Below are 229,318 nucleotides of genomic sequence, written 5' to 3' on the forward strand. Positions count from 1 at the left end.
GTGAGGATGATGGTGATGCCTTTCTGGTTGAGCTCGGTGAGAAAGCTCCACATGGAACGGCGCAGCTCGATATCGACCCCGGCGGTAGGTTCGTCAAGGATCAACAGGCGCGGTTCATGCACTAGCGCGCGGGCGATCATCAGGCGCCGCTTCATGCCACCGGACAGGGAACGCGAAGGCACATCGCGCTTGTCCCACAGGCCGAGCTGGGTCAGGTACTGCTCGGCGCGCTGCTTGGCGATCTTCGCCGGAATGCCGTAGTAGCCAGCCTGGGTCACGACGATGTCGAAGGTTTTCTCGAACTGGTTGAAGTTGAATTCCTGCGGCACCACGCCGATGCAACGCTTGAGCGCCGCCGGCTCACGATCCAGGTCGTGGCCAAAGACGCTCACCGTACCGCTGGTCTTGTTCACCAGGGTTGAGAGAATGCCGATGGTGGTGGATTTGCCGGCCCCGTTAGGGCCGAGCAGGGCGAAAAAGTCACCTTCGGCGACATCCAGATCGATACCACTCAGGGCCTGGAAACCGTTGCCGTAGGTTTTGGTTAGCTGCCGGATGGACAGAGCGGAACTCATATCGGATTCATGCACCAAGAAGGGGGAATTTTATAAGTAAGGGCGGCCCGAGCCGATTGCAACGACGCCGGACGCCCGCCATGTTGCGTGCCTGCGTCGTGCAAGTACAGTCACCCGTATCGATAGTGGGTATTAAGTCAACGCGGTCATCACGGCCTGGCGATAGGCCGGGCGCTGTTTCAAGCGCTCATACCAGGCTTGCAGATGGGGCATGGAAGGACGCTCGATGGGCATCTCGAACCAAGCGTAGATGAAACTGCCGAGGGGAATGTCGCCCACGCCGATCTCCTGCCCGGACAGGTAAGGCTGCTCGCCCAGGGCCTGATCGACCCGCGCCAGCAGCTCGGCACACGTGGCCTTGGCGGCGTTGATCTGCGCCCAGTCCTGCTGCTCGGCCGGGGTGCGCAACACACCCCAGAACAGATGCCGGAAGGGTTCAGCGAAGGTCGAGGTGGTCCAGTCCATCCACTTCTCGGCGCTGGCCCGCAGTTGCACGTCGGCCGGGTACCAGTGGCTATCGGCGGCGTAGCGCGCAGCCAGGTAGCGCACGATGGTATTGGACTCCCAGAGCACGAAGTCGCCGTCTTCAATCAGTGGAATCCGGCCATTGGGGTTCAGCGCCCGGTACGCCGGGGTGTCCACCACCCCAAAGGCGCCGCCGGCGTCCAGGGACTCATAGGCGAGCCCCAGTTCCTGCGCGCACCAGAGTGCCTTCCTGACATTCGACGAGTTCTTGCGACCCCAGATCTTCAGCATGACCATCCCTCAGTAATGAATGCCGGGGCAGTCTACGCCTGATCAGCCGCGACTCAAATCGCCGCGCAGGTCTGCCAGCACTTGCGGCTGCTGCGCGTCGAACAGGTGCGGGTAGCATTTTTCCAGGTGGCCGAAAAACAGCTCCTGCGGCACGTCGGCAAACTGCCCGTGGTCCACCAGGTACTCCATCGACTGTTCGCCCTGGCGATTGAAAGGCTGGAAAACGCTGTCCTCCAGGCCGTCGAAATCCAGCGGCGCCACATCGAACATTTCACACAATTGCCGGTTGAACGCCGGCGTGGCCTTGACCCAACGACCCTGCAGATAGAACTCGGTGTAGCCGTGCATGGCGAACACATCGCTGCGCAGCAGCTCCAGCAGCCTGGGTGTGGACAGGTGATTGCGCACATCGGCCAGGCCGATGCGCGCCGGTATCCCACAATGCCGGGCACAACCGGCGAGCAAGGTGGCCTTGGGCACGCAATAGCTCTCGCCGGTGGCCAGGGCATGGCTGCCGCGCAAGGTCTGGGGATCACGGCTGAAACTGTAGAAGTTGTAGCGTACGGCCTCGCGCACCGCGTAATAGAGGCTGACGGCTTGCTGTCGGGGATCGCGGCTGGCACCGCGATGAGTTTCGGCGAACTCCACCACCGCCGGGTGGTCACTATCGATGAAGCGGCTGGGACGCAGGTACTCGTGCATGGGCATGACCTCCGAGAGGAAGCCTGAGTCTATCGAGGCGTCCGCCCCAGTGATAACGACGTATCGGCCAAAGATCATGGCCCCCACGATCAACCGGGCCTGGCCCGCAAGATACAGACTTGCATTGCACCCGCACTGCCCTGCTCACCCGCGCTGTCGAAGGCCGACTACGCTCTGAGGGTGATTTCACCCCTGGTTTCACGGAGGATTGAATATGCTGTTGTTGTGGATACTGGTTCTGGTGCTCGCAGTGGCCTACCTGGCCCATCGCCGTACCGCCCCCCTGCCCGCCCTGGGCGTGGTCGCCATCTACCTCTTGGCCATGGGCGCCTTTAGCCGTGCCCCCGGCTGGCTGCTGCTGATTTTCTGGGTGCTGCTGGCAGCGGTCGCCGCCCCTCTGCTGCTGCCCGATCTGCGGCGCAAGTATTTCAGTGCGCCGCTGTTCAGCTGGTTCCAGAAGGTTCTGCCGCCGATGTCCCAGACCGAGCGCGATGCCATCGATGCCGGCACCGTCTGGTGGGACGGCGAGCTGTTCAGTGGCCGCCCCGACTGGAATACCTTGCTGGCCTACCCCAAGGCCCAGTTGACCGAAGAAGAGCAGGCGTTCATCGACGGCCCGACCGAGGAGCTGTGCGCCATGGTCAGCGACTGGCAGATCGGCCAGCACATGGACCTGCCGGCCGAAGCCTGGGCCCACATCAAGGAGCACGGTTTCTTTGCCCTGATCATTCCCAAGGAGTTCGGCGGCAAGGGCTTCTCGGCCTACGCCCACTCCCAGGTGGCCATGAAGCTGGCCACCCGCAGCGGCGACCTGGCCTCCACCGTGATGGTGCCCAACTCCCTGGGCCCGGCCGAACTGCTGCTGCACTACGGCACTGACGAACAGCGCAATCACTACCTGCCGCGGCTGGCCCGGGGCGACGACATTCCCTGCTTCGCCCTCACCGGCCCCCTGGCCGGCTCCGATGCAGGGGCCATGCCCGACACCGGAATCATCTGCAAAGGCCAATGGCAGGGTGAAGAAACCCTGGGCCTGCGCCTGAACTGGGAAAAGCGCTACATCACCCTGGGCCCGGTGGCCACCCTGCTCGGCCTGGCCTTCAAGGCCCATGACCCGGACCACCTGCTGGGCGACCAGGAAGACCTGGGTATCAGCCTGGCACTGATCCCCACCGACACCCCCGGGGTGGATATCGGCCGCCGCCACCTGCCCCTGGGCGCGGCCTTCATGAACGGCCCGAACTCCGGCAAGGACGTGTTCATCCCACTGGACTTCCTCATCGGTGGCCAGGAAATGCTCGGCAAGGGCTGGATGATGCTGATGAATTGCCTGTCCGTGGGCCGTTCGATCTCCCTGCCCGCGGTGGGCACCGGCGCCGCCAAATTCACCAGCCTGGTGACCGGCCAGTACGCCCAGGTGCGGGAGCAGTTCAACGTGCCCCTCGCCGCCTTCGAGGGCATCCAGGAGGCTCTGGCCCGCCTCGGCGGCAATGCCTGGCTGATGGACAGTGCACGCATGCTCACTGCCAACGCCGTGGACCTGGGGGAAAAACCCTCGGTGCTGTCGGCGATCCTCAAGTACCACCTCACCGAGCGCGGCCGCGAGTGCATCAGCCACGCCATGGACGTGCACGGCGGCAAGGGCATCATCATGGGCCCCAACAACTACCTGGGCCGCAGCTGGCAAGGAGCGCCGATCTTCATCACCGTGGAAGGCGCCAACATCCTTTCGCGCAACCTGATGATCTTCGGCCAGGGGGCAATCCGCTGCCATCCATTCGTGCTCAAGGAAATGGCCCTGGCCGGTCGCGAAGACCACGACCAGGCACTGCAGGAGTTCGACGCCCTGCTGCTCAAGCACATAGGTTTCGCCGTGAGCAACGCCGCCAGTACCCTGGTGCTGAACCTCGGCCTGGGCCACTTCGAACACGTTCCGGGAGACAAGGTCAGCCAGGGCTATTTCCGTGCCCTGAACCGCCAGGCAGCGGCCTTCGCCTTGCTGGCGGACTTCTCGATGATGCTGCTGGGGGGCGAACTCAAACGCCGCGAGCGCCTTTCCGCCCGCCTGGGGGATGTGCTCAGCCACCTGTACCTGGCGTCGGCAGCGCTCAAGCGCTACCACGACCTGGACTCCCCGGAATACCTGCGCCCCCTGCTGGCCTGGGCCATGGAAGAGAGCCTCGGGCATTCCGAACGGGCCCTGGACGAGTTGCTCAGCAACTTCCCCAACCGGGTGTTCGGTTGCGTGCTGCGGGTGCTGGTGTTCCCCTTCGGCCGTCGCCATACCGGGCCATCGGACCAGCTGGATGCCGAAGTGGCGGCGATCATCGGTCGAGCCCAGGGCGATCCGGCCCTGGAAGCGGTGCTTGCCGGCTGCTACCGCCCGCAATCCAAGGACGACCCGGTGGGCGCCCTGCAACATGCCAGCAACCTGCTGAGCGCCGTGCACCCGTTGCACAAGAAGCTCCACGAAGCGCTGAAAAGCGGCCAGGTCAAACCGGCTGCCGGCGAATCGGCCATCGACGCGGCGCTGGAAGCCGGCGTGCTGCAGGCCGCCGAGGCCCAGAGCCTGCACGAGGCCGAGGCGGCGCGGCGCAAGGTCATCGATGTGGATGATTTTGCCAAGGAGGAGCTGACCCTAAGCGAAGGCAAGACCCGCTAGACGGCCGCCTTCGGGGCAGGTCGATTATGAAACCGGGCGCGGGAGCTATATACTCCCGCGCCCGTTTTGCTCTTGAGGACCCTGTCATGTCCAACATCGTCGCCGATCATCTCGTCCTGCTGGACCACCTGCGCAGCATCCTTGTCGCCGTAGGTGAAGCCGAACAGGTGCCCGAGGAAAGCCATGCGCTGTTCCTGGAGCGCTTCGACGAACTGCGCGCCTCGCTGCCGATCAACCCGATCGAAAGCCAATACCTGGGCCAGGACCTGCTGTGCCAGATCATGCAGCGCTACCCGCAGATCGCCCACCTGGTGCCTCGTGACCTGCTGTGGTTCTTCGCCGGTGACTGCCTGCACTACATGCCCGATGAAGAAATCGACCTGTACCAGGCCCTGGAAGAGCGCCGTTTCGAAGCCGAGCAGAACGACGAGCCCTTCGACTGGAACCAGGAAAAGCAGCTGCTGGCGCTTTCTGCCCAGGACAGCAAGCACTGATCACTGCGCCCGGCGCAACCAAGGCCCGCACGGTTCGCCCGGCGGGCCTTTTTCATGGGCGCCTTTTAGCGCCGGCTTGTCAGAGAATTCGCTGGCAAGCCAGCTCCTACAGCGGGCGTTCCGCTTTGCCCGGGCGGTTGAGGGTCGGCTCCTTGGCCAGGCACTCCACCAGGTAGTCGATGAAAACCCGCAACTTGGGCGGCAGGTAACGGGTCGGTGAATGCAGCAGCCAGGCACCGCCGTGGTAGGAGGCCAGGAAGGTCCACTCCGGCAGCACCTGGACGATCAGCCCCTGCTCCAGGGCATGGCGCGCGGTGAAGTACGGCAGGCTGCCGATCCCCAGGTGTTGCAGCACCGCATCCAGGCGCACCCCGGTGTGGTTGGCCGCATAGCGCCCGCGCACCCCCACCGTGACCGCCTTGCTGCCCTGGGTGAATTTCCAGCGCGCATCGCTGGGGGTCTCGCCCAGGTAGATGCAACTGTGCTGGCGCAGGTCCTGGGGATGGGCCGGGGTACCGTGCTCGGCCAGGTACTGCGGGGTGGCGCAGAGCAGGTGATCGATGCGCAACAGCTGGCGGCCGATCAACCCGGGCGGCGGGCGATCGGTGATGCGGATCGCCAGGTCGACGTTGTCGTCGATCAGGTCGACATCGCGGTCCTCATGCAGCAGTTCCACATCGACCAGGGGATAGCGCCGCAGAAACTCCGGCATGTGCGGGTGCACCACGAAACGCCCCACCGCCTTGGGCACGCTGACCCGCACCACGCCTTCGGCTTCGTGGGTGAACTGGCCGCTGACCTCCATCACCGAACGGGCCGCACTGACCATTTCACTGCAACGCTTGAACACCTCTTCGCCACCGTCGCTCAAGCGCAACTTGCGTGTGGTGCGCTGCAACAACCGGGTGGCCAGGACCTTTTCCAGGCGCGAGATGCTGCGGCTGACCGCCGAAGGCGAGGAGCCCAGCTGGCGTGCCGCCTCGGAGAAGCTGCCGGTCTCCACGACCCTGACGAAAATGGCCATTTCTGCCAGCAAAGGCAGGGGTAGATTTATGCTCATGACGCAATAGTCCATTGAGTTTCGAACGGATTATCACGCAATTGCCCAGGCCGCATAATAAAAAAACACTGAATTCCAGGGTTAGAGAAATGACGCGGCGCCTGTATTACGACAATGACCAGTTACTGACCTCCGTCGAGGTCCTGAGCTGCATCCCCCACGAACAGCAATTCGCGGTCACCCTCAACGCCACGCCCTTCCACCCCCAGGGTGGCGGCCAGCCCAGCGATACCGGCTGGATCGGCCAGGCCGCCGTTCTGCGGGTGGCCCAGGAAGGCGAGCAGATCGTGCATTACCTGGACCAGCCGCTGGAGCCGGGCATTTTCGACGCCCGGGTCGATGAGGCCGCGCGCCTGTTCAACAGCCGCATGCACTCCGCCGGGCACCTGATCGGCCACTTCGTGCAAAGCCAGGGCTGGATACCGATCAAGGCCCATCACTGGCCAGGTGAAGGCCGGGTGTCGTTCAAACCGGCAGAGCAGCCCCGGGAGATCGACGGCGCCAGCGTGCAGGACGCGATTGCGCAGTGGATAGAGGCCGACCTGGAACGGCATAGCACAATGGCGGACGGTTCGCGCCAGATCAGCTTTGGCCAACTGCCGGCCTATGGTTGCGGCGGCACCCACGTCAGCCACCTGCAGCAGCTGGGCGCGGTGCTCATCACCGCGGTCTCACTCAAGAAAGGCACCCTTTCGGTCAGCTATAGCCTCGACTGAAAACGGCCTGCCACTCAATCATCCTGCTTTGCGGAGTCCGCATGCTGTCCAACTATCTTGGCGAGTTCCTCGCCCTGGCCCTGGTTCACTTTCTCGCGGTGGTCGCTCCCGGGCCGGATTTTGCCGTGACCATCCGCCAGAGCGTGCGCTTTGGCCGCATGACCGGGGTCTGTACCGCCCTGGGCATCGGCGCCGGCATCTCGGTGCACGTGCTCTACACCCTGCTGGGGGTGGGCGCCCTGATGCACGCTACGCCCTGGTTGCTGAGCGCGGCCAAGCTGCTGGGCGGCGCCTACATTCTGTACTTGGGTATCAGCCTGCTGCGCAGCAAGGCCAAGACCAGCCTTCCCGGCGAGGCGCCCACCGATGAGCCCCAACAGACCTTGCTGCGAGCCTTTACCACGGGGTTTCTGACCAATGCCACCAACCCCAAGGCGACCCTGTTTTTCCTGGCGATCTTCACCACCCTGGTCAGCGCCACCACCCCACTGAGCATCCAGGCCCTATATGGCGCCTGGATGTGCCTGGTGAATGCGCTGTGGTTCGTGATCGTCGCGCTGTTCTTCTCCAGCTCTCGGGTGCGCTTGCTGTTCATGCGCCTGGGGCACTGGTTCGAGCGCTGCATGGGGCTGATCCTGCTGCTGTTCGCCGGGCGGTTGCTGCTGTCGCTGTAGGCAAGGCAAACGACAAAGGCCCGCACAGGTGTACTGGCGGGCCTTTTTTCTGGGCACTGGCTGCAGTGTTGAATCGCAGGCAAACAAAAACGCCGCTCAATGAGCGGCGTTCTTGTGAATTTGGAGCGGGAAACGAGACTCGAACTCGCGACCCCGACCTTGGCAAGGTCGTGCTCTACCAACTGAGCTATTCCCGCAAATGGCGTCCCCTAGGGGACTCGAACCCCTGTTACCGCCGTGAAAGGGCGGTGTCCTAGGCCACTAGACGAAGGGGACACGCTAACCGCAACACATGGTGTGTGTTTCGGCGCCCAGAGCCGCGTCCGAAGACTCGGGTTCTGGTTTCACTCAGCCCCGCCCGAAGGCAGTGCTGCTTAAATTGGAGCGGGAAACGAGACTCGAACTCGCGACCCCGACCTTGGCAAGGTCGTGCTCTACCAACTGAGCTATTCCCGCAAATGGCGTCCCCTAGGGGACTCGAACCCCTGTTACCGCCGTGAAAGGGCGGTGTCCTAGGCCACTAGACGAAGGGGACACGCTACCCGGAACACATGGTGTGTGTTTCGGTGTCCAGAGCCGCATCCGAAGACTTGGGTTCTGGTTTCACTCAGCCTCGCCCGAAAGCCAGACTGTTTAAAATTGGAGCGGGAAACGAGACTCGAACTCGCGACCCCGACCTTGGCAAGGTCGTGCTCTACCAACTGAGCTATTCCCGCAATGGCGTCCCCTAGGGGACTCGAACCCCTGTTACCGCCGTGAAAGGGCGGTGTCCTAGGCCACTAGACGAAGGGGACACGCTACAGCATTCACTTCCTTCAACGTTTTGCTATTTGCTTTCCGTTGAAAGTGGCGCGCATTCTATGGATGCTTTGGGAGGCCGTCAACCCCCAGATATAATTTTATTTAAATCAATGACTTCGGAGCTGTTTTAGGCCCGCTTCAGGGTTTTCTGCCGTCCGCGCTTTGACGCCTATATTCTGGCACTCGACAAGGCGTTATAGTCCTCCACAGCCGGTGATGGCAATTTGAACCCTTGGATCCCCCGAGGCAAATGCCACCTATATAAGCAGCACAATCCATGCCCGGCTCGTCGAGCGGCGCTATGCGTCTAAATGCCAAGCCACTACACTCGCACGCGAATCCCATAACGAGGTTTTAACGGTGACACCACTCATGATCACCCTGCTGGTAATAGCCGGGATCGCACTATTGATCGCCATTGGCTACATGAACCATGTGGTGGAAAACAACAAACTGGAAAAAGCCCGCACCAAGGTCGAACTCAATGATCGCCTGCGTCGTTGCGGCGAGATCACCGAAACCTTCCCCGGCCAGTTCATGTCACCGGCCCTCAAGCTGCTGCTGACGCGCCTGGAGCTGAACGTCGTTCAGCGCATGCTCAACCTCGATAAAACCGACAGCACCCTCAAGGCTCGCCTGGCTGAGCTCAATACCCTGGTGGGCCAGGGCGAGTCGATCCCGGTGAACAACCCACCGGCACCGATCCAGACCGAAGCCAAGGCCAAGGACGTGCGCTTCCTGCTGGAGGCTATGCACGGCCAGGTCACTCGCGCCGCCCACGACGGTTTCCTGCAGCCCAACGAAGCCAAGCGCTGGATCAAGGAGATCCGCCACATCCTGGTGCTGCTGCATATCGAGTTCTTCAACAACCTGGGCCAGTACGCCCTGCAGCAGAATCAGCCGGGCCAGGCCCGGCTGGCCTTCGAGCGTGGCGTGCAGTACCTGCGCAAGCAGCCGGACCCGGCGGTCTACAAGGAGCAACTGGAATACCTGGACAAACTCCTGGCCCGGGCCAATGCCATGGTGCTGTCGACCCTGGAACCTGCCCCGGACGAAGACAACCAGCTGACCCAGGGCCTCAAGACCGTGGAAGCCGACGCCGACTGGAAAAAGAAAGCCATCTACGACTGACAGAAAAAACCCTTGCCCGGAACACCCGGGCAAGGGTTTTAGAACGCTGCGCCCTCCCCGCCGCTACAAGCGGAAATGCCCCACCATCCCCTTCAGTTCCACGCCCAACTGCGCCAGCTCGATGCTCGACGCGGCGTTGCCCTGCATCGCCAGGGACGACTGATCGGCACTGGCGCGAATGCTGGTGACACTGCGGTTGATCTCTTCGGCCACCGAACTCTGCTGCTCGGCCGCAGCGGCGATCTGCTGGTTCATCTGCTGGATCAATGACACCGCCGCGGCAATGCTACCCAGGGCGCTTTCGGTCTGCAGGGCATCGCTGACCGCCAGCTTCACCAGCTCGCCACTGCTCTGGATCTGCCGCACCGAGGAGTCGGCCGCCGCGTGCAGAGCCGTCACCAACCGGGCGATCTCTTCGGTGGACTGCTGCGTGCGTTTCGCCAGGGCCCGCACTTCATCGGCCACCACCGCAAATCCCCGGCCCTGCTCCCCGGCCCTGGCGGCTTCGATAGCGGCGTTGAGGGCCAGCAGGTTGGTCTGCTCGGCCACGCTCTTGATCACATCCAGCACGCTACCGATGTTGTCGATTTCCGCGCTCAGGCTCTCGATACCACTGCTGGCACGGCTGGCGGAATCCGCCAGTTGCTCGATGCGCTGCATGCTCTGGCGCACCACTTGCTGGCCACTTTCGACCTTGTCGTCCGCCGCCTGGGCGGCTTGGGCGGCCTCCTCGGCATTGCGCGCCACATCGTGCACCGTGGCGGTCATCTGATTCATGGCCGTGGCCACTTGCTCGGTTTCTTCCTTCTGGGTGCTGACTTCCAGGTTGGTCTGCTCGGTCACCGTGGACAGCGACTGAGCCGAACTGGCCAGTTGCTCGATCCCCGCCTGCAGGCCACTGACAATGCCGCTCAGGCCGCTGCCCATCTGCTGCATGGCCTGCATCAACTGACCGATCTCGTCACGTCGGGTCACCTCCACGGTCGCGGTCAGATCACCGGCGGCAATCTGCTGAGCCACGTGCATCACACTGCGCAACGGGCGCACGATCAGGCGGGTGACGCTCAAGGCCGCCAACAGCCCCACCAACAGCGCCAGGGCCGAGGAGCCGATGATCAGCAGGGAGTTCTTGTCCAGTTCCCCCAGCATCGAATGCTCTTGCGCCCCGTACGCCTGATCAACCCGCGCCATCACCTGGGCGGCGCGCTCATGCAACTGCTGATAGACCTGCTTCTCCTGGGCCAGCAACCCGGTGTACTCGTTGAGCTTCTCGCTGAAGTTGCCGATGTGCCCCGAGACTTCGTTGAGCACCGTCTGATAGCCCGCATCCTTGACCGTGGCCTTCAACTGCTCGGCCTGGGCCAGGGCCTGATCGGCCTGCTCGATCTTGCCCTGCTCGGCGGGCTCCTGGTCGCCGCCCTTACGGTTCTGATCCAGGCGCAACCGGGCCTCATTCATGGCCTGCAGCATCAGGCGTGAAACCTGGCTGATCTGATTGGCCTGCTCGATGAATTCGGCACCATCCTTGCCCTGGGATTCCTTGAGCGTATAGGCACCGTCATCCGCCAGCCCGGCCTGCAGCACGTCCAGGTTATTGGCCACGCTGGACACCGACCAACTGGCCATTTCCAGGGCCAGGTCCTTGGCCTGGGTCAGCTCGACGAACTCGTCGAAGGCCTTGCGATAGTCCGCCAGCGCCAGCTCCACATCGCCCATCGCGGTCTGGTTGGCCGCCGACCGCACCTTGAGCTGCTGGGCCAGGGCCTGCAGGCCTTCCAGGCTTTCATGCAGGCTGTCCACGGTCTTGCTGTCGCCGTGCAGGGCGTAGTCCTGCTCCTGCAGCCGCACCTTGAGCACGCCGCTATTGAGCTGGGACATCTGCTTGAGGCCATCGAAGCGCTGGCTGATGGTCTGCAGGGACCAGACACCGATCCCCGCCACCAGAGCGGTTAGGAGCAACACCAGGGCAAACCCGATGCCCAGTTTCTTTGCCATGCCCAGGTTGGCAAAACGTCCACTTGCGGCCGAAGTCATGGTGCGCAGTCCCCTTCCAATCCCCAATGGCAATAGGGCCATCTTGTCTTGGCGAAGGGTCGCAACGGCATGCACCGGCGCACAAGTCTCTGACATCGGAATAATGGCAAAAAGCTACGCCGAGGTCGTTTTCAGGACACTGGAGGTCGATTCCATCGGGCCCCGGCCATCGGCATCAGATCGCGGTGGCCCCGCCGTCGACCGCCAGTGCATGGCCGGTGGTAAAGGCCGCGCCATCGCTGCACAGGTAGAGCACCGCACTGGCGATCTCCTCGACCTTGCCGATGCGCCCCACCGGGTGCATGGCCGCGGCGAACTCGGCCTTCTTCGGGTCCGCCTCGTAGGCACGGCGGAACATGTCGGTGTCGATCACCGCCGGGCATACCGCGTTCACGCGGATTTTCTTCTTCGCATATTCGATGGCCGCCGACTTGGTCAGGCCGATCACCGCATGCTTGGAGGCCGCATAGATGCTCATCTTCGGCGCCGCGCCCAGGCCCGCCACCGAGGCGGTGTTGACGATCGCCCCACCGCCCTGGGCCAGCAGCAGCGGCAACTGGTACTTCATGCACAGCCAGACCCCTTTGACGTTAACCCCCATGATGGCGTCGAACTCATCCATGGAGCCCTCCGCAAGGCGGCCCTTTTCGATCTCGATACCGGCATTGTTGAAGGCGTAATCCAGGCGCCCATAGGCTTCGATGGTGCGGGCCATGAGGCTTTGCACATCCGCCTCCAGGGTAACGTTGCACGGCACGAACAATGCCTCGCCACCGGCCTCGCGGATCAGCGCCACGGTGCCCTCGCCCCCCGCCGTGTCCAGGTCCGCCACCACCACCTTCAAGCCTTGTGCGGCAAATGCCTGGGCGGTGGCGCGGCCGATACCATTGGCTGCGCCGGTCACTAGGGCCACCTGGCCGGAAAACGTCATGCTCATTGCAGGAATCCTCGATCGAATGCGGGTCAGCTACCCGGCCCAATCTAGCCACAGCCGGGGCTGGTGGCGTCAGCACTATCAAAAGCCCGGTTGGATGCTCATGCATTCTGGTGATGAATCTGCCGGGGGCTTTATCAGGGCGATCGATTGGCCTCCATTCGCTGCAGCGGCAAACCTTGCGGCACCGAGGCCAAGGGGCTATCAACTAGGGGTTCATTCATCCCACGAGTGCCTGCCATGACCGCCCTGACCAATCGCCAGTTCCTGCTCGCCAAACGCCCCATCGGACCGGCCACCCGCGATACCTTCACCTACCAGCAAGTGGCAGTGGGCGAGCCCGCCGCCGGGCAGATCCTGGTGCAGAACCAATACCTGTCCCTGGACCCGGCCATGCGCGGCTGGATGAACGAGGGCAAGTCCTACATTGCCCCGGTGGCCATCGGCGAGGTCATGCGCGCCCTGGGCGTGGGCCAGGTAATCGCCTCCAGCCACCCCGGTTTCGCGGTGGGCGACTACGTCAATGGTGCACTCGGCGTGCAGGACTACTTCCTCGGCGAGCCCCGGGGCTTCTACAAGGTCGACCCCAAGCTGGCCCCGCTGCCGCTCTACCTGTCAGCCCTGGGCATGACGGGCATGACCGCCTACTTCGCCCTGCTGGACGTGGGCGCGCCCAAGGCCGGCGACACCGTGGTGCTGTCCGGGGCCGCCGGCGCGGTGGGCAGCATTGCCGGGCAGATCGCCAGGATCAAGGGCTGCCGCGTGGTGGGGATTGCCGGCGGCCAGGACAAGTGCCGGTTCCTCATCGACGAGCTGGGTTTTGACGGCGCCATCGACTACAAGAACGAAGACGTCCACGCCGGCCTCAAGCGCGAGTGCCCCAAAGGCGTCGATGTGTATTTCGACAACGTCGGCGGCGACATCCTCGATGCCGTGCTCAGCCGCCTGAACGTCAAGGCGCGGGTGGTGATCTGCGGCGCCATCAGCCAGTACAACAACAAGGAGGCGGTCAAGGGGCCGGCCAACTACCTGTCGCTGCTGGTCAACCGGGCGCGCATGGAGGGGTTCGTGGTGATGGACTATGCCGCGCAGTTCGCCGAAGCCGGGCAGGAAATGGCCGGCTGGATGGCCAAGGGGCAGCTCAAGAGCAAGGAGGATATTGTCGAGGGCCTGGAAACCTTCCCGGAAACCCTGGGCAAGCTGTTCAGCGGCGAGAACTTCGGCAAGCTGATACTGAAAGTCTGAATCCGTAGGAGCCAGCTTGTCGGCGATCCGCAACGGCGGCCGGAAAGGGCCGCCAACCGCAAAACCGCTATCGCCGGCAAGCCGGCTCCTACAAGAGGAAGCGTGTTACAGGGCCAGTTCGGCCACGACGTCGGCCAGGGCCTTGGCCGGATCTGCCGCCTGGCTGATGGGGCGACCGATCACCAGGTAATCGGAGCCGGCATCCAGGGCCTGGCGCGGGGTGAGGATCCGCCGCTGGTCGTCCTGGGCGCTGCCCGCCGGTCGAATCCCCGGGGTCACCAGTTGCAGGGACGGATGGGCGCTCTTCAGGGCCTGGGCTTCCAGGGCCGAGCACACCAGGCCGTCCATGCCGGCTTTCTGCGCCAGGGCAGCCAGGCGCAGCACCTGCTCCTGGGGCTCGATGTCCAGGCCGATACCGGCCAGGTCTTCACGCTCCATGCTGGTAAGCACGGTGACGCCGATCAGCAACGGCTTGGGGCCGCTGCGCTGGTCCAGCACTTCGCGGCAGGCAGCCATCATGCGCAGGCCGCCGGAGCAGTGCACGTTGACCATCCACACGCCCATTTCCGCGGCGGCCTTGACCGCCATGGCGGTGGTGTTGGGAATATCGTGGAACTTCAGGTCCAGGAACACTTCGAAACCCTTGTCCCGCAGGGTCCCGACAATCTCGGCGGCGCAGCTGGTGAACAGCTCCTTGCCGACCTTGACCCGGCACAGTTTGGGGTCCAGTTGATCGGCCAGTTTCAGTGCGGCGTCACGGGTGGGGAAATCCAGGGCGACGATGATAGGAGTCTGGCAGGCGGACATGAAGGGGCTCTCAGGCAAGTCGAAATCGGCGCGGATTGTAGCGCAAGCCGCGCCGCTCCGGGACCCGATCAGAGGTAAATCCTCCTCAACGGTGCGCAAGAAGGCCGATTGCCCCGGCAATCGCTCCCCCACGCCACGGCATTTGTATCAACCTCGATACACTGACGACACGTGGGCAACAATCCCCGGCGCTACCCTCGCCAGCCGCAACACCTTCGAACAGCACTTCCAGCCCCCGGGCCGGACGCCTATGCTGAAGCCACAACCCCGCCGCCGCCCTAAGGCGCCGGCAGCCTACCTGGCAGACGACCGCACCCATGCAGAACACTTCAGCCCCTCTCAACGAAGACGCCAAAGCATTGGTCAGTGGCGACGACAAACGCTGGAACACCCGGGCCCTGATCGTCGACGACGACGTGCCGATCCGCGAGTTGCTGATCGACTACCTGGCGCGTTTCAACATTCACGCCAGCGGCGTCACCGACGGCGCGGCGATGCGCCAGGCCCTGCAGGCCGAGCACTTCGACGTGGTGGTGCTGGACCTGATGCTGCCCGGCGAAGACGGCCTGTCCCTGTGCCGCTGGCTGCGTACCGAATCGGACATCCCGATCCTCATGCTCACCGCCCGCTGCGAGCCCACCGATCGCATCATCGGCCTGGAGCTGGGGGCCGACGACTACATGGCCAAGCCTTTCGAGCCACGGGAACTGGTGGCCCGGATCCAGACCATCCTGCGCCGGGTGCGCGACGATCGCAGCGAGCAGCGGGCCAATATCCGCTTCGACAACTGGCGCCTGAACAGCGTGCTGCGCCAACTGATTTCCGCCGATGGCCTGGTGGTGCCGCTGTCCAACGCCGAGTTCCGCCTGCTCTGGGTGTTCATCGAGCGCCCGCGCCGGGTACTGAGCCGCGAACAATTGCTGGACGCCGCCCGCGGCCGATCCATCGAGGCCTTTGATCGCAGCATCGACCTGCTGGTCTCGCGCCTGCGGCAAAAGCTCGGCGACGATCCGAAGTCGCCGCAACTGATCAAGACCGTGCGCGGTGAAGGCTACCTGTTCGACGCCCGGGACATCGGCTGATGCGCGGGCGGTTCGATACGCTGTTCGGCCGCCTGTTCGGCGTCCTGCTGATCGCGATCGTCCTCGCCCACCTGCTGGCGTTCTTCTGGTTTCACCACTACGGCCCGCCCCCGCCGCCGCCCCCTCCCGATTCGGCGCAGTTGATCAATGGCCAGCCGCCGCCCCCTTATTCAAGGCGCCCGCCACGGCCCTGGTTCGGCGGCCCGCTGGTGCCCCTGACGTTCCAGTTCATCTCCCTGATCATCGCTGCCTGGTACGGCGCCAAGCTGTTGTCGCGGCCGATCCAGCGCCTGAGCGCCGCCGCCGAGCGTTTGAGCGAAGACCTCGACAGCCCGCCCCTGGAAGAGGTGGGCCCAAGGGAAGCCCGGCAAGCGGCCAGCACCTTCAACCAGATGCAGAAACGCATCCGCGAGCAGGTGCAGCAACGCGGGCGCATGCTCGGTGCCGTCTCCCACGACCTGCGCACCCCGTTATCAAGGCTGAAACTGCGCCTGGAGCAGATCGAGGACAGCAAGCTGCAAGGGCAGATGCGCCAGGACCTGGACGACATGATCAAGATGCTCGACGCCACCCTCAGCTACCTGCACGAACAACGCACCAGCGAGGCCGAGCAATGGATGGACGTGCAGGCCCTGGTGGAGTCGCTGTGCGAGAACGCCCAGGACCAGGGCGCCGACGCTCAGGCCCAGGGCCATTGCGCGCCGCTGCTGGTGCAACCCATGGCGTTGCAGTCATGCCTCAACAACCTGCTGGACAACGCCCTGCGCTACGCCGGCCAGGCAACCCTGGCCCTGGAGGACGACCGCGGGCAACTGCTGATCCGGGTCATCGACCACGGCCCGGGGATTGCCGCCGACAAGCGTGAAGCGGTGTTCGAGCCATTCTTTCGCCTGGAAGGCTCGCGCAACCGCAACTCCGGCGGCGTCGGCCTGGGCATGACCATCGCCCGAGAAGCAGCGGAGCGCCTGGGCGGCCAACTGATCCTCGAAGAAACCCCCGGCGGCGGCCTGACCGCGGTATTGCGTCTACCCAGGCCTTGAGCGCCTTGTGTGGCGGCAGGTACAAACCGCCAATACCCAGGACAACTCCCCCCCCTGAGGCTGCTTGGGCCGGTGTCCCCCCACCGGTTCTATTCATCCGCAGGGAGTGAGCCCCATGATCGATAGCCTCAGCAGCAACTATTCGAGCTATTACAGCTCCAGCACCACCAACCGTGGCCAGCAATTGCACAAGGAGCTGTTCGCCAAGCTCGACAGCAACGGTGATGGCGCGGTGGATCAGGACGAGCTGAAAAACGCCCTGTCGCAGAAAAGCGACAACGGCATCCTGGTCAGCCTGAGCAAGAATTTCAACGACCTGGACAGTGACGGCAGCGGTAGCTTGAGCAGCGATGAAATGGCCGCCATGGCCCCTCCTCCGCCCAAGGACCGCGCCCCCGATACCCAACTGGCGGATGCCCTGCTCGGCGCCCTGGACAGCGATGGCGACGGAGTCATCAGCAGTGACGAACTGAGCACTGCCCTGCAAGCCTCGGGCAACAGCTCCACCAGCAGCGACACCAGCTCGGCTCTGCTGAAGATTCTCGACAGCGATAGCAGTGGCGGCATCAGTAGCGATGAGCTCAAGGCCGCGTTGCAGGCCGGAAGCAACCAGGACAGCGCCCCCCAGGACCCGCAGGCCAACCTCGCCGAAGCTCTGGGCAAGATGATCGCCAGCTTGAGCAAGCAGTATCAGTTGGACACCAGCAGCAGCCTCGGCGGCAGCGTCAACGTCGCTGCCTGACGTCCATTGCCGCTCCCGGGGGGAGCGGCAATCGGTGGTTCAACGCGGCTCCTGGGCCCGGGCCTGGCTGGCGCTCCAGTCCAGCAACAGGCTGTAGGCCACCGCCAGCAGCGTCGGGCCGATGAACAGGCCGATAAAGCCGAAGGCGATCAGGCCACCGAACACTCCCAGCAGCACGATCACCAGCGGCAGGTTGCCGCCGCGGCTGATCAGGTACGGTTTGAGCACGTTGTCCACGCCGCTGATGATGAAAGTGCCCCAGATCCCCAGGAACACCGCCATGCCATATTCGCCTTTCCAGGCCAGCCAGGCGGTAGCCGGGATCCATACCAGGGGCGGGCCCATGGGAATCAGGCTGAGCAGGAAGGTGACGATCCCCAGAACCAGCGCCCCGGGCACTCCGGCAATCAGGAAGCCGATCAGCGCCAGCAGGCCCTGGGCCGCCGCGGTGCCGATCACCCCGTTGACTACCCGTTGCACGGTGCCAGCCACCAGGTCGATGTAGTAGCCGGCGCGCTCGCCGATCAGGCGCTCCAGCAACTTGTGCACGAACAGCGCCAGGCGCGGGCCATCGCGGTAGAAGAAAAACACGAAGACGATGCTCAGGGTCAGTTCCAGAATGCCGCCGCCGATCTGCGCGCTGCGAGCCAGCAGCCAGTTGCCCACCTGCCCCAGATAGGGTTTGACCGCCAGCATCAGGGCCGCGCCCTGCTGGTCGATGCTGTTCCACAAGCCCACCAGGCGCTCGCCCACCAATGGCAGGTTGCCGAGCCACTCTGGAGCGGCGGGCAGGCCGTCGACCTGCACGTCCTTGATGAAGGCCGTGGCATCGCGCACATGGTCCGCCAGGTTGAGGCCGAGCCAGACCAGCGGCGCGGCCACCAGCACCATCCAGCCCAGGGTCAGCAGGGCCGCTGCCAGGGATTCTCGGCCATTGAGCCAGCGGGTCAGCAGGCGCATCAGCGGCCAGCTGGCAAACGCCAGCACGGCGCCCCAGAACAGCGCTGACCAGAAAGGCGCCATGACCCAGAAGCTGGCACCGAACAACACCAGGAGCAGGATCTGCACCAGCAGGCGATCGTTATTGGGCATGAAATGTCTCGCGCAAGAAGAACCAGTGAAGAGTAGGCGAACCCGCGAGCGCGGGCTGCCTGAAACAGCTTAACGCAGTAGTTCGAAATGCAGGCCTGCTGCGTCGGTGTTACCGGTTTCCATCCGCGAGGCCAGCACGCCCTGGCCAATCAGCGCCTGGCGCCAGGCTTCGGCCTGCTTGCCGGACAGGCTGATGCGCAGGGTGGTGTCCAGGTTCAGCCCGCGGGACAGCAGGTTGAGCCAGGTGGGCTGGGGCTCGGCGAGTTTCGGCAGGTCCAGCTTGCCGGTGTCCTTGAGCTGGCGCAGCAGGGTGGCCGAAGTGGGTAGCAGGTCCCCCAGCGGCGCGCTGGCGTCGAACTGCTCCACATGCAGGTAGGCCCGGCGGTTACCCCGGGTGATGCTGTACAGGGCTACCAGGGAGTTGTCCTGGGGCGCCGCCAGCCGCAGCAGCAGGTAGGCCTGCTGTTCATCGGCGCCAAACAGCTTGGCGTTGCCGAATACTTCGTTGGCCCACAGGCTGCTTTCACCGCAATCGCGGGCCTGGCACCAGAACAGCAGCTCGGCGCCCTGCTTTTGCAGCGCCTCCCTGGCCAGGGTGAAGGCTTCGTTGGATGTGCGCTCGGCGGGCAACTGGTAAGTGATGGCGGTGAGCTTGCCGCGGGCATTGACCTGGCCATCGAAACGCAACTGGCCGCTGATACGGCGGATCGAACCCAGGGGGTAGACGCGCTCCTGCTCCACTTCGGGGCGGTAGTCGACGATCTGTGCATCGGTCAGACGGGGGACCAGGGGCAGGTCGTGGCTGCCCGGCAGATCGGCGGCAAGCACCAGGGTACTTGCCAGGGACAGGCCCAGAACACTGATTGAACGCATGGAAACTCTCATCGGATAAGCATGGCCTGGGCGCCCTTGACGACGCTGGCATCGTCGCTGCGTTGTGGAACCTGCAAGCCTCGCTGCACCGCAGGACGGGCCTCCAGGGCCGCCATCCAGCGTTGCAACGCCGGCAGGCCCTGCACCGAAACCCCGGACCATTCATGGCCGCGCACCCAGGGGAAGGTGGCGATGTCGGCAATGCTGTAGTCGCCGGCCAGGTACTCGGCCTGTTGCAGGCGGCTGTCGAGCACTTCGTACAGGCGCCGGGTCTCGTGCTGATAACGGTCGATGGCGCCCTGCAGCTTCTCCGGGAAATAGCGGAAGAACACATTGGCCTGGCCCTGCATGGGCCCGACCCCGCCCATCTGGAACATCAGCCATTGCATGACCAGCGAACGGCCCTTGGGATCGGCCGGCAACAACTGGCCAGTGCGTTCGGCCAGGTACACCAGGATCGCGCCGGACTCGAACACCGGAAAATCGCCATTGTCGCGATCGACGATGGCCGGAATACGCCCATTGGGATTGATCTTCAGGAACGCTGGGGCCTTTTGCTCCTTCTTGTCGAAACTCAAGGCGTGCACCTCATAGGGCAGGCCGAGTTCCTCAAGCAGGATGGAAACCTTGTGACCATTGGGGGTCGCAGCGGTGTACAGATCTATCATGGTTGTCTCCCATTTCAACCCGCCCAGCCTCGACAGTTGATCCCGTCAAGTCAAGGAACGGCGAAAAACCGATTGAAACAGTCTGCGACAAAGGTGGCACCCGCCTCGTCGTTGAGGTGCAGGTGATGCCCGCCGGGCAACTGCTCAACGCTGAAGGGTAGACGCTGCAACAAGGCCTGGTGCTTGGCCAGCATGCCATCGGCCGCCACCACCAGTTGCGTCGGGCAGGCGACCCGCTGAACAAAGGACATGGCCTGCTCCTCTGTCAGGCGCAGCGGCGAAGCCAGGGTCAGGCGGCTGTCGCTGCGCCAGGTATAGCCCCCGGGCACCGGCATCAGGCCGCGCTGGGCCAGCAGTTCGGCCGCCTCGCGGCTGACCGCCACCAGGCCCTTCATGCGCGCCTCGATGGCCCGCTCCAGGGTGGCGTACACCGGCTTGCTCTTGTTCTGCAGATTCAGCTGTGCCTGCAACGCCATGCCCAGGCGCTCGGCGGCGTCCTCGCCATTGGCCGTCGGCGGGATCACCCCATCGATCAGGGCCAGGTGGCTGACCCGCTCCGGCATCGCCGCCGACAGCACCAGCGAGACGATCGCCCCCAGGGAATGACCGATCAGGGCAAAGCGCTTCCAGCCCAGTTGCTCGGCGGCTTGCAGCACGTCATAGACGTAGTCCCACAGGGCATAGCCGGCCCCCGCCGGGCGATGCCCGGAATGACCGTGGCCGGCCAGGTCCAGGGCAACGATGCGCAGGCCGGCGAGCTTGGGCGCCAGCCGGGCGAAGCTGTTGGCGTTATCCAGCCAGCCATGCAGGGCGATGACCGGCAGACCGTCCTCGGGCCCGAACAGATGGGCCGCCAGTTCGATGTGCGGCAGGTTCAGGCGGACTTCTTCGACGGCGTGGCTCATGCAGGGCTCCGTTGCCAGCGTGTGAACAGCTCCTTGAGCAGCGCCGCGGTGTCCTGGGGGCGCTCAAGGGGAAACATGTGGCCACCGGGCATGGTCAGCGACTCGCCCAGGGGCATGCGCCCGACGGCACTGGTGTGATGGCGCATCACCACCCGGCTCTGCTGTCCGCGCACCACCGCCAGCGGTACCTTGAGCTGGCGCGCACTGCCCGGGCTGGTATGAGGCACGCCGCGGTAGATGCTGATTTCCGTGGCCGGGTCAAAACGCAGGCGCAAGCGATCCCCCACCTGCTGCAGGCCGTGCTGCAGGTAAGCATCCAGGCAATCGGGATCGAAGGCCCGGAACAGCGTCTTGCGGGAGAAGTAACTGCGGGCGGCCTCGATGTCGGCAAACTCTTCGCGACGCCCCAGGGTGCGCCCGGCCGGAGTCAGCCGGTCGATGAAGCCCAGGCGCTTGGCGGCGCGGATCACCCATTGGTCGGCCCGGGTCAGCACCGGCGAATCGAGCATCACCACCCCCCGATACAGCTCCGGGCAGCGCAGGGCCGCGTGCAGATGCAGCACACCACCCAGCGAATGCCCCACGCCCCAGACCGGCTGGGCCTGCTGTTGCAGGTGATGGATCAGTTCATCCACCAGGCTGCGCCAGTTGTCGTCCACCGGAAAGCGCGGGTCGTGGGCATGCTGCTGCAGATGAGCCACCTCGAATTCCGGCGCCAGGGCAGCAAACAACTTGCCATACGTGCCGGAGGGAAACCCATTGGCGTGAGCGAAAAACACCTGTTGCGACATACCGACCTATCCATCCACCAAACGAACACCGATTGTCCGCAGGCCCTGGCACCAGGGCAATGACCGTAACGGACAGGAATGCTGACACCCAGGCTCAGCCTATGGCGCGTTGCCTCATTGCGCCGGCGGGTTCTGCCCGAGGGGCACTACCGCCATGGTCAGGCGCGAGACGCAACTGGCCTTGCCTTCATCACTGCTCAGGCGGATGTCCCAGACATGGGTGGTGCGCCCGATATGAATGGCCTTGGCCACCGCCGTGACCCGCCCGGTGCGCAAGCCCCGCAGGTGATTGGCATTGATCTCCAGCCCCACGCAGTAGAACTTGCTGGCGTCGATGCACAGGTAGCTGGCCATGGAGCCGACGGTTTCCGCCAGCACCACCGAGGCCCCGCCGTGCAGCAGCCCGTAGGGCTGGTGGGTGCGATGGTCGATGACCATGCTCGCGGTCAGTGACTGCTCGTCATAGGACTCGAAGCGAATATCCAGCACTTCGCCGATGGTGTTCTTCTGGATCGCGTTCAGTTGCTCGATGTTCGGAGTGGTGCGCCATAGACTCATCGCCGCTTCCCTTATGGGTGGTTATTGTCGGTCAATCCTGCCACAGCACGGCTTCGCTGCGCTCGCTCCAGGCTTGAAAACTGCCGCCATAGGTGGCTTCGATCACATTGCGCTTGATCTTCAGGGTTGGAGTGAGAAAGCCGTTTTCCACCGCCCAACTGTCCTTGACTACCACCAGCCGATGCAGCCGCTCGTGCTTGTCCAGGCTGCCATTGACCTGGGCCAGCAGGCTTTCCAGGCTGCTGTGCAAGCCTTCCCGGGCACTGCCGGCGGCGGCCTGCGCACCCGCAGCCGAAAGCACGCACAGGCCCAGGGGGGCAATCAGCCCGTCGCCCACCACGCACACCTGCTCGATATGGGCATGCACCGCCAGGCGGTTCTCGATGGGCGCCGGGGCCACGTACTTGCCCTTGCTGGTCTTGAAGATCTCCTTGAGCCGGCCGGTCAGGCGCAGGTTGCCGGCGGCATCCTGCTCCCCCTTGTCGCCGGTGCGCAGGAAACCATCCTCGGTAACGGTTTCGGCGGTCTTCTGCGGGTCCTTGAAATAGCCCAGCATAGTGGCTCCGCTGCGTACCTGAACCTCCCCCGCCTCGTCGATGCGCACCTCGACTTCCGGGCAGGGCCGGCCAATCCAGCCGGGCACATGCTCACCGGAGCGGCCGATATGGGAGTAGCCGCAGCTCTCGGTCATGCCGTACACCTCCAGCACGTCCAGCCCGAGGCGTCGATACCAGTGCAACAGGGTCTGGGGCACCGGTGCCGCTCCCGACAGCGCCACCCGCAACGCGTCCAGCCCGAGCCCGCTCAGCACCTTGTGGCCGACACGCTTGCCGATAAAGGGCAGGCCCAGGAGAAAATCCAGGCGCTTGGCCGGCACCTTGCTGTAGACCCCCATCTGGAACTTGGTCCAGATCCGCGGCACGCCAAACAGCGCGGTGGGCCGGGCTCGCTGCAGGTCGGCGAGGAAGGTGTCCAGGCTTTCGGCAAAGAACACCGTCTGCCCGGTATAGATCGCCGCCATCTCGACAAACATGCGCTCGGCCACGTGGCACAGGGGCAGGTAGGACAGCAGCCGGTCCTCGGGGCCCAGGCCGAACATCTGCACACCATGGCTGGCGGCAAAGCCCAGGTTGCCGAAACTGTGCATCACGCCCTTGGGCAGCCCAGTGGTGCCGGAGGTATAGATGATGGTGGCCAGCTGATCGGCCGCAGGGCTCGGGCTATCCTCGATCGGCGGACAGCGCTGCAGGTCCTCCCAACTGAAATCGAAAGGGCCTTCGGGGGCCAGGGGCAAGCGGATGGTGGGCAGCCCGGCCTTGATCCCGAGCGCCATTTGCGGCCAGTCGTCCAGCTTGCCGATAAAGGCCAGGGCCGACTCGGAATGCTCCAGCACCTGGGCTACCGACTCGGCCGTGAGATTGGGATACAACGGCACCGAGACATGCCCGGCGATCCAGATCGCCAGGTCGGCAATGACCCAGTGCGCGGAGTTCTTGCCAATGATTGCAATGTGGCTGCCGGAAGGCAGCTGGCGCTCGCGCAGCCATTGGGCGGCACGCCGGGCCTGCTGGCCCACGTCGAACCAGTTCAGCTCCTGCACCTGCCCGCCGGCACTGGGCTGGACCAGAAAGCGCTGCTGGGGATGACGAGCCTCGCGCTCGTAGAACACTTGCAGGGGCAAACGAAAAGCAGCAGACATGACTCGCTCCTTTGTTCTTATTCTGTTCGCGACACCAACCAAGCACTTGCTTGGTGGACTATTCCACGCACAAAGGAGCGCTGCAAGTTAAGAAATGTAGCGGATCGCAACCGGGGATCGGTGGGTTCGAGACAACAACGGCGGCCCGGGCATGCCCTGCCGCCGCGTCCATCAAGAGTGTGTCACGGCATTCAAGGTCATCAGCCCTGCCAGGGGCCAGTCGCCTTCGAGCTCCGCCAGGCTGGCGGTGTTCATCGGCTGCGGATCACGCAGGTGGCCGTGCTGCAACAGGCCGATCAGGTTGCCCACCAGGGGTTGATGGCTGACCAGCAGCAGGTTGTCGGCACTGTCCAGTTGCTCCAGCACCTGCAGCGGGTTGGCCTCGGGGGTGAGCCAGGGCACGGTGCGGATCTCGCCTTCGAACCCCAGGGCCTCGCGCACCAGCTGTGCAGTCTGCTGGGCACGTACATAAGGGCTGGCGAGGATCGCGGCGATGGACTGGCCGATCAGGTGCGCGGCACTGCCCAGCACTTCCTCGCGACCGTGGGCCGTGAGGTTGCGCTGGGCATCGGTCGGCGCATGGGACTCGGCCTGGCCGTGACGCAGCACCCACAGCTTCACAGCTTGGGCTCCTCGTCACGCACCGGGTGAGGCGCTGGCGGCACGCTATGGGGAGCTTCGCCTTCAGGCGCCCGGGGAGCGGGCCAATCGGTGAACGGCCAGGGTTTCTGTTCGGTATGGAAGCTGCCGAAACGGCCGATCTGCGCCAGGAACTGGCTCAGGCTATCGCCGAAGTTCATCAGGCCGGCATTCGGCGCGCCGTAGATCAGGCGATAGATCAACTGCACCAGCACCAGCGCGCCCAGGAGAAACTGCGCCACCTGCCACACCAGCACGAATATCAGCATCCACAGCACCCGCAGGAGGATGGACTCGTATTTGGCTTCGGAATTCGTATCGTTCATGTCTGGCTCCTGTGCTGCTCAGTTGAATCCGCTGGTGGAGATAAAGTCGACGTCGGTTTTCGGCTCGCCGCGCATCAAGAGCTCGATTACCTGGTTCAGCGTACGCCCTTCGAACAGGATCGCGTGCAGGCCGGCCACCAGCGGCATGTAGACCCCCAGCTCCTGAGCCTTGACCTTGAGCACCTTGAGGGTGTTGACGCCCTCCGCCACCTCACCCAGGCGGGTCACCGCCTCTTCCAGGCTCAGGCCCTGGCCCAGGGCAAAGCCCACCTGGTAGTTGCGGCTCTTGGGCGAGGAACAGGTGACGATCAGGTCGCCGACCCCGGCCAGGCCGAGGAAGGTCATGGGGTTGGCGCCCTGGCTCACGGCAAAGCGGGTCATTTCCGCCAGCGCCCGGGTAATCAGCATGCTCTTGGTGTTTTCCCCCATGCCCAGGGCCACCGCCATGCCGGCGATGATCGCGTAGACGTTCTTCAGCGCCCCGCCCAGTTCCACACCGAAGCGGTCGGCACTGGCATACACACGGAAGGTGCGGCCGTGCAGCGCGGCCTGGACCCGCTGACAGAGCTCTTCGTCTTCACTGGCGACCACGGTGGCGGTCAGGGCGTGCTCGGCCACTTCCCGAGCCAGGTTGGGGCCGGAAAGTACGCCGATGCGCGCTTGCGGGGCGATGTCCTGGAGGATCTCGCTCATCAGCTTGAAGGTCTGGGCCTCGATGCCCTTGGTCAGGCTGACCAGCAGCTTGCCGCGGAGCAGCTCGGCGTGGGGCGCCAGCACCGAGCGCAGGGCGCTGGAGGGCAAGGCGACAAAGCACAGGTCACTGTCATTGAGGGTGGCCAGCAGGTCGGTGACCGGCTCCACCGCCGGATGAATCTTGATGCCCTTGAGATAGCGCGGATTCTCGCGGTTGACCCGAATGGCCTCGGCCTGCTCGGGGTCGCGCATCCACTGCCGCACCCGATGACCGTTCTCGGCCAGCAGATTGGCCACGGCGGTACCAAAACTTCCGCCTCCCAGGACCGCAATAGGGCGCTGTTGTGTCATATGCAATCCGTTAATCCATAGCAGTGGCGATGGCGGCATTATACGGGGCGGTTTTCTCACCACCAGCCCCAGGGGCCATTCAGGCAACCTGTCGGGAACACGTGGAGTCATTCGGGGAATGTCGGGCTTATCGACTGGAAAACTCGACTATCTCGGTTAACATGCGCGCCTTCCATCAAGATTCAAGGCTGTGTCGTGTCCGCTGGCCCCTCACCTCTTCGTCTGTCGCTGCTGCTGGGCATGCTGTTCGGCCACTCGGTGCTGGCCGACGATCTGTTCCTGGACGGCACCGCCCTGCCCGAGGTCCTCACCGCCACCCGCCTGAAACAGTCACCTGCCGCGGTTCCCGGCAGCATGACGGTGCTCGACAACGAGTTGATCAAGGCCAGCGGCGCCCGGGACATCAGCGAACTGCTGCGCCTGGTGCCGGGGATGATGGTCGGCGCCATCAGCGGCAACCAGGCCACGGTCAACTACCACGGCACCAACGCCAGCGAAGCCCGGCGCATGCAAGTGCTGATCGACGGGCGTTCGGTGTATCGCGCCGGCCTGGCGACGGTGGACTGGAGCGATATCCCGGTGGCCATGGAAGACATCGAGCGCATCGAGGTGTTTCGCGGCCCCAATACCGTCAGCTACGGCGCCAATGCGCTGATGGCGGTAGTCAACATCATCACCCGCGCCCCGGCCAACAGCCATGGCACGCGGGTCAAGCTGACCCGGGGCCAGCGCGGCATCAGCGACTGGTACGCCAGCCAGGGTACCGGCTGGGAAACCGGCGACCTGCGCCTGTCGCTGTCGGGGCAGGAAGATGATGGCTTCGACAAGAATCACCTGGGGGCCGACTACCGCGACAGCAAGCGCTTGAACCGCTTCAGTCTGTCCGTGAGCCAGATGCTCAATGAACAGCAGAGCATCGACTGGCAGTTGAATGCCAAGGAAGGCACCAACCAGCGGCCCTATACCTATCAGCCGGTGTTCCACGGGGTAACCCAGCAAGGCAACAACTCCGATGTGGTGGCCAAGGATTACGCCGGGTCACTGCGCTGGAACCTGGAGCTCAATCCACAGCACAGCCTTTATATCCAGGGTTCGGCCCAGCACTGGGACCGCCAGCAGACCTGGCGTGCCTGCGACGCGGCAATTTCCTTCAGCCCCGAACTGACACGCCTGTGGCAACTCAACCCGAACTACGCCGAGCGCCTGGCGCGCCACATGCCCGATTATTTAAGCGCGGCGCCCGGTGGAACCCCGACGGAACAGGCATTGGCCAACCAGGTCATCGACCAATGGAAAACCGGCGGCAAGAATACCGTCTGCGGCAACATCGACCAGAGCTCTCGGGAAACCCGCTACGACCTGGAACTGCAGGACACCCTGAGCCTCAGCGACAACCTGCGGCTGGTCAGCGGCATGAACTATCGTTACGACCGGGCCGACTCCGAAACCTACTTCAACGGCACCCTCGACGACACCACCTGGCGCCTGTTCGGCCAGCTGGAGTGGCGGGCCAGCGAACATTGGCTGATCCAGGGCGGGGCTATGTACGAAGACACCCAGCTGACCGGCAACTCCCTGACCCCGAGGATCGCGGTCAACTACCTGATCAACCCGCGCCACGGCTTGCGGGCGGTGTATTCGGAAGCCATCCGCTCCCCGGACATGTTCGAGAACAACGTCAACTGGAGCTACCGGGTCACCGGCCTGAGTACCCCGGTCTACGGCCAGAACAGCGCCCAGTACTTCGTCAAGACCCGTGGCCCCGGCAACCTCGACCAGGAGCACATGCGTTCCCGGGAACTGGGCTACAACGGTTACTTCGTCGACCAGGCGCTGAACCTCGACATCAAGCTGTTCTATGACGAAATCACCGGGATGATCAGCGAGCCGCTGCGCAACAACCAGTACATCGCCAGCAACAGCAACGCCTCGCGCTTCGCCGGTACCGAGAGCCAGCTGGACTGGCAACTGAGCCGCGCCGACCGCCTGCGCCTGACCTACGCCTACGTCCATGCCCAGGCCAGCAACCGCCTGGACCAGCGCCTGACCGCCAGCAACAGCGGCTCCGCCGGCTGGCTGCGCAATTGGGGCCAGGGCTGGTCCAGCGCGCTCTTCTACTATGGCGACAGCGCCCTCAACGGCTACCGATTCGAACGGGTCGACACCCGCATCGCCAAGCGCCTGGCCCTGGGCAGCAAGACCAGCCTGGAACTGGCCGGCACCCTGCAGCAACGGCTCGACCACCAGCCCACCACCTTCGCCGACAATCTCTACGACTCGCGCCACGTGGTCTACTTCAGCGCGGAGCTCGAGTTCTGACATGGGCCACTGTCGGCCCTGGAAGGCCCTGCGCATACATCGTCGCCTGTGCCTGTGCCTGCTGGTACTGGGCATGCTGCTGGGCAACCCGTTGTGGGCGGCCGATGTGCTGCTCACCGCCAGCGACGACAACAGCAGCGTGCGCACCTTCACCGAAGAACTGGCCGCCCAGCGCCCCCGGGACCAGGTGCGCTTCGTCCCCCTGGCCCAACTGCCGCCGCCGGGCCAGTTGCCCGGCAGCACGCGCCTGATCCTGCTGGACCCGCAAAGCCTCGACTGGCGCCTGCAAGATCCCTTGGGCCCGCCGACCCTGGTCCTGCGCATCAGCCGCCTGCAGGCCCAACAGCGCCTGGCGCAAAGCCCTCATCCACGGTTGAGCCTGCTGTGGAGCGATCCGCCCCTGGAGCGCCAGTTACGCCTGATCCGCAGTGTTCTGCCGCAGGTGCGCCGGGTGGGGGTGCTGTACAGCGCCGACAGTCAGTTCCTGCTCAAGGAGCTGCACCTGGCCGCGCAAACCCTGAACATGGAAATCATCGCCGAACCCTGGGACAGCACCAGCGACAGCCGCCCGCTGCAGAACCTGCTGCGCAACAGCGAAGTGCTGCTGGGCCTGGATGATCCGAAGCTGTACAACCCGAAAACCGTGAAGAACCTGCTACTGAGCAGCTACGCCCGGCAACAGGCGCTGATCGGCCCCAATGCCGGCTTCGTCCGGGCCGGCAGCCTGGCCAGCACCTACAGCGACCAGCAGGACTGGCTGCAGACCCTGGACAGCCTGCTCGACCAACCGCCGGCTCGCTGGCCCCGTGCGCTATACCCGACGGCTTTCAAAGTACTGAGCAACCCACAGGTGGCACGCTCGCTGGGCATCGAGGAAATCGACCCGCAGGCCGTTGCGCGCCAGTTGAGTGAAGGAGAGAAGCACCCATGACATTGCGTCGCCGATGGGATATCCAGACCCGCACTCAGCTCATCAGCCTGGGCCCGGCCCTGCTCCTGACCCTGCTGCTGATCAGCTTCTTTACCTTCGTGCGTATCCAGGACTTGCGCCAGGAGCTCAACCACACCGGGCAACTGATCGCCAATCAACTGGCGCCAGCCACCGAGTACGGGGTGATCTCCGGCAACAACGAGGGCCTGGAGAGCCTGCTGCAGGCAACCCTGGCCACACCTCATGTGCACTTCCTGGAAGTGCAGGACAGCGCCAACAACATCCTGGTGTACGTGGAACAGCCCTCGGCCAGCCACAACCACGCGCAGCAGATCAAGGTATTCCAGGCCCCGGTACGCCTGCAGCGTATCCAGGTGCACAACGACTTTCTGCAGAACGACCCGGCCAGCGTGGCCGCCCAGGGCGATGGTTACCTGGGCCGGGTGATCGTCGGCATGTCCAACGACGCCTTCAGCCAGCGCCAGCAGGAAATCCTCCTCAAGGCCGCCATCCTCGCGCTGTTCGCCCTGCTCTTCACCTTCCTCCTGGCCCGGCGCCTGGCGGCCGGCCTGGCACAGCCGATCCGCGCCATGGGCGATGCGGTGAAGGCAATCCAGGAAGGGGATTTCAAGACCCCGCTGCCGATCGTCGACGATGGCGAGCTGGGCAACCTGGCCCGGCACATCAACAACCTCGCCGCCGGCCTGGAACTGGCCAGCCGCGAGCAGCACCAGGCCATGTCCCAGTTGATCCAGACCCGGGAAGAGGCGGAACGGGCGAACAAGGCCAAGTCGGATTTCCTGGCGATGATGAGCCACGAGCTGCGCACACCGATGAACGGTGTACTGGGCATGCTGCAACTGCTGGAAACCACCCAGATGACCCAGGAACAGAGCGAGTACGCGGCGCTGGCGTCGGAATCCACCGAACACCTGCTGAAGGTGATCAACGACATCCTCGACTTCTCCCGCATCGAACGCTCGGCCCTGGAACTGGAGCACATCCCGTTCAACCTTGCCGAACTGATCACCAGCTCGGCCCAGGCCTTCCAGCACAGCGCCCTGCAACGCGGCCTGGACTTGCAACTGCGGCTGCCGCCGGGCATGGAGTCGCTGCAGGTCAAGGGCGACCCGACGCGAATCCGGCAGATCCTGGTCAACCTGATCGGCAACGCCCTGAAATTCACCGAGCAGGGCAGCATCACCATCGAGCCCCAGTGGCAGGCCCTGGATCACGAACTGCTGTGGTTCACCTGCGCAGTGCGCGACAGCGGTATCGGCATCAGCCCGGCCAGCCTGGAGCTGATGTTCGACGCCTTCCAGCAGGCCGACAGTTCGATTTCCCGTCGCTATGGCGGCACCGGCCTGGGCCTGCCCATCGCCCGCACCCTGGCCGAGCGCATGGGTGGCACCCTGCGGGCCCAGAGCGAGGAAGGCCGAGGCTCGGTGTTCACCCTGGAAATCCCCCTGGCGCTGTTCCAGCAGAGCCTGCCGGTACTGGCCCCGCGGGTGAGCAGCAATCAGCACTCCGGTGAAGGCCGCAACGTGCTGCTGGTGGAAGACAACCCGGTGAACCAGACCGTGATCCAGGCCATGCTGCGCAGCCTGGGGTTCACCGTGAGCATCGTCACCGACGGCGCCCAGGCGGTCCGCAGTGCCGAAAGCCTGATCTTCGAGGCGATTCTGATGGATTGCCGACTGCCGCTGGTCGACGGCTATGAAGCCACCCGGCAGATCCGCCAACTGCCCGGTTGTGCCGATTTACCGATCATCGCCCTGACCGCCAACGCCTTGCAGGGCGACCGTGAAGCCTGCCTTGCAGCGGGCATGAACGACTACCTGGCCAAGCCTTTCAAGCGCGCGGATCTGCAGCAAATTCTCCAACGTTGGGTGCAATAACCGGCTATTTTCCAACAGCTACGACTGGCGTCATGGGCGAAAGTGCGGCAGTCTTAGGCACCCGACGGGGCCCTGAAAAGGCCCTCAAAAAAAATTTCAGTGCACAAGTGTACATTCATGCCCTTTGCGCTGTGACTTTCACTACAACGCAATAGTCTATGAGTAGGCTGCCGGCTCGAGGCATGAACGCTTCGATCGGCCGGGAAGATTTGCCCAACCCTGCCGCACGGGACTATTGAGGAGCTCGCATGACCAAACAAAACGCCTTTACTCGGGAAGACCTGCTGCGCTGCAGTCGCGGTGAGCTGTTCGGCCCAGGTAACGCGCAACTGCCCGCCCCCAACATGCTGATGGTGGATCGCATCACCCATATCAGCGAAGAGGGTGGCAAGTACGGTAAAGGTGAGTTGGTCGCTGAGCTGGATATCACTCCAGACCTGTGGTTCTTCGCTTGCCACTTCGAAGGCGACCCGGTGATGCCAGGCTGCCTGGGCCTGGATGCCATGTGGCAACTGGTGGGCTTCTTCCTCGGCTGGCAGGGCTTGCCGGGCCGCGGTCGCGCACTGGGTTCGGGGGAAGTGAAATTCTTCGGCCAGGTCCTGCCGACCGCCAAGAAAGTCACCTATAACATTCACATCAAGCGCGTGCTCAAGGGCAAGCTGAACATGGCCATCGCCGATGGTTCGGTCAGCGTTGACGGCCGCGAAATCTATACCGCCGAAGGCCTCCGGGTCGGCGTGTTTACTTCAACTGACAACTTCTAAGGGTTATCCGCATGCGCCGCGTCGTTATCACAGGTCTTGGCATTGTTTCGTGCCTGGGCAATGACAAAGAGACCGTCTCCGCTAACCTGCGTGCAAGTCGCCCTGGCATCCGCTTCAACCCGGAATATGCCGAAATGGGTCTGCGTAGCCAGGTTTCCGGCTCCATTGACCTGAACCTCGAAGAGCTGATCGACCGCAAGATCTATCGCTTCGTCGGCCACGCGGCGGCTTACGCCTACCTGGCCATGAAAGACGCCATCGCCGACTCCGGCCTGAGCGAAGAACAAGTGTCCAACCCGCGCACCGGCCTGATCGCCGGCTCCGGCGGCGCCTCGACCCTGAACCAGATGGAAGCGCTGGACATCCTGCGCGAGAAAGGCGTCAAGCGCGTTGGCCCATACCGCGTTACGCGGACCATGAGCAGCACCGTTTCCGCCTGCCTGGCCACCCCGTTCAAGATCAAGGGCCTGAACTACTCCATCGCTTCTGCCTGCGCCACCAGTGCTCACTGCATCGGTACCGCCATGGAACAGATCCAGATGGGCAAGCAGGACATCGTCTTCGCCGGTGGCGGTGAAGAAGAGCATTGGACCCAGTCGTTCCTGTTCGACGCCATGGGTGCCCTGTCCACCCAGTACAACGAAACCCCGGAAAAGGCCTCCCGCGCCTACGACGCCAAGCGTGACGGTTTCGTCATCGCCGGCGGTGGCGGCATGGTGGTGGTCGAGGAGCTGGAACACGCTCTGGCCCGTGGCGCCAAGATCTACGCGGAAATCGTCGGCTACGGCGCCACTTCCGATGGCTACGACATGGTGGCTCCAAGCGGCGAAGGTGCAATCCGCTGCATGGAAATGGCCATGTCCACCGTCGACACCCCTATCGACTACCTGAACACCCACGGCACTTCGACCCCGGTCGGCGACGTCGCGGAAATGAAGGGCGTGCGTGAAGTGTTCGGCGACAAGGCCCCGGCCATCAGCTCCACCAAGAGCCTGTCGGGTCACTCCCTGGGCGCTGCCGGCGTTCACGAAGCGATCTACTGCATGCTGATGATGGAAGGCAACTTCATGGCCGGTTCGGCCAACATCGACGAGCTGGATCCGGAAGTGGCCGATATGCCGATCCTGACCAAGACCCGCGAAGACGCCACCATCAACACCGTGATGAGCAACAGCTTCGGCTTCGGTGGCACCAACGCCACCCTGGTCCTGAAGCGCTGGCAGGGCAAGTAAGCCCCACCGCTTCGCCGAATGAAAAAGCCCCGACCGGTTCGGGGCTTTTTTTCGCCTGCCAGAAGGCTCAGACCGAGAAACGCGCCACCATGCTGTTCAGGTCCACCGCCAGGCGCGACAACTCCTGGCTGGCCGCACTGGTCTGATTGGCCCCGGCGGAGGTCTGCAAGGCCAGGTCGCGGATGTTCATCAGGTTGCGGTCCACCTCCCGCGCCACTGCCGCCTGCTGCTCCGAGGCGCTGGCAATGACGATGTTGCGCTCATTGATCTGGGTGAAGGCCGATGCGATTTCCTCCAGCGCCTGTCCTGCCGCCTTGGCCACCTCCAGGGTCGAATGGGCGCGGTTGTTGCTCTGCTGCATGGAACTGACGGCCTGGTCGGTGCCCTGCTGGATACCGCCGATCATCTGCTCGATTTCCTGGGTCGACTGCTGGGTCCGATGAGCCAGGGCCCGGACTTCATCGGCCACCACTGCGAACCCGCGTCCCGCATCCCCGGCCCGTGCCGCCTCGATGGCCGCGTTCAACGCCAGCAGGTTGGTCTGCTCGGCAATGGAACGGATCACCTCCAGTACCTTGCTGATGCCATAGACCTTCTGCGCCAGATCCTCCACCTGGCTGGCATTGGCCGTCACGTCCTGCGCCAGCGACTCAATCGAGAGCACCGTCTGGTGCACCTGCTCGCGCCCGTGCTGGGCGATGCGGTCGGACTCCCGCGAGGCCTCGGACGTGGCCACTGCGTTACTGGCCACCTCCTCCACCGCTGCGGTCATCTGGTTTACCGCCGTGGCCGCCTGTTCGATCTCCAGGCTCTGCTGATGCAGGCCACGGGTCGCATCCTCGGTGACACAACTGAGCTCTTCCGAGGCCGAGGCCAGCTGGCTGGATGAATCGGAGATGCGCCGGATGGTTTCCCGCAGGCTGTGCTGCATGGCCTTGAGCGCGTGCAGCAGCCGCGCCGGCTCGTCCCTGCCGGTCACCGTGATAGTGCCGGTCAGATCGCCGCCGGCCACCACTTCGGCCACATTCAACGACTGCGCCAGAGGCAGGACGATACTGCGGGTCAACAACAGGGCCAGGCCGATGGTAACCAGCGCCGCCAGGGCAATCATGCCGATCACCCATACCCGCGACTTGCTGAACACCGCCTGGGCCAGATCGGTGGCATGGGTCGCGCTTTGCTTGTTCAGCTCCACCAGCTCGTGCAGGGTCGCGGCCATCTCATCGGCCAGCTGGTTCATTTCGCCATTGACCACCTTGACCGCTTCCTCCAGCTGGTTCTGGCTGGAGAGCTGCATGACCCGTTCCTGGCGTTGCAGGTACTGTTTTTCGATGGTCTTGAAACGATCGAACAGGACCCGCTCCTGGGGCAGGAGGATCAAGGATTCGTAGCGGCTCTGGGCAACCCCCAGGACACTCTTGATCTCGTTGATCTTGTTTTCGTTCTGGGTGATCGCCTGCGGGTCGCGATTGATCAACAGCCGCAGGGTCAGGGCGCGAATGCGCAGCAGGTCCTGGTTCATTTCCCCTACGGACATCACGCTGGGCAGCCAATTGCTTTCCACTTCATCGGACTGCTGGCGCATATTGCCCATCTGCATCAAGGCGAATGCCCCCAGGGCAAACACCATCAACGCCAGCAAGCCGAAACCCAGGCTCGCCCGTAACGCAATGTTCAGACTTCTAAGACTCATTCCTCTGGCTCCTTCCTAGAGCGCTGCAAGAACTTGCAGCAGGGTGCTCTTAGACGGTATCGGGCCATTGGAAAATTGCGTAAGACAAAAACGTGATATCAAAACGCCCTAGCACTCCAATACTTGGGCGTAAAACGATTCAGCGCACAGAAAATCGCTGTTCTGCCAACAATCGGTCGCCCTGGAAGACCATGAAACGCCACTCGCCCGGGACCACCTCATGGCTTTCGGTGAACTCATAGGCCATCACATCCTGGGGAGCGTTAGGCACCAGTTTCTGAGTGATTTCGAACTTGTCATGACGTACCCCGTCCGGCGTACGGATGCCCGGCGTCAGGTAAAGAAGAGTCAGGGGCTGATCTTCGGCCACCTTGCCCAGCAACTGGTAACGCATGCCGAACTTGGTCCCCAGCCTGGCGGGCACCACAGAAGTCTGCTGGATCTTCTCGTTGCTGCGGCGCAGCACCCGCTCCCCCGATTGCAGCTCGGCCTTGGGACCTTCGAACACGCCGTATTCCACCGGCCCTTCGACACGGACTTCGGCGCTGGCCAGGCCACTGAAGATCATCAGCGCCGCCAGTGCGCTTAAACGAGTGAGGTGCATATCGCGCTCCTTGATTGAGATGGCGCGAGCTTATGAAGCAGGCATGACAGGCTGATGACAGTCTGGCGCCTGCTAGGGACGATGGTTGGCGGGAAGGATGGCGAGGAAATTGTCATGGGCCACCTTGCGTGCCACCTCCTGCGGCAAGGCGTCAAGAAAGCCATCGAACCCCCGCAGCTCGCTCCCCAGCTTGTTGAAGCGCCCGACCACGTCCGAACCCAGCATGAAGCGCTCCGGGAAGCGCTCCACCAGCTGCAGCCAGGCCGGGTCGGGGTTGCCCTGCTTATCCAGCAGATAGGGCGTGAGCAGGCTCCAGGACAGGTCGATGTAGAGGTTGGGGTAGCTCTCCAGCAGCCGCGTCAGGGTCGGCAGCAGGAACTCCAGCCGGGTCTGGTGACGATGGATCTCGGCACTGGTGCCGGCATGGGCCCAGATAAAACGCGTATGGGGGTGATTGCGCAGCGGCTCTTCGATTTCCGCCAGGTACAGCGGATTGCGCTCGCGCTTGGAGGTGATGTTGGAGTGCAGCATGACCGGCAGGTCGTTCTCGGCCGCCAGGTGATAGACCTTGGTCATCGCCTCGTTATTGGCCCGCGGCGTGTCGCCGGCGGTCAGCGCGGTGAGATCGTCGTGCCGGGTGAAGACCTCGCCGATGCCCTGCCACAGCCCCGGGTCGAGATCGAGCATGCGCTGGATATGCGCCGCGGAATTCTTGTCGTTGGGGTTGAACCCCGAAAGGAACGGATGAAAGCGCCGGCGCTGCTCGGCCGGCAGCTTTTTCACCGCGGCGGCCACCAGCACGTCGGTGGCGCTGTACCAGTAGGCCGCGGCATCGTCCCCGGCGTAGTAGCGCGGGCGCTTGGGCTCATCCTCGTGCCATTTCTTGGCCACCGGAATCCCGGCAATCATCACCTGCTCGATGCGGTTGTCATCCATGGCCTTGAGCAAGGCTTCCATGCCCGCGGTTTCCTGGAAGAAGTCCACGTAATGCAGGTGTGCGTCGCTGTACACATAGTCACGCGCCTGCGCCACCGCCAGCGGCAGCGTCAGCAGCGCCCACAAACAGCTTGCTTGAACAGGATTCCAGCGCACCGGGCCGCCTCCCATGGATCGAAGCAGGATAGACCGCGACGCCGAGCCGCAGGTTCAGAAAAAGGGGAACGCCCGCGCTTCGATATGCTCTATAACTTCAGCACCCTTACAGCCTGATCCTTATTCATCACTGCCTGAGGTTTGCCATGACCATCACCGTCAATACCGAGTCCAGCGAAGGTTTCCGCCACAGCATCCAGGTCGACGACCACCAGTTGTTCACCGACCTGCCCAAGTCCGCCGGTGGCGAAGGCACCGCCCCCGAGCCCCATGACTACTTCGATGCCGCCCTGGGCGCCTGCAAGGCCCTGACCCTCAAGCTCTACGCGCAGAAGAAGAACATCCCGCTGACCGGGGTCACCGTGGAGATCAAGCACGACAACAGCGAAGAGCAGAAAGGCAAGTACGCCCTGCATGTGAAACTGACCCTCAAGGGCGTACTCACCGACGCCCAGCGTGATGAGCTGCACCGGGTGGCCGACCGTTGCCCGATCCACAAGCTGATGACCACCAGCGAAGTCAGCATCGAGACCCACCTCTCCGAAGGTGCCTTCAGCCAGTAGCGGCAAGGCTGGCACAAGCGGGTTATGCTCCCGGGCATAACCCGATCAGCCTGGAATCCGCCATGAACTCCCCCCTCGTGATCCGTCCCCGTGCCGAGGACGTTGAAGGCCAACCCATCCTGCGCCCCCTGCCTTCGGCCCAGTGCCGCAGTGTCGGGCCTTTCGTGTTCTTCGACCACATGCTGGAAACCCGCTACCCGCCGGGCAAAGGCATGAATATCCGCCAGCATCCGCATATCGGCCTCTCCACCCTGACCTACCTGTTCGCCGGGCAGATCCAGCACAAGGACAGCCTGGGCTCCGACCAGATCGTGGGCGCCGGGGACGTCAGCTGGATGACCGCCGGCAGCGCCATCGCCCATGTCGAGCGCACGCCAGCACTCTTGCAGGCCCAGGGGTTTGCCATGCACGGCCTGCAGGTCTGGCTGGCCTCGCCCAAAGAACAGGAGCAGGGCCCGGGGCACTACAGCCATCACCCGGCCAACAGCCTGCCGGTGAGCGACAACCTGGGGGTGAGCATTCGGATGATTGCCGGCAGCGGTTTCTGCCTGCAGTCGCCGGTGCCGGTGCTCTCCCCCACCCTGTATGCCGAGCTGCGGCTGCAGACCGCCACCAGCCTGCTGATTCCCACCGAGCATCAACAGCGTGCGCTGTATGTACTGGAGGGCGAGGCACAACTGGACGGCGAGCCATTACCCGTGCACTCGCTGGTGGTATTGCCAGAGGGGGAGAACGCCACGCTGTTCGCCGAGAGCGATTGCCATGCGGTGCTGATCGGCGGCGCCGCCCTGGACGGCCCGCGGCGGATCAACTGGAACTTCGTCGCCAGCGATCCACTGTTGATCGATGAAGCTCGCAGACGCTGGGCCGCCGGGGACTGGCCGCAGGTGCCGGGAGAAAGCGAGCGCATCGAATTGCCACCCGCCCGCCACTGATCGGTAGGGACCGGTTTGCCGGCGAACAGGCCCGTGAATCTGGCGTTGCTCTCACTGACGCCTTCGCTGGCAAGCCAGCTCCTACGGGATCAGGGTCGGTGGGTCAGCCGCTAAAGACTTCGTCCAGCAGGTAATGCATGGTGGCGAAGGCCCGGGCCGAGGTCTTGGCGTCGTACATCATCTTGCCCGGCAGGTTGGCGTGGGTGTCGGTGAAGGAATGCACCGCGCCACCGTAGCTGACCAGTTGCCAGTCCACTCCCGCGGCGTCCATTTCCGCTTCGAAGGCCGGCAGTTGCTCCTTGGCCACGAACGGGTCCGCCGCGCCGTGCAGTACCAGTACCGAGCCCTTGATGTTGTTGGCATCGGCAGGGTTGGGGGTGTCCAGGGTGCCGTGGAACGACACCGCCGCCTTCACCGGCGCGCCACTGCGGGCCAGTTCCAGGGCGCAGCAGCCGCCAAAGCAGAAGCCGAAGGTGGCCAGCCTGGAGGTGTCCACCGCGGCTTCGCCCTGGCTCTGCAAGGCCGCAAAGGCCGCCTGCATGCGCTTGCGCAACAACGCCCGATCATCCTTGAGCGGCATCATCGCGGCACCGGCCTGGCTCGCATCGCCGGGGCGCAGCGACTGGCCATACAGATCGGCGATCAGCACCACATAACCCTTGGCCGCCACCGCCTCGGCGATCTTCTCCGCGCCGGCGCTGACACCCATCCAGTTCGGCGCCATCAGCAACCCCGGACGCGCAGCTTTATGGGCGGCATCGAAGGCCAGGCGGCCTTCATAGGGCTGGCCATCGATCTGATAGACCACGGAACGCACTGTGATTTGACTCATGACTCAGCTTCTCCAGTAGGGGGACACCAGAATGAAAAAACCCGCCGAAGCGGGTTTTTCTTGCAACGTGGTTAAACCGACAGCTCCACCAGCAGCTTGTTCAGCCGGCGCACATAGGCCGCCGGATCCTTCAAGCTGTCACCGGCCGCCAGGGCCGCCTGATCGAAGAGAATGTGCGACAGGTCGCCAAAGCGCTCTTCGCTCTGCTCGCCGTCGAGTTTCTCGATCAGCGGGTGAGTCGGGTTGAACTCGAAGATCGGCTTGGAATCCGGAACCTTCTGCCCGCTGGCTTCAAGGATCTGACGCATTTGCAGCCCCAGGTCCTGCTCGCCAATGGCCAGGATCGCCGGCGAGTCGGTCAGGCGGTGGGAGACCCGCACTTCGCTGACGCTCTCGCCCAGGGCGGTCTTGATCCGCTCAACCAGGCCTTCCTTGGTCTTGGCGACTTCCTCGGCAGCCTTCTTGTCCTCTTCGGAGTCGAGGTTGCCCAGGTCCAGGTCGCCGCGCGCCACGTCGACAAAGCTCTTGCCGTCGAACTCGTTGAGGTAGCTCATCAGCCACTCGTCGATACGGTCGGTGAGCAGCAGCACTTCGATGCCTTTCTTGCGGAAGACTTCCAGGTGCGGGCTGTTCTTCACCTGGGCGTAGGATTCGCCGGTGAGGAAGTAGATCTTGTCCTGGCCTTCCTTGGCGCGAGCCAGGTAGTCGGCCAAGGAGACATTCTGCTCGCCGTCGTCGCCCTGGGTGGAGGCGAAGCGCAGCAGGCCGGCGATCTTCTCCTTGTTGGCGAAGTCCTCGGCCGGGCCTTCCTTCATCACCTGGCCGAAGTTCTTCCAGAAGCCCTTGTATTGCTCGGGTTCGTTCTTCGCCAGTTTCTCCAGCATGTCGAGGACACGCTTGGTCAGCGCCGACTTCATCGAGTCGATGATCGGGTCTTTCTGCAGGATTTCCCGCGAGACGTTCAGCGACAGGTCGTTGGAGTCCACCACGCCCTTGATGAAACGCAGGTACAGCGGCAGGAACGACTCGGCCTGATCCATGACGAACACGCGCTGCACGTAGAGCTTGAGGCCCTTGGGCGCTTCACGCTGGTACAGGTCGAACGGCGCGCGAGCCGGTACGTAGAGCAGCGAGCTGTACTCCAGCTTGCCTTCGACCTTGTTGTGGCTCCAGCTCAGCGGGTTTTCGAAGTCATGGGCGATGTGCTTGTAGAACTCCTGGTATTCCTCGTCCTTGATCTCGGTACGCGGACGAGTCCACAGCGCGCTGGCGCGGTTGACGGTTTCCCACTCCAGCGCAGGTTTCTCTTCGCCTTCAGCGGCAGCGGCTTCTTTGGGCAGCTCGATCGGCAGCGCGATGTGGTCGGAGTACTTCTTGATGATGTTGCGCAGGCGCCAGCCATCGGCGAACTCGTCTTCACCGGATTTCAGGTGCAGGACGATGCGGGTACCGCGCTCGGCCTTGTCGATGGTCGCAACTTCGAACTCGCCTTCGCCCTTGGACGACCAGTGCACGCCTTCGCTGGCAGGCAGGCCGGCACGGCGGCTGAACACTTCAACCTGGTCGGCCACGATAAAGGCGGAGTAGAAGCCGACACCGAACTGACCGATCAGGTGCGAATCCTTCTTCTGGTCGCCAGTGAGGTTCTTCATGAAATCGGCGGTGCCGGATTTGGCGATGGTCCCCAGGTGGGTGATCACATCTTCTCGGCTCATGCCGATACCGTTGTCTTCGAGGGTGACGGTTTTCGCGTCCTTGTCGAAGCTCACACGGATTTTCAGTTCGGCGCCACCTTCCAGCAACTCGGGCTTGGACAGGGCTTCGAAGCGCAATTTGTCGACGGCGTCAGAGGCGTTCGAGATCAATTCGCGAAGGAAGATTTCCTTGTTGGAATACAGCGAATGGATCATGAGGTGCAGCAGTTGCTTCACCTCGGTCTGGAAGCCCAGGGTTTCCTTTTGAGTTTCCACACTCATGGTCATCAAACTCCAATCAGATGGCATTGGCCGCGTTCCGGGAGCGGAGGGCGGCGGGATGACATGAAAGTGGGGGTCGCTCGCTGGATTTCAAGGGCCGGTGCTCTCTTCGATCTTGAAATGTGCGCGAGCGGTGGCAATCGACTCCTCGGCAGTGCTCTGCCAGGCGGTGATGGCGACATTGGCCACCCTTCTGCCCTGCCGGCATACCTGGCAGCGGGCAAAGGTGTCGCGAAACTGCCCGGCGCGCAGGTAGTCGAGGGAAAAGTCGATGATTTTCGGCACCCCGGGCGAGCCGGTGAGAATCAGCAAATGCAAGGCGGCCGCCAGTTCCATGAAACCGGCGATCACTCCACCGTGCAGGGCTGGAAGCAGAGGGTTGCCGATATTGTCCTTGTTGGCCGGCAGGCGAAACAGCAGTTCATCTCCCAGTTGCGTGCACTCGATGCCAATCAGCTTCGCGTAGGGGATCTGCTCCAGCAACGCGGTGTAATCGCCCTGCTGGCGAGCCTGCTCCAGGAGTGCTCGAAGGTCCGTGCTCATGCCCGCTCCCCCTTGATTGAGCTGGCCAGCCCGCGGCTGCCCTTGAGCCCCCGGCCCATGCGCATGAAAGTGCCGACTACATGAGCCACGGGACGCTCGGGATCATCCTGATAGGCAAAGCCGCGGGTAAAGATCACATCGGTGGTGACCCGGTAACACTGGGCAAAGCCGTGCACGTCATGATGAGGGACCGCCGGATGCATATAGTCTATGCGCAGGTCCAGGGTCGGACACACTTCGAACTCCGGCAGCACGCAAAGCGTGGCCATGCCACAGGCGCTGTCCATCAGCGTGGTCAGGGCACCGCCGTGAATGATCCCGGTTTGCGGGTCGCCGACAATCTGCGGACTGTAGGGCAAGGTCAGGGTCAGGCCCTCTTCAGAGGCGCTATGTACCCGGATGCCCAGCACCTGGCAGTGGCGCAAGGCGGAAAGAAAGCGCGCCGCACGCTCAGAAATAGGGTTTTGCGCCATGGGATTTATCTCTTTTTATTGTCGGGAATGTGCGTTGAATGAAGCAGGCAAAAGTTCCATGAAATGACTACTTAATATATCTGTGAGTCTCAAGGAACTTAAATCACAAGGCCATGATCGAAAGGCCAGTAGATATCTTCACTAAGGAGAAACACCCCATGCGTAAGACTTTAGCTATTGCCCTGATGCTGACCGCTTCCCTCGGTCTGGCTGCCTGCGACAAAAAATCCGAGGACAAAGCTCAAGATGCCAATCAACATGCTGAGCAAGCCCAACAGAAAATGAACGAAGCTCAGGATAAAGTGAACGACGCGGCAAAAGAAAACGCCGAAGCAGCCAAAGATCAGGCTGAATCCAACAAGGCTGCTGCTGAAGAAAGCGCCAAGGAAGCAGCTCCTAAAACCAACTAAGTCGGTTTTAGCGCAACAAAGAACAAAGCCCGCCAAGTGCGGGCTTTTTCTTGCTCGTAAAACAGTCGCTCAATACAACAGTGCTTAGTTGCCGGGCAAGCAACTAAGCGTTGAAGATCAGCCGCCTGCCCCCAGGAACAATTCGTCCTGGCGGGGCTCTGCCTGCAACGGCTGCATTGGCACCGACTCATTGCCCGGGGACTCCAGTGCATAGTGCAAGGGGCTGGAAATGGGCAGCAACCTGATGGGAAAGTCGTAGTGGGCGGTAAAAGGCGCCAGCCATTGGCGGGACTGGTAATCCGCTGCCGCGATACTCATGAAGCAAGGGTGCGGGATGTCCTGCGGCGAACGCCCGGCCAGCAACATGACCCATTCCCAGTCAGTTGCCGCTTCGACCTTGAAGCTCCCGTCATCGGCCGTCAGGAACTGTGCGCCACACAAGGCGCCCTTGGCCCCGGCGATCGGCATGCCGCTCAATGCATCTACCACCCTGCCCCGGGCTTCGCCATTCAGATACAGGGTTTGCGCCCTGCAGCCCGACAACAGGAAGAACCCCAGGCACAGGTACTTCAGGGCACGCGAACTGCTCATTGGCCAACTCCTTTCAACCGTTCAATCGATCAGCCATCAACGCTCAGGCTGCATCTTTGGGGCTATCGACCACAGGTTGTTCTGTCGGTGTATAGACCATGACTTCAAGTACATCGGAGTGGAACTCCCGCCGATACAGGACAAACACCACACCCGCGCTCATCAGCATGAATAACCAGGGGCTGACGAACCAGGCCAGCATGGTCATGCCGAAGTAATAGGAACGCAATCCGAAGTTGAACTGGTTAGCCGCCATGGAAATTACCCGAGCCGCTCGCGATGCAAAAGCCTTGCGCTCCTGCTCGGAAACATGACGCTCGCCGATCATTGGCGCCGACCCCACCAGCACTGCGGCGAAGTTGTACTGGCGCATGCACCAGCTGAAGGTAAAGAAGGCATAGACGAACACCAGCGCCAGGCACAGCAGCTTGATTTCCGACATGCCCTGGGACGCCTGCTGGACCATGGGAATGTCCGCCAACAGCGACACTGCACGCTCCGAGGCGCCCAGCACGGTGAGAATGCCCGCCAGGATGATCAGGGTACTGGAGGCGAAGAACGAGGCATTGCGCTCCAGGTTGCCGATCACGCTGGCATCGGCGATGCGGTTGTCCCGCAGCAGCATGCGGCGCATCCAGTCCTCGCGATACAGGTGCAGGACGCTGGCCAGGCACGCGGTGTCCCTTCCCTTCCAACTGGCGTAGCGGGTATAGCCACCCCAGCAGACGACGAACCACAGGGCGGCCAGTAGGTGGATCAGGTTGGCTTGAACGAACGACATGCAAATTCCTGTAAGGCGTTGGCAGAAGACAAAAGCAAAGGGCACTGCTTCGACGCCCCGCAGGGGAAAAAGACACCGCTGTACGCCCATAAAAAATGCCCCGCATCCATCGATGCGGGGCATTTTTTAGGGGGCTCGGGGGCCGCTTGTGGCGACCCTGGGCCATCAACTTCAGGTCAGGCCAGGGCTTCGCTGCGCTTGCCCAGCAGGCGATCGCAGATCACTGCCACCACCAGCACGATCACCGACGGCACCAGCCACGCCAGGCCCTGCTCGCTCAGCGGCAAGTGCGACAGCTGCGTTGGCATCCAGCCGGCCAGGCCCGCGCCCTTGAGGGCATCGATCAGGCCGAACACGAAGGACACCAGCATCACCGGGCCGACGATACGGCGCTGGTCCTGCCAGAAGTCCTTGCAGAAGCTCAGGGCCACAAGGGCGATGCACGGCGGGTAAATCGCGGTCAGCACCGGGATCGAGAACGCGATCAGCTTGGTCAGGCCCAGGTTCGATACCAGCAGCGAGAACGCCGCGAGGATCACCACCAGCGTCTTGTAGGACAGCGGCAGGACACGGCTGAAGTACTCGGCGCAGGCGCAGGTCAGGCCCACGGCGGTCACCAGGCAGGCCAGGGAGATCAGCACCGCGAGGAAACCGCTGCCCAGGGAACCGAAGGTGTGCTGCACATAGGCGTGCAATACCGCGGCGCCGTTGCTGGCACCGGCGGCCACTTCATGGCTGCCCGAGCCCAGGCGGAACAGGCTGACGTAGACCAGCGCCAGGCCGACCCCGGCGATCAGGCCGGCGATCACGGCATAACGGGTAATGAGCCGAGGCGACTCGACCCCGCGGGAACGGATGGCATTGACGATGACGATGCCGAACACCAGCGCGCCCAGGGTATCCATGGTCAGGTAACCATTGATGAAGCCCTGGGAGAACGGTGCTGCAACGTACTCGGGAGTGGCGGTGCCGATGTCGCCGGCGGGCAAGGCAAAGGCCGCAATGCCCAGCACAGCCAGGGCGATGATCTTCAGCGGCGCCAGGAAGCGTCCGACGGTGTCCAGCAGCCGGCCCGGGTACAGGGAGATGAAGAACACCAGCAGGAAGTACACCGAACTGTAGAGGAACAGGGCCAGCGGGCTTTCGCCGGTCAACGGCGCCAGGCCCACTTCAAAGGACACGGTAGCGGTACGTGGCGTGGCGAACAGCGGGCCTACCGCCAGGTAGCAGACCGCAGCCAGCAGGCCACCGGCCAGCTTGCCGATAGGCGTGCTCAGCGCGTCCATGGCACCGCCGACCTTGGCCAGGGCAACCACGGTGATCACCGGCAGACCGACCGCGGTGATCAGGAAGCCCAGCGCCGCCATCCAGACATGGGGTCCGGACTGCAGGCCGACGATAGGCGGGAAAATGATGTTGCCGGCCCCGACGAACAGGGCAAAAGTCATAAAGCCGAGTGCCAGGATGTCCTGGCCTTTCAACACTTTCATTAAGGAAATACCACACTACTGAATCGGAATTTAGAGAGGGATTTCCCTTATGGGTGAGGGAAATGCTGTCAGTCCGTATAAGACTGACCCGTTTAGCGCGCAGCGACCTTGTGGGCAGCAGACGCAAAAAGAGGCGGCTAGATTACAGAATCGGTAAGACAAGCGCACTGTTCCAGGGCGAACTATCCGATATGCGACAGAATGATGTCGCATTTTTGAAATTATATTTCCCCCAGGCTCTGTGCAGGATGCAGGTCTCCTACGGCAGAAAGCACAAAGGCCACCCGAAGGTGGCCTTTGTGGTTGAAGCGTCAGCTAAGCGCGAGGCTTACTTGACAGCCCAACCGGTCAGCTCGGCCAGGGCCTTGCCGATGTCTGCCAGCGAACGCACGGTTTTCACGCCTGCGTCTTGCAGAGCAGCGAATTTCTCGTCTGCAGTGCCTTTGCCGCCAGAGATGATTGCGCCAGCATGGCCCATGCGCTTGCCCGGAGGAGCAGTCACACCAGCGATGTAGGAAACAACCGGCTTGGTCACGTGAGCCTTGATGTAGGCAGCAGCTTCTTCTTCAGCCGAACCGCCGATCTCGCCGATCATCACGATCGCTTCGGTCTTCGGGTCTTCCTGGAACAGCTTCAGGATGTCGATGAAGTTGGAGCCCGGGATCGGGTCACCACCGATGCCGACGCAGGTGGACTGACCGAAACCGGCGTCAGTAGTCTGCTTAACAGCTTCGTAGGTCAGGGTGCCGGAACGGGAAACGATACCGACCTTGCCTGGCAAGTGAATGTGACCTGGCATGATGCCGATCTTGCATTCGCCTGGGGTGATCACGCCTGGGCAGTTAGGGCCGATCAGGGTCACACCCAGCTCGTCGCACTTAACTTTAGCGTCCAGCATGTCCAGGGTAGGAATGCCTTCGGTGATGCAGACGATCAGCTTGATGCCGCCGAAAGCAGCTTCCAGGATCGAGTCCTTGCAGAAAGGAGCTGGAACGTAGATCACGCTGGCGGTGGCGCCAGTGGCAGCTACAGCGTCTTTCACGGTGTTGAACACTGGCAGGCCCAGGTGCTCGGTGCCGCCTTTGCCAGGAGTTACGCCGCCAACCATCTTGGTGCCGTATTCGATGGCTTGCTGGGTGTGGAAACTACCTTGCGAACCGGTAATACCCTGGCAGATAACTTTGGTGTCTTTATTGATCAGGACGCTCATTATTTGCCCTCCGCAGCTTTGACAACTTGTTGAGCAGCGTCGGTCAGGCTGGTAGCAGCGATGATGTTCAAGCCGCTTTCTGCCAGTACTTTAGCGCCCAGTTCAGCGTTGTTGCCTTCAAGGCGAACAACAACCGGGATTTTCACGCCGACTTCTTTCACGGCGCCGATGATGCCTTCGGCAATCATGTCGCAGCGAACGATGCCGCCGAAGATGTTGACCAGTACTGCAGCGACGTTGGTGTCGGACAGGATGATCTTGAAGGCTTCGGTCACGCGCTCTTTGGTAGCACCACCGCCCACGTCGAGGAAGTTGGCTGGCTTACCGCCGTGCAGGTTGACGATGTCCATGGTACCCATGGCCAGGCCGGCACCGTTGACCATGCAGCCGATGTTGCCTTCCAGAGCTACGTAGTTCAGTTCGAACTTGGCAGCGTGGGCTTCGCGCGGATCGTCCTGGGACGGATCGTGGAAGGTTTTCAGCTTAGGCTGACGGTACATGGCGTTGGCGTCGATGTTGATCTTCGCGTCCAGGCAGTGCAGATCGCCGTCGGCCTTGATCACCAGCGGGTTCACTTCCAGCAGGGCCAGATCGTGATCCTGGAACAGTTTGGCCAGACCTACGAAGATCTTGGCGAACTGGGCAACTTGCTTGCCTTCCAGACCCAGTTGGAAAGCCAGCTCGCGACCCTGGAATGGCTGAGCGCCAACCAGTGGATCGATAGTGGCCTTGAGAATTTTTTCTGGAGTGTCGTGAGCGATTTTCTCGATGTCCACGCCACCTTCGGTGGAAGCCATGAACACGATGCGACGGCTCGAACGGTCAACGACAGCGCCCAGGTACAGCTCTTTAGCGATATCAGTGCACGATTCAACCAGGATCTTGGTGACAGGCTGGCCATTGGCGTCAGTCTGATAGGTCACCAGACGCTTGCCCAACCACTGCTGAGCGAATGCCTTAGCGTCTTCTTTGCTGCGAACCAGCTTAACGCCGCCCGCTTTACCGCGACCACCGGCGTGAACCTGGGCTTTGACAACCCACTCGGAGCCGCCGATTTTGTCGCAAGCTTCTGCTGCTTCTTCCGGGGTGTCTACCGCGTAGCCTTTGGATACTGGCAGGCCGTATTCAGCGAACAGCTGCTTACCCTGATACTCGTGAAGATTCATGCTTTTTACCGTCTTCGTTAGGTACTGCGCATTCGGCGCTGCGCTCAAGATTGAGTGCCGCACCACCTGTGACCGCTACTCTCAAAACCAGCGCCACACCTGAACCCGGAGCCTGGGCCCCGGTCCAGTGTGTGGCGCTACCTCGAGAGGTCGAGTCCAGCGGATATTCCGCGGTGAGTCTTGCGCACAAGGCTCACGACGGGCCAACCGCCGTGGTTTCTTATTATTGCTTAGCGTTTCTTGCGGTTGGCAATGTGGATGGCAGTGCCATTCACAGCCAGAGCTGCTTCGTGCAGGGCTTCGGACAGGGTCGGATGGGAGAAAACCATCATGCCCAGGTCTTCGGCGCTGGTGCCGAATTCCATGCCGATCGCACCTTGCTGAACCAGTTCCGCAGCGCTTGGGCCAATCACGTGGACGCCCAATACGCGGTCAGTCTTGGCATCGGCGATGACTTTGACGAAACCACCGGTGTCGTTGGCTGCCATGGCACGGCCGCTGGCGGCAAACGGAAAGGTGCCGACGTTAACTTCAACGCCTTCAGCTTTCAAGGCCTGCTCGGTTTTACCGACCCATGCAATTTCCGGGTGAGTATAGATAACCGAAGGGATCAGGTCATAGTTCATCTGGGCTTTGTGGCCCTTGATGCGCTCGGCAACCATGATGCCCTCTTCCGAGGCCTTGTGAGCCAGCATCATGCCGCGCACCACGTCACCGATGGCGTAGACGCCCGGTACGGTGGTAGCGCAATGATCGTCAACGTGCACGAAACCGCGCTCGTCGAGGGTCACGCCGCAATCGGCGGCCAGCAGGTCGGTGGTCACCGGGCGGCGACCAACGGCAACGATCAGCTTGTCGAAAGTGATGGTCTGCTCGCCATTGGCATCGGTGTAGGTGACCACGACCTCTTCGCCGTTGACCTTGGAGCCGGTCACGCGAGCGCCCAGCTTGATGTCCAGGCCTTGCTTGGTCAGGGTTTTCAGCGCTTCCTTGGAAACAGCGGTGTCGGCTGCCATCAGGAAGGTGTCCAGGGCTTCCAGGACAGTCACTTGCGCACCCAGGCGCGACCATACCGAACCCAGTTCCAGGCCGATGACGCCAGCGCCGATCACGCCCAGGCGTTTTGGTACGGATTGGAATTCCAGAGCGCCGGTGGAATCGACGATCACATTCTGGTCGACCGGAGCCGGTGGAATGTCGATCGGACGCGAGCCTGGAGCCAGGATCACGTTTTCGGCTTCGATCACTTCAACCGAACCGTCAGGCTTGGTGACTTCGACTTTCTTGCCGGCCAGCAGTTTGCCGTGGCCCTGGATCGAAGTGACGCCATTGGCCTTGAACAGGGTGGCAACACCGCTGGTCAGGCCTTTGACGATGTTGGCCTTGCGACCCACCATGGCTGGTACGTCCATGGTCACGCCAGCGTGGTTGATACCGTGGATGGCAAAACCGTCCTGGGCTTCGTGGAATTTCCAGGAGCTGTCCAGCAGCGCCTTGGAAGGAATGCAACCGACGTTCAGGCAAGTACCACCGAGGGCCAGCTTGCCCTCTTTATCGGTGTACTTCTCGATGCAAGCGGTGGTGAAACCGAGTTGTGCGGCCTTGATTGCGGCGACATAACCGCCTGGGCCCGCGCCAATCACTACCACGTCGAATTTCTGAGTCATAAAAGGTTCCTTTTAACGGCAAGCTAGAAGCTGCAGCCGCAAGCTTGAAGCCTCTTGCCCTGGGGCGCGAAGCTTCCCGCTTGCAGCATGCAGCTGCTTTTTAGATGTCCAGGAGCAGACGAGCCGGGTCTTCCAGCAGGTTCTTGATGGTCACCAGGAACGTCACGGCTTCTTTACCGTCGATCAGGCGGTGATCGTAGGACAGCGCCAGGTACATCATCGGACGGATGACCACTTGACCGTTGATCGCCATAGGACGCTGCAGAATGTTGTGCATGCCCAGGATCGCGGCTTGTGGCGGGTTGACGATCGGGGTCGACATCATCGAACCGAAAGTACCACCGTTGGTGATGGTGAAAGTACCACCGGTCATCTCTTCCATCGACAGCTTGCCGTCACGGGCCTTCTTGCCGAAGGTGGCGATGCCGCCTTCGATTTCGGCCAGGCTCATCAGTTCGGCGTTACGCAGAACCGGAACCACCAGGCCACGGTCGCTGGAGACCGCAACACCGATGTCGGCATAGCCGTGGTAGACGATGTCGGAACCGTCGATCGAGGCGTTGACAGCCGGGAAGCGCTTCAGGGCTTCGGTGGCGGCCTTGACGAAGAACGACATGAAGCCCAGGCGTACGCCATTGTGGGACTTCTCGAACAGATCCTTGTACTTCGAACGCAGGGCCATGACTTCAGTCATGTCGACTTCGTTGAAGGTGGTCAGCATCGCCATGTTCGACTGGGCTTCAACCAGACGCTCGGCAACCTTGGCACGCAGGCGGGTCATAGGCACGCGCTTCTCGACGCGATCACCGGCAGCGAAGACCGGAGCAGCAGCGGCAGGAGCCGGAGCCTTGGCAGGCGCGGCAGCCGGAGCGGCTTTCTTCGCGGCAACAGCAGCGACCACGTCTTCCTTGGTCACACGGCCGCCTTTGCCGGTACCGGCAACGGAAGCGATGTTGATACCGTTTTCTTCAGCCAGCTTGCGCGCGGCAGGAGCAGCGATTGGATCGTCTTCGCCATCGGCAGCAGCCGGGGCAGCAGCGGCGGCGGCCGGAGCGGCGGCGGCAGCAGGAGCAGCGGCAGCAGCGCCGCCTTCAACGATGGAGCCCAGGACTTCGTCGGACAGAACGGTGTCGCCTTCGTTCTTGACGATAGCGCCCAGCACGCCGTCAGCGGTGGCCAGAACTTCCAGCACGACCTTGTCGGTCTCGATGTCAACGATCAGCTCGTCACGCTTGACGGCGTCGCCCGGTTGCTTGTGCCAGGTGGCAACGGTGCCATCGGCAACCGATTCCGGGAAAGTGGGGGCTTTGATCTCGATAGCCATTATCTGTGGTTCCTTAAATTCGGTTTCAGGTGCGCGAAGGCGTTAAACAGTAAAGGCATCTTGCAGCAGTTTTTCCTGCTGCTCAGCGTGCATCGATGCATAACCACAAGCTGGAGCAGCAGAAGCGTCACGGCCCGCGTACTCGAGTACGAGCGACTTGTTGTGACCGCTGATGATGCGACGCATGTGATGCTGGCTGCAGTACCAGGCACCCTGGTTCATCGGCTCTTCCTGACACCAAACGATGTGTTTGACGTTTTTGTACGGAGCCAGGACTTCGATCAGGTCGTCCTCAGGGAATGGGTACAGCTGCTCGATACGCACGATGGCGATGTCGTCACGACCTTCGGCACGGCGTTTTTCCAACAGGTCGTAGTAGACCTTGCCGCTACACAGAATGATGCGACCCACGTCTTTTGGATCCTGGGCATCGATTTCCGGGATAACGGTCTGGAACGAACCTTCCGCCAGATCTTCCAGGGTCGAGATGGCCAGTTTATGACGCAGCAGGGATTTCGGTGTCAGCACGACCAGCGGCTTGCGCAGCGGACGAATCACCTGGCGACGCAGCAAGTGGTAGATCTGAGCCGGCGTGGTCGGTACGCATACCTGGATGTTGTGCTCGGCGCACAGCTGCAGGTAACGCTCCAGACGAGCCGAGGAGTGCTCGGGACCCTGACCTTCATAACCGTGTGGCAGCAGCATGGTCAGACCGCAGAGACGGCCCCACTTGTGCTCGCCGCTGGTGATGAACTGGTCGATCACTACTTGTGCACCGTTGGCGAAGTCGCCGAACTGGGCTTCCCAGATCACCAGCGCGTTAGGCGTGGTGGTGGAGTAGCCGTATTCGAACGCCAGTACGGCTTCTTCGGACAGGAACGAATCGTACAGGTCGAAACGTGGCTGGCCTTCGTACAGGTGCTGCAACGGGATGTAGGTACCGGCGTCCTTCTGGTTGTGCAACACCGCATGGCGGTGCGAGAAGGTGCCGCGGCCGATGTCCTGGCCGGTCATGCGAATCGGGTGACCTTCGAACGCCAGGGTCGCGTACGCCATGGTTTCAGCGTAACCCCAGTTGATCGGCAGGCCGCCGGCTTGCATCTTCTGACGGTCTTCGTAGATCTTCGCGACCTGACGCTGAACCACGAAGCCTTCCGGCAGCTCCAGCAGCTTGGCGGACAGTTCCTGAAGAGTCTTGAGGTCGAAGGTGGTGTCGTGACGCGCGGTCCAGGTATGGCCCAGGTACGGACGCCAGTCCACGAACAGCTCTTTGTTCGGCTCCTTGACCAGGCTCTTGACCACGTGCAGACCGTTGTCCAGCGCGTTGCGGTATTCGTCGACTTTCGCCTGAACACGCTCTGCGTCGAGCACACCGCCCTGGGTCAGGCGATCGGCATACAGTTCACGGGTGGTGCGCTGCTTGGCGATCTGCTGATACATCAGTGGCTGGGTGCCGCTTGGCTCGTCGGCCTCGTTGTGGCCGCGACGACGGTAGCAGACCAGGTCGATCACCACGTCGCGCTTGTACTGCATGCGGTAGTCGATGGCCAGCTGGGTCACGAACAACACGGCTTCCGGATCATCACCATTCACATGGAGGATCGGGGCCTGGATCATCTTCGCAACGTCGGTGGCGTACTCGGTGGAGCGCGAGTCCAGCGGGTTGCTGATGGTGAAACCGACCTGGTTGTTGATCACGATGTGCACAGTGCCGCCGGTACGGAAACCGCGGGTCTGGGACATCTGGAAGGTTTCCATCACCACGCCCTGGCCGGCGAACGCCGCGTCACCGTGGATCGAGATCGGCAGAACCTTGTCGCCGGTCTGGTCGTTGCGACGGTCCTGACGAGCGCGCACCGAACCCTCGACCACTGGAGAAACGATTTCCAGGTGGGACGGGTTGAACGCCATCGCCAGGTGAACTTCGCCACCGGTGGTCATGACGTTGGACGAGAAGCCCTGGTGGTATTTAACGTCACCGGAACCCAGCTCGACCTTCTTCTTGCCTTCGAACTCGTCGAATAGCTCGCGCGGGTTCTTGCCGAAGGTGTTGACCAGCACGTTCAGACGGCCACGGTGGGCCATGCCGATTACCACTTCCTTGGTGCCGTAGGAACCGGAACGCTGGATCAGCTCGTCGAGCATCGGAATCAGGCTCTCGCCGCCTTCCAGACCGAAACGCTTGGTGCCCGGGTATTTGGTACCCAGGTATTTTTCCAGGCCTTCAGCCGCAGTGACGCGCTCGAGCAGGTGGCTCTTGATGTCGGCGGAATAGGTCGGACGGCCGCGCACGCTTTCCAGACGCTGCTGGAACCACTGACGCTGCTCGGAATCGGTGATGTGCGTGAATTCAGCGCCAATGGTGCGGCAATATGTCTGCTGCAACGCTTCGTGAATTTCGCGTAGGCTCGCTTCCTCTTTGCCGATGAACAGGTCGCCGGCACGGAAGGTCGTATCAAGATCGGCATTGGTCAAGCCGTAATGATTGATCGACAGGTCTGCAGGTGCAGGACGCTGCCACAGCCCCAGCGGGTCCAGCTGGGCTGCCTGGTGGCCACGCATCCGATAGGCCTGGATCAATCGCAGCACTTCAACTTGCTTCTTCTCGTGCTCACTGCTCACGCTACCGGCGGATACCGGTTGGGCGCGGCGCTGGTTCTTTGCCAGCAAGACGAAATGATCGCGGATTGTCGAGTGCGAAACATCGATGGCAGTGCTGCCGTCGGTAGGCAACTTCTGAAAGTAAGTGCGCCACTCTTCTGGCACAGCGTTAGGGTCGTGCAGGTAGAGCTCGTAGAGCTCTTCCACATAGGCAGCGTTACTACCGGATAGGTAGGCGCTGTTCCACATGCGCTGCATCACGCTTTCTTGCATGCTTGGTCACCCTCGGTTAGGGGAACACCACCGGCGACGACACCGAGCAAGCTTGCAGAAGTCCGAATGCAGCGACCAAAACAAGCCACTTAGGATCACGCTGATAGTCCGGGTACCAGCCCGGATGCCCCTGCTTGTCTCATTTCTTCAAAATATAGAGCAGCCACTTTGTGAGCTGCTGCTCAGGTTAGAGCCATGACGCGGGTTGAAGCCCGCGCCGTGGCTTTTACGGGTACAGCGGTCCTACGGGTACAACAGCTGAATCACACGCCACTCTGCAGCAGCATGTTACGAATGTGACCGATGGCCTTAGTCGGGTTCAGGCCCTTCGGACAAACGTTGACGCAGTTCATGATGCCCCGGCAGCGGAATACGCTGAACGGGTCGTCCAGGGAAGCCAGACGCTCGGACGTCTTGGTGTCACGGCTGTCTGCCAGGAAGCGGTAGGCTTGCAGCAGGGCAGCTGGACCCAGGAACTTGTCCGGGTTCCACCAGAAGGACGGGCAAGAGGTCGAGCAGCAAGCGCACAGGATGCACTCGTACAGACCGTCGAGCTTCTCGCGCTCTTCCGGGGACTGCAGACGTTCGATGGCCGGAGCCGGCGTATCGTTCTGCAGGAATGGCTTCACCTTCTCGTATTGCTTGTAGAAGATGCTCATATCGACGACCAGGTCACGGATAACCGGCAGACCTGGCAGCGGGCGAACAACCAGCTTGTTCTTCTTGACCACGGCAGACAGCGGCGTGATGCACGCCAGACCGTTCTTGCCGTTGATGTTCATGCCATCGGAACCGCAAACGCCTTCACGGCAGGAACGACGGTAGGAAAAACCTTCGTCCTGCTCTTTGATCAGGGCCAGCACGTCCAGCACCATCAAGTCCTTGCCACCGGTGTCTACCTGGAAAACCTGGGTTTTCGGAGCCGAGTCGGTGTCAGGGTTGTAACGATAAACTTCAACTTGCAACATATCGATCACCCTTTAGTAAGTCCGGACTTTTGGTTCGAAAGTCGGAACAGTCTTCGGCGAGAAGTTGACCGCACGCTTGGCAACGCGCTTCTCACCCGGGAAGTACAGGGTGTGGCACAGCCAGTTTTCGTCGTCACGGTCTTCGAAGTCTTCACGGGCGTGAGCGCCGCGGGACTCTTTGCGCACTTCGGCAGCGATGGCAGTGGCTTCGGCCACTTCCAGCAGGTTCTGCAGCTCAAGTGCTTCGATACGCGCAGTGTTGAAAGCTTGAGACTTGTCGTTGATCTTGACGTTGGCGATACGCTCGCGCAGGTCAGCCAGCTGGGCGATACCCTTCTGCATGTATTCGCCGGTACGGAATACACCGAAGTAGTTCTGCATGCAGTTCTGCAGCTCGCGACGCAGGGTTGCAACGTCTTCACCGGTGGTGCGCTCGTTGAGCTTGGCCAGGCGGTTCAGGGCAACGTCGACGTCGGTGTCGCTGGCGTCGCGGTATTCGATACCGTCGGTCAGCGCTTTTTCCAGGTGCAGACCGGCTGCACGGCCGAACACCACCAGGTCCAGCAGCGAGTTGCCGCCCAGACGGTTGGCGCCGTGTACCGATACGCAAGCCACTTCACCCACTGCGAACAGGCCAGGGATGATGGTGTCTTCGCCAGCGGCGTTCTGTGTGATGGCCTGGCCATGAATGTTGGTGGCAACGCCACCCATCATGTAGTGGCAGGTTGGAACGACCGGAACCGGAGCAACCACCGGGTCAACGTGCGCAAACGTCTTGGACAGCTCGCAGATACCTGGCAGGCGGCTGTGCAGCACTTCCTCGCCCAGGTGGTCGAGCTTGAGCATCACGTGGTCGCCGTTCGGGCCACAGCCGTTGCCGGCGATGATTTCCTTGACCATGGAGCGCGCAACAACGTCGCGGCCAGCCAGGTCTTTGGCGTTCGGAGCATAACGCTCCATGAAACGCTCGCCATGCTTGTTGATCAGGTAACCACCCTCACCACGGCAACCTTCGGTTACCAGTACACCGGCGCCGGCAATGCCGGTCGGGTGGAACTGCCACATTTCGATGTCTTGCACCGGAACGCCAGCACGCAGCGCCATACCAACGCCGTCACCGGTGTTGATCAGGGCGTTGGTGGTGGAGGCGTAGATACGACCTGCACCGCCGGTGGCCAGAACGGTGGCCTTGGAGCGGATGTAGGTGGTTTCGCCGGTTTCGATGCAGATAGCGATCACGCCGACAAAGGCGCCGTCCTGGTTCTTCACCAGATCGACCGCGTACCACTCGTTGAGGAAGGTGGTGCCGGCTTTCAGGTTGCCCTGATAAAGGGTGTGCAGCAGTGCGTGACCGGTACGGTCGGACGCTGCGCAGGTACGAGCAGCCTGGCCGCCCTTGCCGTAGTCCTTGGACTGACCGCCGAAAGGACGCTGGTAGATACGACCGGTTTCGGTACGGGAGAACGGCAGACCCATGTGGTCCAGTTCGAAGACCGCAGCCGGGCCTTCCTGACACATGTATTCGATAGCGTCCTGGTCACCGATGTAGTCGGAACCCTTGACGGTATCGTACATGTGCCAGCGCCAGTCATCGTTCGGGTCCGCCGAGGCGATCGCGCAAGTGATGCCGCCCTGGGCAGACACAGTGTGCGAACGGGTCGGGAACACCTTGGTGATCACCGCAGTCTTGTGGCCGCCCTGGGCCAGCTGCAGTGCGGCACGCATGCCGGCGCCGCCGCCGCCAATGATGATGGCGTCGAATGAAATGGTTGGAATGTTAGCCATGAATCAGATACCCCAGAGAATCTGCACACCCCAGACGAAGTAAGCGAACATCGCGACGCCGCATACTGCCTGGAAAAGGAAACGTACTGCTGTGGCCGACTTGCCCAGCGCCATCGGCGTCAGGTAGTCAGTCGAGATGGTCCACATGCCGACCCAGGCGTGAGCGCCCAGGGCCACCATGGCCAGCAGACTGAAGATACGCATCCAGTTGTTTGCGAACAGGCCATGCCACTGGGTGTAGTCAATGCCCGGATTCGCTACGAGGTATCCGATCAGGAAAATGAAATAAGCCGCGAGAACGACCGCAGACACACGCTGTGCCATCCAGTCATAAAGGCCCGAACGCGACAGGTTCGTAACGCTGGTTACCATATCCAAACTCCCGCCAGAACGATTACCACCACGGATACGGCGATAACGATTTTCGAGCCCAGCTTGCCGCCTTCCAGCGTCTCACCGATGCCCATGTCCATAATCAGATGGCGTACACCGGCCACCAAGTGATACAGCAAGGCGGACAGGAGGCCCCATGCAACGAATTTGGCCAGCGGACTGGTCAAGCACGCCTTCACCTCGGCATAGCCTTCCTCGGAGCCCAGGGATTTGCTCAATGCATAAAGCATGATGCCGATGCCCAGGAAGAGGATGATGCCGGAAACACGGTGGAGAAACGACGTAACGCCGGTGATGGGGAGTTTGATGGTCCTTAGGTCTAGGTTTACAGGTCGTTGGCTATTCACGGCTTTTTTCACACTGAAGAGCCCCTAACAATCAGGGCAAAGTTGTTGGGGAGTGCACTGGTCAGGCAACCACTACCCAGGGAGTGCGACCCCCAGCAAAGCGGGCCCAGAAGCCTACGGAGGTCGGTGGCCGAGTATAGACAGTTAGGCTACTAATGACAACGCAAAGACCTTCCCCTAATAGCTGATTGCGTTAGCGTTATAAAAGGCGTAAATGGCGCTGAATTTCGCGAAAAAATCCCTCCCAAAGCCTTCTGGGACAAGACTTTAGGCAAATTGACATTCGGATTTATCTCACTATAGTGGTGCGGGCCCTGCGTGGGGGGTCTGTCTGATGATTTCAAGCATAAATAGGAGGCCACATGGCTGACAAAAAAGCGCAGTTGATCATCGAGGGCGCAGCCCCCGTCGAGCTGCCCATTTTAACCGGCACCGTTGGTCCCGATGTAATCGATGTTCGGGGTCTGACGGCCACGGGCCGCTTCACTTTTGACCCGGGTTTCATGTCGACCGCCTCCTGCGAGTCGAAAATCACCTACATCGACGGCGACAACGGCATTCTGCTGCATCGCGGCTACCCGATCGAACAGCTGGCCGAGAAATCGGACTATCTGGAAACCTGCTACCTGCTGCTCAACGGTGAATTGCCCACCGCCGAACAGAAGGCCCAGTTCGTCAGCACCGTGAAGAACCACACCATGGTTCACGAACAGCTCAAGAGCTTCTTCAACGGTTTCCGTCGCGACGCCCACCCGATGGCGGTGATGTGCGGCGTAGTCGGTGCCCTGTCGGCGTTCTACCACGACTCCCTGGACATCAATAACCCGCAGCACCGCGAAATCTCCGCCGTGCGCCTGGTGGCCAAGATGCCGACCCTGGCAGCGATGGTCTACAAGTACTCCATGGGCCAGCCGATGATGTACCCGCGCAACGACCTGTCGTACGCGGAAAACTTCCTGCACATGATGTTCAACACCCCGTGCGAGATCAAACCGATCAGCCCGGTACTGGCCAAGGCAATGGACCGGATCTTCATCCTCCATGCCGACCACGAACAGAACGCCTCGACGTCCACCGTGCGCCTGGCGGGCTCCTCGGGCGCCAACCCATTCGCCTGTATCGCTGCCGGTATCGCTGCACTCTGGGGCCCGGCCCACGGCGGTGCCAACGAAGCGGTACTGACCATGCTCGACGAAATTGGCGATGTCTCGAACATCGACAAGTTCATCGCCAAGGCCAAGGACAAGAACGATCCGTTCAAGCTCATGGGCTTCGGTCACCGCGTGTACAAGAACCGCGACCCGCGCGCCACCGTGATGAAACAGACCTGCGACGAAGTACTCAAGGAACTGGGCATCAACAACGATCCGCAACTCGAACTGGCCATGCGCCTGGAAGAGATCGCCCTGACCGACCCATACTTCATCGAGCGCTCGCTGTACCCGAACGTCGACTTCTACTCGGGGATCATCCTCAAGGCGATCGGCATTCCAACCAGCATGTTCACCGTGATCTTCGCCCTGGCGCGGACCGTCGGCTGGATCTCGCACTGGAAGGAAATGCTCTCCAGCCCGTACAAGATCGGCCGTCCACGCCAGCTGTACACCGGCTACGAGTCGCGTGACATCACCAAACTGGAAGACCGCAAATAAGACCTGCCTTGCGCAAACGTCTTAGCTGCACCGGATACGGCCTCTAACAGAGGTCGTATTTGTTTCTGCCCTCCCCTCGCCCCCCCCAACCCGCAGGATCCGGCCTGCCGGAGAAGAGCCCTGCTCCTCACATACGCTTGCGCTGGCAAGCCAGCTCCTATGCTCCTGCACCTGCAGTCGGGGGGCTCCGGGCAGGGCGAGCGGACAGAAAAATGCCCCGGTCTCTCGATCGGGGCATTTCGCCATTACGCAGCTTCTATATAGAAGCCGATACATTCATCTCGCTTAGTGCGACACCGCCCCACTGGCACCCAGGCCGGTCTGCGAACGCACGAACTGCGGGAAGAACAGCGCCCGCTCGTTGACCGCCGCGGTCGACTTGTCGGTGATGGAGAAGAACCAGATACCGATGAAGGCGATGATCATCGAGAACAGCGCCGGGTACTCGTACGGGAAGATCGCCTTCTCGTGATGCAGGATCTGCACCCAGATGGTCGGGCCGAGGATCATCAGCGCCACGGCACTCACCAGGCCCATCCAGCCGCCAATCATGGCGCCACGGGTGGTGAGCTTCTTCCAGTACATGGAAAGCAGCAGTACCGGGAAGTTGCAGCTGGCGGCAATGGAGAACGCCAGGCCGACCATGAACGCGATGTTCTGGCTTTCAAAGAGAATGCCCAGGCCGATGGCCAGTACGCCCAATGCCACGGTGGTGATCTTGGAAACGCGGATCTCGTCCTTCTCGTTGGCCTTGCCCTTCTTGATCACGCTGGCATACAGGTCATGGGACACCGCCGAGGCGCCAGCCAGGGTCAGGCCTGCAACGACCGCCAGGATGGTGGCGAAGGCCACGGCCGAAATGAAGCCGAGGAACACGCTGCCGCCCACTGCGTTGGCCAGGTGCACCGCCGCCATGTTGTTGCCGCCCAGCAAGGCGCCTGCGGCATCCTTGAAGTCCGGGTTGGTGCTTACCAGCAGGATCGCGCCGAAGCCGATGATGAAGGTCAGGATGTAGAAGTAGCCGATGAAGCCAGTGGCATAGAGCACGCTCTTGCGAGCTTCCTTGGCATCGCTGACGGTGAAGAAGCGCATCAGGATGTGGGGCAGGCCAGCGGTACCGAACATCAGCGCGAGACCTAAGGAGAACGCCGAGATCGGGTCTTTCACCAGGCCGCCGGGGCTCATGATCGCTTCACCCTTGGGGTGAACCTTGATCGCTTCGGAGAACAGGGTGTTGAAGTCGAAGTTGACGTGCTTCATCACCATCAGTGCCATGAAGGACGCGCCGGAGAGCAACAGCACCGCCTTGATGATCTGCACCCAGGTCGTGGCCAGCATGCCGCCGAACAGCACGTACAGGCACATCAGGATGCCCACCAGGATCACCGCCACATGGTAGTCGAGGCCGAACAGCAGCTGGATCAGCTTGCCGGCACCCACCATCTGCGCGATCAGGTAGAACGCCACCACCACCAGCGAGCCACAGGCCGACAGGGTGCGGATCTGGGTCTGTCCGAGGCGGTAGGACGCCACGTCGGCAAAGGTGTACTTGCCCAGGTTGCGCAGGCGCTCGGCGATCAGGAACAGAATGATCGGCCAGCCCACCAGGAAGCCGATGGAGTAGATCAGGCCGTCATAGCCAGAAGTGAACACCAGGGCGGAAATCCCCAGGAAGGACGCCGCGGACATGTAGTCGCCAGCGATCGCCAGGCCGTTCTGGAAGCCGGTGATCTTGCCGCCCGCCGCGTAATAGTCGGCAGCCGACTTGTTGCGCTTGGAGGCCCAGTAGGTGATGCACAGGGTGGCACCGACGAAGACCACGAACATCACGATCGCCGATACGTTGAGTGGTTGCTTGTGGACTTCGCCCGTCAAGGCGTCTGCAGCCCAGAGGGCGGGAGCGAAGGCGGCAAGACCGAGTGCTGCGAATAGACGTCGGATCATTGCTGAGCCTCCTTCAGGATCGCATTGTTCAACTCGTCGAATTCGCCGTTGGCGCGTCGCACATAGATGGCCGTCAGGATGAAGGCCGAGAGAATCAAGCCGACACCGATGGGAATGCCCCAGGTGATGGATGAGGTAGGACTGAGTTTGGCTCCCAGGATCTGGGGACCATAGGCGATCAACAGGATGAAAGCCGAGTAAAGCCCAAGCATGATCGCCGAGAGAATCCAGGCGAACCGCTCTCGTTTGCTGACCAGCTCCTTGAAACGCGGGCTGTTTTGAATCGAGAGGTAAATGCTGTCGTTCATTGTTTTTATCCTCGCAGCACAGATTTTAGGTGGAACCTAATCCACTCTATGCGGCTATGGAGCAGGTTCCAGACGACCTTAGTATTAGAACGACATTAGCGTTGGCGCCGGTTTTTTCTTCAATAAATGACAAGGCCGCCCACTGTTTCCAGTGCGCGGCCTCAAGACCCCTGATCTAGACGCGTTGTGCTTATTTAGCAGTCCACTCGGCAACCCTTTCCGGGTGCTTGCTCACCCAATCCTTGGCCGCCACATCGGGTTTTGCACCCTCTTGAATGGCCAGCATGACCTCACCGATTTCATCTTTCGAGGCCCACTGGAATTTCTTCAGGAAGGCCGCCACTTCCGGCGCCTTCTTCTCCAGGCCCTTGCTGCCGATGCTGTTGACGGTTTCAGCAGCGCCGTACACGCCCTTCGGGTCTTCGAGGAAGCGCAGTTTCCACTTGGCGAACATCCAGTGCGGCACCCAGCCGGTCACGGCGATGGAATCCTGTTTTTCTTCGGCGCGGGTCAGCTCGGCGATCATTGCCGCCCCGGAACTGGCCTGCAGCTTGTAGTCCAGGCCGTAGTCCTTGATCGCCTGGTCGGTCTTGAGCATCACCCCCGAGCCGGCGTCGATGCCGACGATCTTGTTCTTGAACGTGGTATCGGTCTTGAGGTCCTCGATGGACTTGGCCTTGACGTACTCCGGCACGATCAGGCCGATCTTGGCGTCCTTGAAGTTGGGGCCGTAGTCCACCACCTTGTCCTTGTTCTTGGCCCAGTACTCGCCATGGGTCACCGGCAGCCAGGCCGAAAGCATGGCGTCGAGCTTGCCGGTGGCTACGCCCTGCCACATGATCCCGGTCGCCACCGCTTGCAGCTTGACGTCATAACCGAGCTTCTGCTTGATCACTTCCGCCGCCACATGGGTCGTCGCCACGCTGTCGGACCAGCCGTCGACATAGCCGATGCTCAGGGTCTTGCTGTCGGCACTGGCCAGAGTGGAGCTGATGGCAAGTACCAGTGCGGCACCTGCGCCTAAGAGTCGTCGCATCTTCATCGTTACTTCCCCGAAAAGTGCAGTGCCGGGCGGCTGCCAGGCACGTCAACGTATGGTTATGGTGCTCAGCGCCCCCATCACGCCTCACCGCGAACGCGTTCGATCATCAGCGGAGTACTGATGCCTGGATCATCAACCCGCCCTGTTCCGCGACCTGCTCTGTCTACGACCTCAAGACAGCCAGCAGCGACATCAGATAGCCAGTAACCAACGGCCGGCCTCACCCGGGCAGTGGGTCCGCCCGAACTTTGCATGTCAAAATCATGCAGCCCACCAAGCTGCGGACAAATGCGGGTAAGATGCCCGGCTTTGTTCCACGACGGCCCGATCATGCCCGCCACCCCTCGTTTCCCCGCCCTGCCCTATCTGTTCGCCTGCCTGCTCGGGCTGCTGGCCCTCTGCGGTTATTGGTACGGCCTTGGCCGGCCGGTGCACCTGCCGGATGTCGCCAGCGCCAGCCACAAGCTGCAGTGCGCTTCCTACACTCCGTTCGACAAGGACCAGTCGCCCTTCGACCAGCCGTTCAAGCTGCGCCCGCAGCGCATGGACGCCGACCTGGCCCTGCTGGCGACCCGTTTCGAATGCATCCGTACCTATTCCATGACCGGCCTGGAAGCCCTGCCGGACCTGGCGCGCAAGCACGGCCTGAAGCTGATGATCGGCGCCTGGGTCAACAGCAACCCGGTGGACACCGAGAAGGAGGTCGACCTACTGATCGCCTCGGCCAACGCCAACCCGGACGTGGTCAGCGCGGTGATCGTCGGTAACGAAGCACTGCTGCGCAAGGAGGTCACCGGCGCGCAATTGGCGCGGCTGATCCTCAAGGTCAAGGCCGGGGTCAAGCAGCCGGTGACCTACGCCGATGTCTGGGAGTTCTGGCTCAAGCACCCGGAAATCGCCCCGGCGGTGGATTTCCTCACCATCCACCTGCTGCCGTACTGGGAAGACGATCCGTCGAACATCGACGCCGCCTTGAACCACGTGGCCGAGGTGCGCCAGGTGTTCGGCAACCGCTTCGCCCCCAAGGACGTACTGATTGGCGAGACCGGCTGGCCCAGTGAAGGCCGGCAGCGAGAAACCGCGCTGCCCAGCCGGGTCAACGAGGCCAAGTTCATCCGCGGCTTCGTCGCCCTGGCGGAACACAATGGCTGGCACTACAACCTGATCGAAGCCTTCGACCAGCCCTGGAAGCGCGCCAGCGAAGGTGCCGTCGGTGGCTACTGGGGGCTGTTCGATGCTGATCGCCAGGACAAGGGCATCCTCGCCGGCCCGGTGTCCAACCTGCCGTACTGGCCGCTGTGGCTGGGCGTCGGCGGCCTGATACTGCTCGGCACCCTGGTGCTCGGCGGCCGGCCCCGCGACAACCGCGCCGCCCTGCTGCTGCCCCTGTTGGGCGCAGTGGCCGCTTGCAGCATCGGAACCTGGGGAGAACTGGCGCGCGTAACCAGCCGTTTCGCCGGTGAATGGTGCTGGGCCGCGTTGCTGCTGGGGCTCAACCTGCTGGTGCTGGCCCACGCCGCCCTGGCCCTGAGCCCTCGCCAGGGCTGGCGCCTGAAAGCCTTCGATGCACTGGAGAAACGGGCCGGCTGGCTGCTGACGGCCGCAGGCTTCGCCGCGGCGGTGATGATGCTGGAGCTGGTGTTCGACCCGCGCTACCGCAGCTTCCCCAGCGCGGCCCTGCTACTGCCGGCACTGGTCTACCTGTGCCGCCCGGTGCGAGTGCCGCGCCGGGAGATTGCCCTGCTGACCTTTATCGTCGGTGCCGGCATTGCCCCGCAGTTGTATCAGGAAGGTCTGGCCAACCAGCAGGCCTGGGGCTGGGCCCTGGTCAGCCTGCTGATGGTAGCGGCGCTTTGGCGCAACCTGCGGGCCCGCAGGGCCTGAGGCCATAGGCCATGGCCGCTGCTGCGGCTATGGCTTGCTGGCGCGCACCAGGCGCAAGCCGGCAATCACCACGGCAAATACCGCCAGGGTGGTGTTGTACAGGGCCAGGGCCGGGATGCCGATCAGCAACGCCAGTACGCCCAGCCCCCAACCGGCACGCCCGGGCATGACAAAACCCAGGAGCGCCACGGCCACCGCGCTCCAGCCCAGCACCTTAAAGTGAATCATCCAACCCAGGCTGGAGCGCAGCCCGCACTCCCAGCGGCTGGCAGCCTCGACACAGGCACCCACCCAGCGAGCATCCTCCATGAAGCCGTAGCGCAGGCCATAACTGGCGGCCAGCCACAGCGGCAGGACCACGAGCAGCAGAATCAGGGGAAGGCGGCGGGACATGAAACACTCCGAACAGTCAAAACGGCGCCCAGCATAATCCCCCGCGAACGCTTGGCAAGCGCCAGGCGCAGATATCTGTCATGCAAATGGCGGCAAAGTGTATCGTCCGGCTACTATCACTTCCCAATAAGCCTGTCGCAGGCGTTATTTGTGCCCAACCATGGCACTTCGGCAGCAGCGCGGTGGTCATAGCCTGCGAACCTCATTCGGTACCTTCTTCTAGGGATACAGTCATGCTTCGTTCCTTGCGCTTCGCTGCCCTGTTTGGCGGCCTTATCCTGAGTGCGTCCGCGCTGGCGGTCGACGTCGACCCGGCCACCTATGGCTACCCGTTGACCAACCCCTTCGAAGCCACCATCGCCACCACGCCTCCGGAGTTGCGCCCGGAACTGCCCGCAAGCGATGACATCCGCCAGTCTGACCACAGCCTGACGCTGCGTCCGGAACGGGAATTCATCCTCCCGGACAACTTCTGGGCGGTGAAGAAACTCACCTACCGCATTGCCACCCAGGACCACGCCGCACCGCTGATCTTCCTGATCGCCGGCACCGGGGCGCGCTATGACAGCAGCCTCAACGAGTACCTGAAGAAGCTCTACTACAAAGCCGGCTACCACGTGGTGCAGCTGTCCTCGCCCACCAGCTTCGACTTCATCAGCGCCGCTTCGCGCTTTGCCACCCCGGGCGTGACCCAAGAAGACGCCGAGGACATGTACCGGGTGATGCAGGCCGTACGGGCGCAGAATCCCAAGCTGCCGATCACCGAGTTCTACCTCACCGGCTACAGTCTTGGCGCGCTGGATGCGGCCTTCGTCAGCAAGCTGGATGAAACCCGGCGCAGCTTCAATTTCAAGAAGGTCCTGCTGCTCAACCCGCCGGTCAATCTCTATACCTCGATCACCAACCTCGACAAGCTGGTGCAGACCGAGGTCAAGGGCATCAACAACAGCACTACCTTCTACGAACTGGTGCTGGGCAAGCTGACCCGCTACTTCCAGCAGAAGGGCTATATCGACCTCAACGACGCCCTGCTCTACGACTTCCAGCAATCCAAGCAGCACCTGACCAACGAGCAGATGGCGATGCTGATCGGCACCTCCTTCCGTTTCTCGGCGGCGGACATTGCCTTCACCTCGGACCTGATCAACCGCCGTGGCCTGATCACCCCGCCCAAATACCCGATCCGCGAAGGCACCAGCCTCACGCCGTTTCTCAAGCGTGCCCTGCAATGCGACTTCGACTGCTACCTGACCGAGCAGGTGATCCCCATGTGGCGCGCCCGCACCGATGGCGGCAGCCTGCTGCAACTGATCGACCAGGTCAGCCTCTACGCCCTGCAGGACTACCTCAAGGCCAGCCCGAAGATCGCCGTGATGCACAACGCCGACGACGTGATCCTCGGCCCCGGCGACCTGGGTTTCCTGCGTAAAACCTTTGGTGACCGCCTGACCGTCTACCCCCATGGCGGCCACTGCGGCAACCTCAACTACCGCGTCAACAGCGACGCCATGCTGGAGTTCTTCCGTGGCTAAACATCTCCTGCTTATCGCTGCGTTGCTCTGTGCAGGCTATGCCCAAGCCGACAACAGCAAGGCCAACATTCCCGTCACCCCCGACCCCGATGGCTTCACCGAGCCGTTGAAGAAGCTCAAGTTCAACCCGGGGCTGGACCAGCGCGAGTTCGAGCGCTCGACCTTGAACGCCCTGAATATCTACGACCCGCTGGAGTCGTGGAACCGCCGGGTCTACCACTTCAACTACCGCTTCGACCAATGGGTGTTCCTGCCGGTGGTGGACGGGTACCGCTACGTGACGCCGAGCTTCCTGCGCACCGGGGTCAGCAACTTCTTCAACAACCTGGGCGATGTGCCCAACCTGTTCAACAGCCTGCTGCAGTTCAAGGGCCAGCGCTCCATGGAAACCACCGCGCGCCTGCTGCTCAACACCACCATCGGCGTGGCCGGCCTGTGGGACCCGGCCACCAAGATGGGCCTGCCGCGCCAGAGCGAAGACTTCGGCCAGACCCTGGGCTTCTACGGCGTACCCGGCGGCGCCTACCTGGTGCTGCCGATCCTCGGCCCGTCGAACCTGCGTGATACCGCCGGGCTGGCGGTGGACTACACCGCCGAATCGGCGATCAACTTCCTCAATGTTTCGGAAGCCAGCAGCAACCACCCGGAAATCTGGGTCCTGCGCGGGGTCGACAAGCGCTACCAGACCAGCTTCCGCTATGGCCAGCTGAACTCGCCGTTCGAATACGAGAAAGTGCGCTACGTCTACACCGAGTCGCGCAAGCTGCAGATCGCCGAGTAACCCTGCCTCGCCCCGCCATCCGGCGGGGCGTCCGCGCCCGTCAAAGCCCCTTCCTCCCCCGCTCGTTGAAAAGCCGATTGGCACACCCTGGAAAAATCGATACGATGCTAATCATTAGCTAGCTATCTATGTGTCTGAAAGATGAAACTGCCGACCTTTTTCCGCGCCGATATCTGGCAAGCCCTCTTCGCCCCTGCCCCTGCCGACCTGCTGTTCGCCGCGCGCAACCTGATTGCCGGGGGCCTGGCCCTGTACCTGGCGTTCCGCCTGGATTTCGAACAACCGCAATGGGCCCTGACCACGGTGTTCATCGTCAGCCAGTCCAGCAGCGGCATGGTCCTGGCCAAGGGCGCCTACCGCCTGCTGGGCACCCTGGTGGGGGCCGTGGTGTCGATATTGCTGATCGCTACCCTGGGCCAGGCGCCCCTGCTGTTCCTGCTGGCCATGGCCCTGTGGCTGGCCTTCTGCACCACCGGCGCCTCGCTGCTGCGCAACCACGCTGCCTACGGTTTCGTACTGGCGGGCTACACCACTGCCATCATCGCCCTGCCCGCCACCGCAGCGCCCTTGCAGGTGTTCGACCAGGCAGTGGCGCGCTGTTCGGAAATCGGCCTGGGGATCATCTGCGCCGCCGTGGCCAGCCAACTGCTCTGGCCGCGCCGGGTGGAACAGGCGCTGGCGGTCCAGGGCCGCGCCGCCTGGCTGGCCGGGCGCCAGGCCGCAGCCTCGGAGCTGCTGGGGGAAGACCAGCGCAAGGGGCTGCTGGAAGCCCTGGGGCGTATCGTCACCGTGGATGCCCAACGCGATCACGCCTGGTTCGAAGGCCCGCAGGGGCGCCGTCGCTCCCAGGCGCTGCGGGTGCTGAGCCGCGACCTGCTGGGCTTGCTCCGGTCCGCCCGCGGCGTGGCGCGGCAACGGCAGATGCTCGACGCCGCCACCGCGCAGCAACTCCAACCCTTGCTCGGCGAGACCATCCAGGCCCTGCAGGCCGAACATGACGCCGCCCTGCCGCCCTTGCTCCAGCGCCTGCAACAGGCACTGCAGGACCCTTCGCTGTCCGCCGAAGGCCATCTGTGCCTGGTGCAACTGGCCCAGGTACTGGAGCGGGTGGAACAGAGCGCCCTGAGTGTCAGCGCCGTGGAACAGGGCCGGGTCCCGCCCGGCGCTCCCGGCGCCCTGTCCTGGCACCGGGATATCCAGCAAGGGGTGCTGGGAGGCTTGCGCAGCGCCCTGGCCTTTCTCGCCGTCGCCGGCTTCTGGCTGCTGTCCGCCTGGCCCTCGGGGCTGGGGGCCGTCTCCATCTGTGGCGTGGTGCTGAGCCTGTTCGCCGGGCGTGAGAACCCTGCCGCGTCCTGCCTGAATTTCTTCAAGGGCATTGCCCTGTCCATTCCCGTGGCGGCCTTCGTCGGCCTTGGCCTGCTGCCGGGCTGGGACGGTTTTCCCCTGCTGTGCCTGGGGCTGGCAGTGCCGCTGTTCTGCGCTTCGCTGTGCATGAGCCGACCGAAGCTCGCGCCCGTCGCCTCGGCGTTCTGCATCTTTTTCGTCAACAACGTCGGCCCCAGCAACCTGATGAGCTACGACCTCGGGGCGTTCCTGAACAAGGCCATGGCCACCCTGATCGGTGTCGGCATCGCCGTGGTGGTGCTGCGCCTGGTCAGCCTCAACCCGGGCGAGCAGCACTACCGGCGGATGTTCAAGGCTTCGCTGTTCGATCTGGCGCAGCTCACCTCACGCCCGCCGGAGCAGGCCGAAAGCTGGTTCGGCGGGCGCATGGCCGATCGGCTGATCCGGGTGTCGCGGTATTGGCAGATGCAGCCCGAGAACCGCCGCAGTCACTGGGACAACGGCCTGCTGGGGCTGGACCTGGGAGATGAGCTGCTGCAATTGCGCAGTTGCCTGGACCCGGCCCGGGGCACCCTGGCCACGGAACGCGAGCATTATCTCGCGCACCTGGCGACGCTGCTCAGGCACGGCGGCCCCAGCGCCAACCGCAGCGAACAGCTGGATGCGGTCTCGGCGGCCCTGATCAAGGCCCTGGATGGCGAGCGCGACCTGCCCCTGCAAGCCCGGGAGATGGCCCGGGCGGCGATCCTGCAACTGCAGTTCACCTGGCGCCGCTGGTGCCGCCAGCAACAAGCGGCCGCGCTGCCGACCCCGGTGCCGGCAGCGGGCTGAGCGCCCGTCAGCCGCGCAGTGCGCGCCAGGCCTTGCCCGCCAGGGTGACCGCCAGCAGCACCACGGCACCGGCAATGATCCCGGCCACGGCATTGAGCAGGGTCGGCATCAACGCCGATACCGGGCCTATGACCCCGGCGCTGCGCTCGGCCAGCCCTTCTATCAGGTGGTGCACGGCGGGCACACCGTGGGTCAGGATGCCGCCGCCGACCATGAACATCGCCGCCGTACCGATCACCGACAGGCTCTTCATCATCAGCGGCGCTGCCCGCAGGATCGCCCCACCGATGCGTTTGGCCAGGGCAGCGGGCTTGTGCACCAGCCACAGCCCCAGGTCATCGAGCTTGACGATGCCGGCCACCAGGCCGTAGACGCCGACGGTCATGACAATGGCGATACCCGAGAGCACCACCACCTGCTGGGTCAGGGAGGCCCCGGCCACGGTGCCCAGGGTGATGGCGATGATTTCCGCGGAAAGGATGAAATCGGTGCGCACCGCCCCCTTGATCTTGTCCTTCTCGAAAGCCACCAGATCCACCTGGGGGTCGGCCAGGGCTTGCAGGGTCTGGGTATGTTCGGTCGCCACTTCGGCGTGGTGCAGGTATTTGTGCGCCAGCTTCTCGAAGCCCTCGAAACACAGGTAGGCGCCACCCAGCATCAGCAGCGGGGTAACCAGCCACGGCGCCAGGGCGCTGATGGCCAGCGCCGCCGGCACCAGGATCAGCTTGTTGCGAAACGACCCCTTGGCCACCGCCCAGACCACCGGGATTTCCCGCTCGGCGCGGACCCCGGAGACCTGCTGGGCATTGAGCGCGAGGTCGTCGCCCAGCACACCGGCGGTCTTCTTCGCCGCCATCTTGGTCATCAAGGCCACGTCATCGAGTACCGCGGCGATGTCATCGATCAACACCAGCAAACTGCTTCCGGCCATGAACCTGGCTTCCCTGCATGGAAATAAGGCGCGCAGCATACCGTGCCGCTGGCAGCACAAGCGAGATGCCAGAAGCAGGAAAACCGCAGCCGCCGGGCATTCTTGAGCCTCGCGCGACGCCGGTGCTACCATGCGCAACCGCCCGAACAGGCAAGGAATCCCCTGGTTTATGAGCACCATCCGCGAGCGCAATAAAGAACTGATCCTGCGGGCCGCCAGTGAAGAGTTTGCCGACAAGGGCTTTGCGGCGACCAAGACCAGCGACATCGCCGCCAAGGCCGGGTTGCCCAAACCCAACGTCTACTACTACTTCAAGTCCAAGGAAAACCTCTATCGCGAGGTGCTGGAAAGCATCATCGAACCCATCCTCCAGGCCTCCACCCCGTTCAATGCCGATGGCGTGCCCAGCGAAGTGCTCAGCGGCTACATCCGCTCGAAGATCCGCATCTCCCGCGACCTGCCCTTCGCTTCCAAGGTCTTTGCCAGCGAGATCATGCATGGCGCGCCGCACCTGAGCCCGGAGCAGGTGGAACAGCTCAACGCCCAGGCCAAGCACAACATCGAGTGCATCCAGACCTGGATCGATCGCGGCCTGATCGCCCCGCTCGACCCCAACCACCTGATGTTCAGCATCTGGGCCGCGACCCAGACCTACGCCGACTTCGACTGGCAGATCTCGGTGGTCACCGGCAAGACCAAGCTCGACGAAGGCGACTACGAAGCTGCGGCGCAGACCATCATCCGTCTGGTGCTCAAGGGCTGTGAACTGGATCGCTGATAGCGTTTCGGTACTTTCTGGTTTGTTTCCCGGCCCGCAAGGGCGCAATAGTTTCAATCAAGATCCTGCGCGGCTTTTCGCAGCCTCGCGGGCTCGGCAGTGGCTACAGGCCGGGCCCGCGAGGTCGAGGGCTATGCGCTGACGCCAGCGTCCGCCGCCAGGCCCTGGGCTTCGATCGCGCTGATGGCGCACTGCTCATCGATGTCCGAGGTATCGCCACTGATGCCGATCGCCCCCATCACTGCCCCCGCCTGATCCCGAATCAACACCCCGCCCGGCGCAGGCACCACGCTGCCCTGCCCCAGACCGTTCAATGCGCCGATGAAGGCCGGGCGCTGCTGCGCGTCCAGGGCCAGCAGGCGCGAGCCCTTGCCCAGGGCCACCGCCCCCCACGCCTTGCCGATGGCGATCTGCGGGCGCAGCAGGCTGGCGCCGTCCTCCCGTTGCAGGGTCACCAGGTGCCCGCCGGCATCCAGCACCGCGATGGTCAGCGGCGCCGCATTGATCTTGCGCCCCGCGTTGATGGCCTGGTTGGCCAGGTTGACTGCGACTTTCAAGGTTAAAGCGCTCATGGGTGCCGTCCTTATCTTGTTATTGAGAAAGCCTGGGGAAGCTTCTTGTAGGAGAAGTCCGATACAACAAATAGAACACAATGAATTTATTTTTTGTATACAATAATTCGCGAAAGGCAGCCCCTGCGACAAAAGGACGCCGGTTTATCGGGGCTTTGATGAAAGCCGCTGCCGCTCAAGAAAATGGATTGACCTGCGCCATCCGCCGTGAATACACTTTGCGCAAAACCACTTGTATACAATTACAAAACGCAAGAGGCACAAAACCATGAGCAAAATGAGAGCAATCGAAGCCGCCGTTCTGGTGATGCGCCGCGAAGGGGTCGATACCGCTTTTGGCATCCCGGGTGCCGCCATCAACCCGCTGTATTCCGCGCTGCAGAAGGTCGGTGGCATCGATCACGTGCTCGCTCGCCACGTCGAAGGCGCCTCGCACATGGCCGAGGGCTACACCCGCACCAAGGCCGGCAACATCGGCGTGTGCATCGGTACTTCGGGCCCCGCCGGCACCGACATGGTCACCGGCCTGTACAGCGCCTCGGCCGACTCCATCCCGATTCTCTGCATCACCGGTCAGGCCCCCCGCGCCCGCCTGCACAAGGAAGACTTCCAGGCCGTGGACATCACCAGCATCGTCAAGCCGGTGACCAAGTGGGCCACCACCGTGCTGGAACCGGGCCAGGTGCCCTACGCCTTCCAGAAAGCCTTTTATGAAATGCGCTCCGGCCGTCCCGGCCCGGTACTGATCGACCTGCCGTTCGACGTGCAGATGGCGGAAATCGAATTCGACATCGACGCCTACCAGCCCCTGCCCCTGGCCAAGCCGGCGGCGACCCGCCTGCAGGCGGAAAAGGTTCTGGCCCTGCTGGACCAGGCCGAACGTCCATTGCTGGTGGCCGGTGGCGGCGTGATCAACGCCGACGCCAGCGAGCTGCTGGTGGAGTTCGCCGAACTGACCGGCATTCCGGTGATCCCGACCCTGATGGGCTGGGGCACCATCCCTGACGATCACCCACAGATGGTGGGCATGGTCGGCCTGCAGACCTCCCATCGCTACGGCAATGCCACCCTGCTCAAGTCCGACACCGTGCTGGGCATCGGCAACCGCTGGGCCAACCGCCACACCGGTTCGGTGGACGTCTACACCGAAGGCCGCAAGTTCATCCACGTGGACATCGAACCGACCCAGATCGGCCGTGTCTTCACCCCGGACCTGGGCATCGTTTCCGATGCTGGCAGCGCCCTGACCGTATTGCTGGAGGTGGCCCGCGAATGGCAAACCGCCGGCAAGCTCAAGGATCGCAGCGCCTGGCTGCATGATTGCCAGCAGCGCAAGGCCAGCCTGCACCGCAAGACCCACTTCGACAACGTGCCGGTCAAGCCGCAACGCGTGTACGAAGAAATGAACCAGGTATTCGGCAAGGACACCTGCTACGTCAGCACCATCGGCCTGTCGCAGATTGCCGGCGCGCAGTTCCTCCACGTCTACAAGCCACGCCACTGGATCAACTGCGGCCAGGCCGGCCCGTTGGGCTGGACCATCCCCGCTGCCCTGGGCGTGGTCAAGGCCGACCCGAACCGCCAGGTGGTGGCGCTGTCCGGCGACTACGACTTCCAGTTCATGATCGAAGAACTGGCGGTAGGCGCGCAGTTCAACCTGCCGTACATCCACGTGGTGGTGAACAACTCCTACCTGGGGCTGATCCGCCAGGCCCAGCGCGGTTTCGACATGGACTACTGCGTGCAGCTGTCCTTCGACAACCTCAACGCGCCGGAACTCAACGGCTATGGCGTCGACCACGTGGCCGTTGCCGAAGGCCTGGGTTGCAAGGCCCTGCGGGTGTTCGAACCCAAGGACATCCAGCCGGCCCTGCGCCAGGCCCAGGAAATGCTCCAGACCTTCAAGGTGCCGGTGGTGGTGGAAATCATCCTGGAGCGCGTGACTAACATTTCCATGGGCACCGAAATCAACGCAGTCAACGAGTTCGAAGACCTGGCGCTGGTGGGCAACGACGCCCCTACCGCGATTTCCCTGCTCGACTGATACCCCTGGCCGCTGGCACCGGCCGGGCCCCGGGCGCCCCCTCCCGCCAGAGGTTGCGCCCGGGCCGCCCGCCCCCCTGGCGCCAGCCCCAGGCTTGACCGAACCACAGGAGACCACCATGCCGCGCTTTGCTGCCAACCTGTCCATGCTGTTCACCGAACAGGACTTCCTCGCCCGCTTCAAGGCGGCCGCCGATGCCGGCTTCAGCGGAGTCGAATATCTGTTCCCCTACGAATTCAGCTCTGCCGAAATCAAGGCGCAACTTGACGCCCACGGCCTGAGCCAGGTGCTGTTCAACCTGCCGGCCGGCGACTGGGCCAAGGGTGAACGCGGTATCGCCTGCCTGCCCGACCGGGTCGAGGAGTTCCGCGCCGGGGTCGACCTGGCCATTGCCTACGCCCAGGTCCTGGGCAATACCCAGATCAACTGCCTGGCAGGCATCCGCCCACAGGGCGCCGATGAAGCCCTGGTGGAAAAGACCTTGGTCGCCAACCTCAAGTACGCCGCCGACAAGCTCCAGGCAGTGGGCATCAAGCTGGTGATGGAAGCCATCAACACCCGCGACATTCCCGGCTTCTACCTCAACAATACCGCCCAGGCGCTGTCGATTCGCGAGCAGGTGGGCAGCGACAACCTGTACCTGCAGTACGACATCTACCACATGCAGATCATGGAGGGAGACCTGGCGCGGACCATGGCCAACCACCTGGGCCAGATCAACCACATCCAGCTGGCGGACAACCCCGGGCGCAACGAGCCGGGCACCGGCGAGATCAACTACCGCTTCCTCTTCGAGCACCTGGACCGCATCGGCTACCAGGGCTGGGTCGGTTGCGAGTACAAGCCGCTGACCACCACTGAAGCCGGCCTTGGCTGGCTGAAAACCCACAACGCAATCTGAACCTGTACCTGCGTAGGAGCCGGCTTGCCGGCGAAGAGGCCCGCAAGACCGCCTTCGCTGGCCAGCCAGCGCCCACAAGGTCCCGTTGAATAGAGGATTTTTATCATGGCTAAAATCGGATTTATCGGCACCGGCATCATGGGCCACCCAATGGCCGCCAACCTGCAGAAGGCCGGTCACAGCCTGCTGCTCTCGGAACACTACGGCAAGGCTCCGGCCGACCTGATCGCCGCCGGCGCCATCGCCCTGGCCTCGCCCCGGGACGTCGCCCAGGAAGCCGAGTTCGTCATCATCATGGTCCCCGATACTCCCCAGGTCGAAGACGTGCTGCTGCGCGCCGACGGCGTGGCCGCCGGGATCGGCAAGGGCAAGATCGTCATCGACATGAGCTCGATCTCGCCCACCGCTACCAAGGCCTTCGCCGCCAAGATCAACGAAACCGGCGCCCAGTACCTGGACGCCCCGGTGTCCGGCGGTGAAGTCGGGGCCAAGGCCGCCACCCTGAGCATCATGGTCGGTGGCGACAGCCAGGCCTTCGCACGTGCCCTGCCGCTGTTCCAGAGCATGGGCAAGAACATCACCCTGGTGGGTGGCAACGGTGACGGCCAGACTGCCAAGGTGGCCAACCAGATCATCGTCGCCCTGAACATCCAGGCCGTGGCCGAAGCCCTGCTGTTCGCCTCGAAGAACGGCGCCGACCCGGCCAAGGTGCGTGAAGCACTGATGGGTGGCTTCGCTTCCTCGAAGATCCTCGAAGTGCACGGCGAGCGGATGATCAAGGGCACCTTCGACCCGGGCTTCCGCATCAACCTGCACCAGAAGGACCTGAACCTGGCCCTGAGCGGTGCCCGCGAGCTGGGCATCAACCTGCCCAACACCGCCAACACCCAGCAAGTGTTCAGCACCTGCACCGCCATCGGTGGCGCCAACTGGGACCACTCCGCCCTGATCAAGGGCCTGGAACACATGGCCAACTTCTCGATCCGCGAGAAGAAATAAGCAGCATCCGTAGCCGCTGCCGCAGGCTGCGCCAAGGTTCGCAGGAAACGCCTCACGGCGGGCCAGGGACAGGCCCTGCTGACCTTGCCGCCGCCTGAGGTGGCGGCTACACCCGTTTCAAGCCCCCCATAACAAGAAATCCGGGAGCCCGCCATGTCGGTCGATCCGCAAAAATTCCTCCGTGAGCTGTTCGCCACAGCCATCGACGCCGCCCACCCGCAACAGGTTCTGCAAGCCCATCTCCCCAGCGACCGCAGCGGCCGCGTCATCGTCATCGGCGCCGGCAAGGCCGCCGCGGCCATGGCCCAGGTGGTCGAGCGCAGCTGGCAGGGCGAAGTCTCCGGGCTGGTGGTCACCCGCTACGGCCACGGCGCCCCCTGCACCAAGATCGAAGTGGTCGAAGCCGCCCACCCGGTACCCGACGCCGCCGGCCTGGCCGTGGCCAAGCGCGTGCTGGAACTGGTCAGCAACCTGTCGGAACAGGATCGGGTGATCTTCCTGCTGTCCGGTGGCGGTTCGGCGCTGCTGGCCCTGCCAGCCGCCGGCATCACCCTGGCGGACAAGCAGGCCATCAACAAGGCCCTGCTCAAATCCGGCGCCACCATCGGCGAGATGAACTGCGTGCGCAAGCACCTCTCGGCGATCAAGGGTGGACGCCTGGCCAAGGCCTGCTGGCCGGCCACGGTCTACACCTATGCGATTTCCGATGTACCCGGCGACCTGGCCACGGTCATCGCCTCCGGCCCCACCGTGGCCGACCCCAGCACCTCGGCCGAGGCCCTGGCGATTCTCAAGCGCTATGGCATCGACGTACCGGCCGCGGTCCGCAGTTGGCTGCAGAGCCCCGAGTCGGAAACCGTCAAGCCCGGTGACCCGTGCCTGGCGCGCAGCCACTTCCAGCTGATCGCCCGGCCCCAGCAGTCCCTTGAGGCGGCGGCCGTGAAGGCTCGCCAGGCCGGCTTCAGCCCACTGATCCTCGGCGACCTGGAGGGCGAATCCCGGGAGGTGGCCAAGGTCCACGCCGGCATCGCCCGCCAGGTCGCCCTGCACGGCCAGCCCCTGGCGGCGCCCTGCGTGATCCTCTCCGGCGGTGAAACCACGGTCACCGTGCGCGGCAATGGCCGTGGCGGACGCAACGCGGAGTTCCTCCTGAGCCTCACCGACAGCCTCAAGGGCTACCCGGGCATCTATGCCCTGGCCGGCGACACTGACGGCATCGACGGTTCCGAGGACAATGCCGGGGCCATCATGACCCCGGACAGCTACGCCCGCGCCGCGGCCCTGGGCCTGAGCGCCAGCGACGAGCTGGACAACAACAACGGCTATGGCTACTTCGCGGCGCTGGGGGACCTGATCGTCACCGAGCCGACCCGCACCAACGTCAACGACTTCCGCGCCATCCTGATTCTCGAGAACCCCAAACATGACGCCTGACAAGAAGGTCAAAATCCTCGCCACCCTGGGCCCGGCCATCGACGGCATCGAGGACATCCGTGAGCTGGTACAAGCCGGGGTGAACATCTTCCGGCTCAACTTCAGCCACGGCGCCCATGCCGACCACGCCCAGCGCTACGAGTGGATCCGCCAGGTAGAGCGCGAACTGAACTACCCCCTGGGCATCCTCATGGACCTGCAAGGGCCGAAGCTGCGGGTCGGCACCTTCGCCGAGGGCAAGGTGCAACTGGTGCGCGGCCAGGCCCTGCGCCTGGACCTCGACGCGACCCCGGGCAACGCCCAGCGGGTCAGCCTGCCGCACCCGGAGATCATCGCCGCCCTGGAGCCGGGCATGGACCTGCTGCTGGACGACGGCAAGCTGCGCCTGCGGGTGATCGCCAAGCAGGCCGATGCCATCGAGACCACCGTGCTCAATGGCGGTGAGCTGTCGGACCGCAAGGGGGTCAACGTGCCCCAGGCGGTGCTCGACCTCAGCCCGCTGACGGCCAAGGACCGTCGCGACCTGAGCTTCGGCCTGGAACTGGGGGTGGACTGGGTGGCCCTGTCCTTCGTGCAGCGCCCGGAAGACATCCGTGAAGCCCGTGCGCTGATCGGCGACAAGGCCTACCTGATGGCCAAGATCGAGAAGCCTTCGGCCGTCACCCAACTGCGGGAAATCGCCGAGCTGAGCGACGCGATCATGGTGGCCAGGGGCGACCTGGGGGTGGAAGTGCCCGCAGAAAGCGTGCCGCAGATCCAGAAAAACATCATCAGCACCTGCCGCCAGCTGGGCAAGCCGGTGGTGGTGGCCACCCAAATGCTCGAATCCATGCGCTTCTCCCCTGCGCCGACCCGGGCCGAGGTCACCGACGTCGCCAACGCTGTGGCCGAGGGTGCGGACGCCGTGATGCTGTCGGCGGAAACCGCTTCCGGCGAATACCCGCTGGAGGCCGTGCAGATGATGAGCAAGATCATCCGCCAGGTGGAAACCGGCCCGGACTACCAGGCCCAGCTGGACGTCAGCCGGCCCCAGGCCGAGGCCACGGTCTCGGACGCCATCAGCTGCGCGATCCGCCGGGTGTGCAGCATCCTGCCGGTGGCGGTGCTGGTGAACTACAGCGAATCCGGCAGTTCGACCCTGCGCGCCGCCCGCGAGCGGCCTTCGGTGCCGATCCTCAACCTGACGCCGAACCTTGCCACTGCTCGCCGCCTGACAGTGGCCTGGGGCGTGCATTCGGTGGTCAACGACCGGCTGCGCCAGGTCGACGAGGTGTGTGCCACGGCCCTGGAAATCGCCCAGGCCCAGGGCCTGGCCAAGCGCGGCGACACCGTGGTGATCACCACCGGTGTGCCGTTCGGCCAGCCGGGCACTACCAATTCGTTGCGCGTCGAAACCCTTCTCTGACCCGCAGCCCATGGCGCCGCTGACCGGCCAGAGCCTCCCGCAGAGGAGGCCTGGGCGGTCGGCGCAACCCTCGCCCAGGGGCCGCCCCACTGATTTGCATCATGCCTTCACAGTCTTTCAATGCCTTCTGCCCCGACTGGGCCACTGCCCTGCTTAACGGCTTCAGTCAGATCTTTCTCCAGCGCCATCCGCTGTGCGGCCTGCTGTGCCTGCTGGCGATCCTGGTCAGTGCCCCGGCACTGCTCGGCGCTGCCCTGCTGGGTGCTCTGGCCGGGCTGCTGACCGCGCAACGCCGGGGGTACGCCAAGGCCGACCGCCAGGCCGGGCTGTTCAGCTACAACGGCGTATTGCTGGGCCTGCTGCTGGGCCTGTACCTGCCCTGGTCGGTATTGCTGCCGCCGCTGATCATCGCCGCCGGCGGCCTCAGCGCGATCATTACCCAGCAATGGCTCAAACGTGCCCGCAACCCCGCCAGCCTGCCGGCCTACACAGCACCCTTCGTCGGCCTCGGCTGGCTGCTGCTGAGCCTGATCGAGCCGCTGCCCGCGGCCACCCAGGGCGTGCCCGGGCTGTCCCTGGCGAACCTGCTGGGTGGGCTGTTCCAGGGCCTGGGGCAGATCATGTTCCTCGGCCAGCCCCTGGCCGGCCTGCTGATTCTGCTCGGCCTGCTGCTGGCCAGCCGCCGCGCGGCAGCCTGGGCCCTGTTCGGCTCCGCCTGCGGCCTGCTCTTTGCCCTGCTGCAGCAAGAGCATGCCCAGGCCCTGCAGGGCCTGGGCGGCTACAACTGCGCCCTGGTCGCCCTGGCCCTGGGCCAGCAGGCCCGGCACCCCTGGCGGCCGCTGCTGGGGATGCTGCTGGCACTGCTGATCAGCCCGGGGCTGGTCGCCCTGGGTCTTGCGCCCCTGACCGCACCCTTTGTCCTGGCCTGCTGGCTGGTGCACACCGTCGACCGGGTGCTGGGCCGCAACGTGCGGGGCGACGCGCCTTGCGCTCCCCCGGCAAATCCCCCTAGGCTTCGCTGACTTTCGATTCAGGCGATTTCCATGGGCAACAGCGACAACTGGCGGCAGCGCCTCTACGTAATGATCTTCCAGACCGATACGGTGGCGGGGAGGCGCTTTGACAGCACCCTGCTGCTGATCATCCTCGCCAGCCTGGTGATCGTGATCCTCGACAGCATCGACGAGGTCCATCGCAACTACGCCAACGTCCTGGCCTACATCGAATGGGGTTTCACCCTGATCTTCGCCATCGAGTACGGGCTGCGCCTGTACTGCTCCCCCCGGCCGCTGCGCTATGCCTTCAGCTTCTATGGCCTGGTGGACCTGCTGGCGATCGTTCCGGGGATCCTCGCCCTGTATTACAGCGACGCCCAATACCTGCTGATCATCCGCATCATCCGCATGCTGCGGATCTTTCGCGTGCTCAAGCTGGCGCCCTACCTCAAGCAGGCCCACTACCTGCTGGACGCCCTGCGCGGCAGCAAGCAGAAGATCCTGGTGTTCCTGCTCAGCGTCTGCACCCTGGTCACGGTGTTCGGCACCCTGATGTACGTGGTCGAAGGCCCGGAGCACGGTTTCACCAGCATTCCCAAGGGCATCTACTGGGCCATCGTCACCCTGACCACCGTGGGCTACGGCGACATCGTGCCCAAGACCGTGATCGGCCAGGTGATCTCGTCCATGGTGATGATCACCGGTTACTCGATCATCGCCGTGCCCACCGGGATCTTCACCGCGGAACTGGCCAGCGCCATGCGCGGCGAGCAGCTCAAGCACGACTGCCCGGTGTGCCGCAAGAACACCCACGAACCCGCCGCGGCCTTCTGTTCCCGCTGCGGCAATGCGCTATTCAGGAAACTGGAATAAGCAAAGTACTTTTTAATCTTTAAAGAGATATAGCGCCCCGGCTATAGTCGGCGGCAAATTGCCTTCACTCTCGAACAAAAGGAATGTGCAGTGAAAAAACTCTTCAGCGCCTCGCTACTGGCCGCCAGCCTGGCCCTGGGCAGCGTCGCCCAGGCCGCACCGACCCTGCTCAACGTTTCCTACGACGTGATGCGCGACTTCTACAAGGACTACAACGCCGCCTTCCAGAAACACTGGAAAGCCGAGCACAACGAGAACATCACCCTGCAGATGTCCTTCGGCGGCTCCAGCAAACAGGCGCGCTCGGTAATCGACGGCCTGCCGGCGGATGTCATCACCATGAACATGGCCACCGACATCAACGCCCTGGCGGACAACGGCAAGCTGGTGCCGGACAACTGGGTGACCCGCCTGCCGAACAACAGCGCGCCGTTCACCTCGGCCACCGTGTTCATCGTGCGCAAGGGCAACCCCAAGGCCCTGAAGGACTGGCCGGACCTGCTCAAGGACGGCGTACAGGTGATAGTGCCCAACCCCAAGACCTCGGGTAACGGCCGCTACACCTACCTCTCGGCCTGGGGCTACGTACTGAAGAACGGCGGCGATGAGAACAAGGCCAAGGACTTCGTCGGCAAGCTGTTCAAGCAGGCGCCGGTGCTCGACACCGGTGGCCGCGCCGCCACCACCACCTTCATGACCAACCAGATCGGCGACGTGCTGGTGACCTTCGAGAACGAGGCGGAGATGATCGCCCGCGAATTCGGTCGCGACCAGTTCGAGGTGATCTACCCGAGCGTGTCCGCCGAAGCCGAGCCGCCGGTATCGGTGGTGGACAAGGTGGTAGAGAAGAAAGGCACCCGCGCCGCCGCCGAGGAGTACCTCAAGTACCTGTGGTCGCCGGAAGGCCAGGAAATCGCCGCCAACAACTACCTGCGCCCACGGGACCCGAAAGTGCTGGCCAAGTACACCGATCGCTTCCCGAAAGTCGACTTCCTCTCGGTGGAGAAGACCTTCGGCGACTGGCGCAGCGTGCAGAAGACCCACTTCAACGACGGCGGGATCTTCGACCAGATCTACACCAACGCCAAGTGACCCCTAACGGGTGAATGAAAAAAGCGACCTCCGGGGTCGCTTTTTTTATGCCCCAGGCATGGCGCTCAGAGGGCTCGCGCCGGAGTGAACAGCGCCGCTTCGGCGGCCTGATGGCGCTCCTCCAGCACCGCCTCCGCCTCGACTTCGATCAGCCACTCCGGCAGCGACAGCCCGCTGACGATGATCCACGAAGACGCCGGCGGCTGGCTGGCAAAGCGTTCGAGCAAGACTGCGCTGATGTGCTCCTGCTGGTTGCGGGCCGCTTCGGCGATGTAGATCCGCAGCATCACCACATCCGCCAGCCGGCCACCCGCCTCGGCCAGGACCCGGGCGATATTATCGAAGGCCTGCTCGGTCTGCTCCCGCAGGCCCGGGCCCACGGTGCGCTCCTGCTCATCCACACCCACCTGGCCGGAAAGCAGCAGGCGCCGCCCACCGCGCACCTCCACCGCCTGGCTGAAACCGTATTGCAGGGAATTGAACACACTGGCTGGGTTGAACGTCGACTTTTCCATAAGGCACTCCCGGCGCATTGAACGACCGGAAACCGTAAACCAAGCCTTTGCCGACTTCCACTGCAACCCGCGCGCAGCAACATTTGGCAATGCAAGCCCCCACCCGCCTGGTGGCAAACCCGTGCAGCAGCGGCCTACATCGGCGGCGCGACCCCATCCTTGCCGGCGGAGATCGACTGCGCGGTGAGTTTGCCGTCATCGCTCTGGGTAACGAACATCACCACCTTGACCCCGACCTTGAGCAGGCTGCGGTCGCCGGGAGTCAGGTTGACGATGGGCACATCGTCCGGCACCAGGATCTTCTGCTGGCCGCCCTTGTAGTTGACGGTCAGGGTGCGGCCGTTGCTCACCACCAGGTCGCCAACGCTGCCGTTGGTCATGCTGCTGCCCTTGGCCAGGTCGAAAGGCCGGTGGCCATCACCCGTACCGGCCAACTTCGGTGGAAACACATGCACTTCCAGCGCCTTGAGGGTGCCGTCGGCCATGGGCATGGCTGCCGAGCCGATATAGCTGCCGGGCTTGATGTCCTCGATATTGGCCAGGGTCACGGCACGCACCTGGGTCTGGGGCGTCAGCTCGACGCTGACATTCTCCCCACTGTTGACGTGCACCCGCACCACGTCGCCGCCGACCCCGGTGATTTCCCCGCGTACGCCAATGCGCATGCCCGGCGCATCCTGGGCCAGGGCCGTGGTGCTGCCCAGCAGGAACGCCAGGGCCAGGCATTGAAGGTTGCACAACAAACCAGGCAAAGACCGATTCATGGAACGGATTCCTCAAGGCAATGGGTGCACAGAGCCCGTCAGTCGACTGCAAGGCCCCGGGGGAGCATGAGCATGCTATCGAACAGGATGTAAGTAAATGTATCATCGCCCCTCGACAGCGACACGCCCCGGTACTCAACGGGCCTTCATCATTCGATCGCTGACCTTTGCCACCCGGCCCGCTCCATCGCTTTGCCACGGGGTCTTGCCGACCTCGCTCCTTGCGCTTGCCCCAGAGATCGCCAATGAATTCCACGACCCAGGCTCTGCCCACCGGCAGCGCGACAATGACCCGAGGCATGGTGCTGCTGTTCGCCTTCTGCTGCGGGGCCATAGTCGCCAACATCTACTACGCACAACCGATCATCGAGCTGATTGCCCCGGATCTCGGCCTGTCCAGCGCCCTGGCCAGCCTGATCGTGTCGCTGACCCAGATCGGCTACGCCCTGGGCCTGTTCTTCCTGGTGCCCCTGGGCGATTTGCTGGAAAACCGCCGGCTGATGATCTGCACCACCCTGGTGGCGATTGCCAGCCTGCTGGGCGCGGCCTTTATCCAGCAGCCCAATGCCTTTCTCCTGGTGTCGCTGTTGATCGGCTTCAGTTCGGTGTCGGTGCAGATCCTGATTCCCCTGGCCGCGCACCTGGCCCCCGAGGAAACCCGGGGCCGGGTGGTGGGCGGGATCATGGGCGGCCTGCTGCTGGGGATTCTCCTGGCCCGGCCGGTATCCAGCGTGGTGGCCGACCACTTCGGCTGGCGGGCGATGTTCATCGCCGCGGCGCTGCTGATGGCGGCCATCAGCCTGGTGCTGATGCTCACTATTCCCAAGCGCCAGCCGGCCCACAGCGCCACCTATGGCCAACTGCTGCATTCCCTGGGCAACTTGCTGCGCCAGCAACCGGTACTGCGCCAGCGCGCCTTCTACCAGGGATGCCTGTTCGCCACCTTCAGCCTGTTCTGGACTGCCGCACCGCTGGAGCTGGCGCGCCAGCACGGCCTGAGCCAAAGCCAGATCGCGATCTTTGCCCTGGTGGGCGCCATCGGCGCCATCGCCGCGCCCATCAGCGGGCGCCTGGCAGATGCCGGCCATACCCGCATCGCCTCACTGCTGGCCATGCTGCTGGCGGCCCTGAGCTTCATCCCCAGCCTGGTGCATCCGGCCTACAGCGTGATCGGCATGGCCGTGACCGGGGTGGTCCTGGATTTCTGCGTGCAGATGAATATGGTGCTCGGCCAGCGCGCCGTGTACGCCCTCGACGCCCACAGCCGCAGCCGCCTGAATGCGCTGTACATGACCAGCATCTTCATCGGCGGGGCCTTTGGCTCCTCGATTGCCAGTGCGGTGTACGAGCATGGCGGCTGGCTGGGCATCGTGCTGGTGGGCAGCGCCTTCCCGCTGCTGGCCTTGATGCGTTTCCTGCTGGTGCGGGACAACCGCCGCCCGGCCCGGGCCTGAGGAAAAGGCGCGGCGCCCTTGCCCCTGCCCGGAGTTGCCCGGGCAGGCAAGCTGAACAGGAGCGAGCGCCTCAGATGCGTTCGCGCACCAGGACTTCGATATTGGCCGCCGCCCCCCAGAGCCGCAGGCGCCCGATCAGGCCGGCATCGGTTTCCCCCACCAGGTACAGAGTGTCGATGGTCTGGGTCGCGGCCCATTCGACGAACTCGCTGCTGTCGAAGTCGGCCAGGCTGGCCAATTGGAATTCACTTTCATAGAAGCCCGGGGTGACCGGGACCGGGGTGTCCTGGGGGCCGGGCGCGCCGATGAAGTCGCAGCCCAGGTGCACCACGCCCCAACGGGCGACCCGCCAATTGCCCAGGGCCTCATCCAGCCGAGCCCGGGCGCCACGGGCAAAACCCAGGCCATCGATGACCACACGGCGGTTGATGATCAGCCACAGCTTGCGCCGCCGTGGTGCCTTGAGCAGCACTTCGCCGGTGACCTTGGAGGCGCGCAATGCCAGGGCGATCACCAGCAGCAAGGGCACGAAGTAGCTGTAGAGCCTCTCGGTAGCGCTGACCGTTACCAACCCGTACAGGCGCCGCACCTCGGCCCGCTGCTGCTCCAGTTCCTTGAGGCTTTCACTCAAGCCCTGCAGCCACTGGCGGATGGGAGCCGCCGTGTATTCGCCGCGGATATCCCCCAGCGCCTGCTGCACCTTGGCCTCTGCCAAGGCCGAAAGGCGCCCGTCCGCGGTGCGCTCCAGCGCTGCAAAACGCTCGCACAGGCTGCTGACCTGGGCCGCATCCTGGGGCTCGTAGCGAGCGATGGCCGCCTTGCAGTGCTCCGCGCCCAGCATATCCTCGATCTCCGTGGCCACGCGCCGCTGCAGCCCGGCCTGGGCCTGCTGCGCCAATTGGTAGTCGGTCTGGAACCAGTCCACGCGCACCGCCTGGGTGGCGCTGATCAGGGCCAGGGACGCCAGCAGCAGCCAGGCGTAGTCCACGCGCTTCCAGCCGATCTCGCCCAAGCGAAAGACCGAAATCAGGCTCCAGCAGAAGAAGTAGTACATGAAGACGAATGCCAGCAGCAGGCACACCGGCTCCAGCGACAGGTAGATCAGCTCCGGCACCTCGGCCGGGCCAAAGCCATACACCAGCAACAGCACACAGATCAGCGCAAGCCAGAACACCATCGGCGTGAAATAGGGTTTGTTCAGGTCATTCTTCATCGGGCGCTCAACGGCTGATACTCGGGACACCCCGCTGTATCGGCCAGGCATCCCGAGGCTTAAATAATCCAGCCCGGGCGCAGGCTCTGGCCTGCGCCTCTGCGCTTATCGGACAGGGTTACTGGAACTGGTGACCAAGCCCGGCGGGCACACCATGGATATCGGTGTCTTCCCAGGGCCCGTCAGGGCTGATGGAGCGGCTCCAGCCATTGTTCCAGCGGTAGTAGGTGCGCTGGCGGTAGAAGGTGTTGCTCTGGTCATCCAGCACATAGACCCCCAACCGCGCATCCCAATGGCTGTGCCCGCCCGGTGGCGGCGCGAAGCTGGCGGAAGTGCGTGGCAGGGGCTTGGCGGCGGGGATCGGCGCGCTGGGCGTACCCGGCGCCGTGGACGGGGCCGGGCGTGTGCTCGGCCCTGTCGGCGGGATCGGCTCGGAGCTGGTGGGCACCGGTCGATGAACCGTACATGCGCTCAACCCCAGGACCAGTGATAACAGGGTGATACGAGCGATGGCGGTCATGGCGGCTTCTCTGATTATTGATCCGGGCTGTCGATGGTCAGCTGCTGGGCAGCGGTGGTGCTGCTGGCCAGAGGCTGGCTGCGCCCGACCCACTCGCCGGCCGTCGGCTGGCCGGCGCGTGACACGCGCGCAACCAGTTGGACTTCAGGGAAGTTCGACAGTTTCAACTGCGGCATCATCGCGTCGGCATCCGCCAGCTCGACCGTGGCCGGCAAGTCGGCCACGGTCAGGCGCTTGGCCGCCAGCGGCGCGGGTGGGCCCTGGGTGGCGCGAGCGAAGATGAACACGCTGTCGCCCGGCTGGACCTTGGCCTTGAGCTCGGCCGCCAGGTCGACCCTGACCTTGAGCACCGCGCCCTTGGCCTGAGCCTTGGTCGCAGGTTCGCTGGCAACCTTGCCGCCACTGGCCACCAGCTTCTCGCTGGCGCGGTCGATACCGCCCTGCAACGCGGCGCGGGAGTTGTCGTCCGGCGGCAGTTGCGCCTGCAGGCGCTTCCAGTAGTCGATGGCTTCCTGGAAACGCCCGCCTTCGAAGGCGGCGATCCCCAGCAGCCCGAGGCTGGTGACTTCATTGGGGTCGGCTTTCAGGGCTTCGTCGGTCAGGCCCTGGACCTTGTCCGACCATTGCTTGTTGTCGGCAAAGTACTGCGCCTGGGCCCATTGCCCCAGCAGCTCGGGCTGGCGCCCGGCCAGGGCCACGGTGCGTTCGAAGATCTTCGCCGCGTCCGCCGGCCGGTCCTGGGCCATGTAGGTACGGCCGAGGAAGTACAGGCCTTCGGCGGAATCCGGCTGGGCCGCTACCGCACGCTCCAGGCGCCGGGTCATTTCCTCCATGGACTGTGGCGCCTGGGCGAACTCCCGGGTCAGCTCGACCTTGTCGCTGGCACCAAAATGCAGGTACAGGCCCAGGCCCAGTACCGGCACCAGCAGCGCCGCCAGCAACGGCAGCGGCTTGCCCAGGCGCGAAGTGCGCACGTTAGCGCTGCCTTCGGTATCGGCCAGCAGTTCGCGCGCGGCTTCGGCACGGCCACTGTCCATCTGTTCGGCACTGAGCACGCCTTCCTGCTGCTGGCTGTGCAGTTCGGCCACGCGCTCTTCATAAAGCGCCACGTTCAGCGCGGTACGATCCTCTTCACGCTGAGCGCGACGCTCACGCAATACCGGGATCAACAGGAAACTCAGGGCAATCAGGAGCAGCAGGCCTGCCGCAAGCCAGAAATCAATCATGGGTGGTTTTTATCCAGCAGTTGGTCGAGGCGCTGACGCTCTTCGACGGAAAGCGTGTTCGGGCTGTCGCTGCGCTGCACGCGCCGACGCCGGACAATCACGACAATGATCACCAGCCCGCCCAGCAGCAACCCGGCGGGGCCGAACCAGAGCAAGGCAGTCTTGCCGGTCAGGGCCGGCCGGTAGCGCACGAAGTCACCGTAGCGATCGACCATGAAGTCGATGATCTGCTGGTTGTCCTTACCCTCGCCGAGCATGCGGAAAATCTCTTTGCGCAGGTCGGCAGCAATCGGCGCGTTGGAATCGGCGATGTCCTGGTTCTGGCACTTGGGGCAGCGCAGTTCCTTGGTCAGCTCGTGGAACCGTTCGCGATCGGTGTCGTTGGCGAACTGGTAGGTGTCGATGGCGGCATGGGCCATGCCGGCGATGCCCAGGCCCAGGATGGCGGCGGCTAACCAGCGCTTCATGGCTTGGCCTCGTCGACCAGGGCCTGGTACTTGGCGGCCAGTTGCTCGCGCCACACCACTTCGTCGATCACCCCGACGTACTTGTCGCGGATGATGCCCTTGGCGTCGATGAAAAAGGTTTCCGGAGCGCCGTAGACGCCCAGGTTCAGGCCCAGGGAGCCCTCCTCATCACGCACGTCCAGCAGGTAGGGATTGTGGAATTCGGCCAGCCACTTCAGGGCATCGGCGTTGACGTCCTTGTAGTTGATGCCGTAGATCACCACGCCCTTCTCGGCCAGCTTGTTCAGTACCGGGTGCTCGACCCGGCAGGAAATGCACCAGGTGCCCCAGACGTTGACCAGCGCCGGCTTGCCCAGCAGGTCGGCGCGGGTCAGGGTCTTGTCGCCCTGCACCGACGGCAGGGAGAACTCCGGGAACGGCTTGCCGATCATCGCCGACGGCAGTTCGGCCGGGTCCAGGTACAACCCGCGATAGAGGAACACCGCCACCACCAGGAACACCGCCAGGGGCAGCATCATCATCCAGCGTCTCATGCCGTAGCTCCTGTCATGCCCAGCGCTTCGCGCACGCGGCTTTTAACCTTGACCCGGTAGCGCCGGTCCAGGGCCGCCAGCAAGCCACCGAAACCGGTGAGCAGGCCGCCGAACCAGATCCAGCGCACGAACGGCTTGACGTGTACCCGTACCGCCCAGGCGCCATCGCCCAGGGGCTCGCCAAGGGCCACATACAGGTCGCGGGTGAAGCCGGCATCGATCCCGGCCTCGGTCATCATCGAACTCTGCACGGTATACAGGCGCTTCTCCGGATGCAGCACCGCCACTTCCTTGCCGTTGCGCACCACGCGGACGGTGCCCTTGTCGGAAGTGAAGTTCGGCCCTTCGAAGTGCTTGGCGCCTTCGAAGATGAAGTGATAGCCGGCCAGTTCCATGGATTCGCCCGGCGCCAGGCGCAGATCGCGCTCGGCGCTGTTCTGGCTCGACAACACCACGCCCAGGGCGCAGACCGCGATGCCCAGGTGCGCCAGCTGCATGCCCCAGTAGCTGCGGGTCAGGCTCGGCAGGCCCTTGATCAGGCCCTTGTGCCGGGTCTTGTCGACGATGTCGCGAGCCCCGGCCAGCAGCACCCAGGCCGCCAGCAGGAAGGTCGCCAGCACGGCCCAGTTGAAGTCGCCATAGGCGATGCCCGCAACCACGGCCAGGGCCACGCTGCCCAGCAGTACCGGGCCGAGCATGCCCACCAGCCATTTCACCGGGGTGTCTTTCCAGCGCACCAGCACGCCCACCGCCATCACCACCATCAGCAGGGCCATCAGCGGAATGAACAGCGCGTTGAAGTACGGCGGGCCCACCGACAGCTTGGCGCCGGTCAGGGCGTCCAGCACCAGCGGGTACAGGGTGCCGAGGAGAATCATCGAGGCCGCCACCACCAGCACCAGGTTGTTGCCCAGCAGCAGGGTTTCCCGCGACCAGAGGTTGAAGCCCACCTGGCTCTTGACCACCGGCGCGCGCAGGGCGAACAGGGTCAGCGAACCACCCACCACGAACAGCAGGAAAATCAGGATGAACACGCCGCGCTCAGGGTCGGAGGCGAAGGCATGCACCGAAGTCAGGACGCCGGAACGCACCAGGAAAGTCCCCAGCAGGCTCAGGGAAAAGGCGGCAATCGCCAGCAGCACGGTCCAGCTCTTGAACACCCCGCGCTTTTCGGTGACCGCCAGGGAGTGGATCAGCGCCGTGCCCACCAGCCAGGGCATGAACGAGGCGTTTTCCACCGGGTCCCAGAACCACCAGCCACCCCAGCCCAACTCGTAGTAGGCCCACCAGGAGCCCAAGGTGATGCCGATGCCGAGGAAAGCCCAGGCGACAATGGTCCAGGGCCGCGACCAGCGAGCCCAGGCGGCGTCCAGGCGGCCGCCGAGCAAAGCGGCGATGGCGAAGGCGAAGGCCACCGAAAAACCCACATAGCCCATGTAGAGCATCGGCGGGTGAACGATCAGGCCAATGTCCTGCAACAGCGGGTTGAGGTCGCGACCATCGGCCGGCACCTGGGGCAGGATCCGCGAAAACGGGTTGGAGGTCATGATCAGGAACAGCAGGAAGCCGGTGCTGATCATGCCCATCACCGCCAGCACCCGGGCCAGCATCACCTGGGGCAACTGGCGCGAGAATACCGACACGGCGAAGGTCCAGCCACCGAGGATCAGTGCCCAGAGCAGCAGCGAGCCTTCGTGAGCCCCCCACACCGCGCTGAACTTGTAGTACCAGGGCAAGGCGCTGTTGGAGTTGCTGGCGACATAGGCCACCGAGAAATCGTCGCTCATGAAAGCGTAGGTCAGGCAGCCGAAGGCGAACGCCAGGAAGGCGAACTGGCCCCAGGCAGCCGGCTGGGCCAGGCTCATCCACAGGCGATCACCGCGCCAGGCCCCCAGCAGCGGCACCACGGCCTGGACCAGGGCGAAGCACAGGGCGAGGATCATCGCCAGGTGACCGAGTTCGGGAACGAACAGTGCGGAACTCATGGCTTAACCCTCTTTCGCTGGTGTCGGTGCCGATTGGCCGCTGTCTTTCAGGGCCTTGGTGACTTCCGGCGGCATGTACTTCTCGTCGTGCTTGGCCAGCACCTCATCGGCCACCACCACGCCATCGGCGTTGAGCTTGCCCAGGGCAACGATGCCCTGCCCTTCGCGGAACAGGTCCGGAAGGATGCCGCGGTAGGTGATGGTCACCGACTTGTTGAAGTCGGTGACCACGAATTTCACGTCCAGGGAGTCGGCGGAACGCTGCAGGGAACCGGCCTGGACCATGCCGCCGGCGCGGATCCGCGTGTCCAGCGGTGCTTCGCCATTGGCGATCTGGGTCGGGGTGTAGAACAGGTTGATGTTTTCCTTCAGCGCGCTGAGGGCCAGGCCGACGGCAATGCCGACACCGACCAGAATCGCCAGGATGATCAAAAGACGCTTTTTACGCAGCGGATTCACTTACCGTTCTCCCGGCGCAGACGACGCGCCTCTTGTTGCAGATAGCGCTTGCGCGCCAGGATCGGCGCCACCAGCTCACGAGCCAGGACCACCAGGCAAATGCCATAGGCCGACCAGACGTAGAGGCCGTGATGGCCCATGGCGAGAAAATCGCTGAAGGATGCAAAGCTCATCGGGCGGCCTCCAGGCTGCGTTGGACTTCGGCCTTGACCCAACTGGTCCGGGCTTCACGCTTGAGCACCTCAAGGCGCATGCGCAGCAACAGCAGCACACCAAAGAAACAGTAGAAACCCAACGAGGTCAGCAGCAGCGGCAGCCACATTTCCACCGGCATGGCAGGCTTTTCGGTCAGGGTGAAGGTCGCGCCCTGGTGGAGGGTGTTCCACCATTCCACCGAGTATTTGATGATCGGGATATTCACCACCCCGACAATCGCCAGCACCGCACAGGCCTTGGCGGCGCTGTCACGATTGCTGATGGCGGCATTGAGCGCAATCAGACCTGCGTACAGAAACAGCAGGATCAGCATCGACGTTAGTCGGGCATCCCAGACCCACCAGGAACCCCAGGTCGGCTTGCCCCAGATAGCCCCGGTCACCAGGGCCAGGAAGGTGATCGAGTGCCCGATCGGCGCCGCGCATTGCAGGGCGACATCGGCCAGTTTCATTTTCCACACCAGCCCGACCACACCGCACACGGCCAGCATGACGTAGCAGGACTGGGCCAGCATCGCCATCGGCACATGGATGTAGATGATGCGGAAACTGTTGCCTTGCTGGTAATCCGGTGGCGCAAAGGCCAGGCCCCAGACCACGCCGAGGCCGATCAGCAACACGGCGGCAACACTCAGCCAGGGCAGCAGCTTGCCACTGATGCCGTAAAACCATTTAGGCGAGCCGAGCTTATGAAACCAAGTCCAGTTCATTCACTATTTCCATCACGGGTGCTTTTCGTGGTCGAAAAGCCTGGGTCTTTTCTCAGAAAGAAGTGATCAAAAAATGATCAGACCTCATTATTATTCGCCGACGCTGATCTTCAGGCCAGCCGCTATTGCAAAGGGTGTCAAGGTTACTGCCAGGGCGGTCAGGCTCCCAAGCCAGAGCAGGTAACCGGTTGCCGGCATGCCCTGCAATGCCGCCTGCAGGGCGCCACTGCCGAGAATCAGTACCGGGATGTACAACGGCAGGATCAGCAGCGCCAGCAGCAGGCCGCCACGCTTGAGCCCCACCGTCAATGCCGCGCCTACTGCGCCCAGCAGGCTGAGCACCGGGGTCCCCAGCAGCAGGGACATCAGCAGCACCGGCAGACAGGCGGCAGGCAGCCCCAGCATCACCGCCAGCAAGGGCGCGAGCAAGACCAGTGCCAACCCGGAAAACACCCAGTGTGCCAGTACCTTGGCCAGAACCAGAAGAGCCAGGGGGTGCGGCGAAAGGACCCACTGCTCCAGGGATCCATCCTCGAAATCACTGCGAAAAAGCCCGTCCAGCGAGAGCAGGACGGACAATAGGGCCGCTACCCAGACCAGCCCCGGAGACAAGGTTTGCAACAATTGTGTCTCAGGTCCCACGGCCAGGGGGAACAGTGCGACAACGATTGCGAAAAATACCAAGGGGTTGGCCAGTTCCGCCGGGCGCCGGCACAACAGGCGCGCTTCACGGGCCACCAACAGGGCAAACACACTCATGCAGCCCACCGTCCCAGGTCAATGTCACGGTAGCCAGAAGGCATGCGGGCCAGGCTGTGGTGGGTGGTCAGGACCACCATGCCGCCGCGCTCGCAATGGCCCGCCAGGTGTTCTTCGAGCTGGGCCACGCCCTGCTTGTCGAGGGCGGTGAAGGGTTCGTCGAGTATCCACAACGGCGGGCTGTCCAGGTACAGGCGCGCCAAGGCCACGCGGCGCTGCTGGCCGGCGGAAAGGGTATGGCAAGGCACATCCTCGAAACCGCGCAGGCCGACCGCCGCCAGGGCCTGCCAGATCGCCTCGCGCCGGGCAGGCTGGTGCAGGGCACAGAGCCAGCTGAGGTTCTCCTCGGGGCTCAACAGCTCCTTGATGCCGGCGGCATGGCCGATCCACAACAGGTTGCGGGCCAGTTCCGCGCGCTGGGCGTGCAATGGCTGGCCATTGAGCAGCACCTGGCCGCTGGTGGGCTGCATCAACCCGGCCAGCAGGCGCAGCAGGCTGGTCTTGCCGCTGCCGTTGGGGCCGCTGATCTGCACCATGTCGCCGCCCGTCAGACGCAACTCGAGGTGTTCAAATAGCATCCGCCAATCGCGCTCACAGGCGAGTGCTACGGCTTCGAGAAGAGGGCTGGTCAAGGGATAGCGGGCCTTTACAGGTTCAAGTCGGCAACGGAGCGGCCGTTAAAGAGATGCAGGATAAATGCATTGGCGGCCTGTTCTAGAGAGCTGCGTCAAACAATTGCAATGTTTTCACCACTCCCCCAAAGACGGGCGGCATTATACATGCGAAGCCCTACGCTTATGAGGGCTAATTTCCACAGGTTGTGTCCGAATGACAGGCGAAATGAACATCCTGCCTGCGCCCCAGGTGCCCGCGCCCGGCGCCTCGCGCCCCCAGGCGATCAGCGGGGAACTGCTGAAGCTGGTGCCGCCCCTGGAGGGCCTGATTGCCGCCGGCCAGAGCGCCAAGGCCGAAGTGCTGTCGCTCAAGCAGACCGACCAGACGTTCCAGTTGCTGCTCAAAGTGACCCTGGACAACGGCCGGCAAACCACTTTGCAGGCCACCAGCAATCAACCCCTGCCCCAGGGCACCAGCCTGGCGGTCACCCAACCCTCGGCGGGCAACCTGGCGATCACCGTGCAACAGGCCATCGCCTCCAGTGTCGCCGCCCTGACCCGCCTGGACACCAGCCAACTGCCCCCCGGCACCCTGATCCAGGCCAAGGTGCTGACCACCCAGATGCTGCCCCAGGGCACCAGCCAGCCGGCGATCTATCGCTCCCTGGTGAGCCTGCTCAACACCGCACAGAGCGGCGCCACCCTGAGCATCGAAAGCCCGCAGCCGCTGCGCATCGGCAGCCTGCTCAGCGCCCTGGTCTCGGATGCCCAGACCCTGAATTTCGTCCCCCTGAGCAGCCGTCAGGAGCAATTGGCCATCGCCGCCCAACTGGCCAGCCAGCAAAGCCGCCAGGGTTCCCTCAGTAGCTTGATCAACGCCCTGCAGAACCTGCCCGCCGACAGTGACCCCTCGACCACCTCCACTGACCTGCGCGCCGCCGTCGAGCGTCTGCTGGCCGGCCTGCCCGACGTGCAGCAACTGAGCAACCCGCGCGGCGTGGCCCAGGCCTTGCTGGGCAGCGGCCTGTTCCTGGAAGCCCGGCTGCTGGCCGGGGCCAACCCGGGGCAGGTGCCGGACATGAAGGCCGACCTGTTGCGCCTGATCGCCCAGCTGACCCCGGGCCTGCCCTCCTCCACCAGCTTCAACGCCATCCTGGCCGCCAACACCCTGGCCCAGTCGCTGCCCAGCTTCGTGCGCAGCGCCCTGGGTACCCTCGGCCAGGTCAGCGCCAAGGCTTCGCCCACCGGCTTTCCATTGCCGGAACGGTTGCTGCAGAGCCTGGAAGGCGAAGGTGACCTGGAACAACTGCTGCGCCTGGCCGCCGCGGCCGTATCGCGTTTGCAGAGCCATCAACTGTCGAGCCTGGAGCAAAGCGGCCTGACCGACGATGGCCGGCTGTTGAGTACCTGGCAGTTGGAAATCCCCATGCGCAACCTGCAGGACATCGTGCCCTTGCAGGTCAAGCTGCAGCGCGAAGAGGCGCCGGAACCGGAGCCGGAACACAAACGCGAGGAACGTGAGCCCAAGCAGGCCCTGTGGCGGGTCGACCTGGCCTTCGACCTGGAGCCTCTGGGCCCGCTGCAAGTCCAGGCACAGCTGATCCAGGGCCGGCTGTCCAGCCAGCTCTGGGCCGAGCGCCCCTATACGGCGAGCCTGATTGAAAGCCACCTGGGCAACCTGCGCGAACGCCTGCTGGCCTCGGGACTGAATGTCGGCGACCTGGATTGCCACCTCGGCACTCCGCCCCAGGGCCCGCAAACCCGATTGGAACAACGCTGGGTGGACGAAACCGCATGAAGCACTCTCCGCCACCACGCCAGGCCATCGCCCTTAAATACGATGGCCAGCAAGCTCCGACCCTCACCGCCAAGGGCGATGACGAACTGGCCGAAGCCATCCTGAAGATTGCCCGGGACTATGAAGTACCGATCTACGAGAACGCCGAGCTGGTGAAGCTACTGGCGCGACTGGAACTGGGCGAGAGCATTCCGCCGGAGCTGTACCGGACCATCGCCGAGATCATCGCCTTCGCCTGGAACCTCAAGGGCAAGTTCCCGGCGGGGCATGATCCGCAACGGGCGGAACTGGAGAAGGACGTCACCGAACGCGGCGACGATTACTGATACAGCCCGGCCGCATGAGGGCCCCAGGGGCCTTTTTGCAGCGGGCGTTCGCGGCTACATCAGCCTTTGTGCAGCTTGCTGACCAGCTCCGCTTCGGCCTGGGTGAGGCCGCAGGACTGGGTCAGCTCGTCGACGCTGGCACCCATGCCCACCAGGCGCGCGGCCTGGGCGAACGACAGGCTGGAAGGGTCACGCTGCTCCAGCTGGGCCAGCTTGTCCGGCAAAGGCGCTACCACAGCGCGCAACTCGTGCAGGTCCTCGCCCATGCGCACCGTACCGCTCTGGTAATGGTCGACGCGCTTGGCCAGCTCCTTGATCCGCTGGTCGCGCACGGCGTCACCCTCAGCCTGCTGGGCAGCAATCTGCCGCTGGTTGCGGGTGTAGGACAGGAACAGAGCCAGAGTGGCGACCCAGAGGATCGCCAGGACAATTACCGCTACCTCGAGGATCAATCAGATACTCTCCAGTTCCGACCATTCCTCTTCGCTCATCATCTTGTCCAGCTCAACCAGAATCAGCAGTTCGCCGTTCTTGTTGCACACGCCCTGGATGAACTTGGCCGACTCTTCGTTGCCGACGTTCGGCGCGGTCTCGACTTCCGACTGGCGCAGGTAAACCACTTCGGCGACGCTGTCCACCATGATCCCGACCACTTGCTTGTCGGCTTCGATGATGACGATCCGGGTGTTGTCGTTGACTTCGGTCGGCACCAGGCCGAAGCGCTGGCGGGTATCGATCACGGTCACCACGTTGCCGCGCAGGTTGATGATCCCCAGCACGTAGCTGGGTGCGCCCGGCACCGGAGCGATCTCGGTGTAGCGCAGCACTTCCTGGACCCGCATCACGTTGATGCCGTAGGACTCGTTATCCAGCTTGAAGGTGACCCATTGCAGGATCGGATCTTCGGAACCCTGTGCAGACGACGACTTATTCATACCCTGACCCCTCAAATAACCGTTGAAAACGGCGTGTGTTCTGTGTGGCCACGCCCGACGGACGCGGCCTGTTGTTGGTTTACTTCGGCTTGTGGGCCGCTTGACTGATCGCCATCTGCTTGGCGCCACCGGTGGCGATCAATTCCGCCAGTTCGGCAACATCGAGCAAGGCGCACATATGTTCAATCACAGTGCCGGCCAGCCACGGGCGTTGGCCACGGTGACTGCGCCACTTGATTTCATTGGGGTCCAGGCGCAGCGAGCGGCTGACCTGATGCACCGCCAGCCCCCACTCATAGCCCTGGACCGAGATCACGTACTGCAGGCCCTGGCGGAAATCGTCGCGGTAGCGATCCGGCATGACCCAGCGTGCGGTATCCAGCACCTTCAGGTTGCCAGCCTGGCTCGGCAGGATACCGAGGAACCATTCCGGCTGGCCGAACAGCGGCGTCAGCTCCTGCCCGGCCAGGGAATAGATCGAGCCCAGGCACACCAGGGGCACCGCCAGGGTCAGGCCCGCGACATCGAACAACAGGCACTCGAACGGCTCTGCCGCCCAGGCGGGACGATCGCTGCCGGTGACCGGAGGCGGCGTATTGCTCGGCGGCAAGTGCACTTCCACCACGGGCGGCACCAGGGCCTGGAGCATCGGCACCACGGGCGAGAGGGTGCTTGGCATGGGCTCCGGCGCTTCCAGCACCGGGGTGGCAACGGGCTCTGGCGCAGCAACCGCAGGCGCCCAGTTCTGCTGGAGCTCGGCGTCACGGGCCTGCTCTTCCAGTACCGCGGCCTGGAATTCATCCAGCACTTCACTGGAGGCTTCGACCACTACCGGGGCGGGCACCGGGATCGGCGGCTCTGGCAGCAACTCCTCGTCGGTGGCGTCCTGCAGCAAAGCGTCCAGGTACGACTGCAGCGCCAACTGCGGCCGGCTCTTTACATCCAGAGGACGGTTCATGAGGATGCCCACGCTAAAACCCCGATACAGTGACCTGTAGGGGTTATCGGCCGGGCGGCGTGGCGACTTGAATAACGCTTCACGTCAAGCCACCTGCGCCACGAGCTGCTGGGCCAGCAAGTGCTTGAGCAAGGCCTTGTAGGCCAGTACGCCGCGGCTCTTGCCATCGAATTGCGAAGGGGTGACCCCGGCCCGGCTGGCGTCGCGCAGGCGGGTATCCACCGGAATGTAGCCTTGCCAGATCTCCTCGGGAAACTTGTCCCGCAGTACCCGCAGGGTGCCCAGGGAGGCCTGGGTACGGCGGTCGAACAGGGTCGGCACGATAGTGAACGGCAAGGGTTGCTTGCGCGAGCGATTGACCATGGCCAGGGTATTGACCATGCGCTCCAGGCCCTTGACCGCCAGGTGCTCGGTCTGCACCGGGATCACCAACTGCTGGCTGGCCGCCAGGGCGTTGACCATCAGCACCCCGAGCAACGGGGGGCTGTCGATCACCGCATAGTCGAAATCCTGCCACAGCTGCGCCAGGCTCTTGGCGATCACCAGGCCCAGGCCGCTCTGCCCCGGCGACTGGCGCTCCAGGGTGGCCAGCGCGGTGCTGGACGGCAACAGCGAAATACGCTCGTGGCTGGTGCCCAGCAACAACTGGCCCGGCAGGTCCTGGGGCACATTGCCCTTGTGCAGGAACAGGTCGTAGCTGCTGTGCTCCAGGCTGTCCGGGTCATAGCCGAAGTAGCTGGTCATGGAGCCGTGGGGGTCGAGATCGACCACGACCACACGCTTGCCCGCCTCGGCCAGCAAGCCGGCTAAAGCGATGGAACTGGTGGTTTTACCGACACCACCCTTTTGATTGGCAACTGCCCAGACTCTCATTCGGTTGGTTCCTCCCGCCCGGCCACAGCGGGGCGAGACATAGCGCTAAGTTATAAAGCAGGTGACGGAGAATTGACGGCGCTTCCCTGTACCGGCGTTTTGACCGGGGTTGGTGCAGTTTGTGTGCCAGCACGCTTGAGTGCCGCATCCGGTGTTGCATGGGCGGTGCCGGTACCGGTCAGGCTGCGGCGCACATCCAGGTTGCGCGACACCACCAGCACCACCCGGCGATTGCGCGCCCGGCCTTCGGCGGTGGCGTTGTTGGCCACTGGCTGGAACTCACCGTAGCCCACCGAGGCCATGCGCGCCGGGTTCACCCCCTGCATCGCCAGCATGCGCACGATGCTCGCCGAACGGGCCGAGGACAGTTCCCAGTTGGTCGGGTACTGCGCGGTCTGGATCGGCAGGTTGTCGGTGAAGCCCTCGACATGGATCGGGTTGTCGAAGGGTTTGAGGATCTTCGCCACCTTGTCGATGATGGTGAACGCCTGGTCGCTGGGCATGGCATCGCCACTGCCGAACAGCAGGCTGGAGTTGAGTTCGATCTCCACCCACAGTTCATTGCCGCGCACGGTCATCTGGTTGGAGCTGATCAGGTCGCCAAAGGCTGCGCTGATGTCATCGGCGATGCTTTTCAGCGGGTCACTGGCCCCGGCGATGCCGGCGTCGGTCTGGTCACTGTCCTTGACCAGGGGCTTGGCCGGGGTCACGGTCTTGGGACGCTCGTCGCCGATGGGAATCGGCTTGAGGCTACGATCGGAGTCGGTGAAGACCCCGATCAAGGCTTCGGAAATGACCTTGTACTTGCCCTCGTTGATCGAGGAAATCGAGTACATGACCACGAAAAACGCGAACAGCAAGGTAATGAAGTCGGCGTAGGAAACCAACCAGCGCTCATGGTTGACGTGTTCTTCTTGCTGGCGACGACGGGCCATAATCAGTCCATGAAGCCTTGCAGCTTCAGCTCGATGGAGCGGGGGTTTTCGCCTTCGGCGATCGACAGGATGCCTTCGAGGAGCATTTCCCGGTAACGCGACTGGCGCAAGGCAACGGATTTCAGCTTGGCGGCGATCGGCAGCAGCACCAGGTTGGCACTGGCCACCCCATAGATAGTGGCGACGAAGGCCACGGCGATGCCGCTACCCAGCTGGGATGGATCGGCCAGGTTGCCCATCACGTGGATCAGCCCCATTACCGCGCCGATGATGCCGATGGTCGGCGCATAGCCGCCCATGCTCTCGAACACCTTGGCGGCCTCGATATCACGACTTTCCTGGGTATAGAAATCCACTTCGAGAATGCTGCGGATGGCTTCGGGTTCGGCACCGTCCACCAGCAACTGCAAGCCCTTGCGCGCATAACTGTCAGGCTCGGCATCCGCCACGCCTTCCAGGCCCAGCAGGCCTTCCTTGCGCGCGGTGAGGCTCCAGTTGACCACCCGGTCGATGCCGCCCGGCAGATCGACCCGGGGCGGGAACAGGATCCAGGCAAGGATCTGCATGGCCCGTTTGAAGGCGCTCAGCGGCGACTGCAGCAGTGCCGCGCCGATGGTCCCGCCGAGCACGATCAGTGCCGCCGGACCGTTGGCCAGGGCCGACAGGTGCCCCCCCTCCAGGTAGTTGCCACCGATGATGGCGACAAACGCCATGATGATCCCGATAAGGCTGAGCACATCCATCAGAGACAGGCCTCGACCAGGTGTCGGCCGATGTCGTCCAGGCTGTACACCGCATCCGCCAGGTTGGCCTTGACGATGGCCATTGGCATGCCATAGATCACACAGCTGGCCTCGTCCTGGGCCCATACCGCACTGCCGCCCTGTTTGAGCAGACGCGCGCCTTCACGACCGTCGGCGCCCATGCCGGTGAGCACCACCGCCAGAACTTTGTCGCTGTAGGACTTGGCCGCAGAGCCGAAGGTGATATCCACGCACGGCTTGTAGTTCAAGCGCTCATCGCCCGGGAGAATCTTCACCGCACCACGACCGTCGACCATCATCTGCTTGCCGCCAGGCGCCAGCAGCGCCAGGCCCGGACGCAGGATGTCGCCATCCTCGGCTTCCTTGACGCTGATGCGGCAGAGCTTGTCCAGACGCTCGGCAAAGGCCTTGGTGAAGGCCGCCGGCATATGCTGGATCAGCACGATAGGTGCCGGGAAGTTGGCCGGCAGCTGGGTCAGGACCCGCTGCAGCGCCACCGGGCCGCCTGTGGACGTACCAATGGCCACCAGCTTGTAGGCCTTGCGCTTGGGTGCCGGCGAATTCGCACTGGCCGCCGGCGCCGCTGCGCGGGCCGGAGCCGGTGCGGGAGCTGGCGAGCGCGAACTGGCGAAGCTCGAAGGAGCAGGTGCCGGCGCACTCGCCGGCTGCGGTGCCGGAGCACTGTAGCTGCTGAAGCGCCGATTGCTGCGCGAGATACTGTGGACCTTCTCGCACAGCAACTGCTTGACCTTCTCGGGATTGCGCGAGATGTCCTCGAAGTTCTTCGGCAGAAAGTCCACCGCCCCGGCATCCAGCGCATCGAGGGTCACTCGGGCGCCTTCGTGGGTCAGGGAGGAGAACATCAGGACCGGCGTCGGGCAGCGCTGCATGATGTGCCGCACTGCGGTGATGCCATCCATCATCGGCATCTCGTAGTCCATGGTGATCACGTCCGGCTTGAGCGCCAGGGCCTGATCGATCGCCTCTTTACCATTGGTCGCCGTGCCGACGACCTGGATATTCGAATCCGCTGAAAGAATTTCCGAGACGCGGCGGCGGAAAAAACCCGAATCGTCCACCACCAGGACTTTGACTGCCATAAACACTCCGTTAGGTGGGGCGAGGCCAACCGCCCCTCCCCGCCGAATCAAATACGCCGTGCGGCGTAACGCTTGAGCATGCTCGGAACATCGAGGATCAGAGCAATGCGGCCGTCACCGGTAATGGTGGCGCCGGACATGCCCGGGGTTCCCTGAAGCATTTTGCCCAAGGGCTTGATGACCACTTCTTCCTGGCCCACCAGTTGATCGACGACGAAGCCGATCCGCTGGGTACCCACCGAAAGGATCACTACGTGGCCCTCGCGCTGCTCTTCATGAGCGGCGGAACTGACCAGCCAGCGTTTGAGGTAGAACAGGGGCAACGCCTTGTCGCGCACGATCACCACTTCCTGGCCGTCCACCACGTTGGTGCGCGACAGGTCGAGGTGGAAGATCTCGTTGACGTTGACCAGCGGGAAAGCGAATGCCTGGTTGCCGAGCATGACCATCAGGGTCGGCATGATCGCCAGGGTCAATGGCACCTTGATGACAATCTTCGAGCCCTGGCCCTTGGTCGAATAGATGTTGATCGAACCATTGAGCTGGGAAATCTTGGTCTTCACCACGTCCATGCCCACACCGCGACCGGACACATCGGAAATCTCGGTCTTGGTGGAGAAGCCCGGGGCAAAGATCAGGTTGTAGCACTCGGTATCGCTCAGGCGGTCGGCGGCGTCCTTGTCCATCACGCCGCGCTTGACGGCGATGGCGCGCAACACGTTCGGGTCCATGCCCTTGCCGTCATCGGAGATCGACAGCAGGATGTGGTCGCCTTCCTGTTCCGCCGCCAGTACCACCTTGCCGCCACGGGACTTGCCCGAGGCTTCGCGCTCTTCCGGCGATTCGATGCCGTGGTCCACCGCGTTGCGCACCAAGTGCACCAGCGGGTCGGCCAGGGCTTCTACCAGGTTCTTGTCGAGGTCGGTTTCTTCCCCCACCAGCTCCAGGTTGATCTCTTTCTTGAGCTGCCGGGCCAGGTCGCGAACCAGGCGCGGGAAGCGCCCGAAGACCTTCTTGATCGGCTGCATGCGGGTCTTCATCACCGCGGTCTGCAGGTCGGCAGTCACCACGTCGAGGTTCGACACGGCCTTGGACATGGCTTCGTCACCGCTGTTGAGGCCCAGGCGCACCAGGCGGTTACGCACCAGCACCAGCTCGCCCACCATGTTCATGATTTCGTCCAGGCGCGCGGTATCGACACGCACCGTGGTTTCCGCTTCGCTGGCAGGCTTTTCCGCCGGCGGGGCCGCAGCGGCGGCGCGAGCCGGGGCCGGGGCCGGGGCCGGGGCCGCAGCAGGAGCAGCGGCAGCTTTCGGCGCCTCGGCCTTGGGCTCGGGCTTCTTCGCCGCCGGCTTGGCGACGGCAGCAGTGGCCGCCGCAGCCGGAGCCGCAGAAGCCGCGGCTGGCTTGGCCGCACCCGGGGTTTCGGAGAATTTGCCCTTGCCGTGCAACTCATCCAGCAGGGATTCAAATTCGTGATCGGTGATCAGGTCGCTGCCGGCTGCGGCTGCGCTTGGTACGGCTGCGGCAGGAGCGGCAGGCGCCGCCGCCACGGCCGAATCCAGGGCCTCCACGGCGAAGTTGCCCTTGCCATGCAACTGGTCCAGCAATGCTTCGAATTCATCGTCGGTGATCTCATCACCTGCGCCAGCCGCACCACTGGTGGCACTGGCCGCGGCCGGTGCCACGGCATCCGGGGCGAACTGGCCCTTGCCGTGCAACTGATCGAGCAGGGATTCGAACTCCGCGTCGGTGATTTCATCGCTGGCCGGCTCGCCCTGGGCCGCAGGTGCGGCGGCAGGCGCTGCTTCGGCTTCGGCCTTGGCGGCATTCAGCGAGTCGAGCAACAGCTCGAATTCGTTATCGGTGATGTCCCCTGCCGGGCTTTCTTCAGCCACAGGCTCGGCAACCGGCTCAACCACCTCTTCCACAGCAGGTGCTGCAGGCTCGGCACCGGCAGGTTCGGCCAGGCGCGCCAGGGCCGCCAGCAACTCCGGTGTGGCAGCGGTGATTTCGGTGCGCTCACGGACCTGGCTGAACATGCCGTTCACCGCGTCCAGAGCCTCAAGCACCACGTCCATCAGTTCCGAGTCGACTCGCCGCTCACCCTTGCGCAGGATGTCGAAGACGTTCTCGGCGATGTGGCAGCACTCCACCAGCTCATTGAGCTGGAGGAAGCCGGCGCCCCCTTTAACAGTGTGAAAACCGCGAAAAATTGCATTGAGCAAATCCGCATCATCCGGCCGGCTTTCCAGCTCGACCAGTTGTTCGGACAGTTGCTCTAGAATCTCGCCGGCCTCAACCAGGAAATCCTGAAGGATCTCTTCATCGGCGCCGAAGCTCATTAATGGGTGCTCCTAGAATCCAAGGCTGGAAAGCAAATCGTCTACATCGTCCTGACCGGACATAACGTCTTCCCGTTTATCGGCATGAATCTGCGGACCTTCACCCTTGGCGAGATGTTTTTGCGGATCTTTTTCAGCGAGGATCGATTCACGGTCATGTTCGATACCGGCGAAACGATCGACCTGGCTGGCCATCAAGACGAGTTTGAGCAGATTGCTTTCGACTTCCGTGACCAACTGGGTCACACGCTTGATCACCTGACCGGTCAGGTCCTGGTAATCCTGCGCCAGCAGAATGTCGTTGAGGTGGCCGGAAACGGTACGGGTTTCCTGTTCGCTGCGCGTCAGGAAACTGTCGACCCGGCGCGCCAGCTCGCGAAACTCTTCAGCGCCGACCTCGCGCCGCATGAAGCGCCCCCAGTCTGCGCTCAAGGCCTGGGCTTCAGTGCTCAGGCCGTTGACCAGCGGGGTGCTGCTCTCCACCAGGTCCATGGTGCGGTTGGCTGCGGCTTCCGTCAGCCGGACCACATAGGACAGGCGCTCAGTGGCATCCGTGATCTGTGAAACTTCCTCGGCTTGCGGCATGTGCGGGTCAATCTGGAAATTGACGATCGCGCTATGCAGCTCGCGGGTGAGCTTGCCCACTTCCTGGTACAGGCCGCGGTCACGGGTCTGATTGAGCTCATGGATCAATTGCACCGCTTCGCCGAACCGGCCCTTTTCAAGGCTCTCGACCAGTTCCAGCGCATGTTTTTTCAGGGTCGACTCAAAGTCGCCCAGTGAAGATTCGTTATGCTCCATAGCTCCCCCGTGGCGGAATGGCTACGCGTCTCAACCGATGCGTTCGAAGATTTTTTCGATCTTCTCTTTCAACGCCTGAGCCGTGAATGGTTTGACGACATAGCCGTTTACGCCGGCCTGGGCAGCTTCGATGATCTGCTCGCGCTTGGCTTCAGCAGTCACCATCAATACCGGCAGGTGCTTGAGTTTTTCATCGGCGCGCACGTGGCGCAGCAGGTCGATACCGGTCATGCCCGGCATGTTCCAGTCCGTTACCAGAAAGTCGATGCTCCCGCTGTTGAGTACCGGAATGGCGGTAGTGCCATCGTCGGCCTCGACCGTGTTGGTGAATCCCAGATCACGCAACAGGTTCTTAATGATCCGCCGCATCGTTGAAAAGTCATCAACGATGAGGATTTTCATGTTCTTGTCCAATTCGACCTCCAAGCAGTCTTAAACGCATCCAGCACCTGAACGCGCCATTCAATCAATCCGGCATAACACACAACGACTGCATGGAGCACATACTGCAAGACCGGTGCAGCGCTTGCTTCACCGGTCCTGAACGCAGTGTCCCCACACTGCCTGTCAGCGCGCTCGCCACTCCCCCAAACGCCCCCGCAAACGGGCTGCGCACTGGCTGTGTAACTGGCTGACCCGCGATTCGCTGACCCCCAGGACCTCACCGATTTCCTTGAGGTTCAGCTCTTCGTCGTAGTACAGCGCCAACACCAGTCGCTCGCGCTCCGGCAAATTGGCAATCGCATCCGCCAACGCGGCCTGGAAGCGTTCATCCTCCAGGTCCCGTGACGGCTCGAGATGAGCACTGGCGCCATCCTCATGCAGCCCTTCATGCTCGCCGTCCTGCAACAGGTCGTCGAAACTGAACAGGCGGCTGCCCAAGGTGTCGTTCAAAATCCCGTAATAATCGTCGAGACTCAATTGAAGTTCGGCCGCAACTTCATGATCTTTAGCGTCACGACCGGTTTTAGCTTCAATTGCGCGAATCGCATCACTGACCATGCGCGTATTACGGTGCACCGAACGCGGTGCCCAGTCGCCTTTACGAACCTCGTCGAGCATCGCCCCACGGATACGGATACCCGCGTAGGTTTCGAAACTCGCCCCCTTGCTCGCGTCGTATTTGGTCGACACTTCGAGCAAACCGATCATCCCGGCCTGAATCAGGTCTTCTACCTGAACACTGGCCGGCAACCGCGCCAGCAGGTGATAGGCAATACGCTTGACCAGAGGCGCGTAGCGCTCGATCAATTCGTACTGGCTGTCACGCGCCGACTTCTTGTAGAGGTTGTAGCCACTGGCAGTCATAGCACCGGTCCCGCTGTTTGATGCACTAGCCGCTCGACAAAAAACTCCAGATGCCCGCGTGGGTTCGCCGGCAACGGCCAGGTATCGACTTTTTGCGCGATGGCCTTGAACGCCAATGCACACTTCGAACGAGGAAAGGCTTCATAGACCGCACGCTGCTTTTGCACGGCCTTGCGTACGCTTTCGTCGTAGGGAACTGCGCCGACGTATTGTAAGGCCACGTCCAGGAAGCGATCCGTGACCTTGGTCAATTTTGCAAACAGGTTGCGACCTTCCTGAGGGCTCTGAGCCATGTTGGCCAGGACCCGGAAACGGTTCATGCCGTAGTCGCGGTTGAGCAGCTTGATCAGCGCGTAGGCGTCCGTGATCGAGGTCGGCTCGTCGCACACCACCAGCAGTACTTCCTGGGCCGCGCGGACAAAGCTGACTACCGAGTCACCAATACCCGCAGCGGTGTCGATCACCAGCACATCGAGATTGTCGCCGATATCGCTGAAGGCCTGGATCAGGCCAGCGTGCTGCGCAGGGCTCAGGTGCACCATGCTCTGGGTGCCCGAGGCGGCCGGTACGATGCGGATGCCTCCAGGCCCCTGGAGCAGCACATCGCGCAGTTCGCAACGACCCTCGATGACGTCGGCCAGGGTATGTTTGGGAGTCAGGCCCAGCAGGACATCGACATTGGCCAGTCCCAGGTCGGCATCCAGCAGCAAGACCCGCCGGCCGAGCTCAGCCAGAGCCAGGGACAAGTTCACTGACACATTAGTCTTGCCGACGCCACCTTTGCCGCCGGTCACCGCAATCACCTGTACGGGATGCATGCTGCCCATGTTCTTTCTTTACCTTGTCTTACTTAGACGGGGCCACATAACTGGCTGCGCGTTCACCATTGGAACAATGCATGGCAGACCATCGATGTAGATACACTGCAATCTATTCATGATTACCTCAGCCAACCCGTTTGGACGGGCTGTGGTAAAGGTCAGCGAACATGTCGGCCATGGCTTCCTCGCTGGGTTCTTCCTGCATCTGTACGCTTACCGCGCGACTCACCAGCTGATGCCGGCGAGGCAGGTGCAGATCGTCAGGAATCCGCGGACCATCAGTGAGATAGGCAACCGGCAGTTCATGACTGATGGCCAGGCTCAGCACTTCGCCAAGACTGGCTGTTTCATCAAGTTTAGTCAGGATGCAACCGGCCAGGCCGCAGCGTTTGTAGCTGTGGTAGGCGGCGGTCAGCACCTGTTTCTGGCTGGTGGTAGCCAGTACCAGATAGTTCTTCGCACGAATGCCACGACCGGCCAGGCTCTCCAGTTGCATGCGCAACGCCGGATCGCTGGCCTGCAGGCCGGCGGTATCGATCAGCACCACGCGCTTGCGCAGCAGCGGATCCAGTGCCTGAGCCAGGGACTGGCCCGGGTCCACATGGGTCACCGACACATTGAGGATGCGCCCCAGGGTCTTGAGCTGCTCCTGGGCGCCGATGCGGTAGCTGTCCATGCTCACCAGGGCAATGTTCTGCGCCCCGTACTTGAGCACGTAGCGCGCCGCCAGCTTGGCCAGGGTGGTGGTCTTGCCCATGCCGGCCGGGCCGACCATGGCGATCACGCCGCCCTCTTCCAGAGGCTCGACTTCCGGGGTCTGGATCATTCGCGCCAGGTGCGCCAGCAACATGCGCCAGGCCTGACGGGGTTCGTTGATTTCGGTAATCAGTGCCAGCAGGTCGCGGGCCAGCGGGCCCGACAGGCCGATGCGCTGCAGGCGACGCCAGAGGTTGGCCTGCTCCGGACGGCTGCCCTGCAATTGGCTCCAGGCCAGGGAGCCGAGCTGCACTTCCAGCAGTTCGCGCAGACCGTTGAGCTCGAAACGCATCGAGTCCAGCGCCCGCGTATCGGCAGGTGGCGCTGCAGGAGCCGGCGCCGGGCGCGGACGCTCGGTCAGGGTCGGCTCGATCAGGGGCTCGGCCGCGGTCAACGGCAGGCCGGCGAACAGCTGGCGATTGGTGATCGAGGCACTGTCGCCCTCGCCCCGCAGGCTTAGTTCGGCCTGGGCGGTGACAATCCGCGACTGGGTCTTGCGCAGCTCGTCCTCGAGTTCCATGTTCGGAACCCGTGGCGACAAGGCCGACAACTTGTAATCCAGCGCAGCCGTCAGCTCGACACCGCCGGCGATCCGCCGGTTGCCGATGATGGCGGCTTCAGCGCCCAACTCATCACGAACCAGTTTCATGGCCTGACGCATATCGGCGGCGAAAAAACGCTTAACTTGCATAACCCACTACCTCAGCCGTTGGGCCCTACTGTCGCAACGATGGTCACTTGCTTGTTGTCCGGAATTTCCTGGTACGCCAGCACATGCAAACCCGGGACGGCGAGACGGCCGAACCGCGAGAGCATGGCGCGGACCGGCCCCGCTACCAACAGAATCACCGGTTGACCTTGCATCTCTTGACGCTGCGCCGCATCGATCAGCGAACGCTGCAGCTTCTCTGCCATGCTTGGCTCCAGCAGAACGCCTTCTTCCTGGCCTTGTCCTGCCTTCTGCAGACTGCTGAGCAAAATTTGTTCCAACCTTGGCTCCAAGGTGATCACAGGCAGCTCAGACTCAGTGCCTACAATGCTTTGGACGATGGCACGAGACAATCCGACGCGTACCGCGGCAACCAAAGCGGCAGTATCTTGACTCTTGGCGGCATTGTTGGCGATGGCTTCGGCAATGCTGCGGATGTCGCGTACCGGCACCTGCTCGGCCAGCAGCGCTTGCAGGACCTTGAGCAACTGCGAAAGCGACAGCACGCCCGGCACCAATTCCTCGGCCAGCTTCGGCGAACTCTTGGACAACACTTGCAGCAACTGCTGGACCTCTTCGTGGCCGATCAGTTCGCTGGAGTGCTTGTACAGAATCTGGTTCAAGTGGGTGGCGACCACGGTACTGGCGTCCACCACGGTGTAGCCCAGGGACTGCGCCTGCGGCCGTTGGCTGATTTCGATCCACACCGCTTCCAGACCAAAGGCCGGGTCCCGAGCGGAGATGCCGTTGAGCGTGCCATAGACCTGCCCCGGGTTGATCGCCAGCTCGCGATCCGGATAGATCTCCGCTTCGGCCAGGATCACCCCCATCAGGGTCAGGCGGTAGGCGCTCGGCGCCAGGTCCAGGTTGTCGCGGATATGCACCGTGGGCATGAGAAAGCCCAGGTCCTGGGAGAGCTTCTTGCGCACCCCCTTGATCCGCGCCAGCAATTGCCCGCCCTGGTTGCGATCCACCAGGGGAATCAGGCGGTAACCGACTTCCAGGCCGATCATGTCGATCGGCGTCACGTCGTCCCAACCCAACTCCTTGGTTTCCAGGGCACGGGCCGGGGAAGGCAGCAGGTCCTGTTGACGCTGGACCTCTTCCAGAGCCTTGACCTTGACCTGATTCTGCTTTTTCCAGACCAGGTAAGCGGCGCCACCGGCCACGGCCGCCAGGCTGAGGAAGGAGAAGTGCGGCATGCCCGGCACCAGCCCCATCACGGCCATCAGGCCGGCTGCCACCGCCAGCGCCTTGGGCGAAGCGAACATCTGCCGGTTGATCTGCTTGCCCATGTCTTCGGAACCCGAAGCCCGGGTCACCATGATCGCCGCCGCAGTGGACAGCAACAGTGATGGCAATTGCGCCACCAAACCGTCACCGATGGTCAGCAAGGCGTATACCCGGCCCGCATCGCCAAAGCTCATGTTGTGCTGGAAGATACCGACGGCCATGCCGCCGATCAGGTTGATGAACAGGATCAGCAAACCGGCGATGGCGTCACCGCGCACGAATTTGCTGGCACCGTCCATGGAACCGTAGAACTCGGCCTCCTGGGCCACTTCGAGACGGCGCAGCTTGGCCTGGTTCTGGTCGATCAGGCCGGCGTTCAAGTCAGCATCGATGGCCATCTGCTTGCCGGGCATGGCGTCCAGGGTGAAGCGCGCGCTCACCTCGGAAATACGGCCGGCACCCTTGGTCACCACCACGAAGTTGATGATCATGAGGATCGCAAAGACCACGATACCGACCACGTAGTTGCCGCCGATCACCACCTCACCGAAGGCCTGGATCACCTTACCGGCAGCGGCGTGGCCCTCCTGGCCATGGAGCATCACCACCCGGGTCGAGGCCACGTTGAGCGCCAGGCGCAGCAGCGTGGCCACCAGCAGAATGGTGGGGAACACGGCAAAGTCCAGCGGCCGCAGGGCGTACACGCACACCAGCAGAACCACGATCGACAAAGCGATGTTGAACGTGAAGAACACGTCCAGCAGGAACGCCGGGACCGGCAACATCATCATGGCCAGCATGACCAACAGCAGCACCGGCACACCCAGATTGCCTCGACCGAGGTCAGCCAGGTTGCTGCGAGCCGTGTTGATTAACTGAGAGCGATCCACCGATTTACCCCGTTCCGTAAAGCAAACTTTTGACGCCTGAAGCGGCACGGGGCTGCTACTGCAAGAAACCTTCCAACTTTTACCGAAAGGAAATATGGCGCCGGCATTGAGCCGAAAATGCCGGAAACCTCAGAGTGGCCGTGATTAATCCGGCAGCCAGGCAGCACGCCACGCCATCAATGCGCTGGCGTCCAGCATCCAGTCGCGCCGGACGACTTCACGCAGGGCATCCCCGGCCCGGGCATTGGCCTGTGGATCATCCAGATGCATGCGGATGGCCGCCCTCCAGTCCTGGAAGTGATTGGCAACCCGAGTCACCGGCAAATCACCGCGGAAACACGCCAGATCACTGCAGATGACCGGATAACCACAGGCGCCATACTCCAGGAGACGCAGGTTGCTCTTGCACTCGTTGAGCAGACTCTGCTGCATGGGCGCTACTGCCAGATCCAGATTCAGCCTGGCCAGCGCCGCCGGATACAGGCTGATCTCCACACCACGATGCACTTCCTTGACATAGGGCAGCAGTTCCTCGGGACAAGCCCCCATGAACACCCAGTCGACTTCCGTCGCCAGGGCTTTCACCACCTCGCCGATCACTTGAAGATTGGCCAGCTGCCAGTCCGCGCCTGCCCACCCTACCCGGGGCTTGTCGCCGGCACACCGCTGGCTGCTTGGCAACGCCCCCCAGCCCTGCTGGTCCAGACGACTGTGGATGACCCGGGTATCCGGATGCAGGCCATGCAGAGCGTCGGCCAGGGCTTCGGTGGACACCACCAGGCGATCGACGCAGGCCACGGCTTCGCGCAAATAGTAGGAAATATCCCCAGGCGTCACGCCCTGGGCAGCCTCCCCAACAGCCAGGCTTGGCAGGTGATCGTTCAGCTCAAAGACCTTGAAACTGCGCGAGAAGGCTTGCGCACGACGCATGGCGCTGAGCGACTCCTCGCCGATGTGGCGCTGGAAAACCATCGAATCCGGGGCCACTCGCGCCAGTTCGGCCGGCGATAACAGCGCCATCGACAGCACCCCGTCGATCAGGCCCGCCGAACTCTGCTCCTCCATCGGTCGAATGGCCCGATAGTGACCACTGCCATAACGATCCGAAGGATGCACCAGCACCACTGGCAACGGGCGCCAGATCAGCGGACGCCAACTTAACGACGGCTCGGCCAGTTGGAAGCCCTTTGGCTGCCCCAGGGAAAAATTCAGGTTGTAGGCCGGGTCCCGCGCCAGCACCGAAAGCCAGCGCTGGGACAAGGCATCTTCATCCCGCGGCGCAAACGCGGCCGGCGGCATACCGTGCATGACCCGCGCACGCGGCGTCCACACGGTCAGATAACCATGGCCCGCCAGGCGCAGGCACAGGTCAATATCCGCTCCCGCCTCAGGGAACAGCTCGGCATCCCAGCCACCCACCCCATCAAACAGGGCTTTACGTACCATCAGGCAGATGTCGGCGACCGCACTGCAATTGCGATCCACCTGCAAGCCATTCATGTACCCGGCAGCGTCGGCCTGCTGCCCGGCAAATGCTGCCGCCCCGCCGGCCGCCAGCCCCAGGATCAATCCGCCATGGCTCACTTCGCCATCACTGGAGAGCGCTTTGGCCCCCACTACCGCCACCTCCTGGCGCAGCGCGTGATTCAACAGCGCATCAATCCAGCCACCGTCGAAGATCGCCGTCAGCGCACGCAGGAATACCAGATATTCACCAGAAGCCTGCTGCGCCCCCAGGTTGTTGGCGGTGGAACGATCCACGGCATAAGGCAGGCTGACTACCCGGATACGCTCAGCCGACAGCTCCGCGACAGCCTGCAACCACTGCCTTGCCTCTGCGGCCTGACAGGCGTTATCGACGATCAGCAACTCGTAGAAAGGGTAACGGGTGTGCTCCAGGACACTGAAAATACAGCGCTGCGCCGCCGCCAGGTCGTCACTCACCACCACCACGATCGATACCAGGGGGCGGGCCTGGTGCCCGTAGTCGATCAGATAGTGTCCCGCAAGCGAGCTGTCGACCTGCGCGCTGGCATAGCCACGCTGCGACAGGTGCTCGACCAGCGCGCGGCGCTCATCTTCATTTTCATCCAGGGCCACGGGCGGACAACTCAGCAGCAATTCCGGGATATGCCCGAAACCGTCAATGCCACCTTGATTGATCAGGCGCAGGATCAGCTCGAACTCCAGGGCCCGCGCGTAGGCACCATCAAAACCACCCGCCTCGATCAGCACCCGACGCCTGAAGATCCAGTGACGCGCCAGCCCCCCCGGGAAACTCAGCAGGTAATCCAGGTTGAAGTCCGGGCGCAGCATGACCCCCGTGTCGCCATTGGCTTCTCGCAGCACGCCATCACAGAACACTGCACGGCAGTCGGGATCCGGCAGCAACTCCAGGCTGGCGACCAACAGGCCGCTTGGCGTGAACTCATCACCGGCGCGGACCAGCACACACCATTCGCATGCATCTTCTTGCAGCAAACGATTGACCTGCTCTGCGTAGTTCGCCTGAACCGGTGTGAAGTGCAGCTCGGCGCCGCCGGCAACCAAGCCAGGCGCCTCATGCCCCAGTACCGTCACTTTCAGTTGCACAAGCCCCTGCGGCTGCGCCGCCAGGCTATGCAGGGTGCGCGCCAGCGCCTGGGCATCCGCGGCCAGATCAAGGACGATGATGCCGATTGAAGGAGCACCGCCGCCGGACTGCAGATAGCCCTCCATCAAATGCAACTGGGTCGGGCTTGGCACCCGCTGCTCGATCCAGCTGTTGATCTGCCGGTCGGCCACGCCCTTGGCGTAACTCTGGCGCAGAGCGGCCAGGATATCCACCGGCTGGAACCTGTCGCCGCCATACAGGGAACGCACCGAAACCAGATGGTTATCCAGCCCCCCTCGATGCCAGCCCAGTTCGCGCAATGTCCGTTTGAAATCAGCGTGCCCCTGGTTACCGATACCCGGCTTGTCGCGCCCCTGCTGACTGCCCTGCTGCAGGGACACTCGGAAATCGGTCAGCGGCTGCTTCAGCAACGCCAGGTTGCCCTTTTGCAGCAGCTTCACATACATCGCCAGGTCGCCCACCCAATAGATCAGGCAACCATTGAGCGACATAAGGCCATCCCCCAGCGCCAGCAGATCCTCTCGGCGACAAAGCACGCAACTCGGCTCGCCGATGAAGTTGAGGCTATGGTCGGCCAGCAGGCTGGTCAGCTCCTTGCCATCGATAACCACATCGGTAGCGAAAGGCAGGGATGTGGCCAGGGCATCCGGCTGCGGGACCCCGTCGGAATCGATCAGGCGGCGACGCGAAGACGCCATGGCCACAGAAGGATCTGACTCCATCGCAGCCACCAGTTGCGCGACACATTCAGGGTGCAATACATCGTCGTCATGGAGGAACTTGATGTACTTTCCACTGGCGACTTTTATGCACTCAATGGCATTGAAGAGCTCGCCGCGCAGAGACTCATTGAACTCATAGCGAATCGGAAAAGAGCAGGACTCCTGGTAACGAGCCGTGCACTCACGGATGGTTCCGGTACGCGAGTCATCGCATACCACCACCTCCAGATGCTCGTAGCTCTGCGCACAGACACTGGCCAGCGCCGCTTCAAAGTAAGTTGCCTTGTAAGCAGGAATGACCACACTCACCAGTGGCTTTGCGCTCATATAAACCTTCTTGCTAGTTAATGCCGATAGCCCGCCACCTTCGCTCGAGTGGCACAGGCCCAATCAAATGGCGCGCCAATGCAGCGCGCCAGAACGCAGATCAATAGAAGTAAAGGCAGGTATCCCAGCGCTCTTCGGTGTGGTGGCGCAGGCCAATCTTGTAATCGCCACGCACACTTTCGACAAAACGGGTGATATCCAGCAAATCGCCAGACCGGTGATAAGCCGAAATGGCCATTTTCGGGCGCCCACGACTGATGTGCTCACGAGCCCCCTGCAAGGCCTGCAATTCCGCCCCTTCGATGTCCATCTTGATCAGCGTCGGGCTGTCATCAAGCAATGAATCCAGACGGCGCACATCGACATCCCGGCAGATGGCCTGGGCAGTGGCGGCAGATAACAGGTGACCGCCGTGCCCGCCCTCATGCAAGAACGGCATCTGCCCGTCTTCGTTGCTCAACGCACAACCCAGCAACTCGATGGCACCTGACTGGGCAGGCGCGAGAGTACCGTTATAACCACTGATGAACGATTGAATGGTGGCCCGATTGACTTCATCCGGCTCGATCATCCAGATCTTCTGGAAGCGGCCGTCGGTCGCATCGAGAAAGGCCTTGGCGGACTCGGCAATCGAGGCGCCACAGTCGGCGAAGCGCTCGTTCTGATCAGGCAGCCACAAGCCGGAACGGAAATACAGGGTCAAGTAGGGCTTGGCAGCGTTGAGTATCCACTCGGGGTCGCACGTCAAATGGCCGAGCAAAACGCTGAACAGGGTGAAGCGGGAATAGTCATCGTCCAGGCGCCGCCCAAGAGCGATCAACTCCTGGGCGTGAGCAACAATGTAGCTGCCCCAGTCATCAATCCGATGGTCGCTCGCCGGATTGATTGAAAGCAGCCGCAAGCCCTGCTCAAAGTTGAGCATGGGGATGTTGTTGCGCAGCGCCAGGCTTTTGAAATAACGCCGGGAGTGATCATACCGACAGCCATTGATACTGATCAGCGCAGTATCCCGGGCCAACTTCAGGAAGGCATCCGAACTGATCACCGGAACGCCATGAAAGCTTTCCATCTTGCCGGCCTTGAAGTCGTCGACCACGGCAACAATCCGCACCTTGCCGGCCGCTTCATTAATAAAGAGTTGAGAGAACTGGGTCGTTCCCAACAGCACGACTTTTGTTTCACGCCCATTTGCGTCGTAGACATGACAGGCCTCAGGCGCAATACAGAAGCGCGGATCATATTGATACGCAGAGACCGCACGCTGAAAGATGGTGACCAGGTTTTCGTAGTTACCAGCCACTTCCAGCCCTTTAACACCAGCATAATTACTCGGCATACCCACTCCAGAAACGGCCCACCCAATTGCCCGGGCAAATCCGCGAAATAATCAAGGTTCAGTTTTTCAGGACTCTGGCGCCGTCGGGCATCAGGGCATCGTAAAAGGACTTGTCAGCAAGGACTTCCGGCAACTTCCCCCCCAGCAGCCACTCACAATGGCGACCAACTTTCGTACCCGCCAGCGCAAAGCTGCCAGCGGACAGCGTGGTGCCCCTGCCGATTTCCACACCGCGCCCCAGGGTTACACCCGCCTGCAAGGTCACACAGGCCCCTAACTGCACGGAGCAGTCCAGAGTTACCTGGCGATCAAGCCAGGAGCCCAGCCCCACTACCGCACCGGAGGCCAGGTTGCAGCCCGCACCCACATAGACATTGCCTTGCAGAACGGCGCTTTCTTCAACAATGGATCGAGGCGAAACCAGATTGAACAGGCGATACCCCGCCAACCGAACCTGGGCAATCAACTTGTATCGCGAATAGTTGACCGCACGCTCATCCAGCGCCACAAACACTTCGAAGTCTTGCGCCGGATACCGGTCGATGAACTCATCCAGCTGAAAGTTGTAACGATCAGCCGAAAGCAGGTGGTGCTGCACATGGGGCAAGCCCAGCTCAGTGGCCATCTGGCAGGCATGCTCGAAGGCCCAGCCCTCCCCCAGCACGATATGACGAGTCATGGGCGCTCTCCCAAAACATGAGTTCTATACCAGAGATGCTGTTGAACGATATGCGCCTCATACTCGCCGTGCATGAAGCGCCGAGAGTGCTTACCGAACCCATCCTGCAAACGCTCGAGCACAACCGTGTCCTCGGCTATGACCTTGCGCTCGCCACGAATCAAAGTTGCCAGCAACGCAGTAAAGTCGGTACGGACATCCTTGCGTGTGGCAGTCATCATCCACAGGTGATAGTCGGTAACCCCAGGGGATACGGGATCGTACTGCTGAAGCAGAAAGTGATCACCCTTGACACTACAAAAGTTGACATTGGGGTAAATGAACCAGTTGTAGTAGGCATGTTCACTGCCATATTTTTCGCACAACGGCGCAAACCAGTTCTCGTAGGGCTTGATCAGAGCCTTGGTGCTGTAACTCAGCGAGTCAAGTTCAGGAGATTCGGCAGCAGAAATCAGCCTGATGACTTCCGAAGCCCCGTCATCGCCAACTAAAGGGATCTCCTTGACCATTTGATTCATGGCCGGCATGAAGGTTTGCGGATGAATAAAAGGAACGTGGTTATAGTCTTTCACGTTCTCCATATTCAACTTCCAGTTATACCGGACCTGATGGCAACTGTAGATAATCTGCGAATCCAGATGAGAGGATACATCCTGCAACTGCCCGATGAACTCATCCGTAAATTGCTCATTCAGTGCAATGGGACTCTGCGCAAAATTCACAAATAACAACTGGCCGACTTCCTCCAGATGAAGTTTCTTCAGGCAGATCTTTTCTCGCTCCGCGGCACTGAACTGGTAAAGCCCATGATTGGGAATACCACGCAACTCGCCCTCGGCACCAAATGACCAGGCATGGTAAGGGCAGACCATAGGGCGCTTGCCGGCACTCTCGGTCTGAATAGGCGACAGCCGATGGGGGCACTCATTGATAAAGGCCCGGATACCGGCTTCGGTTCTCTGAACCAGGATCGGCACACCCGCCACCTTGCGAGTGAAGAACTGATTGCGCTCGCGCACCATCGACGTGAACCCGACGAAGGTCCACAACGCGCCAAACAAGTGGGCACGCTCGCGAGAAAGAGTTTCCTGGGAGGTGTAATAGCTTGCATCCAACGCATGACGCGACATAAAACGTATCCACAAAAAAGACCGAGCAGCAAGATGAATACCCAGCCTTCAATCCTGCTTGGTGAAAATGACTCGAGCAGGGTTGCCCACCACCGTCGCACCGGCAGGAACATCCTTGAAGACCACGGCTCCCATGCCGATCACCGCTCCGTCACCCACAGTGACCCCGCGGGACAGCATGGCCCCGGAGTTGATCACCACACCGTTGCCCACCTTGACGTAGCCGGCCAACAAACAACGGGGAGCGATATGTACATAGTCGCCAATCACTACGTCGTGACCGATCATGCTGTCTTGATCGATAAAGCAGTAATTACCGATCTGACTATCAACGCCGCAACTTACGTCATAGCCGAAAAACGTTGGCCCCCAAGCGGTTCTAACACCAAGGAAACCAGGTCTTCCATAGTCAATGAACTTCGCGCCTTTGCCGAGAAGCAGTTTCACCTGTTTTTCTCTACTCGCAGGATCTCCGATCGCAACGATAAACAAGTCGTCAGACTGTGGTTGAAAATGCTCCGGATACCCTAACCAGGGACAATTAAGAATCTCCGCTACAACCTCAGGCCCGCGCTCATCCAGAAAACCGGCGATGATCCAATCAATTCCACAGGCTACATCAGCTTCCACTCGAGCCAGGACCTGACGCCCAAGTCCGCCAGCCCCCAATATGATCATTCGCCGCATATCGCCCCCATGGCTCGTTAAAGGGTTAACCCACCGTCCATGATAAGCGTCGAGCCAGTTATCCATCGGCTTGCATCGGAGAGCATGAAAATGCATGCATTGGCTACATCATCCGGCATACCAAAGCCCAGAAGTTGCCCTTGGCCCAGTGTATCCATGGAGATCATCTTTTCAGCATCGTCCACCAAAGGCGTATGTACCAATGCCGGCGAGAGACAATTAACCCGGATCCTATGTTTAGCCACTTCCGTTGCAAGACATCGCGCCATGGCAATCAATGCCGCCTTGGTACCGGAATAGCCGCCAACCCCTGCCACTCCAATATGCGCAGCAATGGATGCAATAAATAAAATAGCCCCATCAGCCGCAACAAGATTGCGCCTCAAAATACCTTGAGTCAGCAGAAAAGGGGCTTCGACATTGGTTCGGTGAAGCACTTGAAGATGGGACTCAGTCATCATCCGAGTTGGAGACAACCTGGAGATCCCCGCTGCATGCACCAAACCGTTTATCTTCGAATCGAGTGCTGCGATTACAGCATCTCGCTCAGCCGCAACGGTAAGATCCGCTACAACCATTTTATGATCCAGACTCGAAATGCTCTGCAACTCTTCAAACGTCTTGGTCAAGCGTTCCCGATCACGCCCAGTGGCAATAATCTCGGCGCCCATGCGAGCACAATTCAAAGCCGTTGTGAGTCCAATCCCCGAACTGGCCCCGGTCACCAAGACCCGCTTGCCCTTGAGACTGAATGGATTAAAGCTGTTATCAGCACTCACTATGCTGCCCTCCGAAGAAATTTGCGGCCAGTGGGAGGAGTGACCTCCCGGCCCTATCAGGACTCAATCAAATCAGGAAACTTCGCCCCTTGGATATCCACCAAGCAGGTTCCCCATGACAGGCCAATACCAAACCCTGACAGCACTAAACGCTTAGTTCCTTCTTCAAGCTGTTTATTGATTCGCGCAGTCATGGTGACTGGCAGCGAAGCACCGCTGGTGTTGCCAAAATCCCGCAAGGTCGAAGGAACTTTCTCGACTGGAAGTTCCAACTTTCTACGAATGGTTTCGTTGATCATGCGGTTGGCCTGGTGAAAGATGAAGTAATCGACTCCGTCTTTCGAGGCATTGGCATATTCAAGCAACTTTTCTACCGCCGGCGGAACCCGCTGAGTGGAAAAGCTCAGCACAGCAGTACCATCGAGCTGCAAGTCGATCGCTCGATGCCAGTGATCATTTTCATTCTCACGGAAAGGTACCAGATGCTGTATGCCTACCGGCTCACGATGCCCCCCAACCGGGAGGATGATCGCTTTGTGGCCGCTACCATCGCTATTCAGGTCGAAGTACATGGGCGGGGCATCCGCACAGAACTCCATCGCCGTAGCGGTGCCGGCATCCGAAAAGATCGGGTCATTGAGCTGGGCACCGCTGTCCCCAACCAGCACCAAGCCTTTCTTGATACCTCCGGCGCTGATCAGCGATCCGAGCAGATGCAGGCCGAACGGATAGCCGGAACACCCGAGGTTGACGTCGAACGCCAGGGTGGTATGGGGCAACCCCAGACGATCCTGAAGAATGATCGCAGTGGCAGGCGCCAGGTAGTCCGGGGACTGGGTAACCACGATCAGCGCGTCGATTTCCTCGAGCTTCCACTCCAGGCTTTCAATCAGCTTGGAGGCTGCATCGAAGGCCAGGTCGGAAAAACACTGCCACTCTTGCGTCAGCCTTCGCAGCTCGATACCGATATTGCGCACCAGCCTTTCGCGCTCTGGACGAATCTGCGGCTTGCAATCAGTCAGATTGGAAACAACTCGTTTAGGAACGCAAGTTGCCATACCGGCAAAGCGCACGGAATTCAACGTAACGAGTGGCATGAGGCTTATCCTACCAAGTTGTAAAGATCACCAACGGTAACAGACTTTTCAAGGTCGTCGCCCGTGATCACTTTCTTGTACTCAATATCAAACATGACAATCACACCCAATGCGGCGAGCGAATCCCACTCTGGCAAATTGCGCAACTCCGTCTCCATGGTGACTTCAACTGGCTCCTGAAAATCGGTGGCAGACAGAAAGTTTTCGATAAATGCTTCTTTGCTCATAACAGCCTCTTAATAATCAGAATCTGCGGTTTAAAATTCCGCAAAACACTCGCCTTCTTGGCGAAAGTCCCTCTCCAGTACGTTATATATTCGCCGAGTTTCCTGAGCGAATGACAGCAACGATCCGTTGCAGGTCCTCTGGCTCCAACCCTGGATAAATGGGCAGACAGATAACCTTTTCAGCCAATGCTTCGGCCACTGGCAAAGCATGGCGATGAAGTCCCTCCATACCTTCATACACCGACATCTGGGTAATCAGGGGATAGAAATAACGGCGCGCGAATATATTGTGCTCCTGCAACAACCCATAGAGTTGATCGCGGCTCAGCGCATATTCGGGCTCAATGGCAATCGGAAAGTAGGCATAGTTCGAGACAAGAGCGGCCGGTACCGGGTCCAGGTTAATACCTTTGATGGTTCGCAACTCAGAGCGATAGAAACAATCGATAGCTCTACGCTGTTCCAGGGCCGCGTCGATATGCTGCAGCTGCAAGAGCCCGAACGCAGCATTTACTTCACTCATCTTGCCGTTGATGCCACAGGTCACCACCGTGACCTCATCCACAAAACCAAAATTCCTCAATTGATCGATATGCAACTTTGTCTGTGCATCCGGGCTGATGATCGCACCGCCCTCGAAGGTATTGAAGACCTTGGTTGCATGCAGACTCAGGACACTGAGGTCGCCATGGCGCAGTACACTGCCACCGGCATCTTCCACGCCAAACGCGTGGGCGCCGTCAAAAATTACTTTCAATCCATGTTTATCGGCGATGGCCTGAATCGCCTCTACATCACAGGGATTGCCATAGCAGTGCACCGGCATGATGGCGGTCGTCTGTGGCGTAATGGCCTGTTCTATCTTTTTAGGGTCGATGTTGAAAGTCTGTGGATCGATATCGACAAACACCGGGGTCAAGCGATTCCACACCAAGGCATGGGCCGTAGCGACAAAAGAATAAGGCGTGGTAATCACTTCACCCTTCACATGCAGTGCTTGTAAAGCGGTAATCAGGGCCAATGTTCCATTGGCAAACAACGACAAATGCCCGACCCCCAAGTAACGAGCCAGTGCTTGCTCAAGTTCTTGATGGAAGGGACCGCAATTGGTCAGGCGCTTGTTTTTCCAGATCTGCTCCAGATAAGGAACAAATTCCTCTAACGGCGGCAGTAGCGGACTGGTAACTGTAATTATTTTTTCCATGACTTATCAGTTCTGAGCAGTTCGAACATCCCAAAGAACAAAGTCAATCCACCCGCTTTTTTCAGATTGATTCTGCCTAGTCAAAAAAGTAACCATTTCCATACACTGGCTACCCACAAGCAATAATCCAGCCAACAATCTGGCGGCGCTCGCCTCAGGAGTCGCGCTGCAGATCCGGCGGAATCGGCAGATCCTTGAGCGGATCCGGGCGCTTGCCCTTGCCCGCGCGGTGCTGGCGGATCTGATAGACGTAGGCCAGTACCTGGGCCACCGCCAGGTAAAGCCCGGCAGGAATCTCTTCCTCAAGCTCGGTGGAATAGAAGATCGAACGCGCCAGGGCCGGCGACTCCAGCAGCATGACTTCGTGGGCCACGGCGATCTCGCGAATCTGCAAGGCCAGGAAGTCGCTGCCCTTGGCCAGCAGCACCGGCGCCCCGCCCTTCTCGGCATCGTATTTGAGCGCCACGGCGTAGTGGGTCGGGTTGGTGATGACCACATCGGCCTCCGGGATCGCCGCCATCATCCGCCGCTGGGACATCTCGCGCTGCAACTGGCGAATCCGCTGCTTGACCTCGGGCCGCCCCTCCTGGTCCTTGTGCTCGTCGCGCACTTCCTGCTTGGTCATCAGCAACTTCTTGTGGGCCTGGTACAGCTGCACCGGCACATCCACTGCAGCAATCAGGATCAGCCCGCAGGCCATCCACAAGGTACTCCAGCCCACCACCTGGATACTGTGGATGATCGCCTTCTCCAGGGGCTCATGGGCGATACGCAAGAGGTCGTCGATATCTGCCGAGAGCACCGAGAGCGCCACAAACAGCACCAGGGCAAACTTGGCCAGGGCCTTGAGCAGCTCGATCAACGCCGTGGGGGAAAACATCCGCTTGAGGCCGTTGGCCGGGTTCATCCGGCTGAACTTGGGCGCCAGGCTCTTTCCGGCGAACAACCAGCCGCCCAGGGAAATGGGGCCGATGACCGCCGCCAGCAGCAGGGTCAGCAGTACCGGCTGCACCGCCAGGATGGCGATCTTGCCCGAATGCAACAGGTACAGGCCCATGGCCCCGGGGCTGAGCAGCACTTCACGGGGCAGGGAGAAGTTCAGGCGCATGATTTCCAGCAGGTCCAGGGCCAGGCCACCACCATAGACCAGCAGACCACCCGCCCCCGCCAGCATGATGGCCAGGGTATTGAGCTCCTTGGAGCGGGCAATCTCGCCCTTTTCCCGGGAGTCCTTTTTGCGTTTCTCCGTGGGCTCTTCTGTCTTGTCCTGACCGCTCTCGCTCTCTGCCATGGTTCAGCGTGCCCTCGCCAGTTCGCGCAAGAACTGCAGGGCCTCGGAGGCCAGCGGTTGATACTGGTTGAGAATGTCAGCCAGGCTGATCCAGACGATGCCCATGCCCAGCACCAGGGTCAGGGGAAAGCCGATGGAAAAGATGTTCAATTGCGGCGCCGCGCGAGTCATGACGCCAAAGGCGATGTTCACCACCAGCAGCGCGGTGATCGCCGGCAATACCAGCAGCAGCGCCGCCCCCAGCACCCAACCGAGCTTGCCTGCCAGCTCCCAGTAATGGTTGACCATCAGGCCGCCACCCACCGGCAGGGTGGTAAAGCTCTCCGTAAGCACCTCGAACACCACCAGGTGGCCGTTCATGGCCAGGAACAACAGGGTCACCAGCATGGTGAAGAACTGCCCGATCACCGCCACCGACACACCGTTGGTGGGGTCGACCATGGAAGCGAACCCCATGCCCATCTGGATCGCCACGATCTGTCCGGCAACCACGAAAGCCTGGAAGAACAGCTGCAGGGAAAACCCCAGTACCGCGCCGATCAGGATCTGTTCGGCGACCAGCAACAGGCCGCTGAGATCCAGGGCGTGCACTTCGGGCATGGGCGGCAGCCCCGGCGCTATCACCACGGTGATCGCCAGGGCAAAGTACAAACGCACCCGCCGCGGCACCAGGGTGGTCCCGAAGACCGGCATCACCATCAGCAGCGAGGTGACCCGGAACAGCGGCAACATGAAGCTCGCCACCCAGGTACTGATCTGGGTGTCGGTCAACGCCAGCAGGGACATGGGCTCAGCCGATCAACTGCGGAATACTGCCGTACAACTGACGGATGTATTCCATGAAGGTTTGCACCAGCCAGGGCCCGGCGACAATCAGGGTCACCAGCATCACCAGCAGGCGCGGCAGGAAGCTCAGGGTCTGTTCGTTGATCTGGGTGGCAGCCTGGAACATGGCCACCATCAGGCCCACCAACAAGCTGGGCACCACCAGCACCGCCACCATCATGGTGGTCAGCCAGAGCGCTTCGCGAAACAGGTCTACCGCGACTTCCGGAGTCATTGTCGATCACCCGCAAACAAGGTTTTAAACACCACCGAAACTGCCCGCCAGGGTACCGATGATCAACGCCCAACCGTCCACGAGGACGAACAGCATGATCTTGAACGGCAGGGAAATGATCAGGGGCGAGAGCATCATCATGCCCATGGCCATCAGCACACTGGCCACCACCAGGTCGATGATCAGGAACGGAATGAAGATCATGAAGCCGATCTGGAACGCAGTCTTGAGCTCGGAGGTGACGAAGGCCGGGACCAGGATGGTCAGCGGCGCCTGGTCAGGGCTGGCGATGTCGGTGCGCTTGGACAGGCGCATGAACAGCTCCAGGTCGCTGCTGCGGGTCTGCGCCAGCATGAAGTCCTTGATCGGCACCTGAGCCTTGGCCACGGCGTCCTGGGCGGTGAGTTTTTCCGCCAGGTAAGGCTGCAAGGCGTCCTGGTTCACCCGGTCGAACACCGGCGCCATGATGAACATGGTAAGAAACAGCGCCATGCCGGTGAGGATCTGGTTCGACGGGGTCTGCTGCAGGCCCAGGGCCTGACGCAGGATCGAGAAGACGATGATGATCCGGGTGAAGCTGGTCATCAGCATGACGAACGCTGGAATGAAGCTCAGCGCCGTCATGATCAGCAGGATCTGCAGGCTGACCGAATACTCCTGCTGGCCGCTGGCATTGGTGCCAAGGGTGATCGCCGGGATCGACAACGGGTCCGCCGCCAACGCCAGCGGCGCCGCCAGCATCAGTGCCAACGTCAAGATGATGCGCAACGGCATTACTTCTTATCCTTCTGATCCTTGCCCAACAGCTCCATCAGGCGCTGGGCGAACTCGGGCGTCGCCTGCTCGGCACTGGGCACCTGCACCGGCTCCTTGAGTACATGCAACGGGGTGATGGTGCCCGGGGTCAGGCCCAGCAGGATCTGCTCGTTGCCAACCTGCACCAGCACCAGGCGATCGCGCGGGCCCAGAGCCCGGGAGCCGATCAGTTCGATCACCTGCCCCTTGCCGGCAGGACCGGCCTGCTGCACCCGGCGCAACAGCCAGGCCAGGAAGAAGATCACGCCGATCACCAGCAGCAGGCCCAGTACCAGCTGGGTCAACTGGCCGCTGACACTGCCGGTCACGGGCGCAGCCGCAGCCACCGCGGCGGTGGCCGCCGGCTCCGCGGCCAGGGCGCTCAGGGGCAGCGCAAATGCAATGCCAAGCAGCTTGTTCACTTAGCGCAGCTTCTTGATGCGTTCGCTGGGGCTGATCACGTCAGTCAGGCGAATGCCGAACTTTTCGTTGACCACAACCACCTCGCCATGGGCGATCAGGGTGCCGTTGACCAGCACGTCCAGCGGCTCGCCGGCCAGGCGATCGAGCTCGATCACCGAGCCCTGGTTGAGCTGCAGCAGGTTGCGAATGTTGATATCGGTGCTGCCCACTTCCATGGAGATCGATACCGGGATATCCAGAATCACGTCCAGGTTAGGGCCGTCCAATGTGACCGGCTCATGGTTCTTCGGCACGCTGCCGAACTCTTCCATCTGCAAGCGCCCGGAACTTGACGCAGCGCCGGCGTCCGCCGCCAGCAGGGCATCGATATCCGCCTGACCGGCATCACCGGTTTCTTCCAGCGCAGCAGCCCACTCGTCGGCCAGCGCCTGGTCGTCCTGGGAGTTAATTTCGTCAGCCATCATGGGTCCTCGACGGGCAAAAATTCATTGAACAGCAAACAGGTTGGAGCGCCGCTCAACGGCGCTCGATCGGCTCGATCACTTGCAGCGCCAGATTGCCCTTGTGGGAACCCAGCTTGACCTTGAACGACGGCACGCCATTGGCGCGCATGATCATGTCTTCGGGCAGTTCCACCGGGATTACATCGCCAGGCTGCATGTGCAGGATGTCCCGCAGGCGCAACTGACGACGGGCGACAGTGGCGCTTAGCGGCACGGCCACATCCAGCACGTCCTCGCGCAGAGCCTTGCTCCAGCGTTCGTCCTGGTCGTCCAGGTCGGACTGGAAGCCGGCGTCGAGCATTTCGCGGATCGGCTCGATCATCGAATACGGCATGGTCACGTGCAGATCGCCGCCACCGCCATCGAGCTCGATGTGGAAGGTCGACACCACGATGGCTTCGCTGGGACCGACGATGTTGGCCATGGCCGGGTTCACTTCCGAGTTTATGTACTCGAAGTTGACCGGCATGATCGCCTGCCACGCCTCCTTGAGATCGACGAAGGCCTGCTCCAGCACCATGCGCACCACCCGCAGTTCGGTCGGGGTGAATTCGCGCCCTTCGATCTTCGCGTGGCGGCCATCGCCGCCGAAGAAGTTGTCCACCAGCTTGAACACCAGCTTGGCGTCAAGAATGAACAGCGCGGTGCCGCGCAGCGGCTTGATCTTCACCAGGTTCAGACTGGTGGGTACGTACAGCGAGTGCACATACTCGCCGAACTTCATTACCTGCACGCCACCCACTGCCACGTCAGCCGAACGGCGCAGCATGTTGAACATGCTGATACGGGTATAGCGGGCGAAACGCTCGTTGATCATTTCCAGGGTCGGCATGCGTCCACGGACGATGCGATCCTGGCTGGTCAGGTCGTAGCTTTTGACACTGCCGGGCTCGGCAGCGTGTTCGGTCTGCACCAGACCGTCGTCGACGCCATGCAACAGCGCATCGATCTCATCCTGGGACAGCAGGTCCTGCACGGCCATGTCGTGTTCCTACTGCAGTACGAAGTTAGTAAAGAGCAACTGCTCGACCACCACTTTGCCCACCTCTTTCTGCGCCACTTCCTGAACGCTGGCGGTGGCCTTCTGGCGGAGCATTTCCTGGCCGACCGGAGTGGCCAGGGTGTCGAAACTCTGCCCGGAGAAGAGCATGACCAGGTTGTTGCGGATCACCGGCATGTGCACTTTCAGCGCATCCAGGTCGGCCTGATTGCGCGCCAGCAGGGTAATGCTCACCTGCATGTAGCGCTGCCGGCCGTTCTGCGTGAAGTTGGCAACAAAGGCTGGGGCCATGGGCTCGTAGATCGCCGCAGGCTTGACGTTGCTGGCGGTCTCTGCAGCCGGGGCCGGCTTGCTCTGAGCACTGTGCATGAAGTACCAGGTGGCGCCGACCGACAGGCCGATGGCCAGCAACAACGCCAGGACAATCAAGAGGATAAGCTTGAGTTTGCTTTTCCCTGCGGTGGGTTTTTCTGCTGCTTCGCTCTTCGCCATGCCAATAATCCGTCACTAATCGGGGGTTCACAGTCGCACGGCAAGGCAAGAGCAAGTGTTATGCCAGATTTGTCAGAAAGGCAGGGATCAACAGCGAAGGGCAATGCTGCGAAGGGAAACCTGGGGTGCAAGCTGTTGCAGTTACACCGCGAGGATCAGTGCAGGGGCCGGTAGCGACCCCCGCCACAGGTCAGGCGTAGTAGTCGACGGCGCTGCTGCCGATCACGGTCTGTACCGGAGCCTGCACTTCTGCCACGGCCGGGGACGACTCATCATCGCCATTGTCCAGGCGCCCGCCGCTGGTGCTGGAACCGCTGCGGCGATTCTGCTCCTGCTGCGCCTGCTCCTGGCCCTGCCAGCCACGGGACTGATCGGAGACGTTGACGTCCACCTGCCCCAGGCCCTGCTGGTTGAACATGTCGCGCATGCGGTGCATCTGCCCTTCCAGGGCTTCGCGAACGCCAGCATGGGCACTCATGAAGGTGACCTGGGTCTGCTGGTCCGGAATCATGTGCACGCGAATGTCCAGGCGCCCCAGCTCGGCCGGCTGCAACTGGATGTCTGCCGACTTGAGGTTGGTGCTGGACAGGTACATCACCCGATTGACCACCTCTTCGGTCCAGCCATTCTGGTGCATGGCCAGCGGCTGGTTGACCGGCACCGCGTTGGCCGTCTTGGGCGTCGCGGCCTGGGTCAAGGCCGCCAGGCGATTGGCGAAATCATCCACCCGGGTATCACTGGAAGCCCCCTTGAGGTCCTTCAAGCCATCGGCGATCAACCCGCTAAAGGCCTTCTCGCCGCCCTGCTCGGTGCCGCTCTTGCCCGCCTGCTGCTCGAGCATGCCGGCCATGCCATTGGCGAAGTTCTGCACCGAGGCCAGCTGCCCTTCATTGCCGGCATTGCCTGGCGCGGCCTTCGGCTGGCTCTGGCTGGACGCCGACACATGGCCGCCCTGCTCCATGGCCAGGCGCACCGCAGGTAAGGCATCCAGAGGATCAGCCTCGGGGTCGAATTCAGGCTTGGCCGGCTCGACGGGTGGCGCCACCACTGCGGCAACGAGGGCCGGCGCAGGGGCGACGGGAGCCGCCTCGACCTGAGGCGGCGCAGGTGTCGCCGGGGCCGGTTCAGCCGGCACCACAGGCTGTGGCGGCGCGACCTGTACCAGGCTTGGATCCAGCATCGGATCGCTGGGGGGCGGGGTGTCGGTTTGTGCGGTATCAGCCGGCTTCGCAGCATCAGTGGGCGCTGTTTTGCTGTCGCTGCCGGCCGGCTTGTCGGCAGGCAAGGATTTGCCGCTATCGGCAACGGCTGGCTGCGGCGCGGCAGAAGAGTCCTTGCTGACATCCTTCTTCGGGCTACTGTCAGCCCCCTTGTCGCGCACCGGCTTGGGCGAGTTGTCGGCAAAGCTTGGAGGCTTGGCCTGCGGCTGGTTCTGGGATTCCTTAGCGTAGAGCTGCGCGAAGCTGGAAGCCTTGTCCCCAGGCTCGGCAATGCTCGCCAGGGGGCTGACAGGTGCCGCTTGAGTCTTGGACTTAGCGCTGGCCTGGGCAGTGGCCTGAAGAAGCGAATTAGGGGTAACAGCCATGGGACACTCTCCGCTGCACGGGGATCATAGGTACAGTTGGAAGACTTGACTGCAAAGGCCGGGCCAGCTTTAACAATCCGCAGATAAAAAGCTGTTTCTCAACAATGAAAGCGCTGCAGCTCCTGCTCGCACAAGCGTCGAACGATAGCGAACTCGCCGTCGATCTCCCCCACCAATTGTCGAATGCCATCCGCGGCCGACTGCCCGGCCCGCAGTTCCAGCTGATGACAGAGTTCGGCCAGGCGGGTGGCGCCCATGTTGCTGCTGCTGCCCTTGAGGCTGTGGGCGGTGGCTACCAGCAAAATCGTATCCTCGGACTTATGCAGCAACCGCACACGCTCCTCGGAATCGCAGACGAAGGTATCCAGCAGGACGGGATATTCATCCTCCATGACCTCTTGCAAAGCATTGAGCACCGTGTGGTCCAGATGAATCTCAGCCACTTGTTCACTCCTTGATCAAGAACCCGGGAATTATGCCAGAGCCTCCCAAGAAAACTCCACGCAGACACTGCGCCCATCATCCGCCCACACGGCCTGCCGGCTCATCTGCCGGATCAGACTGACGCCACGCCCCGACAGACGCTCCATATCATTGGGCCGCGCCAGGACCGCAGCCACATCGAAGCCCTCGCCACTGTCCTCGACGCGCACCACCAGGCGCCCTCCCGCTTCCAGGGGCTGCACTTGCAGATGCACCCGGACAAAACCCTCCTGCAACTGCGCAAGCCGGGTCGAGCGTTCGCGGTAATAGCGGGTGAACCCCTCGGCATCGCGCTTGAGCCGCGAGTCGAGCTTGAGCACGCCATGTTCCAGGGCATTGGAGTAGAGCTCTGCCAAAACGCTGTACAGCGCCCCGCTCTGGGAGCGCAGGCCATGCACCTCAAGCAACAGTTGCAGCAGATAGGGCAAGGGATTGAAACGCTTGAGGGTGGCAGCCCGAAACTCGAAACTCACCGACCAGTCCAGCGGGCAGGACTGGCCACTGTCGGAGTACACCAGAGCCGGCGGCGCCAACCGGGGAAACTCCGGCAACCCCACCTCGACCATGCTCACATCATCCCGGGCACTGCCGCCAAAGCGCTCCAGGGCCTGCCGGATCTCTTCGAACAGCTGATCTTCCTGGCGATTGGCGGCAAACACCTGGTGCAATCGCTCGACGCCAAACAGTTGCTCCTCGGTGTTACAGGTATCGATCACCCCATCCGACAACAGGAAGACGCGGTCTCCCGGCGCCATGGAAAACACTTCGGTGCTGTCCTCGAAGGCCTCGGCGCTCAACACACCCAAGGGCAAGTGGCGAGCCACCAGCGGCGTGCGTGCGCCGCTGGCGTGCCGATACAGATACCCTTCGGGCATGCCGCCGTTCCACACCTCCACCGCCCGCCGCTGGGAACTCAGGCACAGCAGGGTGGCACAGCAGAACATGTCCACGGGCAGGATGCGCTTGAGCTTGGCATTCATCTCCCGCAGGGTTTCCGGCAGGCCGTAGCCCTTGGCGGTCATGCCGTAGAACACCTCCGCCAGCGGCATGGCGCCTACCGCCGCAGGCAGCCCATGGCCGGTGAAATCCCCCAGCAGTACGTGCATGTCTCCGGCCGGGGTGTAGGCCGCCAACAACAGGTCGCCGTTGAACAGGGCATAGGGCGATTGCAGGTAACGGATATTCGGCGCATCCAGGCAGCCGGCATGGGCGACCTTGTCGAACACCGCCTTGGCCACCCGCTGCTCGTTGAGCAGGTAGTCGTGGTGGCGAGTGATCTGGTCACGCTGGTGCAGCACGGTCTCTTGCAGACGGCGCAGGCGGTCCATGGCGTTGATCTTGGCCCCCAGCACCACCGGGTTGTAAGGCTTGGCTAGAAAGTCGTCGCCACCCGCTTCCAGGCAGCGGGCCAGGGCCTCGCCGCCGCTCAAGGAGGTGAGAAAGATGATCGGCACCAGGGTCTCGCCAGCCAGGGCCTTGATCCGCCGGGCAGCCTCGAAACCGTCCATCACCGGCATCAATGCATCCATCAGCACGATGTGCGGGCGCTGTTGCTGAAACAGCTGCACCGCCTCGGCGCCGTTGCTTGCCGCCAGCACCTGATGCCCCTGGCGCCGGATGATGCTGGACAGCAGCATGCGGTCCGCTGCGCCATCTTCGGCGATCAGCACACACAGGGGCTCGAGCATCGACCGCATACCGGTCAACTGATGTCGAAAAGCTTGTCGAAGTTGGAGATGGCGAGGATCTTGCGCACATCCGAGTTGCTGTTGATTACCCGGACATCGGCGTTGTCGCCGCCGGCGTGGTCACGCAGCAACAGCAGCATGCCCAGGGCCGAACTGTCGAGATAGGTGGCTTCCTTGAGGTCCACCACGATGGACTCCGGTGTCCGGTTGAGTCGCTCGTAGGATTCGCGAAACTCCTGGTGGCGTCCGAAATCGAAACGGCCTCTGATGGAGATCGTGAGTTTTTGCCCGTCCGGGGATATTTCTGTAACGACCGACATGTGACTGCTTCCTTGTCATTGACGACGTCTAAAAGGTTTAGCACCCACTCGCCGGGGGGACAACCCGCACGGGGCAAATGAGCACCATCAGTATGGGCTCTGACGAGGCAAGCGTTGGGAAAGTTCATCCAGCAACTTCTGCTCACGCTTGTCCTCAAGCGCCCGCGCCTCGTCGATATAGCGCTGCACCAGCTTGCGCAGCCCCTCGACCCGGGCATAGGCCTGCTGCCAGGCTTCCCGGGCGCGATCGAGGTTGTTCTGGTGCCAGGCCAGGCTCTGTCGCTGCTGACCGACGGCGGTATCCAGCTGGCTGAGAAAGTACTGATAGTTCATCAGCCAGTGGCCACTGACCCCCAACTTGCCGCGCTCGACCCACTGTTCCTGGTAGTCGCCACGAAAACGCTCCAGGTCCCCCAGCTTGCTCTCGGCCACACGCACCTGGCCGTGAAAGTACTCCAGGCGCTGGGCGGCCGTGCGCTCGGCACTCTCTGCCATGTCCACCACCGGCGCCAGGCGCGCCGCACGGCTATCGGCCATGGCCGGTTACCCGCCCGCTGCCGGAGCGAAAAGCATTTCCAGGTGGGTCTGGCTATGGCCCAGGCTGATGTTGTCATTGAGCCCCTGGCGCAGGTACGCAACCATGGCCGGATGCAGGGAAATGGCCGTATCGGTATCCCGGTCGCCGCCGGCCACATAGGCACCGACGCTGATCAGGTCCCGGGCCTGCTGGTAACGCGACCACAGCTGTTTGAAGTACTGCGCCCGCGCCATGTTGTCAGGGCTGATCACCGCCGGCATGACCCGACTGATGGAAGCCTCGATGTCGATGGCCGGGTAGTGCCCCTCTTCCGCCAGGCGCCTGGACAGCACGATATGCCCGTCGAGCACGCCCCGCGCCGAGTCGGCGATCGGGTCCTGCTGGTCGTCGCCTTCGGACAAGACCGTGTAGAAGGCGGTGATCGAACCGCCGCCGGCCTCGGCATTGCCGGCACGCTCCACCAGTTTGGGCAGCTTGGCGAACACCGAAGGCGGATAACCCTTGGTGGCCGGCGGCTCGCCGATGGCCAGGGCGATTTCCCGCTGGGCCTGGGCGAAACGTGTCAGGGAATCCATCAGCAACAGGACGTTCTTGCCCTTGTCGCGAAAATATTCGGCGATCCGCGTGCAGTACATCGCCGCCCGCAGACGCATCAGCGGAGCATCATCCGCTGGCGAGGCCACCACCACCGAACGCTTGAGGCCTTCCTCACCCAGGATGTGCTCGATGAACTCCTTGACCTCACGTCCCCGCTCGCCGATCAGCCCGACCACAATGATGTCGGCCTCGGTGAAGCGGGTCATCATGCCCAGCAGCACACTCTTGCCCACGCCGGTACCGGCGAACAGGCCGAGACGCTGACCGCGACCTACCGTCAATAAACCGTTGATGCTGCGAATACCCACATCCAGCGGCTGGCTGATGGGGTCGCGCTTGAGCGGGTTGATGGTGGGGCCGTCCATCGGCACCCAGTCTTCGGCACGCATCGCACCCTTGCCATCCAGCGCCCTACCGGCGCCGTCCAGCACACGCCCGAGCATACTCATGCCCATGGGCAAACGGCCGGTGTCGGCCAGGGGCACCACGCGCGCGCCCGGAGCAATCCCGGCCACGCTGCCCACTGGCATCAGGAATACCTTGCTCCCGGAGAACCCCATGACCTCGGCTTCGACCTTGACCGGGTGGTAGCTGTCATCGTTGATCACCATGCACCGGGTGCCCATGGCCGCGCGCAAGCCTTCGGCTTCCAGTGTCAGGCCGACCATGCGCAGCAGGCGGCCCTCAAGGATCGGCTGGCCCGGCAGGCTGATGGCCTCGGCATAGCCCCCCAGGCGCTTGCCGAAGCTGGTGCGTTCAAGGCGCATTGCTAGGGTCCGCTGGCTCGTGCGCGGCGGCGTCAGGGTCAATAGCGGGGTCGGCGATGTCGCTCTGCGGCGCCGACGGCGTCAGTGGCCCCAGGTCCAGGCCAAGGTCCGCTGCTGCCGGATGCAGCGATTGTTCGTGCAACTGGTCGGACAGCTGGTCCATGGCCTGGGCGATCCGGGTTTCCATGCTGGCATCGATACGGCTGTGCTCGGTCTCGACCCGACAACCGCCGGGCAGCAGCGCTTCGTCCTCGACGATGCGCCAGCTTTCCTCATGGCGCTCGCGCAGGCTTTTGACCTGCTCGAAATCCTGCGGATTGACGTACAGGCGCACATTACCGACGCCCAGGGGCAGCAGCTTGAGCGCTTCGCGCATGACATGTTCGATCTGCGTGGAGTCCATCGCCAGCTCGCGCTGGATCACCTGGCGGGTGATATGCCGCACCAGCTCCACCAGGGTCTTTTCAATCTGGGTGTCCTGCTCGGCAATGGGCTCGAACAGGTTGGCCATCAGTTGCTCGAGCGCCTGCAACTTGGCGCTCAGTGCCACTTCGGCTTCCTGGCGCACTTTGAGGGTGGTGCTGTGAAAGCCCTCTTTCTCGCCAGTGGCGAACCCTTCGTTATAGGCTTCCTGGCGGATGCTCTCGAGCTCTTCAAGGGTCAGCGGCTGGACTTCCTCCAGCGGCACCTCCTCGATCTCCTCCTGCACCTCTTCCGGCTCGGGTTCAGGCTCGGGCGGCTCGGGATCGAAACTGGGCAGCGCCCAGACGTCAAAACCCTCGACGTCCCGGGCGCGAATCAGCTCGCTTTGGGACTCATCACTGCTGGACGACATAAAGCGACCTTAGATCATTTCTTCGCCGCCCTTCCCGCCGAGAACGATTTCTCCGGCTTCGGCCATACGGCGGGCAATGGTGAGGATTTCCTTCTGCGCGGTTTCCACATCGCTGACGCGAACCGGGCCCTTGGCTTCCAGGTCGTCGCGCAGCAGTTCCGCCGCACGCTTGGACATGTTCTTGAAGATCTTTTCCTTGACCCCTTCGTCCGAGCCCTTGAGAGCCAGCACCAGCACGTCGGAAGAGACTTCGCGCAGCAGCGCCTGGATGCCGCGATCGTCGACATCGGCGAGGTTGTTGAAGACGAACATCAGGTCTTCGATCTGGCCCGACAGGTCTTCGTCCACTTCGCGGATCGAATCCATCAGTTGGCCTTCGATCGAACTGTCGAGGAAGTTCATGATGTCGGCTGCACGCTTGATACCACCCAAGGTGGTCCGCGATGCGTTGGAGTTGCCGGAGAACTGCTTCTCGAGAATCTGGTTGAGTTCCTTGAGCGCCGCGGGTTGCACGGTGTTGAGCGAGGAAACCCGCAAGATGATGTCCAGGCGCGCCTTGTGGTCGAAGTTGCCGAGCACTTCGCCGGCCTGGTCAGGATCGAGGTAGGCCACCACGATGGCCTGGATCTGCGGGTGCTCGTAGCGGATCACGTCGGCAACGGCCCGCGGCTCCATCCACTTCAGGCTGTCCAGGCCGCTGGTGTTGCCACCCAGCAGAATGCGGTCGATCAGGCCGTTGGCCTTGTCTTCGCCCAGGGCCTGGGTGAGCATCTTGCGCACGTAGTCATCGGAACCGACGCCGAGGCTGGTCTGGTCGCCGACAATATCGACGAACTCGCTCATCACCTGTTCGACCTGCTCACGGTGCACGTTACCCATCTGCGCCATGGCCACGCCCACCCGCTGGACCTCTTTGGGGCCCATGTGGCGCAACACTTGCGCAGCATCGGTAGAACCCAGGGACAGCAGCAGGATCGCGGCTTTGTCGACCCGGGTCAGTTTGGCGGTAGCGGCTCGGTTATCACTCATCTGCGTTAATCCACTCTTTCACGACCTGAGCCACTCGACCCGGGTCTTCAGCCACCAGACTCTTGATTGCGTTCAACTGAGCGTCATAACCCTCGCTCGGGCTCGGCAGCAGAATGCTCTGCGGGCCGCCGAGGCTCACGCGGTCGTTGCCCAACTCACCGTCCAGGCCGCCCATGCCGCCCAGTTCGACGTCACTGCCCAGGCCTGCCAGTTCTTTGTTCTTGCCGCCGCCAGTGATGTTGTTGAGCACCGGACGCAATACGCCGAACACCAGCACCAGGATGAACAGCACGCCGAGCACTTGCTTGACGATGTCCCAGAACCAGGGCTGCGAGTAGAACGGAATATCGGCGATCACTTCCCCGCGTTCGGCGGAGAACGGCACGTTGATCACGCTGACGCTGTCGCCACGGCTGGCATCGAAGCCCACGGCGTCCTGCACCAGACGGGTGAAACGCGCCAATTCGTCGGCGCTCCACGGCGCTCGGCTGGCTTCGCCATTGGCCGGGTTGACCTTGACCTGGTCGTCCACCACTACCGCTACCGACAGACGATTCAGGCGACCCTGCTGCTGCTTGGTATGGCTGATGGAGCGATCGAGCTCGAAGTTCTTGGTGGATTGTTGACGCTTGTCCGACGGGTACGGCGCCAGCATCGGCTGGCCGGTGGCCGGGTCCATGATCTGTTGGCCGTTGGCGTCCAGCAGTGGCTGGCCCGGTTGCACCATGCCGGCGGCGGCAGTGGCGCCACCGATGGTTTGTGGCGCAGAGGCCGGCGCTGGCGGCTGGTTGCTCAGAGCACCCGGCACGCCTTGCGGGCCGTTGCTGCTGGAGCGCTGCTCATTCACCGACTGCTCGCTGCGCAGGGCCGGCTGGTCAGGGTTGAACTGTTCGGAGGTGGATTCCACGGCACTGAAGTCGACGTCCGCCGAGACTTCAGCCTTGTAGCGATCGTTGCCCAGCACCGGTTGCAGGATGTTGTGCACCCGCTGGGTCAGCATGCCTTCCAGGCGGCGGCTGTAGTCGAACTGCTTGCCAGCCATGGTCAGTGCGGAGTTTTCCGCCTGATCGGACAACAGGTTGCCCTTCTGATCGACCACGGTGACCTGGGACTTGTTCAGCTCGGGAACACTGGTCGCCACCAGGTTGACGATGGCCATGACCTGGCCGGGCTCCAGGGAACGGCCGGAGTAGAGTTCTACCAGGACCGAGGCGCTGGGCTTGCGTTCATCACGCACGAACACAGAGCTTTTAGGAATCGCCAGGTGCACCCGGGCGCCCTTGACGTTGTTCAGGCTGGAGATGGTGCGAGCCAGCTCGCCTTCCAGGCCGCGACGGTAACGGGTCGCTTCCATGAACTGACTGGTACCCAGGCCCTGCTCTTTATCGAGGATCTCGAAACCGACGTTGCCGTCACCCGGCGCTACGCCAGCCGCGGCCAGCTTCAGGCGGGCTCGGGACAGGTCATCGGCCTTGACCAGCAAGGCGCCGGAATTGGGCTCTACGGTGTAAGGAATGTCGGCAGAGGCCAGGGTATCCATGACCTGCTTGGCGTCCATACCCGCCAGGCTGCCGTACAGCGGCCGGTAATCGGGTTGCTGGGACCACAGCACCACGGCAAAACCAATCGCCACGCTGGCGGCCAGGCCCACCAACAGGCCGACCTGACGCAGCATGGTCATCTGGGACAGGTTTTCCAGGAAGGACAAACCGAACAGCGGCGGTTTACCGTCGATCGGGGCGGCCTTGGCCGGTACGTTATCGGCGACTGCTTCTGCCATGACTCAATCTCGTCCTTAAACCGGCATCTGCATGATGTCTTGATACGCTTGAACCAGCTTGTTGCGAACCTGGGTCAAAGCTTGAAAAGACACGCTGGCCTTTTGCGAGGAAATCATCACGTCCGTCAGGTCGACACCGCTCTTGCCAATTTCAAAGGCACTGGACAGCTGATTGGACGCCTGCTGAGTGTCATTGACCTTGTTCACGGCCTGGCCAAGCATGTCAGCAAAGCTGCTGCCGCTGACTTCTGCCACCGCGGCGGATTTAGGCTGCGACATTGCGTCCATCTGCATGGCACGCATATCCAGCATCAACCGATTAAATTCAACACCTTGGCTCATGGTCTACTCTCTCTGACGACCCGCAATTTTTTGACGCTCACTCAGCGGTTAGTGAGGTGTTAGCAACAAGGGTGCCAGCTCCATGGCCCTTATCGACAAAAGCCCATCCCGGGCTTGCCTCTCACAGATCAGGTCGCGAACAGATAGGCCTCGACGTCCATTCCAGCATCGCGCATCTGCGCCAACTTGTAGCGCAAGGTCCGCGGGCTGATACCCAGGCGTTCCGCGGCCTCCTTGCGTCGCCCGCGCTCGGAGCGCAGGGTATCGATGATCATCTGAAACTCCCGGCGCCGCAGGTCATCGCCCAGGCCACCGGATTCTTGAGCCGGCACCTCCACCTCGGCAGCCGTGCCACGCGCTGCCATCTGCACCACGGGCGCCAGCGCCGGCAGCGGAGCACAAGCCACAGGGCCGGCAAGACAGAAATCTTCCGGCTGGATCAAGCCCCCCTGCTGCAGGATCAATGCGCGCTGCAATGCGTTGTCCAGTTCTCTAACGTTGCCTGGCCATGGATAGGCCAGCAGGCACTCCTGGGCCTTGGCCGATAGCCTGGCCGCCGCGTGCTTCATTTTATTGACGTGCTTGGCCAGCAGGCGCTCGGCCAGCGGCAGGATATCGGCGGTACGCTCGCGCAACGGCTTCCAGGCCAGAGGAAATACCGACAAACGGTAATACAAGTCCTCACGGAAACGGCCGGCCGCTACCTCCCCCGCCAGATCGCGGTTGGTGGTGGCGACCACGCGGATATCCAGGGTGATCGGCTTGCGCGCACCCACCCGCTCCACTTCGCGCTCCTGCAAGACCCGCAGCAGCTTGGCCTGCAAGCCCAGAGGCATTTCGGAAATCTCGTCCAGCAGGATGGTGCCGCCATCGGCCTGCTCGAACTTGCCGGGCTGGGCAGCGATGGCCCCTGTGAAAGAGCCCTTTTCGTGCCCGAACAAAGTGGCTTCGAGCATGTTGTCCGGGATGGCCGCGCAGTTGATGGCGATAAACGGCTGATTGACTCGATGGGAATGCTGATGGATATAGCGCGCCAGCACCTCCTTGCCAGTGCCGGATTCACCGGAAATCAGCACCGTGGAGTCACTGCGGGCCACCCGCGCCGCCAGCTCCAGCAACTGAGCGCTGGCTGGTTCGAAGGCCACAGGCCCCTCATCCTCGCCAACACCCAGGCCGCCCAAGGCATGGCGCGCCACCAGGTCCAGCAGGGCCCGCGGCTCGAAAGGCTTGACCAGATAATCGGCCGCCCCCTGGCGCATGGCGTCCACGGCACGCTCGACGGCGCCATGGGCAGTCATCAGCAACACCGGCAGTTGTGGCTGGCGGGCTCGCAGCAGGCCAAGCAATTGATGACCGTCCATGCCCGGCATGTTGACGTCGCTGACCACCAGGCTGAAGGGCTCCGCGGCCACAGCCTCCAATGCTTCCTCAGCACTGCCGACAGCCTTGTAGTCATGACCGGCCAGCAGCAGGGTATCCGCCAGGGCCTCGCGCAATGCGCGGTCGTCTTCAACCAGTAGAACCTTGATTGCCATTACCTTCACTCCACTCCATGCACGCTGGAGAACAGAGGCAGTGTCACCAGCGCACAAGTACCGCGCCCAGGACGCGAGCGCAGCGACAATTCTCCCTGATGAGCACGGGCTACCGCCTTGACCACCGTCAGGCCCAGCCCGGTTCCATTGGCCTTGGTGGTGAAGAACGGCTCTCCCAGGCGCTCCAGGACCGCAGCGTCGATACCACTGCCACTGTCACTGATGCACAGCCGCAAGGTGTCGCCGCGGCTGTACAGGTGCACCTTGAGTCGCGCCGCGCCGGCACTGGCCTGCACCGCGTTCTCGATCAGATTGAGCAAGGCGCCCACCAGAGTGTCGCGATTGCACAGCAACTCACCGTGGTGGCTATCGCACTGCCAGCGCACGGCAACGTCCTGCACATGGGTCAGGGCCGCGGCCTGCAACGACTGCAACAGCGACTTGGGCGTCAGGCGATCGGTCAGGGGCAATTCGCCACGGGCGAACACCAGCATGTCGCGCACTTGATGTTCCAGCTCGTGCAAACGCTCCTTGAGCCGCCCGGCAAAGCGCTGATGGGTAGCTACCGGCAGTTCCTGCTCAGTGAGATGGCTGGCGTACAGCAGGGCCGCCGACAGCGGCGTGCGGATCTGGTGAGCCAGGGAGGCAACCATCTTGCCCAGGGAGGACAGACGCTCATGACGGGCCAACTGGTCTTGCAGATGACGGGTTTCAGTCAAGTCATTGAGCAGCACCAACTGCCCGGGCTCGGCATCCAGCGAGCGCGTGGCAATCGACAGGCGTCGACCGTCGCGCAGGGAAATTTCATGGCCATCATCTTCGCGAGGGGCAAAGCTGCGGGCGATGATGTTGCGCCACAACTGCCCTTCCAGCGGCAGCCCCAGCAGCTCGCAGGCTGCCGGGTTGGCCTCGGTGACGATGCCATGACCATCAATCACGATGACCCCGCCCGGCAACAGGTCCAGCAGGTTCTGCAGACGATTGGCCAGACGCTCCTTTTCCGCCAGCTCCTGCATGCGCTGGGCGCTGACCACCGCCAACTCGCCCTTGAGCTCGGTCACCCGGGCCTCAAGCATGCTGTAGGAGTCAGTAAGTTGGCTCGACATCTGGTTGAACAAGGCGAAGGCCTGCTCAAGACCTAGCCGGCTTGCCTGCTCTACGGACGACGATTGCCCCTGTGCATCAGGGGCAGGAGACATCTGGGCGGCTTGGGGCATCGTGCACTCTCGCGTGGCTGACCGTCAGTTAAACGGAACGTTGCAAGAGACTTAGCAATACCCGTGCCTAAAAAAAACCACCCAGTTTTCAAAGACTTGAAAAACCGGCGTCAATCATCCGCCTGTTCATCACCTTCACGACGGCTCATACCGTACTTGCGCATCTTCTCCACCAGGGTGGTGCGACGGATGCGCAAGCGCTCTGCGGCCCGCGCCACGATGCCATTGGCGTCGTCCAGCGCCTGCTGGATCAGCCCTTGCTCCAGGCTGCCGAGGTAGTCCTTCAGGTCCAGGCCTTCCGGCGGCAGCATGGCCGTGGCGGCGAAGTCTGGCGCGTGACCGTTGATCGCTACGCGCTCTTCCAGATCGCTGCGCAGGCTGTCCACCAACTGCTCGTCTTCGTCATCCACATAGCGGAACTTCTTCGGCAACTCGACGACGCCAATCACACCATAGGGATGCATGATCGCCATGCGCTCCACCAGGTTGGCCAGCTCACGAACGTTACCCGGCCAGCCATGCCGGCACAGCGACATGATGGCGGCAGAGTTGAAGCGGATAGAACCGCGCTTCTCGTGCTCCATTCGCGAAATCAGCTCATTCATCAGCAGCGGAATGTCTTCCACTCGCTCACGCAGCGGCGCCATTTCAATGGGGAACACGTTGAGGCGGTAGTACAGATCCTCACGGAAGCTGCCTACCTCGATCATGCTTTCCAGGTTCTTATGGGTGGCAGCGATGATTCGCACATCAACACCCTGGGTCTTGTTGCTGCCCACGCGCTCGAACGTGCGCTCCTGCAGCACCCGCAACAACTTGACCTGCATCGGCAGTGGCATATCGCCGATTTCGTCGAGGAACAGAGTGCCGCCATTAGCCAGCTCGAAACGTCCGGCACGACTGGTGATAGCACCGGTGAACGCGCCCTTTTCATGGCCAAACAGCTCACTTTCCAGCAGCTCTGCCGGAATGGCGCCGCAATTGACCGGTACGAAAGGCGCGTCGCGCCGCTTGGAGTGATAGTGCAGGTTGCGCGCTACCACTTCCTTGCCTGTTCCCGACTCGCCAAGGATCAGCACACTGGCGTCGGTATCCGCCACCTGCTGCATCATCTGCCGCACATGCTGGATGGCGCGACTGGTGCCTACCAGGCTGCGGAAAAGATTGGGTTCACGGTGACGACCGCGCTCACGGGCCTGATCGTACATTTCACGATAGACCTGGGCCCGGTGCAGGGAGTCCAGCAATTTGCTGTAGCTGGGAGGCATTTCCAGGGTGGAAAGCACACGACGACGCTGGTCTTCAGGCAGATCAATGGAAGAATTTTCGCCCATCAACAGCACCGGAAGGAACTCATCCCAGGTTGAGAGTGTCTTTAACAGGCCCAGAAGTGCACCAGGAGCATTTACGGTCCCGATGAGGACGCAAATTACTTCGCGACTTGACGACAAAGAGCCGACAGCCTGCTGCCAGTCATGGCTACCGCAGGGTAAATTTTCTTCGCCAAGAAAATTTAAAATCACCGCCAGGTCGCGGCGGCGCACGCTATCGTCATCGATCAGCAGAATTTTGGTTTCACGCCACATGCAATAGCAACTTCCCTAGTCAACTCAATGCCCAGATAAGGGGCAAGCTAGACGCGCTTGTAGGCATTTTCTGCCTTATAGACGCCTGAAATCTGAAAACAGCCACTAGTTAAGTCAAAAAAGCGTGCACAGTCAAATTTATGGCGCGCAGTGTTCGGGATTAACTCAACATCAACCGAACAAATGGTAAACCTTTGCCGCGTTCTGTGCTTGCTGGATCTGCGACATCTCGTCGACTATCGCCTGGCGCTCCCCTGTTGCCACCTCAAGCAGTTGCCGGTAGACCCCCAACAACTCTTCCAGATTGTCGCGCAGTGCCGCCTCGTCGACCTCAGCCTCGCTGAGCACGTCCTCCATGCATGAACGGCACGCCAGGTCCAGCTCGCCAATGGCTTGCCAGTTGCGTTCGGCCAGGGCGCCGACCAGCGCCTCACGGGTTTCTTCAATGCGTTGCAGGACAGCACTCATGGTGTTCCTCCTTAAAACTGCGGACCCGGTGCGGCAATGGCATCCCAGCCATCCTTGACCGTACGCAGCAGACCGGCGACCTCATCGAGAATCTTCGGATCGGTCTTGATATTGGCTTCAGCCAGGCGCTTCATCATGTAGGTATACAGACTGTCCAGATCCCCCAGGGTATCCAGGGAGTTTTCCAGGTCCAGACCTTCACGCAGACCACCAATGATGCCGATGGCCTTGCTGATGAATATGCCTTTGTTGGCGATATCCTTGCGCTCGATCGCCCCCTTGGCCTGAGCGATACGATCCAGGCCGCCTTCCATCAGCATCTGCACCAGACGGTGGGGACTGGCTTCGGAGGTCTGCGCCTGCGCACCGATCTTCTGGTACTGCCGAAGGGCTAACATCGGATTCATGTAATACCTCTTCAAAACTCAAGGGTTCGTATAAGCAATATATCGACGCAACGTCAAAAAACTTTAGGCCAAATACAAAAGCCCGGAGCGCTGAAAAACACTGCCGGGCTTTTGGCGCTGAGTGAATATCAGCCTTTTTGCTGTGCGGTCAAGGCTTCAAACATCGACGTGATATTGCTGGCAGTTGCCTTCAGCTTGCCCACCAGGGTGTCCATGTCGTTGTACTTCTTGGTCAGTACCGCTGTCAGGGTAGCCACCCGCCGATCCAGCGCATCCTGTTGATCACTGAGCTTTTTCTTGGTGATATCCAGGGTCTTGGTACGAGTGGTCAGGATCCCTTCGGTCATGCTACCCACACCCTGGGTAAACGGCTTGATCGCGTTAGTCATGCGTTCCAGCAGACCCGGGTTGGTACCATCACCGGTAAACAGCTTCTGCACTTCACCACCGAGCTTCTTGTCGGTCATGGCAGCCGTGAATTTCTTGTCGTCGAAATCCAGTGCACCGGTCTTCTGGTTGGTGGTGATCCCCAACTGCGCCAGCACAGTCAACTTGTCGCCGGCGCCCGTTTCGGACAGTGGTGCACGAATAGCCGCCAGAATCGAACGAGGCAGCGAGTCACCAGTGAGCTGTGCCGGGATGGTCGGGTTGCCACTGTCATCCAGGGAAGGCTTGGTCAGCGTAGTAATGCCGTTGGCCACGGCGTTATAGGCGTCGACAAACTTCTGGATCGAGGTCTTAAGACCCTCAGTGTTTGTGGCAACTGTCACGGTGATCGGCGTGGTGGTTGGCGCAACCAGATTGAGCTTAAGACCGGAAATGGCCTGCGTGACTGTATTGGTCTTGCTGGTCAGTTGCATGCCGTCGACGCTGAAAACCGCGTCCTTGGCCAGCCCACCGATATTGCCGGATGAGGCGGCGGAAGCCGGATTGGTATCACTCGACATCGGCTGAGTGCCATCGATCTCCAAACCGGCAATACCGCTGACAGAAATGTCGGTGCCCGCACCGGTCTTTTCGGAGCCGATCACCAGTCGCGATCCGAACGAGTCGGTCACGATGTTCGCGCTGAGCCCGGCCATGTTCATCTTCGAATCGGCGTTGATCGAGTCACGCACCGATTGCAGCGTCGCATTGGTGCCGACGGTCAACGGGTAGTTAATGCCATTTTGAGTGATGTTTAACGTACCACTCGGAATGGCACTGGTATTTCCTCCGCTAAAAGCCGCACTGGCCACTTTTGACGAAGTTGCAAGATTTTTGACGGTAACCGAGTATTTGCCGGCAACCGCATAGTTGTCTGCGGTGGCGTCTACGGTCTTGCTATCGCTGGAGGTCGCAGCGAAACCGGCAAAGGCGGGATTCACAGAGCTTCCCAGCCCAGCAACCGACAGCGTGCTCTGGAAGGTCGACAACAACGACTGCAATGTCCCGATACCAGAAATGCTGGCGCTATTGGTGGTGGTCGCGCGATCGATCTGACCTTGCTTGGCCGCCTTGTCAGCAGCTACCAACGCCTTGACGATAGCACCGGTGTCGAGGCCGGAACCCAAGCCGGTACCCGGTAGAATTGGACTTGCCATGTGTCTCTCCCTTCAGTGTGCCGCCAGTCTTTTGACCACAACAGCGCTCAAACGTAACCAGCAACAATTTTCATGCCAGCTGTCAGGCCTTGGCACTGAACAACAGACTACTCGCATCATTCAAGCTATTGGCCAGTTTCAGCACTTCTTCATTGGGGATCTGGCGAACCACTTCACCCGAATCACTGGCAATGACTTTGACCACGACCTTTCCGGAAGGCTCGTCGATCGAGAATTCTAGATTGCGCTTGACCGACTGGACGAACTTTTCAATTTCCTGAACGGCCATTTTCAACTTTTCCTGCTCGGTCCGAGCTTCTTTCTTACTGTCCTGAGCTGCGGTTTTGGCAACTGCAGGAACGACCTCTCGAGGCTTCTCCACGGGCTTGTCAGCGACAGGCGTCACCGGCTTGGCCGCTGGATAAGACAAGTTCAGCTTCACGCTCATATCCATGTCCATCACCTCTTAAAGTAAAAAAGCGAGAGAGCACGACCAGCGCACTCCCCCGCCAAAGCTTAGCCAGCTATTACTGAAGCAGCTTCAGTACAGCGGATGGCAGTTGGTTGGCCTGGGCCAGAACTGCGGTCGAAGCTTGTTGCAGAGTCTGCTGCTTGGTCAGCTGGGCAGTTTCAGCAGCGAAGTCGGTATCTTGTACGCGACCCAGTGCAGCACTGGCGTTTTCGTTGATGTTCTGCAGGTTGGAGATGGTGCTGGTCAGACGGTTCTGGGCAGCACCGAGGTCCGCACGGCTGGAGTTGATGGTAGCCAGAGCCTTGTCGATGGCGTCCATCGCGGCCTTGGTGTTGGTCTCGGCAGTGGTGCTGTCGTTACCGGTGATGTTGATGGTGCCGGAGTCAACGCCCAGGGTGGCAGCGTCGAAGCCGCTGTCCAGGGTGATGGTGATCTGGTTGGTGGAACCGGTGTTGGAACCAACCTGGAAGGTCATGGTGCCAGCGGAACCGTCGATCAGGTTCTTGCCGTTCAGGTTGGTCGACTTGGCGATACGAGTCAGCTCGTCCGACATCTGAGCAAATTCTTTGTTCAGAGCAACGCGGTCTTGGGTACCGTTGGAGTCGTTTCGCGACTGAACAGCCAGTTCACGCATACGCTGCAGGATGTTGGTGGATTCTTGCATCGCGCCTTCAGCGGTCTGGGCGATGGAGATACCGTCGTTGGCGTTTTTGATCGCCATGGTCTGACCACGGATCTGCGAAGTCATGCGGGTAGCGATCTGCAGGCCGGCGGCGTCGTCTTTTGCGCTGTTGATCTTCAGGCCGGAAGACAGGCGAGTCATCGAAGTCGACAGAGCGTCGGAAGCGCGGTTCAGGTTTTTCTGAACGTTCAACGACGTGACGTTAGTGTTTACTGTTAAAGCCATGACGAATTCCTCGTTGGTTGGGTACTGCGGCTTCCGGCCCTGGCAACCGCCGGGTAATGGCCTAGAGAACCTTCGTAATAGTTATCGTCGGTAATGCAAGTTGCTTTAGGGCTTTTTCAAAAATATTTGCCATCACCCGGCCATCCCTTGGAAAACAAGGGGTTAAGCCGACACCGAACGAAAAACTGACGCCAGAAAATACCCACCAAAAACACTCGCCCAGCCTGCCGCACCGCTCATCCACCAAACTCGGCCTGCAACCAGTCCGGCAGCTCGTATTCCAGATAGTCGGCCAACCCCAACCAGTTCTGCCCTTCCTGGCACGCCAGCATCAGGGTCAGCAATTTCGCCCAATCCTGCTGGACAGGCAGCGCAGCTCCATCCACCAACGACTGGATGGGATCGAACAGCTCAACCATGACACCCACCGCCTCGACATCACGCCCCAGACGAAACAGATCGGCGACTTCTCTGGCTCGGGAAAACACAGGCTCTAGCTGATTCATTGAGCAAAATCCGGGTGAAAGGTGGTACCGAGGATCATCGCGCCATCACGGCTGGTATTGAAAAACGCCACCTCAGGCTGACTGCTGATATAGCGCTCCAGTTCGCACAGGTAGCTGCGGAAATTAAGCTGGGTCTTGACTCGCTGCCCATGCCCATCCAGCACCCAGTGTCGGGCCGCGCCGAGTTGCGGGCCAAGATCGCCGTCATGCCAACCGGCATGGGTACGGTTCATGGGGAACGCGAAGTCCGCACCAAACAGGGTGATCCGTCGCCCTCCCATCTTCACCGCCAGATCCACGGCCGGATGAATCACGCTGCCACCGGCATGCAGCTGTGCCCGGGGTATGCGCTGGCGCAATGCCTGGAACACCGGGCTGGCGGAATAGGCCACATACCGCGGCCCGAGCCAGCCCTCGAGTACCTGCGGGTCCGCCAGCGGCATATACACCAGAGCGGTGCCGTCACTGCCTTGAGCAGGCAGGTGCCGGGTGGAAATTCGCTGGTCGACACTCACCACCAGGTCCACCCGGATGCCCTCTTTGAGCAGCGGCTGGTATGCCGTGTCGACACAGATCAGCAGCGGCCGCTGCGCCTGGCCGGACACGGCGCGCAATGCCGCGTAGTGATGCTCCAGGCTCGGCCCCGTAGCGATAACAAAGACTTCACTCCCGAGATGGCGATCAAACAGCTCGGCAATATCGCGATCCATCCCAACCCAAGGCTCAATGGCAGCCAGGCGCTCGGCGATATCCGCTGTATCTGCGGCAAACAAACGATTATTGAAGGACAGATGAGTCTCGCTGATCAACCGATCGCGGATCTTCGCGTTGTAGTCATCGGCCAGCACCAGCTCGGCCGGCAGGGCGAAAAACGGCAATGCAATCTCCGGCAGGTCGCCGGCATACAACAACTCGACCCGTGGATCAGCCAGCCAGGCCTGCTGTTCCAGCAGTTGCAGCACCAGCTTGAACAGTGCGCCATTGAGAATGTGCACATACAGACGCTCCAGCCCCGGCCGCTGCAGCAACGCCATTTGCAGGTCACCCAAGCCACAGCCGTAAAGATGCAATACCGCCGCCTCAGGCAGGCTGGCGGCCTGGACCTGAGCCTCGCGACTGCGATCATGGCGACTGGTCAGCTGGACCCCGCCAATGCTCAGGGTCGAGCCAAGGCCTTCCACCAGATCCGCCTGCAGCACAGCAGCATCCTCAGCCTGCACCCGTGCCAGCAGCGCCGGCCAGCGCTCGCCAATCACCCGGGCGTTGTGTTCAAAGCTGTCGCTCATGCCGCCTCGCTTATCACTCGTGCAAAAAAAATAGCGCTCAAGATTACACCTTGAGCGCTATCTGTGCCGCTGCGAGCTGAAACTCAGGAGCGGTAGATGATGGCCGATCCCCAGGACAGACCAACGCCGAAGCCACTGAGGGCAACGCGCTTCCAACTGGAATCGAACATGTGCTTTTCCAGCAGTAGCGGAATGCTGGAGGACACGGTATTGCCGGTCTCCACCATGTCCTTGATGAACTTGTCGGGGTTGCCTTCGAAACGCCGGGCCACCGCATCGACGATCGCCGCGCTGCCCTGGTGAATGCAGAAGGCATCGATATCGTCAGACTTCAGCCCCGACTCATCCAGCAACTCGTGCAGGTGTGCCGGCACTTTCAGCAGAGCGAAGTTGAACACCTGGCGGCCGTTCATGAAGAACACACCATCGGTGACCTTCAGGTGCGGAGCCCCCGAACCATCGGTGCCGAACTTGGCCTTGCCCAGCTGCCAGGTGGCGTCCTCGCCCAGCCAGGTGGCCGTGGCGGCGTCACCGAACAGCATGGTGGTATTGCGATCTTCGGGATCGACAATCTTCGAGTAAGGGTCAGCGGTGACCAGCAGGCCATTCTTCAGGCCAGCAGCTTCCATGAACCCCTTGATGGCATAGATGCCGTAGACGTACCCGGAGCAACCCAGGGAAATATCAAAGGCCGCGACGGTGGTGGGCAGGCCCAGTTTGTCCTGTACGATCGCCGCGGTGTGAGGCAAACCTTCTTCGTCACCGTTCTGGGTAACCACGATCAACACATCGATGGCTTCGCGCTTGAGTTCCGGGTTAGCGGCAAACAATGCATTGACTGCTTCGACACACAGATCGGAGGTTTCTTGCCCGGCGTCTTTGCGCGGCAGGAAGGCCGAACCGATCTTGCCCAGGATGAACTCTTCATCCTTGGCGAATTTTGCACCTTGTGCGTAATTGTCCACGCCGGCTACAGGCACGTAGCTCGCAATGCTTTTTATGCCAATCATTACGGCTTCCCAATAATAAACAGCTCAATACCCCCGCGCGATGACCGAGCAGGGGCTGCCGAAAAAATACAGATACTTGCGCCGAAACACGGCGCTATCGGGAAGAACCAAGGGCTATCACTGGACCTGTCACACAGGGCTGGCGCCATCTTCCCGGGCGATACAATACAGTGAAGATGCACGTTATGACTCACAGGTCACGCTATTTTGCCGAAACTGCCATACAAAGGGCTACTCGACGAATGCCCAGTCCAGCGCGGTGCCGCGCTTGAGGGCCTGGCGCGCGCGACGGCCAAGCAGGGCGTCATAGTGCTTGGGAGCGAGCCCCAGCCCGGGACGGATGGCCCGCACGTTGTCGGCGCTGAACAGCTCTCCGGCCTGCATGTCTTGGGTGACATACAGCGACCGGCGGTAAACCAGTGATTTGCTCTCGGCCTGGGTGGCGCCATAGCTGACCTGCCCCATGGCCTGCCAGGCCCGCTCGGTTTCCAGCACCAGGCTAGCCATCTCTGCAGGCTCCAGGGAGAAGCTGGCGTCGACCCCACCGGCAGCTCGATCCAGGGTGAAATGTTTCTCGATCACTGTGGCACCTAGCGCCACCGCCGCCACGGACACACCGACACCCATGCTGTGATCGGACAAGCCCACCTCACAGCCGAACAACTCCCGCAGATGAGGAATGGTCAGCAGATTGCTGTTGGTCGGTGATGCAGGATAGGTGCTGGTGCACTTGAGCAGCACCAGATCGCGGCAACCCGCCTGTCGTGCAGCCCGGACACTTTCGTCCAGCTCGGCAATGCTGGCCATGCCAGTGGAGATGATCAGCGGCTTGCCGGTAGCGGCCACCCGGCGAATCAACGGCAGGTCGGTGTTTTCAAAACTGGCGATCTTGTAGGCCGGAACGTCGAGGCTTTCCAGGAAATCCACGGCGCTCTCATCGAATGGCGTGGAGAAGGCCAGCATGCCCAGGGCCTTGGCCCGGGCAAAGATCGGCTGATGCCATTCCCAGGGTGTGTGGGCCTGTTGGTACAGCTGGTAGAGCGATGATCCGGCCCAGAGGCTGTCCGGGTCCTTGATGAAGAACTCGCCCTGAGCGAGGTCCAGCGTCATGGTGTCGGCGGTATAGGTCTGCAACTTCAGTGCATGGGCACCGGCCCTGGCCGCTGCCTCGACAATCTGCAAGGCCACATCCAGCGACTGGTTATGGTTGCCGCTCATCTCCGCAATGATCAACGGCCCATGGCCGGCGCCCACGAAGCGCGAGCCAATCTTGAAACTAGTCATCCAGATGTTCCTTCAACATACGGGTGAATTCGCAGGCGCCTTGGCGATAGCCAGCCCGGCGAAACAAACTCAGCGACACTTGGTTATTCGACAGGACCTGTGCCCGCAGGCGCTGCACATCGGGCCAATGGTGCAGCAGGCAGGCCTCCCCCTGCTCCAGTAGAACCTGCCCCCAGCCTAGGCCGAAGCGTCCGGCAAACAGGTAGATCGACACCTCGGCCTGCCCTCCCTCCCGGTCATAACGCAGCATTCCCAGAGGGCCATCTGGCAACTCGGCGATCAGCAGCAAACACTGTGGGTCGCTCAGACAGGCCTCCAGCCACTGCACATGGTTCCACCAGTCGATGGCCTCGGGCTGCTGCGACCAGCGCCTGACCAGATCACTATTGCGCCCGTCAAATAGCAACCGGGCATCGTCAAGGGTCGCCGGTCGCAGACGAACTGCCGCCGCGAACAGCGCCGCGGCCACCCGCTGCGAGCCCAGGCCATCGACCAGTTTCCGGGCACGAGCAGCCAGGCTATGGCGCAGCCCAGGGTTGCCCAGCATGAGCTTCACGGCATCGCGCAGTTGTCCGACTTCCACCTGCTCACAAGGCCCCAGGTACAAGTGGGCACCCGCTTCAGCCAACAGCCGGGCATTGGCCTGCTGATTGCCGGCCACGGTGATGCACAACGTAGGCACGCCCAGCACCGCACGCTCCCAACTGGTACCGCCCCCGGCCCCCAGGCACAGGTCTGCTTCGGCCAGCAACCCGGCGAAGTCGTTCACATAACTGTGCAAGTGCCAGTTCGGCCGGTCTGCTGCCAGCATCTGCATGGCCTGCCAATCCGGGTTGCCACTGCCAGCAACAAAATCCACCTGCAGTTCATGCAGGTCCGCCAGCGCCAGCATGGCCTTGTGGGTCTGGCCGGCAGCATCAAAACCTCCAAAGTTCACCAGCAGCCGCTGGGCCTGCGGCCGAATCAGGATCGGAGGGCGCCGGAACTCCTCACGCAGCAAGGCAAAGTGCGGCCCGAACAAGGTCCGGCACTGTGTGCCGTACAACCCGGCATACGACTCGGCCGAACCACTGAAGTTCTGGTCCAGCAACAGATCTGCGGCATGCCGGCGGTTGGCCAGATCATCGATCGCGGCGATCCGCGGCGCCCATCGGCGAGCGGCGCTTTGCCACTGATGATCAAGGCCGTAGTGATCCACCAGCACCCAGTCGAAGGCCGGCTGATCTACCAGGGCTTCCTGCAGTGCCGCGATATCGGCCTGCCAGGGCAAGGGCGCTTCGATACCCAACCGAGGGTTCTCATCGGTATAGAACTCAGGCAGTGCAACGGTCGGAAAACCTTCAGCTTGCAAGGCCGCCAAGCGATTGCCGGGCAGGCGACGGCAGGCGAATGCAACTTCGGCCCCCTGCTGGCGCAACACCTGAGCCAGGGTCAGGCAGCGGGCCACGTGGCCGCTGCCGATCGCCGGCGAGGCGTCAGCCCGGATCAGCACCCTCACTCCAGCTCTCCTGCGGCCTTGAGCGCGGCGTACAGGTATTGCGCCCGCCGCCAATCCTCTTCGGTGTCGATATCCTGAACCAGGTGACGCGGCAGGATCACCGGCAAGCTGCGAGAAGAGAACAACGCCTCCCCCTCCAGCCAGGCCTGGCTTCTACCCCAGTAGAACTGCGCCGCATCCTGATAGGCCACGGGCAAATCCTGGGAGCGGGCCTGACTGAACTCCGGATACAGCGCGCCCAGAGCGCCCTGCTCGTCGAGCGTCAGCGCCCGTTGCACCGGAAAACCAAAACTGCACACCGAAAAGGCAAACGACCTGTCCTGATGCTGCTCCAGCAACGCCAGCCCCTGGCGCAAAAAACGCAGTTGCAACAGGGGGGCGGTGGCATAGATGCAACAGGCATATTCGAATTGCTGCCCCAGCTCCCGCAACGCTTGCAAGGCATGCACGATCACCGCCGCAGTGCCGGTGAAGTCATCCGCCAGAGCCTGCGGTCGGACAAAAGGCACCTCTGCGCCACAGGCAATGGCCAGCTCGGCGATCTCGGGATCGTCGGTGCTGACCACCACGCGCTGGAACAACCCCGAACCCAGCGCCTTATCGATAGAACGGGCGAGCATCGGCACGCCATCGAAGGGCTTGAGGTTCTTCCTCGCAATTCGCTTGCTGCCACCTCGGGCGGGGATAATCGCGATCGAGCTCATGGCGCTACAGCTCCTGAATCCAATGTCGCAATTGCTGTACAACGTAGTCCTGCTGGTCATCCGTCAGCCCGGGATACATCGGCAAACTGACGGCCTGGGCGTAATAACGCTCCGCCTCGGGGAAATCACCCTCAGCAAAACCCAGATCCCGGTAGTAGGGTTGCAGGTGCACTGGGATGTAATGCAGGTTGACTCCGATCCCAGCCTTGCGCAGCCCCTCGAAGACCTCACGGTGCGAGTGTTTGATGTGCTGGAGTTGCAAGCGCACGACATACAGGTGCCAGGCCGAGTGAGCATCAGGTTGAGCCTGGGGCAGGCTCAACGGCAGGCCCTGCAACAGATGCTGATAACGCTCTGCAAGATAACGCCGGCGTTGTAAAAAGCCCGGTAGCTTATTCAACTGCGAACGCCCGAGCGCCGCCTGAAGATCGGTCATGCGGTAGTTGAAGCCCAGTTCGACCTGCTGGTAATACCATGGGCCATGGCTCTGGCCCACCATCTGCGCCGGGTCGCGGGTCATGCCATGGCTACGCAGACGACGCAGATGATCCGCCAGCTCCGGGCTATTGGTCATGACCATTCCACCTTCGGCACTGGTGATGATCTTCACCGGATGAAAGCTGAACACCGTCATCGCAGCGAATTCTCCACAGCCAACCGGACGCCCCGCATAGCTGGCGCCCACCGCGTGGGAGGCATCCTCGATCAAGGTGAAGGCATAACACTCGGCCAGTTCCGCCAGGCGTCGCATATCACAGCTCTGCCCCGAGAACGCCACCGCGATCACCACCTTGGGTAATGCCCCGCTGGCCTCGGCCGCTTGCAGCTTGAGGGCCAATGCCTCGGCGTCGAGGTTCCAGGTCCGCGGATCGATATCGACAAAGTCCACATCCGCACCACAGTAACGACCACAGTTGGCCGACGCGAGGAACGTGTTAGGAGTGGTCCATAACCTATCGCCCGGCCCCAGGCCCGCCGCCAGGCAAGCAATATGCAAGGCGGCAGTGGCGTTGCACACCGCTACGCCATAGGCTGCCTTGCAGACGGTCGCCATTGCCTGCTCGAAAGACTCGATTGTTGGCCCCTGGGTCAACCAGTCGGAGTGCAAGACCCCCAGCACGGCATCGATATCCTCCTGGTCAAGGCTTTGGCGACCATAAGGAATCATGGTGCGATCCCGGTGTGCAGTTCGGCTATCTGCCCGACCGACAGAAACTCCGGATTGGTATCGGAGCGATACTCGAAATCCTCGGCCACAGAAACGCCCCGCTCGCCCTTGCCGTCCACGGCAAAATCAACGTTGACGCTGGTAAAGCGGATGGAGGGCTGGATCGTGTAGTGATCGTCGAACTCCAGGGTCATGCGCGCATCATCCAGAGGCACCATCAACTCATGGAGCTTCTCCCCCGGACGAATCCCCACCTCTTTGTGTGGCAAGTGCGCGGCCATCCCCAAGGCCAGATCGACGATGCGGATCGACGGAATCTTCGGCACGAAAATCTCCCCGCCGTGCATCCGCGCGAAGCTGTCCAGAACAAATTGCACCCCGTGGTCCAGGGTGATCCAGAAGCGGGTCATGCGCTCATCGGTAATGGGCAGCTCCGTTGCACCCTTGGCAATCAGCTGGCTGAAGAACGGCACCACTGAACCTCGGGAACCTGCAACGTTGCCATAGCGCACCACGGCAAATCGAGTGGCCTGCTCACCCGCGATGTTGTTCGCCGCCACGAACAGCTTGTCCGACAGCAGCTTGGTGGCGCCATACAGGTTGATCGGGCTCGCAGCCTTGTCGGTGGACAAGGCAACGACCTTCTGTACCCCGTTGTCGATGGCCGCAGCAATGATGTTTTCAGCGCCATTGACGTTGGTGCGAATGCACTCCGTGGGGTTGTATTCGGCCGCCGGCACCTGTTTCAGCGCCGCGGCATGCACCACATAGTCGATACCCCGCATCGCCTGGCGCAAGCGCTCGGCATCGCGAACATCGCCGAGGAAGTAACGCATGCAGGGCGCATTGAAGGTCTGCTGCATCTCGTACTGCTTGAGCTCATCGCGAGAGAACACCACGACCCGCTTGGGCTGATACTGCTCCAGCAGGCGTCGAATGAAGTTGCGCCCGAAGGAGCCGGTGCCACCGGAAATGAAAATGGATTTGCCGTTGAACATCATTGATTCCTTATCCCAGCAACTGGTTCCAGTTCACCGCGCTCGCGGCCCCCAGCGCAAAGCCCTTGCCAGTCAACGCCAGGTTCTGGTTGTAGGCCGTATCCTGCGCAAAGCGCGCCGCCCATTTGTCTTTCAGGGCTGCCAAGGCCTGTGGATCTTGCGCCAGGGTGCCGGGATGCATGACCTGCGCTTGCGGAGTCAGGACGGTGAGATAACCGGCATCGGCCACCTTCAGGCACAGGTCGACATCGGCGAAGGCCTGGTCGAAATGCTCCTCGTCCAAACCACCTACGGCCTCGAACAACGCCTTGGCGATCATCAGGCAGACGCCGGATACCGCCGAGTAGTTCTTCTCCACCCAGAGGCTGTTCATGTAGCCCGGAGCATCCTTGGCCTCTCCGGCGAAGGCTGCGCCCAGCTGGCCATTGAGGCCGAGGATCAGGCCCGCCTGGGTGGTCATGCCGCGCTCATTCACCAGCCTGGCGCCGACAATCCCGATCTCCGGACGCTGTACCTGGTTGAGCAGGCTGTCGATCCAGTTGGCATTGACCACTTCGGCATCGGCCGAAAGCAGCAACAGGTACTCCCCCTTGGCTTCAGCGCAGGCTGCATTGTGCAGTGCCGAAGTGCTCACCCGCTGGCCGCTGCGCAACACCCGGATCCGCTCCCCCTGGCGTTCCAGGCTGGCCAGCCAGCTATCGAGTTCGGCGTTCTGGCTGTGGTTCTCGGCAATCAGCACCTCGTAACGCTGGTAGCGGGTGCGTTGCAGCACACTCACCAGACAGCGTTGCAGCTCGGCGAAGTTGTCCTGGCTCGGCAGAATGATCGAAACCAGCGGCCGCTCGGCATGTTGATAGTCGATCTGGTAGGTCCCTGGCTGGGCAGAACTGACCTGGGCCCGATAACCACGATTGGCCAGGTGACGGCTCAGTACCTGGCGCTCCTCGGCATTTTCCCCGGCTGGCGCAGCCTGGCAGATCAGCAGCGGCTCGGCGAGATGAGCCAGGCCGGCCAGACCACCGTCCTCGATCAGGCGCAGAACCAGATCCAGCTCGACGGCCCGAGCAAACTCGCGATTGAACCCACCTGCCTGCACCAGCACTTCACGGTGCAGCAGCCAATGGCGCGCCATCAGATTGGGGGCGCTTTGCAGCAGGTCCAGATTGACTCCGGGACGGAACACGTGACGCAAGGTGCCATCGGCTTGCCGCTGCACCTCATCCATCGCCACGGCCCTGATGCCTTCGGCGCCCAGCAACTCCAGGCTTGCCCGCAGCAGCCCGCTTGCGGTGAGCTGGTCACCCGCCTCCATCAGGAGTACCCAGTGCGCTGTGGACTGCGCCACCAGCTGATTCAGGCGCTCGATATAGTTGCCCTGGCTGACCTTGACGAAGTGCACAGTGTCCTGTGCCGTGGTCATCGCCGGCAGATCGCCGGTGGTCAGCACCACCAGCTTGAATGCCTTGCAGTGGTTGGCCATCAGGGAATCGAAAGTGGCTTGCAACTTGATCATGTCGGCGTCGAGGTCGAGCAGCAGAATCTGAAACTGCGGCCCACCGGCGCGCCTTCCCAGCAGATGGGCGATCGACTTGAACTGACCCGGTTTCGGGCCACGGCCTTCCAGCCAGCTGAACAACTGCCCGGACTGGGTATTGGCAAACAACGCGCTGCTATCGGTGGCCGGCAGCGCCTTGAGGCGGGCTGCCCACTCCTGCAGTTCGCGGAACACCTCCACTTCGTCGGTATCGCGCATCGACTCGGCAAGGCGCTTGACCACGGTGAAGTTGAACAGGTTCAGCGCCATGGCTTCCCACAGCCGGCTGCGAAGGGTTCGCGCCGTGTCATTCGAGTGCACCCGCAGCAATTCCTCCTGCTTGAGCAGCACCCCTTCCAGCTCATTGAGCTGCAGGCGCCCCGCAGGCATCGCATGCACAAGAAACTCGATCTGCGTCAACAGATCGAACATCGGCTGGTTGTAGAACGGCATTTCGACAAACTGCTCCGAGCCGAAAGCACGCACCGGGTCCTTGCCGACCTCGCTCCAGGTGGAGCGAAAGATCATCACACCCTTGAGCGAACGGCCACTTTCAAGGCACTCGGCCAAGGCGGCAAAGCTGTCCAGCGCCAGCTGCTTCATCTGCTGCGCATCCGGGCCTTCGCAGTTGTGCGGCAGGGTCGCAAGAAACTCGGCAAATTGCTGATGCTGGGCCAACGAGCCGGCATCCTTGCTGCTCAGCAACGCCTGAATGCGGGCGGTGCGCTCCAGGGCCTCCCTATTGGCCTCACGAACAATGAACGGAACCGGCAGGATCCGCGCCTTGGCAGTGGCCAACAGGAAGAAGGCGTAACCGATATCCAGCCACTCGGTGCTCACCGCAGGTGGCAACTGGCTGTACCACTGGCGCAGCACATCGGTGCGGGTCACGGCATTGAAGGGGCTCAGGTAATGCCCCATGAAACTCATGATCCGCTCACGCCCGTTCGCGGCGGCGAAGTCTTCGGGCCCCTTGCGATCGCGCAGGTAATAGCTGGTTTCCAGGACCCGCGCCGAATACATCAGGCCATAGCCATGGCAGACCGCGTAATCGGGGTGGGCATCAAGGAAAGCTAGCGCGGCGCTAATCCCATCGGCGATCAAAAAGTCGGTGTCGCTGGCAATCGCCAGGTAGGGCGTGTCGACCAGGCCCACACCGTAAGTCAGCTTGCCCTGCTGGTCCTGCCGGGAAAACTGTGGCACGTGGCGGTAATCCACCTTCGGGAATTGGCGAGCCAGAGACTCGTCCGCCTTTTCCGAGGAATCCAGAACCAGGATGGAACAGGCAAAGCTGCTGTAGTAGCGCAGCGCTCGCTGTGCCAGCGCCTTGGCCTCGTGGGTCAATAGCACCAGAGTGAAACGCTCACTCATTGGGGCTGCATCCTCGTTTGCTTTTGTTTGAACCCACATCTGTCCATTCCCTCATCCGGCTGATCGCCTGGAACCTCAAATCATTAATGTTGTACGAACCCGACCCGGCATGTCCCTCTCGGCTCATCCATCCCGCGAGCGCAACTGCGCCCCTGGATGCGCCAAAGAATTGGCTTGAGAACTGCTCAACACCTGGCCAACGCTACGCCTGACTCCAGGCACCGGCCACAACAGGCGAGCCGGAAGCTACCCGCACGCGTGCGCTACACCCATGAGCGCCGGAAGACACACCCGATCATCGACAGCGTTCGTTTTATGACAATTGCCAGCAAGGCTGCAGGAAACGCGCCAGTTCCATCGGTGCGTAGAGCGCAGCCCCCGCCACTGCGAGAGGCCACGCAAGAAACAAAAAAGCCACGCTTGGCAGGCGTGGCTTTTTTTGCAGCGGTTTCTTCAGTCTGCCAACCAGCCCCACATCCAGTGCTGCAGGTTGTCGGGGCCCAGCATGAAGTCGCGCCGCACCGCCTCGCGCAATTCATCTCCCATGCGGTAGCTGGCAACAGGGTCGCTGAGGTGCATGCGGATCGCCTGCAGCCACTCTTCGGTCGTGTTGCTGCGAACCCTGGTGCAAGGCAGGAAGCCACGATAGGCCTCAGTGTCGGTGCAAATGACCGGGTAGCCGCAGGCTCCGTACTCCAGCAACCGCAAGTTGCTCTTGCAGTCATTGAAAATATGGAACTCCAGAGGTGCCAGAGCCAGGTCGAGGTTCAGGCTGGCGAGCTTGAGGGGGTAAGCCTGCAAGCCGATCGCCGGATGGAACTCGTGCACATAAGGGCGCAAGGCGTCGGGGCACATGCCGAAGAACACCCATTCCACCTCAGAGGCCAGTTCACGCACGACATCGGCAATGACCTCCAGGTCCCCGGTGTGACTGGTGCCCCCACCCCAGCCGACCCGCGGCTTGCTGGAAGTACCGCGACGGCTGCTCAGCCCCGCCCAGGGCTCAGGGGCGAGCATATTGGGTACTACCCTGATATCGCTGTGCATGTCCGACAGGACATCCGCCAGCGGCTGAGTGGTGACCACCAGCCGATCGCACAGGGCAATGCCGTCGCGCAGCATCTGCTCGATGTTCGCCGGCTTGTTGCGAGCATGGCTGTTTTTCTTTGGCGCGCTGACCACGTAATCATCGAGTTCGAAGACCCGCAACGCACTGGAGTACTTCTTCATTCGCAGAATGTCGCTGGCCGCGCCGTCGCTGTAGCGCCCCTGGAGCACGATGGTATCGGGCGACAAACGCTCGATTTCCACGGTGGTCGGAGATTCGTATGCCACCCGAGCGATGACCCTGCCTGCAGCTTCCAGCTCGCGCAGTGGCCCGGTGACCCGGTAATGCCCGACCGCGCTGCTGTTGACCGGCAAGCCGAGCACCAGCGGCAAGGCTCGTGAGCAGAACGGGTTCCAGTTGTTGCGCAGGCTGGGTTCCAGGCTGAAACTGGAGAACCCCAGGCTCAGGGCCGGATTGTAGGCTGGATCGCGAGCGATCTTCGGCAGCCACTGACGGTAGAAGCGCTCCTGTTCAGCCTCCTGCATCTGCTGCTGCTCAGGCGCCTGCGGTGGCGCCAACGCCGGGGCCAGCATCAGGGTGGCGTGGGGGGTCCAGACCACCAGGTAGCCATCGCGATCGACGCGCAGGCACAGGTCGGCTTCACCCAGGTCAGCGCCGAAACTCTGTTCATCCAGCCCGCCCAGACTGTCGAACACGTCCTTGCGGATCATCAGGCAGTCGCGGCTGACCGCACTCCAGTTCTGCACCACCTGCAGACGCTGCATATAACCACGGGCACCCAGTGCCTCGCCGATGAACGGCGAGCCCACGGGCCCAGACATGCCCAGTACCTGCCCGGCATGCAGGATGGAGCCATCGGTAGCAAGGATGCGCGCCCCCACGACAGCCACCTCCGGACGCTGGGCCTGGTTGAGCAGCTCGTCCAGCCAGTCGCTGGTGCAGATCCGTGTGTCGTGGCTGAGCAACAGCAGGTAGTCGCCGCGAGCCTGGGCCGCAATGCTGTTGGTCAAGGCCGCCTGGTTGGCGGGGCCGGCATAAGGCAAGACCCGCAGCATGTTGCCCCCCAACTGCCCCATGGCCGCCAGCCAGTCAGCCATGTCCGGGTCGCGACTGCCGGCAGCCACCAGCAGGATCTCGTAATGGTTGTAGGCGGTCTGCTCGATCAGGCCTTCGACGCAACGCTGCAAGGCCGGCAGCGAATCCCCGCAGGTGATGATGATCGACACCAGCGGCCGCGCACCGTGCTGATAGTCGATGCGATTGAGCAAGGGCAAATCATCATGGCGGATCCGGCACTGCACGCCGATGCGCTGCAAGTGCGCAGCGACCAGCCCCTCACTGGCTTCGATGACCTGGGGCCGGGACAGCCACTTTGCGAACGGGAACTCGGACTCGATCTGGATATCGGCAATATGCTCGATGGTTTGCGGGCCCACATTTTCCACCAGCCGCCACAACAGATCCTGGGGCGCCAGCTCGCCACGTGCGCAATCGAAGCCTCCCTCGCTCAGGAAACGCTCGCGGGAAAAGGCCAGCGAGCGCCCGACATAAGGGTAGGCACGCATCAAATCGAGGTTGAAGTCGGGCTTGAATACCGGTTCGGTTGACTGACCATCAAGCAATGCGCCTTCGTCACTGTAGGCGCAGAGCATGGCCGGGGTGTTGGCGATCCGCTCGGCCAGCACCAGCAATGCCGTGTCACGCAGTTGGTCACCCGACTGCAACAGATAGAACCAGTCACAGGTATCCAGGCGAGGGATCAGTTCGTTGAGTTGCCCGGCCCAGTCGGCCCGCAAGGGTTGACGCAGCACAGCCTCCCCGGCTGTACCGGCAGCGGTGGACAACACCACGATCGTTTCGGCTGGGTACAACTGGCCGGCCAGGCTGCCCAGGGTCCGCTCGAGAGCGGCGCCATCACCTGCCAGGTCCATGACGATCGGCACGATCCGCACCCGCCGCGGCCAGCTTTCGATGCGCTGCGGCAGCAACCGCTGTTCCGCCGCCGACAGGCAGCGTGCCGCCAGCCATTGCTGGTAGAACTCCTCGTAGCTCTGACTTTCGCCCCCTACCCGACCGTTGACCACGGCGCTGCGATTGCCCAGCACATGGAGCACCCCCAGCTCACGCCATGGCCGTGGCTGCTCGGCGGCTCGCGCCAGTTCAACGTAACGCACCCAGCCCGCAGCGGGCGCCGACTCGCCAGAACGCTCGGAGAGCATCCGCAATAGCCATTCCCATTCGGTGGCAACGGCCTTGAGCACTTGCGGCGTGCGGCTGAAACGCCCCTGATACAGGCGCTCGCAACTCAACACGGTGGACAGGGCCGCCAGATTGCCGCGGCGCATCAGGCAGATGAACAGCGCCAGGTCCAGCAAGGCGACAAAACCGGCGCCCTTGTGGATCAGGGCTGGCAGTACCTCCAGCACGTCGGCTCGACGCATCAGTGCCGCACTGAAGTTGCCGAGGAAGTTTTTCCGCGTGCCCTCGAAGATCGCCAGCATGTCATCGCCTTTGAGCAGCACGTCGAGCGGCGCAAAGCGGCAGTTTTCAATCCGCGGCGGAAGAATGGAGTTGCCTTCGTCGTTGAACACCCGTAGTGCGAACACCAGATTGACCTCAGGGTGCTCGATCAGCACTTGCGCCTGCAGGGCGATGCTCGGCGCAAACAGCCGGTCATCGTCGCAAAGCACCTTGATCAGCTCGCCCCGGGCCTCTTTCACGCAGCGCAACAGGTTTTTCTGCAACCCCAGAGGTTGCGGGTTGCGCACGTAACGCACCGGGTGCGCGGGTTCGCTCAGCCCTTGTACAACCTGCTGGATTTCATCGCCGGGACTGTCGTCGCAAACAACGATCTCCAGTGGCTGATAGGTCTGCGCCAAGGCACTTTCCAGAGCCTGGCTGAAGAAGCGTGGGTTGAAGGCGGGAATGACGATGCTGACTAGAGGGGCTTGGCTCACGGCGGGAAACTCTCGAGCGGCGAGCCCTGGCCAGTGATGCCAGGGCTGCAAGACCGCTTAAAAAAGACGGCTGGCTGCTCGAAGATCGCGGCGTCCGGGCGCCAGCCCGAACGCCACGCACTCAGACCTTGTTGAACAGACCCAGTTGGGCAATCTTGCTGAAGGCCAGCTGCGAGGCTTGCAGCATGGTCTGTTGCAGGGTCAGGCGGGTCATCACTTCGGCCGGATCGGAGTCGCTGATGGCCGAGCGGGTCTTGGTGTTGGCAGCTGCCAGGCTTTCGTTGATTTCGGTCTGGGTGTCCAGGGCCGAACCACGACCACCCACCGAACTGATACCGATCGACAGCTGGTCGATGCCACTGGCCAGGTTGGCCATCCCCGAGGCGAGGTCGGCCAGTTGCTTCTGGGTCGCCAGGGTGTTGCCGGCGGTTGGCGTGTTCAAGGCGTTTTTCAGCTGGCTCACGGTATCCAGTATGTTCTGGGTCTCGTGAGTGTTGACCGACACACTGAACTGATCGTTGGCCGCCGGAGAAGGCGCGCCGGTCAGGGTGAAGCTCACGCCCGCCGCGGTGGCGACGTTGCCCGGCCCGACCACGCCCGAGGACACCGGCTTGCTATCAGCGGTCAGTGGCGCAGCGTACAGATCGAAATTGGTAGCGCTGGTGAACTTGAGGATCGCCGAACCACTGGGGAAGGTGGAGTTGTAGGCCACCGGATCGGTAATGCTGGTGTTCGAGACCTGAGTCATGCTCGGGTTGCCCGGAGAGCGCGCCACGTTGAAGGTGTCCGGCTTGGAGCCCAGGGTGAAGGTATGCCCCGGCAGCACGGCGTTGGCGTCGTCACCGGACTTGAGGTTGACGTTCAGGCTCAGGTCGACCCCACGGAAGCTCACGGTCTGGTTCGGCGCAGTGCCGAAAACACCGCCTTTGCTGGCCTCGGCCGTCACATCGTTGCCACTGCCGTCGACGATCTTCAGCTGGGTGCCGGACACGAAGGACACGGTGTAAGGCTCGCCGCTGCGGAATTGGCTGTTGTAGGCACCGTTGTTGGCCACCTGGCCGTTGGACAGGGAAATCCGCCCGTCATCCACGGCTGGCGCGGTCATGGTGACCTGGCTGCGGCTGGTGTTCAGTGCCTGCTGGAACACGTCCCAACCGGTGCTGTTGGCGGCCATCATCATGGTGTCGCCGACCGGCAGTTGCAGGCTGCTCTGGTCACCGTTGTAGCTGTAGGTGCCATCGGAGTTGCGGCTGAACGGCGGAACGTCATCCTTGGAGCCACCGAAGATGTACTTGCCGTTTTCGTCCTGGGAGTTCATCAGGCTCAGCAACTGCTCTTCGATCTGCCCCAGTTCCGAAGCATTGGCCTGGCGGTCGGCGTCGGTGTAACCGGCGTTGCCGGCACCGGAGGCCAGTTCCTTGGCGCGGGCCAGCACGTTGTTGATGCTGGTCATCACCGATTCGGTCTGGCCTAGGGAGGCCTTGATCGAGTTGGTGTTGGTCTTGTACTGGTCCAGCAACGAAGCCTGTTGGCCCAGCTGCAGCAGGCGCGCGGCACCTACCGGATCGTCGGCAGCGGTCTTGACGCGAACCAGGCTGCTGGCCTCTTCGCTGCTCTGGACCACTTTGGAAAAGTTCTTCTGGTAGTTGGTAGCCGAGGACTCGTAAAACTGGGAGGTGGAAATGCGCATGGGCTACGACTCCTTAAAGGCTGTTGATCAGCGTGCTGAAGGTTTCCTGCGCAGCCTTGATGATCTGCGACGACGCTGTGTAGTACTGCTGGAACTTGACCAGGTTGCCGGTCTCATCATCCAGGTTGACCCCGGACAGCGAGTCCCGGGCGCCCTTGGCGTTAGCCAGGATGGTGCCGGTAGCGGCGCTGTCGAGGCTGCCCTGACTGGCCTTGGCGCCGACGTTCTCGATCAGCTTGCCGTAGGCATCCACCAGGGTGATGCCTTTGCTGGCAGAACCTGTATCGACTGTCTGCTTGCTCTGCAAACCGGCCAGCGCCAGGCCGTTGCGGTTGTCCGAAGAGCCGGCGCCGTTCACCGAGATGTTCATGCTGTCGCCGGCGGCGGGAGCGCCGGCCACGGTCATCTGCACGCCGAACGTCTTGGTCACCGGTGGCGTGCCGCCGTCGGTGATCGGCGCACCGCTGGCATCCAGCATGTTGATCTGCAGGTTGAGGGTGTTGGTCTGCCCGGGAACGATGGAGCCGCTGCCCATCTTGTTGCCCTTGGCATCGAAATAGTCGTAGCTCTGGCTGCCGCCTGCCGGCGCATTGAACACCACTTTGACCGGGCCCGAATTCTTGATTGCGGTCTGCATCTCAAGCTTGGCTGCGGCGTCGTAGTTGTCGATCGGCACGCTCAAGGAAGGCTGCGCGGAAATGCTCAGGGAGCTCTTGAGCCCGGCAGCCAGCTCGGCCTTCAGCGGAGCCGCGAGGGCCAGGCGCTTGGGGTCGGTCATTTCGGTCTGGATGGTGGTAGCGGCATTGCGGGTCGGGGTGATCTTGAAGCTGTCACCGGCACCGACCGTACCATTGAGTTTCAGCGAGAAGCCATCGATCACCGGTGCCGGGCTGGTGGTGGTGCTGAAGCTGCCCATGTCGGTGCCATCGGAACGCTTGACGCTGTAGTCGGTGGCACTGCTGAAGGTCACGGTGTAGTCGCTGGTGCTCAGCTTGCCGGTGTCCTTGATGGTGACATCGAAGTTGCCCGAGCCTGCGCTGTTGGTGGCACTGCCAATGCTGCGCTGGCTGATCATCCGGGCACTGTTGATGTCGTTGAACAGGTTGCCGCCGAAATCACCGTTCTTGTCGATGCCTTGAGCCATCAGGCTGTTCATCTGGTCGGCGACCACGAGGGCTACGCGGCCCAGCTCGTTCATCGCCGGATCCAGCACTTCGCTGCGGTAGCGCAGCAGGCCGCCGATCTCGCCACCGGTGGTGAGGTTGGTGATGTCGATGCTGCTCGAGCCCCGGTTCAACTGCAGCGCGGAGCGGCTCGGGTCGTTCTTGCCCTGCACCACTTCCAGGGTATTGGCCGAGTTACCCATGACCAGCGGCTGGCCGCTGCCCAGGTACAGGTCGACGCTGGAGCCACGCTCCGAGACCTGCACGCCGATGAAGGTCGAAAGCTGGCGCACGGTTTCATTACGCGCATCGAGCAGATCGTTGGGCATGCCGTTGCCGTTGGTCGACAGCTCGGAAATCTTCTGGTTGAGCTGGGCCACGGTGTTGGCCAGCTTGTTGACCTGGTCCGCCATGTTCGCCAGGTTGCCGTTGATATTGGTGTTCTGCTGGTTGAGCTGGCTGGATACCGAGTTGAAACGGTTGCTCAGGGCCTGGGTGTCGCTGAGCAGCAACTGCCGGGAAGCCTCGTCGGTAGGCTTGGCGTTGAGGTTCTGCACCGAGGCGAAGAACTTGGTCAGGGCGCCGGTCATGCCGGTGCCGCTGTCCGACAGCAATTGGTCGATCGGACTGATCTGCCCCTGGAACGCCGCGGCATCGCTGTTGAGCGAGGTGGCGGTGCGCAACTGGGCATCGAGGAAGCTGTTATAGACCCGGCGCACGTCCGCCAGGGTGGTGCCGGTGCCGATGAAGACGTTGCCATTCTGGCTGGAGGCCTTGGTGCCCTGCACGGTCTGCTGACGCGAGTACCCGGCGGTGTCGGCGTTGGCAATGTTGTTACCCGTGGTCATCAACGACGTTTGGCTGGCGGCCAGCCCCGACATCCCGATATTGAGCAAACTCATGATTCAGACCTTATAAATTCGTGGAAACGCCAGCCGCAGCGTAGTTCTGGTAATTCTTCATCTGCTTGGCTATCTGCGAAATCTTGCTTGCGTAATCCGGGTCCGTTGCATACCCGGCTTTTTGCAACTCGCGAACAAACTGTTCTGGTTTATCGGCCACCTTCAGCACTTCTTGATAGCGATTGTTGCTCTGCAACAAGGTCACCAGATCGTGGAAGCTGTCCTGATAGGAATCGTAGGAACGGAACGCCGCCGTCTCCTTGACCATCTGCCCGTTGCGGAACTCGCTGGTGATCGCCCGGGCCTGTGCACCCTGCCAACTGCTGCCGGCCTTGATGCCGAACAGGTTGTGGCTGCTGCTGCCATCCTGCTGGCGCATCACCGATTTGCCCCAGCCGGTTTCCAGGGCGGCCTGGGCCACCAGGTAGCGCGGATCGATCCCGATACGCTGGGCCGCCTGCTGCGCCATCGGCAGCATGGTGGCGACGAAGTCGTCGGCGGAACTGAAGGCACGCTTGGCCGGTGCCAGCGGCGGCTGGGCCATGGCCCGGCCATAGACCCGCATCTTGCCCTGGGACGCGGCGTAGCCCTGATTGACCCGCCACTCGCCCCGCAGCACGGCATCGGCGGCCGGGCTGTTGCGGGTCGGCGCGGCGTTCTGTGCGCCGCCCTCGACGGCACCGGCCGACGGCACGATGCCGGTCAACAGGCGATCGGTGAGCTTGCTGGGCAGGGACAGACGACGCTGGTTGAGCAGCACCATGTCGTTATGCGCCACGCTCGTGCGCAAAGGATCGTGGGCCCGCGAAGCCCACATCGGGCGCTGGCCGTTGACCCGGCTCAACGGACCATCCTGGGCCGTGGTACCGGCAGCGATCGGCGTCGGAGTCGCCACCGGCGCCGCGGCCGGCAAAGTCGTGGTGGCCGCATTCGGATGAGCCGGCTTGTTCTTCATCATCTGGCGCATCAGCACATTGGCCAGGCCGATACCGCCACCCTCGCGAGACAGGGACACCGCCAACTGCTGGTCATACATGTCCTGGTACTGCTTGGCGGCCGGGGTATTGAGCGGGTTGTCCTGGCCTATGACGTCAGTGGCCTTGCGCATGGACTTGAGCATTTCATTGAGAAACAGCGACTCGAACTCCTGCGCCACTTTGCGCACGTTGGCTTCGCCGTCCTTGTCGCCGACCTTCAGTTGCTGCAGGCGGTTGAGGTCGGAGTAAGACCCGGAGTCGCCGCTGCCAATCAGTCCGCTTTTACGAATATCCATGGCGCTCACCTCAAATCACGATCAGGTCGGCCTGCAAGGCGCCGGCCTGTTTCAAGGCTTCGAGGATGGCCATCAAGTCGCCTGGCGCCGCGCCCACCTGGTTCACCGCCCGGACGATCTCATCCAGAGTGGTGCCCGGGCCGAACTTGAACATCGGCTTGGCTTCCTGCTGAGCATTGACCCGCGAGCGGGGCACCACCGCGGTCTGGCCATTGGACAGAGGGCCGGGCTGGCTGACGATCGGGTCTTCGGTAATGGTCACGGTCAGGCTGCCGTGGGTCACCGCCGCCGGCGAGACCTTGACGTTCTGGCCAATGACGATGGTGCCGGTACGGGAGTTGATGATGACCTTGGCCACCGCCTGCCCCGGATCGATCTCCAGGTTCTCCAGGATCGACAGGTAGTCCACACGCTGGCTTGGGTCCAGGGGCGCGGTCACCCGGATCGAGCCACCGTCGATGGCTTGGGCCACGCCTGGGCCGAGCATGTCGTTGATCTTGTCGACGATGCGCTTGGCGGTGGTGAAATCCGAACGGTTGAGGTTCAGGGTCAGGCTGTTGCCCTGGTTGAAACCACTGGGCACGGCACGCTCGACCGAGGCGCCACCAGGAATCCGCCCGGCCGACGGTACGTTGACGGTGATCTTCGAACCGTCGCGTCCTTCGGCATCGAAACCACCCACCACCAGGTTGCCCTGGGCGATGGCGTAGACGTTGCCGTCGATGCCCTTGAGCGGCGTCAGCAGCAAGGTGCCGCCGCGCAGGCTCTTGGAGTTACCAATGGAGGACACGGTGATATCCACCTGCTGGCCCGGCTTGGCGAACGCCGGCAGATCGGCACTCACCGACACCGCCGCGACGTTCTTCAACTGCACGTTGCCGGAGCCGGCCGGCACCTTGATGCCGAACTGCGACAGCATGTTGTTGAAGGTCTGCAAGGTGAAAGGCGTCTGGGTAGTCTGGTCGCCGGTACCGTTAAGCCCGACCACCAGGCCATAGCCGATCAATTGGTTGGAACGCACGCCGGAAATGCTGGCGATGTCCTTCAACCGCTCGGCCTGGACGCCAAGGGAAGTGGACAGCAACAACGCCGCCGCCATCAGGTGCTTGAAATTGAGCATGAGTCTTTTCATCACCTAGAAAGGGAACAGCGGGCTGAGGAAGAAACGGTCGAACCAGCCAGGCTGGTTGGCATCGGCAAACGAGCCGGTGCCCGAATAGGTAATGCGTGCATCCGCGACCCGGGTCGAGGACACGGTGTTGTCGGTGGCGATGTCGTCCGCCCGTACCAGGCCTGCAATCCGCACCAGCTCATCGCCGGTGTTGAGGGTCATCCACTTCTCGCCACGCACCGCGATGATGCCGTTGGGCAGTACGTCGGCCACGGTCACGGTGATCGAACCGGTCAGGCTATTGCTCTGGGCCGCCTTGCTGTCGCCCTTGGTGGCGCGATTGCCGCTGTAGCCGGCATTCAGGGTCAGGTCGCCGTCGCCCAGCGGGTTGTTGGTGTTGGGCACGGCACCGAACAGCGAGGTCAGGCCAATGCTGTTGGAACTGGTCTTGGTCAGCGCCGAGTTGGCACCCTTGCTGGCGTTGGTCCGCTCGTTCAGGGTGATGGTGATGATGTCACCGACCCGGAACGCCTTGCGGTCGCTGTACAGGTTCTGCTCGAAGCCGGCCTGGTAGATCGAACCGTTGTTGGACGCGGAAGGCAGCGGCGTACGCGGCAGCACCGGCGCGTAGTAAGGGTCATTGGGCTTGGGCGGCGGGGCGACACAGCCCGCGAGCACGGCACTCCCACTCAGCGCTAGAACACAAATAAACCGATTCATGACCCTTCCTCACGATGTTGCCGGTGCACCACTTCAGACCCGTGGCGACCTCAAGACTTGATTACAGCTTCTGCGTAATGAACGAGAGCATCTGGTCCGCGGTGGAGATCACCTTGGAGTTCATCTCGTAAGCGCGCTGAGTGGTGATCATGTTGACCATCTCCTCAACGGTGCTGACGTTGGAGGCTTCCAGGGTGTTCTGCAGCGTGGTGCCGAAACCGTTGAGGCCCGGGGTACCGATCTGCGGCGCGCCACTGGCGGCGGTTTCCAGGAACAGGTTGTTGCCCTGGGCCTGCAGGCCCGCCGGGTTGATGAAGTCGGCGGTTTGCAGGTTGCCGATCACCTGGGACGCCGGGTTGCCGGCAATGGTGATGGACACGGTGCCGTCCTGGCCTACGGTGAAGGTCTGCGCATCGTTGGGCACGACAACCGCAGGCTCCAGGGCAAAACCGCTGGCGGTGACGATCTGGCCGTCGGAGTTCAGGTGGAAAGTACCGTCACGGGTGTAGGCCGTGGTGCCATCGGGCTGCAGGATCTGGAAGAAACCGCGTCCGTTGATGGCCAGGTCCAGAGGTTGCTCGGTGGTCTGCAGGCTGCCGGCGGTGAAGTTCTTCTGGGTGCCGACAATGCGCACACCGGTACCGACCTGCAGGCCGGTTGGCAGCTCGCTGTCCTGGGTGGACTGGGCCCCCGGCTGACGCTTGATCTGGTACAGCAGGTCCTGGAACTCGGCGCGATCACGTTTGAAGCCCGTGGTCGAGACGTTCGCCAGGTTGTTGGAAATGACGGTCAGGTTGGTGTCCTGGGCGGACAGACCGGTTTTGGCAACCCATAGAGCCGGAAGCATTGATTTCTCCTCTCGCGCCTGTTTTACGGCGCTAGATACTGGTAATTAGCTGATCTGCAAGACCCGAGCCATGGCCTGGTCGTCTTCTTTGGCGCTGTTCATCATCTTCACGTGCAATTCGAACTGCCGGGACAGGGCCAGCACCGCGGTCATTTCCTGCACGGCGTTGACGTTGCTCGACTCAAGGAAACCCGAGACCAGCTGGACGTTGGCGTCGGCGGGTGCCGGCTGGCCGTCCTTGGTCTTGATCGAGCCGTCCAGGCCTTTGGTGAGGTTCTTGATGTCCGGGTTGACCAGCTTGATGCGGTCGACCTCGGCCATGACTCGCGGGCCCTCGCCCATGGCACGGATACTGATGGTGCCGTCCTGGCCAACTTCGATCTTCTGCTCGGGTGGCACGGCGATCGGGCCGCCATTGCCCATCACCGGCATGCCGTTGCCGGCGCGCAGCACACCCAGGGCGTCGACATTCAAACTGCCGGTACGCACATAGCTTTCGCTGCCGTCGGGGCTCTGCACGGCGATCCAGCCGTTGCCGCTGACGGCCACGTCCAGGTCACGACCGGTCTCCACCATCGAGCCGGCACTGAAATCCGTTGCCGGGCGCTCGCTCATGGCAAAGGCGCGCGCCGGAAAGCTGTCACCAAATACCGGCATCGCACGGGCCTGCTCCAGGTCGCGCTGAAAACCATTGGTAGAGATGTTCGCCAGATTGTTGGCATGAGCCTTTTGCGCCAGTGCATTCTGGCTGGCGCCGGTCATTGCCACATAAAGGTACTTGTCCACAGTCTTTCCTCTGTCTGCCGGACGTTTGCCGCCCACCGCTGTACTGCGAAGCCATAAGCAATAAGCGCACCAACTTTTTCACGCAGTGGTGATCCCCAGGCGGGGCAAGGCTTTGCCTGATTACAGAGGAAAAAACAGCGCTGACAGAAGACGGAAAAACGGCGGTCTTATGCCGCTACCGGCAAGTAACGGCCCGGATACAAGCCTAGGGATTGTCACCGGCATTCTTGCCGACCTCGTATTCGCGCAGTTTGTTGGCGATGGTGGTGTGGGAGACCCCCAGCCGCTTGCCCAACTGACGGCTACTCGGGTGTTCGGCGTACAGACTCTCGAGCACGGCCTTTTCAAAGCGCCCGACAATCTGTTCCAGGCCACCCTCCAGGGAGAAATCGCCAAGCGGCTGGCGCGCACCATAGTCCGGCAGCCGGATGTGCTCGGTCTTGACCGTACCGCCATCACACAGGGAAACCGCCTGAAACAGCACGTTCTCCAGCTGCCGCACATTGCCTGGCCAGTGGTAGTGACTGAGGCGTTCCATGGCCGCCGGCGCCAGACGCGGCAACGGGCAACCGATCTGCCGGCTGGCCTGGTCGAGAAAGTGCTCCACCAGGGGGGGCAGGCCGTCGAGGCATTCGCGCAATGGCGGAATGTGCAGGGACAGCACATTCAACCGGTGATAGAGGTCCTGACGGAACTCGCCCCTGGCGCACAACTCGGAAAGATCCACCTGGGTCGCGCAGATCACCCGCACATCCAGGTACACCTCTTCATCGCTGCCGACCCGGCGGAAGCAGCCATCCTGCAGGAAGCGCAGCAGCTTGACCTGCAAGCGCGGGCTCATCTCCCCTACCCCGTCGAGAAACAGGGTGCCACCGGCGGTCAGTTCCAGCAGCCCCAGCTTGCCCTCTGCCCGAGCCCCCTCGAAGGCGCCAGGGCCGTAGCCGAACAGCTCGGTCTCGGCCATAGACTCCGGCAACCCGGCGCAGTTCAGGGCCATCAGCGGCGACTGCCCGCGCGGGCTGGCCAGGTGACAGGCACGGGCCAGCAGCTCCTTGCCGGTCCCGGTCTCGCCCTCGATCAGCAGCGGCGCATCCAGCGGCGCCATGCGCCGCGCCTCACGCACCACCGCCGCCATGACCTTCGAACTCTGGAAGATGCTGTCGAAGCCCCGCAGCTCCTGCTTGCGCACGTTGTAGATGCGCTCGCCAACACGATCCGCCCGGTGCAAGGTCAATACCGCGCCGGCCATGGCTTCGCTGTCGTCATGTTCCGATTGCAGCGGCGCGATGTCCGCCAGGAACACATCGCCCCTGACCTTGACCCGCAACCCGTTGATCCGCGACTGGTTGGCCCGCACCAGTTCCGGCAGGTCGAAGTCTTCGGCGTAGCGCGACAGGGGAATGCCCGGCACCTCGTCCACCCGCACTCCCAGCAACTGCGCTGCGGCCCGGTTCGCCGCCACGATGGAGCCGCCCATGTCGATGGACAGCACCGGGAACTCCAGAGCCCCCAACAGCGCATTGAGCTCCATGTGCCGGCGCTCGCTGGGCATCAACCCGACTCGCTTGACGCCAAACACCCCGGCGATGGACTCGAACTTGGGGCGCAGCGCCTGGAATTGCAGGTTGATCAGGTTCGGGCAGTGCAGATAGATGGCATTGCCATGCTCGCCCCCCACCTCGCCACGGGCCACGTTGATCCCGTATTCCACCAGCAGGTTGAGAATGTCGCGCAGGATGCCGATGCGATTCTGGCAGTGAACTTTGATACGCATAGAAGGAAGGCCCTGGGACTGACAGTGAATGGCATAGGCGCCGAAAACCGACGCTTATGGCATCGGGCTTTACAAACTTTCTGCAGGATGGCGCAGATAGTCGTCAAGATTATGTGACAGCAAACCGCTTTTTCAAACCTGAAAACCCACCACAGGGTGGAGACCCCGCCAGATTCGTAACGTTTACTTTACAAATTGGTGCACGACAGCCCTCTACCCGCACCGGCCACCTGCTGCAAAGCGTCGCACCCTCGGGTATCACTGGGGTCACACATAACAAGAACGCATCCCCTGGCAGGAGAGCAGCATGAAGCAGACGCAGTACGTGGCCCGCGAGCCCGACGCGCAAGGTTTTATCGACTATCCACCCGAAGAACACGCGGTGTGGAACACCCTGATCACACGCCAGTTGAAAGTGATCGAGGGTCGTGCGTGCCAGGAGTACCTGGACGGCATCGACAAGCTCGGCTTGCCCCACGACCGTATTCCGCAACTGGGCGAAATCAACAAGGTCCTGGGTGAAACCACCGGCTGGCAAGTGGCCCGGGTACCAGCGCTGATCCCCTTCCAGACTTTCTTCGAACTGCTGGCCAGCAAGCGCTTTCCCGTGGCGACCTTCATTCGCACCCGCGAAGAACTCGACTACCTGCAAGAGCCGGACATCTTCCACGAGATCTTTGGCCACTGCCCGCTGCTGACCAACCCCTGGTTCGCCGAATTCACCCACACCTACGGCAAGCTCGGCCTGCAAGCCACCAAGGAAGAGCGGGTGTACCTGGCGCGCCTGTACTGGATGACCATCGAGTTCGGCCTGGTGGACACCCCGGCCGGGCGGCGCATCTATGGCGGCGGCATCCTGTCCTCGCCCAAGGAGACCGTGTACAGCCTGTCCGAAGAGCCGGAACACCAGGCCTTCGACCCGCTGGAAGCCATGCGCACGCCGTATCGCATCGACATCCTGCAGCCGATCTATTTCACCCTGCCCAACCTCAAGCGCCTGTTCGACCTGGCCCACGAAGACATCATGGCCCTGGTCCACCAAGGCATGCAGCTGGGCCTGCACGCCCCCAAGTTTCCGCCAAAACCCAAGGCGGCCTGAGCGGCCCGCACTCGCGAGCCGCTGCGAAAGATAGTAACTTCCAACAAGAATTGAATCCTGGGAACCCACCATGACCGCTCTGAACCAAGCCCATTGCGAAGCCTGCCGTGCCGATGCTCCTCAAGTCAGCGACGAAGAACTGCCGGTACTGATCAAGCAGATCCCTGACTGGAACATCGAAGTTCGCGATGGCGTGATGCAGCTGGAAAAAGTCTTCCTGTTCAAGAACTTCAAATTTGCCCTGGCTTTCACCAACGCCATGGGCGAGATCTCCGAGGCCGAAGGCCACCACCCGGGCCTGCTCACCGAGTGGGGCAAGGTCACCGTGACCTGGTGGAGCCACTCGATCAAGGGCCTGCACCGCAACGACTTCATCATGGCAGCCCGCACCGATGAAGTGGCCAAGACCGCAGAAGGACGCAAGTAATGCACTTCGACGCCATCGGCCGGGTTCCCGGCGACCCGATTCTCGGCCTGATGGGGGCCTACGCCAACGATCCCAACCCGCGCAAGTTCGACCTCGGCGTGGGGGTCTACAAGGACTCCCAGGGCCTGACGCCGATCCCGCGCTCGGTGAAGCTGGCCGAACAGCGCCTGGTGGACAGCCAGGACACCAAGATCTACATCGGCGGCCATGGCGACACGGCCTTCGGCAAGGTGATCAATGAACTGGTACTGGGCAGCGATTCGAAACTGATCGCCACCCAGCGTGCCGGCGCCACGCAAACCCCGGGCGGCACTGGCGCCCTGCGCCTGAGTGCCGACTTCATCGCCCACTGCCTGCCGGGCCGTGGCGTGTGGCTGAGCAACCCGACCTGGCCGATCCACGAGACCATCTTTGCCGCGGCCGGGGTCAAGGTCAGTCACTACCCCTATGTGGGCAGCGACAACCGCCTGGACGTCGAGGCCATGCTGGCGACCCTGAACCAGGTGCCCGAGGGCGACGTGGTGCTGCTGCACGCCTGCTGCCACAACCCCACCGGCTTCGACCTCGGCCACGCCGACTGGCAACGCGTGCTGGACGTGGTACGCAGCCGCAAGCTGCTGCCGCTGATCGACTTCGCCTACCAGGGCTTCGGCGATGGCCTGGAGCAGGATGCCTGGGCAGTGCGGCTGTTCGCCGCCGAACTGCCGGAAGTGCTGATCACCAGCTCCTGCTCGAAGAACTTCGGCCTGTACCGCGACCGGACCGGCGCTTTGATCGTCTGCACCCAGGACGCCGAGAAACTGCTCGATGTGCGCAGCCAACTGGCCCATATCGCCCGTAACCTGTGGTCCACGCCACCGGATCACGGCGCGGCGGTGGTCGCCACCATCCTCGGCGACCCGGAGCTGAAAAGCCTCTGGGCCGACGAAGTGGAAACCATGCGCCTGCGGATCGCGCAACTGCGCGCCGGCCTGCTGGAGGCCTTGCAGCCTTACGGCCTGGCCGAACGTTTCGCGCATATCGGCGTGCAACGGGGAATGTTCTCCTACACCGGCCTGAGCCCTGCCCAGGTCCAGGAACTGCGTGACCACCACAGCGTGTACATGGTCAGCTCCGGCCGCGCCAACGTGGCCGGGATCGACGCCAGCCGCCTGGACTTGCTGGCTGAAGCCATCGCCCGGGTCGTATAGCAACTTGCGCACCGTCACAGGCAGCCCTCTGGCTGCCTGTGACGGCAAGCCGCACCACTCGATGAAATCCCTTTCATCCCAAAAAGCGCGATAAAAATCTTTTTGTCATTTCCAGTGCTGTATCCTGCCCAAGCTTTTTAAAAGCGCGGATCTACCCAGCGATTTAAAAAACAGACTTTGCGAGGAGCAACGACATGCATGAGATCCCGAATCTCCCCTTCCCAAGCCTGCACGAAACTGAGCAGACAACTCCGCCACAAGCCAGTGCCGACAAGCCTGTAGTGCAAGAAGCCGCCGACAGCCGCAAGGCCGACAGCGAAGACTGAAAGCTGTAACCAGACCGTGTGGAAAGCGCTACTCAAGCGCTTTCCACACCGCCTGAAACCCTCCTCCCGAGCCCCGCCGCACCATGACCGAATCCTTCAGCGAAACCCAAGCCAGCGTGCTGATCGGCACTGCCGAACAGATGATCGACGTGTGGAATCGCCTCAGCGAAGAAAAACAGGCCGCTCTGCTGGCCCGCTTCGGCACCCAGGAAAATGCCCTGGCCGCCCTGGTCACCACCCGGTTGCTGGGCAACAATGACGCCTGAACCGACTCCGGCCAGGTAAAAATCTGAACAACACATCGATTTCCCCCACAACCCCTCCCTGCACATCGGTATCATAAGCAGCCTATCTATTGAGCTGTCGCAGTGGTCCGATCCCCATGCCAGATACCCAGCGCCCCTTGACGGTCACGCTGCACGTCGTCTCCATCGTCCTGTTCACCTTTATCGGCTACCTGAATATCGGCATTCCGCTGGCAGTATTGCCGGGCTACGTGCACAGCGAGCTGGGCTTTGGCGCGGTGATCGCCGGCCTGGTGATCAGCGTGCAATACCTGGCCACCCTGCTCAGCCGGCCCTATGCCGGGCGCATCATCGACAATCTGGGCAGCAAGCGCGCGGTGATGTACGGCCTGGCCGGCTGCGGCTTGAGCGGGGTGTTCATGCTGCTTTCGGCCTGGCTGCACAACCTGCCGACCCTGAGCCTGATCAGCCTGCTGATCGGCCGCCTGGTCCTGGGCAGCGCGGAAAGCCTGGTGGGCTCGGGCTCCATCGGCTGGGGCATCGGCCGGGTCGGGGCGCAGAATACCGCCAAGGTGATTTCCTGGAACGGCATCGCCAGCTACGGCGCCCTGGCCATTGGCGCGCCGCTGGGGGTGTGGCTGGTAAGCCGGCTGGGGCTGTGGAGCATGGGAGCGAGCATCATCCTGCTGGCGCTGCTCGGCCTGCTGCTGGCCTGGCCGAAACTCGCCGCGCCGATCGTTGCCGGCGAGCGCTTGCCGTTCATCCACGTGCTGGGCAAGGTGTTTCCCCACGGCTGCGGCCTGGCCCTGGGCTCCATCGGCTTTGGCACCATCGCCACCTTCATCACCCTGTACTACGCCACCCGGCACTGGGACAACGCCGTACTGTGCCTGAGCCTGTTCGGTGCCAGCTTCATCGGCGCGCGACTGCTGTTCGGCAACCTGATCAACCGCCTCGGCGGCTTTCGCGTGGCGATTGCCTGCCTGTCGGTGGAAACCCTCGGCCTGTTGCTGCTGTGGCTGGCACCGGATGCCAATTGGGCCCTGGCCGGCGCAGCCCTGAGCGGCTTCGGCTTCTCCCTGGTATTCCCGGCCCTGGGGGTGGAAGCGGTGAACCTGGTGCCAGCCTCCAGCCGCGGCGCGGCAGTGGGGGCCTACTCGCTGTTCATCGACCTGTCGCTGGGCATCACCGGCCCGCTGGCGGGGGCGATTGCTGCCGGTTTCGGCTTTGCCTCGATCTTCCTGTTCGCCGCCATCGCTGCCTGCACCGGCCTGGTGCTGAGCCTGTACCTGTACCACCAGGCGCCCAAGCTGCGCCAGGAACGCGAGGCGCGCTAGAAGTCCACTTTGCCGCGCCCGGCCTTGATGCTGCCGCGCTTGGCCTTGGTCTCCAGGCGGCGCTTCTTCGAACCCAGGGTCGGCTTGGTCGGGCGGCGCTTCTTCTCCACCTTGATGGCGCTGAGAATCAGCTCGGTGAGGCGCTCCAGGGCATCGGCGCGGTTCTGCTCCTGGGTGCGGTACTGCTGGGCCTTGAGGATGATCACGCCGTCACTGGTGATGCGGCTGTCGCGCAGCGCCAGCAGGCGCTCCTTGTAGAACGGAGGCAGGGACGAAGCCGGAATGTCGAAGCGCAGGTGCACCGCGCTGGACACCTTGTTGACGTTCTGCCCACCGGCGCCCTGGGCACGGATGGCGGTCAGCTCGATCTCGGCATCCGGCAGATGCACGTTGTTGGAAATCACCAGCATGGAACAGGAATCCGTCTTCAGGGCGCATAGGATACCCCCATTCCCCACGCTCTTGCGGGTCTCTTCGCTGGCAAGCCAGCCCCCTACAGCGGGCAGGCACACCGTAGGAGCCGGCTTGCCGGCGAAAGCGATCTCAGCCCCCGACAAAAATCACGGCCATGAAAAACCCGGCCGGAGCCGGGTTAGTCGTTGCCAGGGCCGCGCTTACTTCAGCGAAGCACTGGCTGCCTGCAGCGCGTGCTGGGCACTGCGCTTGTTCTTGATGCAGTAGCAGACCCACATGAACACCACCCACACCGGGATCGCGTACACCGAGATCTGGATGCCCGGAATCATCAGCATGATGCCCAGGATGAACACCACGAACGCCAGGCAGACGTAGTTGCCGTAGGGGTACCACAGCGCCTTGAACAGCGAGGTCTGGCCGGTACGCTCCATGTGCTGGCGGAACTTGAAGTGCGAGTAGCTGATCATCGCCCAGTTGATCACCAGGGTCGCCACCACCAGGGACATCAGCAGCTCCAGGGCGTGCTGCGGAATCAGGTAGTTGAGCACCACGGCGACGAAGGTCACCAGCGCCGAAGCGAGGATCGACATCACCGGTACGCCGCGCTTGTCGATCTTGGCCAGGGCCTTGGGCGCATCGCCCTGCTCGGCCATGCCCAGGAGCATGCGGCTGTTGCAATAGGTGCCGCTGTTGTACACCGACAGCGCCGCGGTCAGGACCACGAAGTTGAGGATGTGCGCCGCGGTGTTGCTGCCCAGCATCGAGAACACCTGGACGAACGGGCTGCCGCTGTAGGCATCGCCGGAAGCGTTCAGGGTCACCAGCAGGGTGTCCCACGGCGTCAGCGACAGCAGCACCACCAGGGCGCCGATGTAGAAAATCAGGATGCGATAGATCACCTGGTTGATCGCCTTGGGGATCACGGTCTTCGGCTTGTCGGCTTCCGCTGCAGTGAAACCGAGCATTTCCAGGCCGCCGAAGGAGAACATGATGATTGCCATGGCCATCACCAGGCCGCTGACCCCATTGGGGAAGAAGCCGCCGTGGGACCACAGGTTGCTCACCGAGGCCTGCGGGCCGCCGTGGCCGCTGACCAACAGGTAGCTGCCCAGGGCGATCATGCCGACGATGGCGACCACCTTGATGATGGCGAACCAGAACTCGGCCTCGCCGAAGACCTTGACGTTGGCCAGGTTGATGGCGTTGATCATGACGAAGAACACGGCTGCCGAGGCCCAGGTCGGGACGTCCGGCCACCAGTAGTGCACATACTTGCCGACCGCGGTCAGCTCCGACATGCCCACCAGGATATAGAGGATCCAGCAGTTCCAGCCCGAGAGGAAACCGGCAAAGCCGCCCCAGTATTTATGGGCAAAGTGGCTGAAGGAGCCGGCCACCGGCTCCTCGACGATCATCTCGCCGAGCTGGCGCATGATCATGAAAGCGATGAAACCGCAGATGGCATAACCGAGGATCATCGACGGGCCGGCGGACTTGAGCACCCCGGCCGACCCCAGGAACAAACCGGTACCAATCGCGCCGCCCAGGGCGATCAGTTGAATATGGCGATTCTTCAGGCCGCGTTTCAGCTCGCCCGAATGCGAGTTTTGTCCACTCATGAAAAGGCTCTCACGCAAGGTAATGTGTGTCAGACGTTGCCGCCCGGTAAAGGCTTAAGCGGCGCGGATCAAACCCCAGCGCAGGCACCAGAAGTTCAGCGTTCTTTTAACGGTCATGCGTCACCTGTTTGTTTTTATCTGTGACGAAATCGAACCCACCACGCTCGTGACGCGGCGGAGTGAACAAGGTGGATAACCTTGAGTTTATTGGCCTTGCAGCGAGCTCTTCAGCGCCTCGCAAGCGGTCTGGAAAGCACGTTTCAGGCGCAAAATGCGCGGGTACGCAGTTGGGTCACAGTTAAAACGCCGCGCATTGTACACCCCTGACTCCCTGCCGCCAGACACCGCTTTATCAGCGTGCCGGTAACCGGAATCCTGCGGGGCCAGCCCGATGCTCGGCATCGGCGGCGCGAAAGTGGACGGACCGAGTGGGGTCGTCGATGAATGAGCGAAGGCCATCGCCCATCGAAGGGTGTGGGTGAAAGTCGGTTACGGCGTTCATTGCGCCTCCTTCTTGTTATGCACCTGTACGCAGGCAGGTGTGCATCTCACCTGCCTTGGCGCCCCGGAACAAGCGGGCTAGAGCCTCGGCGGTGGCTTTCCCGAACAACTGCCGGCAGCTTTTCCTTACAGCACATCCATCGCCGCGAATTACAGGCGGATCACGGCGCATTTCGTAATTTTTTCTTTACGAGGCGTAACGATAAATTGCCAAACCAGATCAACTGGCGAACCGACTGCAAATTGACACCCACGCCGCCCGACAAGCGGAAAAGCCTTAGCTTTTTGTTTTCTGGGAATAAATATTTCACCTAAAAATAGAAAATAAAGTTCAGCAGAAAATAATCTAATTATTTTTTTGCACTTCAAAATGCCCTGGACTAGGTTTCCAGCCACTTGCCGGCTCAGCCAGCCGACAAGTTCCGGGAGTGGATGAGCGGCCCAGCAACCTTCCCGTTCTCCGCTGTTCAACTGCTCCGCCAATGGACTGCTTACACGCACTGTATCTAGGAGAGACACCATGCAAGCACTGGAACAAGACCTGGAAACCGAACTGCAACTGGACGACTGGTTCGAAGCCGCCACCCATGAAGCAGCAGTGGAAATGATGCAGGCCGACGCGGTGGTGCCATTCGGCACTGCCATGTGGCCGATGTAAGGCGCCCGGACCGGTGCAGGCCTGGTGCCTGCGCCGGTCACCTTTGTCCTCCAGGGAGGTTTTATGGACCAGACCCGCGCCATCCGCCATTTCCTGTACTACCTCGAGCGGCATCCGGCCTTGAGCGGCGCCCAGCCCTCCAGGGTGGTGATCGGCCACACCGCCGAGTACCAGGCCATGGTCAGCGCCATCCTCGAACAGTCGCGCCAGGCCACCCCACTGACGGTCAGCGCCCTGCGCCTGGACCAGGAGCCGGCGGCGACCCTTGCCCAGGCCATCATCGACTGTGACCTGTACATCTTCTTCTACGACTCCTCGACCCTGCCCCAGCCACACCCCGACGGCCCGGAGTTCCTGCGGCCGCTGCATGGGCTGATGGCCGAGCACTGGAAGAAGTCCCTGCTGTTCAAGGATTACGGCGAGTACTTCTACGACACCTTCAGCGTCGAGCCACAACGCATTGCCGACCTCAACGCCACTCTGATCCGCCGCCTGTCCCAGGCCACCACCCTGAGCTTCAGTGACCTTCAGGGCTCATATTTCGAAGCGCCCTTGAACAGCGTGAAGAAATGGACCGACATCAACGGCGTCGGCAACTACGACCTGGCACCGGGGGAAATCGCCACCCACAGCGATGCCATCAACGGCCATGTGAAGTTTCTCGGCACCTTCCTCAGCACCATCCCTTTCGCCCGCAAGTACGGGGTGCTGAAAGCACCGCTGGAACTGTGGATCGAGAACTCCAGCATCAGCCGGGTGGCCACCGAGGTGCCGGGGCTGGCCAATGACTTCAACAAGTACCTGGATGCCAACCCGTCCAACCGGCGCATAGAGGAACTGGGAATCGGCACCAACGAGGGCATCAGGTCTCTCTACGGGCGCAACTCCGGCTTCGAAGAGCGCCATTGCGGCCTGCACCTGGGCCTGGGGGGCGGCGCCAAAGGCAGCCATCACCTGGACCTGATCTTCAGTTCCGGAGTGCTGGCGGTGGATAACAAGCCTGTGTTCGACGGCCAGTTCGCCTTCTAGCGTAGGAGCTGGCGGGCCAGAAGGCCGCTATCAGCCTGCGCAAGCCGGGCGGCCCGGTTCGCCGGCAAGCCGGCTCCTGCGCAGTTGCAGGCAAAAAAAAACGCCAACCCGGAGGTTGGCGTTTTTGTCGGCAGGCCGGGAATCACTCCGGCTTGCGGCGACCAAAACCGGGACGCTGGCCGGAACCGGCCGGGGCGCCACGGCGCTTGCCGGACGGTGCGTCCTTGTCCAGCACCAGGCTTGGGCGCTTGGACTTGGGCGCCGGCTTGGCCGGACGCTTGGTGTCCGCGGGGCGTTCGGCCACCGGAGTGCCGCGGCCAGTAGCCGGACGCGGAGCACGGGAGCCACGCTCGCCATCCGGACGGGCAGCCGGCTTGCGGCCAGGACGCTCGCCTTCGATCTGCGGCTCGCGGGAAACACGCGGGGTGGCCGCGCTGCCATTGGCCGGACGCAGGGTGCGCACGCGCTCGCTCTTGCCCACCGGACGCGAGGATTTGCGCTGCATGCGCTCCAGCTTGTCCTTGGACTTGGCATTGAGCTGCGGCATGGCCACCGGCGTCAGGCCGACTTCGGCGCTGAGCACATCGACTTCGTACTGGCTCATTTCGCGCCAGCGGCCCATGGGCAGGTCGGAGTTGAGGAACACCGGACCGAAGCGCACGCGCTTCAGGCGGCTGACCACCAGGCCCTGGGATTCCCACAAGCGGCGCACTTCACGGTTGCGACCTTCCATCACCACGCAGTGGTACCAGTGGTTGAAACCTTCGCCACCGGGCGCCTGCTGAATGTCGGTGAACTTGGCCGGGCCGTCTTCGAGCATGACGCCGGCCTTGAGGCGCTCGATCATCTCGTCGTCGACCTCGCCACGCACACGCACCGCGTACTCACGGTCCATCTCGTAGGAAGGGTGCATCAGGCGGTTGGCCAGCTCACCGTCGGTGGTGAACATCAAAAGACCGGTGGTGTTGATGTCCAGGCGGCCAATGTTGATCCAGCGGCCTTCGCGCGGACGCGGCAGCTTGTCGAACACGGTCGGGCGGCCTTCCGGGTCGTCGCGGGTGCAGATCTCGCCGTCGGGCTTGTTGTACATGATCACGCGGCGCACCGATTCGGCGGCCTCTTCGCGCTTGATCACCTTGCCATCGATGGAAATGGCGTCATGCAGGTCGACGCGCAGGCCCAGGGTGGCCTCTTTGCCGTTGACCTTGATCCGGCCCTGGCTGATCCAGGACTCGACATCGCGGCGCGAGCCGACGCCGATGCGGGCGAGGACTTTCTGCAGTTTTTCGCCGGCTGGACGGATTTCCTGGTCGTTCTGATCGGTATCGCTCATCTGGGCACCTCCCGGTGTGTCGCTTCAGGCTTGAGCGGCCTGAAGGGTGGAAAACAGGGTCTGTGGCGAAGGGATCGCCAAAGGGTCGCGAATCATACGCTCATGGCGGCGGTTGCGCATCACAGACTAGTTGATAAGTCGCCCCTCAGGACTTTTTCCGCCGGCCGGTGGCGCGCAATTGCAGCAGGCGCATGGCGGCTTCAGCCAGCACTTGACGGCGCTCGGCCTTGTCGAGCTTCTTCCAGGCCTTGATCTCACGCTTGCTGCGCCCGCAGCCGATGCAGATGTCATCGCTGAACTTGCACACGCTGATGCAGGGATCCTTGGCAGAACTCATCCATCACCTCTGTAGGAGCCGGCTTGCCGGCGAAAAAAACCGCCAGCCATGCGCCGAGCCGGCCAGCGACTACAAGGTCAATCGTCCAGCAGGCGGCGTTCGTTTTCGATGGCTTCGGCCAGGGCCAGGGCTTCGGCCTCTTCCTCGCTCAACTGCGGCGTAGCAGGCTCCAGAGCGGCTACTGCGGCGAGCAACTTGGCCCGGGCCTCGGCCACGCCCAGCACATCATCCTCTGCTTCGACCGGCGGCCGGTCCTCGGGTTCGACCGGGAATTCATCGGGCTCATCGGCGAGGAACTCAGATTCGGTCCGGGCCTCCTCCTGCGGGAGATCCGGCACCGGCTCTTGCACTCCTCCCTGCTCCGGTTCCACCACACCATCACGGTGCAAGTCTTCGAAGTCGGTCTTGATCCCCTCCTCCATGGAATCCAGCTCCAGCAGCAGGGTATGGAAGCTGGTTTCTTCCTTGGGTTCCTCCGGCTCGGCGCTGGCATCGGCCAGTTGTTGCAGGTGCTCGGGCACCGGCGCGTCGTCGAATTCCAATACCGGCTCGGCCTCGATCTCCCGCAGTTCCGCCAAAGGCGGCAGGTCGTCGAGGTTCTTCAGGTTGAAGTGATCGAGAAACGCCTTGGTGGTGGCGAACATCGCCGGCTTGCCCGGCACGTCGCGATACCCCACCACGCGGATCCACTCACGTTCCAGCAAGGTCTTGACGATATGGCTGTTGACCGCCACGCCACGCACGTCCTCGATCTCGCCCCGGGTGATGGGTTGGCGATAGGCGATCAGGGCCATGGTTTCCAGCATGGCGCGCGAGTAACGCTGTGGGCGCTCTTCCCACAGGCGGCCGACCCAGGGCGCGAACTTCTCGCGGATCTGCAGGCGATAGCCGGAGGCCACTTCCTTGAGCTCGAAGGCCCGCCCTTCGCAGGACTTGCCGAGCAGGGCCAGGGCTTTCTTGAAGACCGCCGGGTCCGGCCGCTCGGCTTCTTCGAAGAGCTCGAACAGGCGTTCCAGGGACTGGGGTTTTCCCGAGGCCAACAGAAAGGCTTCGAGCAGGGGCGCCAGCTCGCGGGGTTCATTCAAATTCATGATTTAAGCTCGTTATTCGGCTCGCGCCCGCACGTGGATGGCCGCAAAGGGCTCATTCTGCACCAGCTCGACCAAGGATTCCTTGACCAGTTCGAGGATCGCCATGAAGGTCACCACCACCCCCAGGCGCCCTTCCTCGGCGGTGAACAGCTCGACAAAGGGCACGAAACCGCCGCCCTTGAGCCGCTCCAGCACATCGCTCATGCGCTCGCGGGTGGACAGCGCCTCGCGGCTCACCTGATGGCTTTCGAACATGTCGCCACGGCGCAGCACCTCGGCCATGGACATCAGCAACTCTTCCAGGGCCACATCCGGCAGCAGCTTGCGCGCCCGGGCCTCCGGGGCGTCGAGCTTGGGCACCAGCACATCGCGACCGACCCGGCTCAGGCCGTCGATGCCCTCGGCGGCCGCCTTGAAGCGCTCGTATTCCTGCAGGCGGCGGATCAGTTCGGCCCGCGGATCGTCCTCTTCTTCCTCGACCTCGGCTGAGCGCGGCAGGAGCATGCGCGACTTGATCTCGGCAAGCATTGCCGCCATCACCAGGTACTCGGCGGCCAGTTCCAGGCGCACCGACTGCATCAGCTCCACATAACCCATGTACTGGCGGGTGATCTCCGCCACCGGGATGTCGAGGATGTTGATGTTCTGCTTGCGGATCAGGTACAGCAGCAGGTCCAGCGGGCCTTCGAAGGCTTCGAGAAAGACTTCCAGGGCATCCGGGGGGATGTACAGGTCCAGGGGCATTTCCATGACCGCCTGGCCGTAGACCATGGCGAAGGGCAGCTCCTGCTGGGCGCCGGCCTGGTCGTCGACGGTTTCCACTGCGGACATCTAGGCCTCGGCCATGAACGGCGCGGGGTCGCCGCAACCGACGCGGATCACTTCCGGCTCGCCGTCGGCGAGATTGATCACCGTGGACGACTCGGTGCTGCCGAAACCGCCATCGATGATCAGGTCCACCTGGTGCTCCAGCAACTGGCGCATCTCGTAGGGATCGCTCAGGGCCTCGGTATCACCGGGCATGATCAGGCTGACGCTCATCAGCGGCTCGCCCAGCTCGGCCAGCAGCGCCAGGGCGATCGGGTTGCTCGGCACCCGCAGGCCGATGGTCCGGCGCTTGGGGTGCAGCAGCAGGCGCGGCACTTCCCGGGTGGCGTTGAGAATGAAGGTGTAGGGCCCCGGCACATGGGCCTTGAGCAGACGGAAAGTGCCCGTGTCGATCTTGGCGAACAGGCCCAACTGCGAAAGGTCGCTGCAGATCAGCGCGAAGTTGTGCTTGTCGTCCAGCTGGCGCAGGCGTCGAACCCGTTCGATTGCGCCCTTGTCGCCCATCTGGCAGGCGACGGCGTAGGACGAATCCGTGGGATAGATCACCACACCGCCGCTGCGAATGATCTCGACGGCCTGTTTGATCAGGCGTGGCTGGGGGTTTTCCGGGTGGATCTGGAAAAATTGACTCACTGTCTCTACCTGTTCAGGCGGCAATAATTGGCTCATGTTTGAACCGACACCAAAGGGGCGGCAGGTCTTCCGGGACCGGGCGATACTCACCAATCTCGGACCAGCCTCCAGGGCCATGAAAGTCACTGCCAGCGCTGACCAGCAGTCCGAATTCACGAGCAAGGATAGCCAAACTGCCCACTTGCTCTGCAGGTTGGTGGCCATTGACCACTTCGATAGCATGACCACCGGCTTGAATATAGTCGGCAATCAAGCGGCGACGCTTGCTGCGGGTGAAATCGTAATGCCAGGGATGGGCCAGGCTGACCCAGGCCCCCGCGGCCCGCAGTGTGCCGACGGTTTCTTCCAGGGTCGGCCAGTGCTGCTTGACGTCCCCCAGCTTGCCGGCCCCCAGCCATTTGCGAAACGCCTCGGCGCGATCCTTCACGAAACCGGCACGCACCAGGTAGTCGGCAAAGTGCGGCCGCGCCGGTGCATTGCCACTGTCCCCCAGTTCCTGCTGGATCGCCCGGGCGCCTTCCAGCGCTCCCGGCATGCCCTTGAGGGCCAGCTTGCGGCTGATCTCCTCCGAACGCAGCCAGCGGCCTTCGTGGAGCTTTTCGATGGCTTGCACCAAAGCCGGGGCCTGGGTATCGAAGCCGTAGCCCAGCACATGGATAGTGGCGCCGCCCCAGGTGCAGGAAAGCTCGACACCATTGACCAGCTGCATGCCCAGTTGCTGCGCCGCTTGGCGCGCTTCGTCCAGCCCTTCGAGGGTGTCGTGGTCGGTCAGGGACAGGATTCGCACGCCTCTCTCGTACGCACGCGCAACCAGAACCGCGGGCGCCAGGGCGCCGTCGGAGGCCGTGCTATGGCAGTGCAAATCAACATTCACAGGACGATAAAACCTCAAGTCAGCTGGCGCTTTCGCTACCAAGGATGTTTGTTATTATGCCGGGACATCCTGCTTCTGGCTGCCACTGTGAAACAATTCATCGACTTCATCCCGCTGTTCCTGTTTTTCATCGTCTATAAAATTGATCCCCGCGTCGTCGACCTTGCCGGTCACGAAGTCACCCTGGGCGGCATCTACAGCGCCACAGCGGTGCTGATCATCAGTTCCCTGGTGGTGTATGGCGCCCTGTTCATCTCCCAGCGCAAGCTGGAAAAAAGCCAGTGGCTGACCCTGATCGCCTGCCTGGTCTTCGGCAGCCTGACCCTGGCCTTCCACAGCGAAACCTTCCTTAAATGGAAAGCTCCGGTGGTCAACTGGCTGTTCGCCCTGGCCTTCATCGGCAGCCACTTCGTCGGCGACCGCCTGCTGATCAAGCGCATCATGGGCCACGCCCTGACGTTGCCAGACCCGGTATGGACCCGCTTGAACATCGCCTGGATCGCCTTCTTCCTGTTCTGCGGCGCCGCCAACCTGTTTGTCGCCTTCACCTTCCAGAGCATCTGGGTCGACTTCAAGGTCTTCGGCAGCCTGGGCATGACCGTATTGTTCCTGGTGGGCCAGGGTATCTACCTCTCGCGCCACCTGCATGACGCCGATCCCACCACCCCGAAAACCGAGGACTGACATGCTTTACGCAATCATTGCCACAGACGTCGCCAACTCCCTGGAAAAACGCCTGGCCAACCGGCCGGCGCACCTGGAGCGGCTGCAAGTGCTCAAGGATCAGGGGCGCGTGGTACTCGCCGGCCCGCACCCGGCGATCGACAGCAATGACCCGGGCGCGGCCGGTTTCAGCGGCAGCCTGATCGTCGCCGAGTTCGACTCCCTGAGCGCCGCCCAGGCCTGGGCCGACGCCGACCCGTTCGTGACCTGCGGCGTCTACGCCCATGTACTGGTCAAGCCGTTCAAGCAATCGATGCCGTAAATCCTCCCGGGTGCGATGAACCTTCGCGGTTCATCGCGCTCTCAATCGCTCATTATTCTCGTTTGACTGCCGACAACCTGCCCAACACTCGATTGGAATCAGGAGTTTCGATGCGCCAAGGTCCGCTGTGCCTGCTGTTGGTCATGTTGTCGATCGGGGCTCCAGCCCTTGCCGAGGAAACCCAGGACACCGGCCATTCCACGCCGCTGTCCCTGAGCGCCGGCAGTCAGATCACCGAGTTGCAGCAACGCTTGAAAGAAAGCGAGCGCCTGCGCGATGAACTGAGCAAACAATTGCAAAATACCGATGCCGAACGGGAAAGCCCCCAACTGACCCGCTTGCGCCAGGAGAACCAGCGCCTCAAGCTGCAACTCAAAGAGGCCCAGGCCAACCCGGCACCCCGCCTGTTGACCGATCAACAGCAGTGGTTCGTCACCGGCGGCGGCGTGGCCCTGCTGGCCCTGCTCTGCGGGATCTTCGCCAGTGGCGGGCATCGCAAGCGTCGACAATGGCTAAATTGAGAGATTCATGAGCGACCTGTTACTGATTGATGATGACCAGGAGCTGTGCGAGCTCCTGAGCAGTTGGCTGAGCCAGGAAGGTTTTCTAGTGCGGGCCTGCCACGATGGCCTGAGCGCCCGTCGCGCCCTGGCCGAAACGGCGCCGTCAGCGGTGGTACTGGACGTGATGCTGCCCGACGGCAGCGGCCTGGAGCTGCTCAAGCAACTGCGCAATGAGCACCCCGACCTGCCGGTGCTGATGCTCTCGGCCCGTGGCGAACCCCTGGACCGCATCCTCGGCCTGGAACTGGGTGCCGACGATTACCTGGCCAAGCCCTGCGACCCCCGTGAACTCACCGCCCGCCTGCGTGCCGTACTGCGCCGCAGCCATCCGGTGGCGGCCTCCAGCCAGATGGAACTGGGCGACCTGTGCTTCAGCCCGCTGCGCGGTGTGGTCAACATCGACGAGCAGGACATTACCCTGACCGTTTCCGAAAGCCGCCTGCTCGAAGCCCTGCTCAAGCAACCGGGCGAGCCCCTGGACAAGCAGGAACTGGCGCAGATCGCCCTGGGCCGCAAGCTGACCCTGTATGACCGCAGCCTGGACATGCATGTCAGCAACCTGCGCAAGAAGATCGGCCCGCACCCCGACGGCCGTCCACGGATCGTCGCCCTGCGCAGCCGCGGCTACTACTACAGCCTCTGATCCCGATGTGCCCTGGCAGATTTGTCAGGGCCGTGAAATACCTTCTTTACCCAAGCTTTACCCTCCGCTGACTGCCGCTGACCTTGATCTGGGTAACCTGAACTCATCCGGAACTTACCGGGAATGAGACAAGGAGATACACCATGCGCAAGACCCTGATCGCTCTGATGTTCGCCGCCGCCCTGCCAACCGTGGCCATGGCCATGCCGGAAGGTCACGGCCCGATGGGCCCCATGGACGGCCCTCGGCACAGCGAGCACATGCGCGGCAAAGGCCCTTTCAGCCAACTGGACCTGAGCCGCGAACAGCGCCAGCAGATCGGCAAGCTGATGGGCGAGCAAATGCAAGACCGCAAGGCCGTGGTGGAAAAGTACTTGGAGAAACTCTCGCCGGCCGACCAGAAAGCCATGAAGGATGAGCTGACCGCCAAGCACCAGAAGACCCAGGCCGATATCCGCGCCCTGCTCAAGCCAGAGCAGCAGAAAGAGTTTGACGCCATCGTCAAGAAACAAGAGGAGCGTCGCGCCGAATGGGCCGAGTTCAAGGCCTGGAAAGCGCAGCAACCGCAAAAAGCGCAATAATGCGTTAGCGTCCACCCCCAGCCCAGTGGCCTCCCCCCACTGGGCTTTCGCGTTCGAGGAGTTCCTGTGCGTTCATTGTTCTGGCGCATCCTGGCCAGCTTCTGGCTGGCCATCACCCTGGTTGCAGGGCTGTCGATCCTGCTCGGGCACATGCTCAACCAGGATGCCTGGATCCTCAGCCGTCACCCCGGCCTCAACAGCCTGACCGAGGAATGGACACAGACCTACGAGAACCAGGGCGAGGACGCTGCCCAGGACATCCTCCAGCAGCGCAAGCGCCAGTACCACATCGATGTCCAGGTGCTCAACGAGAGCGGCGACCCAGTGGTTCGCGGCACCTTCCCGCGCCGCGCCGCGGCCTTCGAAGCCCGGCAGAACAATGACGACCGGCACCTGCCCTGGCGCCGCCTGACGGCGGAATACACCAGCCCGAAAACCGGCGACACCTACCTGTTCATCTATCGCATCCCCCATCCGGAACTGGACGCCTGGCACCGCGACAGCCTGACCTGGCCCCTCAGCGCCCTGGCCATCGCCCTGGTGGTGCTGACCCTGTTCAGCCTCCTGGTCACCCTGTCCATCACTCGTCCCCTGAGCCGCCTGCGCGGCGCGGTACACGACCTGGGCCAGGCCACCTACCAGCAGAACAGCCTGGCGCGCCTGTCCAACCGCCGCGACGAATTCGGTGTACTGGCCCGGGACTTCAACCGCATGGGCTCGCGCCTGCAGAGCCTGATCGGCAGCCAGCGCCAACTGCTGCGGGACGTGTCCCACGAACTGCGCTCGCCCCTGGCCCGCCTGCGCATCGCCCTGGCATTGGCGGAACGGGCCGCCCCCGAAGAACGGGAAAAGCTCTGGCCGCGGCTGACCCGCGAATGTGACCGCCTGGAAGCGCTGATCAGCGAGATTCTGGTGTTGGCCCGGGTCGATGCGGACAACGCCAGCGCCGAAGAAGTGGACCTTAACGCCTTGCTGGTCGCCGTGCAGAAAGACGCGCAACTGGCCTGCCCGGAACAGCCGGTGCTGATAACCGCCCCGCCACAGCTGCACCTGCGCGGTTGGCCGACCATGCTGGAGCGGGCAGTGGACAACCTGCTGCGCAACGCTCAGCGCTTCAACCCCGCCGGGCAAGCGATCGAAGTCACGGCCCAACGCCAGGGCGAGAAGATCCAGATCAGCGTGCGCGATCATGGACCCGGCGTAGAAGCCGAGCACTTGAGCCAGCTGGGAGAGCCCTTCTTCCGCGCCCCGGGGCAAAGCGCTCCGGGCCATGGCCTGGGGCTGGCCATCGCCCGCCGCGCCGCAGAGCGTCACGGTGGCAGCCTGCTGCTGGCCAACCATCCTCAGGGCGGATTCATCGCCACCCTGGAACTGCCCCTGGTCCCCGGCGCCGTGGTGCAGGCCTGAACGCAACGCGGGCAAGCCGCTGCCGCCGGGTCCGGCAACAGCGGGTTTGCCCGCGAGGTACACAGCGTTAGAAGAGGAAAATCAGGCCTTGGCAGTCCAGGCGCTGACGAACTCGGCGGTATCGACCTTGGGGGCGATCCGCGGCTCATTCAGCGGCGTGCCAAGATAAAGGAAGGCAATGATCTCTTCGCCGTCCTCCAGGCCCAGGCCCTTGGCTACATGGGGCGAGTAGGACAACTCGCCAGTACGCCACACCGCGCCGATCCCCTGGGCGTAGGCCGCCAGCAGGATACCGTGGGCCGCGCAGCCCGCTGCCAGCAATTGCTCGCTCCTGGGCACCTTGAAGTGCTCCTGCAAACGGGCGACCACCACAACCACCAGTGGTGCGCGCAGGGGCATGGCGCGGGCCTTGTCCAGGGCCGCCTGGGTCACTTCGCCGCCCTGCAGCTGTACCGCCTCCACCAGCAACTCGCCCAACTGCTCGCGTGCCGCACCTTCGACGGTAAGGAACCGCCAGGGGCGCAACTGACCATGATCCGGCGCGCGCAGGGCGGCGGCGAACAAGGCTTCGCGCTGCGCGGCGCTAGGCGCGGGCTCCACCAGGCGCGGCACGGAAACACGGTTGAGCAAAGCGTCGAGAGCCTCCATCGGCCACCTCCTGAAAAAAATGTCCGGCCATTCTAGCGGGATCTGCCGGCCGGGTGCCGGTTTACATGCCCTGCCCCGCAGGTAGAATGGGCGCCCTTCATCTACCAGCCCGAGCGGAACACATGGCGTTGCCGACCTTAAGGATCATTGGTTTCATCATCGGCATCTTCCTCATCACCCTGGCGATCGCCATGGTGGTGCCGATGGCGACCCTGGTGGTCTTCGAACGTACCGGCGACCTGCCGTCCTTCCTCTGGGCCAGCATGATCACCTTTATCGCCGGCCTGGCCCTGGTGATCCCCGGGCGCCCCGAGCACGTTCACCTGCGCCCCCGCGACATGTACCTGCTGACCGTCTCCAGTTGGCTGGTGGTGTGCATCTTTGCCGCCCTGCCATTCCTGCTGACCCAGCACATCAGCTACACCGACTCGTTCTTTGAAAGCATGTCCGGCATCACCGCCACCGGCGCCACGGTGCTCAGCGGCCTGGACAGCATGTCGCCTGGGATCCTGATCTGGCGTTCGATGCTGCACTGGCTGGGGGGCATCGGCTTCATCGGCATGGCGGTGGCGATCCTGCCGTTGCTGCGTATCGGTGGTATGCGCCTGTTCCAGACCGAATCCTCGGACCGCTCGGAAAAGGTCATGCCGCGCTCGCACATGGTCGCCCGGCTGATCGTCGCCACCTACGTGGGCATTACCATCTTTGGCAGCCTGGCGTTCTGGTGGGCCGGGATGAACGTGTTCGATGCCATCAACCACGCCATGTCGGCGATCTCCACCGGCGGTTTCTCCACCTCGGACGATTCCCTGGCCCACTGGAAACAACCGGCGGTGCACTGGGTGGCGGTGGTGGTGATGATCCTCGGCAGCCTGCCCTTCACCCTCTATGTGGCCACTTTGCGTGGCAACCGCCGGGCGCTGATCAAGGATCAGCAGGTCCAGGGCCTGCTCGGGCTGCTGCTGGTGACCTGGCTGGTACTCGGCACCTGGTACTGGTGGACCACCAACCTGCACTGGCTCGAGGCCCTGCGCCACGTGGCGCTGAACGTGACGTCGGTGGTCACCACCACCGGCTTCGCCCTGGGCGACTACAGCCTGTGGGGCAATTTCTCACTGATGCTGTTCTTTTACCTGGGGTTTGTCGGCGGCTGTTCCGGCTCCACTGCCGGCGGGATCAAGATCTTCCGCTTCCAGGTCGCCTACATCCTGCTCAAGGCCAACCTCAATCAACTGATTCACCCGAGGGCGGTGATCAAGCAGAAGTACAACGGCCATCGCCTGGACGAAGAAATCGTCCGCTCGATCCTGACCTTCTCGTTCTTCTTCGCCATCACCATCTGCATGATCGCCCTGGCCCTGTCGCTGCTGGGCCTGGACTGGATGACCGCCCTCACCGGTGCCGCCAGCACCGTGTCGGGCGTGGGCCCGGGCCTGGGCGAAACCATCGGCCCGGCCGGCAACTTCTCGACCCTGCCGGACGCCGCCAAGTGGATCCTGTCCCTGGGCATGCTCCTGGGCCGGCTGGAAATCATCACGGTGTTCGTGTTGTGTATTCCGGCATTCTGGCGTCATTGACCGGGGCCGGCGCGGCCTGTAACCGCGCTCGGTACTCACCGGGCGTGGCATCGAACCAGCGGCGGAATGCACGGAAGAAGTTGCTCGGGTCGGCAAACCCCAGCAAGTAGGCAATTTCCAGCAAGGTCATGCGCGGCTGCGCCAGGTACTGCTCTGCCAGTTCCCGGCGGGTGTCATCCAGCAGCGCCTGAAAGCTGGTGCCCTCTTCCTGCAGGCGGCGCTGCAAGGTGCGCTGGGACAGGTGCAGCGTCTGCGCCACCATCTCGCGCTTGGGCTCCCCCTGGGGCAGCAGGCGACACAAGACCTGCCGCGCCTTGTGGGTCACCCGGCTTTCGGAGAAGCGCGCCAGGTATTCGCCGGCGAAACGATCGTGCAGCAGGGCCATGGCCTCGTTGGCGGTGGGCAGCGTGGCCTCCATGTCGGCACGCTCGAAGATCAGCGCATCAAAGGGCGCGGCAAACACCAGGGGCGCGTGGAACATGTCCTTGTAGGGTTGCAGGTCCCCGGGCTGCTCGCCCTGCAGCAACACCTTGCGCGGCTGCAACGCGCGCCCCGTCAGCCAGCCGCACAAGGCCAGGGCACAGGCCAGCGAAGCCTCGGCACTTTGCCGGGTGGGCGGTAAATGGTCGCCATGCACCGTCAGGATCAGTGCATAGCCCTCGGGAAGAAGGCGGAAACTCAAGTCAGCGCTTTCGGCAATGATCCGCTGATAACGCACCAGCCGCTGAAACCCCTCCGCCAGGGTACGACTCGACATCAATGCATACCCGGCCACGTGAAAAGACGCCGGACGCACCACCTTGCCCATGTTCAGGCCGATCGCCGGGTTGCCGGAAAGCTCGACGGCGCGCTGCCAGAGCCGGGTCATGGAGTCCTGGGTGAAGCGCGCGTCGGGATCTTCCAGGGCACCGTAGTCGAGCCCCAACTGCTTGAACAAGGCCCGGCAATCCAGGCCGTCCATCTCCAGGGCCTTGACGATTCCCAGGGTCCAGCTTGCAGAAGTCGTTCGTTCGCTCATGAGGGGTTCTTACATGATGAGCCGCATGCTACGGCCAATTTCCCAAGGATACTAAAGTGGCGCCTATTGTCACTGGCCTGCGCCGCCAAGGACTCTAGACTCAAATAAGCTCCCCGCCGAACATCCGCCGACAGAACAACAGACACAGAGATCGCGGCCATGGAAAACATCCGACAGTTCAACAGCTTCGCCGAGTTCTACCCCTACTACCTGAGCGAGCACAGCGACAGCACCTGCCGACGCCTGCACTTCATCGGCACCAGCCTGGTGATCTTCATCCTCGCCCTGGCCATCGGCAAAGGCGCCTGGTGGCTGCTGCTGGTGTTGCCGATAGCCGGCTATGGCTTCGCCTGGGTCGGGCATTTCTTCTTCGAGAAAAACCGCCCGGCCACCTTCCAGCATCCGCTGTACAGCCTGCTGGGGGACTTCGTCATGTACCGCGACATGATCCTCGGCAAGGTGCCCTTCTAGACCTCAGGGCCGCCAGCGGCTCCCCACAGGGCCAGGCCTTGCAGACCCGCCCCATGACAACAAGAGGATGGCCGATGAACACCCATGCGCGCTTTACCCATATGCAGGACGGTACCCAGGAGGACTGGGCGATCATCGCCGCGGATTTCAGTGCCTACGCCAAGCAGTTGCCGACACGCATCCTGGCCCACCTGCAATTGCTGGAAGGCGACTTCGGCGGCTTCCCGGTGGACCGCCTGACCCATTCGCTGCAGACCGCCAGCCGCGCCTGGCATGACGGGCGCGACGAGGAATACGTGGTCTGCGCCCTGCTCCACGACATTGGCGATACCCTGGGTTCCTATAACCATCCGGATATCGCCGCCGCCATTCTCAAGCCCTTTGTCAGCCCGGAAAACCTGTGGATGGTGGAGAAGCACGGGATCTTCCAGGGTTACTACTTCTTTCATCACCTGGGCATGGATCGCCACCTGCGCGAGCAGTTCAGTGACCACCCGCTGTACCAGTACACCGCCGAGTTCTGCGCCAAGTACGACGCCGCCGCCTTCGATCCGGCCTACGAGAGCCTGCCCCTGAGCTTCTTCAAGCCCATGCTGCAACGGCTGTTCGCCCAGCCCCGGCAGTCGCTGTACAAGGCGGCCATGGAGCAGGCCAGCCCGGCCTGAAAAACCGTGTTCGGCCCCGGGCTCAGGCCGGCTCCGCGACTTTCATCCGCTCAGCCTTGAGCTGGGCCTCACGGGCCTGGGCCTCGGCCAGGCGATAGAGTTCGATGCTGCCGTCCCAGTGCTCGATCAGGGCCGTGCAGGACTCCACCCAGTCACCGCAATTGAGGTAATCCACCTCGCCCACCTTGCGGATCTCGGCATGGTGAATATGGCCACAGACCACCCCGTGCAACTCGCGCTTGACGCATTCGTGGGCAATGGCTTCCTCGAAATCGCTGATGAAGCTCACCGCCGTCTTGACCTTGTGCTTGAGGTAGGCCGACAGCGACCAGTAGCCATAGCCATAACGCGCCCGCCAGTGGTTGAGCCAGCGGTTGAGGGTCAGAGTGAATTCGTAGGCCGAGTCGCCGAGAAAGGCCAGCCAGCGGTGATAGCGGGTAATCACATCGAACTGATCGCCGTGGATCACCAGCAGATGACGCCCGTCCGCAGTGACATGCACCGCCTCGTCCACCAGTTGGATATTGCCGAGAATCAGCCTGGAGTAGCGCCGCAGGAATTCGTCGTGGTTGCCGGTGACGTAGATCACCTCGGTACCACGCTTGCTCATGGTCAGCAGGCGCCGGATCACGTTGGTATGGGCCTGGGGCCAGTACATGCCGCCGCGCAGCTTCCAACCATCGATGATGTCGCCCACCAGATAGATGCGATCGGCGTGATAGGCCTTGAGAAAGCGTGCCAGGTGTTCGGCCTGGCAATCCCGGGTGCCCAGGTGCACATCTGAAATCCACAGGGTCCGCACCCGTTGCTTGCGGCTGGGCTTGGCGAGTTCGGCATGGGTCATGGACGCTCTCCTGGATTTTTTGCGAGCTTGCGCCCCAGCGATTAATAGCCCATGACACAAATGCGGCAGTGCGATGACAGCGCGAAACGCCCGACCGCCGGTGTAGACTGGCCGCCTGCCAAGGAGACCGTGATGGGATCTATCCTCACCCTGCGCCACTACACCCATGACCTGATCGCCCACAGCCATGAACATGCGCAACTGGTGTTCGGCCTGCGTGGCCAGCTCGATTTCGAAGTCGAAGGCCAGGGCAGCCGGGTGCAGCAGCAGAGCTTCGTGGTGGTGCCGGCCGGCGCCCGGCATGTCTGCGGCAGCCCCAGCGGCAGCCATTGCCTGGTGCTGGACATACCCGGCGAACACTGGGTGCAGCAATCGTTGGGGGAACATGCCGAGGCCAGTCGGCGTTTGCTCGATGCGCCCCGACACCAGGTCCTGGGGCCGAGCCAGAGCCGCCTGGTCAACTGGCTGGCGGACAGCCCGGTGGACGACCCCTTGATTGCCCAGCAAGGCGCGGTCTTGCTGCTGGCCAGCCTCAATCATCGCGCCGACAGCCAGCCCCGCGAGCGCCGCCTGCCCTATGCCGCCCTGAATGCCCATATCGATCATCACGCCGCCCACCCCTTGCAGGTGGCCGACCTGGCCCGTATCGCCGGGCTGTCCGCTGCCCGCCTGCATGCACGGTTCATCGCCGAGTGCGGGGCCAGCCCCATGGAATACGTGCGACGCCGGCGCTTGCACATGGCCCTGGAACTGTTGCGCGGATCGACCTTGCCCATGGGCGAAATCGCCAGCCGCGTGGGTTACAGCTCCCAGAGTGCCTTTGCCGCGGCGATACTGCGGCAGTACGGCCACTCGCCGCGCCAACTGCGCCAAGGGGCAGACGCTAGTCCCTCGACAAAAAACGCCAGGATCGCGACAGACCAACAGGCCGCCCCGCCCGTAGACTGAGCCCATTGCCGCCTAAGGCCATTACTGCCCGTCTTGTGGTTAAGGATAAAAATGACTCCGCGTACCGCCCTTGGCGCCTTGCATATCGGTGCCCTGATGTTCGGCCTGACCGGTGTATTCGGTAAGCTCGCCGCCGCTTCGCCCGCGGTCATCGTCTTCGGCCGTGCAGCCTTTGCCGTGCTCGCCCTGGGCGTCTTCGCCCGCCTGGCGAGCAACACCCCCTGGCAGAAACTGGCCGCCACCGATTGGCGGCGCCTGCTGCTCAGCGGCCTGCTGCTGGCCGGGCACTGGGTGAGTTTCTTCGTGGCGGTGAAGGTCGCGGGGGTGGCTATCGCAACCCTGGGCTTTGCCAGTTTCCCGGCATTCACCGTGATTCTCGAAGGCCTGATCTTCCGCGAGCGGATCCGCTTCAACGAAATGCTGTTGGTGCTGCTGGTCAGCATCGGCCTGGTGCTGGTGACCCCGGACTTCGACCTGGCCAGCCAGGCCACCACCGGCCTGCTCTGGGCCGTGGGCTCGGGCCTGCTGTTTGCGCTGCTGTCACTGAACAACCGTGCCAGCTCCGGGCGGATCCCCGCGGTGCAGGCGGCGCTCTGTCAAAACGTGGTGGTCGCCCTGTGCCTGTTGCCGGTGGCGGCTCCCGAGCTTGGCCAGGTGCGGGCCATGGACTGGCTGTGGATCAGCCTGCTGGGAATTTTCTGCACCGGTCTGGCCCACAGCCTGTTTGTCGCCAGCCTGGCAGTGATCAAGGCGCGTACCGCAGCGGTGGTGTTTGCCCTGGAACCGGTCTACGGAATTACCGTGGCCTGGTTGCTGTTCGGCGAAAACCCGACCCTGCGCATGTTGTTCGGTGGGGCCTTGATCATCGTTGCCATCGTGGTTTCAAGCCGCCTGTCGGCGGGTTCGGGCAGCAAGGCAGCCACGGCTGAAGCCGGCTCTCACTGAGTACGGTCGTTGTGGCCCAGGTCGCGCTCGGGGTCGATCTGGTCGCGAACCCGCTGCTTCAGCACCTTGGCCTCGGGAAAGCCACCATCGGCCTTGCGTTCCCAGATCTGCACGCCATCGCAGGTGATGCGAAAGGCCCCGCCGGTTGCCGGCTCCAGGGACACCTTGCCCAGGTCGTCGCTAAAGGTGCTCAAGAGCTCCTGGGCCAGCCACGCCGCCCGCAGTAGCCACTGGCATTGGGTGCAATAGGTGATGATCACTTCGGGTTTACGTTCAGTCATGGTACGGCCGACTCCTGGATTCAAGGGCGTCGTTATAATAGCCGGCTTTATCGCCCGCCCCGAGAACCGTAATGCGCCGCCTGCTGTCCTGCCTGTTCCTCTGCCTGCTGCCCTTGCTCGCTCAATCTGCCGAAGTGCCACGACCGAAAATCGGCCTGGTGCTGTCTGGGGGCGCCGCCCGCGGCCTGGCCCACATCGGGGTGCTCAAGGCCCTGGAGGAACAGGGCATCCGCATCGATGCCATCGCCGGCACCAGCATGGGCGCAGTGATCGGCGGGCTGTATGCCTCGGGCTACAAGATCGACGAGCTGGAAAAGCTTGCGCTGAACATCGACTGGCGACAGGCCCTGTCCGATGCCCCGCCCCGGGAAGACGTGCCGTTCCGGCGCAAGCAGGACGACCGGGATTTTCTGGTCAAGCAGAAGCTCAGCTTCCGCGACGATGGCAGCCTGGGCCTGCCGCTGGGGGTGATCCAGGGACAGAACCTGGCACTGCTGCTGGAAAGCAAGCTGGCCCACGCCAGCGATACCCGTGACTTCGACAAGCTGCCGATCCCCTTCCGGGCCGTGGCCACCGATATCGCCAGCGGCGAGAAAGTGGTGTTTCGCAAGGGCCACCTGCCCCAGGTGATCCGCGCCAGCATGTCGATCCCGGCGGTCTTCGCACCGGTGGAACTGGATGGCCGTCTGCTGGTGGACGGCGGCATGACCGATAACATTCCCCTGGATGTGGCGCGGGACATGGGAGTCGACATCGCCATCGTGGTGGACATCGGCACACCGCTGCGTTCGCGCAAGCAACTCAATACCGTGGTCGACGTGCTCAACCAGTCCATCACCCTGATGACCCGGCGCAACTCGGAGGTGCAACTGGCGGCACTGCACAAGGACGACGTGCTGATCCAGCCAGCGCTGTCGAGCTTTGGCGTTACCGACTTTGGCCGGGCCCAGGAAATGATCGACGCCGGCTACCGCGCCACCCGCATCCTCGACGCGCGCCTGGCCCGTCTGCGTCCGGCCCATGCGCTGGATGCCGAACTGACCGCTGCGCGCGAGCCCAGCCAGCGCACGCCGATCATCAGCGCGATCAAGGTGGAAAACGACTCCAAGGTCAGCGACGAAGTGATCCGCTACTACATCCGCCAGCGCATCGGCGAGCCCCTGGACCTGGGCCGCCTGGAAACCGACATGGGCACCCTGTACGGCCTGGATTTCTTCGAACAGGTGCAGTATCGCGTAGCCCACAAGGGGCAGGACAACACCCTGGTGATCAGCGCCCGGGGCAAGCGCAGTGGTACCGACTACCTGCGCCTGGGGCTGAACCTGTCCGATGACATGCGTGGCGACAGCGCGTTCAATATCGGCGCCAGCTACCGCATGAACGGCATCAACAGCCTGGGTGCAGAATGGCTGACCCGGGTGCAGATCGGTGATCAGCAGGAACTCTACAGCGAGTTCTACCAGCCACTGGATGCCGGTTCACGCTACTTCATTGCGCCCTTCATCGCCGCCGAAGCGCAGAACGTCGAGGCGGTGCTGGACAACGACCCGATCGCCGAATATCGCGTGGAACGCTACGGTTTCGGGCTCAACCTAGGACGCCAGATCGGCAACAGCGGCGAAGTGCGTTTCGGCGTCGGCGAGGCCTGGGGCAAGGCCGATGTGCGCATCGGCGACCATAACCTGCCCAGCGAAAACTTCAACGAAGGCTACTACCAGTTGCAGTACTCCTTCGACTCGCTGGACAACGTCTACTTTCCTCACTCCGGCGAAGACATCAAGCTGAGCCTGCGCCAGTTCGAACCGAGCCTGGGTTCGGACAATCGCTACCGGCAGTGGGAGTTCAAGCTGGACAAGGCGCTGAGCAGCGGCCCCAATACCTTTGTCCTGGGCGGTCGCTATGGCCGGACCCTGGACAACGCCGACGTGGTGACGTCAAGCTTCCTGCTCGGTGGAGCTCGACAACTGTCCGGTTTCCGTCAGGACGCCCTCTCCGGGCAGAACATCAGCCTGGCTCGCGCCGTGTACTTCCGTCGCCTGACACCACGCTCCTACCTGCCCCTGGACTTTCCACTGTACCTGGGAGGCTCGCTGGAGCGGGGCCGGGTGTGGAACAACGACAATGCCTTCGACAGCGGCTACATCAACGCGGCGAGCATCTTTCTCGGCTTCGACACGCCGCTGGGGCCGCTGAACTTCAGCTACGGCTTCAACGACGACAACCAGAAAGCCCTGTCACTGAATCTGGGCCAGACCTTTTGACAGGCACGCAAAAAACGCCCCTGGGCGCAGCAGGCTTGAATTCAGAATGGCAGAGGAACAAGACAAACCGGGGTCAGGCAACCCCGGTTGAAGGCGTCAGGATTTTTCCAGATTGGCCAGGATGCGTTCATGAACGCGAATGCAGACCCGCAGGTCTTCTTCGTCAACGCCAACGAACAGCTCATGACGCAGGGCGGTGGCGATGGTTTCGATCTGTTCGATCAAGGGCCGGGCGGACGGACAGAGAACGATTTTCTTCGCCCGGCGATCTTCCACCACCGACTGGCGCTGAACCAGGCCCTGGGTTTCCAGGCTGTCCAGCAGCCGGGCCAGGGTCGGCCCTTCTACGCCGACGCTTTGCGCCAGCTCGCGCTGAGTGGGCGCCTCTTCGAAGCGGGCCAAATGCAACAGCACCAGCCAGCGGGCCTGGGACAGGCCGAGCCCCGCCAGGCGGCGGTCCAGTTCGGCACGCCAGCCGCGAGACATATGCGCCAGCTGCATACCAAAACGGTGTTCATCGGTTAACGGCATAAAACACTCATGATCAGACTGAAAATAAAGAAAAACTAATTATTAGTCAGCTAAGCATGCCCCTTGCCCGGAGGCAAGGCCTGTAAGGGACTGAATCGTTACAACATTGACGCACCCCTTCACATTTCAAACTCCGACTCCAAGGCGGCACGCACGCAATACAGCACCCCTTCCGGCACCCTTCCGGCAAACACCGGGATAACCTCGGCCACTGGCGGCAACTCGCCCTCGCCATCGAGGAACGCATCCTGGATCTCTCCCAGCAGGTCTTCCGGCAAGTCCAGGGCCTGCTCCAGCGACAGCTGCTGCTTGCCGATGGCTTCGGCGAGCAGGGTGTAGACGTTCTTTTCCGTGCACTGCAACTGGCCGGCGATCTGCACCGGAGTCATCCCCGCACGAGCCAGAGTGATCAGTTCATGGCGCAGGTCGGCAACCACTTTCGGCGCCTCGACACCGCCGCCGAGGACTTCGAGGAAGGCTGCGCCATAACGCTCCAGCTTGCGCGCACCCACGCCGCTGACCTCGGCCATTTCGGCCATGGAGCCGGGCTGGCTGCGGAGCATTTCGAGCAAGGTGGAATCGGGGAAAATGACATAAGGCGGCACCCCATGTTCTTCCGCCAGCTTGCGTCGCAGGGCCCGCAGCGCCTCCCACTGCTCGCGCTCCTCGCCCCGTACCAGTTGGCTGGCCTGGCTGGTGCTGCTCTTGGGGGTGGTTTGCGGCTTGAGATCACGACGCAACTCCAGGGTCACTTCGCCCTTGAGCAGCGGGCGGCAGCTGTCGCTCAGGCGCAGGCCGCCATAACCTTCCAGATCGATGTCGGCCAGGCCGCGGGCCACCAGCTGGCGGAACAGCGAGCGCCATTCGCCTTCGCTGCGGGCCTTGCCGACACCAAATACCGACAGGTGCTGATGGCCGAAACTGCGGACCTTTTCCGTGTCCTTGCCCAGCAGCACATCCACCAGGTGACCGACGCCGTAGCGCTGGCCAGTGCGATAGATCGCCGACAGCGCCTGGCGTGCCGGCTCGGTGGCGTCCCAGGTCTGTACCCCATCGACGCAGTTGTCGCAGTGACCGCAGGGTTGCGGCATGTCTTCATCGAAATAGGCCAGCAGGGTCTGGCGCCGGCAACGAGTTTCCTCGCACAGGGCCAGCATCGCATCGAGCTTGTGCTGCTCAAGACGCTTGTGGCGCTCGTCGCCCTCGGAGTTCTGCAGCATCTGCTTGAGCATCAGCACATCCTGCAGCCCGTAAGCCATCCAGGCGTCTGCCGGCAGGCCGTCACGGCCGGCGCGACCGGTCTCCTGGTAGTAGGCTTCCAGCGACTTGGGCAAGTCCATGTGGGCCACGAAGCGCACGTTGGGCTTATCGATGCCCATGCCGAAGGCAATGGTGGCCACCATGATCAGGCCTTCTTCATTGAGGAAGCGCTTCTGGTGATAGGCCCGCAGCTCATTGGGCAACCCGGCATGGTAGGGCAGCGCGGTGAAACCCTGCTCGCAGAGAAATGCAGCCACTTCGTCGACCTTTTTGCGCGACAGGCAATAGACGATCCCGGCATCGCTGCGCCGCTCGTTGAGGAAGGCCTGCAACTGCTTGCGTGGCTGCTCCTTGGGCACGATGCGATAGAAGATGTTCGGCCGGTCGAAGCTGGAGAGAAAACGCTCGGCATCCTGCAGGTGCAGGCGATTGACGATCTCTTCCCGGGTGCGCTTGTCAGCCGTGGCGGTCAGGGCAATGCGCGGCACCTGGGGGAACATTTCCGCCAACTGCCCCAATTGCAGGTATTCGGGGCGGAAGTCGTGGCCCCACTGGGACACACAGTGGGCTTCATCAATCGCGAACAAGGCGATTTCCAAGCTCTGCAGAAACGCCAGCATGCGCGGCTGGACCAGGCGCTCGGGGGCCAGGTAGAGCATCTTCACTTCGCCGCGCCGGATGCGCGCGGCCAGGTCACGCTGCTGCTCGGCGCTGAGGGTGGAGTTCAAGGCTGCCGCCGCGACACCGAGTTCCTCCAGGGTAGCAACCTGGTCGTCCATCAGCGCGATCAGCGGCGAAACCACCACCGCCAGCCCTTCGCGAAGTAGCGCCGGGACCTGGAAACACAGCGACTTGCCACCACCGGTGGGCATCAGTACCAAGGCATCGCCGCCGCTGGCCACGCGCTCAATGATCGCACCTTGGCGACCACGGAAACTGTCGTAGCCGAAGATGTCCTTGAGGACGCGTTGAGCCTGTTCGAGCATGAAAAACTCCAAAAATCGCTGAAATCCCTGGGGGCAGACTGGACGAAAAACCGGCACGCTTCACCGACATTTGCGTTAGCGGACTTGTCCGGAACGGACGGCCAGCCTGCAGGGCATCACAAAACGCGCGAGTATACCCGACCCCTTCCCGGCAGAGGGCACCGACAATGGACCGCTGGTAACCTTTAGAACCGCTCAAATCGGCACCGCGGCTGGCTTGAGCGCGCAAGAAAGCCTAGAATTCAGCATCGTTTATTCCCCAAGGTAGCCGTCAATGTCCTTCGCTGAGCAACTAACCCGCCTGCAAGTCTTCCTCGATGCAGATGATCTGCACGACGAGGCGCTGGACTACGTGGCCGCTCACGGCTACCTGACCGCGCTGTCCATCTGCTCGGAAAGCGTTCCGGACCGTGAATGGATCGACGCCCTGTTCGCCGAAGAGCCGCACTACCGTGACGACGCCGAACGCGAAGCCATCGAGTCGACCCTGCTGGCCCTCAAGGCGCACATCGCCCGCCAACTGGCTTCCGACGAAGAATTCGAGCTGCCCTGCGAACTCGACCTGGGCGAGGACCCGGACGACTCCGACCTGCGCGGCTGGTGCATCGGCTTCATGGAAGGCGTGTTCCTGCGTGAAGCGGCCTGGTTCGAAACCGCCGAGGAAGAAGTCAGCGAGATGCTGCTGCCGATCATGGTGGGTTCCGGCCTGTTCGACGAACAGCCGGAGTTCTCCGACATCGCCAGCGATGCCAACCTGATGGACGACATGATCGTGCAGATCCCGGAAGCGCTGACCGCGCTGTACCTGCTGTGCAACGCCCCCGACGAAAAACCTGCACTGCTCAAGCCGCGCCACCACTGAGTCGTTGCCTATGGCCAAGCCCATAGGCCAACGCCCCCTGCTATGGCGTTACGTTCTGCTGGCCATCGGCTGGTCGAGCGTAGCGCTGGGGGTAGTGGGCATCTTCCTTCCTGTATTGCCTACCACGCCTTTCCTGCTGCTGGCAGCCGCCTGCTTTGCCCGTAGCTCGCCACGCTTCTACCAATGGCTGGTGCAACACCCGCGCCTGGGTCCGTGGATCCGCGACTATCTCGACGGCAACGGCATTCCGCTCAAGGGCAAGGTCTACGCCATCGGCCTGATGTGGTTGAGCATCGGCTTCTCCTGCTACCTGGTTCCATCGCCCTGGGCCCGGGGCTTCATGCTGACCAGCGCAGTGCTAGTGAGTCTCTATATCCTGCGGCAGAAGACCCTGCGGCGCTCCTGAAGGTTTGTGGGGAGGCCGGCAAGAACGGGGCCACCGCGCGCCACCGCCGCCTGCGGCTACGGCTCCAGAGTCGGGAGCGGTCAGGATTTGGCGTGGTTGCGCTGGTAGGTGTCTTCGCCCATCGCGGCAATCTGCCCTTCGATCAGGGCCTCGAAAGGCCGCAACAGCGGCTCGAACGAAGCAGGAGCTTCAAGTACCTGCAATGCCTGAACGATCGCTTCCACAGTGGACAAGGCTCCCGGCCCCGGGGCCTTGCGCAGGCGATAGCGAGACTCCACCCCAGTCGCCAGGGTCACCCTTGGCAGCGCCGCCAGCAACGGATTGAGGTGCAGCAACTTGCGCGCCTTGCGCCAGGTGCCGTCGGGCACCACCAGCAGCAGCGGTACATCCGTCTCGGCATAGGCCTGCAATGGCCGGGCATCATCCGCCGGGAACAGCAGGCATGCTCGATATCCGGGCTGGTCGAGCAACGCCGGCAGCTCCTCGAACACCTCCCCCACCACCAGTTCGGCGTTGTTCAGCCCCAGCGCCGCCAGACGTGCGGTGTTCAAGGCATGATTGACCTCACTGGGATGCTGCAACAACAGCACTCGGGTGCGGCTGGGTAGCTGGGGAATCAGCGGGCACAGACAATGGCCCGCAGGGCGCAGGCAACGCTCGCAGCGTGCTCGAGACATGGGACCTCCTTATGACTGGTTGAGCTGCGCCTTGAGCAGGTCGCGAAAGGTCTGGATCAGCGGCTCTCGACCGCGTCCGCGACGCATGATCATGGAGAACGGCGCCTGGTAGCCAAAGGTTGCCGGCAGCAGCACCCGCAAGTCGCCCTTGTCCGCCCAGGCCTGGGCGTAATGTTCCGGCAGGTAGCCGATGTAGGCGCCGGACAGCACCAGGATCAACTGCGCCTCCATGCTCTCCACCGTCGCCGCACTGTGCTTGAAGCCGTGCCGGGCCAGTTCGGCCTGGCTCCAGTAGCCGCGGCCGACCATGCGTTGCTGGGTGATCACCTGCTCGGGAATGCGCCGCTCGCTGTACAGCGGGTGACGGTTGCTGCAATACAGCCAATGCTGCTCGCGGTACAGCGGCATGTACACCAGGCCGCTCATGCGCGTGGAAAAGGCACCGATGGCCAGGTCCAGGCGATTGTCCTGCACCCCCAGTTGCAACTCGTGAGGGCTCATCACCGACAGGTGCAGGTGCACCGCCGGATGCTCCTGGCTATAGGCGCCGATGGCCTCGGCGAACGGCAGGGCCTTATCACTCACCGTGGAGTCGATCACCCCCAGGTTCAAGGTCCCGCGAAGCTCGCCCTTGAGGGCTGCGGCGTACTGTTCGAAACCTTCCAGCTCGCCCAGCAGGCGCAGGGTTTCCTGGTGGAACAGCTCGCCCTTGCTGGTCAGGCTGAAACCGCCCCGGCCACGGTGGCAGAGCACCAGGCCCAGGGATGCCTCCAGCTGGCTCATGTAGGTGCTGATGGCCGAGGTGGAAAGATTGAGTTCGTGCTGGGCGTTGGCGAACCCCTGATGCCGCACCACGCTGACGAAGATGCGCAATAGTTTCAGATCAGGTAAAGCGTTGGCCATGACAGGCTCCGATAACAGGCAAAACGACAACGTCCCTGCGGCGAGGGTGCGGGTTCTCGCCGAGCGGCAAAGCAATCCCGATGGCCTCCATGCCCGCTTTCAATCCAACCCTGCAACCCGGATAACGGCGGCTGCACCACCGGACGGGAGCAAGCTCCCTCGCCACCAAGGGCCTGGGGAGCAGCGCGGGAGTCTAGCGCGCCATCGGCCATTAGTTTAGAAAAATCTGAACTAAGTATTTGTTCGTAGCGATTCTTTCCCCGCACTACATTTCGCAGAATCGGCCCCACTCGGTTGCTCGGGCAGGATTCGCTGCGCCGTCGACCCCATAAATATAAAACAACGATGAGGCCTATCCCGTGGACAAGATTCTCCACCAACCACTGGGCGGCAACGAAATGCCGCGCTTCGGCGGCATCGCCACCATGATGCGTCTTCCCCATCTGCAATCCGCTGCCGGCCTGGATGCTGCGTTCGTCGGCGTGCCCCTGGACATCGGCACCTCGCTGCGTGCCGGCACCCGTTTCGGCCCGCGGGAAATCCGTGCCGAATCAGTCATGATCCGCCCTTACAACATGGCCACCGGCGCTGCCCCGTTCGACTCGCTGTCGGTGGCCGACATCGGCGACGTAGCGATCAACACCTTCAACCTGCTGGACGCGGTGCGCATCATCGAAGAAGCCTATGACGGCATCCTCGAACACAACGTGATTCCCCTGACCCTGGGCGGCGACCACACCATCACCCTGCCGATCCTGCGGGCCATCCACAAGAAACACGGCAAGGTCGGGCTGGTGCACATCGATGCCCACGCCGATGTCAACGACCACATGTTCGGTGAGAAGATCGCCCACGGCACCACCTTCCGCCGCGCCGTGGAAGAAGGCCTGCTGGACTGCGACCGCGTGGTGCAGATCGGCCTGCGCGCCCAGGGCTACACCGCCGAAGACTTCAACTGGAGCCGCAAGCAGGGCTTTCGCGTGGTCCAGGCCGAAGAATGCTGGCACAAATCCCTGGAGCCCTTGATGGCCGAAGTCCGCGAGAAAGTCGGCAACGGCCCGGTGTACCTGAGCTTCGACATCGACGGCATCGACCCGGCCTGGGCCCCAGGCACCGGCACCCCGGAAATCGGTGGCCTGACCACCATCCAGGCCATCGAGATTGTCCGTGGCTGCCAGGGCCTGGACCTGGTGGGCTGCGACCTGGTGGAGGTTTCGCCGCCTTATGACACCACCGGCAATACCTCGCTGCTGGGCGCCAACCTGCTGTACGAAATGCTCTGCGTGCTGCCTGGCGTCGCCCATCGCTGAGACTCAGCACATGCTGCGCGCCGCCAGACCGTTTGCGGCGCAAAGCGGTACTACCCGCTTCATCTTTACCCCGTCCTCGACTGCTGTTGCGCAATGCCTGCCAGGCATTAGCCGGCCGATGACGGGCCAAGGATGGTTCCGAGGTGCGGTGACGCATCCCGGACAACGCCGTCGTCCGCCCACAAGGGGACGGCGCCGGATTGACTCATGACGTAGCCACGAAGCTGCGCATGCAAGGGGAGCAAGACTTCAGCCAGGAACGCGAAACCATTGGGTCTCGCACAAAACAACAAGGCCTCTGGCTGGCCTGTCACAACCATTTGTCCGCTGTGCCGGAAAGGGCTGCCACCCCCTTAGCCAATGTGATCGGAGCAGATCATGAATAACAACAAAGAAAAAACCCCTAGCAACATCGCAACCAACAGGATCGGACAGATCCTCGAGCACCAGCGCGACACCAGGCCTTGCGACCTGTTTCGCCTGCCCTCCGGCCTGGCCAGCACCGCCATCGCCACTCTCGAAACTGCGCACTCCAGCATGGCCAGCCGCTGTACCAGCGGGCTGCTGGCAAGTCGCGCGCTAATGCCCGGATAACCTCCTGGAGCGGCCGGCCTCGCGATAGAGCCCCTGGGTCTTGCACAAGATTTGACCCCGCCTTCGCTGAGCAGCCAGCACCTGCATGAACCGTTTGTTTCACATAAAAAAGATAATCGGAGACACGCCACCATGGCTTTAGATCTATTTGTCGTACTCATCTATGCCGCCGGCATGCTCGTACTCGGCTACTACGGCATGCGCAAGGCCAAGACCCACGAGGACTACCTGGTGGCCGGCCGCAACCTGGGCCCGACCCTGTACATGGGCACCATGGCCGCCACGGTCCTGGGCGGTGCCTCCACCGTCGGCACCGTGCGCCTGGGCTATGTCCACGGCATTTCCGGTTTCTGGCTGTGCGCCGCCCTGGGGGCGGGGATCATTGCCCTGAACCTGCTGCTGGCCAAGCCGCTGCTCAAGCTGCGCATCTTCACCGTCACCCAGGTGCTGGAGAAGCGCTACAACCCCATGGCCCGCCAGGCCAGCGCAGTGATCATGCTGGCCTACGCGCTGATGATCGGGGTGACTTCGATCCTCGCCATCGGCACCGTTCTGCAAGTGCTGTTCGGCCTGCCGTTCTGGGTTTCGGTTTTGCTGGGCGGCGGCGTGGTGGTGGTGTACTCGGCGATCGGCGGCATGTGGTCGCTGACCCTGACCGACATCGTCCAGTTCGTGATCAAGACCGTGGGCCTGATGTTCATCCTGTTGCCGATCTGCCTGTACCGCGTAGGCGGCTGGGATGAGTTGGTGGCCAAGCTGCCAGCGTCCAGTTTCAGCTTCACCGCCATCGGCTGGGACACCATCATCACCTACTTCATGATCTACTTCTTCGGCATCCTGATCGGCCAGGACATCTGGCAACGGGTGTTCACCGCCAAGACCGAGAAAGTCGCGCAATACGCCGGCACCCTGGCGGGCTTCTACTGCATCCTCTACGGCCTGGCCTGCGCCCTGATCGGCATGGCCGCCCATGTTCTGCTGCCGGACCTGGACAACGTCAACAACGCCTTTGCCGCCATCGTCAAAGCCTCGCTGCCGGACGGCATCCGTGGCCTGGTGATCGCTGCGGCGCTGGCCGCCATGATGTCCACTGCCAGCGCCGGCCTGCTGGCCGCCTCCACCACCCTGACCGAAGACCTGCTGCCAAGGCTGCGCGGCGGCAAGCAATCGAGCCTGGGGATCAACCGCCTGTTCACCTTCCTCACCGGCATCGTGGTGCTGGGCATTGCCCTGGTGGTCAACGACGTGATCAGCGCCCTGACCCTGGCCTACAACCTGTTGGTGGGCGGCATGCTGATCCCGCTGATCGGCGCCATTTTCTGGAAACGCGCCACCACTGCAGGCGCTATCGCCAGCATGGGCCTGGGCTTCGTCACGGCTCTGGCCTTCATGTTCAAGGACGGCCTGGATGCCAACACACCGATCTACTACAGCCTGGCCGTGGGCCTGGTGAGTTTCGTGGTGGTGAGCCTGGCTTCCCGGCGCCCTGCGCCCCTGGCCAACGCAATCTGACGTGAAGCCGGAGGTCTGAAGCTTTTCTTCGACGGGTGCGGCGTCGGTGGCCGCACCCGTTTTTTTTCGCCTGGCAAAAGCCTCGCGGCACCGACGGGCAAAGCCCGCAGCCATTTTCGTCAGGACCATGAATGGACGAATGGTTACCCCGCCGGAAAAAAAACTGTGCTGTACTCAGATCCAGCGACGACTGTTCCCGCAGGAAAACAGTACAAGGATCGCTGGCCGCCTCAGTGCACGCTATCGCTTCACCCTTGGATGGGGTCATAAAACAATAAGAGCCTCTCCCTGCCCCGAGGTGTTTATGGACCGCTTCTCCATCCAGCAAAGCATCCGTCATGCCATCGATGCACAAATGGCCCAGAAGTGGCCAACCCCGCCCTGCCAGGCCCGCGAACACGACACCTATTCCCTGGACCTCAAGGCCCTGCTGCACAGCCTGGAGCGAGAGTTCAACATTCGCCTGGATCCCGACCGCGACCTGTATCGAATCAGCAGCATCAGCGAGCTGAGCCTGTTCATCCTGGAAAAGACCCGCGCCGACGCTGCCCGTCCCGCCTGACCTGCTGTCGTATCGGGAGCAACGCAGATGAATCGGGCCCAAGCGCGCGCGGCAGTGCACCTGCTCATTCGCCACTGGCTGGATGAGCCTGTGGATTTCGATGACCAGAGCGGTCTCTCTGAACTGGGGCTGGACAGGGATGATATCGAGGCGCTGCTGTGGCGCCTGGAGGACAGGTTCGACCTGGGTGTCTTGCCCCGTGAAGAGCAGCGAGCGCTCGGGCAACTGGAAAGGGTGGATGACCTGGTGCAATGGTTATTGGAAAAGGCCCGGCAAAACCAGGATTGACCCGATTGCCCCAGGCCTGTGGCCCAGCGACTGCCGGCTAGAAAACATCCGCGAGAGCCGGAGCCTGCACTCCGCTCTCGCCTCTGCTTCAGCGACGACGTTGTTGACGGCGCCGCAGCTCTTCGTCGGTAGGAATCGGCACCGGTTGCAGCGGTGGCTCGATCAGGCCCAGTGCGACGCCAAGGTCGTGCAGCCAGCTTTGCAGTTTGTCTTTCATAGTGCCCCCTCAGGGTCGTGCCGAGCGGCGATACTGCGCCGCCTCAAGCAGATAATAGCCCTATCTTTTCCAGCGCGCTGCTGCGCAATGGCAATGAACTGTTACTGGATTAAAGCCAATGGCCATCGGGTGCTCAAGCATGGGCCCGCGCCTGCTGCGCAAGCTGCACGCCAGCGCCCTGTTGCAGCTCGATCCAGGCATTGAGGTTGGCCCCGACCATGCCCTTGCGCCACATCAGCCAGGTAGTGGCACGGGCAAAAGGCTCGGCCAGGGCATGCACCGCCACGCTTTCGCGCCCCGGCAGGCTGTCGAGCATCGACTGAGCCATCAGCGCCACCCCGGAACCGGCGATCACACAGGCCAGCATGCCCTGATAGGACTCGATCTCCATGGCCCGCCCCATCGCGGCGTGGTAGTGGGCAAACCAGGATTCCAGACGCATGCGATAGGAGCAGCCCTGGCGAAAGGTGAACACCGCACGGCCCTCCACGTCCCGGGCCGTACGCACCGGCGGATGGTCGGCTTCGCTGATCAGTACCAGGGTCTCGTCGCACAGGGGCACGCCATCCAGGCCTGCCAGCTCCAGCGGCCCGTCCACCAGGGCCGCATCCAGGCGCCCGGTGAGCAAGCCTTCGAGCAACTCGCCGCTGGGCCCGGACTGCACCTGCAGGTTCACCGCCGGATAAGCCCGGTGATAACGCGCCAGCAATGCAGGCAAGTGAATCGCCGCGGTGCTGTACATGGTGCCCAGGACAAACTCCCCGGCCGGCTGACCGCCCTGCACCGCGGCATGGGCCTCGTCGTGCAAGGCGAACAGGCGCGCGGCGTAATCCAGCAGCACCTTGCCCGCCGGCGACAACTGCAGGCGCTGACGCTCGCGCAGGAACAGTTCGACCCCCAGTTGCTCCTCCAGTTGCTTGAGCCGGGTCGAGAGGTTCGACGGCACTCGGTGCAGGCGCTCGGCGGCGCGAGTGATGGAGCCTTCCTCGGCCACGGCCTGGAAGATGCGCAATTGGCTGAACTCCATGACTTTCTCCAAAACTGAACAAGTTACTCAATATTATTCATTTTTAAAGAAAGTCAATCAGTCCTAGCCTGACGGTCATTGTCCCCATCGATGGAAAGCCGACCATGTCTCCCCTGCTCCGCCTGCTCGCCAGCTTCATTGCCCTGATGATGGCCATGGGCATTGGCCGCTTCGCCCTGACCCCGCAACTGCCGCACCTGATCAGCGAAGGCCAGGTCGACCTGACCGCCGCCGGGCTGATTGCCGCCGCCAATTACCTGGGCTATTTCCTCGGAGCCCTGGACGCCATGTTCGCCCGGCGTCCGGCCCAGGTGCGCCTGCGCCTGCTGGGCGGCTTGTGGCTGTGCGTGCTGCTGACCCTGGCCTCGTTCTGGGCCCAGGGCTTCTGGCCGCACCTGCTGCTGCGCTTCGGCACCGGGGTGGCCAGCGCCTGGGTGCTGGTGATGATCACGGCGCTGAGCCAACCCCTGGCCCAGGCGGCGGGGCGGCCACGCCTCGGGGCCCTGGTGTTCGCCGGCCCGGGGCTGGGCATCATGCTCACCGGGCTACTGGCCCTGGGCTCCAATCTTCTGGGGCAAAGCTCGGCCAACCTGTGGCTGCTGTATGCCGCGGTCGCCTTGTTGATGCTGCTGGTGATCCTGCCGATCCTGCCCCCGGCCTCGGCGCGCCCCAGTGGCGAAACGCAGAGCGCCTGCGCCACTGAGCACAGCGTGGCGCGCCTGGGGCTGGTCTACGCCCTGTATGGCGTGGGCTACATCATCCCCGCGACCTTCCTTTCGCAGATGGCCAATGCGCGCTTCCAGGGCCAGTGGCAGGCCGACCTGTTCTGGCCCGGTTTCGGCCTGGCCGCGGCCGTAGGCGTGGCCCTGGCCAGCCTGCGTCGGCACACCCCGCACAGCACCCGGCAATGGCTGATGGCGACCTTGTGGCTGCAGGCCGCCGGGGTCTTTGCCTGCCTGCTGGGCAGTGGCCTGGGGCTGGTATTGGGCGTGTTGCTGTGCGGCACGCCGTTCCTGGCCTGCATGCAGTTGGTGATGCAGCGCTCCCGGGAGCTGGCACCGCAGTCGGCCCAGCGCAACGCCGGCCTGCTCACTGCCTGCTTTGCCGTGGGCCAGTTGAGCGGCCCGTTGCTGGCCGCCCTGAGCAGCCACTTCAGCGGCGACCTGCAACTGGCGCTGGTGGTGGCGGGCTGCGGCTTGCTGATCGGCGCCAGCCTGCTCTGGCAACTGCGACCAAGGGCACAGCGCTGTGCGTTCGTCTCGTGAAGCGCGGGCTACAACAAGCGCTGGATCCGCCGCCGCAGCCACTGTTCGGCGCTGACGAAGGTAATACCCAGCAGCACCAGCATTGCCCCCAGCACGAAGTTGAGGCTCAAGGGCTCGTCCAGTAACAGCACGCCGAAGGTCACGCCGAACATCGGGGTCATGAAGGAAAACACTGCCAGGTTCGCCGCCAGATAACGCCGCAGCAGCCAGAACCAGGTCAGGTAGCTGAAGAACGATACCACCAGCCCCTGGAACAACACGCTGGCCACCGCTACCGGAGTCAGGCTGACCTGGGTCACCTGGCCGCTGAGCACGGCGATCAGCAACAGGCCGACGAAACCGACGATCAACTGATAGAACAGGGTCAGGGTCGCCGGCGCCTCGGACAGCCGCGAAGCCCGCACCACCACTGTGGTCGCGCCCCAGGCCAGCCCCGCCAGCAATCCCAGAATGTCGCCCAGGAGCATGCGCCGGTCCAGGTTGTCCAGGGAGATCCCGCCGGCAAAGGCAATGCTGATGCCGATAAAGGCCAGGACGATCCCCAACCATTGCAAGGGCCGCAAGCGTTCGCTGGGCAACAGCCAATTGACCCCAAGGGCGGTGAAGATCGGTGCGGTGTAGAGAAACACCGACATGTGCGCGGCACTGGTGAGCTTCAGGCCTTCGGCGATAAACAGGAACTCCAGGCCGAACAGAGCGCCGGCCAGCAAGCCGCCGCGCCAGGTACTGGAAACCTGGGACCAGCCGCCTTTCCAGCACATCAGTACAGCCACCAGCAGCGCCGAGATCCCCGAACGGGCGGCCGCCTGCATGATGGGCGCAATGTCCGCCGCGGCCCACTTGATCATCACCTGCTGCACGCCCCAGATCAGGCACAGCCCCAACATCACCTGCAGGGCAAACCCATCGGCGTTGCGCCGTTCGATGCTCACCGCCATACCTCACATTGATTCAATGACATGACCCCTACCCGAAATAAAGAACTGCCGCCGCGCCTGACGGGTCCCCTGGAGCAGACCTAGTTTCCGCCGTTTGCGCCAGGCACCCAGCGGCAGGCACAGAAGACGCCGAAACTGCAGGCCAGGGCACTGGCCAGCATGCCCCAGGCCATGTCCAGCAGCGCCAGGGAAGCCGACCAGCCCTGCAAGGTCGCCCAGTTGCTCAGGTCATAAGTGCCGTAGGCCACCAGCCCGAGCAGCGCCCCCAGGCACGCAGCCCGGCGCCAGCCGCCCTGCTGCAGGGCGGGCCGCACTGCGAACAGCAGGCAACCGCTAACGTAGAGGAGGTAGAACAGCGCTGCCGGCAGCAGCCGTGGCTGTTCCAGCAGCAGCGTCCCCAACTGGGCCCGGTAGGTTTCGCCCATCATCAGCCCCAGCCAGAGCGCGTCGAGTAGCAGGAACGCCAGCAAGGTGGCGAGCCAGGCAACCAGCGTGGTTTTCATAAGCCTCGCCCGCAGCGTGAATTGAGTCTCAGCTTAGCTCGATACGATCCGCGTGAATGACAATCTGGCCCTGCTTGTAGAGGGCACCGATGGCCTTCTTGAAGTTGCCCTTGCTAACCCCGAACAAACTGCTGATCAAGGCCGGGTCGCTCTTGTCGCTGACCGCCAGCGAGCCATCGTTTTCCCGCAACTTGGCGAGGATCTTCGAGTTCAGGCTGGTGGCCGCCTGTTCACCGACAGGTTGCAGACTCAGGCTGATCTTGCCGTCGGCGCGCACTTCCTTGATGAAACCTTTCTCTTGCATCCCCGAGCGCAGGAACTTGAACACTTCGTTCTTGTGGATCAGGCCCCAGTGCTTGTTGTTGATGATGGCCTTGAAGCCCATGTCAGTGGACTCGGCCACCAGCAAGTCGACTTCCTGGCCGGCCTTGTAGTTGGCCGGCGTCTTGTCCAGGTAGCGGTCCAGACGGGCCGTGGCGGTGATACGGCGAGTGTGCTTGTCCAGGTAGACATGCACCACGCAGTATTCGCCGGCGTTCATCTGGCGCTTTTCCTCGGAGTACGGCAGCAGCAGATCCTTGGGCAGCCCCCAGTCCAGGAACACCCCGATACTGTTAACTTCGACGACTTTAAGACTGGCGAACTCACCAACTTGAACTTTCGGCTTTTCGGTAGTTGCGATTAACTTGTCAGCACTGTCCAAGTAAACAAAAACATTCAGCCAGTCTTCATCTTCACTGGGAATGTCCTTGGGGATATAACGATTGGGCAGCAATATTTCGCCGTCCGCCCCACCGTCCAGATACAAACCAAAGTTAGTGTGTTTAACCACTTGCAAACTGTTGTAGCGCCCGACTAAAGCCATTTCCAATACCCTCATTGCGTGGGCGGCATTCTACCTGTTTTCCAGGCCTGCGTTGACGCTCCTGAATCGCCGGCCACGAAATCCTTGATTTTTCTGGCGTTCCCGGCGCTCAACCGGCCGCTCGTCAGGCAAACAGCCGTGCATCGAGCCTGTGCGGAGCACAGCGAGAGGGCATTTTTTTCGATGGGTCCTTAGTTAAAACAGCGACTTAGGAAAATCTCCGAAAAATAAACTTAGGAAAAACAGCAGCAAGCGCCTTTCTGTTCCAGGGGATATTTACCAAGCAATTGTCAAGTATTTCTGATAAGATGCCTGGCCAAATTAATTTTCCCGAAAGGTTAAATGGCCGCCATGCGAGTAAAAGCCTCCAACAGCAAAGCAAAACCAGCTCCCGCCGTTGAAACCAGTGAATCGATCAACGAACAGATCGCAGCGTTCCTGAAATCGGGCGGCGAAATCCAGCAGATCGCCAAAGGCGTCAGCGGCCAGACTTTCGGCCCGTCCAAGCAGATCAGCCTGGGCAAGAAGTAACTCCCCCGCGCATTATCCTGGTCCCTTAGCGCTTTGCCCTCAAAGCGCTAGGACTGGCACCCTCTCTCCTCCCCACTACCAGCAAATCGACGAACGGCCTTCAGCCAATGGCATTCGCCGGTATCCTTTACCCCCTCTAGATCAATCGTTTCAGCCGCCTTTCAGGTTGTCGCTCCGCGCAGTTCAGGGAGTGCTGCATGCTCAAATCCTCGTTGCTCGCCTGCAGCCTGCTGTTGGCCTGCCCCATTGCCCATGGGCAAATCTTCCAGCGCGAGCTGGGGGATTTCGACCTCAAGCTGGGCACCAGCCCCAGCCGGAGCATGGCCCAGGGCCTGGTCAAGCCGTCCTCAAGCGGCTCGTTCCACGGCGGCCTCGACCTGAGCCACGACAGTGGCTGGTATGCCGGCCAGTGGGCCCCCAGCATGGGCCTGAGCCCCTCCAGCAAACTGGAGGTGGATTCCTACCTAGGCTTCAAGCAGCCCTTCGACCAGACCCTGGGCTACGAACTGGGAATGATCCACTACAACTACCCGCAGTTGCGGACCCAGGACAGCCAGGAATTCTACGGCGGCCTGACCCTGCTCGGCAGCCGCTTCGGCGCGGCCTTCAGCAATGACCCGGACAAACGCAACAGCACCCTGTTCGCTGACCTGGGCGGCAACGTACCGTTCGGCATTGGCGTCAGCGTCAAATACACCACCCATCAACTGAACAATGGCGTCTCGATCGCCGACGGCGGCTACGTGGCCGGCTTCAATGACTGGTCGATCAAGCTCTCGCGCCCCTGGCTGGGGATCGACCTGAACCTGATCTACAGTGACTCCAGCCTCAGCGGCAACGACTGCAGCGCCTACTCCGGGCATAACCCGCAATGCGACGGCCTGCTCACCTTCAAGGCCGAACGGGCGTTCTACTGAACGTCTGAACTGCGAGGCGCCTTCAGGGTTCAGATACAGCAACCCGCACTCGCAAGGACTCGAACATGGCGCGCCGCTGGCACCTCCTCATTCCGCTCCTGATCATCAGCCTGCTGCTGGGCGCCTGTAGCCGGGTCGGCCTGGCCTATCGCAACCTGGATGTGATCATTCCCTGGAACCTCAACGACTACCTGGACATGAACAGCGAGCAGAAGAGCTGGTTCAACCAGCGCCTGCAGCAGCACCTGAGCTGGCATTGCACCACCCAGCTCCCGGGTTACCTGGACTGGCTCGACCGCCTGCAACTGATGGTGCAGAACAACCAGGTCAGCGACCAGGGCTTGCAAGAGCGCACCCGGGAAGCCAAGCAAGCCATCGCCGAAACCGCCCAGCAGATCACCCCGTCCGCCGTGGAGCTGCTCCAGGGTCTGAACGACCAGCAAGTCAAAGAGATGAATTCCGCCTTCGCCAAGGACCTGCAGGAACACCAGGAGCAATACCTCAAGCCGCCGTTGGCGCAACAGATAGAGCAGCGCAGCCAACGCATGAGCAAGCGCCTGAACGCCTGGCTCGGCTCCCTAAGCCCGAGCCAGCAGCAACGGGTGGAACAATGGTCCAGCAGCCTGGGCGAGCAGAACCAGCAGTGGATCGCCAACCGAGCCCACTGGCAGGCGCAATTCAGCGCGGCCGTGGAGCAACGGCAAAACAGCGATTTCCCACAACGTATCGAGCAATTGCTGGTACACCGCGAGAGCGTATGGACGCCGGACTATCGCCAAGCGTACGCCCACACCGAACAGGCCGCACGCAGCCTGCTGGTGGACCTGATGGCACAAAGCACCCCGGCCCAGCGTCAGCGCCTGCTGAAGAAAATCGACGGAGTGCGCAAGGACTTCGCCGAGCTCAAATGCCTGCAGAACGCCCGCCAGGGCTAGGTGCAACCTAGGCGATCTGGGCCTTGGAGGCCACCTGATCGAAGGTCGCCGGATCCAGCGCATCGGCCTGCTCATCCAGCACCTGGCGCGGGTGATCATTGCCCGGGATGCTGCTGTCGATCAGGCACAGCAGGCTGGAACCGCGGGGCGTGAGCACGAAGTTCTCGCCATTGCCCCCCTCCTCTTCCGGCCGGCTTTCGATAAAGCCACGGTCCAGCAGTAACTTTTCGTACTCGGTGGCGGTGACTTTCAGGTCATCCAGATTGCCGGTGGGCTCGCCTTCCGCCGCCTTGGCCGCCGCATGCTGCTCGGCATAGGGCCGCGGAGTGAAGCTGTGGCCGGCGCCGTTCTGCACTTCGTGCAGCAGCCGTTCGATCAGATCCCAGTTATAAGTCGTCATCCTGATTCAACCTCCAGACAAGCGAATGAAATGCCTTCACAAGTTGTGACCGGCAGGCCATTCAGCCGTTCAGGAAATCCACCCCAGCCCGCCGCCCCCTGATCGGAAAACCGCTGGGCGGTTTGTCGATCCACTCCAGCGCCAAACGACTAGCGTGTGTAAGACCCATCGCCCCCACTGCCTTGAGGAGAGATGTCATGTCCGTTACCGAGCATCCCGTGGTCTCCCGGGAACAATGGCTGCAAGCCCGCAAACAGCACCTGATCCACGAAAAGGCCTTTACCCGCCAGCGCGACCAGCTCAGCGCCGAACGCCGGGCGCTGCCCTGGGTAAAAATCGACAAGCCCTATCAGTTTCATGGCCCCGATGGCCCGCTGGGCCTGGCCGATCTGTTTGGCGACCACAGCCAACTGCTGGTCTACCACTTCATGTTTGCCGAAGGTTGGGAGGAAGGCTGCAAGGGCTGCTCGTTCGTCGCCGACCACTTCGATGGCGCCAACCAGCACCTGGCCCACCACGATGTAGCGCTGGTGGCCATCTCCCACGCCCCTTATGCCGAGTTCCAGGCCTTTCGCCAGCGCATGGGTTGGCATTTCGATTGGTACTCCAGCGCCGGCGACGACTTCAACCAGGACTTCGGCGTCAGCCTCAGCGCCGAGCAACTGGCCCAGGGCACTGCCAGCTACAACTACGAACAGGCCAGTGGCGATGAGCAGGAGTTGCCCGGGCTCAGCGTGTTCTACCGCAACCCGCAAGGTGAGATATTCCACACCTATTCCACCTATGCCCGCGGGCTGGACCTGTTGCTGGGGGCCTACAACTTCCTCGACCTGACGCCCAAGGGGCGCAACGAAGAGCAGATCATGGGCTGGGTCCGGCACCACGATCGCTACCAGGCAACGCCCCAGGGCAAGAGCAGCAGTTGCTGTTGTGACGATTGAGAACCTGTTCGCCGGCAGAACCTGCCGCAGGAGCCAGCTTGCCGGCGAATCGCACTCACAAACGGCACAAATCTGCGGCAGACTGTGACGACCCACCCAGCCAACTAAGCTGTAGACATGAGCGCCGCCTATCACAGCCTCCACGAATACACCCTGCGCATGAGCCGGGTGCTGGAGCATATCGACCAACACCTGGACCAACCCCTGGAGCTGGCGGACCTGGCGCGGGTCGCCCATTTCTCGCCCTACCACTTCCACCGCCTGTTCAGCGCCTGGGTCGGCGAGCCCCTGGGTGCCTACCTGCGCCGCCGACGCCTGGCCTGCGGTGCCTACCTCATGGCCAGCCGCCCCTCGGCCTCAGTGCTGGAAATTGCCCTGGAAGTCGGCTTCGGCTCCGGCGAGGCATTTTCCCGGGCCTTCAAACAGCACTTCTCGGTCTCCCCCAGCACCTGGCGCGATACCGAGCCCAAACGCTGGCACCGCCGCCTGGACGACATCCGCGAACGCCGCCTGCGTGAATTGCGCAATCCTGATCAGACCCACATCCCCGCCTTCGACGATCCTGACGCCTTCATTCACCTGAAGGAAACCGCGATGAAGGTCACCCTGCAGCAACTACCCGCCACCCGCGTGGCCTACCTGCGCTACATCGGCGCCTACGGCCCGGGCATTGGTGTTTTCTGGCGCGAAACCGCAGCGCCATGGATGCTCGAACATCAACTTTTCAACCGCGTGCGCTACGGCATCGGCCACGACGACCCGGACCTCACCCCCGCCGACAAATGCCGCTACGACGCCTGCGTGGAAGTGCCCGAAGACTTCAAGGCCAGCGCCCCGGCCGTCGTCACCACCTTGCCCGGTGGTCTCTACGCCGTGGCCCACTACCGCGGCCTGGGCCCGGCTATCGCCGACGCCTGGATCGAACTGTGCCGCGACTGGCTGCCCAAGAGCGGCCTGCAATTCGACCCGCGCCCGGCCTTCGAACGCTACCCGGGGGATGCCTTCTACGACGTCAAGACCGGGGAGCTGGAGTGTGAGATCTGCATTCCGGTGAAAAAGCTATAACCCCAAAAGCACGTTGATCCCCCTGTAGGAGCGAGCTCGCTCGCGAACAACGCCAACGATAACGCGCCGCTACTGAAAGAACGCGACGCCCTGGCGCTCATCGCGAGCGAGCTCGCTCCTACAATCCCCCCACACACTCACTCAACGAGAAGGAATGGCCGTGATATCGCGAACGATGAACCTCGGCAGAGCACGAATGTAGAAGTTCTCCACATCCGAATTACCGCTGTTGGTGATCGCCCCCAACATGGTCTTCATATTGCGCAACTGGCCCATGGCCCCGGCAGGCTGCAAACCATCGCGCTCCTGGGCGAAATGCAACACCTCGGCGCCGTCGCGCTTGACCTGCACCTTGTAGCCAAAGTCGACACTGGCAAGGATCGTATTGTCATCGACGACCATCGACACCAGCCCGCCCTGGGAATCACTGAGGCGGCGCTTGTACACCGCATCTACATCCAGCAGGTAGTCGGCACTGTCCTTGGTGGCGGCGTAGCGATTGGCATTGCCCAACTGCCGGATCAACTCCATGCCCAGTTGCTGGCGCAACTTGTCCTCGGGCAGAAAACGCTCGCTCTCGCCGACCAACTGCAGGTTGAAGGTGTCGATCCAGTAAGTCGCGTTGGCGGGAATCTGCACCGGTTTGGGCGAGATGTAATAGTCCGGCGTGGAGGCGCAACCGGCGAGCAAAGCGAGGGTGAAGAGCAGAGACAACAGACGCATGACGGATCTTCCTTGAGAAGGTTTTCAACAACGCACCGCCACCTAAAAACCACCTGTGGCATGGCGATAAGCGGCGGCATTGTAAGCCAGGAAAATCGCGGCGGACCGGCTCGAAAAGGTCCTCTCGACAAATTAGGAATTGCCTTACAGCAGAAGCAGACAATCCAGTAGGAATGAGGCTTAAAGGACAGGGTGGAACGCTGGATATAGTCGAGGGAGCGTTGAAAGAACGACCGGGTTTGGCGACCTGATCTACAGAGCCCCCAGCCAAACCAAAAACGCTCAATAAATGACGCGTTATCAAGCTATAACCGGCCACGACTGCAACATCCCCTCCCAGCTGATCGATACCCAAGCTCCCATAAACGTCCTGCACGATGCAGCGGCGTATCGCATTCGCGCTGTTACTCAACTGCTGGAGAACTTCGCGATTTCTGATGACGCGCCCAGAGGTGCAGCGGTGCTGCAGGAACTATCACTGGCGTGCAGCATTTTGCTGCGCGATGGGTGTGATTTGATGGATGTGGCGGGTCGATGGATGCAAGATCAGCTATCGGCATAAACAGGTAGGGGCGGTACAAAGCCGCCCCCTTTAGCCTGAGTACAGAGTGGGGAAATATTCATTGATACGTTCGTTGTGCAGTAATCGATCAACTGTAAAGTCCAACTGATCCGAAACAGCGATGCTTCTGCGCAATGGTTCAGGAAAATCCTCGATCGATGCGAAAACTGTTGGGAGCAGATATCTGAAGTAGTCACCCATCACCGTGTTGCCATAGTACCCTGCAGGATAATCCTCACCTCCGTAGCTGCCTTCAATAGCGTGATAGACAAAAAGGCCCTTATTGACTGGCAAATTCGTTTCACTGTAATGCCCCATTTTCGCCAGCTCACTTTCAAGACCATCTACAATAGACTTCTTACATAAGTAACTTCGGTGACGACAAGCAGAATACAGATCCAAATCAAAGCCACCATTTTTCTGCATTGGATAATCACAAAACTCTTTTGACTCCTCCCATATATATTCATTCATTCGATCGAGCGTTGACTCAACCGCAGCAATCCTGAGCAACGCCTTGGGCAAATCACCGAAGCAGTTATTCACCATCACAGCAATCCGCCCAAATTTATCCATTGCAAACCAAGTGAATATTGAGCCGAATCCAGGCTGCCAATTGACATCTAGAACAGACATATTTCCTTCACCTATAGAAATTTAAAAAATCGATATATATTTCCACCAAAATTTATTGTGAGAGAATGAATTTCTTCCAACTCTGCAAGGCGCCTGCAAATTCCTCAAGAGTCATATCTGAAAAATACGTCTCTTCATATAAGGAGTAAATTCTCGCTACCTTGCCGGCAAGAGCTACACTCCAAGCATCACGGCCCCAGTCAGCCATTTCAGCCTGACCACCGCTTATCTGAGAAACCTTGTCCAGCCCCTCCAGGCGAGCTAATAGGCCAGTTCATTTTTTAGCCACCACAGCAGCAAGCCCTCTTATTCCCTCCCAGTGGACAGAGTTGTACAAAGAATTTTTAGTCCAAATCTGCGAATTAGGCTCACCACTAGTAGATAAAATCTTCTCATCTAGATTTTGAATTGCCAATAACACGTATGCTGACACCAGCTCTCTAAAAACCTCAAGACCTTCTAAGACATCCTCCCAAATTAATGCAAGCTCATCTGCAACATTAACAAAAGGTGAAAATAAACGCACCTGCTCAGATGCTGGAATAGCCAAAGCTTGAATTATCCATTTTAATTTTGACAACATCAAACTAACCTCCAGAAACAAGCTTTGCCTTTTCCCCAGGATTCGGCTTATACGTTGAAGGATCAACTATCTTTATAGCTCCCTCCGTTGTAGTAGAAACTTTCTAATAAGCTCCTTCATGCCGACCTCCACCAGAATTAACTTGAATCTGCGAAATTTGGGGATACCCTTTCACCCCCACAATTAGACTCTTACTGAAACCACGAGTGAATTTAGAATAAGGCCTGTTTAAGCCAATCATCCCTCAGACCCGTTAAAATATTCAGAACGTTGGAATAACTCAAAAATGGCACCAAAAGAGAAAATCCAAAAGACTCACACTCAATATCTATAGGAAGATAAAAATCAAAGTCCTCTCTTTCACTAGAGAAAAAACTTGCATTCAAATGACTTTTTATAGCAACAACCTCCTCAAAAAGAACCTTGCGAACCTCATCTTTTTTCGAAACAAAAAATCCATCTACACATATATCTAAAACGCCGCTCTCAAGTTTTACAGAACAAAGCATCTGCCTTTCATCTGCAACCTCATAAAAACGCCCTCGACCCGATGCATCTAGTTGCCTCATTCTTTTTTCAAGGGTACGACGTATCTTCACTTCTCAAGCCCTTTTAAGAACCCTTTTAACCCTTCTCGGGTAGCGGGGGAAACTGAAGGAAAAATTTTTCTTAACATTATCCACACTACCCGTACCCAACATCGCTCCTTCCTCAGTTGCATAGCGGCCGTTTAAAGTAATTCTCTCTGCCCCTTGAGATTGAGCATAGTCGAGCATCTGTTTCAACGGCCGACCAACTCAGCAGTACCATTTGGTCCATAACCAAAATACCTCTTTGAAGCACCTACAGAAAGTCTTTAAATATTATTTAACCATTACTCAAACTAACCTTATGAGAATAGATTTTTCCTATACCACTCGCAGCATCAAAAGAAGCAGAGCTCAAGTTTTTAGAGGTATTCTTTGAACTATCTGACTCACTATACATCACCCCCGGATTCAGCTTGTACTCCAGAATCACATAGGCACCATCCTTCTGCACCCCATCCAGTTGAGTACCGCCGGTATGTGGCGTTGTAATAACTCCGCCACCCTCAGCGTAGCCCCCACTGGCAGGATTCAGTCCTGATGCATCAACAATCGGATGGACCAGCTTTCGGTTTTCATCATCAAGCAGGTGAATTGGGAACGGCATAACAGTTAGCAATTCCCAGAGCGCCATTGAAACCCTTAGCTGACTCTGCACCTCCTCCGCTTTTACAGAAACACCCTGACTAGCACTTTTAACCATAGAGTTGGCGGCATTACGCATCCGCTCTTGATTTTCAGGTGTGGACGCTTGATAAGCCAGTGCACCAATCAGGGCAAGCATAACCCCCGAACTAGCGAGCCCCTGAGCATAGTTATTTGCGCCTGCAGGAGAATCGCCGAGGCGGCCGATGAGCGCTGTCAGTTCAACTGACTTCTCAGGGCTCTGACGGGCAATTTCCTGCATGCGAGCGACGAGAAGCTTTTCCCCGTCAGATTTTGGATCTCCGAACTTCTGCTTGAGTCGAAACTCAATAGCCTCCGCACGTCTGTTCTCATCCTTACTAAAGGCTTTTAGATAGTTTTCGGTTTCTATCAGGACCCTATTAATTTCTTCGGATGTACCCTGAAGATTGTCTGGCGACGCGATTAGAACGCCCATGCTGGCCAAGAGGAGGGTTAGCTTTACTATCGTCTCCTGGCTTTTTTCCCCATACAACTCAACACTCTTCTTCCACTGCTCATACGCCTTCTTCGGGCTCGCCACCGCTCCAAGGGAAGAACTGCTCGCATACAGATCCGTACGCGACTCCTCATCCTTGGTGATCTCATATGCCTTGCTCACATCCCGGTTCAGCCCGGCCGTTGAATCGGCCCCGGTCTCGGCATCCTTGCGCACCACGATCTCGCCCGCCCCGACGGTGGCGCGCACGATCTGCTCGCGGTTCTTCTGGTAATCCCAGCCGCTGACGCTCCAGCCGGTTTCACCTTCCTTGCCTTTACCCACTTGGCTGCTGTCTTGTGTGGTGCCACTACCGGAGCTGTAGGTGCCGCCCACGTTCAGGTAATAGCCGTGTTCCTTGTCCTGGCCGGCAATATCGCTGAAGCCCAGGGTGCCGGTGTCCAGCTTGAGGTTGCCGTTGTCGGCAAAGATCAGAGTGCCAAAGCCACTCGTTTCTCTCGCGACATATATAGAGTTAGAACTGAATCACTCATCTTTTACGCGGACACTAAGAGCAGAACTATTTAACACGAAACAACCCACTCTTCTTCCAGACAAGCAACATACAAAAAAACTTCTTAACCCCTCCTAAATATCACTCTGCAATACACCACCCACGACACATACAACCTAATAACTCACACACAAAACCACTCAACTCAAAAACTCATACCACCCACTCTAAAACACAACTAACAAATCTGAAAAAAAATTATCGTTGGACCGTAATCCTGCTCGGTATTTGAGACTTCAACAGAGAACTTCTTCTCGGGAAACTTATCTTTTAAAACCAAACGCCATGAAACTGCAAAAATATCCGCCAACTGTTCAAATATTACATCACCAACATCGCTTGCCGTTCCAGAAAAAACATCATAAAGATGAATTTGATTCATCACCCTCTCAACGGCATTGACATCACCATTCAACTGCTCGAGCCAAACATCGAATATCGCAGCGTCGTATCGACTCTCTAGAAACACCGCATCATCCCTAACAACAAAATCTGGAAACAACAATCTACAAAACAACATAACATCTTCAGGACTGCAAATTTCACTCACATAGGAAAATATATCAACTGTACTTTTTTCCGCCCACTGCGATTTCCATGATTCATATCTACTCAAGCCTACAAAAGGTTTAATTGTATTAACACTCATCATGGAACCTCGTCTGGTCTAATCGGTCTTGGGGCTAACTTCGTGGATGGTGACTGCACTCTAACAGTTCCATCAGGAAGTGTATTCCTACCATACTCTATTACATGTGGCGTCGGAACAGACAAATGAGGCTTACCTGTAACATCGACTCTTTTCAACACCATACCCACCGAATCATAAGTAGCGTAGCTAGTTATGTTCCCTTGATTATCAGCCCGATATAACACTCCATTCACGGGACCACCTTCCAATATGAAATTTCGACTAACTTGAGTCCCACCCTCAAGAGGCCCTCCAACTAAATTTCGTGCATTACGAGGAGTAATACCATTTATAGTATACATCACCCCCGGATTCAGCTTGTGCTCCGGAGTTACATAGGCACCATCCTTCTGTACTCCATCCAGCTGAGTACCACCCGTATGAGGCGTTGTGATAACTCCGCCACCTTCAGCGTAGCCCCCACTGGTAGGATTCAGTCCTGATGCATCAACAATCGGATTGACCAGCTTTCGGTTTTCATCATCAAGCAGGTGAATTGGGAACGGCATAACAGTTAGCAATTCCCAGAGCGCCATTGAAACCCTTAGCCGACTCTGCACCTCCTCCGCTTTTACAGAAACACCCTGACTAGCACTTTTAACCATAGAGTTGGCGGCATTACGCATCCGCTCTTGATTTTCAGGTGTGGACGCTTGATAAGCCAGTGCACCAATCAGGGCAAGCATAACCCCCGAACTAGCGAGCCCCTGAGCATAGTTATTTGCGCCTGCAGTAGAATCGCTGAGGCGGCCGATGAGCGCTGTCAGTTCAACTGACTTCTCAGGGCTCTGACGGGCAATTTCCTGCATGCGAGCGACGAGAAGCTTTTCCCCGTCAGATTTTGGATCTCCGAACTTCTGCTTGAGTCGAAACTCAATAGCCTCCGCACGTCTGTTCTCATCCTTACTAAAGGCTTTTAGATAGTTTTCGGTTTCTACCAGGACTCTATTAATTTCTTCGGATGTACCCTGAAGATTGTCTGGCGACGCGATTAGAACGCCCATGCTGGCCAAGAGGAGGGTTAGCTTTACCATCGTCTCCTGGCTTTTTTCCCCATACAACTCAACACTCTTCTTCCACTGCTCATACGCCTTCTTCGGGCTCGCCACCGCCCCAATGGAAGAACTGCTCGCATACAAATCCGTACGCGACTCCTCATCCTTGGTGATCTCATATGCCTTGCCCACATCCCGGTTCAGCCCGGCCGTTGAATCGGCCCCGGTCTCGGCATCCTTGCGCACCACGATCTCGCCCGCCCCGACGGTGGCGCGGACGATCTGCTCGCGGTCCTTCTGGTATTCCCAGCCGCTGACGCTCCAGCCGGTTTCACCTTCCTTGCCTTTACCCACCTGGCTGCTGTCTTGTGTGGTGCCACTACCGGAGCTGTAGGTGCCGCCCACGTTCAGGTAATAGCCGTGTTCCTTGTCCTTGCCGGCAATATCGCTGAAGCCCAGGGTGCCGGTGTCCAGCTTGAGGTTGCCGTTGTCGGCAGCGATCAGCGCGCCGTCGATTTGGGTGTGGTTTTCGGTGCGGATATCGACCTTGTTCTTGCCAGTGATGCGGGTTTGCTCTTCAACCCAGTCGGTCTTGCCGGTGGTCTGGCCATAGCCGACCGAGCCACTGAGCCCTGGAGCAGGACCAAAGGTGGCGGTGACGCTGATGTCGAATTCCTTGCCCTTGACCTTGCCGGTATCGGCGACCGAAGCGACGTTCAGGTCCCCCCCGACACGCCCGATAACTTCATCGCCACGCAGGTTGGCACCAGAAATGTTGGTGTCCTTGCCACTGGTGAAGCCCAGACGGTCCCCGGCATAGAGATAAGCCTCTTGCTGGCGCTCGCCTTCACGCTCCAGATTGCCTTTGCCCATGCTGACGCTGGCGTAGACGCCCACGCCTTCCGAGCCGAAAGTGAAGCCGACTTCCCCACCACCACTGTTGCGGTTGTTCTCGCTGCTGTGGTCGTTCTGGGCGGCGCGAATGTTCAGGTCGTTGCCGGCATCCAGGTCGATGTTGCGTCCGGCCTGGGCCTGGGTCCCGATCAGGTTCAGGTCGTTGCTGGCCTTGAGGTTGATGTCGCGCCCGGCATCCAGTTGGGTGGCAGTGGAGGAGCCTTGGCTGCTCTCGGTGCTGGCGGTGCCGAAGCTGCCGCCGACGCCGATCTTGAAGCCGCCGCTGGTGCCGCCGTGGATGCCGCCCCACATCTCGGTATTGCGGGTTTCCTCGCTGATGCTGCCTTTGGCCACATCCAGGGTGACGTCGCGCCCTTTGACGTTGATGTCGCGCCCGGCACTCAGTTGACTGCCCTTGACGGTCACGTCGTTGTTGGCCGTGAGGTTCAGGTCGTTGCCGGCCTGCAGAGTTGAAGAGCGGTTGCCCTGCTCGATGATCTCCTGGCTGCTGCTTTGCTTGCTGTTGCCAAGCTTGACGTCGGCGGTCGGCCCGGCGAGGAACTGGCTGACCGAGTCGACGGCCTTGAGGGTGCTGGAGGCTTTGCTGGTGTTGTTTTCACCGTCGCCGGCACCATTGACCGCGTCCTTGGTCTTGCCATAGTTGTGGTTAATGGTGACACCCAGGCCATTGCGCTCGCTTTCACGCTGCTGCTCGGTCACCCGCACTTCCCGGGCGGCGTCGATCTTGATATCGCGACCGGCCACCAGGTTGATGTCGTGATCGGCCCGAAGATCGGAACCCACCTGGTTGATGTCGCGCTTGGCGTTGACCGACAGGTCTGCACCGGCACTGATCTGGCTGGCGGCGGCGGTCTGGGTTTCGACGCGATTCTTTTCCTTGTTGCGCTCGGCACCGGCGAAGAGGCTGACACCGTTGTCGTCGCTGCTGACGCCCACGCCGACTTGCTTGCTCCTCTTCCAGTCCTGCTCCGCCGAGCTGTTCTGTGCCGCCAGCACATTCACATCGCGTCCGGCGTCAAGACTGACATTGCGCCCGGCGCTGATGCCGCTGCCCACCACATTGATGTCGCGCTCGGCCTTCAGGCTCGCATCGCGCTCGGCCAGCACCTGGCTGCCCACGCTGGTGCTGCTTTGCGCCTGGCGCCCGGACTCCTTGGCCGAAGCAAAGGAGACGCTGGCCCCGGAGGAGGAAAGCCCGACTTTTTTCTTGTACTGCTCGCTGCGGCTGTAGGCCGTGTCATTGGCCGAAACCAGATTGATGTCACCGCTGTCCTTGACCAGCCCGGCACGCAGTTCCACATCGTTGCCGGCCACGGCTTCACTGGCCCGCAGGCGGATATCGTTGCCTGCTGCCACCACCACATCGTTGCCAGCGCTCAGCTCGCTGCCGACCTGGGTCGCGGTGGTTTGCAACTGGCTCTTGCCGCTTTTGGACAGGCCGAGGAAACCGGACTTGGTCTTCTTGCTGTAGGAGCCGTGCTCCTCGATACCAGAGAGGATCGCCACATCACCGGTGGCACCGACCATCAGGTCTGCACCGGCCTTGAGCTGGCTGCCGATCAGCGTGACATCGCGGCCACCGTTGATGCTCATGCCGCCATCGGCTTTCTTGCTGGTGTTGAGGGTCAGGTCTTTCCCGGCCTCGACCACGGAGGCGATGTTGGTACTGTGGTAGCTCTCCTGCTGTTTGCTGCTGCTCTGACCAAAGGAGCCTTTGCCCTTCTTGGACATGAAAGAGGCAGTCTCATCCTTTGCCGACAGCACATTGAGATCGCGAGCAGCATCCAGGGCGACGTTCTGCCCCCCTTTAACCCGGCTGGCCACCAACGTCAGATCCTGGCCTGCCTTGATCGACAGATCACCACCCGCCTCTACCCGTGAAGACTGCTGGCGAACCTGATCGTCAGAACTTCTACCGTTACTGGTTTTGAACGAGCTATGACCCGCGTTGGCCGCAGACTCGATGGCCACATCTCGTGCTGCAACCATCGACAAGCTTTGCTGGGCAGCAACCTTGCTCGCCACTACTTGAATGTCTTGACCCGCTGTTGCTTTCAGACTGCCGGCTATCTGAATGTCACTGGCATTTTGTGTGGTCTGACTACGCGTCCAGAGGTCTTTCTTGAACTGGCCACTGCTGCTGTTCGCCTGTTCGGTGGACGTAATGGACAGGTCACGCCCAGCGCTGAGCACCGCATCACCGCCTGCGGTCAATGCACTGCCGGTATTTTTCAGGTCCCGGCTGGCAGTCAGGGTCAGATTGTTCGTGGCCTCGATGCGCGCTGCACTATCAACAAAATCGCGTTGCTCATTACTGGTGGAAGTGGAGCTCCGATGACGAGTCAAGGTTCGCTCGTTAACCACGTCTCCATCAGTTGCCGTCAAGGCCACATCGCGCCCAGCGATAACACCACCGGCCTTGTTCAGCAGATCCTTGCCCGCCGTCAGACTCAGGCCCTTGCCCGCCTCCGCCAACCCACTATTGACCAGGTTCGCCCCCGCCACCGCCGATAGGTCATTGGCCGCGCGCAGGGTGCCGACGTTGTTCAAGTCCTTGCCGGCAATCAGGCTCACGTCCTTGCCGGCGATCAGGGAGCCGTTGGGCGCCAGGCGGTTGTTGGCCTGGGCCAGGTACAGCACGGGTACCAGCACCTGTTCGCCGTTCACTTCATGGCTTTCCAGCCAGACTATGTCGTGGGTCAGGGCGGCGACTTGTTCGGAGGTCAGGGTTACGCCCACCGAGAGATCAAGCTGTTGCTTGCTCTGGATGGCGTTGTCCATCAGGTGCTTGAAGAGTTTTTCGTTGCTGTCCTGGCCGTCGATAAAGCGCTGGCCGGTGCGGGCCACCATGGCTTGCTGGATGAGTTTCTGTTCGTAGAAACCGTCCCCCAGGCGTTTAGCGCTTTCGTCCGGGTTGTAGCCGAGGTGGGACAGCAGGTAGTCCGAGCTCATGAACTGCTTGAGGTGGGTCAGCGCCGGGTTGGTTTCGATCAGGTACTTGTGCGGCCGGGACAGGCTCGCGGCGTCCGGCAGGCCGGCGATCTGCGCAGGCGTCGGGGCCTGGGCCAAAGTGCTGCCCTGGCCGCTGAGGCGGAACAGGCCGTTGCCGCCGGTGGGCAGGGTGAAGCCCGGCAGCTCCAGGGGGTTGACCTGTTGCTGGGCCAGTTCCGGGGGCAGTTGCGGGTTGATCCGGATCGGCGTCGAGTAGCCGTTGCCAACGCCGGTGTCGGTCAGGGTCTTGCCGGCGCCGACGTACTCGTAGAAGGAGCGGATCACGCTGTTGTCGAGGGTCTGGTCAGCCTTGAGGTTGACCTTGCCACCGGCCTGAATGGTGGCGGCGAAGGATTGGTCGCCGTCCACCACCTTGCTGCTGGAGGACAGCATCACCCCGGTCCAGGCAATGAAGGCGCTGAGGTCGGAGGCGAAGCTGCTCGAAGGCGTCGGGTTGTTGCGGGCGTTGAACGCGGCGGCTAGGGCTGCGGCGGTGCCGGTTTCGTTGACGAAGCTCCAGTAGCGCCGCAGGGTGGTGATTTCCTGGGGTTGCAGGCCCTGGTTGTGGACGGTCTCGGCCTTGATGTTGATGTCGCCGGCCGCGGTAATCAGGCTGCTGGTGTTGGTCAGGGTCTGGGTGTCGATCTGCAGGTCCGCGCCGCTGTTGAGGCTGGCGGCGGCGCTGCTGTTGGTCACCCGCAGGCGGTCGGTCTCGGCCACTTCCCACAGGCCGTTGATGCGGCCACCGCCGCGGTCGTCGCAGCCGGCGACGGGAATCAGGGTGCAGGATAGGCGGGTGATGCTGGCGGCACTCTTTTCGTGCTCGGTGTACTGCAGCACGTCCATGACGTTGTTGAAGGTGCTGGCGGCGATGGTCAGCTTGCCCAGGCTTTCGATATCCCCGGAGCGGTTGTCCAGCAGGTCGGCCCTGGCTTGCTGGTCGTCCTTGGCGATCAGCGCGGTACCCAGGCTGTACACCTGGGCATAGCGGTTGGTGAAACTGTTGGTCAGCAACTGCATATTGCCGCCGCTGGAGATCAGGCCATGGTCGTTGACCAGGGTGGCGGCGTTGAGGCTCAGGTCTTCGCCGCTGCCCAGGGTGCCGAGGTTGTGGATGCTGGCGGCATTCAGCAGCAGCTTCTGGCTGGCGGTGATACGCCCGGCGCTGTTCAGCGCACCGTCGATCTTCAGGGTGCCATTGGCGCCACCGGCGATGCTGGCGCTGTCCGCCAGGTCCAGTTGGGCGGCATGCAGGTCCAGTTGACCAATGCTGCTCAGGCGCCCCTTGCCGCTGTAGTTGCCGTTCAGGTCGAGGTTGAGCGCGGCGTCACTGCCGATCAGGCCGTCATTGCTCCAGTGGCTGCCGCTGCCGGTCAGGCCGGTGCCCGCCAGGAGCTGGCCGTCGGCGGTCTGGGTCAGGTGGTCGACCTTGACCAGTAACCGGTCGGCCTGGATCGAGCTACTGTTGGTCCAGCGCTCGGCTTCCAGGGTCAGTTGGCCGGCGGTCTTCAGGCGGCCGCCGACGTCTTCGAGGTTGGCCATGGAGATGCCGAACACGCCACTGCCGCTGTGCAGCAGGCTGCCGCCGCGGTTGTTGAAGCCGCCGGCGTCGAAGGCCAGGTCGTTGTTGGCGGTTTCCAGGGAGCCGTCGCGGTTGTCGAAGGTGCCAGCGATGCTGAACCGGGTCTTGCTGGCCAGGCCCAGGGCCCGCAGTTGCCCGCGCTGGTTGTCCAGGCTGGCAGCAGCGGTGGCCAGGGTACTGCCGCTTTCGATCAGGCCCTGGCGGTTGTTCAGGGCACCAGCGAGCTCCAGCTCGATCTGCCGGGCGCTGATCTGGCCGGCGCTGTTGTCCAGCTCCCTGGCGCTGATATGCAGAGCCTGCTGGGCGAAGAGCGCGCCGTCGCGGTTGTCGAGGCGGCCATCGGCCGCGGTTTCCAGGGTGGCGCCGCCGTTGAGGGCGGACACCTTGCCGGCCCTGTTGTCGAGGTGGCCCGCCTTGAGCGTCAGGTCGCCCTGCTGGGCAATCACTTGTCCGCCTTGGTTACCGGCGTCGGCCGCCACATCGAGGCCCAGGGTGGTCTTGGCCTGCAGCAGGCCTCTGGCGTTATCCAGTCGCTCGGCATTGAGTTGCAGGTCGGCTTCGCGGCTGAGGATCTCTCCGCCATCGCTGTTCTGCACTTCGCCACTGGCGCTGATCAACACCGACTCATTGGCCGCGACCCGGCCCTTCTGCCGGTTGTCCAAGTGTTCGGTGAACAGCCGCAGCCACTGCTGGCTGAAAAGTTCGCCGCCCTGGTTCTCAACCTTAGTGCTGCGCTTGAGCAGCAAAGGGCCAGCGGCGGACAGGGTGCCCTGGTTGTTGATCAAGTGTCCCAGCAGGTCGAGGGTGACGCCCTGCTTGCCGGTGAAGGAGCCTTGGCTGTTGTCCAGGTCGCTGCCGATGAACTCCAGGTCGCCGGCGGCGTTGACCGTGCCGCCCTGGTTGCCCAGGGTCATGGCCTGCAGGGTCAGGGTGGCGGCGCTGTCGATGGAGCCGCCCTGGCTGTTGTCCAGCCGGTCGCTGATTTTGAGGCTCTGTGCACCCGCGCTGGAGATCATGCCCTTGAGGCTGTTGTCGAGGCTGGCGGCCTTGACGTCCAGGGCCTGCTGGCTGACCAGGCCACCGCCCTGGCTGTTGTTCAAGGCGTCGCTGAGGGTGACCTCGACACCGCCCTTGAGGCTGGAGACGGTGCCCTTGTTGCTGTTGTTCAAGCCTGTGCCGTTGAGGGTCAGGCCCTGCCAGCCCGACAGCAGCCCGCCCTGGTTGTCCAGTTCTGCCGTACCGGTTATCTCCAGGGTCTGTTGCGCCAGTACCACGCCGGTGAGGTTGTCCATGCCGGCCAGTACCAGGGTGCT

General features: G+C 62.1%; 219 protein-coding genes, 6 tRNA genes and 4 pseudogenes (2 of these 229 cut by a window edge). 69 read left to right on the forward strand and 160 right to left on the reverse strand.

Annotation, left to right across the window (positions count from 1 at the left end; all coding sequences use genetic code 11):
* The 3 genes from M2395_RS12380 to M2395_RS12390 form a co-directional block, all read right to left on the reverse strand.
* Positions 1–575, reverse strand: the 5' portion of a protein-coding gene (locus tag M2395_RS12380; RefSeq protein WP_011060096.1) for an ABC transporter ATP-binding protein. Its footprint begins 358 nt before the window's first position; 575 of the gene's 933 nt are visible here — the first part of the coding sequence; the start codon lies at positions 573–575; the stop codon falls past the left edge of the window.
* Positions 576–707: 132 nt separating this feature from the next.
* The gene (locus M2395_RS12385; protein ID WP_011060095.1) at positions 708–1,331 is read right to left on the reverse strand and encodes a glutathione S-transferase family protein; all 624 of its coding nucleotides are present in this window, start codon (positions 1,329–1,331) and stop codon (positions 708–710) included.
* A 42-nt stretch (positions 1,332–1,373) separates the two neighbouring features.
* Positions 1,374–2,033, reverse strand: coding sequence for a transglutaminase family protein (locus tag M2395_RS12390; protein WP_011060094.1), 660 nt, complete (start codon positions 2,031–2,033; stop codon positions 1,374–1,376).
* A gap of 214 nt (positions 2,034–2,247) precedes the next feature.
* On the opposite strand from M2395_RS12390, the gene M2395_RS12395 reads away from it, so the two are divergent.
* On the forward strand, positions 2,248–4,695 hold the full coding sequence (locus M2395_RS12395; protein ID WP_015634693.1) for an acyl-CoA dehydrogenase: 2,448 nt from the start codon (positions 2,248–2,250) through the stop codon (positions 4,693–4,695).
* Positions 4,696–4,781: 86 nt separating this feature from the next.
* Positions 4,782–5,189 (forward strand): PA2817 family protein, encoded by a 408-nt coding sequence (locus M2395_RS12400; RefSeq protein WP_123430254.1) that lies wholly within the window; start codon positions 4,782–4,784, stop codon positions 5,187–5,189.
* 106 nt (positions 5,190–5,295) lie between these two features.
* Here M2395_RS12400 and M2395_RS12405 read toward each other — a convergent pair whose 3' ends face one another.
* Positions 5,296–6,249: a LysR family transcriptional regulator gene (locus tag M2395_RS12405; protein ID WP_123430253.1), complete on the reverse strand. Its 954-nt coding sequence runs from the start codon at positions 6,247–6,249 to the stop codon at positions 5,296–5,298.
* An 89-nt stretch (positions 6,250–6,338) separates the two neighbouring features.
* Here M2395_RS12405 and M2395_RS12410 point away from each other — a divergent pair, with 89 nt between their 5' ends.
* Entirely contained in the window at positions 6,339–6,965 is a 627-nt protein-coding gene (locus M2395_RS12410) for a serine-tRNA(Ala) deacylase AlaX (protein ID WP_053156994.1), read from the forward strand.
* 41 nt (positions 6,966–7,006) lie between these two features.
* Positions 7,007–7,639, forward strand: a complete 633-nt coding sequence (locus tag M2395_RS12415) for a LysE family translocator (RefSeq protein WP_015634690.1) — start codon at positions 7,007–7,009, stop codon at positions 7,637–7,639.
* Between the two features lie 121 nt (positions 7,640–7,760).
* On the opposite strand, the gene M2395_RS12420 is transcribed toward M2395_RS12415, so the two are convergent.
* The 6 genes from M2395_RS12420 to M2395_RS12445 all read right to left on the reverse strand — a co-directional run bounded on the left by M2395_RS12420 (position 7,761) and on the right by M2395_RS12445 (position 8,433).
* Positions 7,761–7,836, reverse strand: a tRNA-Gly gene (locus M2395_RS12420).
* A gap of 3 nt (positions 7,837–7,839) precedes the next feature.
* Positions 7,840–7,915: transfer RNA gene (locus M2395_RS12425), tRNA-Glu, on the reverse strand.
* 104 nt (positions 7,916–8,019) lie between these two features.
* Positions 8,020–8,095: transfer RNA gene (locus M2395_RS12430), tRNA-Gly, on the reverse strand.
* A gap of 3 nt (positions 8,096–8,098) precedes the next feature.
* Positions 8,099–8,174: transfer RNA gene (locus tag M2395_RS12435), tRNA-Glu, on the reverse strand.
* Between the two features lie 105 nt (positions 8,175–8,279).
* Positions 8,280–8,355: transfer RNA gene (locus M2395_RS12440), tRNA-Gly, on the reverse strand.
* 2 nt (positions 8,356–8,357) lie between these two features.
* Positions 8,358–8,433, reverse strand: a tRNA-Glu gene (locus M2395_RS12445).
* Between the two features lie 379 nt (positions 8,434–8,812).
* On the opposite strand from M2395_RS12445, the gene M2395_RS12450 reads away from it, so the two are divergent.
* Positions 8,813–9,571 (forward strand): hypothetical protein, encoded by a 759-nt coding sequence (locus tag M2395_RS12450; RefSeq protein ID WP_174394967.1) that lies wholly within the window; start codon positions 8,813–8,815, stop codon positions 9,569–9,571.
* Positions 9,572–9,634: 63 nt separating this feature from the next.
* Here M2395_RS12450 and M2395_RS31805 read toward each other — a convergent pair whose 3' ends face one another.
* The 3 genes and pseudogenes from M2395_RS31805 to M2395_RS12460 all read right to left on the reverse strand — a co-directional run bounded on the left by M2395_RS31805 (position 9,635) and on the right by M2395_RS12460 (position 12,542).
* A complete protein-coding gene (locus tag M2395_RS31805) occupies positions 9,635–10,516 on the reverse strand; it encodes a methyl-accepting chemotaxis protein (RefSeq protein ID WP_370508345.1) in 882 nt (293 codons plus the stop codon).
* Positions 10,496–11,701, reverse strand: a pseudogene (locus M2395_RS31810) (HAMP domain-containing protein); the annotation flags it as partial. The pseudogene M2395_RS31810 and the gene M2395_RS31805, both read right to left, overlap by 21 nt.
* Before the next feature lie 79 nt (positions 11,702–11,780).
* Positions 11,781–12,542, reverse strand: coding sequence for an SDR family oxidoreductase (locus M2395_RS12460; protein WP_011060086.1), 762 nt, complete (start codon positions 12,540–12,542; stop codon positions 11,781–11,783).
* Between the two features lie 237 nt (positions 12,543–12,779).
* Between M2395_RS12460 and M2395_RS12465 the strand changes: the two genes are divergently transcribed.
* A complete protein-coding gene (locus M2395_RS12465) occupies positions 12,780–13,784 on the forward strand; it encodes an NADP-dependent oxidoreductase (protein WP_019095878.1) in 1,005 nt (334 codons plus the stop codon).
* Between the two features lie 105 nt (positions 13,785–13,889).
* On the opposite strand, the gene pyrF is transcribed toward M2395_RS12465, so the two are convergent.
* Positions 13,890–14,591 carry an orotidine-5'-phosphate decarboxylase gene (pyrF, locus tag M2395_RS12470; protein ID WP_011060084.1) on the reverse strand — a complete coding sequence of 234 codons (702 nt, stop codon included), beginning with the start codon at positions 14,589–14,591 and terminating at the stop codon, positions 13,890–13,892.
* Between the two features lie 317 nt (positions 14,592–14,908).
* On the opposite strand from pyrF, the gene M2395_RS12475 reads away from it, so the two are divergent.
* The 3 genes from M2395_RS12475 to xopAW all read left to right on the forward strand — a co-directional run bounded on the left by M2395_RS12475 (position 14,909) and on the right by xopAW (position 17,455).
* Positions 14,909–15,673, forward strand: a complete 765-nt coding sequence (locus M2395_RS12475; RefSeq protein ID WP_011060083.1) for a response regulator — start codon at positions 14,909–14,911, stop codon at positions 15,671–15,673.
* On the forward strand, positions 15,673–16,713 hold the full coding sequence (locus M2395_RS12480) for a HAMP domain-containing sensor histidine kinase (protein WP_015634685.1): 1,041 nt from the start codon (positions 15,673–15,675) through the stop codon (positions 16,711–16,713). Before M2395_RS12475 ends, M2395_RS12480 begins: the two co-directional genes overlap by 1 nt.
* A gap of 115 nt (positions 16,714–16,828) precedes the next feature.
* The gene (gene xopAW, locus M2395_RS12485) at positions 16,829–17,455 is read left to right on the forward strand and encodes an EF-hand domain-containing protein (protein ID WP_077933606.1); all 627 of its coding nucleotides are present in this window, start codon (positions 16,829–16,831) and stop codon (positions 17,453–17,455) included.
* A gap of 39 nt (positions 17,456–17,494) precedes the next feature.
* On the opposite strand, the gene M2395_RS12490 is transcribed toward xopAW, so the two are convergent.
* The 10 genes from M2395_RS12490 to M2395_RS12535 form a co-directional block, all read right to left on the reverse strand.
* Positions 17,495–18,547: an AI-2E family transporter gene (locus tag M2395_RS12490; RefSeq protein WP_011060080.1), complete on the reverse strand. Its 1,053-nt coding sequence runs from the start codon at positions 18,545–18,547 to the stop codon at positions 17,495–17,497.
* Positions 18,548–18,616: 69 nt separating this feature from the next.
* Complete coding sequence (locus M2395_RS12495; protein WP_053156988.1) at positions 18,617–19,420, reverse strand: DUF4892 domain-containing protein; 804 nt, start codon at positions 19,418–19,420, stop codon at positions 18,617–18,619.
* An 8-nt stretch (positions 19,421–19,428) separates the two neighbouring features.
* Positions 19,429–20,088 (reverse strand): glutathione S-transferase family protein, encoded by a 660-nt coding sequence (locus M2395_RS12500; RefSeq protein WP_011060078.1) that lies wholly within the window; start codon positions 20,086–20,088, stop codon positions 19,429–19,431.
* A gap of 50 nt (positions 20,089–20,138) precedes the next feature.
* Positions 20,139–20,993 carry an alpha/beta hydrolase gene (locus M2395_RS12505; protein ID WP_041116759.1) on the reverse strand — a complete coding sequence of 285 codons (855 nt, stop codon included), beginning with the start codon at positions 20,991–20,993 and terminating at the stop codon, positions 20,139–20,141.
* Entirely contained in the window at positions 20,990–21,784 is a 795-nt protein-coding gene (locus M2395_RS12510) for an alpha/beta fold hydrolase (RefSeq protein WP_011060076.1), read from the reverse strand. The genes M2395_RS12505 and M2395_RS12510 overlap by 4 nt, the downstream gene beginning before the upstream one ends.
* A 114-nt stretch (positions 21,785–21,898) precedes the next feature.
* Complete coding sequence (locus M2395_RS12515) at positions 21,899–22,342, reverse strand: hotdog fold thioesterase (protein ID WP_011060075.1); 444 nt, start codon at positions 22,340–22,342, stop codon at positions 21,899–21,901.
* A 31-nt stretch (positions 22,343–22,373) separates the two neighbouring features.
* Complete coding sequence (locus M2395_RS12520; RefSeq protein ID WP_077933605.1) at positions 22,374–24,041, reverse strand: AMP-binding protein; 1,668 nt, start codon at positions 24,039–24,041, stop codon at positions 22,374–22,376.
* Between the two features lie 171 nt (positions 24,042–24,212).
* Positions 24,213–24,662, reverse strand: a complete 450-nt coding sequence (sixA, locus tag M2395_RS12525; protein WP_077933604.1) for a phosphohistidine phosphatase SixA — start codon at positions 24,660–24,662, stop codon at positions 24,213–24,215.
* Complete coding sequence (locus M2395_RS12530; protein WP_077933603.1) at positions 24,659–25,006, reverse strand: DUF4389 domain-containing protein; 348 nt, start codon at positions 25,004–25,006, stop codon at positions 24,659–24,661. Before M2395_RS12530 ends, sixA begins: the two co-directional genes overlap by 4 nt.
* Positions 25,007–25,024: 18 nt before the next feature.
* Complete coding sequence (locus M2395_RS12535; protein WP_011060071.1) at positions 25,025–26,050, reverse strand: NAD(P)H-dependent glycerol-3-phosphate dehydrogenase; 1,026 nt, start codon at positions 26,048–26,050, stop codon at positions 25,025–25,027.
* A gap of 195 nt (positions 26,051–26,245) precedes the next feature.
* Between M2395_RS12535 and M2395_RS12540 the strand changes: the two genes are divergently transcribed.
* The 5 genes from M2395_RS12540 to fabB all read left to right on the forward strand — a co-directional run bounded on the left by M2395_RS12540 (position 26,246) and on the right by fabB (position 33,194).
* On the forward strand, positions 26,246–28,369 hold the full coding sequence (locus tag M2395_RS12540; protein ID WP_123430252.1) for a TonB-dependent siderophore receptor: 2,124 nt from the start codon (positions 26,246–26,248) through the stop codon (positions 28,367–28,369).
* A gap of 1 nt (position 28,370) precedes the next feature.
* Positions 28,371–29,300, forward strand: a complete 930-nt coding sequence (locus tag M2395_RS12545; protein ID WP_123430251.1) for an ABC transporter substrate-binding protein — start codon at positions 28,371–28,373, stop codon at positions 29,298–29,300.
* Entirely contained in the window at positions 29,297–31,198 is a 1,902-nt protein-coding gene (locus tag M2395_RS12550) for an ATP-binding protein (protein ID WP_015634677.1), read from the forward strand. Before M2395_RS12545 ends, M2395_RS12550 begins: the two co-directional genes overlap by 4 nt.
* A gap of 248 nt (positions 31,199–31,446) precedes the next feature.
* A complete protein-coding gene (gene fabA / locus M2395_RS12555; RefSeq protein WP_011060067.1) occupies positions 31,447–31,962 on the forward strand; it encodes a 3-hydroxyacyl-[acyl-carrier-protein] dehydratase FabA in 516 nt (171 codons plus the stop codon).
* A gap of 11 nt (positions 31,963–31,973) precedes the next feature.
* A complete protein-coding gene (gene fabB / locus M2395_RS12560) occupies positions 31,974–33,194 on the forward strand; it encodes a beta-ketoacyl-ACP synthase I (protein ID WP_011060066.1) in 1,221 nt (406 codons plus the stop codon).
* Positions 33,195–33,261: 67 nt separating this feature from the next.
* Here the strand turns inward: fabB and M2395_RS31815 are convergent, their stop codons facing one another.
* From M2395_RS31815 to M2395_RS12575, 4 genes and pseudogenes are all read right to left on the reverse strand, one after another.
* On the reverse strand, positions 33,262–34,125 hold the full coding sequence (locus M2395_RS31815; RefSeq protein WP_404940410.1) for a methyl-accepting chemotaxis protein: 864 nt from the start codon (positions 34,123–34,125) through the stop codon (positions 33,262–33,264).
* Positions 34,117–34,887, reverse strand: a pseudogene (locus M2395_RS31820) (MCP four helix bundle domain-containing protein); the annotation flags it as partial. The gene M2395_RS31815 and the pseudogene M2395_RS31820, both read right to left, overlap by 9 nt.
* Before the next feature lie 139 nt (positions 34,888–35,026).
* Positions 35,027–35,491, reverse strand: a complete 465-nt coding sequence (locus M2395_RS12570; protein WP_015634675.1) for a DUF3859 domain-containing protein — start codon at positions 35,489–35,491, stop codon at positions 35,027–35,029.
* A gap of 72 nt (positions 35,492–35,563) precedes the next feature.
* On the reverse strand, positions 35,564–36,598 hold the full coding sequence (locus M2395_RS12575) for an amidohydrolase family protein (protein ID WP_123430250.1): 1,035 nt from the start codon (positions 36,596–36,598) through the stop codon (positions 35,564–35,566).
* Positions 36,599–36,729: 131 nt separating this feature from the next.
* Here M2395_RS12575 and M2395_RS12580 point away from each other — a divergent pair, with 131 nt between their 5' ends.
* Both M2395_RS12580 and M2395_RS12585 read left to right on the forward strand, forming a co-directional pair.
* On the forward strand, positions 36,730–37,146 hold the full coding sequence (locus M2395_RS12580) for an OsmC family protein (protein ID WP_011060062.1): 417 nt from the start codon (positions 36,730–36,732) through the stop codon (positions 37,144–37,146).
* Positions 37,147–37,208: 62 nt separating this feature from the next.
* Complete coding sequence (locus M2395_RS12585) at positions 37,209–38,081, forward strand: pirin family protein (RefSeq protein WP_015634673.1); 873 nt, start codon at positions 37,209–37,211, stop codon at positions 38,079–38,081.
* Between the two features lie 103 nt (positions 38,082–38,184).
* Here the strand turns inward: M2395_RS12585 and M2395_RS12590 are convergent, their stop codons facing one another.
* From M2395_RS12590 to M2395_RS12605, 4 genes are all read right to left on the reverse strand, one after another.
* A complete protein-coding gene (locus M2395_RS12590; RefSeq protein ID WP_015634672.1) occupies positions 38,185–38,913 on the reverse strand; it encodes a dienelactone hydrolase family protein in 729 nt (242 codons plus the stop codon).
* Between the two features lie 71 nt (positions 38,914–38,984).
* The gene (gene htpG, locus M2395_RS12595) at positions 38,985–40,889 is read right to left on the reverse strand and encodes a molecular chaperone HtpG (protein ID WP_011060059.1); all 1,905 of its coding nucleotides are present in this window, start codon (positions 40,887–40,889) and stop codon (positions 38,985–38,987) included.
* 90 nt (positions 40,890–40,979) lie between these two features.
* Positions 40,980–41,432: a PaaI family thioesterase gene (locus M2395_RS12600; protein WP_015634670.1), complete on the reverse strand. Its 453-nt coding sequence runs from the start codon at positions 41,430–41,432 to the stop codon at positions 40,980–40,982.
* Positions 41,429–41,905, reverse strand: coding sequence for a PaaI family thioesterase (locus M2395_RS12605; protein WP_015634669.1), 477 nt, complete (start codon positions 41,903–41,905; stop codon positions 41,429–41,431). The genes M2395_RS12600 and M2395_RS12605 overlap by 4 nt, the downstream gene beginning before the upstream one ends.
* A 158-nt stretch (positions 41,906–42,063) precedes the next feature.
* Between M2395_RS12605 and M2395_RS12610 the strand changes: the two genes are divergently transcribed.
* The gene (locus M2395_RS12610) at positions 42,064–42,315 is read left to right on the forward strand and encodes a hypothetical protein (RefSeq protein ID WP_011060058.1); all 252 of its coding nucleotides are present in this window, start codon (positions 42,064–42,066) and stop codon (positions 42,313–42,315) included.
* A 117-nt stretch (positions 42,316–42,432) separates the two neighbouring features.
* Here the strand turns inward: M2395_RS12610 and M2395_RS12615 are convergent, their stop codons facing one another.
* The 12 genes from M2395_RS12615 to sdhC form a co-directional block, all read right to left on the reverse strand.
* On the reverse strand, positions 42,433–42,906 hold the full coding sequence (locus tag M2395_RS12615) for a hypothetical protein (protein WP_077933599.1): 474 nt from the start codon (positions 42,904–42,906) through the stop codon (positions 42,433–42,435).
* A gap of 43 nt (positions 42,907–42,949) precedes the next feature.
* Positions 42,950–43,687, reverse strand: coding sequence for a DUF599 domain-containing protein (locus tag M2395_RS12620; RefSeq protein ID WP_011060056.1), 738 nt, complete (start codon positions 43,685–43,687; stop codon positions 42,950–42,952).
* Positions 43,688–43,863: 176 nt separating this feature from the next.
* Positions 43,864–45,177 (reverse strand): branched-chain amino acid transport system II carrier protein, encoded by a 1,314-nt coding sequence (gene brnQ / locus M2395_RS12625; protein ID WP_011060055.1) that lies wholly within the window; start codon positions 45,175–45,177, stop codon positions 43,864–43,866.
* 328 nt (positions 45,178–45,505) lie between these two features.
* Positions 45,506–46,387 carry a succinate--CoA ligase subunit alpha gene (sucD, locus tag M2395_RS12630; RefSeq protein WP_003223019.1) on the reverse strand — a complete coding sequence of 294 codons (882 nt, stop codon included), beginning with the start codon at positions 46,385–46,387 and terminating at the stop codon, positions 45,506–45,508.
* Positions 46,387–47,553, reverse strand: coding sequence for an ADP-forming succinate--CoA ligase subunit beta (gene sucC / locus M2395_RS12635; protein ID WP_009047768.1), 1,167 nt, complete (start codon positions 47,551–47,553; stop codon positions 46,387–46,389). Before sucC ends, sucD begins: the two co-directional genes overlap by 1 nt.
* Before the next feature lie 230 nt (positions 47,554–47,783).
* Entirely contained in the window at positions 47,784–49,220 is a 1,437-nt protein-coding gene (gene lpdA, locus M2395_RS12640) for a dihydrolipoyl dehydrogenase (protein WP_011060054.1), read from the reverse strand.
* 100 nt (positions 49,221–49,320) lie between these two features.
* Positions 49,321–50,544 carry a 2-oxoglutarate dehydrogenase complex dihydrolipoyllysine-residue succinyltransferase gene (gene odhB, locus M2395_RS12645; protein ID WP_025128636.1) on the reverse strand — a complete coding sequence of 408 codons (1,224 nt, stop codon included), beginning with the start codon at positions 50,542–50,544 and terminating at the stop codon, positions 49,321–49,323.
* A gap of 42 nt (positions 50,545–50,586) precedes the next feature.
* Entirely contained in the window at positions 50,587–53,418 is a 2,832-nt protein-coding gene (locus M2395_RS12650; protein ID WP_011060052.1) for a 2-oxoglutarate dehydrogenase E1 component, read from the reverse strand.
* 263 nt (positions 53,419–53,681) lie between these two features.
* Positions 53,682–54,386 (reverse strand): succinate dehydrogenase iron-sulfur subunit, encoded by a 705-nt coding sequence (locus M2395_RS12655; protein WP_011060051.1) that lies wholly within the window; start codon positions 54,384–54,386, stop codon positions 53,682–53,684.
* A 12-nt stretch (positions 54,387–54,398) separates the two neighbouring features.
* On the reverse strand, positions 54,399–56,171 hold the full coding sequence (gene sdhA / locus M2395_RS12660; protein ID WP_011060050.1) for a succinate dehydrogenase flavoprotein subunit: 1,773 nt from the start codon (positions 56,169–56,171) through the stop codon (positions 54,399–54,401).
* Positions 56,172–56,174: 3 nt separating this feature from the next.
* Entirely contained in the window at positions 56,175–56,543 is a 369-nt protein-coding gene (gene sdhD, locus M2395_RS12665) for a succinate dehydrogenase, hydrophobic membrane anchor protein (RefSeq protein ID WP_011060049.1), read from the reverse strand.
* Complete coding sequence (sdhC, locus tag M2395_RS12670) at positions 56,537–56,923, reverse strand: succinate dehydrogenase, cytochrome b556 subunit (RefSeq protein WP_015634665.1); 387 nt, start codon at positions 56,921–56,923, stop codon at positions 56,537–56,539. The genes sdhD and sdhC overlap by 7 nt, the downstream gene beginning before the upstream one ends.
* A gap of 350 nt (positions 56,924–57,273) precedes the next feature.
* Here sdhC and gltA point away from each other — a divergent pair, with 350 nt between their 5' ends.
* Entirely contained in the window at positions 57,274–58,563 is a 1,290-nt protein-coding gene (gltA, locus tag M2395_RS12675) for a citrate synthase (RefSeq protein WP_011060047.1), read from the forward strand.
* Between the two features lie 285 nt (positions 58,564–58,848).
* Here gltA and M2395_RS12680 read toward each other — a convergent pair whose 3' ends face one another.
* From M2395_RS12680 to M2395_RS12690, 3 genes are all read right to left on the reverse strand, one after another.
* A complete protein-coding gene (locus M2395_RS12680; RefSeq protein ID WP_011060046.1) occupies positions 58,849–60,507 on the reverse strand; it encodes a cation acetate symporter in 1,659 nt (552 codons plus the stop codon).
* Positions 60,504–60,815, reverse strand: a complete 312-nt coding sequence (locus M2395_RS12685; RefSeq protein WP_011060045.1) for a DUF485 domain-containing protein — start codon at positions 60,813–60,815, stop codon at positions 60,504–60,506. The genes M2395_RS12680 and M2395_RS12685 overlap by 4 nt, the downstream gene beginning before the upstream one ends.
* Positions 60,816–61,005: 190 nt before the next feature.
* Positions 61,006–61,857, reverse strand: coding sequence for a glycine betaine ABC transporter substrate-binding protein (locus tag M2395_RS12690; protein WP_011060044.1), 852 nt, complete (start codon positions 61,855–61,857; stop codon positions 61,006–61,008).
* Between the two features lie 288 nt (positions 61,858–62,145).
* Between M2395_RS12690 and M2395_RS12695 the strand changes: the two genes are divergently transcribed.
* Positions 62,146–63,741, forward strand: coding sequence for a beta (1-6) glucans synthase (locus M2395_RS12695; protein ID WP_174824052.1), 1,596 nt, complete (start codon positions 62,146–62,148; stop codon positions 63,739–63,741).
* A 27-nt stretch (positions 63,742–63,768) separates the two neighbouring features.
* On the opposite strand, the gene M2395_RS12700 is transcribed toward M2395_RS12695, so the two are convergent.
* Positions 63,769–64,134: a hypothetical protein gene (locus tag M2395_RS12700; protein WP_011060042.1), complete on the reverse strand. Its 366-nt coding sequence runs from the start codon at positions 64,132–64,134 to the stop codon at positions 63,769–63,771.
* A 233-nt stretch (positions 64,135–64,367) separates the two neighbouring features.
* Between M2395_RS12700 and M2395_RS12705 the strand changes: the two genes are divergently transcribed.
* The 3 genes from M2395_RS12705 (at position 64,368) to M2395_RS12715 (ending at position 68,622) form a co-directional block, all read left to right on the forward strand.
* Complete coding sequence (locus M2395_RS12705) at positions 64,368–65,666, forward strand: hypothetical protein (RefSeq protein ID WP_015634662.1); 1,299 nt, start codon at positions 64,368–64,370, stop codon at positions 65,664–65,666.
* Complete coding sequence (locus M2395_RS12710; RefSeq protein WP_011060040.1) at positions 65,659–66,447, forward strand: VacJ family lipoprotein; 789 nt, start codon at positions 65,659–65,661, stop codon at positions 66,445–66,447. Before M2395_RS12705 ends, M2395_RS12710 begins: the two co-directional genes overlap by 8 nt.
* Positions 66,448–66,588: 141 nt before the next feature.
* Positions 66,589–68,622 (forward strand): FUSC family protein, encoded by a 2,034-nt coding sequence (locus M2395_RS12715; RefSeq protein WP_123430248.1) that lies wholly within the window; start codon positions 66,589–66,591, stop codon positions 68,620–68,622.
* A gap of 7 nt (positions 68,623–68,629) precedes the next feature.
* Here M2395_RS12715 and M2395_RS12720 read toward each other — a convergent pair whose 3' ends face one another.
* Positions 68,630–69,553: a DUF808 domain-containing protein gene (locus M2395_RS12720; RefSeq protein WP_123430247.1), complete on the reverse strand. Its 924-nt coding sequence runs from the start codon at positions 69,551–69,553 to the stop codon at positions 68,630–68,632.
* Between the two features lie 169 nt (positions 69,554–69,722).
* Between M2395_RS12720 and M2395_RS12725 the strand changes: the two genes are divergently transcribed.
* Positions 69,723–70,331 carry a TetR/AcrR family transcriptional regulator gene (locus M2395_RS12725; protein WP_123430246.1) on the forward strand — a complete coding sequence of 203 codons (609 nt, stop codon included), beginning with the start codon at positions 69,723–69,725 and terminating at the stop codon, positions 70,329–70,331.
* 131 nt (positions 70,332–70,462) lie between these two features.
* Here the strand turns inward: M2395_RS12725 and M2395_RS12730 are convergent, their stop codons facing one another.
* A complete protein-coding gene (locus M2395_RS12730) occupies positions 70,463–70,903 on the reverse strand; it encodes a heme-binding protein (RefSeq protein WP_015634659.1) in 441 nt (146 codons plus the stop codon).
* A gap of 268 nt (positions 70,904–71,171) precedes the next feature.
* Between M2395_RS12730 and gcl the strand changes: the two genes are divergently transcribed.
* The 8 genes from gcl (at position 71,172) to M2395_RS12770 (ending at position 80,646) form a co-directional block, all read left to right on the forward strand.
* Positions 71,172–72,947: a glyoxylate carboligase gene (gcl, locus tag M2395_RS12735; RefSeq protein WP_015634658.1), complete on the forward strand. Its 1,776-nt coding sequence runs from the start codon at positions 71,172–71,174 to the stop codon at positions 72,945–72,947.
* 118 nt (positions 72,948–73,065) lie between these two features.
* Positions 73,066–73,848: a hydroxypyruvate isomerase gene (gene hyi, locus M2395_RS12740; protein WP_011060034.1), complete on the forward strand. Its 783-nt coding sequence runs from the start codon at positions 73,066–73,068 to the stop codon at positions 73,846–73,848.
* Positions 73,849–73,953: 105 nt separating this feature from the next.
* A complete protein-coding gene (locus M2395_RS12745) occupies positions 73,954–74,847 on the forward strand; it encodes a 2-hydroxy-3-oxopropionate reductase (RefSeq protein WP_053149787.1) in 894 nt (297 codons plus the stop codon).
* A gap of 153 nt (positions 74,848–75,000) precedes the next feature.
* Positions 75,001–76,281: a glycerate kinase gene (locus tag M2395_RS12750; protein ID WP_011060032.1), complete on the forward strand. Its 1,281-nt coding sequence runs from the start codon at positions 75,001–75,003 to the stop codon at positions 76,279–76,281.
* Complete coding sequence (pyk, locus tag M2395_RS12755; protein WP_011060031.1) at positions 76,271–77,686, forward strand: pyruvate kinase; 1,416 nt, start codon at positions 76,271–76,273, stop codon at positions 77,684–77,686. Before M2395_RS12750 ends, pyk begins: the two co-directional genes overlap by 11 nt.
* 101 nt (positions 77,687–77,787) lie before the next feature.
* The gene (locus M2395_RS12760) at positions 77,788–78,708 is read left to right on the forward strand and encodes an urea transporter (protein ID WP_015634656.1); all 921 of its coding nucleotides are present in this window, start codon (positions 77,788–77,790) and stop codon (positions 78,706–78,708) included.
* A gap of 21 nt (positions 78,709–78,729) precedes the next feature.
* Positions 78,730–79,554 (forward strand): ion transporter, encoded by an 825-nt coding sequence (locus tag M2395_RS12765; RefSeq protein WP_015634655.1) that lies wholly within the window; start codon positions 78,730–78,732, stop codon positions 79,552–79,554.
* A 90-nt stretch (positions 79,555–79,644) separates the two neighbouring features.
* Positions 79,645–80,646, forward strand: a complete 1,002-nt coding sequence (locus M2395_RS12770; protein WP_015634654.1) for a sulfate ABC transporter substrate-binding protein — start codon at positions 79,645–79,647, stop codon at positions 80,644–80,646.
* Between the two features lie 65 nt (positions 80,647–80,711).
* On the opposite strand, the gene M2395_RS12775 is transcribed toward M2395_RS12770, so the two are convergent.
* Together M2395_RS12775 and M2395_RS12780 are read right to left on the reverse strand one after the other, a co-directional pair.
* On the reverse strand, positions 80,712–81,161 hold the full coding sequence (locus tag M2395_RS12775) for a RidA family protein (RefSeq protein ID WP_015634653.1): 450 nt from the start codon (positions 81,159–81,161) through the stop codon (positions 80,712–80,714).
* A gap of 134 nt (positions 81,162–81,295) precedes the next feature.
* On the reverse strand, positions 81,296–81,925 hold the full coding sequence (locus tag M2395_RS12780) for a hypothetical protein (protein ID WP_123430245.1): 630 nt from the start codon (positions 81,923–81,925) through the stop codon (positions 81,296–81,298).
* 245 nt (positions 81,926–82,170) lie between these two features.
* On the opposite strand from M2395_RS12780, the gene M2395_RS12785 reads away from it, so the two are divergent.
* Positions 82,171–83,379: an MFS transporter gene (locus M2395_RS12785; protein WP_041116710.1), complete on the forward strand. Its 1,209-nt coding sequence runs from the start codon at positions 82,171–82,173 to the stop codon at positions 83,377–83,379.
* Between the two features lie 70 nt (positions 83,380–83,449).
* Here M2395_RS12785 and M2395_RS12790 read toward each other — a convergent pair whose 3' ends face one another.
* From M2395_RS12790 to ccmA, 11 genes are all read right to left on the reverse strand, one after another.
* Positions 83,450–84,592: a hypothetical protein gene (locus M2395_RS12790; RefSeq protein WP_123430244.1), complete on the reverse strand. Its 1,143-nt coding sequence runs from the start codon at positions 84,590–84,592 to the stop codon at positions 83,450–83,452.
* A 118-nt stretch (positions 84,593–84,710) separates the two neighbouring features.
* Positions 84,711–85,112: a hypothetical protein gene (locus M2395_RS12795; RefSeq protein ID WP_123430243.1), complete on the reverse strand. Its 402-nt coding sequence runs from the start codon at positions 85,110–85,112 to the stop codon at positions 84,711–84,713.
* A 14-nt stretch (positions 85,113–85,126) separates the two neighbouring features.
* Positions 85,127–86,338 (reverse strand): c-type cytochrome biogenesis protein CcmI, encoded by a 1,212-nt coding sequence (ccmI, locus tag M2395_RS12800; RefSeq protein WP_123430242.1) that lies wholly within the window; start codon positions 86,336–86,338, stop codon positions 85,127–85,129.
* On the reverse strand, positions 86,335–86,805 hold the full coding sequence (locus M2395_RS12805) for a cytochrome c-type biogenesis protein (protein WP_011060022.1): 471 nt from the start codon (positions 86,803–86,805) through the stop codon (positions 86,335–86,337). Before M2395_RS12805 ends, ccmI begins: the two co-directional genes overlap by 4 nt.
* The gene (locus tag M2395_RS12810; RefSeq protein ID WP_011060021.1) at positions 86,802–87,338 is read right to left on the reverse strand and encodes a DsbE family thiol:disulfide interchange protein; all 537 of its coding nucleotides are present in this window, start codon (positions 87,336–87,338) and stop codon (positions 86,802–86,804) included. Before M2395_RS12810 ends, M2395_RS12805 begins: the two co-directional genes overlap by 4 nt.
* Complete coding sequence (locus M2395_RS12815) at positions 87,335–89,323, reverse strand: heme lyase CcmF/NrfE family subunit (RefSeq protein ID WP_011060020.1); 1,989 nt, start codon at positions 89,321–89,323, stop codon at positions 87,335–87,337. The genes M2395_RS12810 and M2395_RS12815 overlap by 4 nt, the downstream gene beginning before the upstream one ends.
* 3 nt (positions 89,324–89,326) lie before the next feature.
* Positions 89,327–89,782, reverse strand: coding sequence for a cytochrome c maturation protein CcmE (gene ccmE / locus M2395_RS12820; RefSeq protein ID WP_011060019.1), 456 nt, complete (start codon positions 89,780–89,782; stop codon positions 89,327–89,329).
* Positions 89,779–89,955 carry a heme exporter protein CcmD gene (gene ccmD / locus M2395_RS12825; protein WP_011060018.1) on the reverse strand — a complete coding sequence of 59 codons (177 nt, stop codon included), beginning with the start codon at positions 89,953–89,955 and terminating at the stop codon, positions 89,779–89,781. The genes ccmE and ccmD overlap by 4 nt, the downstream gene beginning before the upstream one ends.
* The gene (locus tag M2395_RS12830) at positions 89,952–90,707 is read right to left on the reverse strand and encodes a heme ABC transporter permease (protein ID WP_072444213.1); all 756 of its coding nucleotides are present in this window, start codon (positions 90,705–90,707) and stop codon (positions 89,952–89,954) included. The genes ccmD and M2395_RS12830 overlap by 4 nt, the downstream gene beginning before the upstream one ends.
* Before the next feature lie 90 nt (positions 90,708–90,797).
* A complete protein-coding gene (gene ccmB / locus M2395_RS12835) occupies positions 90,798–91,466 on the reverse strand; it encodes a heme exporter protein CcmB (RefSeq protein WP_011060016.1) in 669 nt (222 codons plus the stop codon).
* Positions 91,463–92,098: a cytochrome c biogenesis heme-transporting ATPase CcmA gene (ccmA, locus tag M2395_RS12840; protein ID WP_011060015.1), complete on the reverse strand. Its 636-nt coding sequence runs from the start codon at positions 92,096–92,098 to the stop codon at positions 91,463–91,465. Before ccmA ends, ccmB begins: the two co-directional genes overlap by 4 nt.
* Positions 92,099–92,294: 196 nt before the next feature.
* Between ccmA and M2395_RS12845 the strand changes: the two genes are divergently transcribed.
* Both M2395_RS12845 and M2395_RS12850 read left to right on the forward strand, forming a co-directional pair.
* On the forward strand, positions 92,295–93,878 hold the full coding sequence (locus tag M2395_RS12845; protein ID WP_026020030.1) for a flagellar hook-length control protein FliK: 1,584 nt from the start codon (positions 92,295–92,297) through the stop codon (positions 93,876–93,878).
* Entirely contained in the window at positions 93,875–94,204 is a 330-nt protein-coding gene (locus tag M2395_RS12850; RefSeq protein WP_011060013.1) for an EscU/YscU/HrcU family type III secretion system export apparatus switch protein, read from the forward strand. Before M2395_RS12845 ends, M2395_RS12850 begins: the two co-directional genes overlap by 4 nt.
* 59 nt (positions 94,205–94,263) lie before the next feature.
* On the opposite strand, the gene M2395_RS12855 is transcribed toward M2395_RS12850, so the two are convergent.
* The 67 genes from M2395_RS12855 to M2395_RS13185 form a co-directional block, all read right to left on the reverse strand.
* A complete protein-coding gene (locus M2395_RS12855) occupies positions 94,264–94,656 on the reverse strand; it encodes a DUF2802 domain-containing protein (RefSeq protein ID WP_011060012.1) in 393 nt (130 codons plus the stop codon).
* Positions 94,657–95,139, reverse strand: coding sequence for a chemotaxis protein CheW (locus tag M2395_RS12860; protein WP_011060011.1), 483 nt, complete (start codon positions 95,137–95,139; stop codon positions 94,657–94,659).
* Between the two features lie 79 nt (positions 95,140–95,218).
* Positions 95,219–96,097, reverse strand: coding sequence for a CheW domain-containing protein (locus tag M2395_RS12865; protein WP_077933592.1), 879 nt, complete (start codon positions 96,095–96,097; stop codon positions 95,219–95,221).
* Positions 96,098–96,181: 84 nt separating this feature from the next.
* Entirely contained in the window at positions 96,182–96,970 is a 789-nt protein-coding gene (locus tag M2395_RS12870; protein WP_011060009.1) for a ParA family protein, read from the reverse strand.
* Between the two features lie 50 nt (positions 96,971–97,020).
* On the reverse strand, positions 97,021–97,905 hold the full coding sequence (motD, locus tag M2395_RS12875; protein WP_011060008.1) for a flagellar motor protein MotD: 885 nt from the start codon (positions 97,903–97,905) through the stop codon (positions 97,021–97,023).
* A gap of 2 nt (positions 97,906–97,907) precedes the next feature.
* Positions 97,908–98,648 (reverse strand): flagellar motor protein, encoded by a 741-nt coding sequence (locus M2395_RS12880; RefSeq protein ID WP_011060007.1) that lies wholly within the window; start codon positions 98,646–98,648, stop codon positions 97,908–97,910.
* Positions 98,648–99,769, reverse strand: coding sequence for a chemotaxis response regulator protein-glutamate methylesterase (locus M2395_RS12885; RefSeq protein ID WP_011060006.1), 1,122 nt, complete (start codon positions 99,767–99,769; stop codon positions 98,648–98,650). The genes M2395_RS12880 and M2395_RS12885 overlap by 1 nt, the downstream gene beginning before the upstream one ends.
* Before the next feature lie 47 nt (positions 99,770–99,816).
* Positions 99,817–102,114 (reverse strand): chemotaxis protein CheA, encoded by a 2,298-nt coding sequence (locus M2395_RS12890; protein ID WP_123430241.1) that lies wholly within the window; start codon positions 102,112–102,114, stop codon positions 99,817–99,819.
* Positions 102,115–102,126: 12 nt separating this feature from the next.
* Positions 102,127–102,915 carry a protein phosphatase CheZ gene (locus M2395_RS12895; RefSeq protein ID WP_011060004.1) on the reverse strand — a complete coding sequence of 263 codons (789 nt, stop codon included), beginning with the start codon at positions 102,913–102,915 and terminating at the stop codon, positions 102,127–102,129.
* Between the two features lie 30 nt (positions 102,916–102,945).
* Positions 102,946–103,317, reverse strand: coding sequence for a chemotaxis response regulator CheY (locus tag M2395_RS12900; protein ID WP_003183998.1), 372 nt, complete (start codon positions 103,315–103,317; stop codon positions 102,946–102,948).
* Positions 103,318–103,482: 165 nt separating this feature from the next.
* Positions 103,483–104,223 carry an RNA polymerase sigma factor FliA gene (fliA, locus tag M2395_RS12905; protein WP_011060003.1) on the reverse strand — a complete coding sequence of 247 codons (741 nt, stop codon included), beginning with the start codon at positions 104,221–104,223 and terminating at the stop codon, positions 103,483–103,485.
* On the reverse strand, positions 104,220–105,050 hold the full coding sequence (gene fleN / locus M2395_RS12910; protein WP_011060002.1) for a flagellar synthesis regulator FleN: 831 nt from the start codon (positions 105,048–105,050) through the stop codon (positions 104,220–104,222). Before fleN ends, fliA begins: the two co-directional genes overlap by 4 nt.
* Positions 105,051–105,168: 118 nt before the next feature.
* Positions 105,169–106,491, reverse strand: a complete 1,323-nt coding sequence (flhF, locus tag M2395_RS12915; protein WP_011060001.1) for a flagellar biosynthesis protein FlhF — start codon at positions 106,489–106,491, stop codon at positions 105,169–105,171.
* Positions 106,492–106,502: 11 nt separating this feature from the next.
* Positions 106,503–108,632 carry a flagellar biosynthesis protein FlhA gene (flhA, locus tag M2395_RS12920; RefSeq protein ID WP_011060000.1) on the reverse strand — a complete coding sequence of 710 codons (2,130 nt, stop codon included), beginning with the start codon at positions 108,630–108,632 and terminating at the stop codon, positions 106,503–106,505.
* 144 nt (positions 108,633–108,776) lie between these two features.
* Positions 108,777–112,295 (reverse strand): glycosyltransferase, encoded by a 3,519-nt coding sequence (locus tag M2395_RS12925; RefSeq protein ID WP_123430240.1) that lies wholly within the window; start codon positions 112,293–112,295, stop codon positions 108,777–108,779.
* Positions 112,296–112,395: 100 nt separating this feature from the next.
* Positions 112,396–113,631 (reverse strand): FkbM family methyltransferase, encoded by a 1,236-nt coding sequence (locus M2395_RS12930; protein WP_041116686.1) that lies wholly within the window; start codon positions 113,629–113,631, stop codon positions 112,396–112,398.
* Between the two features lie 58 nt (positions 113,632–113,689).
* Complete coding sequence (locus M2395_RS12935; protein WP_123430239.1) at positions 113,690–114,310, reverse strand: acetyltransferase; 621 nt, start codon at positions 114,308–114,310, stop codon at positions 113,690–113,692.
* On the reverse strand, positions 114,307–115,440 hold the full coding sequence (locus M2395_RS12940; RefSeq protein ID WP_185057762.1) for an aromatic ring-hydroxylating dioxygenase subunit alpha: 1,134 nt from the start codon (positions 115,438–115,440) through the stop codon (positions 114,307–114,309). The genes M2395_RS12935 and M2395_RS12940 overlap by 4 nt, the downstream gene beginning before the upstream one ends.
* Before the next feature lie 48 nt (positions 115,441–115,488).
* Positions 115,489–116,127 carry an acetyltransferase gene (locus M2395_RS12945; protein WP_015634641.1) on the reverse strand — a complete coding sequence of 213 codons (639 nt, stop codon included), beginning with the start codon at positions 116,125–116,127 and terminating at the stop codon, positions 115,489–115,491.
* 17 nt (positions 116,128–116,144) lie between these two features.
* On the reverse strand, positions 116,145–116,906 hold the full coding sequence (locus M2395_RS12950; protein ID WP_041752019.1) for an SDR family NAD(P)-dependent oxidoreductase: 762 nt from the start codon (positions 116,904–116,906) through the stop codon (positions 116,145–116,147).
* Between the two features lie 56 nt (positions 116,907–116,962).
* The gene (locus tag M2395_RS12955; protein WP_015634640.1) at positions 116,963–118,003 is read right to left on the reverse strand and encodes a ketoacyl-ACP synthase III; all 1,041 of its coding nucleotides are present in this window, start codon (positions 118,001–118,003) and stop codon (positions 116,963–116,965) included.
* Positions 118,004–118,008: 5 nt separating this feature from the next.
* The gene (locus M2395_RS12960) at positions 118,009–118,230 is read right to left on the reverse strand and encodes an acyl carrier protein (protein WP_015634639.1); all 222 of its coding nucleotides are present in this window, start codon (positions 118,228–118,230) and stop codon (positions 118,009–118,011) included.
* An 82-nt stretch (positions 118,231–118,312) separates the two neighbouring features.
* Positions 118,313–119,434, reverse strand: coding sequence for a DegT/DnrJ/EryC1/StrS aminotransferase family protein (locus tag M2395_RS12965; RefSeq protein WP_011059991.1), 1,122 nt, complete (start codon positions 119,432–119,434; stop codon positions 118,313–118,315).
* Between the two features lie 154 nt (positions 119,435–119,588).
* Positions 119,589–120,725 (reverse strand): flagellar biosynthesis protein FlhB, encoded by a 1,137-nt coding sequence (gene flhB / locus M2395_RS12970; RefSeq protein ID WP_015634638.1) that lies wholly within the window; start codon positions 120,723–120,725, stop codon positions 119,589–119,591.
* Between the two features lie 3 nt (positions 120,726–120,728).
* Positions 120,729–121,511 carry a flagellar biosynthetic protein FliR gene (gene fliR, locus M2395_RS12975; protein ID WP_011059989.1) on the reverse strand — a complete coding sequence of 261 codons (783 nt, stop codon included), beginning with the start codon at positions 121,509–121,511 and terminating at the stop codon, positions 120,729–120,731.
* 4 nt (positions 121,512–121,515) lie between these two features.
* Complete coding sequence (gene fliQ / locus M2395_RS12980) at positions 121,516–121,785, reverse strand: flagellar biosynthesis protein FliQ (protein ID WP_011059988.1); 270 nt, start codon at positions 121,783–121,785, stop codon at positions 121,516–121,518.
* Between the two features lie 24 nt (positions 121,786–121,809).
* Positions 121,810–122,559 (reverse strand): flagellar type III secretion system pore protein FliP, encoded by a 750-nt coding sequence (gene fliP, locus M2395_RS12985; protein ID WP_011059987.1) that lies wholly within the window; start codon positions 122,557–122,559, stop codon positions 121,810–121,812.
* Complete coding sequence (gene fliO, locus M2395_RS12990) at positions 122,559–123,002, reverse strand: flagellar biosynthetic protein FliO (protein ID WP_011059986.1); 444 nt, start codon at positions 123,000–123,002, stop codon at positions 122,559–122,561. The genes fliP and fliO overlap by 1 nt, the downstream gene beginning before the upstream one ends.
* Positions 123,003–123,464, reverse strand: coding sequence for a flagellar motor switch protein FliN (gene fliN / locus M2395_RS12995; RefSeq protein WP_011059985.1), 462 nt, complete (start codon positions 123,462–123,464; stop codon positions 123,003–123,005). It lies immediately after the preceding gene.
* Between the two features lie 55 nt (positions 123,465–123,519).
* Complete coding sequence (gene fliM, locus M2395_RS13000; RefSeq protein WP_011059984.1) at positions 123,520–124,488, reverse strand: flagellar motor switch protein FliM; 969 nt, start codon at positions 124,486–124,488, stop codon at positions 123,520–123,522.
* 9 nt (positions 124,489–124,497) lie between these two features.
* Complete coding sequence (gene fliL, locus M2395_RS13005; protein WP_011059983.1) at positions 124,498–124,998, reverse strand: flagellar basal body-associated protein FliL; 501 nt, start codon at positions 124,996–124,998, stop codon at positions 124,498–124,500.
* 190 nt (positions 124,999–125,188) lie between these two features.
* On the reverse strand, positions 125,189–126,583 hold the full coding sequence (locus tag M2395_RS13010) for a flagellar hook-length control protein FliK (RefSeq protein ID WP_015634635.1): 1,395 nt from the start codon (positions 126,581–126,583) through the stop codon (positions 125,189–125,191).
* A 98-nt stretch (positions 126,584–126,681) separates the two neighbouring features.
* Positions 126,682–127,026, reverse strand: a complete 345-nt coding sequence (locus tag M2395_RS13015; RefSeq protein ID WP_011059981.1) for an Hpt domain-containing protein — start codon at positions 127,024–127,026, stop codon at positions 126,682–126,684.
* A 30-nt stretch (positions 127,027–127,056) separates the two neighbouring features.
* Positions 127,057–128,763, reverse strand: coding sequence for a fused response regulator/phosphatase (locus M2395_RS13020; protein ID WP_077933588.1), 1,707 nt, complete (start codon positions 128,761–128,763; stop codon positions 127,057–127,059).
* A 5-nt stretch (positions 128,764–128,768) separates the two neighbouring features.
* Complete coding sequence (locus M2395_RS13025; RefSeq protein WP_011059979.1) at positions 128,769–129,074, reverse strand: STAS domain-containing protein; 306 nt, start codon at positions 129,072–129,074, stop codon at positions 128,769–128,771.
* An 87-nt stretch (positions 129,075–129,161) separates the two neighbouring features.
* A complete protein-coding gene (gene fliJ, locus M2395_RS13030; RefSeq protein ID WP_011059978.1) occupies positions 129,162–129,611 on the reverse strand; it encodes a flagellar export protein FliJ in 450 nt (149 codons plus the stop codon).
* A gap of 6 nt (positions 129,612–129,617) precedes the next feature.
* On the reverse strand, positions 129,618–130,976 hold the full coding sequence (gene fliI / locus M2395_RS13035) for a flagellar protein export ATPase FliI (RefSeq protein WP_047284543.1): 1,359 nt from the start codon (positions 130,974–130,976) through the stop codon (positions 129,618–129,620).
* Positions 130,966–131,811: a flagellar assembly protein FliH gene (fliH, locus tag M2395_RS13040; protein ID WP_077933587.1), complete on the reverse strand. Its 846-nt coding sequence runs from the start codon at positions 131,809–131,811 to the stop codon at positions 130,966–130,968. Before fliH ends, fliI begins: the two co-directional genes overlap by 11 nt.
* 9 nt (positions 131,812–131,820) lie before the next feature.
* Positions 131,821–132,840, reverse strand: coding sequence for a flagellar motor switch protein FliG (fliG, locus tag M2395_RS13045; protein WP_011059975.1), 1,020 nt, complete (start codon positions 132,838–132,840; stop codon positions 131,821–131,823).
* A complete protein-coding gene (gene fliF / locus M2395_RS13050; protein WP_123430237.1) occupies positions 132,833–134,620 on the reverse strand; it encodes a flagellar basal-body MS-ring/collar protein FliF in 1,788 nt (595 codons plus the stop codon). The genes fliG and fliF overlap by 8 nt, the downstream gene beginning before the upstream one ends.
* Before the next feature lie 15 nt (positions 134,621–134,635).
* Positions 134,636–134,962 carry a flagellar hook-basal body complex protein FliE gene (gene fliE, locus M2395_RS13055; RefSeq protein ID WP_011059973.1) on the reverse strand — a complete coding sequence of 109 codons (327 nt, stop codon included), beginning with the start codon at positions 134,960–134,962 and terminating at the stop codon, positions 134,636–134,638.
* Between the two features lie 128 nt (positions 134,963–135,090).
* Positions 135,091–136,497 carry a sigma-54 dependent transcriptional regulator gene (locus M2395_RS13060; protein WP_053156938.1) on the reverse strand — a complete coding sequence of 469 codons (1,407 nt, stop codon included), beginning with the start codon at positions 136,495–136,497 and terminating at the stop codon, positions 135,091–135,093.
* A 5-nt stretch (positions 136,498–136,502) separates the two neighbouring features.
* Complete coding sequence (locus M2395_RS13065; RefSeq protein ID WP_161467054.1) at positions 136,503–137,696, reverse strand: PAS domain-containing sensor histidine kinase; 1,194 nt, start codon at positions 137,694–137,696, stop codon at positions 136,503–136,505.
* Between the two features lie 128 nt (positions 137,697–137,824).
* Complete coding sequence (locus M2395_RS13070) at positions 137,825–139,300, reverse strand: sigma-54 dependent transcriptional regulator (RefSeq protein ID WP_011059970.1); 1,476 nt, start codon at positions 139,298–139,300, stop codon at positions 137,825–137,827.
* Positions 139,301–139,471: 171 nt separating this feature from the next.
* Positions 139,472–139,768 carry a hypothetical protein gene (locus tag M2395_RS13075; protein WP_011059969.1) on the reverse strand — a complete coding sequence of 99 codons (297 nt, stop codon included), beginning with the start codon at positions 139,766–139,768 and terminating at the stop codon, positions 139,472–139,474.
* An 11-nt stretch (positions 139,769–139,779) separates the two neighbouring features.
* A complete protein-coding gene (fliS, locus tag M2395_RS13080; protein WP_015634629.1) occupies positions 139,780–140,175 on the reverse strand; it encodes a flagellar export chaperone FliS in 396 nt (131 codons plus the stop codon).
* Between the two features lie 128 nt (positions 140,176–140,303).
* Positions 140,304–141,758 (reverse strand): flagellar filament capping protein FliD, encoded by a 1,455-nt coding sequence (gene fliD, locus M2395_RS13085; RefSeq protein ID WP_077933585.1) that lies wholly within the window; start codon positions 141,756–141,758, stop codon positions 140,304–140,306.
* Positions 141,759–141,840: 82 nt separating this feature from the next.
* Positions 141,841–142,212: a flagellar protein FlaG gene (locus M2395_RS13090; RefSeq protein WP_015634628.1), complete on the reverse strand. Its 372-nt coding sequence runs from the start codon at positions 142,210–142,212 to the stop codon at positions 141,841–141,843.
* 73 nt (positions 142,213–142,285) lie between these two features.
* Positions 142,286–143,137, reverse strand: a complete 852-nt coding sequence (locus tag M2395_RS13095; RefSeq protein WP_011059965.1) for a flagellin domain-containing protein — start codon at positions 143,135–143,137, stop codon at positions 142,286–142,288.
* 236 nt (positions 143,138–143,373) lie between these two features.
* Positions 143,374–143,643: a hypothetical protein gene (locus M2395_RS13100; protein ID WP_123430236.1), complete on the reverse strand. Its 270-nt coding sequence runs from the start codon at positions 143,641–143,643 to the stop codon at positions 143,374–143,376.
* The gene (locus M2395_RS13105) at positions 143,640–144,929 is read right to left on the reverse strand and encodes a motility associated factor glycosyltransferase family protein (RefSeq protein WP_123430235.1); all 1,290 of its coding nucleotides are present in this window, start codon (positions 144,927–144,929) and stop codon (positions 143,640–143,642) included. The genes M2395_RS13100 and M2395_RS13105 overlap by 4 nt, the downstream gene beginning before the upstream one ends.
* Positions 144,930–145,012: 83 nt before the next feature.
* Positions 145,013–145,939, reverse strand: a complete 927-nt coding sequence (locus M2395_RS13110; RefSeq protein WP_011059962.1) for a ketoacyl-ACP synthase III — start codon at positions 145,937–145,939, stop codon at positions 145,013–145,015.
* A gap of 231 nt (positions 145,940–146,170) precedes the next feature.
* Positions 146,171–147,223 (reverse strand): pseudaminic acid synthase, encoded by a 1,053-nt coding sequence (pseI, locus tag M2395_RS13115; protein WP_053156932.1) that lies wholly within the window; start codon positions 147,221–147,223, stop codon positions 146,171–146,173.
* Positions 147,216–148,721: a UDP-2,4-diacetamido-2,4,6-trideoxy-beta-L-altropyranose hydrolase gene (gene pseG / locus M2395_RS13120; RefSeq protein ID WP_123430234.1), complete on the reverse strand. Its 1,506-nt coding sequence runs from the start codon at positions 148,719–148,721 to the stop codon at positions 147,216–147,218. Before pseG ends, pseI begins: the two co-directional genes overlap by 8 nt.
* A complete protein-coding gene (gene pseF / locus M2395_RS13125) occupies positions 148,718–149,425 on the reverse strand; it encodes a pseudaminic acid cytidylyltransferase (RefSeq protein ID WP_015634623.1) in 708 nt (235 codons plus the stop codon). The genes pseG and pseF overlap by 4 nt, the downstream gene beginning before the upstream one ends.
* A gap of 4 nt (positions 149,426–149,429) precedes the next feature.
* On the reverse strand, positions 149,430–150,593 hold the full coding sequence (pseC, locus tag M2395_RS13130) for a UDP-4-amino-4,6-dideoxy-N-acetyl-beta-L-altrosamine transaminase (protein ID WP_015634622.1): 1,164 nt from the start codon (positions 150,591–150,593) through the stop codon (positions 149,430–149,432).
* Positions 150,590–151,591: a UDP-N-acetylglucosamine 4,6-dehydratase (inverting) gene (pseB, locus tag M2395_RS13135; protein WP_041752017.1), complete on the reverse strand. Its 1,002-nt coding sequence runs from the start codon at positions 151,589–151,591 to the stop codon at positions 150,590–150,592. Before pseB ends, pseC begins: the two co-directional genes overlap by 4 nt.
* Before the next feature lie 10 nt (positions 151,592–151,601).
* Entirely contained in the window at positions 151,602–154,535 is a 2,934-nt protein-coding gene (locus M2395_RS13140) for a TIGR00180 family glycosyltransferase (RefSeq protein WP_053156928.1), read from the reverse strand.
* Positions 154,536–154,949: 414 nt separating this feature from the next.
* Positions 154,950–158,522 (reverse strand): glycosyltransferase, encoded by a 3,573-nt coding sequence (locus M2395_RS13145; RefSeq protein WP_123430233.1) that lies wholly within the window; start codon positions 158,520–158,522, stop codon positions 154,950–154,952.
* Between the two features lie 121 nt (positions 158,523–158,643).
* Entirely contained in the window at positions 158,644–160,212 is a 1,569-nt protein-coding gene (locus M2395_RS13150; RefSeq protein ID WP_011059955.1) for a flagellar hook-associated protein 3, read from the reverse strand.
* A gap of 13 nt (positions 160,213–160,225) precedes the next feature.
* The gene (gene flgK, locus M2395_RS13155; RefSeq protein WP_011059954.1) at positions 160,226–162,277 is read right to left on the reverse strand and encodes a flagellar hook-associated protein FlgK; all 2,052 of its coding nucleotides are present in this window, start codon (positions 162,275–162,277) and stop codon (positions 160,226–160,228) included.
* Positions 162,278–162,287: 10 nt separating this feature from the next.
* Positions 162,288–163,550 (reverse strand): flagellar assembly peptidoglycan hydrolase FlgJ, encoded by a 1,263-nt coding sequence (gene flgJ, locus M2395_RS13160; RefSeq protein WP_011059953.1) that lies wholly within the window; start codon positions 163,548–163,550, stop codon positions 162,288–162,290.
* 10 nt (positions 163,551–163,560) lie between these two features.
* Entirely contained in the window at positions 163,561–164,670 is a 1,110-nt protein-coding gene (locus tag M2395_RS13165; protein WP_011059952.1) for a flagellar basal body P-ring protein FlgI, read from the reverse strand.
* Positions 164,671–164,685: 15 nt separating this feature from the next.
* The gene (gene flgH, locus M2395_RS13170; protein ID WP_011059951.1) at positions 164,686–165,381 is read right to left on the reverse strand and encodes a flagellar basal body L-ring protein FlgH; all 696 of its coding nucleotides are present in this window, start codon (positions 165,379–165,381) and stop codon (positions 164,686–164,688) included.
* A 61-nt stretch (positions 165,382–165,442) separates the two neighbouring features.
* Positions 165,443–166,228, reverse strand: a complete 786-nt coding sequence (gene flgG, locus M2395_RS13175) for a flagellar basal-body rod protein FlgG (protein WP_011059950.1) — start codon at positions 166,226–166,228, stop codon at positions 165,443–165,445.
* Positions 166,229–166,273: 45 nt separating this feature from the next.
* On the reverse strand, positions 166,274–167,014 hold the full coding sequence (gene flgF, locus M2395_RS13180; RefSeq protein ID WP_041116646.1) for a flagellar basal-body rod protein FlgF: 741 nt from the start codon (positions 167,012–167,014) through the stop codon (positions 166,274–166,276).
* A gap of 205 nt (positions 167,015–167,219) precedes the next feature.
* On the reverse strand, positions 167,220–168,788 hold the full coding sequence (locus tag M2395_RS13185; RefSeq protein WP_019092865.1) for a sigma-54-dependent phenylalanine hydroxylase transcriptional regulator PhhR: 1,569 nt from the start codon (positions 168,786–168,788) through the stop codon (positions 167,220–167,222).
* A 307-nt stretch (positions 168,789–169,095) separates the two neighbouring features.
* Between M2395_RS13185 and phhA the strand changes: the two genes are divergently transcribed.
* From phhA to M2395_RS13215, 6 genes are all read left to right on the forward strand, one after another.
* Positions 169,096–169,887, forward strand: coding sequence for a phenylalanine 4-monooxygenase (phhA, locus tag M2395_RS13190; RefSeq protein WP_011059947.1), 792 nt, complete (start codon positions 169,096–169,098; stop codon positions 169,885–169,887).
* Between the two features lie 70 nt (positions 169,888–169,957).
* A complete protein-coding gene (locus tag M2395_RS13195) occupies positions 169,958–170,314 on the forward strand; it encodes a 4a-hydroxytetrahydrobiopterin dehydratase (RefSeq protein WP_007930096.1) in 357 nt (118 codons plus the stop codon).
* Entirely contained in the window at positions 170,314–171,504 is a 1,191-nt protein-coding gene (locus tag M2395_RS13200) for an amino acid aminotransferase (RefSeq protein ID WP_123430232.1), read from the forward strand. Before M2395_RS13195 ends, M2395_RS13200 begins: the two co-directional genes overlap by 1 nt.
* 194 nt (positions 171,505–171,698) lie before the next feature.
* Positions 171,699–171,830: a hypothetical protein gene (locus tag M2395_RS13205; RefSeq protein WP_015634613.1), complete on the forward strand. Its 132-nt coding sequence runs from the start codon at positions 171,699–171,701 to the stop codon at positions 171,828–171,830.
* Positions 171,831–171,913: 83 nt separating this feature from the next.
* Positions 171,914–172,096, forward strand: a complete 183-nt coding sequence (locus tag M2395_RS13210; protein ID WP_011059945.1) for a hypothetical protein — start codon at positions 171,914–171,916, stop codon at positions 172,094–172,096.
* A gap of 116 nt (positions 172,097–172,212) precedes the next feature.
* Positions 172,213–173,412, forward strand: a complete 1,200-nt coding sequence (locus M2395_RS13215) for an MFS transporter (protein WP_011059944.1) — start codon at positions 172,213–172,215, stop codon at positions 173,410–173,412.
* Here M2395_RS13215 and arfB read toward each other — a convergent pair.
* The 3 genes from arfB to M2395_RS13230 form a co-directional block, all read right to left on the reverse strand.
* Positions 173,409–173,822: an alternative ribosome rescue aminoacyl-tRNA hydrolase ArfB gene (gene arfB / locus M2395_RS13220; protein WP_011059943.1), complete on the reverse strand. Its 414-nt coding sequence runs from the start codon at positions 173,820–173,822 to the stop codon at positions 173,409–173,411. The genes M2395_RS13215 and arfB overlap by 4 nt on opposite strands.
* Positions 173,823–174,026: 204 nt before the next feature.
* On the reverse strand, positions 174,027–175,448 hold the full coding sequence (locus M2395_RS13225; RefSeq protein ID WP_011059942.1) for an amino acid permease: 1,422 nt from the start codon (positions 175,446–175,448) through the stop codon (positions 174,027–174,029).
* A 651-nt stretch (positions 175,449–176,099) separates the two neighbouring features.
* Positions 176,100–176,420, reverse strand: coding sequence for a hypothetical protein (locus tag M2395_RS13230; RefSeq protein ID WP_134532568.1), 321 nt, complete (start codon positions 176,418–176,420; stop codon positions 176,100–176,102).
* A 49-nt stretch (positions 176,421–176,469) separates the two neighbouring features.
* Here M2395_RS13230 and M2395_RS13235 point away from each other — a divergent pair, with 49 nt between their 5' ends.
* A complete protein-coding gene (locus tag M2395_RS13235; protein ID WP_011059941.1) occupies positions 176,470–176,607 on the forward strand; it encodes a hypothetical protein in 138 nt (45 codons plus the stop codon).
* Positions 176,608–176,670: 63 nt separating this feature from the next.
* Entirely contained in the window at positions 176,671–177,636 is a 966-nt protein-coding gene (locus M2395_RS13240; protein WP_053149710.1) for a leucyl aminopeptidase, read from the forward strand.
* A gap of 142 nt (positions 177,637–177,778) precedes the next feature.
* Here the strand turns inward: M2395_RS13240 and rluB are convergent, their stop codons facing one another.
* The 6 genes from rluB to M2395_RS13270 form a co-directional block, all read right to left on the reverse strand.
* A complete protein-coding gene (gene rluB, locus M2395_RS13245) occupies positions 177,779–178,969 on the reverse strand; it encodes a 23S rRNA pseudouridine(2605) synthase RluB (protein WP_041116636.1) in 1,191 nt (396 codons plus the stop codon).
* Between the two features lie 145 nt (positions 178,970–179,114).
* Positions 179,115–179,306 (reverse strand): DUF1289 domain-containing protein, encoded by a 192-nt coding sequence (locus M2395_RS13250; protein WP_011059938.1) that lies wholly within the window; start codon positions 179,304–179,306, stop codon positions 179,115–179,117.
* 77 nt (positions 179,307–179,383) lie between these two features.
* On the reverse strand, positions 179,384–180,397 hold the full coding sequence (scpB, locus tag M2395_RS13255; protein ID WP_019093745.1) for an SMC-Scp complex subunit ScpB: 1,014 nt from the start codon (positions 180,395–180,397) through the stop codon (positions 179,384–179,386).
* Positions 180,398–180,409: 12 nt separating this feature from the next.
* On the reverse strand, positions 180,410–181,108 hold the full coding sequence (locus M2395_RS13260; protein ID WP_169893818.1) for a ScpA family protein: 699 nt from the start codon (positions 181,106–181,108) through the stop codon (positions 180,410–180,412).
* A 120-nt stretch (positions 181,109–181,228) separates the two neighbouring features.
* Entirely contained in the window at positions 181,229–181,858 is a 630-nt protein-coding gene (locus tag M2395_RS13265) for an L-threonylcarbamoyladenylate synthase (RefSeq protein ID WP_041120586.1), read from the reverse strand.
* Positions 181,859–181,871: 13 nt separating this feature from the next.
* Positions 181,872–182,732: a PHP domain-containing protein gene (locus M2395_RS13270; protein ID WP_011059934.1), complete on the reverse strand. Its 861-nt coding sequence runs from the start codon at positions 182,730–182,732 to the stop codon at positions 181,872–181,874.
* Between the two features lie 87 nt (positions 182,733–182,819).
* Here M2395_RS13270 and M2395_RS13275 point away from each other — a divergent pair, with 87 nt between their 5' ends.
* From M2395_RS13275 to M2395_RS13300, 6 genes are all read left to right on the forward strand, one after another.
* On the forward strand, positions 182,820–183,416 hold the full coding sequence (locus tag M2395_RS13275) for a septation protein A (protein ID WP_011059933.1): 597 nt from the start codon (positions 182,820–182,822) through the stop codon (positions 183,414–183,416).
* A gap of 1 nt (position 183,417) precedes the next feature.
* On the forward strand, positions 183,418–183,717 hold the full coding sequence (locus M2395_RS13280) for a YciI family protein (RefSeq protein ID WP_011059932.1): 300 nt from the start codon (positions 183,418–183,420) through the stop codon (positions 183,715–183,717).
* Between the two features lie 110 nt (positions 183,718–183,827).
* A complete protein-coding gene (locus tag M2395_RS13285) occupies positions 183,828–184,238 on the forward strand; it encodes a translation initiation factor 2 (RefSeq protein ID WP_019093743.1) in 411 nt (136 codons plus the stop codon).
* 7 nt (positions 184,239–184,245) lie between these two features.
* Complete coding sequence (locus M2395_RS13290) at positions 184,246–184,923, forward strand: response regulator transcription factor (protein ID WP_011059931.1); 678 nt, start codon at positions 184,246–184,248, stop codon at positions 184,921–184,923.
* 143 nt (positions 184,924–185,066) lie between these two features.
* Positions 185,067–185,504, forward strand: a complete 438-nt coding sequence (locus M2395_RS13295) for a Spy/CpxP family protein refolding chaperone (protein WP_123430231.1) — start codon at positions 185,067–185,069, stop codon at positions 185,502–185,504.
* 66 nt (positions 185,505–185,570) lie between these two features.
* Positions 185,571–186,911, forward strand: coding sequence for a HAMP domain-containing sensor histidine kinase (locus M2395_RS13300; protein ID WP_011059929.1), 1,341 nt, complete (start codon positions 185,571–185,573; stop codon positions 186,909–186,911).
* An 81-nt stretch (positions 186,912–186,992) separates the two neighbouring features.
* Here M2395_RS13300 and M2395_RS13305 read toward each other — a convergent pair whose 3' ends face one another.
* Positions 186,993–187,559, reverse strand: coding sequence for a nitroreductase family protein (locus M2395_RS13305; RefSeq protein WP_011059928.1), 567 nt, complete (start codon positions 187,557–187,559; stop codon positions 186,993–186,995).
* A gap of 122 nt (positions 187,560–187,681) precedes the next feature.
* On the opposite strand from M2395_RS13305, the gene M2395_RS13310 reads away from it, so the two are divergent.
* Positions 187,682–189,136 carry a TrkH family potassium uptake protein gene (locus M2395_RS13310; RefSeq protein ID WP_011059927.1) on the forward strand — a complete coding sequence of 485 codons (1,455 nt, stop codon included), beginning with the start codon at positions 187,682–187,684 and terminating at the stop codon, positions 189,134–189,136.
* Here M2395_RS13310 and M2395_RS13315 read toward each other — a convergent pair.
* Positions 189,093–190,154 carry an AraC family transcriptional regulator gene (locus M2395_RS13315; protein ID WP_011059926.1) on the reverse strand — a complete coding sequence of 354 codons (1,062 nt, stop codon included), beginning with the start codon at positions 190,152–190,154 and terminating at the stop codon, positions 189,093–189,095. The two genes, M2395_RS13310 and M2395_RS13315, sit on opposite strands and share 44 nt — an antisense overlap.
* A 159-nt stretch (positions 190,155–190,313) precedes the next feature.
* On the opposite strand from M2395_RS13315, the gene M2395_RS13320 reads away from it, so the two are divergent.
* Both M2395_RS13320 and M2395_RS13325 read left to right on the forward strand, forming a co-directional pair.
* On the forward strand, positions 190,314–190,625 hold the full coding sequence (locus M2395_RS13320; RefSeq protein WP_011059925.1) for a DUF962 domain-containing protein: 312 nt from the start codon (positions 190,314–190,316) through the stop codon (positions 190,623–190,625).
* A gap of 74 nt (positions 190,626–190,699) precedes the next feature.
* Complete coding sequence (locus M2395_RS13325) at positions 190,700–191,290, forward strand: HD domain-containing protein (RefSeq protein WP_011059924.1); 591 nt, start codon at positions 190,700–190,702, stop codon at positions 191,288–191,290.
* Between the two features lie 22 nt (positions 191,291–191,312).
* On the opposite strand, the gene M2395_RS13330 is transcribed toward M2395_RS13325, so the two are convergent.
* Positions 191,313–192,134, reverse strand: coding sequence for a UDP-2,3-diacylglucosamine diphosphatase (locus tag M2395_RS13330; protein WP_011059923.1), 822 nt, complete (start codon positions 192,132–192,134; stop codon positions 191,313–191,315).
* Positions 192,135–192,266: 132 nt separating this feature from the next.
* On the opposite strand from M2395_RS13330, the gene M2395_RS13335 reads away from it, so the two are divergent.
* The gene (locus M2395_RS13335) at positions 192,267–193,082 is read left to right on the forward strand and encodes an AraC family transcriptional regulator (RefSeq protein ID WP_077933576.1); all 816 of its coding nucleotides are present in this window, start codon (positions 192,267–192,269) and stop codon (positions 193,080–193,082) included.
* Positions 193,083–193,133: 51 nt separating this feature from the next.
* Positions 193,134–194,027 carry a DMT family transporter gene (locus tag M2395_RS13340; protein WP_015634597.1) on the forward strand — a complete coding sequence of 298 codons (894 nt, stop codon included), beginning with the start codon at positions 193,134–193,136 and terminating at the stop codon, positions 194,025–194,027.
* Here the strand turns inward: M2395_RS13340 and M2395_RS13345 are convergent.
* On the reverse strand, positions 194,021–194,308 hold the full coding sequence (locus M2395_RS13345; protein ID WP_011059920.1) for a SelT/SelW/SelH family protein: 288 nt from the start codon (positions 194,306–194,308) through the stop codon (positions 194,021–194,023). The two genes, M2395_RS13340 and M2395_RS13345, sit on opposite strands and share 7 nt — an antisense overlap.
* A gap of 71 nt (positions 194,309–194,379) precedes the next feature.
* Here M2395_RS13345 and M2395_RS13350 point away from each other — a divergent pair, with 71 nt between their 5' ends.
* Positions 194,380–196,569, forward strand: coding sequence for a patatin-like phospholipase family protein (locus tag M2395_RS13350; protein ID WP_077933575.1), 2,190 nt, complete (start codon positions 194,380–194,382; stop codon positions 196,567–196,569).
* A 96-nt stretch (positions 196,570–196,665) separates the two neighbouring features.
* Here the strand turns inward: M2395_RS13350 and M2395_RS13355 are convergent, their stop codons facing one another.
* Positions 196,666–197,100 carry a MarR family transcriptional regulator gene (locus M2395_RS13355; RefSeq protein ID WP_011059918.1) on the reverse strand — a complete coding sequence of 145 codons (435 nt, stop codon included), beginning with the start codon at positions 197,098–197,100 and terminating at the stop codon, positions 196,666–196,668.
* Between the two features lie 119 nt (positions 197,101–197,219).
* Complete coding sequence (recQ, locus tag M2395_RS13360) at positions 197,220–199,346, reverse strand: DNA helicase RecQ (protein WP_011059917.1); 2,127 nt, start codon at positions 199,344–199,346, stop codon at positions 197,220–197,222.
* 274 nt (positions 199,347–199,620) lie between these two features.
* On the opposite strand from recQ, the gene M2395_RS13365 reads away from it, so the two are divergent.
* Positions 199,621–200,208: a YecA family protein gene (locus M2395_RS13365; protein WP_011059916.1), complete on the forward strand. Its 588-nt coding sequence runs from the start codon at positions 199,621–199,623 to the stop codon at positions 200,206–200,208.
* Between the two features lie 10 nt (positions 200,209–200,218).
* On the forward strand, positions 200,219–200,614 hold the full coding sequence (locus M2395_RS13370; protein WP_011059915.1) for a YbaN family protein: 396 nt from the start codon (positions 200,219–200,221) through the stop codon (positions 200,612–200,614).
* A gap of 80 nt (positions 200,615–200,694) precedes the next feature.
* Here M2395_RS13370 and M2395_RS13375 read toward each other — a convergent pair whose 3' ends face one another.
* Both M2395_RS13375 and M2395_RS13380 read right to left on the reverse strand, forming a co-directional pair.
* Positions 200,695–201,291, reverse strand: a complete 597-nt coding sequence (locus M2395_RS13375; RefSeq protein ID WP_011059914.1) for a tRNA-uridine aminocarboxypropyltransferase — start codon at positions 201,289–201,291, stop codon at positions 200,695–200,697.
* A gap of 9 nt (positions 201,292–201,300) precedes the next feature.
* Complete coding sequence (locus M2395_RS13380; protein WP_011059913.1) at positions 201,301–202,194, reverse strand: LysR family transcriptional regulator; 894 nt, start codon at positions 202,192–202,194, stop codon at positions 201,301–201,303.
* 359 nt (positions 202,195–202,553) lie between these two features.
* On the opposite strand from M2395_RS13380, the gene speB reads away from it, so the two are divergent.
* From speB to M2395_RS13410, 6 genes and pseudogenes are all read left to right on the forward strand, one after another.
* The gene (gene speB, locus M2395_RS13385) at positions 202,554–203,504 is read left to right on the forward strand and encodes an agmatinase (protein ID WP_011059912.1); all 951 of its coding nucleotides are present in this window, start codon (positions 202,554–202,556) and stop codon (positions 203,502–203,504) included.
* A gap of 164 nt (positions 203,505–203,668) precedes the next feature.
* Positions 203,669–203,890 (forward strand): annotated as a pseudogene (locus tag M2395_RS13390) (hypothetical protein); the annotation flags it as partial.
* Positions 203,883–204,098, forward strand: a complete 216-nt coding sequence (locus tag M2395_RS13395; RefSeq protein ID WP_041116610.1) for a hypothetical protein — start codon at positions 203,883–203,885, stop codon at positions 204,096–204,098. The pseudogene M2395_RS13390 and the gene M2395_RS13395, both read left to right, overlap by 8 nt.
* A 132-nt stretch (positions 204,099–204,230) precedes the next feature.
* Positions 204,231–205,610 (forward strand): sodium:solute symporter, encoded by a 1,380-nt coding sequence (locus M2395_RS13400; RefSeq protein ID WP_011059911.1) that lies wholly within the window; start codon positions 204,231–204,233, stop codon positions 205,608–205,610.
* Between the two features lie 304 nt (positions 205,611–205,914).
* On the forward strand, positions 205,915–206,172 hold the full coding sequence (locus tag M2395_RS13405) for a phosphopantetheine-binding protein (RefSeq protein ID WP_019093736.1): 258 nt from the start codon (positions 205,915–205,917) through the stop codon (positions 206,170–206,172).
* 27 nt (positions 206,173–206,199) lie between these two features.
* Positions 206,200–206,460, forward strand: a complete 261-nt coding sequence (locus M2395_RS13410) for a hypothetical protein (protein ID WP_011059909.1) — start codon at positions 206,200–206,202, stop codon at positions 206,458–206,460.
* 88 nt (positions 206,461–206,548) lie between these two features.
* On the opposite strand, the gene M2395_RS13415 is transcribed toward M2395_RS13410, so the two are convergent.
* Positions 206,549–206,677, reverse strand: a complete 129-nt coding sequence (locus M2395_RS13415) for a PA1414 family protein (RefSeq protein ID WP_011059908.1) — start codon at positions 206,675–206,677, stop codon at positions 206,549–206,551.
* 133 nt (positions 206,678–206,810) lie between these two features.
* Positions 206,811–207,704: a putrescine utilization regulator PtrR gene (locus tag M2395_RS13420; RefSeq protein ID WP_011059907.1), complete on the reverse strand. Its 894-nt coding sequence runs from the start codon at positions 207,702–207,704 to the stop codon at positions 206,811–206,813.
* A gap of 104 nt (positions 207,705–207,808) precedes the next feature.
* On the opposite strand from M2395_RS13420, the gene M2395_RS13425 reads away from it, so the two are divergent.
* Entirely contained in the window at positions 207,809–208,969 is a 1,161-nt protein-coding gene (locus M2395_RS13425) for a YbfB/YjiJ family MFS transporter (RefSeq protein WP_077933572.1), read from the forward strand.
* Between the two features lie 8 nt (positions 208,970–208,977).
* On the opposite strand, the gene M2395_RS13430 is transcribed toward M2395_RS13425, so the two are convergent.
* From M2395_RS13430 to M2395_RS13440, 3 genes are all read right to left on the reverse strand, one after another.
* Positions 208,978–209,901 carry a DMT family transporter gene (locus M2395_RS13430; protein ID WP_053150154.1) on the reverse strand — a complete coding sequence of 308 codons (924 nt, stop codon included), beginning with the start codon at positions 209,899–209,901 and terminating at the stop codon, positions 208,978–208,980.
* Between the two features lie 86 nt (positions 209,902–209,987).
* Positions 209,988–210,410 carry a DUF2177 family protein gene (locus tag M2395_RS13435; protein ID WP_077933571.1) on the reverse strand — a complete coding sequence of 141 codons (423 nt, stop codon included), beginning with the start codon at positions 210,408–210,410 and terminating at the stop codon, positions 209,988–209,990.
* Positions 210,411–210,438: 28 nt separating this feature from the next.
* A complete protein-coding gene (locus M2395_RS13440; RefSeq protein ID WP_026020046.1) occupies positions 210,439–211,275 on the reverse strand; it encodes a S1 RNA-binding domain-containing protein in 837 nt (278 codons plus the stop codon).
* Between the two features lie 342 nt (positions 211,276–211,617).
* Here M2395_RS13440 and M2395_RS13445 point away from each other — a divergent pair, with 342 nt between their 5' ends.
* From M2395_RS13445 to M2395_RS13455, 3 genes are all read left to right on the forward strand, one after another.
* Positions 211,618–211,806 (forward strand): hypothetical protein, encoded by a 189-nt coding sequence (locus M2395_RS13445; RefSeq protein ID WP_016962619.1) that lies wholly within the window; start codon positions 211,618–211,620, stop codon positions 211,804–211,806.
* 197 nt (positions 211,807–212,003) lie between these two features.
* A complete protein-coding gene (locus tag M2395_RS13450; RefSeq protein WP_011059901.1) occupies positions 212,004–212,723 on the forward strand; it encodes a TorF family putative porin in 720 nt (239 codons plus the stop codon).
* 65 nt (positions 212,724–212,788) lie between these two features.
* Positions 212,789–213,658, forward strand: a complete 870-nt coding sequence (locus M2395_RS13455) for a DUF6279 family lipoprotein (RefSeq protein ID WP_123430230.1) — start codon at positions 212,789–212,791, stop codon at positions 213,656–213,658.
* 7 nt (positions 213,659–213,665) lie between these two features.
* On the opposite strand, the gene M2395_RS13460 is transcribed toward M2395_RS13455, so the two are convergent.
* Entirely contained in the window at positions 213,666–214,058 is a 393-nt protein-coding gene (locus M2395_RS13460) for a hypothetical protein (RefSeq protein ID WP_011059899.1), read from the reverse strand.
* Between the two features lie 197 nt (positions 214,059–214,255).
* Between M2395_RS13460 and M2395_RS13465 the strand changes: the two genes are divergently transcribed.
* Both M2395_RS13465 and M2395_RS13470 read left to right on the forward strand, forming a co-directional pair.
* Positions 214,256–214,999, forward strand: coding sequence for a thioredoxin family protein (locus M2395_RS13465; protein WP_053149676.1), 744 nt, complete (start codon positions 214,256–214,258; stop codon positions 214,997–214,999).
* Positions 215,000–215,116: 117 nt separating this feature from the next.
* Positions 215,117–216,064 carry a GyrI-like domain-containing protein gene (locus tag M2395_RS13470; RefSeq protein ID WP_041116594.1) on the forward strand — a complete coding sequence of 316 codons (948 nt, stop codon included), beginning with the start codon at positions 215,117–215,119 and terminating at the stop codon, positions 216,062–216,064.
* 141 nt (positions 216,065–216,205) lie between these two features.
* Here M2395_RS13470 and M2395_RS13475 read toward each other — a convergent pair whose 3' ends face one another.
* Positions 216,206–216,787, reverse strand: a complete 582-nt coding sequence (locus tag M2395_RS13475; RefSeq protein WP_053156871.1) for a hypothetical protein — start codon at positions 216,785–216,787, stop codon at positions 216,206–216,208.
* Positions 216,788–217,076: 289 nt separating this feature from the next.
* Between M2395_RS13475 and M2395_RS13480 the strand changes: the two genes are divergently transcribed.
* Entirely contained in the window at positions 217,077–217,349 is a 273-nt protein-coding gene (locus tag M2395_RS13480; RefSeq protein ID WP_077933569.1) for a hypothetical protein, read from the forward strand.
* A 30-nt stretch (positions 217,350–217,379) separates the two neighbouring features.
* Here the strand turns inward: M2395_RS13480 and M2395_RS13485 are convergent, their stop codons facing one another.
* From M2395_RS13485 to M2395_RS13510, 6 genes and pseudogenes are all read right to left on the reverse strand, one after another.
* Positions 217,380–217,985, reverse strand: a complete 606-nt coding sequence (locus tag M2395_RS13485) for a hypothetical protein (RefSeq protein WP_123430229.1) — start codon at positions 217,983–217,985, stop codon at positions 217,380–217,382.
* A gap of 274 nt (positions 217,986–218,259) precedes the next feature.
* The gene (locus tag M2395_RS13490) at positions 218,260–218,568 is read right to left on the reverse strand and encodes a hypothetical protein (RefSeq protein WP_148071250.1); all 309 of its coding nucleotides are present in this window, start codon (positions 218,566–218,568) and stop codon (positions 218,260–218,262) included.
* A 212-nt stretch (positions 218,569–218,780) separates the two neighbouring features.
* Positions 218,781–219,167, reverse strand: coding sequence for a hypothetical protein (locus M2395_RS13495; RefSeq protein ID WP_148071249.1), 387 nt, complete (start codon positions 219,165–219,167; stop codon positions 218,781–218,783).
* Between the two features lie 1,155 nt (positions 219,168–220,322).
* Positions 220,323–220,758: pseudogene (locus M2395_RS31825) on the reverse strand (adhesin); the annotation flags it as partial.
* Positions 220,759–221,009: 251 nt separating this feature from the next.
* Positions 221,010–221,480 (reverse strand): hypothetical protein, encoded by a 471-nt coding sequence (locus M2395_RS13505; RefSeq protein ID WP_233447052.1) that lies wholly within the window; start codon positions 221,478–221,480, stop codon positions 221,010–221,012.
* Positions 221,480–229,318, reverse strand: partial view of a hemagglutinin repeat-containing protein gene (locus M2395_RS13510; RefSeq protein ID WP_123430228.1) — the 3' portion only. Its footprint extends 1,467 nt past the window's final position; only the last 7,839 of its 9,306 coding nucleotides appear in the window; its start codon lies off the right edge, out of view; its stop codon occupies positions 221,480–221,482. The genes M2395_RS13505 and M2395_RS13510 overlap by 1 nt, the downstream gene beginning before the upstream one ends.

The sequence above is a fragment of the Pseudomonas sp. BIGb0176 genome (genome assembly GCF_024810175.1).
GTDB classification, from domain to species: Bacteria; Pseudomonadota; Gammaproteobacteria; order Pseudomonadales; family Pseudomonadaceae; genus Aquipseudomonas; species Aquipseudomonas protegens.

Coding starts and splice junctions, on each gene's coding strand:
- M2395_RS12390 (WP_011060094.1), bottom strand. CDS start 2,033: ATGCACGAGTACCTGCGTCCCAGCCGCTTCATCGATAGTGACCACCCG.
- M2395_RS12460 (WP_011060086.1), bottom strand. CDS start 12,542: ATGAGCATGACGTTTTCCGGCCAGGTGGCCCTAGTGACCGGCGCAGCC.
- M2395_RS12885 (WP_011060006.1), bottom strand. CDS start 99,769: ATGGCAGTCAAAGTCCTGGTGGTGGACGATTCGGGTTTTTTCCGCCGC.
- M2395_RS12930 (WP_041116686.1), bottom strand. CDS start 113,631: ATGCCGAGTAATTATGCTGGTGTTAAAGGGCTGGAAGTGGCTGGTAAC.
- M2395_RS12870 (WP_011060009.1), bottom strand. CDS start 96,970: ATGAGAGTCTGGGCAGTTGCCAATCAAAAGGGTGGTGTCGGTAAAACC.
- flhF (WP_011060001.1), bottom strand. CDS start 106,491: ATGCAAGTTAAGCGTTTTTTCGCCGCCGATATGCGTCAGGCCATGAAA.
- recQ (WP_011059917.1), bottom strand. CDS start 199,346: ATGCTCGAACAGGCTCAACGCGTCCTCAAGGACATCTTCGGCTACGAC.
- M2395_RS13490 (WP_148071250.1), bottom strand. CDS start 218,568: ATGTTGTCAAAATTAAAATGGATAATTCAAGCTTTGGCTATTCCAGCA.
- fliI (WP_047284543.1), bottom strand. CDS start 130,976: ATGCGCCTTGAACGCACCAGCTTCGGCAAGCGCCTGGGGGGCTATGCC.
- fliQ (WP_011059988.1), bottom strand. CDS start 121,785: ATGACTCCGGAAGTCGCGGTAGACCTGTTTCGCGAAGCGCTCTGGCTG.
- sucD (WP_003223019.1), bottom strand. CDS start 46,387: ATGAGCGTCCTGATCAATAAAGACACCAAAGTTATCTGCCAGGGTATT.
- pseI (WP_053156932.1), bottom strand. CDS start 147,223: ATGACTAGTTTCAAGATTGGCTCGCGCTTCGTGGGCGCCGGCCATGGG.
- M2395_RS13400 (WP_011059911.1), top strand. CDS start 204,231: ATGGCTTTAGATCTATTTGTCGTACTCATCTATGCCGCCGGCATGCTC.
- M2395_RS12600 (WP_015634670.1), bottom strand. CDS start 41,432: ATGAGCACGGACCTTCGAGCACTCCTGGAGCAGGCTCGCCAGCAGGGC.
- M2395_RS13240 (WP_053149710.1), top strand. CDS start 176,671: ATGGACCAGACCCGCGCCATCCGCCATTTCCTGTACTACCTCGAGCGG.
- M2395_RS13505 (WP_233447052.1), bottom strand. CDS start 221,480: ATGAGTGTTAATACAATTAAACCTTTTGTAGGCTTGAGTAGATATGAA.
- M2395_RS12590 (WP_015634672.1), bottom strand. CDS start 38,913: ATGAGTCAAATCACAGTGCGTTCCGTGGTCTATCAGATCGATGGCCAG.
- M2395_RS12880 (WP_011060007.1), bottom strand. CDS start 98,648: ATGGATGTGCTCAGCCTTATCGGGATCATCATGGCGTTTGTCGCCATC.
- M2395_RS13095 (WP_011059965.1), bottom strand. CDS start 143,137: ATGGCTTTAACAGTAAACACTAACGTCACGTCGTTGAACGTTCAGAAA.
- M2395_RS13375 (WP_011059914.1), bottom strand. CDS start 201,291: ATGTCTCGAGCACGCTGCGAGCGTTGCCTGCGCCCTGCGGGCCATTGT.
- odhB (WP_025128636.1), bottom strand. CDS start 50,544: ATGGCTATCGAGATCAAAGCCCCCACTTTCCCGGAATCGGTTGCCGAT.
- M2395_RS12610 (WP_011060058.1), top strand. CDS start 42,064: ATGCGTAAGACTTTAGCTATTGCCCTGATGCTGACCGCTTCCCTCGGT.
- M2395_RS12765 (WP_015634655.1), top strand. CDS start 78,730: ATGGGCAACAGCGACAACTGGCGGCAGCGCCTCTACGTAATGATCTTC.
- M2395_RS12585 (WP_015634673.1), top strand. CDS start 37,209: ATGAACTCCCCCCTCGTGATCCGTCCCCGTGCCGAGGACGTTGAAGGC.
- fliH (WP_077933587.1), bottom strand. CDS start 131,811: ATGTCGTCCAGCAGTGATGAGTCCCAAAGCGAGCTGATTCGCGCCCGG.
- motD (WP_011060008.1), bottom strand. CDS start 97,905: ATGGCCCGTCGTCGCCAGCAAGAAGAACACGTCAACCATGAGCGCTGG.
- ccmB (WP_011060016.1), bottom strand. CDS start 91,466: ATGAGTGTGTTTGCCCTGTTGGTGGCCCGTGAAGCGCGCCTGTTGTGC.
- M2395_RS13110 (WP_011059962.1), bottom strand. CDS start 145,939: ATGATTGGCATAAAAAGCATTGCGAGCTACGTGCCTGTAGCCGGCGTG.
- M2395_RS12550 (WP_015634677.1), top strand. CDS start 29,297: ATGACATTGCGTCGCCGATGGGATATCCAGACCCGCACTCAGCTCATC.
- M2395_RS12495 (WP_053156988.1), bottom strand. CDS start 19,420: ATGCGTTCAATCAGTGTTCTGGGCCTGTCCCTGGCAAGTACCCTGGTG.
- M2395_RS13195 (WP_007930096.1), top strand. CDS start 169,958: ATGACCGCTCTGAACCAAGCCCATTGCGAAGCCTGCCGTGCCGATGCT.
- M2395_RS13310 (WP_011059927.1), top strand. CDS start 187,682: ATGGCGTTGCCGACCTTAAGGATCATTGGTTTCATCATCGGCATCTTC.
- M2395_RS13330 (WP_011059923.1), bottom strand. CDS start 192,134: ATGACCCATGCCGAACTCGCCAAGCCCAGCCGCAAGCAACGGGTGCGG.
- fliF (WP_123430237.1), bottom strand. CDS start 134,620: ATGGCAGAAGCAGTCGCCGATAACGTACCGGCCAAGGCCGCCCCGATC.
- M2395_RS12650 (WP_011060052.1), bottom strand. CDS start 53,418: ATGCAAGAAAGCGTGATGCAGCGCATGTGGAACAGCGCCTACCTATCC.
- phhA (WP_011059947.1), top strand. CDS start 169,096: ATGAAGCAGACGCAGTACGTGGCCCGCGAGCCCGACGCGCAAGGTTTT.
- M2395_RS13410 (WP_011059909.1), top strand. CDS start 206,200: ATGAATCGGGCCCAAGCGCGCGCGGCAGTGCACCTGCTCATTCGCCAC.
- pyk (WP_011060031.1), top strand. CDS start 76,271: ATGACGCCTGACAAGAAGGTCAAAATCCTCGCCACCCTGGGCCCGGCC.
- M2395_RS12605 (WP_015634669.1), bottom strand. CDS start 41,905: ATGGCGCAAAACCCTATTTCTGAGCGTGCGGCGCGCTTTCTTTCCGCC.
- M2395_RS12955 (WP_015634640.1), bottom strand. CDS start 118,003: ATGCCACTCGTTACGTTGAATTCCGTGCGCTTTGCCGGTATGGCAACT.
- M2395_RS31805 (WP_370508345.1), bottom strand. CDS start 10,516: ATGCAGGCCATGCAGCAGATGGGCAGCGGCCTGAGCGGCATTGTCAGT.
- M2395_RS12890 (WP_123430241.1), bottom strand. CDS start 102,114: ATGAGCTTCGGCGCCGATGAAGAGATCCTTCAGGATTTCCTGGTTGAG.
- M2395_RS13420 (WP_011059907.1), bottom strand. CDS start 207,704: ATGGAGTTCAGCCAATTGCGCATCTTCCAGGCCGTGGCCGAGGAAGGC.
- M2395_RS13010 (WP_015634635.1), bottom strand. CDS start 126,583: ATGGCTGTTACCCCTAATTCGCTTCTTCAGGCCACTGCCCAGGCCAGC.
- M2395_RS12450 (WP_174394967.1), top strand. CDS start 8,813: ATGATCACCCTGCTGGTAATAGCCGGGATCGCACTATTGATCGCCATT.
- M2395_RS13065 (WP_161467054.1), bottom strand. CDS start 137,696: ATGTCTCCTGCCCCTGATGCACAGGGGCAATCGTCGTCCGTAGAGCAG.
- ccmD (WP_011060018.1), bottom strand. CDS start 89,955: ATGAGCTTTGCATCCTTCAGCGATTTTCTCGCCATGGGCCATCACGGC.
- M2395_RS12945 (WP_015634641.1), bottom strand. CDS start 116,127: ATGCGGCGAATGATCATATTGGGGGCTGGCGGACTTGGGCGTCAGGTC.
- gltA (WP_011060047.1), top strand. CDS start 57,274: ATGGCTGACAAAAAAGCGCAGTTGATCATCGAGGGCGCAGCCCCCGTC.
- fliS (WP_015634629.1), bottom strand. CDS start 140,175: ATGAATCCGATGTTAGCCCTTCGGCAGTACCAGAAGATCGGTGCGCAG.
- M2395_RS12410 (WP_053156994.1), top strand. CDS start 6,339: ATGACGCGGCGCCTGTATTACGACAATGACCAGTTACTGACCTCCGTC.
- M2395_RS12815 (WP_011060020.1), bottom strand. CDS start 89,323: ATGAGTTCCGCACTGTTCGTTCCCGAACTCGGTCACCTGGCGATGATC.
- fliG (WP_011059975.1), bottom strand. CDS start 132,840: ATGAGTGATAACCGAGCCGCTACCGCCAAACTGACCCGGGTCGACAAA.
- M2395_RS12545 (WP_123430251.1), top strand. CDS start 28,371: ATGGGCCACTGTCGGCCCTGGAAGGCCCTGCGCATACATCGTCGCCTG.
- M2395_RS12510 (WP_011060076.1), bottom strand. CDS start 21,784: ATGTCGCAACAGGTGTTTTTCGCTCACGCCAATGGGTTTCCCTCCGGC.
- M2395_RS13250 (WP_011059938.1), bottom strand. CDS start 179,306: ATGAGTTCTGCCAAGGATCCCTGCATCAGCGTGTGCAAGTTCAGCGAT.
- M2395_RS13185 (WP_019092865.1), bottom strand. CDS start 168,788: ATGCGTATCAAAGTTCACTGCCAGAATCGCATCGGCATCCTGCGCGAC.
- M2395_RS12860 (WP_011060011.1), bottom strand. CDS start 95,139: ATGAATAAGTCGTCGTCTGCACAGGGTTCCGAAGATCCGATCCTGCAA.
- M2395_RS13345 (WP_011059920.1), bottom strand. CDS start 194,308: ATGACTGAACGTAAACCCGAAGTGATCATCACCTATTGCACCCAATGC.
- M2395_RS12690 (WP_011060044.1), bottom strand. CDS start 61,857: ATGAAGATGCGACGACTCTTAGGCGCAGGTGCCGCACTGGTACTTGCC.
- M2395_RS12730 (WP_015634659.1), bottom strand. CDS start 70,903: ATGAGCGCTTTAACCTTGAAAGTCGCAGTCAACCTGGCCAACCAGGCC.
- scpB (WP_019093745.1), bottom strand. CDS start 180,397: ATGAATTTGAATGAACCCCGCGAGCTGGCGCCCCTGCTCGAAGCCTTT.
- M2395_RS13435 (WP_077933571.1), bottom strand. CDS start 210,410: ATGAAAACCACGCTGGTTGCCTGGCTCGCCACCTTGCTGGCGTTCCTG.
- ccmI (WP_123430242.1), bottom strand. CDS start 86,338: ATGATTGATTTCTGGCTTGCGGCAGGCCTGCTGCTCCTGATTGCCCTG.
- M2395_RS12480 (WP_015634685.1), top strand. CDS start 15,673: ATGCGCGGGCGGTTCGATACGCTGTTCGGCCGCCTGTTCGGCGTCCTG.
- M2395_RS13380 (WP_011059913.1), bottom strand. CDS start 202,194: ATGGCCAACGCTTTACCTGATCTGAAACTATTGCGCATCTTCGTCAGC.
- M2395_RS12925 (WP_123430240.1), bottom strand. CDS start 112,295: ATGAGCGCAAAGCCACTGGTGAGTGTGGTCATTCCTGCTTACAAGGCA.
- M2395_RS13335 (WP_077933576.1), top strand. CDS start 192,267: ATGGGATCTATCCTCACCCTGCGCCACTACACCCATGACCTGATCGCC.
- fliM (WP_011059984.1), bottom strand. CDS start 124,488: ATGGCCGTGCAGGACCTGCTGTCCCAGGATGAGATCGATGCGCTGTTG.
- sdhD (WP_011060049.1), bottom strand. CDS start 56,543: ATGGTAACCAGCGTTACGAACCTGTCGCGTTCGGGCCTTTATGACTGG.
- M2395_RS13450 (WP_011059901.1), top strand. CDS start 212,004: ATGCTCAAATCCTCGTTGCTCGCCTGCAGCCTGCTGTTGGCCTGCCCC.
- M2395_RS13100 (WP_123430236.1), bottom strand. CDS start 143,643: ATGAATCAGCTAGAGCCTGTGTTTTCCCGAGCCAGAGAAGTCGCCGAT.
- M2395_RS12580 (WP_011060062.1), top strand. CDS start 36,730: ATGACCATCACCGTCAATACCGAGTCCAGCGAAGGTTTCCGCCACAGC.
- M2395_RS13105 (WP_123430235.1), bottom strand. CDS start 144,929: ATGAGCGACAGCTTTGAACACAACGCCCGGGTGATTGGCGAGCGCTGG.
- M2395_RS13460 (WP_011059899.1), bottom strand. CDS start 214,058: ATGACGACTTATAACTGGGATCTGATCGAACGGCTGCTGCACGAAGTG.
- M2395_RS13485 (WP_123430229.1), bottom strand. CDS start 217,985: ATGTCTGTTCTAGATGTCAATTGGCAGCCTGGATTCGGCTCAATATTC.
- fliJ (WP_011059978.1), bottom strand. CDS start 129,611: ATGGCCGATAGCCGTGCGGCGCGCCTGGCGCCGGTGGTGGACATGGCA.
- M2395_RS12620 (WP_011060056.1), bottom strand. CDS start 43,687: ATGTCGTTCGTTCAAGCCAACCTGATCCACCTACTGGCCGCCCTGTGG.
- M2395_RS12805 (WP_011060022.1), bottom strand. CDS start 86,805: ATGAAGCGCTGGTTAGCCGCCGCCATCCTGGGCCTGGGCATCGCCGGC.
- M2395_RS13060 (WP_053156938.1), bottom strand. CDS start 136,497: ATGGCAATCAAGGTTCTACTGGTTGAAGACGACCGCGCATTGCGCGAG.
- M2395_RS12505 (WP_041116759.1), bottom strand. CDS start 20,993: ATGAGCCACGCCGTCGAAGAAGTCCGCCTGAACCTGCCGCACATCGAA.
- M2395_RS12405 (WP_123430253.1), bottom strand. CDS start 6,249: ATGAGCATAAATCTACCCCTGCCTTTGCTGGCAGAAATGGCCATTTTC.
- M2395_RS13285 (WP_019093743.1), top strand. CDS start 183,828: ATGCGCCAAGGTCCGCTGTGCCTGCTGTTGGTCATGTTGTCGATCGGG.
- xopAW (WP_077933606.1), top strand. CDS start 16,829: ATGATCGATAGCCTCAGCAGCAACTATTCGAGCTATTACAGCTCCAGC.
- M2395_RS13140 (WP_053156928.1), bottom strand. CDS start 154,535: ATGTGGGTTCAAACAAAAGCAAACGAGGATGCAGCCCCAATGAGTGAG.
- M2395_RS12465 (WP_019095878.1), top strand. CDS start 12,780: ATGACCGCCCTGACCAATCGCCAGTTCCTGCTCGCCAAACGCCCCATC.
- hyi (WP_011060034.1), top strand. CDS start 73,066: ATGCCGCGCTTTGCTGCCAACCTGTCCATGCTGTTCACCGAACAGGAC.
- M2395_RS12400 (WP_123430254.1), top strand. CDS start 4,782: ATGTCCAACATCGTCGCCGATCATCTCGTCCTGCTGGACCACCTGCGC.
- M2395_RS12720 (WP_123430247.1), bottom strand. CDS start 69,553: ATGGCCGGAAGCAGTTTGCTGGTGTTGATCGATGACATCGCCGCGGTA.
- pyrF (WP_011060084.1), bottom strand. CDS start 14,591: ATGTCCGCCTGCCAGACTCCTATCATCGTCGCCCTGGATTTCCCCACC.
- pseB (WP_041752017.1), bottom strand. CDS start 151,591: ATGTTCAACGGCAAATCCATTTTCATTTCCGGTGGCACCGGCTCCTTC.
- M2395_RS13205 (WP_015634613.1), top strand. CDS start 171,699: ATGCATGAGATCCCGAATCTCCCCTTCCCAAGCCTGCACGAAACTGAG.
- arfB (WP_011059943.1), bottom strand. CDS start 173,822: ATGCTGGTGATTTCCAACAACGTGCATCTGCCGGATGCCGAGATCGAG.
- M2395_RS13070 (WP_011059970.1), bottom strand. CDS start 139,300: ATGTGGCGTGAAACCAAAATTCTGCTGATCGATGACGATAGCGTGCGC.
- M2395_RS13480 (WP_077933569.1), top strand. CDS start 217,077: ATGACGCGTTATCAAGCTATAACCGGCCACGACTGCAACATCCCCTCC.
- fliP (WP_011059987.1), bottom strand. CDS start 122,559: ATGCCGTTGCGCATCATCTTGACGTTGGCACTGATGCTGGCGGCGCCG.
- fliN (WP_011059985.1), bottom strand. CDS start 123,464: ATGGCTGACGAAATTAACTCCCAGGACGACCAGGCGCTGGCCGACGAG.
- M2395_RS12780 (WP_123430245.1), bottom strand. CDS start 81,925: ATGAATCGGTCTTTGCCTGGTTTGTTGTGCAACCTTCAATGCCTGGCC.
- M2395_RS13425 (WP_077933572.1), top strand. CDS start 207,809: ATGTCTCCCCTGCTCCGCCTGCTCGCCAGCTTCATTGCCCTGATGATG.
- M2395_RS12500 (WP_011060078.1), bottom strand. CDS start 20,088: ATGATAGATCTGTACACCGCTGCGACCCCCAATGGTCACAAGGTTTCC.
- M2395_RS13305 (WP_011059928.1), bottom strand. CDS start 187,559: ATGGAGGCTCTCGACGCTTTGCTCAACCGTGTTTCCGTGCCGCGCCTG.
- M2395_RS12895 (WP_011060004.1), bottom strand. CDS start 102,915: ATGGAGCATAACGAATCTTCACTGGGCGACTTTGAGTCGACCCTGAAA.
- fabA (WP_011060067.1), top strand. CDS start 31,447: ATGACCAAACAAAACGCCTTTACTCGGGAAGACCTGCTGCGCTGCAGT.
- M2395_RS12745 (WP_053149787.1), top strand. CDS start 73,954: ATGGCTAAAATCGGATTTATCGGCACCGGCATCATGGGCCACCCAATG.
- M2395_RS13025 (WP_011059979.1), bottom strand. CDS start 129,074: ATGTCGGTCGTTACAGAAATATCCCCGGACGGGCAAAAACTCACGATC.
- M2395_RS13320 (WP_011059925.1), top strand. CDS start 190,314: ATGGAAAACATCCGACAGTTCAACAGCTTCGCCGAGTTCTACCCCTAC.
- M2395_RS12775 (WP_015634653.1), bottom strand. CDS start 81,161: ATGGAAAAGTCGACGTTCAACCCAGCCAGTGTGTTCAATTCCCTGCAA.
- M2395_RS12685 (WP_011060045.1), bottom strand. CDS start 60,815: ATGAACGACAGCATTTACCTCTCGATTCAAAACAGCCCGCGTTTCAAG.
- M2395_RS12790 (WP_123430244.1), bottom strand. CDS start 84,592: ATGAAGAATGACCTGAACAAACCCTATTTCACGCCGATGGTGTTCTGG.
- M2395_RS13225 (WP_011059942.1), bottom strand. CDS start 175,448: ATGAGTGGACAAAACTCGCATTCGGGCGAGCTGAAACGCGGCCTGAAG.
- M2395_RS13370 (WP_011059915.1), top strand. CDS start 200,219: ATGGCCAAGCCCATAGGCCAACGCCCCCTGCTATGGCGTTACGTTCTG.
- M2395_RS12575 (WP_123430250.1), bottom strand. CDS start 36,598: ATGGGAGGCGGCCCGGTGCGCTGGAATCCTGTTCAAGCAAGCTGTTTG.
- M2395_RS13165 (WP_011059952.1), bottom strand. CDS start 164,670: ATGCTCAATTTCAAGCACCTGATGGCGGCGGCGTTGTTGCTGTCCACT.
- M2395_RS12395 (WP_015634693.1), top strand. CDS start 2,248: ATGCTGTTGTTGTGGATACTGGTTCTGGTGCTCGCAGTGGCCTACCTG.
- M2395_RS12960 (WP_015634639.1), bottom strand. CDS start 118,230: ATGAGCAAAGAAGCATTTATCGAAAACTTTCTGTCTGCCACCGATTTT.
- M2395_RS12830 (WP_072444213.1), bottom strand. CDS start 90,707: ATGAACTGGACTTGGTTTCATAAGCTCGGCTCGCCTAAATGGTTTTAC.
- M2395_RS12940 (WP_185057762.1), bottom strand. CDS start 115,440: ATGTCGCGTCATGCGTTGGATGCAAGCTATTACACCTCCCAGGAAACT.
- fleN (WP_011060002.1), bottom strand. CDS start 105,050: ATGGGCAGCATGCATCCCGTACAGGTGATTGCGGTGACCGGCGGCAAA.
- M2395_RS12535 (WP_011060071.1), bottom strand. CDS start 26,050: ATGACACAACAGCGCCCTATTGCGGTCCTGGGAGGCGGAAGTTTTGGT.
- pseF (WP_015634623.1), bottom strand. CDS start 149,425: ATGAGCTCGATCGCGATTATCCCCGCCCGAGGTGGCAGCAAGCGAATT.
- M2395_RS13475 (WP_053156871.1), bottom strand. CDS start 216,787: ATGCGTCTGTTGTCTCTGCTCTTCACCCTCGCTTTGCTCGCCGGTTGC.
- M2395_RS12655 (WP_011060051.1), bottom strand. CDS start 54,386: ATGTTGCAAGTTGAAGTTTATCGTTACAACCCTGACACCGACTCGGCT.
- flhB (WP_015634638.1), bottom strand. CDS start 120,725: ATGGCAGAGAGCGAGAGCGGTCAGGACAAGACAGAAGAGCCCACGGAG.
- M2395_RS12695 (WP_174824052.1), top strand. CDS start 62,146: ATGCGGGTAAGATGCCCGGCTTTGTTCCACGACGGCCCGATCATGCCC.
- pseC (WP_015634622.1), bottom strand. CDS start 150,593: ATGATTCCTTATGGTCGCCAAAGCCTTGACCAGGAGGATATCGATGCC.
- M2395_RS12385 (WP_011060095.1), bottom strand. CDS start 1,331: ATGCTGAAGATCTGGGGTCGCAAGAACTCGTCGAATGTCAGGAAGGCA.
- fliR (WP_011059989.1), bottom strand. CDS start 121,511: ATGTCCCTGCTGGCGTTGACCGACACCCAGATCAGTACCTGGGTGGCG.
- M2395_RS13415 (WP_011059908.1), bottom strand. CDS start 206,677: ATGAAAGACAAACTGCAAAGCTGGCTGCACGACCTTGGCGTCGCACTG.
- fliA (WP_011060003.1), bottom strand. CDS start 104,223: ATGACTGCCAGTGGCTACAACCTCTACAAGAAGTCGGCGCGTGACAGC.
- M2395_RS31815 (WP_404940410.1), bottom strand. CDS start 34,125: ATGCAGCACAGCCTGCGGGAAACCATCCGGCGCATCTCCGATTCATCC.
- M2395_RS13090 (WP_015634628.1), bottom strand. CDS start 142,212: ATGGATATGAGCGTGAAGCTGAACTTGTCTTATCCAGCGGCCAAGCCG.
- M2395_RS12850 (WP_011060013.1), top strand. CDS start 93,875: ATGAAGCACTCTCCGCCACCACGCCAGGCCATCGCCCTTAAATACGAT.
- fliE (WP_011059973.1), bottom strand. CDS start 134,962: ATGAGCCAAGGTGTTGAATTTAATCGGTTGATGCTGGATATGCGTGCC.
- M2395_RS13215 (WP_011059944.1), top strand. CDS start 172,213: ATGCCAGATACCCAGCGCCCCTTGACGGTCACGCTGCACGTCGTCTCC.
- flgK (WP_011059954.1), bottom strand. CDS start 162,277: ATGAGTTTGCTCAATATCGGGATGTCGGGGCTGGCCGCCAGCCAAACG.
- M2395_RS13210 (WP_011059945.1), top strand. CDS start 171,914: ATGACCGAATCCTTCAGCGAAACCCAAGCCAGCGTGCTGATCGGCACT.
- M2395_RS13365 (WP_011059916.1), top strand. CDS start 199,621: ATGTCCTTCGCTGAGCAACTAACCCGCCTGCAAGTCTTCCTCGATGCA.
- M2395_RS12810 (WP_011060021.1), bottom strand. CDS start 87,338: ATGAGACGCTGGATGATGATGCTGCCCCTGGCGGTGTTCCTGGTGGTG.
- M2395_RS12965 (WP_011059991.1), bottom strand. CDS start 119,434: ATGGAAAAAATAATTACAGTTACCAGTCCGCTACTGCCGCCGTTAGAG.
- M2395_RS12475 (WP_011060083.1), top strand. CDS start 14,909: ATGCAGAACACTTCAGCCCCTCTCAACGAAGACGCCAAAGCATTGGTC.
- M2395_RS13440 (WP_026020046.1), bottom strand. CDS start 211,275: ATGGCTTTAGTCGGGCGCTACAACAGTTTGCAAGTGGTTAAACACACT.
- M2395_RS12415 (WP_015634690.1), top strand. CDS start 7,007: ATGCTGTCCAACTATCTTGGCGAGTTCCTCGCCCTGGCCCTGGTTCAC.
- M2395_RS13235 (WP_011059941.1), top strand. CDS start 176,470: ATGCAAGCACTGGAACAAGACCTGGAAACCGAACTGCAACTGGACGAC.
- M2395_RS13315 (WP_011059926.1), bottom strand. CDS start 190,154: ATGAGCGAACGAACGACTTCTGCAAGCTGGACCCTGGGAATCGTCAAG.
- M2395_RS12715 (WP_123430248.1), top strand. CDS start 66,589: ATGAAACTGCCGACCTTTTTCCGCGCCGATATCTGGCAAGCCCTCTTC.
- M2395_RS12520 (WP_077933605.1), bottom strand. CDS start 24,041: ATGTCTGCTGCTTTTCGTTTGCCCCTGCAAGTGTTCTACGAGCGCGAG.
- M2395_RS13200 (WP_123430232.1), top strand. CDS start 170,314: ATGCACTTCGACGCCATCGGCCGGGTTCCCGGCGACCCGATTCTCGGC.
- sdhA (WP_011060050.1), bottom strand. CDS start 56,171: ATGGCTAACATTCCAACCATTTCATTCGACGCCATCATCATTGGCGGC.
- M2395_RS13395 (WP_041116610.1), top strand. CDS start 203,883: ATGAATAACAACAAAGAAAAAACCCCTAGCAACATCGCAACCAACAGG.
- M2395_RS13455 (WP_123430230.1), top strand. CDS start 212,789: ATGGCGCGCCGCTGGCACCTCCTCATTCCGCTCCTGATCATCAGCCTG.
- brnQ (WP_011060055.1), bottom strand. CDS start 45,177: ATGAAAGTGTTGAAAGGCCAGGACATCCTGGCACTCGGCTTTATGACT.
- fabB (WP_011060066.1), top strand. CDS start 31,974: ATGCGCCGCGTCGTTATCACAGGTCTTGGCATTGTTTCGTGCCTGGGC.
- fliL (WP_011059983.1), bottom strand. CDS start 124,998: ATGGCGAAGAGCGAAGCAGCAGAAAAACCCACCGCAGGGAAAAGCAAA.
- M2395_RS12750 (WP_011060032.1), top strand. CDS start 75,001: ATGTCGGTCGATCCGCAAAAATTCCTCCGTGAGCTGTTCGCCACAGCC.
- rluB (WP_041116636.1), bottom strand. CDS start 178,969: ATGAGCGATACCGATCAGAACGACCAGGAAATCCGTCCAGCCGGCGAA.
- M2395_RS12490 (WP_011060080.1), bottom strand. CDS start 18,547: ATGCCCAATAACGATCGCCTGCTGGTGCAGATCCTGCTCCTGGTGTTG.
- M2395_RS12700 (WP_011060042.1), bottom strand. CDS start 64,134: ATGTCCCGCCGCCTTCCCCTGATTCTGCTGCTCGTGGTCCTGCCGCTG.
- M2395_RS12795 (WP_123430243.1), bottom strand. CDS start 85,112: ATGACCGCCATCGCTCGTATCACCCTGTTATCACTGGTCCTGGGGTTG.
- M2395_RS13445 (WP_016962619.1), top strand. CDS start 211,618: ATGGCCGCCATGCGAGTAAAAGCCTCCAACAGCAAAGCAAAACCAGCT.
- M2395_RS13465 (WP_053149676.1), top strand. CDS start 214,256: ATGTCCGTTACCGAGCATCCCGTGGTCTCCCGGGAACAATGGCTGCAA.
- M2395_RS13075 (WP_011059969.1), bottom strand. CDS start 139,768: ATGAGTGCTGTCCTGCAACGCATTGAAGAAACCCGTGAGGCGCTGGTC.
- flgH (WP_011059951.1), bottom strand. CDS start 165,381: ATGAATCGGTTTATTTGTGTTCTAGCGCTGAGTGGGAGTGCCGTGCTC.
- M2395_RS12615 (WP_077933599.1), bottom strand. CDS start 42,906: ATGAGCAGTTCGCGTGCCCTGAAGTACCTGTGCCTGGGGTTCTTCCTG.
- M2395_RS13470 (WP_041116594.1), top strand. CDS start 215,117: ATGAGCGCCGCCTATCACAGCCTCCACGAATACACCCTGCGCATGAGC.
- M2395_RS12515 (WP_011060075.1), bottom strand. CDS start 22,342: ATGAGTCTATGGCGCACCACTCCGAACATCGAGCAACTGAACGCGATC.
- M2395_RS12845 (WP_026020030.1), top strand. CDS start 92,295: ATGACAGGCGAAATGAACATCCTGCCTGCGCCCCAGGTGCCCGCGCCC.
- M2395_RS12725 (WP_123430246.1), top strand. CDS start 69,723: ATGAGCACCATCCGCGAGCGCAATAAAGAACTGATCCTGCGGGCCGCC.
- M2395_RS13355 (WP_011059918.1), bottom strand. CDS start 197,100: ATGCCGTTAACCGATGAACACCGTTTTGGTATGCAGCTGGCGCATATG.
- sucC (WP_009047768.1), bottom strand. CDS start 47,553: ATGAATCTTCACGAGTATCAGGGTAAGCAGCTGTTCGCTGAATACGGC.
- lpdA (WP_011060054.1), bottom strand. CDS start 49,220: ATGACTCAGAAATTCGACGTGGTAGTGATTGGCGCGGGCCCAGGCGGT.
- M2395_RS13405 (WP_019093736.1), top strand. CDS start 205,915: ATGGACCGCTTCTCCATCCAGCAAAGCATCCGTCATGCCATCGATGCA.
- htpG (WP_011060059.1), bottom strand. CDS start 40,889: ATGAGTGTGGAAACTCAAAAGGAAACCCTGGGCTTCCAGACCGAGGTG.
- M2395_RS13325 (WP_011059924.1), top strand. CDS start 190,700: ATGAACACCCATGCGCGCTTTACCCATATGCAGGACGGTACCCAGGAG.
- fliD (WP_077933585.1), bottom strand. CDS start 141,758: ATGGCAAGTCCAATTCTACCGGGTACCGGCTTGGGTTCCGGCCTCGAC.
- M2395_RS13020 (WP_077933588.1), bottom strand. CDS start 128,763: ATGCGGTCGATGCTCGAGCCCCTGTGTGTGCTGATCGCCGAAGATGGC.
- flgJ (WP_011059953.1), bottom strand. CDS start 163,550: ATGGATATTCGTAAAAGCGGACTGATTGGCAGCGGCGACTCCGGGTCT.
- M2395_RS12935 (WP_123430239.1), bottom strand. CDS start 114,310: ATGACTCGTCATATCGTGCTGGGGGAGGGCTGGGCCTTCGAGCATGCC.
- M2395_RS13340 (WP_015634597.1), top strand. CDS start 193,134: ATGACTCCGCGTACCGCCCTTGGCGCCTTGCATATCGGTGCCCTGATG.
- gcl (WP_015634658.1), top strand. CDS start 71,172: ATGAGCAAAATGAGAGCAATCGAAGCCGCCGTTCTGGTGATGCGCCGC.
- M2395_RS12900 (WP_003183998.1), bottom strand. CDS start 103,317: ATGAAAATCCTCATCGTTGATGACTTTTCAACGATGCGGCGGATCATT.
- M2395_RS12785 (WP_041116710.1), top strand. CDS start 82,171: ATGAATTCCACGACCCAGGCTCTGCCCACCGGCAGCGCGACAATGACC.
- M2395_RS12570 (WP_015634675.1), bottom strand. CDS start 35,491: ATGCACCTCACTCGTTTAAGCGCACTGGCGGCGCTGATGATCTTCAGT.
- M2395_RS12760 (WP_015634656.1), top strand. CDS start 77,788: ATGCCTTCACAGTCTTTCAATGCCTTCTGCCCCGACTGGGCCACTGCC.
- M2395_RS12680 (WP_011060046.1), bottom strand. CDS start 60,507: ATGATCCGACGTCTATTCGCAGCACTCGGTCTTGCCGCCTTCGCTCCC.
- M2395_RS12530 (WP_077933603.1), bottom strand. CDS start 25,006: ATGAACGATACGAATTCCGAAGCCAAATACGAGTCCATCCTCCTGCGG.
- M2395_RS13350 (WP_077933575.1), top strand. CDS start 194,380: ATGCGCCGCCTGCTGTCCTGCCTGTTCCTCTGCCTGCTGCCCTTGCTC.
- M2395_RS13150 (WP_011059955.1), bottom strand. CDS start 160,212: ATGCGCATTTCCACCTCCCAGTTTTACGAGTCCTCGGCTACCAACTAC.
- M2395_RS13290 (WP_011059931.1), top strand. CDS start 184,246: ATGAGCGACCTGTTACTGATTGATGATGACCAGGAGCTGTGCGAGCTC.
- flgG (WP_011059950.1), bottom strand. CDS start 166,228: ATGCTTCCGGCTCTATGGGTTGCCAAAACCGGTCTGTCCGCCCAGGAC.
- M2395_RS12705 (WP_015634662.1), top strand. CDS start 64,368: ATGCTTCGTTCCTTGCGCTTCGCTGCCCTGTTTGGCGGCCTTATCCTG.
- M2395_RS13280 (WP_011059932.1), top strand. CDS start 183,418: ATGCTTTACGCAATCATTGCCACAGACGTCGCCAACTCCCTGGAAAAA.
- M2395_RS12865 (WP_077933592.1), bottom strand. CDS start 96,097: ATGAACCGTCCTCTGGATGTAAAGAGCCGGCCGCAGTTGGCGCTGCAG.
- M2395_RS13295 (WP_123430231.1), top strand. CDS start 185,067: ATGCGCAAGACCCTGATCGCTCTGATGTTCGCCGCCGCCCTGCCAACC.